The 230686-nt window shown below is 64.3% G+C and carries 199 protein-coding genes, 2 pseudogenes and 1 riboswitch (2 of these 202 cut by a window edge); of the genes and pseudogenes, 135 read left to right on the top strand and 66 right to left on the bottom strand.

All coding sequences use genetic code 11. From position 1 onward, the window contains the following. On the bottom strand, positions 1–1386 hold the 5' portion of the coding sequence (prlC, locus tag BVH01_RS02915; RefSeq protein ID WP_075928881.1) for an oligopeptidase A. Its footprint begins 663 nt before the window's first position; only the first 1386 of its 2049 coding nucleotides appear in the window; its start codon is at positions 1384–1386; its stop codon lies off the left edge, out of view. A 100-nt stretch (positions 1387–1486) separates the two neighbouring features. On the opposite strand from prlC, the gene BVH01_RS02920 reads away from it, so the two are divergent. From BVH01_RS02920 to BVH01_RS02935, 4 genes are all read left to right on the top strand, one after another. After that, entirely contained in the window at positions 1487–2029 is a 543-nt protein-coding gene (locus BVH01_RS02920) for a gamma carbonic anhydrase family protein (protein WP_027908502.1), read from the top strand. An 81-nt stretch (positions 2030–2110) separates the two neighbouring features. Further along, the gene (locus tag BVH01_RS02925) at positions 2111–2581 is read left to right on the top strand and encodes an antitoxin Xre/MbcA/ParS toxin-binding domain-containing protein (RefSeq protein ID WP_027908501.1); all 471 of its coding nucleotides are present in this window, start codon (positions 2111–2113) and stop codon (positions 2579–2581) included. Then, positions 2581–3042 carry an RES family NAD+ phosphorylase gene (locus tag BVH01_RS02930; protein WP_075928882.1) on the top strand — a complete coding sequence of 154 codons (462 nt, stop codon included), beginning with the start codon at positions 2581–2583 and terminating at the stop codon, positions 3040–3042. The genes BVH01_RS02925 and BVH01_RS02930 overlap by 1 nt, the downstream gene beginning before the upstream one ends. 19 nt (positions 3043–3061) lie before the next feature. Then, positions 3062–3550 carry a GNAT family N-acetyltransferase gene (locus tag BVH01_RS02935; protein WP_075928883.1) on the top strand — a complete coding sequence of 163 codons (489 nt, stop codon included), beginning with the start codon at positions 3062–3064 and terminating at the stop codon, positions 3548–3550. A 272-nt stretch (positions 3551–3822) separates the two neighbouring features. On the opposite strand, the gene solA is transcribed toward BVH01_RS02935, so the two are convergent. Both solA and BVH01_RS02945 read right to left on the bottom strand, forming a co-directional pair. Beyond that, positions 3823–4989: an N-methyl-L-tryptophan oxidase gene (gene solA, locus BVH01_RS02940; RefSeq protein WP_075928884.1), complete on the bottom strand. Its 1167-nt coding sequence runs from the start codon at positions 4987–4989 to the stop codon at positions 3823–3825. An 8-nt stretch (positions 4990–4997) separates the two neighbouring features. Continuing rightward, on the bottom strand, positions 4998–5657 hold the full coding sequence (locus BVH01_RS02945; protein ID WP_075928885.1) for an HD domain-containing protein: 660 nt from the start codon (positions 5655–5657) through the stop codon (positions 4998–5000). A gap of 282 nt (positions 5658–5939) precedes the next feature. On the opposite strand from BVH01_RS02945, the gene BVH01_RS02950 reads away from it, so the two are divergent. From BVH01_RS02950 to BVH01_RS02990, 9 genes are all read left to right on the top strand, one after another. Beyond that, positions 5940–8165 (top strand): type VI secretion system Vgr family protein, encoded by a 2226-nt coding sequence (locus BVH01_RS02950; RefSeq protein ID WP_075928886.1) that lies wholly within the window; start codon positions 5940–5942, stop codon positions 8163–8165. A gap of 25 nt (positions 8166–8190) precedes the next feature. Further along, entirely contained in the window at positions 8191–8640 is a 450-nt protein-coding gene (locus BVH01_RS02955) for a DUF6484 domain-containing protein (protein WP_075928887.1), read from the top strand. A gap of 10 nt (positions 8641–8650) precedes the next feature. Next, a complete protein-coding gene (locus BVH01_RS02960; protein WP_075928888.1) occupies positions 8651–9763 on the top strand; it encodes a DUF2169 domain-containing protein in 1113 nt (370 codons plus the stop codon). Beyond that, positions 9760–10797, top strand: coding sequence for a 3-oxoacyl-ACP synthase (locus tag BVH01_RS02965; RefSeq protein ID WP_075928889.1), 1038 nt, complete (start codon positions 9760–9762; stop codon positions 10795–10797). Before BVH01_RS02960 ends, BVH01_RS02965 begins: the two co-directional genes overlap by 4 nt. Continuing rightward, positions 10797–12014 (top strand): PAAR-like domain-containing protein, encoded by a 1218-nt coding sequence (locus BVH01_RS02970; protein WP_075928890.1) that lies wholly within the window; start codon positions 10797–10799, stop codon positions 12012–12014. The genes BVH01_RS02965 and BVH01_RS02970 overlap by 1 nt, the downstream gene beginning before the upstream one ends. Next, positions 12011–12907 carry a hypothetical protein gene (locus BVH01_RS02975; protein ID WP_083651862.1) on the top strand — a complete coding sequence of 299 codons (897 nt, stop codon included), beginning with the start codon at positions 12011–12013 and terminating at the stop codon, positions 12905–12907. Before BVH01_RS02970 ends, BVH01_RS02975 begins: the two co-directional genes overlap by 4 nt. Next, a complete protein-coding gene (locus BVH01_RS02980; RefSeq protein ID WP_075928891.1) occupies positions 12907–14142 on the top strand; it encodes a TIGR02270 family protein in 1236 nt (411 codons plus the stop codon). The genes BVH01_RS02975 and BVH01_RS02980 overlap by 1 nt, the downstream gene beginning before the upstream one ends. A 240-nt stretch (positions 14143–14382) precedes the next feature. Further along, a complete protein-coding gene (locus BVH01_RS02985; RefSeq protein WP_075928892.1) occupies positions 14383–14853 on the top strand; it encodes a DUF6795 domain-containing protein in 471 nt (156 codons plus the stop codon). Between the two features lie 37 nt (positions 14854–14890). Then, complete coding sequence (locus tag BVH01_RS02990) at positions 14891–16042, top strand: lipase family protein (RefSeq protein WP_075928893.1); 1152 nt, start codon at positions 14891–14893, stop codon at positions 16040–16042. A 36-nt stretch (positions 16043–16078) separates the two neighbouring features. Here BVH01_RS02990 and BVH01_RS02995 read toward each other — a convergent pair whose 3' ends face one another. The 4 genes from BVH01_RS02995 to purE all read right to left on the bottom strand — a co-directional run bounded on the left by BVH01_RS02995 (position 16079) and on the right by purE (position 18583). After that, positions 16079–16612 (bottom strand): DUF3299 domain-containing protein, encoded by a 534-nt coding sequence (locus BVH01_RS02995; protein ID WP_075928894.1) that lies wholly within the window; start codon positions 16610–16612, stop codon positions 16079–16081. A 61-nt stretch (positions 16613–16673) separates the two neighbouring features. Beyond that, positions 16674–16922 carry a GlsB/YeaQ/YmgE family stress response membrane protein gene (locus BVH01_RS03000; RefSeq protein WP_075928895.1) on the bottom strand — a complete coding sequence of 83 codons (249 nt, stop codon included), beginning with the start codon at positions 16920–16922 and terminating at the stop codon, positions 16674–16676. 84 nt (positions 16923–17006) lie between these two features. Continuing rightward, positions 17007–18092, bottom strand: coding sequence for a 5-(carboxyamino)imidazole ribonucleotide synthase (locus BVH01_RS03005; RefSeq protein WP_075928896.1), 1086 nt, complete (start codon positions 18090–18092; stop codon positions 17007–17009). After that, positions 18092–18583, bottom strand: coding sequence for a 5-(carboxyamino)imidazole ribonucleotide mutase (purE, locus tag BVH01_RS03010; RefSeq protein WP_075928897.1), 492 nt, complete (start codon positions 18581–18583; stop codon positions 18092–18094). Before purE ends, BVH01_RS03005 begins: the two co-directional genes overlap by 1 nt. 250 nt (positions 18584–18833) lie before the next feature. Here purE and adhP point away from each other — a divergent pair, with 250 nt between their 5' ends. From adhP to BVH01_RS03055, 9 genes are all read left to right on the top strand, one after another. Further along, positions 18834–19856 carry an alcohol dehydrogenase AdhP gene (adhP, locus tag BVH01_RS03015; protein ID WP_075928898.1) on the top strand — a complete coding sequence of 341 codons (1023 nt, stop codon included), beginning with the start codon at positions 18834–18836 and terminating at the stop codon, positions 19854–19856. A gap of 90 nt (positions 19857–19946) precedes the next feature. Beyond that, complete coding sequence (locus BVH01_RS03020) at positions 19947–20744, top strand: hypothetical protein (protein ID WP_075928899.1); 798 nt, start codon at positions 19947–19949, stop codon at positions 20742–20744. Positions 20745–21022: 278 nt separating this feature from the next. After that, on the top strand, positions 21023–21931 hold the full coding sequence (locus BVH01_RS03025; protein ID WP_075928900.1) for a glutamate/aspartate ABC transporter substrate-binding protein: 909 nt from the start codon (positions 21023–21025) through the stop codon (positions 21929–21931). 173 nt (positions 21932–22104) lie between these two features. Next, positions 22105–22851, top strand: a complete 747-nt coding sequence (locus BVH01_RS03030) for an amino acid ABC transporter permease (RefSeq protein WP_075928901.1) — start codon at positions 22105–22107, stop codon at positions 22849–22851. Continuing rightward, on the top strand, positions 22848–23516 hold the full coding sequence (locus BVH01_RS03035; RefSeq protein WP_177344592.1) for an amino acid ABC transporter permease: 669 nt from the start codon (positions 22848–22850) through the stop codon (positions 23514–23516). Before BVH01_RS03030 ends, BVH01_RS03035 begins: the two co-directional genes overlap by 4 nt. Further along, the gene (locus BVH01_RS03040) at positions 23513–24247 is read left to right on the top strand and encodes an amino acid ABC transporter ATP-binding protein (RefSeq protein WP_075928902.1); all 735 of its coding nucleotides are present in this window, start codon (positions 23513–23515) and stop codon (positions 24245–24247) included. Before BVH01_RS03035 ends, BVH01_RS03040 begins: the two co-directional genes overlap by 4 nt. Before the next feature lie 69 nt (positions 24248–24316). Continuing rightward, positions 24317–25990: a gamma-glutamyltransferase gene (gene ggt / locus BVH01_RS03045; RefSeq protein ID WP_075928903.1), complete on the top strand. Its 1674-nt coding sequence runs from the start codon at positions 24317–24319 to the stop codon at positions 25988–25990. 98 nt (positions 25991–26088) lie between these two features. Next, complete coding sequence (locus BVH01_RS03050; protein ID WP_075928904.1) at positions 26089–27990, top strand: ATP-binding protein; 1902 nt, start codon at positions 26089–26091, stop codon at positions 27988–27990. Next, positions 27983–29305, top strand: coding sequence for a sigma-54 dependent transcriptional regulator (locus BVH01_RS03055; RefSeq protein ID WP_075928905.1), 1323 nt, complete (start codon positions 27983–27985; stop codon positions 29303–29305). The genes BVH01_RS03050 and BVH01_RS03055 overlap by 8 nt, the downstream gene beginning before the upstream one ends. A gap of 87 nt (positions 29306–29392) precedes the next feature. Here BVH01_RS03055 and BVH01_RS03060 read toward each other — a convergent pair whose 3' ends face one another. After that, positions 29393–30304 (bottom strand): LysR substrate-binding domain-containing protein, encoded by a 912-nt coding sequence (locus BVH01_RS03060; protein ID WP_075928906.1) that lies wholly within the window; start codon positions 30302–30304, stop codon positions 29393–29395. Between the two features lie 177 nt (positions 30305–30481). On the opposite strand from BVH01_RS03060, the gene aspA reads away from it, so the two are divergent. The 3 genes from aspA to BVH01_RS03075 all read left to right on the top strand — a co-directional run bounded on the left by aspA (position 30482) and on the right by BVH01_RS03075 (position 33764). Beyond that, positions 30482–31939: an aspartate ammonia-lyase gene (gene aspA / locus BVH01_RS03065; protein WP_075928907.1), complete on the top strand. Its 1458-nt coding sequence runs from the start codon at positions 30482–30484 to the stop codon at positions 31937–31939. Positions 31940–32063: 124 nt separating this feature from the next. Further along, positions 32064–32831: an ABC transporter substrate-binding protein gene (locus BVH01_RS03070; RefSeq protein ID WP_075928908.1), complete on the top strand. Its 768-nt coding sequence runs from the start codon at positions 32064–32066 to the stop codon at positions 32829–32831. 168 nt (positions 32832–32999) lie between these two features. Beyond that, positions 33000–33764 carry an ABC transporter substrate-binding protein gene (locus BVH01_RS03075; RefSeq protein WP_075928909.1) on the top strand — a complete coding sequence of 255 codons (765 nt, stop codon included), beginning with the start codon at positions 33000–33002 and terminating at the stop codon, positions 33762–33764. Between the two features lie 452 nt (positions 33765–34216). Here BVH01_RS03075 and BVH01_RS03080 read toward each other — a convergent pair whose 3' ends face one another. Then, positions 34217–35029 carry a helix-turn-helix transcriptional regulator gene (locus BVH01_RS03080; protein WP_075928910.1) on the bottom strand — a complete coding sequence of 271 codons (813 nt, stop codon included), beginning with the start codon at positions 35027–35029 and terminating at the stop codon, positions 34217–34219. 165 nt (positions 35030–35194) lie between these two features. On the opposite strand from BVH01_RS03080, the gene BVH01_RS03085 reads away from it, so the two are divergent. From BVH01_RS03085 to BVH01_RS03095, 3 genes are all read left to right on the top strand, one after another. Then, positions 35195–36643, top strand: a complete 1449-nt coding sequence (locus tag BVH01_RS03085; RefSeq protein ID WP_075928911.1) for a sodium:alanine symporter family protein — start codon at positions 35195–35197, stop codon at positions 36641–36643. A 206-nt stretch (positions 36644–36849) separates the two neighbouring features. Then, the gene (locus tag BVH01_RS03090; RefSeq protein ID WP_075928912.1) at positions 36850–37839 is read left to right on the top strand and encodes an asparaginase; all 990 of its coding nucleotides are present in this window, start codon (positions 36850–36852) and stop codon (positions 37837–37839) included. Positions 37840–37927: 88 nt separating this feature from the next. Then, on the top strand, positions 37928–38326 hold the full coding sequence (locus BVH01_RS03095; protein WP_075928913.1) for a hypothetical protein: 399 nt from the start codon (positions 37928–37930) through the stop codon (positions 38324–38326). Positions 38327–38645: 319 nt separating this feature from the next. On the opposite strand, the gene glsB is transcribed toward BVH01_RS03095, so the two are convergent. Both glsB and BVH01_RS03105 read right to left on the bottom strand, forming a co-directional pair. After that, positions 38646–39554: a glutaminase B gene (glsB, locus tag BVH01_RS03100; protein ID WP_075928914.1), complete on the bottom strand. Its 909-nt coding sequence runs from the start codon at positions 39552–39554 to the stop codon at positions 38646–38648. An 83-nt stretch (positions 39555–39637) separates the two neighbouring features. Beyond that, positions 39638–40534 carry a homocysteine S-methyltransferase family protein gene (locus BVH01_RS03105; protein WP_075928915.1) on the bottom strand — a complete coding sequence of 299 codons (897 nt, stop codon included), beginning with the start codon at positions 40532–40534 and terminating at the stop codon, positions 39638–39640. 111 nt (positions 40535–40645) lie between these two features. On the opposite strand from BVH01_RS03105, the gene BVH01_RS03110 reads away from it, so the two are divergent. From BVH01_RS03110 to BVH01_RS03150, 9 genes are all read left to right on the top strand, one after another. Further along, complete coding sequence (locus BVH01_RS03110) at positions 40646–41467, top strand: ABC transporter substrate-binding protein (RefSeq protein ID WP_075928916.1); 822 nt, start codon at positions 40646–40648, stop codon at positions 41465–41467. Further along, positions 41464–42300, top strand: a complete 837-nt coding sequence (locus BVH01_RS03115; protein ID WP_075928917.1) for an amino acid ABC transporter permease — start codon at positions 41464–41466, stop codon at positions 42298–42300. Before BVH01_RS03110 ends, BVH01_RS03115 begins: the two co-directional genes overlap by 4 nt. A gap of 2 nt (positions 42301–42302) precedes the next feature. After that, positions 42303–42767 carry a hypothetical protein gene (locus tag BVH01_RS03120; protein WP_075929134.1) on the top strand — a complete coding sequence of 155 codons (465 nt, stop codon included), beginning with the start codon at positions 42303–42305 and terminating at the stop codon, positions 42765–42767. A 70-nt stretch (positions 42768–42837) separates the two neighbouring features. Further along, positions 42838–43293 carry a GNAT family N-acetyltransferase gene (locus BVH01_RS03125; protein ID WP_177344593.1) on the top strand — a complete coding sequence of 152 codons (456 nt, stop codon included), beginning with the start codon at positions 42838–42840 and terminating at the stop codon, positions 43291–43293. Between the two features lie 58 nt (positions 43294–43351). After that, positions 43352–43798, top strand: a complete 447-nt coding sequence (locus BVH01_RS03130; RefSeq protein WP_075928918.1) for an Lrp/AsnC family transcriptional regulator — start codon at positions 43352–43354, stop codon at positions 43796–43798. A 356-nt stretch (positions 43799–44154) separates the two neighbouring features. Beyond that, positions 44155–45264, top strand: a complete 1110-nt coding sequence (locus BVH01_RS03135; protein WP_075928919.1) for a TRAP transporter substrate-binding protein — start codon at positions 44155–44157, stop codon at positions 45262–45264. After that, positions 45261–45779 (top strand): TRAP transporter small permease subunit, encoded by a 519-nt coding sequence (locus tag BVH01_RS03140; RefSeq protein WP_075928920.1) that lies wholly within the window; start codon positions 45261–45263, stop codon positions 45777–45779. The genes BVH01_RS03135 and BVH01_RS03140 overlap by 4 nt, the downstream gene beginning before the upstream one ends. Next, positions 45776–47101: a TRAP transporter large permease subunit gene (locus BVH01_RS03145; protein WP_075928921.1), complete on the top strand. Its 1326-nt coding sequence runs from the start codon at positions 45776–45778 to the stop codon at positions 47099–47101. Before BVH01_RS03140 ends, BVH01_RS03145 begins: the two co-directional genes overlap by 4 nt. Before the next feature lie 66 nt (positions 47102–47167). Beyond that, positions 47168–48751, top strand: a complete 1584-nt coding sequence (locus tag BVH01_RS03150; protein WP_075928922.1) for a gamma-glutamyltransferase family protein — start codon at positions 47168–47170, stop codon at positions 48749–48751. Between the two features lie 139 nt (positions 48752–48890). On the opposite strand, the gene BVH01_RS03155 is transcribed toward BVH01_RS03150, so the two are convergent. From BVH01_RS03155 to BVH01_RS03175, 5 genes are all read right to left on the bottom strand, one after another. Further along, entirely contained in the window at positions 48891–50264 is a 1374-nt protein-coding gene (locus tag BVH01_RS03155; RefSeq protein ID WP_075928923.1) for a sodium:alanine symporter family protein, read from the bottom strand. Positions 50265–50570: 306 nt separating this feature from the next. Then, entirely contained in the window at positions 50571–51407 is an 837-nt protein-coding gene (locus tag BVH01_RS03160) for an alpha/beta hydrolase (RefSeq protein ID WP_075928924.1), read from the bottom strand. Continuing rightward, entirely contained in the window at positions 51401–52615 is a 1215-nt protein-coding gene (locus BVH01_RS03165) for a YeeE/YedE family protein (protein ID WP_075928925.1), read from the bottom strand. Before BVH01_RS03165 ends, BVH01_RS03160 begins: the two co-directional genes overlap by 7 nt. 358 nt (positions 52616–52973) lie before the next feature. Beyond that, positions 52974–54785: a sodium-extruding oxaloacetate decarboxylase subunit alpha gene (oadA, locus tag BVH01_RS03170; RefSeq protein WP_075928926.1), complete on the bottom strand. Its 1812-nt coding sequence runs from the start codon at positions 54783–54785 to the stop codon at positions 52974–52976. A gap of 10 nt (positions 54786–54795) precedes the next feature. Beyond that, positions 54796–56211, bottom strand: coding sequence for an acetyl-CoA carboxylase biotin carboxylase subunit (locus BVH01_RS03175; protein ID WP_075928927.1), 1416 nt, complete (start codon positions 56209–56211; stop codon positions 54796–54798). A 188-nt stretch (positions 56212–56399) separates the two neighbouring features. Between BVH01_RS03175 and BVH01_RS03180 the strand changes: the two genes are divergently transcribed. Next, on the top strand, positions 56400–57350 hold the full coding sequence (locus tag BVH01_RS03180) for a LysR family transcriptional regulator (RefSeq protein WP_075929136.1): 951 nt from the start codon (positions 56400–56402) through the stop codon (positions 57348–57350). A 46-nt stretch (positions 57351–57396) separates the two neighbouring features. Next, positions 57397–58068, top strand: coding sequence for a GntR family transcriptional regulator (locus BVH01_RS03185; protein ID WP_075929137.1), 672 nt, complete (start codon positions 57397–57399; stop codon positions 58066–58068). Between the two features lie 332 nt (positions 58069–58400). Here the strand turns inward: BVH01_RS03185 and BVH01_RS03190 are convergent, their stop codons facing one another. Beyond that, the gene (locus BVH01_RS03190; RefSeq protein ID WP_083659414.1) at positions 58401–60014 is read right to left on the bottom strand and encodes a murein L,D-transpeptidase; all 1614 of its coding nucleotides are present in this window, start codon (positions 60012–60014) and stop codon (positions 58401–58403) included. A 152-nt stretch (positions 60015–60166) separates the two neighbouring features. On the opposite strand from BVH01_RS03190, the gene BVH01_RS03195 reads away from it, so the two are divergent. From BVH01_RS03195 to BVH01_RS03235, 9 genes are all read left to right on the top strand, one after another. Next, positions 60167–60880, top strand: coding sequence for a murein L,D-transpeptidase catalytic domain family protein (locus tag BVH01_RS03195; RefSeq protein WP_075928928.1), 714 nt, complete (start codon positions 60167–60169; stop codon positions 60878–60880). A 218-nt stretch (positions 60881–61098) separates the two neighbouring features. Next, positions 61099–61689: an amino acid synthesis family protein gene (locus tag BVH01_RS03200; RefSeq protein ID WP_075928929.1), complete on the top strand. Its 591-nt coding sequence runs from the start codon at positions 61099–61101 to the stop codon at positions 61687–61689. A gap of 13 nt (positions 61690–61702) precedes the next feature. Continuing rightward, positions 61703–62536, top strand: a complete 834-nt coding sequence (locus BVH01_RS03205) for an alpha/beta fold hydrolase (RefSeq protein ID WP_075928930.1) — start codon at positions 61703–61705, stop codon at positions 62534–62536. Then, a complete protein-coding gene (locus BVH01_RS03210; protein WP_075928931.1) occupies positions 62533–64014 on the top strand; it encodes an aldehyde dehydrogenase in 1482 nt (493 codons plus the stop codon). Before BVH01_RS03205 ends, BVH01_RS03210 begins: the two co-directional genes overlap by 4 nt. 20 nt (positions 64015–64034) lie before the next feature. Next, positions 64035–64520: a flavin reductase family protein gene (locus BVH01_RS03215; protein WP_075928932.1), complete on the top strand. Its 486-nt coding sequence runs from the start codon at positions 64035–64037 to the stop codon at positions 64518–64520. Between the two features lie 108 nt (positions 64521–64628). Then, on the top strand, positions 64629–66080 hold the full coding sequence (locus BVH01_RS03220; RefSeq protein ID WP_075928933.1) for an NAD-dependent succinate-semialdehyde dehydrogenase: 1452 nt from the start codon (positions 64629–64631) through the stop codon (positions 66078–66080). A 174-nt stretch (positions 66081–66254) separates the two neighbouring features. Continuing rightward, entirely contained in the window at positions 66255–66653 is a 399-nt protein-coding gene (locus BVH01_RS03225; RefSeq protein ID WP_075928934.1) for a carboxymuconolactone decarboxylase family protein, read from the top strand. Positions 66654–66706: 53 nt separating this feature from the next. Then, positions 66707–67456: a GntR family transcriptional regulator gene (locus BVH01_RS03230; protein WP_075928935.1), complete on the top strand. Its 750-nt coding sequence runs from the start codon at positions 66707–66709 to the stop codon at positions 67454–67456. Positions 67457–67461: 5 nt separating this feature from the next. Continuing rightward, a complete protein-coding gene (locus BVH01_RS03235; RefSeq protein ID WP_075928936.1) occupies positions 67462–68025 on the top strand; it encodes an NUDIX hydrolase in 564 nt (187 codons plus the stop codon). 437 nt (positions 68026–68462) lie between these two features. Here the strand turns inward: BVH01_RS03235 and BVH01_RS03240 are convergent, their stop codons facing one another. Beyond that, positions 68463–69431 (bottom strand): DMT family transporter, encoded by a 969-nt coding sequence (locus BVH01_RS03240; protein WP_075928937.1) that lies wholly within the window; start codon positions 69429–69431, stop codon positions 68463–68465. Between the two features lie 102 nt (positions 69432–69533). On the opposite strand from BVH01_RS03240, the gene BVH01_RS03245 reads away from it, so the two are divergent. The 5 genes from BVH01_RS03245 to BVH01_RS03265 all read left to right on the top strand — a co-directional run bounded on the left by BVH01_RS03245 (position 69534) and on the right by BVH01_RS03265 (position 74694). After that, positions 69534–70430: a LysR family transcriptional regulator gene (locus BVH01_RS03245; protein WP_075928938.1), complete on the top strand. Its 897-nt coding sequence runs from the start codon at positions 69534–69536 to the stop codon at positions 70428–70430. Positions 70431–70511: 81 nt separating this feature from the next. Continuing rightward, positions 70512–71225 (top strand): GntR family transcriptional regulator, encoded by a 714-nt coding sequence (locus BVH01_RS03250; RefSeq protein ID WP_075928939.1) that lies wholly within the window; start codon positions 70512–70514, stop codon positions 71223–71225. Next, a complete protein-coding gene (locus tag BVH01_RS03255) occupies positions 71222–72238 on the top strand; it encodes an ADP-ribosylglycohydrolase family protein (protein WP_075928940.1) in 1017 nt (338 codons plus the stop codon). Before BVH01_RS03250 ends, BVH01_RS03255 begins: the two co-directional genes overlap by 4 nt. A gap of 70 nt (positions 72239–72308) precedes the next feature. Beyond that, positions 72309–73772, top strand: coding sequence for a cytosine permease (locus BVH01_RS03260; protein WP_075928941.1), 1464 nt, complete (start codon positions 72309–72311; stop codon positions 73770–73772). Further along, positions 73762–74694: a PfkB family carbohydrate kinase gene (locus tag BVH01_RS03265; RefSeq protein ID WP_075928942.1), complete on the top strand. Its 933-nt coding sequence runs from the start codon at positions 73762–73764 to the stop codon at positions 74692–74694. The genes BVH01_RS03260 and BVH01_RS03265 overlap by 11 nt, the downstream gene beginning before the upstream one ends. A gap of 66 nt (positions 74695–74760) precedes the next feature. Here the strand turns inward: BVH01_RS03265 and BVH01_RS03270 are convergent, their stop codons facing one another. Beyond that, entirely contained in the window at positions 74761–75054 is a 294-nt protein-coding gene (locus BVH01_RS03270; RefSeq protein ID WP_075928943.1) for a DUF1330 domain-containing protein, read from the bottom strand. 74 nt (positions 75055–75128) lie between these two features. Between BVH01_RS03270 and ribBA the strand changes: the two genes are divergently transcribed. The 21 genes from ribBA to BVH01_RS03425 all read left to right on the top strand — a co-directional run bounded on the left by ribBA (position 75129) and on the right by BVH01_RS03425 (position 106571). After that, a complete protein-coding gene (ribBA, locus tag BVH01_RS03275; protein ID WP_075928944.1) occupies positions 75129–76235 on the top strand; it encodes a bifunctional 3,4-dihydroxy-2-butanone-4-phosphate synthase/GTP cyclohydrolase II in 1107 nt (368 codons plus the stop codon). A gap of 222 nt (positions 76236–76457) precedes the next feature. After that, positions 76458–77483, top strand: a complete 1026-nt coding sequence (locus BVH01_RS03280) for an ABC transporter substrate-binding protein (RefSeq protein WP_075928945.1) — start codon at positions 76458–76460, stop codon at positions 77481–77483. 1 nt (position 77484) lies between these two features. Then, the gene (locus BVH01_RS03285; protein ID WP_075928946.1) at positions 77485–78393 is read left to right on the top strand and encodes an ABC transporter permease; all 909 of its coding nucleotides are present in this window, start codon (positions 77485–77487) and stop codon (positions 78391–78393) included. 6 nt (positions 78394–78399) lie between these two features. After that, positions 78400–79209 carry an ABC transporter permease gene (locus BVH01_RS03290; RefSeq protein WP_075928947.1) on the top strand — a complete coding sequence of 270 codons (810 nt, stop codon included), beginning with the start codon at positions 78400–78402 and terminating at the stop codon, positions 79207–79209. 17 nt (positions 79210–79226) lie between these two features. After that, complete coding sequence (locus tag BVH01_RS03295) at positions 79227–80375, top strand: ABC transporter ATP-binding protein (RefSeq protein WP_075928948.1); 1149 nt, start codon at positions 79227–79229, stop codon at positions 80373–80375. A 749-nt stretch (positions 80376–81124) separates the two neighbouring features. Then, positions 81125–82135, top strand: a complete 1011-nt coding sequence (locus BVH01_RS03300; protein WP_075928949.1) for an ABC transporter substrate-binding protein — start codon at positions 81125–81127, stop codon at positions 82133–82135. A 147-nt stretch (positions 82136–82282) separates the two neighbouring features. Further along, positions 82283–83323 carry an LLM class flavin-dependent oxidoreductase gene (locus BVH01_RS03305; protein WP_075929139.1) on the top strand — a complete coding sequence of 347 codons (1041 nt, stop codon included), beginning with the start codon at positions 82283–82285 and terminating at the stop codon, positions 83321–83323. Between the two features lie 258 nt (positions 83324–83581). Further along, entirely contained in the window at positions 83582–84988 is a 1407-nt protein-coding gene (locus BVH01_RS03310) for a cytosine permease (RefSeq protein ID WP_075928950.1), read from the top strand. A gap of 160 nt (positions 84989–85148) precedes the next feature. Continuing rightward, the gene (cls, locus tag BVH01_RS03315; protein WP_075928951.1) at positions 85149–86588 is read left to right on the top strand and encodes a cardiolipin synthase; all 1440 of its coding nucleotides are present in this window, start codon (positions 85149–85151) and stop codon (positions 86586–86588) included. Positions 86589–86900: 312 nt separating this feature from the next. Continuing rightward, on the top strand, positions 86901–88550 hold the full coding sequence (locus tag BVH01_RS03320; protein WP_075928952.1) for a ShlB/FhaC/HecB family hemolysin secretion/activation protein: 1650 nt from the start codon (positions 86901–86903) through the stop codon (positions 88548–88550). A gap of 9 nt (positions 88551–88559) precedes the next feature. Further along, positions 88560–89078 (top strand): toxin-activating lysine-acyltransferase, encoded by a 519-nt coding sequence (locus tag BVH01_RS03325; RefSeq protein WP_075928953.1) that lies wholly within the window; start codon positions 88560–88562, stop codon positions 89076–89078. 45 nt (positions 89079–89123) lie between these two features. Next, on the top strand, positions 89124–96182 hold the full coding sequence (locus BVH01_RS24060; RefSeq protein WP_083659416.1) for a hemagglutinin repeat-containing protein: 7059 nt from the start codon (positions 89124–89126) through the stop codon (positions 96180–96182). Positions 96183–97015: 833 nt separating this feature from the next. Next, positions 97016–97474 carry a hypothetical protein gene (locus BVH01_RS03385; RefSeq protein ID WP_075928954.1) on the top strand — a complete coding sequence of 153 codons (459 nt, stop codon included), beginning with the start codon at positions 97016–97018 and terminating at the stop codon, positions 97472–97474. Between the two features lie 662 nt (positions 97475–98136). Next, positions 98137–99012, top strand: a complete 876-nt coding sequence (gene dapA / locus BVH01_RS03390) for a 4-hydroxy-tetrahydrodipicolinate synthase (RefSeq protein ID WP_075928955.1) — start codon at positions 98137–98139, stop codon at positions 99010–99012. 14 nt (positions 99013–99026) lie between these two features. Next, on the top strand, positions 99027–100187 hold the full coding sequence (locus tag BVH01_RS03395; protein WP_075928956.1) for an iron-containing alcohol dehydrogenase: 1161 nt from the start codon (positions 99027–99029) through the stop codon (positions 100185–100187). Further along, positions 100184–101431 carry a four-carbon acid sugar kinase family protein gene (locus tag BVH01_RS03400; RefSeq protein WP_075928957.1) on the top strand — a complete coding sequence of 416 codons (1248 nt, stop codon included), beginning with the start codon at positions 100184–100186 and terminating at the stop codon, positions 101429–101431. Before BVH01_RS03395 ends, BVH01_RS03400 begins: the two co-directional genes overlap by 4 nt. Continuing rightward, positions 101424–102446 (top strand): 4-hydroxythreonine-4-phosphate dehydrogenase PdxA, encoded by a 1023-nt coding sequence (gene pdxA / locus BVH01_RS03405; RefSeq protein WP_075928958.1) that lies wholly within the window; start codon positions 101424–101426, stop codon positions 102444–102446. The genes BVH01_RS03400 and pdxA overlap by 8 nt, the downstream gene beginning before the upstream one ends. A gap of 53 nt (positions 102447–102499) precedes the next feature. Further along, positions 102500–103912: a sodium:solute symporter family protein gene (locus BVH01_RS03410; RefSeq protein ID WP_075928959.1), complete on the top strand. Its 1413-nt coding sequence runs from the start codon at positions 102500–102502 to the stop codon at positions 103910–103912. Further along, the gene (locus BVH01_RS03415; RefSeq protein ID WP_075928960.1) at positions 103899–105023 is read left to right on the top strand and encodes an exo-alpha-sialidase; all 1125 of its coding nucleotides are present in this window, start codon (positions 103899–103901) and stop codon (positions 105021–105023) included. The genes BVH01_RS03410 and BVH01_RS03415 overlap by 14 nt, the downstream gene beginning before the upstream one ends. Positions 105024–105069: 46 nt before the next feature. Beyond that, positions 105070–105756 carry an SDR family NAD(P)-dependent oxidoreductase gene (locus BVH01_RS03420; protein WP_075928961.1) on the top strand — a complete coding sequence of 229 codons (687 nt, stop codon included), beginning with the start codon at positions 105070–105072 and terminating at the stop codon, positions 105754–105756. A gap of 53 nt (positions 105757–105809) precedes the next feature. Then, positions 105810–106571 carry a DeoR/GlpR family DNA-binding transcription regulator gene (locus tag BVH01_RS03425; protein WP_075928962.1) on the top strand — a complete coding sequence of 254 codons (762 nt, stop codon included), beginning with the start codon at positions 105810–105812 and terminating at the stop codon, positions 106569–106571. A gap of 21 nt (positions 106572–106592) precedes the next feature. On the opposite strand, the gene BVH01_RS03430 is transcribed toward BVH01_RS03425, so the two are convergent. Beyond that, complete coding sequence (locus tag BVH01_RS03430; RefSeq protein ID WP_256562698.1) at positions 106593–107114, bottom strand: DUF3617 domain-containing protein; 522 nt, start codon at positions 107112–107114, stop codon at positions 106593–106595. 92 nt (positions 107115–107206) lie between these two features. Then, positions 107207–107710 (bottom strand): GNAT family N-acetyltransferase, encoded by a 504-nt coding sequence (locus tag BVH01_RS03435; RefSeq protein WP_075928963.1) that lies wholly within the window; start codon positions 107708–107710, stop codon positions 107207–107209. Between the two features lie 262 nt (positions 107711–107972). On the opposite strand from BVH01_RS03435, the gene BVH01_RS03440 reads away from it, so the two are divergent. Further along, on the top strand, positions 107973–108794 hold the full coding sequence (locus tag BVH01_RS03440) for an ion transporter (protein ID WP_075928964.1): 822 nt from the start codon (positions 107973–107975) through the stop codon (positions 108792–108794). Positions 108795–108893: 99 nt separating this feature from the next. Here the strand turns inward: BVH01_RS03440 and BVH01_RS03445 are convergent, their stop codons facing one another. The 8 genes and pseudogenes from BVH01_RS03445 to cbiE form a co-directional block, all read right to left on the bottom strand. Then, complete coding sequence (locus tag BVH01_RS03445; RefSeq protein WP_075928965.1) at positions 108894–109295, bottom strand: DUF1850 domain-containing protein; 402 nt, start codon at positions 109293–109295, stop codon at positions 108894–108896. After that, positions 109292–111355 (bottom strand): TRAP transporter permease, encoded by a 2064-nt coding sequence (locus tag BVH01_RS03450; RefSeq protein ID WP_075928966.1) that lies wholly within the window; start codon positions 111353–111355, stop codon positions 109292–109294. Before BVH01_RS03450 ends, BVH01_RS03445 begins: the two co-directional genes overlap by 4 nt. A gap of 115 nt (positions 111356–111470) precedes the next feature. Continuing rightward, positions 111471–112427 (bottom strand): TAXI family TRAP transporter solute-binding subunit, encoded by a 957-nt coding sequence (locus BVH01_RS03455; RefSeq protein ID WP_075928967.1) that lies wholly within the window; start codon positions 112425–112427, stop codon positions 111471–111473. Between the two features lie 344 nt (positions 112428–112771). After that, positions 112772–114115, bottom strand: coding sequence for a sigma-54 dependent transcriptional regulator (locus BVH01_RS03460; protein WP_075928968.1), 1344 nt, complete (start codon positions 114113–114115; stop codon positions 112772–112774). Between the two features lie 267 nt (positions 114116–114382). Next, positions 114383–116131, bottom strand: coding sequence for an ATP-binding protein (locus tag BVH01_RS03465; RefSeq protein WP_075928969.1), 1749 nt, complete (start codon positions 116129–116131; stop codon positions 114383–114385). 82 nt (positions 116132–116213) lie between these two features. Further along, positions 116214–116924 carry a ferredoxin gene (locus BVH01_RS03470; RefSeq protein ID WP_075928970.1) on the bottom strand — a complete coding sequence of 237 codons (711 nt, stop codon included), beginning with the start codon at positions 116922–116924 and terminating at the stop codon, positions 116214–116216. Positions 116925–117064: 140 nt separating this feature from the next. Then, positions 117065–117790 carry a cobalt-precorrin-6A reductase gene (locus tag BVH01_RS03475; RefSeq protein ID WP_075928971.1) on the bottom strand — a complete coding sequence of 242 codons (726 nt, stop codon included), beginning with the start codon at positions 117788–117790 and terminating at the stop codon, positions 117065–117067. Further along, positions 117787–118993, bottom strand: a pseudogene (cbiE, locus tag BVH01_RS03480) (precorrin-6y C5,15-methyltransferase (decarboxylating) subunit CbiE). The gene BVH01_RS03475 and the pseudogene cbiE overlap by 4 nt, the downstream one beginning before the upstream one ends. 162 nt (positions 118994–119155) lie before the next feature. Beyond that, positions 119156–119489: riboswitch (cobalamin riboswitch) on the top strand. A gap of 95 nt (positions 119490–119584) precedes the next feature. On the opposite strand from cbiE, the gene cobG reads away from it, so the two are divergent. From cobG to BVH01_RS03510, 6 genes are all read left to right on the top strand, one after another. Further along, positions 119585–120940 carry a precorrin-3B synthase gene (gene cobG / locus BVH01_RS03485; RefSeq protein ID WP_075928972.1) on the top strand — a complete coding sequence of 452 codons (1356 nt, stop codon included), beginning with the start codon at positions 119585–119587 and terminating at the stop codon, positions 120938–120940. Next, positions 120937–121569, top strand: coding sequence for a precorrin-8X methylmutase (locus tag BVH01_RS03490; RefSeq protein WP_075928973.1), 633 nt, complete (start codon positions 120937–120939; stop codon positions 121567–121569). The genes cobG and BVH01_RS03490 overlap by 4 nt, the downstream gene beginning before the upstream one ends. 23 nt (positions 121570–121592) lie before the next feature. Continuing rightward, positions 121593–122345, top strand: a complete 753-nt coding sequence (locus BVH01_RS03495) for a precorrin-2 C(20)-methyltransferase (protein WP_075929142.1) — start codon at positions 121593–121595, stop codon at positions 122343–122345. Between the two features lie 162 nt (positions 122346–122507). Then, positions 122508–124166, top strand: a complete 1659-nt coding sequence (gene cobJ / locus BVH01_RS03500; protein ID WP_075928974.1) for a precorrin-3B C(17)-methyltransferase — start codon at positions 122508–122510, stop codon at positions 124164–124166. 3 nt (positions 124167–124169) lie between these two features. Further along, positions 124170–124499: a low molecular weight protein tyrosine phosphatase family protein gene (locus BVH01_RS03505; protein WP_075928975.1), complete on the top strand. Its 330-nt coding sequence runs from the start codon at positions 124170–124172 to the stop codon at positions 124497–124499. 110 nt (positions 124500–124609) lie between these two features. Beyond that, positions 124610–125119, top strand: coding sequence for a hypothetical protein (locus BVH01_RS03510; protein ID WP_075928976.1), 510 nt, complete (start codon positions 124610–124612; stop codon positions 125117–125119). Here the strand turns inward: BVH01_RS03510 and BVH01_RS03515 are convergent. From BVH01_RS03515 to hemF, 3 genes are all read right to left on the bottom strand, one after another. Then, positions 125112–126116: an Ldh family oxidoreductase gene (locus BVH01_RS03515; protein WP_075929143.1), complete on the bottom strand. Its 1005-nt coding sequence runs from the start codon at positions 126114–126116 to the stop codon at positions 125112–125114. The genes BVH01_RS03510 and BVH01_RS03515 overlap by 8 nt on opposite strands. 130 nt (positions 126117–126246) lie before the next feature. Beyond that, positions 126247–127071, bottom strand: a complete 825-nt coding sequence (gene aroE / locus BVH01_RS03520; protein ID WP_075928977.1) for a shikimate dehydrogenase — start codon at positions 127069–127071, stop codon at positions 126247–126249. A gap of 58 nt (positions 127072–127129) precedes the next feature. Next, positions 127130–128050 (bottom strand): oxygen-dependent coproporphyrinogen oxidase, encoded by a 921-nt coding sequence (gene hemF / locus BVH01_RS03525; protein ID WP_013789179.1) that lies wholly within the window; start codon positions 128048–128050, stop codon positions 127130–127132. Between the two features lie 172 nt (positions 128051–128222). Here hemF and BVH01_RS03530 point away from each other — a divergent pair, with 172 nt between their 5' ends. After that, positions 128223–129200, top strand: coding sequence for an NADPH:quinone reductase (locus BVH01_RS03530; protein ID WP_075928978.1), 978 nt, complete (start codon positions 128223–128225; stop codon positions 129198–129200). Between the two features lie 306 nt (positions 129201–129506). Here BVH01_RS03530 and BVH01_RS03535 read toward each other — a convergent pair whose 3' ends face one another. The 3 genes from BVH01_RS03535 to BVH01_RS03545 form a co-directional block, all read right to left on the bottom strand. Further along, entirely contained in the window at positions 129507–130064 is a 558-nt protein-coding gene (locus BVH01_RS03535; protein WP_075928979.1) for an L-threonylcarbamoyladenylate synthase, read from the bottom strand. 35 nt (positions 130065–130099) lie between these two features. Continuing rightward, complete coding sequence (gene dprA / locus BVH01_RS03540; RefSeq protein ID WP_075928980.1) at positions 130100–131200, bottom strand: DNA-processing protein DprA; 1101 nt, start codon at positions 131198–131200, stop codon at positions 130100–130102. Between the two features lie 69 nt (positions 131201–131269). After that, on the bottom strand, positions 131270–132304 hold the full coding sequence (locus BVH01_RS03545; protein ID WP_075928981.1) for a LysM peptidoglycan-binding domain-containing protein: 1035 nt from the start codon (positions 132302–132304) through the stop codon (positions 131270–131272). Between the two features lie 153 nt (positions 132305–132457). Here BVH01_RS03545 and def point away from each other — a divergent pair, with 153 nt between their 5' ends. The 5 genes from def to BVH01_RS03570 all read left to right on the top strand — a co-directional run bounded on the left by def (position 132458) and on the right by BVH01_RS03570 (position 136988). Continuing rightward, positions 132458–132964: a peptide deformylase gene (gene def, locus BVH01_RS03550; protein WP_027904102.1), complete on the top strand. Its 507-nt coding sequence runs from the start codon at positions 132458–132460 to the stop codon at positions 132962–132964. 70 nt (positions 132965–133034) lie between these two features. Then, entirely contained in the window at positions 133035–133976 is a 942-nt protein-coding gene (fmt, locus tag BVH01_RS03555) for a methionyl-tRNA formyltransferase (protein WP_075928982.1), read from the top strand. Beyond that, positions 133973–135289, top strand: a complete 1317-nt coding sequence (gene rsmB / locus BVH01_RS03560) for a 16S rRNA (cytosine(967)-C(5))-methyltransferase RsmB (RefSeq protein WP_075928983.1) — start codon at positions 133973–133975, stop codon at positions 135287–135289. Before fmt ends, rsmB begins: the two co-directional genes overlap by 4 nt. After that, positions 135286–136659, top strand: coding sequence for a Trk system potassium transporter TrkA (gene trkA / locus BVH01_RS03565; RefSeq protein WP_013789171.1), 1374 nt, complete (start codon positions 135286–135288; stop codon positions 136657–136659). Before rsmB ends, trkA begins: the two co-directional genes overlap by 4 nt. Positions 136660–136670: 11 nt before the next feature. After that, a complete protein-coding gene (locus BVH01_RS03570) occupies positions 136671–136988 on the top strand; it encodes a lipopolysaccharide assembly protein LapB (RefSeq protein ID WP_075928984.1) in 318 nt (105 codons plus the stop codon). Between the two features lie 22 nt (positions 136989–137010). Here BVH01_RS03570 and BVH01_RS03575 read toward each other — a convergent pair whose 3' ends face one another. Beyond that, positions 137011–137910 (bottom strand): LysR family transcriptional regulator, encoded by a 900-nt coding sequence (locus BVH01_RS03575; protein WP_075928985.1) that lies wholly within the window; start codon positions 137908–137910, stop codon positions 137011–137013. 173 nt (positions 137911–138083) lie between these two features. On the opposite strand from BVH01_RS03575, the gene BVH01_RS03580 reads away from it, so the two are divergent. Next, on the top strand, positions 138084–139373 hold the full coding sequence (locus tag BVH01_RS03580; RefSeq protein ID WP_075928986.1) for an MFS transporter: 1290 nt from the start codon (positions 138084–138086) through the stop codon (positions 139371–139373). Between the two features lie 69 nt (positions 139374–139442). Here the strand turns inward: BVH01_RS03580 and BVH01_RS03585 are convergent, their stop codons facing one another. Continuing rightward, positions 139443–140093 carry a 7-cyano-7-deazaguanine/7-aminomethyl-7-deazaguanine transporter gene (locus tag BVH01_RS03585; RefSeq protein ID WP_075928987.1) on the bottom strand — a complete coding sequence of 217 codons (651 nt, stop codon included), beginning with the start codon at positions 140091–140093 and terminating at the stop codon, positions 139443–139445. Positions 140094–140395: 302 nt separating this feature from the next. After that, entirely contained in the window at positions 140396–140899 is a 504-nt protein-coding gene (locus tag BVH01_RS03590) for a C40 family peptidase (RefSeq protein WP_371915582.1), read from the bottom strand. 288 nt (positions 140900–141187) lie between these two features. On the opposite strand from BVH01_RS03590, the gene choX reads away from it, so the two are divergent. Beyond that, the gene (gene choX / locus BVH01_RS03595; protein ID WP_075928989.1) at positions 141188–142114 is read left to right on the top strand and encodes a choline ABC transporter substrate-binding protein; all 927 of its coding nucleotides are present in this window, start codon (positions 141188–141190) and stop codon (positions 142112–142114) included. Positions 142115–142159: 45 nt separating this feature from the next. Here the strand turns inward: choX and BVH01_RS03600 are convergent, their stop codons facing one another. From BVH01_RS03600 to BVH01_RS03630, 7 genes are all read right to left on the bottom strand, one after another. Beyond that, complete coding sequence (locus BVH01_RS03600) at positions 142160–142426, bottom strand: PilZ domain-containing protein (RefSeq protein ID WP_075928990.1); 267 nt, start codon at positions 142424–142426, stop codon at positions 142160–142162. Between the two features lie 95 nt (positions 142427–142521). Beyond that, on the bottom strand, positions 142522–143409 hold the full coding sequence (locus tag BVH01_RS03605) for a lysophospholipid acyltransferase (RefSeq protein ID WP_075928991.1): 888 nt from the start codon (positions 143407–143409) through the stop codon (positions 142522–142524). Between the two features lie 86 nt (positions 143410–143495). Then, entirely contained in the window at positions 143496–144110 is a 615-nt protein-coding gene (locus tag BVH01_RS03610) for a pyridoxamine 5'-phosphate oxidase family protein (RefSeq protein ID WP_075928992.1), read from the bottom strand. Next, positions 144107–144670 carry a DNA-3-methyladenine glycosylase I gene (locus BVH01_RS03615; RefSeq protein ID WP_075928993.1) on the bottom strand — a complete coding sequence of 188 codons (564 nt, stop codon included), beginning with the start codon at positions 144668–144670 and terminating at the stop codon, positions 144107–144109. Before BVH01_RS03615 ends, BVH01_RS03610 begins: the two co-directional genes overlap by 4 nt. A 99-nt stretch (positions 144671–144769) precedes the next feature. Then, complete coding sequence (locus tag BVH01_RS03620) at positions 144770–145576, bottom strand: DUF3325 domain-containing protein (protein WP_075928994.1); 807 nt, start codon at positions 145574–145576, stop codon at positions 144770–144772. Continuing rightward, the gene (locus tag BVH01_RS03625; protein ID WP_075928995.1) at positions 145573–145869 is read right to left on the bottom strand and encodes a DUF3649 domain-containing protein; all 297 of its coding nucleotides are present in this window, start codon (positions 145867–145869) and stop codon (positions 145573–145575) included. Before BVH01_RS03625 ends, BVH01_RS03620 begins: the two co-directional genes overlap by 4 nt. Further along, the gene (locus BVH01_RS03630) at positions 145866–147494 is read right to left on the bottom strand and encodes a PepSY domain-containing protein (RefSeq protein WP_075928996.1); all 1629 of its coding nucleotides are present in this window, start codon (positions 147492–147494) and stop codon (positions 145866–145868) included. Before BVH01_RS03630 ends, BVH01_RS03625 begins: the two co-directional genes overlap by 4 nt. Positions 147495–147799: 305 nt before the next feature. Between BVH01_RS03630 and glyQ the strand changes: the two genes are divergently transcribed. From glyQ to BVH01_RS03680, 10 genes are all read left to right on the top strand, one after another. Beyond that, on the top strand, positions 147800–148747 hold the full coding sequence (gene glyQ / locus BVH01_RS03635) for a glycine--tRNA ligase subunit alpha (protein WP_013789144.1): 948 nt from the start codon (positions 147800–147802) through the stop codon (positions 148745–148747). Beyond that, complete coding sequence (gene glyS, locus BVH01_RS03640; RefSeq protein ID WP_075928997.1) at positions 148744–150798, top strand: glycine--tRNA ligase subunit beta; 2055 nt, start codon at positions 148744–148746, stop codon at positions 150796–150798. The genes glyQ and glyS overlap by 4 nt, the downstream gene beginning before the upstream one ends. Positions 150799–150986: 188 nt before the next feature. Beyond that, the gene (gmhB, locus tag BVH01_RS03645) at positions 150987–151520 is read left to right on the top strand and encodes a D-glycero-beta-D-manno-heptose 1,7-bisphosphate 7-phosphatase (RefSeq protein WP_075928998.1); all 534 of its coding nucleotides are present in this window, start codon (positions 150987–150989) and stop codon (positions 151518–151520) included. A gap of 35 nt (positions 151521–151555) precedes the next feature. Next, a complete protein-coding gene (locus tag BVH01_RS03650) occupies positions 151556–152332 on the top strand; it encodes a 1-acyl-sn-glycerol-3-phosphate acyltransferase (protein WP_075928999.1) in 777 nt (258 codons plus the stop codon). Between the two features lie 369 nt (positions 152333–152701). Continuing rightward, positions 152702–153319 carry a CDP-alcohol phosphatidyltransferase family protein gene (locus BVH01_RS03655; protein WP_075929000.1) on the top strand — a complete coding sequence of 206 codons (618 nt, stop codon included), beginning with the start codon at positions 152702–152704 and terminating at the stop codon, positions 153317–153319. A 10-nt stretch (positions 153320–153329) separates the two neighbouring features. Further along, the gene (locus BVH01_RS03660) at positions 153330–155087 is read left to right on the top strand and encodes a bifunctional alpha/beta hydrolase/class I SAM-dependent methyltransferase (protein ID WP_075929001.1); all 1758 of its coding nucleotides are present in this window, start codon (positions 153330–153332) and stop codon (positions 155085–155087) included. Continuing rightward, the gene (locus tag BVH01_RS03665; RefSeq protein WP_075929002.1) at positions 155087–156436 is read left to right on the top strand and encodes a phosphatase PAP2/dual specificity phosphatase family protein; all 1350 of its coding nucleotides are present in this window, start codon (positions 155087–155089) and stop codon (positions 156434–156436) included. Before BVH01_RS03660 ends, BVH01_RS03665 begins: the two co-directional genes overlap by 1 nt. Continuing rightward, entirely contained in the window at positions 156426–156881 is a 456-nt protein-coding gene (locus BVH01_RS03670; protein ID WP_075929003.1) for a hypothetical protein, read from the top strand. The genes BVH01_RS03665 and BVH01_RS03670 overlap by 11 nt, the downstream gene beginning before the upstream one ends. 10 nt (positions 156882–156891) lie before the next feature. Further along, a complete protein-coding gene (locus tag BVH01_RS03675; protein ID WP_075929004.1) occupies positions 156892–157512 on the top strand; it encodes a lysophospholipid acyltransferase family protein in 621 nt (206 codons plus the stop codon). A 1-nt stretch (position 157513) separates the two neighbouring features. After that, complete coding sequence (locus tag BVH01_RS03680) at positions 157514–158446, top strand: phosphatidate cytidylyltransferase (protein WP_075929005.1); 933 nt, start codon at positions 157514–157516, stop codon at positions 158444–158446. A 120-nt stretch (positions 158447–158566) separates the two neighbouring features. On the opposite strand, the pseudogene BVH01_RS03685 reads toward BVH01_RS03680, so the two are convergent. From BVH01_RS03685 to dnaA, 6 genes and pseudogenes are all read right to left on the bottom strand, one after another. Continuing rightward, positions 158567–158853 (bottom strand): annotated as a pseudogene (locus BVH01_RS03685) (type II toxin-antitoxin system RelE/ParE family toxin). After that, positions 158843–159082, bottom strand: a complete 240-nt coding sequence (locus BVH01_RS03690; RefSeq protein ID WP_075929144.1) for a type II toxin-antitoxin system RelB/DinJ family antitoxin — start codon at positions 159080–159082, stop codon at positions 158843–158845. The pseudogene BVH01_RS03685 and the gene BVH01_RS03690 overlap by 11 nt, the downstream one beginning before the upstream one ends. Positions 159083–159213: 131 nt before the next feature. Further along, positions 159214–161631 (bottom strand): DNA topoisomerase (ATP-hydrolyzing) subunit B, encoded by a 2418-nt coding sequence (gene gyrB, locus BVH01_RS03695; RefSeq protein ID WP_075929006.1) that lies wholly within the window; start codon positions 161629–161631, stop codon positions 159214–159216. 3 nt (positions 161632–161634) lie between these two features. Continuing rightward, positions 161635–162738 (bottom strand): DNA replication/repair protein RecF, encoded by a 1104-nt coding sequence (gene recF, locus BVH01_RS03700; RefSeq protein ID WP_075929007.1) that lies wholly within the window; start codon positions 162736–162738, stop codon positions 161635–161637. 136 nt (positions 162739–162874) lie between these two features. Beyond that, on the bottom strand, positions 162875–163978 hold the full coding sequence (gene dnaN / locus BVH01_RS03705) for a DNA polymerase III subunit beta (RefSeq protein WP_027904129.1): 1104 nt from the start codon (positions 163976–163978) through the stop codon (positions 162875–162877). Between the two features lie 35 nt (positions 163979–164013). Further along, positions 164014–165516 carry a chromosomal replication initiator protein DnaA gene (gene dnaA / locus BVH01_RS03710; protein WP_075929145.1) on the bottom strand — a complete coding sequence of 501 codons (1503 nt, stop codon included), beginning with the start codon at positions 165514–165516 and terminating at the stop codon, positions 164014–164016. A gap of 522 nt (positions 165517–166038) precedes the next feature. Here dnaA and rpmH point away from each other — a divergent pair. From rpmH to BVH01_RS03820, 22 genes are all read left to right on the top strand, one after another. Beyond that, a complete protein-coding gene (gene rpmH, locus BVH01_RS03715) occupies positions 166039–166173 on the top strand; it encodes a 50S ribosomal protein L34 (RefSeq protein ID WP_003213577.1) in 135 nt (44 codons plus the stop codon). A 15-nt stretch (positions 166174–166188) separates the two neighbouring features. Then, positions 166189–166590: a ribonuclease P protein component gene (gene rnpA / locus BVH01_RS03720; RefSeq protein ID WP_177344594.1), complete on the top strand. Its 402-nt coding sequence runs from the start codon at positions 166189–166191 to the stop codon at positions 166588–166590. After that, positions 166583–166828 carry a membrane protein insertion efficiency factor YidD gene (gene yidD / locus BVH01_RS03725; RefSeq protein WP_075929009.1) on the top strand — a complete coding sequence of 82 codons (246 nt, stop codon included), beginning with the start codon at positions 166583–166585 and terminating at the stop codon, positions 166826–166828. The genes rnpA and yidD overlap by 8 nt, the downstream gene beginning before the upstream one ends. A 2-nt stretch (positions 166829–166830) precedes the next feature. After that, positions 166831–168570 (top strand): membrane protein insertase YidC, encoded by a 1740-nt coding sequence (gene yidC, locus BVH01_RS03730; protein WP_075929010.1) that lies wholly within the window; start codon positions 166831–166833, stop codon positions 168568–168570. A 75-nt stretch (positions 168571–168645) separates the two neighbouring features. Beyond that, positions 168646–170013: a tRNA uridine-5-carboxymethylaminomethyl(34) synthesis GTPase MnmE gene (gene mnmE, locus BVH01_RS03735; protein ID WP_075929011.1), complete on the top strand. Its 1368-nt coding sequence runs from the start codon at positions 168646–168648 to the stop codon at positions 170011–170013. Between the two features lie 717 nt (positions 170014–170730). Further along, positions 170731–172623 carry a tRNA uridine-5-carboxymethylaminomethyl(34) synthesis enzyme MnmG gene (gene mnmG, locus BVH01_RS03740; protein WP_075929012.1) on the top strand — a complete coding sequence of 631 codons (1893 nt, stop codon included), beginning with the start codon at positions 170731–170733 and terminating at the stop codon, positions 172621–172623. Further along, positions 172620–173267, top strand: a complete 648-nt coding sequence (gene rsmG / locus BVH01_RS03745) for a 16S rRNA (guanine(527)-N(7))-methyltransferase RsmG (protein WP_168172910.1) — start codon at positions 172620–172622, stop codon at positions 173265–173267. Before mnmG ends, rsmG begins: the two co-directional genes overlap by 4 nt. A 13-nt stretch (positions 173268–173280) precedes the next feature. Continuing rightward, positions 173281–174069: a ParA family protein gene (locus BVH01_RS03750; RefSeq protein ID WP_075929014.1), complete on the top strand. Its 789-nt coding sequence runs from the start codon at positions 173281–173283 to the stop codon at positions 174067–174069. 11 nt (positions 174070–174080) lie between these two features. After that, positions 174081–174953, top strand: a complete 873-nt coding sequence (locus tag BVH01_RS03755; protein WP_075929015.1) for a ParB/RepB/Spo0J family partition protein — start codon at positions 174081–174083, stop codon at positions 174951–174953. Positions 174954–175110: 157 nt separating this feature from the next. Beyond that, positions 175111–175503: a F0F1 ATP synthase subunit I gene (locus BVH01_RS03760; protein WP_075929016.1), complete on the top strand. Its 393-nt coding sequence runs from the start codon at positions 175111–175113 to the stop codon at positions 175501–175503. 31 nt (positions 175504–175534) lie between these two features. Beyond that, positions 175535–176404 carry a F0F1 ATP synthase subunit A gene (gene atpB, locus BVH01_RS03765; protein WP_070884867.1) on the top strand — a complete coding sequence of 290 codons (870 nt, stop codon included), beginning with the start codon at positions 175535–175537 and terminating at the stop codon, positions 176402–176404. A gap of 152 nt (positions 176405–176556) precedes the next feature. Further along, on the top strand, positions 176557–176814 hold the full coding sequence (atpE, locus tag BVH01_RS03770; protein ID WP_003097235.1) for a F0F1 ATP synthase subunit C: 258 nt from the start codon (positions 176557–176559) through the stop codon (positions 176812–176814). Between the two features lie 58 nt (positions 176815–176872). Further along, positions 176873–177343 (top strand): F0F1 ATP synthase subunit B, encoded by a 471-nt coding sequence (locus BVH01_RS03775; RefSeq protein WP_013793556.1) that lies wholly within the window; start codon positions 176873–176875, stop codon positions 177341–177343. A gap of 14 nt (positions 177344–177357) precedes the next feature. Further along, positions 177358–177894 (top strand): F0F1 ATP synthase subunit delta, encoded by a 537-nt coding sequence (locus BVH01_RS03780; protein WP_013793555.1) that lies wholly within the window; start codon positions 177358–177360, stop codon positions 177892–177894. A 21-nt stretch (positions 177895–177915) separates the two neighbouring features. After that, on the top strand, positions 177916–179460 hold the full coding sequence (atpA, locus tag BVH01_RS03785; RefSeq protein ID WP_013793554.1) for a F0F1 ATP synthase subunit alpha: 1545 nt from the start codon (positions 177916–177918) through the stop codon (positions 179458–179460). Between the two features lie 50 nt (positions 179461–179510). Further along, positions 179511–180371: a F0F1 ATP synthase subunit gamma gene (gene atpG / locus BVH01_RS03790; protein ID WP_027904139.1), complete on the top strand. Its 861-nt coding sequence runs from the start codon at positions 179511–179513 to the stop codon at positions 180369–180371. 27 nt (positions 180372–180398) lie between these two features. Beyond that, the gene (atpD, locus tag BVH01_RS03795; RefSeq protein WP_013793552.1) at positions 180399–181775 is read left to right on the top strand and encodes a F0F1 ATP synthase subunit beta; all 1377 of its coding nucleotides are present in this window, start codon (positions 180399–180401) and stop codon (positions 181773–181775) included. Between the two features lie 42 nt (positions 181776–181817). Next, on the top strand, positions 181818–182246 hold the full coding sequence (locus tag BVH01_RS03800) for a F0F1 ATP synthase subunit epsilon (RefSeq protein ID WP_070884871.1): 429 nt from the start codon (positions 181818–181820) through the stop codon (positions 182244–182246). Between the two features lie 198 nt (positions 182247–182444). After that, positions 182445–183809, top strand: coding sequence for a bifunctional UDP-N-acetylglucosamine diphosphorylase/glucosamine-1-phosphate N-acetyltransferase GlmU (gene glmU, locus BVH01_RS03805; RefSeq protein ID WP_075929017.1), 1365 nt, complete (start codon positions 182445–182447; stop codon positions 183807–183809). Between the two features lie 135 nt (positions 183810–183944). Beyond that, entirely contained in the window at positions 183945–184718 is a 774-nt protein-coding gene (locus BVH01_RS03810; protein ID WP_075929018.1) for a DeoR/GlpR family DNA-binding transcription regulator, read from the top strand. Positions 184719–184728: 10 nt separating this feature from the next. Then, positions 184729–186567 carry a glutamine--fructose-6-phosphate transaminase (isomerizing) gene (gene glmS / locus BVH01_RS03815; protein ID WP_075929019.1) on the top strand — a complete coding sequence of 613 codons (1839 nt, stop codon included), beginning with the start codon at positions 184729–184731 and terminating at the stop codon, positions 186565–186567. Then, positions 186567–187214, top strand: coding sequence for a YitT family protein (locus BVH01_RS03820; RefSeq protein WP_075929020.1), 648 nt, complete (start codon positions 186567–186569; stop codon positions 187212–187214). Before glmS ends, BVH01_RS03820 begins: the two co-directional genes overlap by 1 nt. Before the next feature lie 61 nt (positions 187215–187275). Here BVH01_RS03820 and map read toward each other — a convergent pair whose 3' ends face one another. Together map and BVH01_RS03830 are read right to left on the bottom strand one after the other, a co-directional pair. After that, positions 187276–188043, bottom strand: coding sequence for a type I methionyl aminopeptidase (map, locus tag BVH01_RS03825; protein ID WP_075929021.1), 768 nt, complete (start codon positions 188041–188043; stop codon positions 187276–187278). Continuing rightward, entirely contained in the window at positions 188040–188249 is a 210-nt protein-coding gene (locus tag BVH01_RS03830) for a ParD-like family protein (protein ID WP_075929022.1), read from the bottom strand. Before BVH01_RS03830 ends, map begins: the two co-directional genes overlap by 4 nt. Positions 188250–188667: 418 nt before the next feature. Here BVH01_RS03830 and BVH01_RS03835 point away from each other — a divergent pair, with 418 nt between their 5' ends. Continuing rightward, positions 188668–190560, top strand: a complete 1893-nt coding sequence (locus tag BVH01_RS03835) for a PhoX family phosphatase (protein WP_075929023.1) — start codon at positions 188668–188670, stop codon at positions 190558–190560. Between the two features lie 12 nt (positions 190561–190572). On the opposite strand, the gene BVH01_RS03840 is transcribed toward BVH01_RS03835, so the two are convergent. The 8 genes from BVH01_RS03840 to zwf all read right to left on the bottom strand — a co-directional run bounded on the left by BVH01_RS03840 (position 190573) and on the right by zwf (position 210704). After that, entirely contained in the window at positions 190573–191121 is a 549-nt protein-coding gene (locus tag BVH01_RS03840) for a TadE family protein (RefSeq protein ID WP_075929024.1), read from the bottom strand. Positions 191122–191129: 8 nt separating this feature from the next. Beyond that, positions 191130–193205: a pilus assembly protein TadG-related protein gene (locus BVH01_RS03845; protein ID WP_075929025.1), complete on the bottom strand. Its 2076-nt coding sequence runs from the start codon at positions 193203–193205 to the stop codon at positions 191130–191132. Positions 193206–193207: 2 nt separating this feature from the next. Then, entirely contained in the window at positions 193208–193675 is a 468-nt protein-coding gene (locus BVH01_RS03850; RefSeq protein ID WP_075929026.1) for a TadE/TadG family type IV pilus assembly protein, read from the bottom strand. A gap of 168 nt (positions 193676–193843) precedes the next feature. Then, positions 193844–195022, bottom strand: coding sequence for an HlyD family efflux transporter periplasmic adaptor subunit (locus BVH01_RS03855; RefSeq protein WP_075929027.1), 1179 nt, complete (start codon positions 195020–195022; stop codon positions 193844–193846). After that, a complete protein-coding gene (locus BVH01_RS03860; RefSeq protein WP_075929028.1) occupies positions 195009–197165 on the bottom strand; it encodes a type I secretion system permease/ATPase in 2157 nt (718 codons plus the stop codon). The genes BVH01_RS03855 and BVH01_RS03860 overlap by 14 nt, the downstream gene beginning before the upstream one ends. Next, positions 197155–198405 carry a TolC family protein gene (locus BVH01_RS03865; protein ID WP_075929029.1) on the bottom strand — a complete coding sequence of 417 codons (1251 nt, stop codon included), beginning with the start codon at positions 198403–198405 and terminating at the stop codon, positions 197155–197157. Before BVH01_RS03865 ends, BVH01_RS03860 begins: the two co-directional genes overlap by 11 nt. A gap of 20 nt (positions 198406–198425) precedes the next feature. After that, positions 198426–208763 (bottom strand): Ig-like domain-containing protein, encoded by a 10338-nt coding sequence (locus BVH01_RS03870; RefSeq protein WP_075929030.1) that lies wholly within the window; start codon positions 208761–208763, stop codon positions 198426–198428. A 486-nt stretch (positions 208764–209249) separates the two neighbouring features. Then, positions 209250–210704: a glucose-6-phosphate dehydrogenase gene (zwf, locus tag BVH01_RS03875; RefSeq protein ID WP_075929031.1), complete on the bottom strand. Its 1455-nt coding sequence runs from the start codon at positions 210702–210704 to the stop codon at positions 209250–209252. A 154-nt stretch (positions 210705–210858) separates the two neighbouring features. On the opposite strand from zwf, the gene hexR reads away from it, so the two are divergent. The 3 genes from hexR to BVH01_RS03890 all read left to right on the top strand — a co-directional run bounded on the left by hexR (position 210859) and on the right by BVH01_RS03890 (position 214280). Continuing rightward, positions 210859–211731, top strand: coding sequence for a transcriptional regulator HexR (gene hexR / locus BVH01_RS03880; protein ID WP_075929032.1), 873 nt, complete (start codon positions 210859–210861; stop codon positions 211729–211731). Between the two features lie 90 nt (positions 211732–211821). Further along, positions 211822–212010, top strand: a complete 189-nt coding sequence (locus tag BVH01_RS03885) for a PA3496 family putative envelope integrity protein (protein ID WP_075929033.1) — start codon at positions 211822–211824, stop codon at positions 212008–212010. A gap of 86 nt (positions 212011–212096) precedes the next feature. After that, the gene (locus tag BVH01_RS03890) at positions 212097–214280 is read left to right on the top strand and encodes a patatin-like phospholipase family protein (protein ID WP_075929034.1); all 2184 of its coding nucleotides are present in this window, start codon (positions 212097–212099) and stop codon (positions 214278–214280) included. A 14-nt stretch (positions 214281–214294) separates the two neighbouring features. Here BVH01_RS03890 and BVH01_RS03895 read toward each other — a convergent pair whose 3' ends face one another. The 3 genes from BVH01_RS03895 to BVH01_RS03905 all read right to left on the bottom strand — a co-directional run bounded on the left by BVH01_RS03895 (position 214295) and on the right by BVH01_RS03905 (position 217760). Continuing rightward, positions 214295–217009, bottom strand: coding sequence for a DEAD/DEAH box helicase (locus tag BVH01_RS03895; protein ID WP_075929035.1), 2715 nt, complete (start codon positions 217007–217009; stop codon positions 214295–214297). Between the two features lie 118 nt (positions 217010–217127). Continuing rightward, a complete protein-coding gene (locus BVH01_RS03900; RefSeq protein ID WP_075929036.1) occupies positions 217128–217517 on the bottom strand; it encodes a response regulator in 390 nt (129 codons plus the stop codon). Between the two features lie 45 nt (positions 217518–217562). Beyond that, positions 217563–217760, bottom strand: coding sequence for a Flp family type IVb pilin (locus BVH01_RS03905; RefSeq protein WP_075929037.1), 198 nt, complete (start codon positions 217758–217760; stop codon positions 217563–217565). 392 nt (positions 217761–218152) lie between these two features. On the opposite strand from BVH01_RS03905, the gene cpaB reads away from it, so the two are divergent. Genes cpaB through BVH01_RS03945 form a run of 8 tightly spaced genes read left to right on the top strand, consistent with a single transcriptional unit; the run spans position 218153 to position 226237 of the window. Beyond that, the gene (gene cpaB, locus BVH01_RS03910) at positions 218153–219103 is read left to right on the top strand and encodes a Flp pilus assembly protein CpaB (protein WP_075929038.1); all 951 of its coding nucleotides are present in this window, start codon (positions 218153–218155) and stop codon (positions 219101–219103) included. A gap of 19 nt (positions 219104–219122) precedes the next feature. Next, positions 219123–220361: a type II and III secretion system protein family protein gene (locus BVH01_RS03915; protein WP_075929039.1), complete on the top strand. Its 1239-nt coding sequence runs from the start codon at positions 219123–219125 to the stop codon at positions 220359–220361. Positions 220362–220370: 9 nt separating this feature from the next. Next, entirely contained in the window at positions 220371–221537 is a 1167-nt protein-coding gene (locus tag BVH01_RS03920; protein WP_075929040.1) for a pilus assembly protein, read from the top strand. Beyond that, positions 221537–222778, top strand: a complete 1242-nt coding sequence (locus BVH01_RS03925; RefSeq protein ID WP_075929041.1) for a CpaF family protein — start codon at positions 221537–221539, stop codon at positions 222776–222778. Before BVH01_RS03920 ends, BVH01_RS03925 begins: the two co-directional genes overlap by 1 nt. A 30-nt stretch (positions 222779–222808) precedes the next feature. Beyond that, a complete protein-coding gene (locus BVH01_RS03930; RefSeq protein ID WP_075929042.1) occupies positions 222809–223690 on the top strand; it encodes a type II secretion system F family protein in 882 nt (293 codons plus the stop codon). Further along, the gene (locus BVH01_RS03935; RefSeq protein WP_075929043.1) at positions 223690–224580 is read left to right on the top strand and encodes a type II secretion system F family protein; all 891 of its coding nucleotides are present in this window, start codon (positions 223690–223692) and stop codon (positions 224578–224580) included. Before BVH01_RS03930 ends, BVH01_RS03935 begins: the two co-directional genes overlap by 1 nt. Further along, entirely contained in the window at positions 224577–225923 is a 1347-nt protein-coding gene (locus BVH01_RS24820; RefSeq protein WP_075929044.1) for a tetratricopeptide repeat protein, read from the top strand. Before BVH01_RS03935 ends, BVH01_RS24820 begins: the two co-directional genes overlap by 4 nt. A 35-nt stretch (positions 225924–225958) precedes the next feature. Then, on the top strand, positions 225959–226237 hold the full coding sequence (locus tag BVH01_RS03945) for a DUF3613 domain-containing protein (RefSeq protein ID WP_075929045.1): 279 nt from the start codon (positions 225959–225961) through the stop codon (positions 226235–226237). A 103-nt stretch (positions 226238–226340) separates the two neighbouring features. On the opposite strand, the gene BVH01_RS03950 is transcribed toward BVH01_RS03945, so the two are convergent. Together BVH01_RS03950 and BVH01_RS03955 are read right to left on the bottom strand one after the other, a co-directional pair. Next, positions 226341–227063 carry a response regulator transcription factor gene (locus BVH01_RS03950; RefSeq protein ID WP_075929046.1) on the bottom strand — a complete coding sequence of 241 codons (723 nt, stop codon included), beginning with the start codon at positions 227061–227063 and terminating at the stop codon, positions 226341–226343. Positions 227064–227232: 169 nt separating this feature from the next. Beyond that, on the bottom strand, positions 227233–227697 hold the full coding sequence (locus tag BVH01_RS03955) for a prepilin peptidase (RefSeq protein WP_075929047.1): 465 nt from the start codon (positions 227695–227697) through the stop codon (positions 227233–227235). A 101-nt stretch (positions 227698–227798) separates the two neighbouring features. On the opposite strand from BVH01_RS03955, the gene BVH01_RS03960 reads away from it, so the two are divergent. Both BVH01_RS03960 and BVH01_RS03965 read left to right on the top strand, forming a co-directional pair. Further along, positions 227799–230531 carry a PAS domain-containing protein gene (locus tag BVH01_RS03960; protein WP_075929048.1) on the top strand — a complete coding sequence of 911 codons (2733 nt, stop codon included), beginning with the start codon at positions 227799–227801 and terminating at the stop codon, positions 230529–230531. Then, positions 230528–230686: the 5' portion of a hypothetical protein gene (locus BVH01_RS03965; protein ID WP_075929049.1), read on the top strand. Its footprint extends 147 nt past the window's final position; 159 of the gene's 306 nt are visible here — the first part of the coding sequence; the start codon lies at positions 230528–230530; its stop codon lies beyond the right edge, outside the window. The genes BVH01_RS03960 and BVH01_RS03965 overlap by 4 nt, the downstream gene beginning before the upstream one ends.

Raw genomic sequence — 230686 nt, forward strand, 5'->3', positions numbered from 1 at the left:
GTGAGTCAGCAGCGCCGGCTTGCCCGCCGACGCTGGGGTGAAGTTGCACACCAGGTTGGCCACCGGGCTGACCAGCTCGCCACCGACCGCGCGGCGCTTGTCGCGGGCCCCGTCCATCCAGGCACCGCCGCGCTTGTTGGCGCGGGCGTAGAGGTCGAAGAAGAAGCGCCCGACGTGCTGGCCGTTCTCGGAAATCTCGAACAGGCGCACGTCCGGGTGCCAGGTGTCGAAGTCATGCAGCTCCTTGATCTGGATGCCGTAGAGCTTCTCGACGATGGCGAACAGGCCGCCGAGCACCTTGTCGATCGGGAAGTACGCGCGCAGGATTTCCTGGGAAATGCTGTAGCGCTGCTCACGCAGCTTCTCGCTGTAGTAGCCCACGTCCCAGCTTTGAAGGTCGTTGCAGCCCTGCTCGGCGGCGAAGGCGCGCAGCTCGGTCAGGTCCTGCTCGGCGAACGGCTTGCTGCGCACCGCCAGGTCGCGCAGGAAGCTCAGCACCTGTTCGCTGGACTCGGCCATCTTGCTGGCCAGGCTCAACTCGGCGTAGTTGCCGAAGCCCAGCAGGCGCGCCAGCTCCTGGCGCAGCTCGAGAATCTCGGCCATCACCGGGCCGTTGTCGTTCTGCCCGGCGTTCGGGCCCTGGTCCGAGGCGCGGGTGCAATAAGCCGCGTAAAGCTCTTCGCGCAGGGCGCGGTTGTCGGCGTAGGTCATCACCGCGTAGTAGCTGGGGAATTCCAGGGTGATCAGCCAGCCCGAGAGGTTCTTGGCTTCGGCGGCCTGCTGCATCTGCGCCTTGGCCGACTCGGTGATGCCGGCCAGCAGGCTTTCTTCCTCGATGTGCTTGGTCCAGGCCTGGGTGGCGTCCAGCAGCTGGTTGGAGAAGCGGCTGCCCAGCTCGGACAGGCGCATCTGGATCTCGCCATAGCGCTTCTGCTGCTCGGGCGGCAGGTCGATACCGGACAGGCGAAAATCACGCAGGGCGTGTTCGAGAATGGTCTTCTGCGCGACATCGAAATTCGCCGCTTCGGGGCTGGCGGCCAGCGCCTCGTAGGCCTGGAACAGGGCGCGGTTCTGGCCCATTTCCGTCCAGTATTCCGACAGCTTCGGCAGGCAGGCCTCGTAGGCGGCGCGCAGCTCGGGGTTGTTGCGCACGGCATTGAGGTGGCTGACCGGGCTCCAGGCGCGGCCCAGCTTGGCGCCCTGCTCGTCGAGCGCGTCGATCAAACTCTCCCAGCGCGGCGCATCGCCCTGGCTGGCCAGCACCTTGGCGACCACGCTGCGGCTCTCGGCGAGAATGGTATCCACCGCCGGCTCTACATGCTCGGGCAGGATGGACGAATACGGCGGCAGGTCGAAATCTTGCAGCAGGGGATTGTTCGCACTCACGTCGGGTACCTGTGGTGGAATGAATTAAAAACACTGATCAGTGATATGGCGGTCATCTTAATTACAATCAACCCCCGACGTAACTTCAGAGGTTTCTATCGTGGCGATTCGTACGTATCAGGGCACCAAGCCGACGCTCGGTGATCGGGTGTTCGTCGACAGTTCGGCGGTGGTCATCGGCGACGTGGAAATCGGCGAGGACAGTTCCGTTTGGCCGCTGACCGTGATCCGCGGCGACATGCACCGCATCCGCATCGGCAAGCGCACCAGCGTGCAGGACGGCAGCGTGCTGCACATCACCCACGCCGGCCCGTTCAACCCGGACGGCTTCCCGCTGATCATCGGCGACGAAGTGACCATCGGCCACAAGGTGATGCTGCACGGCTGCACCCTGGGCAGTCGCATCCTGGTCGGCATGGGCAGTACGGTGATGGACGGCGCGGTGGTCGAGGATGACGTGATCATCGGCGCCGGCAGCCTGGTGCCGCCGGGCAAGGTGCTGGAGAGCGGTTTCCTGTACGTCGGCAGCCCGGTGAAACAGGCACGGCCGTTGACCGACAAGGAACGCAATTTCTTCAGCTATACCGCCGGCAACTACGTGAAGCTCAAGGATCAGCATATTGCCGAGGGCTACGATCAATAGCCGACAGCCGAGCGTGCAAGCACGGATCCAAAGGTGTAACCTTCATTTGACGCTTAATTTAATTCAAATGAAGGAGGCAGCATGACCGTTACCGCAATGCGTCAGGCCAAACAGGGCAAGGATGACCACTCGCCCGTGGTCGCCGCCTTCTGGGATTTCAGTGCTGGCCGGGAAAAGCTCAGTGAAGCCGAGCGCCTGCAGCAGATTCGCGACGGCTTCGCCGCCGACCTGGTGCAAGCGGTCAAGGCGACCTTCACCCTGCCTGAGCGCAGCCTGGAAATTCTTCTTAACGCCTCGATCTCGACCCTCGAACGTCGCCGTCGCGAGCGCAAGGTGCTCGATCCGGTGGCCTCCGAGCGCCTGGATCGCATCGCCATGGTCTGCCAATTGGCCGAGGACGTGTTCGAAAGCCGCCAGGCAGCTGCCGAGTGGATGTCACGCGCCAATCGCTCCCTCGGCGATCAGGCACCGATCATGCTCTGCGAGACGGAAATCGGCGCCAAGCAGGTACGCCGGGTGCTCAATGCTCTCGATTGGGGTGGCGCCGCCTGATGCGTGCCTGGCGCGTGGCCAAGGCCAAGCGAGCCACCGACCTGTCCGGGCGTGGCGCCGCCATCGAAGGCGGGCGCTGGAACGAGCAGGACATCGCCGCGGTGTACATGGGCCTGAGCCCCGGCATCTGCTGCCTGGAAACCTTCGTGCACGCCGAAGGCCCGCCGGCGATGCCGATGAAAATCACCTGCTTCGAGCTGCCGGACGATTCGGACCTCTACTGGGAGCCCGCAGCGGGCGAACTGCCACAAGGCTGGAACGCGCTGCCGGTGGATCGCCCGAGCATGGATTTCGGCAGCGTCTGGCTGCGCGCCGTCAGCCACCTCGGCCTGATCGTGCCGTCCGCGGTGCTGCCGCTGGAGCGCAACCTGGTGGTCAACCCGCAGCACCCGGCCATCAGCCGCATCCGCATCGTCGACACCTACGATTTCACCTACGACCCACGCATGTTCAAGGCGTGATGAACCCTCAGGAAACCCCGTGAATATCCGCCCCATTAACGAAACCGATTTCGATCAGGTCTGGCCCATCATCCGCGATGTCGTCCAGGGCCAGGAAACCTACGCCTATGACCCGGCCATGGATCGTGAGACGGCCTGGAAAACCTGGGTCGAGCTGCCCCGCGCCACCTTCGTGGCCGAAGAACACGGGCAGATCCTCGGCACCTACTACATCAAGGCCAACGCCGCAGGGCCGGGCGACCACGTGTGCAACTGCGGCTACATGACCTCGCCCGCCGCCCGCGGTAAGGGCGTGGCGAGCGCGCTGTGCCAGCACTCGCTGCAGGTCGCCCGCGAGCTGGGCTTCCAGGCCATGCAGTTCAACTCGGTGGTGGCCAGCAACACCGTCGCCGTGGCGCTCTGGCAGAAACACGGTTTCGACATCGTCGGCACCCTGCCCAAGGCCTACCGCCACCGCACGCTGGGCCTGGTGGATTGCCATGTGATGTATCGCTGGCTGGATGATTGACGCCGATTCCGTAGCCCGGTGTAGAGCGCAGCGAAACCCAGGATGATCTCCTGGGTATCGCTACGCTCAACCACAGGCTACGAGCTGCAAAGGGGCGAAGCGGTCTTATCCGATCCACTGTGGGAGCCGTGACCTCGCGGCGATTCGCTCAGGCACCGCCGATAGGCAGTCAGGCTGCAATCGCTTCGCCCCGAGGTCGGGGCTCCCACAGGTTGGTCTGGGTGGCTGCTCCTGCCCTGCTGCAGTCGATAAGCCACTAGCGCCCGAGCAGGCTACGACGTGAATCGCGCCAGCGAAAACGCCGACAGGTCAGCCGCGCCGATCTCATTGCAGTGATGCATGGCCAGGGCCTCGCCGATACCGGCGGAATGCTTGAAGCCGTGCCCCGAGCAGGCCGACACCAGGGTCACGTTGGCCATCTGCGGATGGGTATCGATGATGAAGTTGAAGTCCGGCGTAATGGTGTAGGTGCACACCTTGGACTTCAGCACCCGCCGGGAAACCCCGAGCAGCCGGCCAGCCACGTGGGCGTCGTACAGGGCGTCGATATCCGCCTGGCTGACGCTGCGATCCAGCGCATCGGGGTCGCAGCCTTCGCGGTATTGCTCGGTGGCGACCTTGATGGCGTTCTCGCCCGGCAGCGGCGGGAAACCGTAGCAACTGTCGGTATCCGCCGCGCCGTGCAGCAGGATGTACACCGGCGAGCCGGCAGCAAAGCGCTCCGGCTCGTCCAGCTCGAACCACACCAGCTGCTGGCGACAGACCTTCAGCAAGCCCTCGACCGATGCGCCCAGCAGCCGGCCCGTCCACATGCCCGCGCAGACGATTGCCTTGTCCGCCGTAAGGGTGCCGCTGCCCGTGCGCACCCGAACGCCTCCGGCATCGGACTCGATAGCCTCGACCCGCGTATTGGTGTGCAAGACCGCGCCCAGCTGCTCGGCCAGCCGCACCTGCACGTCGATGGCCCGCTCTGGGCGCACATAACCGGCGCCCGGCTCGTAATAGCCGGTGGCAGCATCGCCGAAGCCGCCGAATTGCGGGAAGCGCTGGCGGATGGCGGCGGCGTCCAGCAGGCTGTGTTCGATGCCGAAGCGTTTGGCCAGCGCTGCCGTTTCGCCGCCGAAGTCAGGCGTGCCATGGCCGCGGGTCGGCTCCTGGCTGCTGCTCAGCATCAGCATGCCGCAGGCTTCGAACAACGCCTCGCCGCTCTGCGCCTCCAGCTCACGCCAGATGCGTTGGGAATTGAGCGCCAGCGGCACGTAGGCCGCGCCCTCGCCCACCGCCTGGCGGGTGATGCGCGTGTCGCCATGGCTGGAGCCCTGGTCGTGGGGCGGCGCATAGCGGTCAACGCCGGCCACGCGCACGCCGCGCTTGGCCAGTTGATAAAGGGTGGCGGCGCCCATGGCGCCCAGGCCGATCACGATAACGTCGTAGTGCATGGGGTTCTCTACTGCTCGAAGGGCTGGGTTTCTTCGCGAAAGGCGTCGAGGAAGGCGGCCATCCACGCGTGCCGCTGCCCGGCCAGGCGCGAACCGGTGGCAGTCTGGAAGCCGGCGGCCAGGCCCAGCAACTTGGTGTGGAAGTGGTCCAGGGCGAAACGCTGGTCATCCAGTGGCCGCTGGCGTGCGTCGATATCCTCGGCATCGTACAGCGCACTGCCCAGGCGCCCGGAGACATGAAAACAGCGCGCCACGCCGATCAGGCCGATGGCGTCCAGGCGGTCGGCATCCTGCAGGATGCGCGCCTCCAGGCTGGTCGGCGTAATGGCGGCGGAGAAACTGTGCGCCTCGATGGCATGGCGCACGGCGGCGATGCGCTCGCTCGACCAGCCGAGGTCTGCGAGCACCTCGTGGGCGCGCGCAGCGGACAACCGCGAAGCGCTGGAGCGCAGCGGCGAATCCTTTTCCACCGCCACGCAGTCATGCAGCAGCACCGCCGCCAGCAGCAACTGCAGATCGCCGCCCTCCTCGCGCTGCAAGCGCCGAACGTTGGCCCACACCCGCTGCAGGTGCGACAGGTCATGGGCGCCATCGTCGGTAGACGGCGCGCAGCCGGCCAGCAGCTGGCCAGCCAGCTCGGCGTATGGAGCGAAAGGATCCAGATTCATCGACAGGGCGCCAGGTGCGAAAGCCGCACCTTAGGGCCAGGCGCGAGCGCTCGCAAGCCGTACGGCGCAATGTGGCGCCTTGCCATTACTGGACAAGCTCATAGGGCTTGCGCCACCTTTGGCAGCTTCGCCGAGCGACCTGGCAGCGCGCCAAGATCGCCTCGGCACATGAAGGATTTTCGACAGACTCGCCAGCATGAGCGCACATTCCGAACGGCGTCTCAGCAGATAACCGCGTTCGCGGTTATCTTCGGCACAGGATGGCATCGCAGGGATACGCACATGGCAATCACACAACAGTCGCGCATGGCCAAGGTCAACAGCCCGCTCGGCGACAACGTGCTGGTAATGGAGCGCCTGGTCGGCAGCGAATCCCTGGGCCGCCTGTTCCACTACGAACTCAGCCTGGCCTCGGAAAACTCCTCGCTCAAGCTCAACGCCCTGCTCGGCAAGCCCATGGGCCTGGCCGTGCAACTGGCCGACGGCAGCGACCGCTACTTCCACGGCATCGTCGCGCGCTGCAGCCAGACAGCCCACCGTGGCCAGTTCGCCAGCTATCAGGTCACCCTCAAGCCCTGGCTATGGCTGCTGTCGCGCACCTCCGACTGCCGCATCTTCCAGAGCAAGACGGTGCCGGACATCGTCAAGCAGGTGTTCCGCGACCTGGGTTTTTCCGACTTCGAAGACGCCCTGACCCGCTCCTACCGCGAGTGGGACTATTGCGTGCAGTACCGCGAGACCAGCTTCGATTTCGTCAGCCGGTTGATGGAGCAGGAAGGCATCTACTACTACTTCCGCCACGAGCAGGAACGCCATGTGCTGGTGCTCTGCGATGCCTATGGTGCCCACAGCACGGCGCCCGGCTATGGGCGCGTGCCGTTCTATCCGCTCGACGACCAGATGCGCGAGCGCGACCACATTCACGACTGGCACCTGGCTCACGAAGTGCAGCCCGGCTCCCTGGCGCTCAACGACTACGACTTCCAGCGCCCCAGCGCACGCCTGGAAGTGCGCTCCAGCATCGCCCGCGAGCATAGCAACGCCGATTATCCGCTCTACGACTACCCGGGCGAATACGTGCAGAGCAAGGATGGCGAGCAATACGCGCGCAATCGCATCGAGGCCATCCAGGCGCAGTACGAGCAGATCCGCCTGAAGGGCAATGCCCGCGGCCTGGGCAGTGGGCACCTGTTCAGCCTTACCGATTACCCGCGCGACGATCAGAACCGCGAGTACCTGATCGTCGACAGCGAGTACACCATCACCCAGGATCTCTATGAAAGCGGCCGCGGCAACGAGAACTTCCAGTTCGACAGCAGCCTGACCTGCATCGACGCCAGCCAGGTGTTCCGACCACTTCCGCAGACCGTGCAGCCCATCGTGCAAGGCCCACAGACGGCCATGGTGGTCGGCCCCAAGGGCGAGGAAATCTGGACCGACCAGTACGGCCGGGTGAAGGTGCATTTCTACTGGGACCGCCACGACCAATCCAACGAGAACAGCTCGTGCTGGATTCGTGTGTCGCAGAACTGGGCCGGCAAGAACTGGGGCTCGATCCAGATCCCGCGCATCGGCCAGGAAGTCATCGTCAGTTTTCTGGAAGGCGACCCCGACCGGCCGATCATCACCGGTCGCGTCTACAACGCCGAGCAGACGGTGCCCTACGACCTGCCCGCCAACGCCACGCAAAGCGGCACCAAGAGCCGCTCGAGCAAGGGTGGCACGCCGGCCAACTTCAACGAAATCCGCATGGAGGACAAGAAGGGCGAAGAGCAGCTGTTCATCCATGCCGAGAAGAACCAGGACATCGAGGTCGAGAACGACGAGACCCACTGGGTCGGCCACGACCGCAGCAAGACCATCGACAACGACGAAACGGTGCACGTCAAACACGACCGCACCGAGACGGTGGACAACAACGAGACCATCACCATCGGCGTCGACCGTACCGAAAAGGTCGGCAACAACGAGTCCATCACCATCGGCGTGAACCGCACCGAAAACGTGGGTAGCAACGAATCGATCAGCATTGGTGCCAACCGTACCGAGAGCGTAGGCAGTAACGAGACCATCAGCATCGGCGCCAACCGCACCGAGAGCGTCGGCAGCAACGAAACCATCAGCATTGGCGCCAACCGTACCGAAAGCGTGGGTAACAACGAGCGCATCACCATCGGCGCCGACCGCACCGAGCTGGTCACCGCCAACGAGAGCGTGTTCATCGGCGCCAACCAGACCACCGCAGTCGGCGGCAGCGAATCGCGCTATGTGCGCGGCGAACGCAACACCCGCATCGGCAAGGACGACACCCTCAACGTCGGCAAGAACTTCGTGCTCAAGGCAGGTGACTCGATCACCCTGCAGACCGGCGCCGCCAGCATCACCATGAAGAAGGACGGCACCATCTTCATTCGTGGCAAGAACATCAGCATCGACGGCTCTGGAGCGATCAACGTCAAGGCCGCCAAGAACATCGTGATGAAAGGCCAGAAGATCCTGCAGAACTAGGCCGCGATCAGCGCCAGGAGCCCCCATGACTGTCCAGCACCACACTCCCGCCGCCGCCACTCGCCTGGACGGCGTGGTCATCGGCGTACTGCTCGATGTGCCGCAAGCCGCAAGCCCCGTGGTGGCCTTTGCCGGCTGCCCGTCGGAGACCGGCATCGCCGCGACCACCACCACGGCCCTCAGCCGCGAGGACATCGGCGCCCAGGTGGCCCTGATGTTCGTCGCTGGCGACCCGGCCCAGCCACTGGTGATCGGCCGTATCCAGCGCCTGCCGCAGGCACCGGCCGCGGTCGCGGTCGCGCATCTGGACGGCGAGCGCCTGGAATTCAGCGCCGAACGCGAGATCGTGCTGCGCTGCGGCAAGGCCAGCATCACCCTGACCCGCGAGGGCAAGGTGCTGATCAAGGGCGCCTATCTGTCCAGCCGCTCCAGCGGCGTGAACCGCATCAAGGGCGGTTCGGTGCAGATCAACTAAGAAGCCGCCCATGGAACTGCTCAACGCCACACGAATGGTGGCCGCCTACAACCAGGGCCTGGACGCCGATGGCCGCGAATACCTGGTGGTCATCGTCAAGGGCACCTTCAGCCTGCCGGTGGACGGCAGCGTGGCGCGCCTGCTCGATGAGCAACAGCCGCTGCTGATGAGCGATACCTTTGCTGGCGACCCGGCGCTGTCCGCGACCTTGCGCGAGTTCGACTTCGCCCCATTCAAGCCGTACTGCGACGTGCTGGTGAGTGGCAGCGCCCATGCGCCAGGTGGGCGGCCGGTTAGCCAGCTCACCGTGGGCATCCGCGTCGGCCGGGTCAGCAAGGCGTTCAGCGTGTTCGGCCCGCGCCACTGGCAGCCCGGCGCCCTGGGCACCAGTGCCGGCGCGCCGCAGCCCTTCGTGCGCCAGGACATTTCCTACGCCAGCGCCTTCGGCGGCAGCCACCCGGCGCCGGGCAACCCCGAGCAACTGCTGTGCAACCTGCGCAACCCGGCCGGCCAAGGCTGGTACCCGCGCAGCCTGGGCGGCGGCACCGTGGTCGGCATGCCGATGCCCAACACCGAAAAACTTGGCCAACCAGTGGATGCACCCCATGGCGATTTCGAGCCCATGGCCCTCGGCCCGCTGGGCAAGCACTGGCAAGCGCGGGTTGGTTTCGCCGGCACCTACGACCAGGCCTGGCAGGACGAGCAGTTCCCCTTCCTGCCCAGGGACTTCGACGAGCGCTATTTCCAGGCGGCCCCAGCCGACCAGCAGACCGACTACCTCAAGGGCGGCGAAGAGGTGTTCCTGCTCGGCCTGCTGCCCACCGAGCGCGCCGGCTTCCGGGTGCCCAGCGTGCGCATGCCGGTGACCTATTTTCTCAGCGCCGGCGGCCATGAAACGGCAGAGGCTGTGATCGATACCCTGCTGGTCGACACCGACGCCAACCAGGTGGAAATCACCTGGCGCACCCGCCGCCCCCTCAAGCGCAGCCTGTTCGAGATCGCCCAGGTGCTGGTGGGCGAGAAGTCCCGGGCCTGGTGGCGCGCCCGCGAGCTGGGCAAGGACTACTATCCGTCGTTGGCCGCACTGAGCCGCAGCCGCTCGACCGAGGATGACCTGTCATGAGCGCCCTCAGTATCCTCTCCAGCGGTATGGTCAGCGCCGTGGGCCTGAGCGCGCCGGCCAGTTGCGCGGCGATCCGCTGCGCCCTCGACAACTTCCAGGAAACCCGCTTCCTCGACGGCGGCGGCGAATGGCAGATCGCCGCCAGCGTGCCGCTGGAGGAGCCGTGGCGCGGCCGCACCAAGCTGGTGAAGATGGCCGCCCGCGCCATCGCCGAAAGCCTGGCCGGCGTGCCGGGCATCGATTGCACCGCAACGCCGCTGCTGCTTGGCGTCGCCGAACTGGATCGCCCAGGGCGTAGCGACGGCCTGGACAACAGCCTGCTGCACGATATCGAAAGCGAGCTGGGCGTGCGCTTTCATGAAGCCTCCACGCTGATCCCGCGGGGCCGGGTCAGCGCCGGCGTGGCGTTGCTCAATGCGCGCCGGCTGATCCACGAAGGTGGCCATCGGCATGTGCTGATCGCCGGGGTCGACTCGTTTATCAACGCTGCCACGCTGTCCGCCTTAGAGCAGCGCCAGCGGCTGCTCACCAGCCGGCATTCCAACGGTTTCATTCCCGGCGAAGGGGCGGCGGCGGTGGTGGTCGGCGCGCCCGTGCGCCAGGAAGCCGAACAGCTGATCTGCTTTGGGCTGGGCTTTGGCGTCGAGAAGGCCACCGTGGAAGCCGACGACATCCCGCTGCGCGCCGACGGCCTGGTACAGGCCACCCAGGCGGCGCTCAAGGACGGCAACTGCCGTATGGAAGAAATGGACTATCGCCTGACCGACAACTCCGGCGAGCAGTACTACTTCAAGGAAGCCGCCCTGGCGCTGAGCCGCACACTGCGGGTGGTCAAGGAAGAGTTCGACATCTGGCACCCCGCCGACTGCATCGGCGAATGCGGCGCCGCCATCGGCCCGGCCATGCTGGCGGTGGCGCTGGCCGCCTCGCGCAAGGGCTACAGCCCTGGTGCGAACATCGTCTATCAACTGGGCAACGACGCCGGCGAACGCGCCGTGGCGTTGCTGCGTTACCAACGGGTAGGAGCCGCCTGATGGCCAACGAGGTCTATGCCAACAACCGGGAGATTTCCTGCAAGGCGGCCAGCGGCAAATCCATCGCCGCCTTTCCCGACGTCTGCTTCACCCCGCCGCAAACGCCGCCGATGCCTCTGGGCATCCCGATCCCGTACCCCAACACCGGGCTGTCCAAGGACACCACCAAGGGCACGCGCACCATCCGCATCACCCGCAAGGAAGTGATGCTCAAGAACAAGAGCTACTACAAGACCAGCTACGGCGACGAACCCGGCCGCGCCCCGAAGAAAGGCATCATCACGGGCAAGATCAAGGGCAAGGTGTACTTCACCTCCTGGTCGATGGACGTCAAGTTCGAAGGCAAGAACGTGGTGCGGCATATGGATTTGACGACCCATAACCATGGGTCGTTTCCGGGGAATACGCCGACCTGGCCGTATCTGGATCAGATGGCAGTGAGCAAGGGTGAAGGGCCGTGCAAGGAAGACATCAAGAAAGAGAAAGATGCCTGTAAGGAATACACCCCTCATGGAGACGACGACCCATGCCCACCAACCACCGAACTGGTGAAAGCGAAAAAAGCGCGGGCGCTTACCGCCAAGGGCTCCGCGGCCAGGACCCAGGCCAATGCGTCGGTCAAGAGCGCTTACGAGCGACTCGCCAGTAAGAATCGCGCCAATAAATGCCTGCAGGCTCGACGTTGCATGCTGACCCCCTACAAGCCTAAAGGTCGCGGTAAAAACCGCCAACCAGGCTGCTGCCCAGGCCAGACAGGCCACCATCTCATAGAGGCTTCGGCGTTCCTCGAACCAGGCACCCGCAAAGAAGGCGGCTCCTTGAGAGCTCAATTCAAGAACTCGAAATACGACCTTGATCGAGCCCCCTGCGTATGCGCGGAAGGCCCTGACAATACGACCGCAACCCACGGTTTGATGCATACCTATCAAGGCGTCAGGGCAAAAAAGCTGGCTCCCGATGGCACATGGACCTTGCGCCAGGCCACCGAATGCGGGGCCGCGTCAGTGAATATGGTATTTCAGGGCGGATGTGATCAGAAGTGTCTGGAGTCGCAACTCAACGCCTACCACTCCAGCCCCGAAGTAGGCGTGAAACCGGACACGAAAATACCCTCGTCACCCAGTGGCAAAACCGACAGCAAGGTTGCCGAGAAAGCTTGGCAGCAATACGACAAGGGCAAACGGTCAATAGATAACTCAGGGAGTACCACACGATGATGTTCAAGGACGTTGGTTACCGTTACCGCAGCGGGGCCGTGCGCTACGGCGACCTCGCTTATGTCTTGTGCATTGACCCTGATCTTGCCGCGGACGGCTTACCACATACCTCTTTTTATGCCTGGGATAATGGCGGATGGGGTATGTATGAGATAGGGCGCTGGAACGCTCATTCGATCTGCGTTACTCAAACGCCAAAGGATCAAGCTATCGCACTAGGCGAGCACGGCGATATCCGTGTGATGGGCAACAACGACGATTATGACGAGCAGATAGCCTGTCCCGGCGTAGCGTTGAGCATCATGCGGGAGATACGCAATATCGGTGGTTTCGCCTATGTGTGCGGCATGGATCGTCAGGTATTCAAACGAGACGGCCCAGGCAATTGGATTGCCTTGCACGACGACATGCCGGACCAACCAGCCAAGGACATGGTTTTCGGCTTCGAATCCATTCATGGTTACAGCGAGCACGATATCTACGCCGTCGGCTGGTATGGCGAAATCTGGCATTTCGATGGCAAGGCTTGGAAGAATTGCGCCAGCCCCACCAACATAAACCTCACTCGGGTGTGCTGTGCCGAAGACGGCTGGGTTTATGCCTGCGGCATGCACGGAATCCTGCTGCGGGGTAAGCATGATCAATGGGAACCGGTTGAGCATGAAGCTACCGATTTGGATATCTGGGATCTCGAGTGGTTTGCCGGCAAGCTTTATGTCTCGACACTCCATGCACTGTACTGGCTCAACGCAGACCAGCTAGAGCTAGTCGACTTCGGTGATCTAGTCCCCAATAGCTGCCATAGCTTGAGCAGTGCAGATGGGGTGCTCTGGTCCATCGGGGAAAATGACATTCTGGCCTTCGATGGCACTTCGTGGACCCGAGTCGAGTAATGATCGCCACCCTCCTCGACCAGCATGCAGAAGAAGCCGCCTTTCTCGCCGGCCTGCGCAGCTACGCCGTCGGCGCGCCGCATTATGACCTGGCCCATCTCGGCGACCTGGACGAGCGGATCGAGGCTCATCTCGACGGCCTGCAGATCGCCGGCCTCAAGGGGCTTCACCTGTTACTGGAGCACCTCACCCCACACGCCCAGGGCGAGGTATTCGCCACGGCAGCGCTGGCGCTGCGGCTGGGCAACGAGAGCGCCCTGGAAACCCTGTACCAGCATCTGCAAGAGCATCCTGAAGGCGAGCCTTATCTTGTGGCGGCACTGGGCTGGCTGGAGTGGCACGAAGCCTCCGCGCTGATTGAACGCGACCTGAGCTCCACGGACGCCCAGCGCCGCCGGATCGCCCTGGCTGCCCATGCCCTGCACGGCAAGGATCCGGGCCCGGCGCTGCTGTCGGCCCTCGGCCACGGTGATGCCAGCGTACTGGCTGCCGCGGCCCGGCTGGCTGGCACCCTGCGGCGGCGCGATCTGCTACAGCCGCTGCGTCAGCACCGTCTGCACGGCGACGATGAAGTCCGCTTCTGGAGCAACTGGGCCAGCGCCCAGATGGGTGACCAAGAGGCGCTCGGCAACCTGCGCCTGTTCGCCGAGCATCCCGGCGAGCTACGCCGGCCCGCGCTCGAGGTGCTGCTCGCCTGGCAACCGCGCGACGCCAGCGTCGCCTGGTTGCGTGGCCTGATGCAGAGCGCGGCGCACCGCCATATGGCGATCCAGGCCATCGGCCTGCTTGGCGATCCGCAGACCATTGCCTGGCTGATTCGCCAGATGCACGACCTGCCCACGGCCCGTGCAGCGGGTGAAGCCTTCAGCCTGATCACCGGCGCCGACCTCGCGGAACTCGACCTGGAATTAGACGTCTATCCCGACTACGACGAAGGCCCTAGCGATGATCCGTCCGACGCCAACGTCAGCATGGATCCGGACATCGACCTGCCCTGGCCCGACCCGCAGCGCGTCGAGCAGTGGTGGCAGAGCCAGCAACAAGGCTTGCAGCCAGGCACCGGCTACCTGCTAGGCCAGCCGTTCAGCGAGCAGCAATGCATGGCGGTACTGCGCAGCGGGATGCAGCGACAACGCCGAGCGGCCGCCAGCCTGCTGGCGCGCTACCAGCCGACCAGCGCTCTGTTTGCAACGGATGCGCCGGCACGCCGGCAAAAGCGATTACTGGGCAGCTGAGCTCAAGCGACCAACGACACAAGGAGAGTGCGAACATGCTCAAGAAATCCCCACCACGCCCCTCGCTATACTCGGTGATCGATTCGAACTGCCCACGCAGGGAGCGCCACTGAGCTGGGCCACCCGTTGATGAGGACCTGCCTCGGTGGCCGATATTTCCTAGCAGGCCGGCAAGCAAGGAAACGCTTATCGATGACTCCGTCCACCCAAGAATCATATTCACCTGGCGAGGAAACGCCCTTGAACCGCAAAACGCTTTCCTGCTGCGCACTGCTGCTTATCGGACTTTTCACACAGGGTTACGCCATGGCTTTTTCCAAGACGCTCTATCTGTTCTCCGAGGTCCAGGGCACGGTGCTGCTCGATGGCAAGCCCGTGCAAGGCGTGGATATCGAGCAGGAATATCACTGGCACTGGAAAAACGAACACCGCAAGAACAATACGAAAAGCGACGCGCAGGGTCGCTTCCACTTTCCGGCTGTCACGGCCAAGTCACTGACGGCCGGTTTCATGCCCCACGAACCAGTAACCGGCCAGCGCATCACGCTCAGGTACCAGGGCAAGGAACACAAGGGCTGGGTATTCACCAAGCACAACTACGACAACCTGGGCGAAGTGAAAAACCGCCCGCTGACGTTCATCTGTGAACTGAACAGCGAGCCTGTCGCCCATCCCGAGACAGAGACCTTTGGCATCTGCGTCCTGCAGTGATGCCCCATCACCCTCACCAGACCAGAAGGATTCGGCTGTGAACCCCTTGAGCCCCAAGCAATCCGCGCAAATCGCCACCCATGTCTACACCGTCAAGGATGCCGTCATGTCATCCATGGGCGGCGTGGAGGATGAAGCCGCCCGTCTCGGCCTGAGCAACGCCTTCGACTTCTCCAAGCTGCAGATGGCCAGTGGCACCAGCGGTGCGATCTTTCGTACCCGCACCGGCTTCGCCTATGCGGTGCATGGCGTGGGCGGCCGCCAGGGCGAGATGCTGCTGGCATTTCGCGGTACCGACAGCATTGCCGACGCCCTGACCGATGCCAACGCCGGCCTGCAGCGCGGCCCCAGCACCTGGCCGGTACACGCAGGCTTCAACGAGACGTTCAAATCCCTGCGCGGTGACCTCGACGCCTTCATGCGCGGGCGCAACCCCAGCACCGTGCACTGCGTGGGTCACAGCCTGGGCGGCGCCCTCGCCACCCTGGCAGCCGACCATCTCAGCGAACTGGGCGTGGCCGGCATCAAGCTCTACACCTTTGGCTCGCCGCGCACCGGAGTGGCAGGCTTTGCCCGCCACCTGAGCGGCAAGCTCGGCGCCGACAATATCCACCGGGTCTACCACAGCGCCGACCCGGTGAGCATGGTGCCGATCTTCCCGTTCAGCCATGTGCCGGTTACCGGTAATGTCTGCATGATTCCGTGGAAGGGCGCGCAGATCAGCCCTGACGCTCACCGCATGACCTCCTACCTGCCTTCGATTGGAGACGCCAGCTGGAGAGGGCTCTATCGCAATCCGGAGCCGCCCCTGGATCGGGAAATCGATATCTGGCTGGAAAGCGCCAGCTACGGCCCGACCATGTTTTCCGCAGCAACCCTGTGGATGATCTCCAAGGCTATGCAGTACCTGCTCAAGAAGGCCGCCAATATCGTTATCGGTAGCGCGATCACCATCGGCGTTACGGTGCTGGACCAGATTGCCGGGATCCTGGTGCAGGGCGCCCAGATCTGCAAAGACATCAGCGATTCGGTCCGCGCCCTGATCGTGAAAATCTTCAAATTCCTGGGCCGTGCCGTGCCCGCGACCATTGAAGTGACCACGTTCTTCCTGCGCTGGGTACTCGACCTGCTCGCCCGAGCAGTTGTCGACATGGCCCGTCAGGCCATGCACCTGGTCATCCGCTCCTGAGTACAAAAAACGGCGCCTCCTGGCGCCGTTTTCACATTACAGATCCCCTTCCTCGACCATCCTCGCGCTGCTGGCATCCAGCGCGTAGGCGGCATCGGCCAGATCGTTGCTGACGGACTCGACTTTCAGCGTGCCATTGACCCACAGCGGCTCGTAGATATCGTCGAGGGCGATGCCCTTGGGGTAGCGCACCAGCACCAGTTGGTTCGGCGGCGGTGGTGGCACGTGGATGCAGGCGCCGGGGTATGGCACCAGGAAGAACAGCGTGCTTCTCCCGGCGTTGTCGGTTTCCAGCGGCACCGGGTAGCCACCGAGGCGGATCTTCTTGCCGTTCATGCCTGGTACGGTCTTGGCCGAGTACATGACGGCGGGCAGGCCTTTGTCCTGTTGCTTCAAGCCACCCTTGCTGTCGAACGTGCCGGCACCTTCCGGGCCGTTATGGACGATTTCCGGCATCTGCTCGAGCGCGCGCTGATCCTCCTCAGGCATCAGGTCGAGCCAGTCGGTTTCGGGGAGTTCGGCGCGGGCGAAGCCGCTCAGCAACAGCAGGACCAACAACAGGTAACGCATCGACGGGACTCACATGATGACAACGGGAGATAGCCGGGCGTCGATGCGTCAGGCTACCGGTTCAACGCTTCTTAGTGATCATGCCGAAGATCACCAGCAGGATGATCGCACCGACGACCGCGCCGATGAAACCCGCCGCTTCGCCCGCTTCGTAAATGCCCAGTGCCTGGCCACCGTAGGTCGCGGCGATGGAGCCACCGATGCCCAGCAGAATGGTCATGATCCACCCCATGCTGTCATCGCCCGGCTTGAGGAAGCGAGCCAACAGGCCAACGATCAGGCCGATGAAAATAGTGCCGATAATACCCATGACGCCCTCCAGAAATGAAAAAGGCGCCGCACGAATGCGGCGCCTTTCATCAGACGGAAGCGGTGCCGGAGAGGTTCAACCTCCTCAGCCGGCGTCGATCAGCGCCTGCACCTGGGCGATGCGGCTGTCGAGGGTCGCCCGATCCGCGCAACGCAGGGTGGCGTGGCCGACCTTGCGCCCGGCCTTGAAGGCCTTGCCGTAGTGGTGCAGGTGGCAATCGTCGATGGCCGCCACTTTATCCACAGCCGGTACGCTGCCGATGAAGTTGAGCATGGCGCTCTCGCCGACCTTGGCGGTCGAGCCCAGTGGCAGGCCGGCGACGGCGCGCAAGTGGTTCTCGAACTGGCTGCACTCGGCGCCTTCGATGGTCCAGTGCCCGGAGTTGTGCACGCGCGGGGCGATCTCGTTGGCCTTCAGGCCGCCGTCGACCTCGAAGAACTCGAAGGCCAGCACGCCGACATAGTCGAGTTGCTTCAGCACACGGCCGACGTAATCTTCGGCCAGCGCCTGCAGCGGGTGCGCGGTGCTGGCGATCGACAGGCTGAGAATGCCGCTGTCGTGGGTGTTGTGCACCAGCGGGTAGAAGCGTGTTTCGCCATCACGGCCGCGCACGGCGACCAGCGACACTTCACCGGTGAACGGCACGAAGCCTTCGAGGATGCACGGCACGCTGCCCAGCTCGGCAAAGGAACCGGCCACGTCTTCGGGCTTGCGCAGGACCTTCTGGCCCTTGCCGTCGTAGCCCAGGGTGCGGGTCTTCATCACCGCCGGCAGGCCGATGCTGGCAACGGCCGCATCGAGATCGGCCTGGGACCGGACGTCGGCGAACTCGGGCGTGGGGATGCCCAGGTCCTTGAACATCGACTTCTCGAACCAGCGATCACGGGCGATGCGCAGCGACTCGGCGCTCGGGTACACCGGTACGAACTGGAAGAGGAAAGCCACGGTTTCCGCCGGCACGCTCTCGAACTCGAAGGTCACCAGATCGACCTCGTCGGCCAGCTGGCGCAGGTGATCCTGATCGCCGTAATCGGCACGGATGTGCTCGCCCAGGGCTTGCGCACAGGCGTCCGGCGCGGGGTCGAGAAACGCGAAATTCATCCCCAGCGGAGTGCCCGCCAGGGCCAACATGCGGCCGAGCTGGCCGCCGCCGATTACGCCGATCTTCATCACTGTGCCCTCGGGTCCGGGTTGTCCAGCACGGTGTTGGTCTGCTCGTCGCGGAACTGCTTGAGCGCCGCGTGGAACTGCGGGTGCTGATGACCGAGGATGCTCGCCGCCAGCAGCGCGGCGTTGATGGCGCCGGCCTTGCCGATGGCCAGGGTGGCCACCGGAATACCGGCCGGCATCTGCACGATGGACAGCAGCGAGTCGACGCCCGAGAGCATGGACGACTGCACCGGCACACCGAGCACCGGCAGGTGAGTCTTGGCGGCACACATGCCCGGCAGGTGGGCAGCGCCACCGGCACCGGCAATGATCACCTGGATGCCACGGCCCTCGGCTTCTTCGGCGTACTGGAACAACAGGTCCGGGGTGCGGTGGGCGGAAACCACCTTCACCTCGTTGGGGATGCCCAGCTTGTCGAGCATCTCGACGGTATGGCTCAGGGTGCTCCAGTCGGATTTGGAACCCATGATCACGCCAACCAGTGCACTCATCGTCGTGCCTCTCTACGTCTCGGGCGCAGGGCGCCATGTCGATTGATCGGGCGCTTGGCGCCGCGGCAGAAACAACAAACCACGCGGGAGGCGTGGTTTGCGCAAATCGGCAATTATACTGCAGTCGCGCATAAATCGATAACCGACCGCCTGTCGGCCGGTGGCGCCATGGGCACCGGAATTTGTCCTGGAGCAATATCCGCCCTGCCGGGCCTTCCATACTGGGGTTCCTATCGAGGAGGATCGCGCCATGCAGCAGACCATGAAAGCCGCCGTCGCCCATGCCTTCGGCGAGCCCCTGCGGCTCGAGGAGGTGAAAGTGCCCCTGCCCGGCCCCGGGCAGATACTGGTGAAGATCGAGGCGGCGGGCGTTTGCCACACCGACCTGCACGCCGCCGACGGGGACTGGCCGGTAAAGCCCAGCCTGCCGTTCATTCCAGGCCATGAAGGCGTCGGCTACGTTGCCGCGGTCGGTGCCGGCGTGACCCGGGTGCGCGAAGGCGACCGGGTCGGCGTGCCCTGGCTGTACACCGCTTGCGGCTGCTGCGAACACTGCCTGACCGGCTGGGAAACCCTCTGCGCCGATCAGCAGAACACCGGTTACTCGGTCAACGGCAGCTACGCCGAATACGTGCTGGCCGACCCCAACTATGTAGGCATCCTGCCCAAGACCGTCGAGTTCGCCGAGATCGCGCCGATCCTCTGCGCCGGCGTTACCGTCTATAAAGGCCTGAAGGTGACGGGTGCCCGGCCCGGCCAGTGGGTGGCGATTTCCGGCATCGGCGGCCTCGGTCACGTGGCGGTGCAGTACGCCCGGGCCATGGGCCTGCACGTGGCCGCCATCGACGTGGACGACGCCAAGCTGGCGCTGGCCAAAAAGCTCGGCGCCAGCCTGACCATCAACGCTCGCCAGGAAAACCCGGCCGAGGTCATTCAGCGCGACATCGGTGGCGCCCACGGCGTGCTGGTCACCGCCGTATCCAACAGCGCCTTCGGCCAGGCCATCGGCATGGCCCGCCGGGGCGGCACCGTCGCTCTGGTAGGACTGCCGCCGGGCGACTTCCCGACGCCGATCTTCGACGTGGTGCTCAAGGCCATCAGCATCACCGGCTCGATCGTCGGCACCCGAGCGGATCTGCAGGAAGCGCTGGATTTCGCCGGCGAAGGGCTGGTCAAGGCAACCATCCACCGTGACCGGCTGGACAACGTCAATGACGTACTCCAACAGATGCGTGCCGGGAAGATAGAAGGCCGGGTGGTGATGCAATTCTGAGCGTGACGTCTGACAGCGCGGAACGGGCTCACAGAACCCGCTGTCAGACGCCGTTAGACTCAGCTTCATTACCCACCAAAGGACCATGCCATGACACGGCTGTCGCTGCTTATCGCCTCAACCTTCCTGACTTTCAACGCCAGCGCCCTGGAGCTGGCGAAATACCCCAAGGCCTTCGTCGCCGACAAGGGCATCAACGTCGTGCTCGCCCCCAGCAGCGACGAAAAACAGGCTCTGGTGCAGATCAGCGGTATCAACCATGCGCTGGATGAAGTGGTGTTGCTGACCGACGTCAAACCACGCAGCCAGGACGAAAGCGACTACGCCACCACCCTCGACGGCAGCGCCTACGTGCTGATCGGCCAGCGCCAGGAGTGGGGCGGGGAGTCCTACCAGCTGTACCTGCCGGGCAACCGTGAGCCGCTGTACCTGAGCTTCGACGAGAAGGCCAGCAAGGCGGTCAAACCGACCGAGCTGCTGGCGCTGTACGAGAAGCAGAAAAAAGATGGCGTGCAGGACAAGCTGGCCGAGTTCGACCGCGAGAAGCGCCAGCAGTATCACGTCGAACGCCTGCAGCAGATGGATCAGGAGGCGTCGGCCAGTTGCGGCACCACCCTGAAGACCGAAGTGAACTGGCAGGCCATGGACGAGCAGCTGCTCAAGGAGCTGAGCGTGTCCGGCTACTGCGGCGAGGTGGTCAATCAGATGAACAACCTGTGCAGCAGCTCGCCGGAATTCAAGGAACAGGCCGCCAAGCTGAACACCGTCGAATGCAGCTTCGGCAAGGAAATGAAGATTCGCGAACAGGGCAATCGCATTCAGTTCACCACCGAGCGCGACGCTGCCAACCAGGGCGAATTCATCAACGCCTTCCTGCGTAACCGCTAATACGGCCTGCCGGGCGGCCTTCAGCGCCGCCCATCCTCATTCGGAAACCCGAACACCAAGCGATCAAAAAACCGAACATCCGACCGCAACGTCTGTTCTCAGCATCCCTACCAAATAAAAATAGCCTTTGTATTCATACAGTTGCGCTATGAGAGCGCTAGCGCCGCAGCCTGGCACGCATCCTGCTCCTTACAAGGCAGGAAAGCGATAGCCCTTCCACATGGAGGCACGTACCCCAGCGTACGTCCTCAATAACAACAACACCGAGGAACCGACCCATGCGTATCGTCCCCCGCGTACTGGCTGTAGCCGTCGCCGCCACCCTGATGTCCAGCCCAGTCTTCGCCGCCGAACTGACCGGCACCCTGAAGAAGATCAAGGATTCGGGCACCATCACCCTGGGCCACCGCGACTCGTCCATCCCCTTCTCCTATTACGGCGACACCTCCAAGCAGCCGGTCGGCTACTCCCATGACCTGCAACTGAAGGTCGTCGAGGAGCTGAAGAAAGAGCTGGAGATGCCTGACCTGAAGGTCCGCTACAACCTGGTGACCTCCCAGACCCGCATCCCGCTGGTGCAGAACGGCACCGTGGACCTGGAGTGCGGCTCCACCACCAACAACGTCGAGCGTCAGCGTCAGGTCGACTTCTCCGTCGGCATCTTCGAAGTGGGCACCCGCCTGCTGACCAAGAAGAGCAGCGGCGTGAACGATTTCGAAGACCTCAAGGGCAAGAACGTGGTGACCACCGCCGGCACTACGTCCGAGCGCCTGCTCAAGTCCATGAACGCCGAGAAGAAGATGGGCATGAACGTGATTTCCGCCAAGGATCACGGCGAGTCCTTCCTGATGCTCGAGTCCAACCGCGCCGTGGCCTTCATGATGGATGACGCCCTGCTGGCCGGCGAAATGGCCAAGGCCAAGAAGCCGGACGACTGGCACGTGGTCGGCACCCCGCAGTCCTTCGAAATCTACGGCTGCATGGTTCGCAAGGGCGACGAAGGCTTCAAGAAGGTGGTCGACAAGGCCATCAGCGATACCTTCGCTTCGGGCGAAATCAACGACATCTACAACAAGTGGTTCCAGCAGCCGGTTCCGCCAAAAGGCCTGAACCTCAACTTCCCCATGAGTGACCAGCTGAAGAAGCTGATCGCCGAGCCGACCGACAAGTCTGTAGAGCAGATCTGACGGTGTGATGCCACGCCCCTTTCACGAGAAGGGGCGTAGGGGGACCCGGAGAGGCCAGCGGCCTCTCCATCCATTTCCTGACGAAGCCGAAAACCGTTCGCTCACGCGGATGCGGGTGACTGCTGCCCGCCGCCGAGCTTCGCTGCGTCAACCCACCTGAGGGGAAACCCGTAATGAACTACAACTGGGACTGGGGCATCTTCTTCAAGTCCACCGGCATTGGCGATGAAATCTACCTGGAGTGGTTCATCACCGGCCTGGGCTGGACCATCGCCATCGCCCTGGTCGGCTGGCTGATCGCCCTGTCGCTCGGCTCGCTGCTCGGTGTGATGCGCACCGTGCCGAACCGCCTGATCTCCGGGATCGCCACCGCGTATGTGGAGATCTTCCGTAACGTACCGCTGCTGGTGCAGCTGTTCCTCTGGTACTTCCTGGTCCCGGATCTGCTGCCCGAACCGCTGGAGCTGTGGTTCAAGCAGGACCTCAACCCGGCGACCTCGGCCTACCTGTCGGTCGTGGTCTGTCTCGGCCTGTTCACCGCCGCCCGCGTCTGCGAGCAGGTGCGCACCGGTATCGAAGCACTGCCCAAGGGCCAGACCGCCGCGGCCTACGCCATGGGCTTCCGTCTGCCACAGATCTACCGCAACGTACTGCTGCCCCAGGCCTACCGGATCATCATTCCGCCGCTCACCAGCGAGTTCCTGAACATCTTCAAGAACTCCTCGGTGGCCTCGCTGATCGGCCTGATGGAGCTGCTCGCGCAGACCAAGCAGACCGCCGAATTCAGCGCCAACCTGTTCGAAGCCTTTACCCTGGCGACGCTGATCTACTTCACCCTGAACATGAGCCTGATGATGATCATGCGCATGGTCGAGCGTAAGGTCGCCGTGCCGGGCCTGATCTCCGTGGGAGGCAAATGATGGACTTCAGTCAGATCATTCCCGCTCTGCCGGGCCTCTGGGAAGGCATGGCCATGACCCTGCAACTGATGGTCATGGGCGTCATCGGTGGCGTGATTCTCGGCACCCTGCTGGCGCTGATGCGCCTGTCGAGCAACGTGCTGCTGTCCAAACTGGCCGCCACTTACGTCAACTACTTCCGCTCGATCCCGCTGCTGCTGGTCATCACCTGGTTCTACTTCGCGGTGCCGTTCATCCTGCGCTGGATCACCGGTGAAGACACGCCGGTGGGCGCGTTCGCGTCCTGCCTGGTGGCGTTCATCATGTTCGAGGCGGCGTACTTCTGCGAAATCGTGCGCGCCGGTATCCAGTCCATTCCCAAGGGCCAGATGGGCGCTGCCCAGGCACTGGGCATGAGCTACGGCCAGACCATGCGGCTGATCATCCTGCCCCAGGCGTTTCGCAAGATGACCCCGCTGCTGCTGCAGCAGAGCATCATCCTGTTCCAGGACACCTCGCTGGTCTACACCGTCGGCCTGATGGACTTCCTCAATGCCGCCCGCTCCCGTGGCGACATTCTGGGGCAGCCCCATGAATTCCTGATCTTCGCCGGCCTGGTCTACTTCACCATCAGCTTCGCTGCCTCGCAGCTGGTCAAGCTCCTGCAAAAAAGGTTAGCCGTATGATTTCCATCAAGAACGTCAACAAGTGGTATGGGGACTTCCAGGTGCTGACCGACTGCACCACGGACGTCAAGAAAGGCGAAGTGGTCGTGGTCTGCGGACCGTCCGGCTCGGGCAAGTCGACCCTGATCAAATGCGTCAATGCGCTGGAGCCCTTCCAGAAGGGCGACATCGTGGTCGACGGTACCTCCATCGCCGACAAGAAGACCAACCTGCCGAAACTGCGCTCGCGCGTCGGCATGGTGTTCCAGCACTTCGAGCTGTTCCCGCACCTGACCATCACCGAGAACCTGACCATCGCGCAGATCAAGGTGCTGGGCCGCAGCAAGGAAGAAGCTACCCAGAAGGGCCTGGCCCTGCTTGACCGCGTCGGCCTCAAGGAGCACGCCCACAAGCACCCGGGCCAACTCTCCGGCGGCCAGCAGCAGCGGGTGGCGATCGCCCGCGCCCTGGCGATGGATCCGGTGGTGATGCTGTTCGACGAACCGACCTCGGCGCTCGACCCGGAAATGGTCAACGAGGTGCTCGACGTGATGGTGCAGTTGGCCCACGAAGGCATGACCATGATGTGCGTGACCCACGAGATGGGTTTCGCCCGCAAGGTCGCCGACCGGGTGATCTTCATGGATGCCGGCAAGATCGTCGAAGACTGCCCCAAGGAAGAGTTCTTCGGCGACATCAGTGCACGCTCCGAGCGGGCCCAGCAGTTCCTCGCCAAGATCCTCCAGCACTGACGCACCCGGCCCGCCATCGCTGTGATGGCGGGCCAACCTCGACAAGTACAATTAAATCGAGACCCCATCATGCGCCTTCTGCACGCCAAGACCCTCACCCTCAGCGTCGCTTTCGCCGTCAGCAGCAATGCCGTATTGGCCGCCAGCCTGGACGGCGGCGCGGTAGCCGCACCCGACCAGTACGCAGCCAAGGTGGCCGCCCAGGTGCTCAAGGACGGTGGCAATGCGGTAGACGCCGCCGTCGCCACCGCCTTCACCCTGGCCATCACCTACCCCGAAGCCGGCAATATCGGCGGTGGTGGTTTCATGACCCTGTTCATGGATGGCAAGCCGTACTTCCTCGACTATCGGGAAACCGCGCCCAGGGCGGCGACCAAGACCATGTACCTCGACGACAAGGGCGAGGTGATCGAGAACCTCAGCCTCGTCGGCGCCAAGGCCGCTGGCGTACCCGGCACGGTGATGGGCCTGTGGGAGGCGCACAAGCGCTTTGGCAAACTGCCCTGGAGCGAGCTGATTACCCCAGCCATCGGCTACGCGCAGAATGGTTTCACCATCGCCGACAAGCAGTTCCAGTACCGCGAAGACGCCCTGGGCCTGTTCAACGAACACACCAATTTTAGTGACTACTTCGGCAACATGCAGCCCGGCAAGCCGTTCAAACAGCCGGAGATGGCCAAGACCCTGGAGCGCATCGCTGCCAACGGCCCCGACGAGTTCTACAAGGGCAAGACCGCCGACCTGCTGGTCGCCCAGATGCAACGTGACGATGGGCTGATCACCAAGCAGGACCTGGCCGACTACCGGGCCAAATGGCGCGAGCCGATTCGCGTCGACTGGCAAGGCAACACCCTCTACACCGCGCCTCTGCCCAGCTCCGGCGGCATCGCCCTGGCCCAGCTGATCGGCATCAAGGAGCAGCGCGCCGCTGACTTCAAAGGCGTCGAGCTGAACTCCGCGCGCTACATCCATCTCCTGGCCGAGATCGAAAAACGGGTGTTCGCCGACCGCGCCGACTACTTGGGCGACCCGGACTTCTCCGACGTGCCGGTCGACAAGCTGATCGATGCGCAGTACCTCGAACGCCGCGCGAGCGAAGTCAACCCGACCGCCATTTCGCCGACCGAGCAAGTGCGCCCCGGCCTGGAGCCGCACCAGACCACGCACTTCTCCATCGTCGACGCCGATGGCAACGCGGTCAGCAACACCTATACCCTGAACTGGGACTTCGGCAGTGGCGTGGTGGTCGAAGGCGCCGGCTTCCTGCTCAACGACGAGATGGACGACTTCAGCGCCAAGCCCGGCGTGGCCAACGCCTTTGGCGTGGTAGGCAGCGATGCCAACGCCATCGAGCCGGGCAAGCGCATGCTGTCTTCGATGAGCCCGAGCATCGTCACCCGCGACGGCAAGGTCAGCCTGGTGCTGGGCACGCCCGGCGGCTCGCGGATCTTCACGTCGATCTTCCAGGTGCTCAACAACGTCTACGATTTCAAGCTGCCTCTGGAAAAGGCCGTCGCCGCCCAGCGCGTTCACCACCAGTTGCTACCCAAGGACACGATTTACTACGACGCCTACGCGCCGCTCACCGGCAAAGTCGCCGACGAGCTCAAGGCCATGGGTTACGTGCTCGAGGATCAGGGCTGGAACATGGGGGACATCCAGGCCATCCGCGTCGACGGGCGCCGCCTGGAAACCGCCTCCGATCCGCGCGGGCGCGGCGTCGGTCTAGTGGTTGAACACTGAGCCGATGTCATGACTCGCCCCCCACGGCACCGCTGCACCTGCGGCGGTGACCCGCCTTCCCCGCCTCCAGGCGGGCTGGCCCGGTCACGGTGACTGTGATGCAATGCGCGTCCATCAGTCCCTCTGGGGTGCCGCCCGTCTTGGCCGCCAAACCGCGCTACGTTCGCCACCTGTCGCTGACCCTGCTGATGCTGGTACTGGTAGCTGCCTGCGGCTACGCCGGCTACTACCTCAGCGAGAAGTCCGGTATCCGAAGCCTGGTCGAAAGCGGCGAGCGCCAGCTCGAGCTCAATGCCCGGGCGGTGGAAAGCGAGATCAACAAATACACCTACCTGCCCAGCCTGCTGGAGCTCGAATCCAACGTCAGTCGCCTGCTGCTGACTCCCGACGCCTACCGTCGCCAGCGCGTCAACGATTACCTCGAAGGCCTCAACCGACGCAGTGGCAGCATGGCCATCTACGTGATGGACACCGACGGCCGGGTGCTGGCTACCAGCAATTGGCGCCAGGCGGACAGCTACCTGGGCGAGGACCTGTCCTTTCGCGCCTATTTCCATGACGCCCTGCAGGGCGAGCAAGGTCGTTTCTACGGCATCGGCAGTACCACCGGTGAGCCCGGCTATTACCTGTCCCACGGGCTCAAGGCCAACGGTCGGATCATCGGCGTAGCGGTGGTCAAGGTGCGCCTCGACCCGCTGGAGCAGCGCTGGCAACGGGCGCGCCTGGAAGCCTACGTCAGCGACGAGAACGGCATCATCATCCTCTCCAGCGATCCGATGCGCCGGCTCAAGGCGGTGCGCCCACTCAACGCCGAGACCAAGGAGCGCCTGGCGCGCAGCCTGCAGTACCACTGGTCGTCGCTCGACGAGCTGATCCCACAGGCGCGCAAGCCGCTGGCCGACGGCGTCGAACAGGTCAGCTTCGCGGGCCACAATGGGCAGAATGCCAGTGAGGTGACCCAATACCTCGCCCAGAGCCGCCCCCTGGAAGACACGCCGTGGCACCTCACCCTGCTCAGCCCGCTACAGGACTTGCGCCGTGAGGCCGTCAGCCACGGCATGCTGGCCGCCGCCGCCTTCGCCCTGCTGGCCTTCCTGCTGATCGCCTGGAACGAGCGCCGCAAGGTGATCGCCACCCGCCTGGCCGCCCGCGAAGCCCTGCAGTTGGCCAACAGCGAGCTGGAGCGCAAGATCACCGAGCGCACCGCCGACCTGCGCGCCAGCAACGACCGCCTCAAGGCGCAGATCCGCGAGCGCCGCCAGGCCGAGCAAACCCTGCGCCTGGCCCAGGACGAACTGGTGCAGGCCGGCAAGCTGGCGGTCATCGGGCAGATGTCCACCAGCATCGCCCACGAGCTCAACCAGCCGCTGGCGGCGCTGCGCACGCTGTCCGGCAACACCGTGCGCTTCCTGTCCCGCGGCGCCTATGACGTGGCCACCACCAACCTGCAGACCATCAACGAGCTGGTCGACCGCATGGGTAAGATAACCGGCAGCCTGCGCGCCTTCGCCCGCCGCTCCAACGATGGCGGCGAAGCCAGCCTGGCCAAGGCCGTGGACGCTGCGTTGCAAGTCGTGCAGCCACGCCTGGAACGTACGCCGCTGAACATTCACCACCAGTTCACCGACGCCCGGCTGGCAATCAACCAGACCCGCCTGGAGCAGATCCTGGTCAACCTGATCGCCAACGCCGCCGATGCGATGAGCGCCCAGGCCGATCGCCAACTGTGGCTGCAGGGCGGTACCGAGGGCGAGCGCTATCGCCTGCGCGTGGTCGACAACGGCCCCGGCATCGCCCCCGAAGACCGCACCCACCTGTTCGAACCCTTCTTCACCACCAAGCCCGGCGAGCAGGGCCTCGGGCTCGGCCTTACGCTGTCCGCCAGCCTCGCCGCAGCCGCCGGCGGCAGCCTCAGCGCCGACCATCCGCCCCAAGGCGGCACCGCCTTCGAACTCAACCTGCCGCAGGTTGCCGCTGTCATGGAGACACCCGATGAATGATGACCTCACCGTGCTGATCGTCGAGGACGATCCCCACGTGTTGCTCGGCTGCCAACAGGCCCTGGCCCTCGAAGACATCCCCTGCGAAGGCGTGGGCAGCGCCGAAGAAGCCCTGCAGCGCATCGACGCGGACTTCGCCGGCATCGTCATCAGCGATATCCGCCTGCCCGGCATGGACGGCCTGCAACTGCTCGGCGAACTCAAACGCCGCGATCCCAGTCTGCCGGTGGTGCTGATCACCGGCCACGGCGACATCGGCATGGCGGTCGGCGCCATGCGCGATGGCGCCTATGACTTCATGGAAAAACCCTTTTCGCCAGAGCACTTGGTCGACGTCGCCCGTCGCGCCCTGGAGCAGCGCAGCCTGGCCCGCGAGGTATCGTCGCTGCGCCGCCAACTGGCCGGCAAGCAGGCCCTGGAACACCGCCTGATCGGCCGTTCGCCGGCAATGCAGCAGTTGCGCGAACTGATCGCCAATGTCGCCGACACCTCGGCCAACGTGCTGATAGAAGGCGAAACCGGTACCGGCAAGGAGCTGGTCGCGCGCTGCCTGCACGATTTCAGCCGCCGGCAGAGCAAGGCCTTCGTGGCGCTCAACTGCGGCGGCCTGCCGGAGAACCTGTTCGAGAGCGAAATCTTCGGTCACGAAGCCCACGCCTTCACCGGCGCCGGCAAGCGGCGCATCGGCAAGATCGAGCACGCCAACGGCGGCAGTCTGTTTCTCGACGAAGTCGAAAGCATGCCGCTCAACCTGCAGATCAAGCTGTTGCGCGTACTGCAGGAGCACAGCCTGGAGCGTCTGGGCTCCAATCAGCCGGTCGCCGTTGATTGCCGGGTGATCGCCGCCACCAAGACCGACCTCGACGAGGCCGGCAAGAGCGGACAGTTTCGCAGCGACCTGTACTACCGGCTCAACGTGGTGACCCTCGAACTGCCGCCGCTGCGCGAGCGCCGCGAGGATATCGCCCTGCTGTTCGAACACTTCCTGCAGCTCTCGGCCCTGCGCTTCGACCGCGCTGCGCCGGAGCTGGATCGGCACACCCTGGCGGCCCTGATGGCCCACGACTGGCCCGGCAACGTGCGCGAGCTGCGCAACGTCGCCGAGCGCTTCGCCCTCGGCCTGCCGGCCTTCAAGAAGAGCGGCGCCAACGAAGGCAATGCCGCCACCTTCGCCGAGGCCGTGGAAGCCTTCGAACGCAACCTGCTGGTCGACGCCCTCGAACAGCACGCCGGCAACCTCAGCCAGGCCGCCCAGGCCCTCGGCATGGCCAAGACCACGCTGTTCGATAAGGTGAAGAAGTACGGGCTGGGATAACACGTAAGCCGAGCGGTGGCGCGGCTGTTCGAATCACGATTGTGTATCCAGGGACTGTGGGAACAAGAGATGGTTGATCCCGCCGCTCTAGCTTTCGTCGCGCCCCACGCCCCCTTCCAGCTTGCACCACAACAGGCGCACCGCCGCCTTGCGCGACATGCTCCAGCGGTACAGGCGAATCTCCAGCGGGATGTGCCAATGCTCCTTGCCGCACACCACCAGCTCGCCACGCGCCAGCTCGGCGTTCATCGACAGGCGTGGCACCCAGGCCACGCCCAAACCCTGCAGGGCCATGGCCTTGAGGCTGTCGGCCATGGCCGTTTCGTGCACGGTGGTCGAGCGCAGAGCGCGCTGACGCAATAGCAGGTTCACCGACCGGCCCAGGTAGGTGCCGGCGCTATAGGCCAGCAGCGGCACGCTCTGCCCGGCGTCCAGATCGAACAGTGGCGCGTCCTGCTCGTCCACGGCGCACACCGGTAGCATCTCGCTGACGCCCAGAGGCAGCGATGGGAACAGATCGGGGGCCAGTTGCACGGCGGCGTCCTGATCGTGGTAGGCGAGAATCAGGTCGCAGGTACCTTCACGCAGCGAGTGCACCGCCTCGCCGACGTTGGTCGCCACAAGTCGGGTGGTCAGCGGCAGGCCGTCACGGCGCAGGCGGGCGATCCATTCCGGGAAGAAACCGAACACCAGGGAATGGGCAGCGGCGATCTGCAGCGCCTCGCCCTGCTGCCCTTCCAGGTGATGCAGGTGACGCACCACTTCGCCGAGCTGCTCGACCATGCTGCGCGCCGTGAGCAGGAACAACTGGCCCGACTCGGTCAGCTCGATCGGCGTGCGGGAGCGGTTGACCAGGGTCAGGCCAAGCGCTGCCTCCAGGCTCTGGATGCGCCGGCTGAAGGCCGGCTGGGTCACGAAGCGCTTTTGCGCCGCGGCGGAAAAGCTGCGCGTGGCGGCCAGGGTGACGAAGTCTTCCAGCCATTTGGTTTCCAGATTCATGGGCGTCCTCGACTCGCGCAGCGCGATGCACACGTTTGGTGCAAAGAATTGGTCACGACCGCATTATGCCGATTATGCATACCCCAGCAAACAACAGCATTGGCCGCTCACTGCCGGAAAGCCTTATTCTTTGGCCTATCGCGGTATCTTCCGCCTTACCAAGAGAATCGAGACATCATGTCCGCTGCTGCATCGTTCCGCGTCGAAAAAGACCTGCTCGGTACTCTCGAAGTCCCGGCAGAAGCCTACTATGGCATCCAGACCCTGCGTGCGCTGAACAACTTCCGCCTGTCCGGCGTGCCCCTGGCCCACTACCCGAAACTGGTCGTAGCCCTGGCCATGGTCAAGCAGGCCGCCGCCGACGCCAACCGTGAGCTGGGCCACCTGCCGGCCGAGAAGCACGCGGCGATCAGCGAAGCCTGCGCACGCATCATCCGCGGCGATTTCCACGAGCAGTTCGTGGTGGACATGATTCAGGGCGGTGCCGGCACCTCGACCAACATGAACGCCAACGAGGTGATCGCCAACATCGCCCTGGAAGCCATGGGCCATGCCAAGGGTGAATACAAGCACCTGCACCCGAACAACGACGTCAACATGGCGCAGTCGACCAACGACGCCTACCCGACCGCCATCCGCCTGGGCCTGCTGCTTGGCCACGACACCCTGCTGGCCAGCCTCGATAGCCTGATCCAGTCGTTCGCTGCCAAGGGTGAGGAATTCGCCCATGTACTGAAGATGGGCCGCACTCAGCTGCAAGACGCCGTGCCGATGACCCTCGGCCAGGAATTCCGCGCCTTCGCCACCACCCTCGGTGAAGACTTGGCGCGCCTGCGCAGCCTGGCGCCAGAGCTGCTGACCGAAGTGAACCTGGGCGGCACCGCCATCGGTACCGGCATCAACGCCGACCCGGGCTACCAGCACCTGGCGGTGCAGCGCCTGGCGCTGATCAGCGGCCAGCCGCTGGTGCCGGCTGCCGACCTGATCGAAGCCACTTCGGACATGGGCGCCTTCGTGCTGTTCTCCGGCATGCTCAAGCGCACCGCGGTCAAGCTGTCGAAGATCTGCAACGACCTGCGCCTGCTGTCCAGCGGCCCGCGCACCGGCATCAACGAGATCAACCTGCCGGCGCGCCAGCCGGGCAGCTCGATCATGCCGGGCAAGGTCAACCCGGTGATCCCGGAAGCGGTCAACCAGGTGGCCTTCGAAATCATCGGCAACGACCTGGCGTTGACCATGGCAGCCGAGGGCGGCCAGCTGCAGTTGAACGTGATGGAGCCGCTGATCGCCTACAAGATCTTCGACTCGATCCGCCTGCTGCAGCGCGCCATGGACATGCTGCGCGAGCACTGCATCAACGGCATCACCGCCAACGAAGCCCACTGCCGCGCACTGATGGAAAACTCCATCGGCCTGATCACCGCGCTGAACCCGTACATCGGCTACGAGAACTCCACCCGTATCGCCAAGGAAGCCCTGGTCAGCGGCCGCGGCGTGCTGGAGCTGGTACGTGAAGAGCAGCTGCTGGACGACAGCACCCTGGCCGAGATCCTGCGCCCGGAAAACATGATCGCTCCGCACCAGCTCAAGCCCCTGACCCCACCAGTCAAAGAGGCCGTCGAGCAGCAGCGCTAAGCGTTGCCAGACCCGAAGCCCCGTACCGTTCAGCGGTACGGGGCTTCGCTTTGTTCAGGACCGATTGCCGTTTGCCCGCGCGCAGGCTAAAAGGGCGGCAGTACTAATAAAGAGAAGTCGCCCCATGACCGTCAAAACCGCGTGGCTGCTGTGCCTGCTGTCCCTTTCAGGTGCTGTCGCACTCCCCGCCCAGGCCGAATTGCCGGCCGGCTACCAGGTCGTGTTACAAACGGAAAACTTTCCGCCATTCAACATGGCGGACAACGACAAGAACTTCGCCCGCGACGCCAACATCCAGGGCGTCAGCACCACCATCGTGCGCGAGATGTTCAAACGCGCCGGCATCGACTACACCCTGACCCTGCGCTTCCCGTGGAGCCGGGTCTACGACGCCACCCTGGCCAATGCCAATCACGGCCTGTTCTCCACCTCGATGAACGAGGCGCGTCGCCCACTGTTCAAGTGGGTCGGCCCAATCGCCAAGGTCGAGCGCGTGCTGCTCGCCGCCCCCGGCTCCAACATCCCCAACCTGACCAGCCTCGAGCAGGCGCGCCAGTACCGCATCGGCAGCTACAAGGACAGCGCCGCGGCCCAGGCCCTGGAGAAGGCCGGGCTGGAGCCGAACAACGCACTGCGTGACCAGGAAAACATCGCCAAGCTCACCGGTGGCAAGATCGACCTGTGGGGCACCACCGATCCGGTCTGGCGCTTTCAGGCACGCCAGGCGGGCGTCACCGGCCTGCGCAACGTGCTGACCTTCGACCGCGCCGACCTCTACCTGGCGCTCAACCTCGATACGCCGGACGAAGTCGTCTCGCGCCTGCAACAGGCGCTGGACCAGATGAAGACCGAGGGCTACGGCACCTGCAACAAGCACCCGGAGCTGTGCTGATCGCCGCACCTCGACGGCTCGCCTGACGTTCTCCGTTACGACGGCGAACGCCGCTGTCGGTCGAAAGCCCCAGACCGGTTCACAGTCTGGGGCTCTGCTGGCAACGACTCGTTGCCGTTTACGCGGCGGCACGCTAAAAGGGCTGCGGCCTAACAAGGAGTCGTTCCAATGAGAGTCAATGCCGCATGGTTTGCCGGCCTGCTTGCCGTTTCCAGCCTCTTCGCCCTGCCCACCCAGGCGGCGCTGCCACCGGACTACAAGGTGGTTCTGCAGACCGAAAACTTCCCGCCGTTCAACATGGCCGAGCAGAACAAGAACTTCGCGCGTGACGCCAATATCCAGGGCGTCAGCACCACCATCGTGCGCGAGATGTTCAAGCGTGCCGGCATCGACTACACCATGACCCTGCGCTTCCCATGGAGCCGCGTGTACGACGACACCCTGGCCCACGCCAACTATGGGCTGTTTTCCACCTCCATGAGCGAGGCGCGCCGGCCGCTGTTCAAGTGGGTCGGCCCGATCGCCAAGGTCGAAGGCGTACTGGTGGCAGCCGACGCGAAGATCACCAACCTGGCGAACCTCGACCAGGTTCGCCAGTACCGCATCGGCAGCTACAAGGACGGTGCGGTCAGTCAGGCCATGGAGCGCGCCGGCCTGCAGCCGACCAACGCGCTGCGCGACCAGGAGAACATCGCCAAGCTCACCAGCGGCAAGATCGACCTGTGGGCCACCACCGATCCGGTATGGCGCTACCATGCCAACCAGGCCGGCGTGAGCGGGCTGCGCACGGTGCTGATCATCGATCGCTCGGACATGTACCTGGCGCTCAACCTGGAAACGCCGGACGAAGTGGTCACCCGCCTGCAACAGGCGCTGGACCAAATGAAGAGCGAAGGCTACGGCACCTGCAGCAAGCATCCGGAGTTGTGCTGATCGCGACTGCCCGTGCACGCCTTTGCAGATAAAGCAGGAGCGGATATCGGGCGCTGCCGCTTTTGTAGGAGCGGCTTTAGCCGCGAGCTCTTTACGCTCCATGCGCGAGGCGTGAGCTGTGGTTTGCCAACTTTATCGCGTTGCTCATACGTTCGGTTCCGCTCTGTCGAGCGGGTTTCTTTTGGCATCGCCCCAAAAGAAACCAAAAGGTCTAGCCCCGACATACGGCCCCAGCTTCGCTGGGGTTCCCTCACTCCATCATTGCTCCGAGGGCACGCCGCGAAGGGCCATCCCTGGCCCATCGCGGCTCTCGCGGCGTCCATGCCGCTCAACCCTCTCCACAACGATTCCGTTCGGCCTCCTGAAGGGGCGATTTGTGTCGCCTGCTAAATTTTGTGGCATGAGAAACACCAAATAGCCAAAGCGGCCGCTCGACACGTCGCCATCGCTACTCACTCCACCTCGAACAACCCATCACGCACCGGCGCGTGGGCCAGGCGTTGGCGGATATCTTCGTCGATGCGCGGATCGTCCGGCTGGTAGAGCATCACCTGGCGGTAGGTGCTGATGCGGTTGATCTCGGTACCCAGGAATTCCCACACCACTCGGGTGCAGGCCGGCGTGCGGCGGTCACCGCTGGACACGCCGGTCTTCAGGCCATTGAGGCGGGTGATGCGGCTCTTGAAGCTGGGGATGAGGATGGTCTGGCTCATCTCGTTGACGGTCAGCGACTCGTAGTCAATGAGGAAAAGTCGGTCCTGCAGCTGGAAGGCGGCACCCAGGTAGCGGCAGCGCGCCGAGTCGTCGGCCAGCCCGCCGGTAGACGTCACCTGGCGCTCCTGGCGCTCGAACAGGAAGTTGCCGCCCTCCTCGCGCACGTGTACCAGCGACAGCAGGATGGTGCCCGGCACCGACATGCAGTTGGCGTATTCGAAGTAGTAACCGCAGTAACGTGACAGGTCACCGGAGCTTTCACGCAACGGCTGTAACAACGCGTGTAACGGATCTCGCTCGGCCGGTGCGCCGATCTGCGTGCCACGGGCGCCGATCAGCCGCGCGAACTGCTCGCCGGGCAAGCCCAGTTCGTAACCCTCGACGCCGAAGAAATCCCCAATGCGCTTGAGGTTATAGGCCGTCGGCTGGCTCTCTCCGGCAAGATACTTGTTGAACTGGGCACGGTTGATGCCGACCTTGCGGCACACCTCCGCAATGGATCGGTAGTGGCTGCAGAGCAGCCGAAGATTCTCACCGAGGTGACTGGACATGATGGGCTCAGATGATGCGAGTGACGTGATTATAGCATCAGGTCGCGTCACTTAGGATCGACCCGCGAAATTGTCCCCCGGGCCACCTTGCTCAAACATTAGCCACCGCATCTCGCGTCAGCGTTCGCCTGCGAACAATCACAATAAGAATCGAGGATTCTCATCATGCTCGAAGTACTGAACGACTTCCTTTCCGGGAAAGTGTTGATCGTGCTTATCGTCGGCCTGGGTAGCTACTTCACCCTGCGTTCGCGTTTCGTCCAGTTCCGTCATTTCGTCCACATGTTCAGCGTATTCAAGGAATCGCTGCGCAGCAGTGGCGGCCAGCTCAGCTCGTTCCAGGCCCTGATGCTCAGCCTCGCCGGCCGTGTCGGCGCGGGTAACATCGCCGGTGTCGGCATCGCCGTGACCCTTGGCGGCCCGGGCGCCGTGTTCTGGATGTGGGTGACCGCGCTGGTCGGCATGTCCAGCAGCTTCTTCGAATGTACCCTGGCTCAGGTCTACAAGCGCAGCGACGGCGATGGCCTGTACCGCGGCGGCCCGGCCTACTACATCCAGCACGGCCTGAAACTGCGCTGGATGGCGATGACCTTCGCCGTACTGCTGCTGGTCACCTACGGTTTCGCCTTCAACGGCCTGCAGTCGTACACCGTGACCCACTCGCTGCAGAACGCCTTCGACATCCCGGTTCAGTACAGCGGCATCGCCCTGGCCGTACTGCTGGGCCTGGTGTTCATTGGCGGCATCAAGCGCATCGCCTCGGTCTCGGACCTGCTGGTTCCGATCAAGACCCTGATCTACATCGCCGTGACCATCTACGTCATCGCCATCCAGATCGAGCACGTACCGGCCATGCTGGCCACCATCGTCAAGAGCGCCTTCGGCCTCGAGCCAGCCTTCGCCGGCCTGCTGGGCAGCGCCATCGTCATGGGCGTGAAGCGCGGCGTATTCGCCAACGAAGCCGGTCTGGGCAGTGCCCCGAACGTGGCTGCCGTGGCCTCGGTGAAGCACCCGGCGGCACAGGGCGTGGTTCAGGCGTTCAGCGTGTTCCTCGACACCTTCGTGATCTGCACCTGTACCGCGCTGCTGATCCTGCTGTCGGGCTTCTACACCCCGGGCTTCGAAGGTGACGGCATCGTCCTGACCCAGAACTCCCTGGCTGCGGTAGTTGGTGATTGGGGCCGCACGTTCATCAGCGTCGCGCTGAGCCTGTTCGTGTTCACCTGCATCCTCTACAACTACTACCTCGGCGAGAACGCCCTGCAGTTCCTGGTCGGTCGCAGCAAGGTCGCCCTGCTTGGCTACCGTGGCCTGGTGCTGGCGCTGATCTGCTGGGGTTCGATGCAGAACCTGGGCACCGTGTTCGCCTTCGCCGACATCACCATGACCTGCCTGGCGTTCGTCAACCTGACCGCCCTGGCCATGCTGATCAAAGTGGGCCTGCGCGTCATGAAGGACTACGACGAGCAGCGCAAGGCAGGCATCGACCAGCCGGTGTTCGACGGTTCCAAGTTCGCTGACCTCGACCTGGATCGCGCCTCCTGGCCAGCCGCCAAGCCAGCCGCTGACGCTCAACCGCAGAGCGCACCGGAACTGCTGTCGACTCAGCGCTGAGTCGCACCGCCTGATCGGATGGCGCGCCGTGCGCCATCCGATCCTGCCGCTCTCTGGCGGCTTTCCCTTTCCTGCCGATGCCCTTGCTCGATGACGAGCGAGCCGGGATCGGCTTGGCCTGGAGATTGCCTCCCAGGTCTTTCACGAGTGGCGATCGGATGTATCCTGCCGCTTTGCATACCCATTCTTACAATAAGGAAAAAGGCATGCCTGCCGTACAAAAACTCCTCGTGCTGTATACCGGCGGCACCATTGGCATGCAGGCCAGCGCCAGCGGCCTGGCCCCCGCCTCCGGCTTCGAGGCACGCCTGCGCGCACAGCAAACCGAGCAGCGCGGGCAGGTACCGACGTGGGTATTTCGCGAACTGCTGCCGCTGATCGACAGCGCCAACATGACCCAGGCCAACTGGCTGGCGATGGTCGCGGCGATCCGCCAGGGCGTCGAGCAGGACGGCTGCGACGGCGTGCTGGTGCTGCACGGCACCGACACCCTGGCTTACAGCGCTGCGGCCCTGAGCTTCCTGCTGCTGGGTCTGCCGGTGCCGGTAGTACTGACCGGCTCGATGCTGCCGGCCGGGGCGGAGAACAGCGATGCCTGGCCCAATCTGTTCGGCGCCATGCAGGCGTTGCACGAAGGCGTGGCACCGGGTGTGCATCTGTACTTCAACGGTGCACTGATGCATGGCGCCCGGGTCAGCAAGCTGAGCAGCGACGCCTTCGATGCATTCCAGGTGGTGCCGCGCCTGCGCCAGGGCGAACGCCTGGCCGACTTGCCGGCGCACATCGACTTCCGCAAAAGCCGCCAGGCGGTCAACCTGCTCGCCCTACCGCTGGTGCCGGGCCTGCGCGCCAGCCACCTGCGCGCCTTGCTGGACAGCGGCGTGCAGGGCTTGCTGCTGGAGTGCTACGGCAGCGGCACCGGGCCGTCGGACAACGCTGAGCTGCTCGACGTACTGCGCGAGGCCCATGGGCGCGGTGTGGTGCTGGCGGCAATCAGCCAATGCGCGCGCGGCCATGTGGAGTTCGGCGTGTACGCCGCCGGCAGCCAGTTGGCTTCGGTGGGCCTGATCTCGGCAGGCGGCATGACCCGCGAAGCGGCGCTGGGCAAACTGTTCGCCCTGCTCGGTGCCGGCCTGGCGCAGGATGAAGTGGAGCGACTGTTCAGCCTCGACCTGTGTGGCGAACGTGTGGAGTAACGCATGGATTAGGGCGTGACCAATCGGTATAGTCGCGCCCCGCTGACGGTAAGCCAGCTTCTTTTCACCTCATCCACAAGGACGTCCCATGCCTTTGCTTCGCTCCAGCGTATTCCTTCTGCTCGCCCTGGCCATCACCGGCTGCTCGACCAAAGCCTTCTTCAAATTGCCGGAAAACAGCACCGTTGCCATCAACGAGCGTGCCGAGCAACATCCCCAGGGCCTGGTCAAGATTCGTCCGTTCTTCTGGAACCGTGCCGGCGGCGTGCCCTATCGTTTGACCAGCACCACCACCGGCCAGCCAATCTCCGAAGGCAAGCTGAGCACGCGTTTTCGCGTCGTGTCGATCTTCTGGCCGCCGTACAGCATCATCTACTGGCCGATGGGCTTCCGTCACCCGTGCTATGACCTGACCGCCCCGGTGGCCGGCACCTGCACCGACCAGGACCTGATGATGCTGCGCAAAGCCTACCGCGACGCCCAGTAAACCGCGCGGCTGCCGCCCAGGCAGCCCACTGCTCTCTTGCAAACGATCTAGCGAGCTAGAGCACTGCAAGGCCCAGGCGGCCCCACAAAAACAGGCGAGAAACGCAGCGCAGCGTGGTAACAGCCAACGGCTGGCCCGTAGGGTGAGCGCAGCGAATCAAGCGGCCGGGGTCGCGGGCGACTGTACTTTTTGTACATGAGCCTTACTCGCTTCGCTCCCCTCCGGGCCGCGCTGAAGCACGTTAGCCGCCAGCGGCTTTCCGAGCGGGCTGGCGATCCAGCCTGTTTTTTACGCCGCAGGGCCGACGCGCAGCAGATCGTTAGAAGACCGACCAGCCAATCCGCTCGCTGAGCAATTCCAAAGCCGCCATGCCCGCCAAGGAATTGCCCGCCTTGTTGAGCCCCGGCGACCACACGCAGATGGTGTACTGCCCCGGCACGATGGCGACGATCCCGCCGCCCACACCGCTCTTGCCCGGCAGGCCAACGCGGTAGGCGAAGTTGCCGGCTTCGTCGTACAGCCCGCTGGTGGCCATGATCGAATTGACCTGCTGAGTCTGCCGGGCGCTGAAAATCTGCTCGCCGCTGTGTTTGCAGAACCCATCACGAGCCAGGAAGCAGAACGCCTTGACCAGATCCACACAGCTCATGCTCAGCGCGCAGTAGCTGAAGTAATTGCGCAGCACCGTCTCGACGTCGTTGTGGAAATTGCCGAAGGACTGCATCAGGTAGGCCATGGCCGCGTTGCGCGCGCGGTGCTGGTATTCGGACTCGGCGATATGCCGGTCGATCACCACATGGGCGTTGCCCGACAGGCGCCGCACGAAATCGCGCATCGACAGGGCCGGCGCCGCGAAGCGCGACTGATTGATGTCGCTGATCACCAGGGCGCCGGCATTGATGAAGGGGTTGCGCGGCCGGCCGTTTTCCAGCTCCAGCTGCAGCAGGGAGTTGAACGGCTGGCCCGACGGCTCGTGGCCCAGACGTTCCCAGATGCTCTCGCCGGAATGCTGGATGGCCTGCACCAGGCTGAACACCTTGGAGATGCTCTGGATGGAGAACGGCGTATGCGCATCGCCAGCCGTGAATAGCTCGCCATCGTTACCGTAGACGGCGATGCCCAGCTGATCCACCGCCACATCGGCCAGAGCGGGAATATAAGTGGCGACCTTGCCCTGAGCGATCAGTGGGCGAACCTGGTCGAGGATTTCATTCAGCAACGCTTGCATGGACACGCTCGCAATCCGACCCGGCGGCTGCCGGGGTCAATCAGCTATAGACGCCAAGACTGATCCGCAAAGCACAGCGACGTTCAGAGGCGCTGCGCCAACACCGCGATGTGCTCCGGGCCGATGCCGCAGCAGCCGCCCAGGTGGCTCGCGCCCCGGGCGCGCCAGTCGGCGACCCAGCGCAAGTAGCCCGGCGGGTCGAGGTCTTCACGCAGCGGGTCGAGGCCGTCGTTGGCGGTGGCTTCTTCGGGTTGCGGCGGGAAGGCATTGGCATAGGCGCCGATCGCGACGTTCGCACCGAGGCTGGTGAAGACTTCGCGCGCCGCGTCGATGGCGTCACCGATCACTTCCGGCTGGCTGCAGTTGAACAGCAGCACCTCGACGCCCAGTTCGGCCGCCGCACGGGCTGCCTCGGCCACCGGCTCGCCGGAACGCAGGCGCGGCACTTCATCCACGTCTTCATCGCGCAGGGTGAACGACAGCCAGAACGGCTTGCCGTCTTTGGGCAAGTGGGCGTGAATGGCGCGCGCTTCGGCGATGGCGCTCTGGGTTTCCGCCAGCCACAGGTCGACGTGAGGGGCGAGGCCGTCGAGCAGCGGCGTCAGCACCTCGGTGACGCGCTCGGGCTGGAACAGGTCCGGGCGATACGAGCCGAACAGCGGCGGTAGCGAGCCGGCGACGCGTACGCCGTTGCCGGCCTTGTCCGCCGCGCTGCGGGCCAGTTGGCCGGCACGTTCGGCCAGGGCACGGCCTTCGGCGGCGAAGCGCTGTTCACCGATATGAAAGGGCACCACGGCGTAGCTGTTGCTGGTGACCACCTGGCTGCCGCTGGCGATATAGGCGGCGTGCACGGCCTCCACCTGCTCCGGCGCCTCGGTCAAGGCCAGGGCCGACCACTCCGGCTGGCGAAACGGCGCGCCGCGGCGCTGCAGCTCCCGGCCCATGCCGCCATCCAGCAAAATCAGAGATCGCTCGCTCATATAAGCTCCAGTCATATCGATATGCATTCAATTCATTTGGATGCACCTAGTTATAACTATTTAATACGCCGAAATTGCCGCTCACAACCTTTTTCGCGCCCAAGGATTTCCGTGAAAACCACCCTGCTCGCCGCCCTCGGCCTGACCCTCGCCTCCGTCTGCAATCTGGCCCTGGCCGGCCCCACCCTCGACCGTATCGAGAAGAACGGCGAGCTGGTCAACGTGCTGATGGAAAACTACCCACCGTTCTCCTTTCTGAACGATCAGAACCAGCTCGATGGCTTCGACGTCGATGTCGCCAAGGCCGTAGCCGACAAGCTGGGCGTCAGGCTGCGCCTGGAAACGCCGTCCTGGGACGTGATCGCCGCGGGTCGCTGGAACGGCCGCTACGACATCTGCATCTGCTCGATGACGCCCAGCCAGGCACGCGCCCAGGTGTTCGACTTCCCGGTGACCTATTACGCATCGCCGGCGGTGATCGTGGTCAACGCCAGCGACGAGCGCATCCACTCGGCCAAGGATCTCTCGGGCCTGAAGGTCGGCGTCACCAGCGCCTCCTCCTACGAGGGTTACTTGAACAAGGATCTGATCATCGAAGGCGCCGAAGACAAGCCACTGACCTACCCCTTCGACGCCGTGCAGGTCGCGCCCTACGACAACGACACCGTGGCATTCCATGACCTCGCCCTGGGCGCCGGCGTACGCCTGGACGCCATCCTCACCAACCTGGTGACCGCTCAGCCGCGCATCGATCAGGACAAGCGCTTCAAGCTGGCGGGCGACGCGCTGTACGCCGAACCCAATGCCGTGGCCATCGAGAAGGACGACGCCGAGTGGCGCGCCAAGGTCGAGAGCGTCTTCGCAGAGCTGCGCCAGGACGGTACCCTGGCAGCCATCTCCAAGAAGTGGATCGGTTCCGATATCAGCCAATGACGCCTCCACCTGAAACCCCTCGCCCGCCGCCCCAGGCGGGCGAGTCGTTGCTGCAGCGCCTGTTCGGTTTTCGCACCCGCCTGTATGTCACCTGGGCGATCATGTTCGCCCTGTGCGTGGCGTTCTTCCTGAGCTTCGACCTGAAGTTCTCGATCATCCTCGACAAGCTGCCCAACCTGCTGGGTACCAGTCTGGCGCCCAACGGCTTTCTGCAGGGCGCGGCGCTGACCCTGTTCCTGTGCTTCTGCTCGATCTGGGCGTCCCTGGCGCTGGGCTTCGTCACCGCTCTGGCGCGCCTGTCGAAAAGCGCCGTGGCGTTCGGCATCGCCACCTTCTACGCCTCGTTCTTTCGCGGTACGCCACTGCTGATCCAGATCCTGCTGATCTACCTGGGCCTGCCGCAGCTGGGCCTGGTGCCGGGCGCAGTCACAGCCGGGATCATCGCCCTTTCGCTGAACTACGGTGCTTATTTGAGCGAAATCTTCCGCGCCGGCCTGCTCGGCGTGCCGCCCGGCCAGCGCGAAGCCTCCCTGGCCCTGGGCCTCAAGCCGGTGGTGATCTTCTGGCGGGTGACCCTGCCCCAGGCGATGCGCACCATCATTCCGCCGACCACCAGCCAGTTCATCTCGATGCTCAAGGACTCGTCGCTGATCTCGGTGATGGGCGTCTGGGAAGTGATGTTCCTGGCCCAGTCCTACGGCCGCTCGTCGTACCGCTACATCGAGATGCTGACCACCGCGGCGGTGATCTACTGGCTACTGTCGATCGGCCTGGAGCTGATCCAGGCGCGCCTGGAGCGGCACTATGGCAAGGCCTACCTGAACGGGCGATGAGCATGCAGATACCCGCCGCCGCCATCGAGCGCCTGCTGCGCATCGACTGGCTCGCTAATATCGGCAAACCTGCGTCGCTTGCCGGCGTGCGCCAGATCGACCAGGGCGAGCTTGGCTCATCGCTGGCCAGCGACGCCTGGGAAGCCGCTACGCTGGAGGCGCGCAACGCCGTCACCGGGCGCCTGGCGCGTCTGCATCCGGGACAATATCAAGCCTGGAACGAGCTGGCCGGCCAGGCCAAGACGGCGTTGCAGCCGCTGTTGCAGAAATTACCGGTCGCCCTCGCCAATAACGCCACCCTCGCCGACCTGCAATGGATCCTGCACGCCTATCTGATGGAAGCCGCCTACCGCGATGTGCTCCTGCAGCCGCTGTTCTTCGACAGCCTGATCAAGGTTTACGAGGCCGGGCATATCCCCTGCGGCTGGGACGGTGAGTGGCCGAACGGGCAACTGGTCATCTGCTGAGCCACGGCGCTTGCGGTGAACGGCGTCACCACGCAGGATGACCCTCGACCGACTTTCAGGAGACCTGCCGATGACCGTTCGCATTCCCGTGGACATCCGCGCTGTCAGCGCCGCCGACCATGCTGCCTGGCTGCCACTCTGGCAGGGCTACCAGCGCTTCTACATGACCGAGATCGACGCCGCGACCAGCGACCTGACCTGGCAGCGCTTTCTCGACCCGAGCGAACCGATGTTCGCCGCCCTGGCCTGGCGCGACGGCGAAGCCATCGGCCTGGTGCACTGGATCTACCACCGCTCCTGCTGGACCACTGGCGACTATTGCTACTTGCAGGACCTGTTCATCGGCAAGGACGTGCGCGGCAACGGCATCGGCCGCCAGTTGATCGAACACGTCTACGCCGAGGCCGCCCAGGCCGGCTGCTCGCGGGTGCACTGGCTGACCCACGAAACCAACGCCAAGGCCAAACTGCTTTACGAGCGCATCGGCGAACGCTCGGGGTTCGAGCAGTACCGCAAACTGTTCTGAACACCGGCTGGCACACAATCCGCATCTCTGTGGGCCTCAACCACCGACAGAGTGCGCCATGAACAAACTCGATAACGCCCTGCTGAACATCCTGATCAAGGATTCGCGCACCTCGTTCGCCGACATCGCCCGCCAGCTGAACATTTCTCGCGCCCACGCCCGCACCCGCGTGCAGGCCTTGGTGGAAAGCGGCGTAATCGAGAAATTCACCGCCGTGGTCAACCCGGAAAAGCTCGGCAAGGGCATCTCCACCTTCGTCGACCTCACCGTCGCGCCGCATGCCATAGAGGCGGTCGCCGAACGGCTATCGGCCACCCGCGAAGTGGTGAGCCTGTACATCATGAGCGACTTGAAAAGCCTGCACATTCACACCCTGACCGACAGTTACGAAACCTTCGACGCTTTCGTGCGCCAGCACATCTTCAATCACCCGGAGATCCTCACGGTGGACTGCAAGGCGCTGATGACCCGGGTCAAGCATCGGCGTGGCGGCGCACGCCTGTAACCTCACTGCGCACTGCGTCAAAAGCGTGCCGTCGATGCGTTTTGGTGCACAAATGACATTCGCACGCTCACCAAGGCCCTGCTCGACGGAACGTACCCGGACAGCAGGCGTGACCTGACAAATGTTCAGTACTCCCTGCTGCGGTTACCGTTTCGTCACCTCCCGAACCTGCGCCACGCTTGTTTTGTGTGCGCCGGGCTTTTGGAAGGCAAACCGAGAAAATCATTAAATCCATTTAAAATCATAGGCTTAAAATAATTTTCTCCTGGCATGGCTGTTGCTGAAGGCTCTCGGTAACGACTTTACATCCGGCAGGCAAACGCCCGTCGCAATGGCCACAGTGAAAGGAGAATCCCATGAGCCTCAATCGACGAAATTTCATCGGCGCCGGCGCCCTTGCAGCCGGCGCAGGCCTGGCACTGGGTGCCAGCGGCGTGGCCAGTGCTGCCGTCAGCGGCAAGACCTTCAACTGGAAGATGACCAACGCTTATGCACCGGGCTCACCCTTCTACGTGCAGGGCCCGGGTAGCCCGACCGACTTCTGCAAGCGCGTCGAGGAAATGTCCGGCGGCCGCCTGAAGATCCAGCACTTCGCAGCCGGCGAGCTGATCCCGGCGCTGGAGGGCTTCGATGCGGTGGCCAGCGGCATGGTGGAAATGAACGCCGCCAACGCCTTCTTCTGGGCCGGCAAGATTCCTGCCGCGCAGTTCTTCACCGCCGTGCCGTTCGGCATGAACACCCAGGGCATGAACGCCTGGCTGTACAACGGCGGTGGCCTCAAGCTTTGGGAAGAGCTCTACGCACCCCATGGCCTGGTACCGATGCCCATGGGCAACACCGGCACGCAGATGACCGGCTGGTTCCGCCAGCCCCTGGAGAACGTCGACAGCCTGAAAGGTTTGAAGATGCGCATCGCAGGGCTAGCCGGCAAGGTCTACAGCGAACTGGGCGTGGCCGTGCGTCTGCTGCCCGGCGGCGAGATATTCCCAGCCCTGGAGCGGGGCGTGATCGACGCCGCCGAGTTCGTCGGCCCCTACCAGGATCGCCGCATGGGCCTGCACAAGGCGGCCAAGAATTACTACACCACTGGCTGGCACGAGCCGACCAACGTCACCGAGCTGATCATCAACCAGCAGGCCTGGGACAGCCTGCCGGCCGACCTGCAGGCCATCGTGCGGTTCTGCGCCCAGGCCTGCAACGTCGACAGCTGGTCGTGGTGCGATGCGGTCAACGCCGAAGCCATGCAGGACCTGGTGGGCAACCAGGGCGTGATCGCCCGGCCGCTGCCGGACGACGTCATCAAGCGCCTGCACGAAGTCACCCGCGACACCCTGTCGAGCATGGCGGCGAGCGACCCGGCGACGAAGAAGATCTACGAACACTTCTTCGCCTTCCGCAAGCAGTACGTGTCCTGGGCGTCCGTGGGCGAGAAGGCGTTCATGGAAATCGGGATGGGCGAATCATGATGGCACTCGTCACCCAAATCGAGGGGCTGGTCGAGGCACTGGGAAGGCTGGCACGCGGCTGTGTATTGCTGCTGGTCCTACTGGTGTCGTTCGACGTGCTGATGCGCTACCTGTTCGACTTCAGCCCGGTCGCGCTGCAGGAGCTGGAGTGGTACCTGATTTCGCCCATCGCCCTGCTCGGCATCGCCTACACCCTCAAGCATCGCCAGGACGTGCGGGTGGATTTTCTCTACGAGAAATTCAGCGTGAAGACCAGAGCAGCGGTCGACCTGTTCAGCGGCATCGCCACGGCGGCAATCGGCTTCTACATCGCTCACCTGGCACTCAAGTACACCCTGCAATCCTACAACATGGGCGAAGGCTCACCCGATCCGGGCGGCCTACCCTATCGCTTCCTGGTCAAGGCCTTCCTGCCGCTGGGCTTCGGCCTGTTCGGCCTGCAGGGTGTAGCCGATAGCCTGCGGGCTCTGTGCACCCTGCTGCAGCCATCACCCGCACGGGAGGTGCGCGCATGAGCCCCAACGAATGGTTGGCCATCGCCATGGTCTTCGGCTTCTTCGCCATGATGATGGCAGGTGTGCCGGTGGCCATTTCCCTGGCCGTTTCGGGTTTCGTCGCCGGCATGGCCGGCTTCGGCCCGATGCTTTTCGCGCTGCTGCCGGCACGCATGTTCGGGGTGGTCAGCAACTACACGCTGCTGGCGATACCCTTGTTCACCTTCATGGGGGTGATGCTGGAGAAATCCCGGGTCGCCGAGGACATGCTCGATACGATTGGCCGCGCCATGGGCGGCCTGAACGGCGGCATGGGCTTGGCGATCATTCTGGTCGGCGTGCTGCTTGGCGCCTCCACCGGTATCGTCGGTGCCACCGTGGTGACCATCGGCCTGCTGACCCTGCCTACCCTACTGCGTCGCGGCTACAACAAGACCGTAGCCTGCGGCACCATCTGCGCCTCCGGCACCCTCGGGCAGATCATCCCGCCGAGCCTGGTGCTGATCCTGCTGGCCGATATCCTCGGCCAGTCGGTGGGGTCGATCTTCGCTGCGGCCTTCATTCCCAGCCTGGTGCTGGCGTTGATCTACGTCGCCTACATGCTACTGCTCGGCTGGCTGCGCCCGGACTGGGTGCCGGCGATTCCCGCCGAGGAACGTGCCCTGACCAGCCGCAAGCAACTGCTCAAGGACATGGCGCGCAGCGTGCTGCCACCTTTGCTGCTGGTGATGGCGGTGCTCGGCTCGATCATCGGCGGCGTCGCGGCGCCTACCGAAGCGGCCTCCATGGGCGCACTCGGCGCGTTGCTCATCGCGGCGCTTTCAGGTCGCTTGAGTTGGCCAACGCTGAAGGCCACCCTGCACGGCACCCTGACCATCAGCGCGATGATCTTCCTGATCCTGCTCTGCTCGCAGCCGTTCTCCCTGGCCTTCCGCGGCCTCGGTGGCGAGGCGCTGGTACACGATCTGTTCACCATGCTGCCAGGCGGCGAACTGGGGGCGATTCTGTTCCTCATGGCGGTGCTGTTCGTGCTCGGCTTCTTTCTCGAATGGATCGAGATCTCCTACATCGCCCTGCCGATGTTCCTGCCGGTGTTCATCGCCTACGATACCGACCTGGTATGGCTGGGCATCCTGGTGGCGCTGAACCTGCAGATGTCGTTCCTCACACCGCCCTTTGGCTGGGCGCTGTTCTTTCTCAAGGGCGTGGCGCCACCAGGGATCAGCACGAAAGACATCTATATCGGCGCCCTGCCTTACGTGTTCCTGCAGATGCTCGCCGTGGCCGTGGTGTTCTGTTTCCCACAACTGGCTACCTGGCTGCCTGCCGCTATCGGTTGGTAGTAGATCTTCCAAGGGCTGCGGACGCTATGATCGCTGCAGCCCAACTACAACAAGGAACTCTCACTCATGCTCAAGAGCACCCACGCCACCGGCGGCCTGTTCGTTGCGCCCCACCATCTCGCCGCCCAGGCCGGGCGCGACGTGCTCAAGGCTGGCGGCAGCGCCGTGGAAGCGATGGTCGCAGCGGCGGCCACCATCGCGGTGGTCTATCCGCACATGAATGCCATCGGTGGCGACGGTTTCTGGCTGATCCACGAACCAGGCAAGCAGCCCATCGCCATCGATGCCTGCGGCAGCAGCGCAGCCCTGGCCGATCGCGATTTCTACGCCGGCCACACGCAGATCCCCAGCCGCGGCCCACTGGCTGCGCTGACCGTGGCGGGCACCGTCGGCGGCTGGGCCGAGGCCCTGGTACGCACCGCCCATTGGCAGCCGCAGCGGGCGCTGCCCGAGCTGCTCGCCGATGCCATCGGCCACGCCCGGCGCGGCATCGTGGTCAGCCGTAGCCAGGCGCACCTGACCCGCGCCAAGCTGGCCGAGCTGCACGACGTGCCGGGCTTTGCCGAGGTCTATCTGCGCGAGGGCCAGCCACCGCACGAAGGCGACCTGCTGTGTCAGCCGGCCCTGGCCGACACCCTGCAGCGCCTCGCCGACGCCGGCCTGGACGACTTCTACCGGGGCGAGCTGGCAGAGCGCATGGCCGCCGACCTCGAGCGCCTGGGCAGCCCGCTGCGCCTGGCCGACCTGCAGGGCTACCGGGCCCGCGTCGTCGAACCGCTGAGCGTGCGGCTGGGCGATGCCACCCTGTACAACATGCCACCGCCGACCCAGGGCCTGGCTTCGCTGCTGATCCTTGGCATCTTCGAGAAGCTCGGCATCGAACAGGCCGAAGGTTTCGCCCATGTGCACGGGCTGGTCGAATCGACTAAGCAGGCGTTTCTGATTCGCGACCGCGTGGTGACCGACCCTTGCCGCGTGCCGGAAAATCCGCAGAGCCTGCTGGCCGACGCCAACCTGCAGCGTCTGGCCGACAGGATCGATCCACGACAGGCGCTGGCCTGGCCGCAACCGGCGCAGCCGGGCGACACCATCTGGATGGGTTGCATCGATGCCGAAGGCCGCGCGGTGAGTTTCATCCAGAGCGTGTACTGGGAGTTCGGCTCCGGCGTGGTGCTGCCGTCCACCGGTGTGGCCTGGCAGAACCGCGGCATCAGTTTCTCCCTCGATCCCGCCGCGCTGCAGGCCCTGGAACCGGGCCGCAAGCCCTTCCACACGCTCAACCCGGCCCTGGCGCTGTTCGACGATGGCCGCACCCTGAGCTACGGCACCATGGGCGGCGAAGGCCAGCCGCAGACCCAGGCGGCGATCTTCAGCCGCTACCGCCTGGGCAGTGACCTGCAGGCAGCGGTCAGTGCGCCGCGCTGGCTGCTGGGCCGCACCTGGGGCGATGTCAGCACCACGCTGAAGCTGGAGAGCCGCTTCCCGGCCGAGCTGGTCGAGCGGTTGCGCCAGGCTGGGCATGTCGTCGACGTGCTGGACGAAGCCTTCAGCGACACCATGGGCCATGCCGGCGCCCTGCTGCGCCACCCCGATGGCTTGCTGGAAGGCGCCGCCGACCCGCGCAGCGACGGCAGCGTCTGCGGCTTGTGATCTTGAGCCGCAGAACGAAAACGCCCCGCTGACCAGCGGGGCGTTTGCATTGGCGAGTTCGTAGCCTCGCAGGATGGACGTCGTTTTTCACATCCAGCGCAACGGTGGATCGATGAAGCGTGATCCACCCTACGGGTCGTCAGTCCTCGGTCTTCCAGTTCTTGCGGCTCATGTAGTCGCGGGTTTCCTTGACCACGACGCCGGAGAGTAGCAACAGGCCGATCAGGTTGGGCAGCGCCATCAGGCCGTTGGCGATGTCGGAGAAGGTCCACACCACTTCCAGCGAGGTCACCGCGCCAACGAACACCACCGCCGAGAAGATCAGCCGGTACGGCATTACCGCCACGCGGCCCATCAGGCGCTCCATGCAGCGCTCGCCGTAGTAGGACCAGCCGAGAATGGTGGTATAGGCATAGACCAGCACACCGATGGTCACCGTGTAGATGCCCCAGCCGCCGCCCAGGCCCTGTTCCAGCGCCCAGGCGGTCATCGGCGCGCCTTTCAGGCCTTCCTGGGTCCAGGCGCCGGTGACGATGATCGCCAGCGCGGTAAAGGTGACCATCACCAGGGTGTCGAGAAAGGTCTGGGTCATCGACACCATGGCCTGGCGCACCGGCTTGTCGGTCTTCGCCGCAGCCGCCGCGATCGCGCCGGTACCCAGGCCCGACTCGTTGGAGAAGATGCCGCGGGCCACGCCCATCTGCACCGCCAGGATGATGCTCGAGCCAAGGAAACCACCGGCTGCCGCGCTACCGCTGAAGGCATCGGTGAACACCAGAGCGATGGCATCCGGCAGGCGATCGGCGAACACCACCAGCACGGCGACGTTGCTGATGATGTACAGCACGATCATCACCGGCACCACGCCGGCGGCGAAACGGCCGATGCTCTTGATGCCGCCGATGATCACCACCGCGGTGCCGATGGCCAGCACCAGGCCGCTGAGCGTTGGCGAAATGCCCCAGGTGTCCTGCAACTGATGGGCGGCGGTATTGGCCTGCACCATGTTGCCGATGCCGAACGAAGCGATCGCACCGAAGATCGCGAAGGCGATGCCCAGGGTCTTGCCCAGAGTGCCGCCCACGCCTCGGGTCAGGTAATACATCGGCCCGCCACTTTGCTCGCCCTTGGCATCGGTGACTCGGTACTTCACGCCCAGCAGGGCTTCCGAGTACTTGGTGGCCATACCGACCAGGCCGGTCATCCACATCCAGAACAACGCGCCGGGGCCGCCGATGCCGATGGCCGTGGCCACCCCGGCGATGTTGCCGACGCCGATGGTCGCCGCCAGTGCGGTGGCCAGGGCCTGGTAGTGGGAAACGTCACCGGGTACGTCGCCCTTTTCCTTGCGCTTGACGAAGGCCAGCCAGAAGGCATGGCCGAGCACGCGAAACTGGATGCCACGCAGGCGGATGGTCAGGTACAGACCGGTCAGCAACAACAGGGGGATGAGCAGAAACGGCCCCCAGATGAAACTGCTGATGGCCGTGAGCACAGCGAGAAATAGATCCATGGCGGGTGTCCTTGTTGTTCTGTCCAGTGCGGCTCGTGGCCGGCAGGAAGGCGCCCTGGCGGGTGGAGCCGGGGTGCCGAGCGAGTGAACGCAGATGCGTCCGTGCAACGTCGGATGGTCTGTCACAGCCCCAAGGGCGTAACAAAATGTTTAGGCGAATCAATCGATTGCAACGGCGGCGATTGTTGCCAGGTCGGCAAGGCTATAACAACTTCGCCGCGAAAGGGCCGGAAAAAACAGGCAATTCAGTTGCGCAAAGGGATTCGCACAGGTGATCGGCGCGCCCCGGCGCCACTAACCAGACAATCAGTCGTTGCACGCTATCGGCTGTGAACGCCAGGTCGCCCAGGCCTGCTCCCAGCCCGTGTGGTGGGATACCTGCGCCAGGCTGACGGTTTGCACGCAGCGCGCTTCACCGAGGCCATCCAGATAGTGATGCAGTACGCCAGCCGGCACCACGCTATCCGCGTCGCCGGCCAGGTGCCGCTGGGTAACGGCGCGCAGCCGCTCGCGGTAATCCAGCGGCTCCAGCGAACCCTCAAGGGGGCTTAGCTGCCGCAGCTGTACCCAGTAGCGTGGGCTGAGGTTGCCGGCGAGGGTCTGCACGCTGGTGACGTCATCGCGTCGCGCGGCCAGCAGCAGGGCCAGCGCGGCGCCGCCGGAATAGCCGACCAGTTCGAACGTCTGGTTGCCGTAGCGCGCCTTGATCAGATCGAGCGCGCCGTCGAGGCTGCCCAGCACGTCACTGCCGAAGCGCCGACTTGTCCACAGGCTCGTGGCGCACCCCGGCGCAGTGACGAACTGGCAGGGCCGCGCCAGGTACAGGCTGGGCGTCGGGTCGGAGAACGCCAGGCGCGCCACCAGCAGATCGCGCGGCGAGGGGTCGAGGCTGGGCTGCGACGGCGTCACCCAGGCCTGACCGTCGCCTTCCAGATAAACGCGCATACGCACCGCTGCCGGCGCCTGGACCGGTGCGCCGAGCAATAACGGGAAAGATTGACTGTCGAGCGTTTGCAAGCGCTGCTGGTGCTGGTCGGCAAGCTCGCCAAGCCGCTCTTGCGGCGACTGGCAACCACCCAAGGCAAAGGCCAGCAGCACGCCAATGAGCAGCGCGGCCGGCCTCGCAGGGCGGGCTGTCAGCATCCCGTCAGCTTCGCCTCGCGGCGCTCGCCCGGGAAGAAGAAAGGCCGCAGGCGCACGCCCACGCCGTTACCGACGAACGCCGCCACTAGCCACAACCAGCCGTGCAGGCTGCCGGAAGCGATGCCACTGAAGTAGGCGCCGATGTTGCAGCCATAGGCCAGGCGCGAGCCGTAACCGAGCAGGAGGCCGCCGATCACCGCTGCCACCAGCGAACGCAACGGGATGTTCAGGTTCGGCGCAAAGCGCCCGGCCAGGCCTGCAGCCAGCAGCGCACCGATGACGATGCCGATGTCCATCACCGTGGTGATGTCTTCCCACAGCGGCGCAGCCAGCGCCTGGGCATTGGCCGGCTGCTGCCAGAACGCCCAGGACGATACCTCGACGCCGCCGCCCTGCAACACCTTGGCGCCCCACAGCGCGAACGCCGAGGTGATACCCCAGGGGCGCCCGGCCAGCGCCAGGGTGGCGAAGTTGAGCAGCGCCAGCAGCACCGCGCCCCAGATCAGCGGCCAGGGGCCACGCAGGAAACGCTGCCAGCCCTGATGCTCGCTCGGCGCCGCTCGCTCCAGGCTGCCGTGACGGCGCAACTCCAGGCGCGCGCTCAATGCCGCGATGGCGGCGAACAGCGCCAGGCTGACGACCAGCGCCGGCACCAGGCCCAGGCTGGTGACGATGGACGTCGGCGGCAGGCTCGGCAGTGCCGACCACCACTCCAGGTGATGGGTAGCGACCACGCCGCCGATGATGAAGAACAGCAGGGTCACCAGCATCCGCGCGTTGCCGCCGCCCACGGTGAACAGCGTGCCGGATGCGCAACCGCCGCCCAGCTGCATGCCGATGCCGAAGATGAAGGCGCCGACGATCACCGAGGTACCCGCTGGCGCCACCAGCCCCTTGACCGGTGTACCGAACAAGGTACCTGCCGACAGCGCCGGGAAGAACAGCAGCACGGCGATGGCCAGCATCACCATCTGCGCACGCAGGCCTGCGCCACGGCGCTCGTTGAGCAGCACGCGCCAGGCCGACGTGAAGCCGAACGCCGCGTGATAGAGCACCAGGCCCAGCGCACCACCGACGATGAACAACAACGCCTGACGCCCGCTGACCGCGAAGGTGAGGGCCAGCGCGCCGGCCAGCAGCAGCGCCACGGCCACCAGCGGCGTACCCGGACGGTTGACCGGTGCCGCAGCGGGAACGGAAAGATTCATATAGACCTTCGCATGACCAATTGAAATGGTCGGCTATTCTAGCCTGTCCCGGGTAACCCGGTGTGCCGCTGCTTAGATCGAATGCTGAAAAGGTTATGCCATCAGCGGCGTAGTCAGAACGTGCAATCGGCGGGATGAATGGACTGGCCGGATCACGGCGTACCGAACCCTCCTCTATCTTTTCTGCTTCGACTTTGTGGGAGGGCGCCATGCGCCCGAAAACTTAGCGGGCATGGACTAGGCGTCCCCACCCGCTCCCACTGGCTAGAGAAGATTCGGCCTCCCCACCCACTCCCACGATATCGAGGCCGACAGATAAAAAAAGGGCCTTGCGGCCCCAGAGGTTAATCGGTGGTAATCAGGCTTCGACTTCGATCAGCACTTCGCCCGGGTTGACGCGGTCGCCCTTGGCCACGTGCACGGCTTTCACGGTGCCGGCGATTGGCGCCTGCACTTCGGTTTCCATCTTCATCGCTTCGGTGATCAGCACGGCCTGGCCAGCCTTGACGGTGTCGCCTTCCTTGACCAGCACGTCGACGATGTTGCCGGGCATGCTGGTGCTCACGTCACCCGGTGCGCTGGCGCTGCGGCGTTTGCTGCCGGTACCGCCGGCGACGTAGTCGTTGAGCGCCTCGAACACCACTTCCTCGGGCATGCCGTCGATGGACAGGTAGAAGTGGCGCTTGCCCTCGCCCTTCACGCCGACGCCGGTGATGTCCACGCGGTAGCTTTCGCCGTGCACGTCGATGATGAACTCGGTCGGCACGCCCGCACCGCCGGCCGCCGCCACGCCGCTGCCATCGGGAATCGGCAGCAGGGCTTCGGGCTGCAGGGTGCCAGCCTCGCGCTCTTCGAGGAACTTGCGGCCGATGTCCGGGAACATGGCGAAGGTCAGCACGTCTTCCTCGCTCTTGGCCAGCTCGCCGATCTGCCCGCGCAGCTTGTCCATTTCCGGCTTGAGCAGGTCGGCCGGGCGCACGTCGATCACCTCTTCATTACCGATGGCCTGCTTGCGCAGCTGCTCGTTGACCTTGCCCGGTGCCTGGCCGTAGCCGCCCTGCAGGTAGAGCTTCACTTCGTTGGTGATGGTCTTGTAGCGCTCGCCGGCCAGCACGTTGAAGAACGCCTGGGTGCCGACGATCTGCGAGGTCGGCGTGACCAGCGGCGGGAAGCCGAGGTCCTCGCGCACCCGCGGGATCTCCGCCAGCACTTCGTTCATGCGGTTCAGCGCGCCCTGCTCCTTGAGCTGGTTGGCGAGGTTGGAAATCATCCCGCCCGGCACCTGGTTGACCTGCACGCGGGTGTCCACGGCGGTGAATTCGCTTTCGAACTGGTGGTACTTCTTGCGCACGGCGTGGAAGTACATGCCGATTTCCTGGATCAGCGACAGATCTAGGCCGGTGTCATATTCGCTGCCCTTGAGTGCGGCGACCATCGACTCGGTGCCCGGGTGGCTGGTGCCCCAGGCGAAGCTGGAGATGGCCGTGTCGATGTGGTCGGCGCCCGCTTCGACGGCCTTGAGCTGGCACATCGAGCCCAGGCCCGCGGTGTCGTGACTGTGGATGAATACCGGCAGGTCGATCTCCGCCTTCAGCGCCTTGACCAGATCGGCGGTGGCATAGGGCGTGAGCAGGCCGGCCATGTCCTTGATGGCGATGGAGTCGATACCCATGGCCTGCATGGCTTTACCCTGTGCGACGAAGGCCGCGACGGTGTGCACGGGGCTGGTGGTGTAGGCGATGGTGCCCTGGGCGTGCTTGCCGCTGGCCTTCACCGCCTCGATGGCCACCTGCAGGTTACGCACGTCGTTCATGGCGTCGAAGATGCGGAATACGTCGATGCCGCTTTCCGCCGCCTTGGCGACGAAGGCACGCACCACGTCGTCGCTGTAGTGACGGTAGCCGAGCAGGTTCTGGCCACGCAGGAGCATCTGCAGCCGGGTGTTGGGCAGCGCCGCGCGCAGTTGGCGCAGGCGCTCCCACGGGTCTTCCTTGAGGAAGCGCACGCAGGCATCGAAGGTCGCGCCGCCCCAGACTTCCAGCGACCAGTAGCCGACCTTGTCGAGCTTGTCGCAGATCGGCAGCATGTCTTCGGTGCGCATGCGGGTGGCCAGCAGGGACTGGTGGGCGTCACGCAGGATGGTGTCGGTAACCGTGATCTTTCTTGTCATGGTGCGTTCCTCACAGGCCGGCATGGGCGGCGATGGCGGCGGCGATGGCCAGGGCCAGTTCGCCCGGCTTGCGTTTGATCGAGTAGTTCAAGAGCTCGGGGTGGTTGTCGACGAAGCTGGTGTTGAAGCGCCCACTGCGGAATTCGTCGTTGGCGAGAATCTGCTGATAGTAGGTGGCGGTGGTCTTCACGCCCTGCACGCGCATGTCGTCCAGCGCCCGGGAGCCGCGGGCCAGGGCTTCTTCCCAGGTCAGCGCCCAGACGATCAGCTTCAGGCACATGGAGTCGTAGTACGGCGGAATGGTGTAGCCGGTGTAGATCGCCGTATCGGTGCGCACACCGGGGCCGCCGGGGGCGTAGTAACGGGTGATCTTGCCGAACGAGGGCAGGAAGTTGTTACGCGGATCCTCGGCGTTGATGCGGAATTGCAGCGCGAAGCCGCGGTACTGGATGTCTTCCTGCTTGATCGACAGCGCCAGGCCCGAGGCGATGCGGATCTGCTCGCGAACGATATCGATGCCGGTGATTTCCTCGGTGATGGTGTGCTCCACCTGCACCCGGGTATTCATCTCCATGAAGTACACCTCGCCCTCGGCGAGCAGGAACTCCACGGTGCCGGCGTTCTCGTAGCCCACCGCCTGTGCGGCGCGCACGGCGAGGTCGCCGATGTAGGCGCGCTGCTCCGGGGTGAGCTGCGGGCTGGGGGCGATCTCGATGAGCTTCTGGTTACGCCGCTGGATCGAGCAGTCACGCTCGTACAGGTGCACGGTATTGCCGAAGCCGTCGGCGAGGATCTGCGCCTCGATGTGCTTGGGGTTGACGATGCATTTTTCCAGGAACACTTCCGCACTGCCGAAGGCCTTGGTGGCCTCGGAGATTACCCGCGGGAATGCCTGTTCCAGCTCCTCGCGGCTGTTGCAGCGGCGAATGCCGCGGCCGCCACCGCCGGAGGTGGCTTTGAGCATGACCGGGTAGCCGATGCGGTCGCCTTCGCGCAGCGCCTCGGCGATATCCGCGACGTTGCCTTCGGTACCCGGCGTCACCGGCACACCGGCCTTGATCATGCTGCGTCGCGCTTCGGTCTTGTCGCCCATGCGGCGGATGACCTCGGCGCTCGGGCCGATGAACTTGATGCCGCGCTCGGCGCAGATTTCCGCCAGCTCGGCATTCTCGGAAAGAAAGCCATAGCCGGGGTGCAACGCATCACAGCCGGTTTCCACGGCCAGGTTCACCAGCTTGCGCGGGTTGAGGTAGCCGGCCAGCGGATCGTCACCGATACCGTAGGCCTCGTCGGCACGTTTGACGTGCAGCGCCTGACGGTCGGCATCCGAATAGATGGCCACCGAACGAATGTTCATTTCGGCGCAGGCCCGCACGATGCGCACCGCAATCTCGCCACGGTTGGCGATCAGGATTTTCTTGATCACGAGCCAACATCCTCGATCACGTGAACAGGCAACCCTTGAAGGGTCGATATATGACCGAATGATTCCAGACCGGTCTTTGGTCAAACCCTACGCCGCTGTAACAATTAACTAAAATCAATATTTGTTGGGTTCTGCATAAGTAAAAACTTATGCTCTGCGAACAAGAAACCACCCGAGTGGTGAATAAAATTCGCAAGTCATTGTTACGCATGACCTTTCGGCAGCTTCAGGTATTTCGCTCGGTGTGCGATCACTGCTCCTACAGCCGCGCTGCCGAAGAAATGGCCCTCACTCAGCCGGCCGTGAGCCTGCAGATTCGCCAGCTCGAAGAGCTGCTCGGCCAGCCTCTGTTCGACTACGTGGGCAAGAAGCTCTACCTGACCGAAGCTGCCGAAGCGCTGCAGCGGGCCAGCGAGGACATCTTCGGGCGCCTGGAGAGCCTCGACATGCAGCTCGCCGATCTCAAGGGCTCGCTGCAAGGGCAACTGAGCCTGGCAATCGAATCCAGCGCGAAGTACTTCGTTCCCCACCTTTTCGCCGCTTTTCGCCGCGAACACCCAGAAGTCAGCCTGCAGCTCACGGTGGTCAACCACACCCAGGCGGTGAGGCGGTTGAGCGCCAACCGCGACGACCTGTTGATCATGTCCCAGGTGCCATCGGACATGGCCCTGGAATTTCTGCCCTTTCTCAACAACCCGATCATCGCCGTGGCGCCCCCGGACCATCCGCTGAGCCAGGCCGAGACCCTGCAATTACAGGACCTCTGCGACTGGCCGCTGCTGGTACGCGAGCCGGGCTCGGGTACACGCCGCGCCTGCGAGGAGTACTGCCACCAGAAGCGATCCCACTTCGCGCAGATCCAGGAGGTCGGCTCCATGGAGGGCCAGCGCGAGGGCGTACTGGCCGGTCTGGGCCTGGCGCTGATTCCACGCCACGCAGTGCGCCGCGAGCTGCAGCTGGGCCTGCTGCGCGAGCTGCCGGTGGCCGAGCTGCCACTGCTGCGCAGCTGGTGCGTGCTGCACCCGCGCGGCAAGCACCTGTCGCCGGTGGCCCAGGCGTTCTTCAACTTCGTGCGCAACCAGCGCACGCAGATCGGCGCGCTGGCCGAGCAGTTCAGTGGCGTGGGCAATTCGCTGTAGGGCTTTCGTATATGATGATCAGAGCTCTTGTTTGGCAGGTGCCATTTTGCCCTTACCCCCTGAAAATGCGCCCAATCTGGGTATCGTGCCGCCCGCGTCGGAGGTGATCACCCGGCACCTGCGCGACGCCATCGTTGCCGGCCGCTTCGCCGAGGACGAGCCGATCCGCCAGGACGAGATCGCCCGGCTGTTCAACGTCAGCAAGATTCCCGTGCGCGAAGCGCTCAAGCGTCTGGAGGCCGAGGGGCTGGTGGTGTTCCAGCGCAACCGCGGGGCGATGGTCACGCGGATCGCCGAGGCGGAGCTGGCGCAGATGTTCGAGGTGCGCATCCTGCTCGAGGACAAGGCGCTGCGCCTGGCGATCCCCAACATGAGCGACGCGACCTTCGCCGAGGCCGAGCGCATCTGCGAAGCGTTCATCGGCGAGCACGACGTCGGCCACTGGGCTGCACTCAACTGGGCGCTGCACGCCTGTCTTTACGAGCCGGCGCAGCGGCCCTATCTGGTCAACCTGATCCGCTCGATCCACGACAAGCTGGAGCGCTACCTGCGGCTGCAGATGAGCCTTTCCGAGGGCAAGGATCGCGCCGACCAGGAGCACCGCGAGATCATCGCCGCCTGCCAGGCCGGGGACGTGGAACACGCGGCAGCGCTGCTCGAGCAGCACATCACCGGCGTGTGTCGGAGCTTGTTCGAGCATTTGCCTGGGCGGCGGTGAGTTGGCGGCCCCGCCAGACAGCGCTCTATCTTGTGCGGGAGCCGTGACCTCACGGCGAATGGCACTCACGACGCCGCTTTTGCGGGATGGCCACGATCGCGTCCTCTCCGGGTCGGGGCTCCTACGGGTGTAATGACTTCTCCCGATCCTGTGGGCCGCGACCTCGCGGCGAATAGCACTCACGACGCCGCTTTTGCGGGATGGCCACGATCGCGTCTCCCCGGGTCGGGGCTCCTACGAATTTGACGATCGCCCGCGACCCCGCGGGAGCGCGCCATGCGCGCGAAAAATCGCGGGTCCGGCGCACGCCCACAAATCCTGCCGCTCCGACTTCAAATCCGGTTCGACGCCTCCAGCGCCTTCAGCAGACGCGCGTCGTGGCCGTAGATATCCGGGCGGAACTGCACCTGCCCGTCCGCGCCGACCTGGGCCGTCCAGTAGGCCATCAGGATTGGCACCGGTTGCGGCAGGTCGGCGCGCAAGGTGCGGCCGCTGTCCCACTGTTTGACGATGCGCGCGCGCTCGGCTGGCGAGGCGCCAGCGAGCAACTGATCGACCAGTTCGGTAACCCGCTCGATGCGCACGCAGCCCGAACTGAACAGCCGCGGCAGGTTGTCGAACAGGCGCTGGCTCGGCGTGTCGTGCAGGTACACCGAAAACGGATTGGGGAAGCGAATCGCCACCTTGCCCAGCGGGCTGTGTGCACCCGCCGACTGGCGCACCATCACCCGGCCGGGGCGCTCCCAGTCGACGCCACGCGGGTCTACCGGATTGCCTTCGTAGTCGATCACCTGCATGTGGTTGGCGGCCAGGTAGCCGGCCGCGTCACGGCGCAACTCGGGTAGCTTGTCTTCCTTCAGGATGGTCGGCGGAATGGTCCAGGTCGGGTTGAGCGTCAGGTGAGTGATGCGCGAGCGCAGCAGCGGCGTCGGCCGCGCCGGGCGACCGACCTGGGTGCGCGCCTGCCAGGTGACGGCGTGGTCACGCAGGAACATCACCTCGGCGCCCGCCACGTCGATCAGCACGCTGGTCGGCTCGATCTCGTGGGACAGCCAGCGCAGGCGCTCCAGGTTGATGCGGATCTGGTCCATACGCTCGCTGGCGGAACGGTTCAGCTCGGCCAGGGTGCCGGGGCCGACCACGCCATCGGGCTTGAGCAGATGGTTGCGTTGGAAGGCCTTGACCGCCTCGACCAACGCCGTGGAGTACACCGACGTTTCCTCGGCGACCAGGGCCGGCGCGCCCTGGGACAGATCACCGTGCAGCTGCAGCCGTTGCTCCAGCAAGGGCACCCGGCCATCCACGGCGCCCGGCTTGAGTAGAGTGCCACCGGGAATCGCCAGCCACTGCGGTAATTGCTCGCGACGCAACTCGGCGTAGCGCTGACGCAATTGCTGGTAGGGGCCAAAATCCGGTCGCGCCTGGGCGAAAGCCTGTGCCGGGTCGGCCAGCCCCGCCTGGGCGATGGCCAGCAGCGGCGCCTGGCTCTGCTGCACCGCCATGCTCTCGGGCTCCCACAAGGGCTCGACCTTGGCCTGCTCTAGGCGCCCGTAGGTCAGATCCCGCAGGGCCTGCAGATATGCCGTGGTGGCGAGCACGTCGACACAGGCTTCGAGGCGCGGCGACGGATCGCTGACCGCCGCCAGTTCGCGCAGTGGCTCCAGATGGTAGGCGCGCGGCTCCAGGCCATCGTCGGCCAAGGCCTCCAACTGGGCGAACAGTACGGCCAGGTTTTCCTTGTTCCAGGCTGCTTGCGAGCCGCGCAGCAGATAGAACGGCTCCACCCATTCACGATCCTTGGCGGAGAGCTCAAGCACGGGCGTTACGCAGCTCAGACCGGGCTCGGCGAGCTGCTCCTGCAACGGGCTGGGCGGCGGGGTATCGGCCAGCGCCAGGGGTGCCGTCAGGGCCAGCGCCCAGGCAGCGGTTGAAGAGGGAGAAAACAAGGCACCGCTCCAATTTACGACAGAGTGAATGACAGCCCGTCGGAATCGTCCGCGGGAAAAGGGAACTCGGCTGCTAGAATTCCGAGCTTTGTTGTGCCCGTATCGCCTGGCGAAGGCGCGCCCCATCGAAGGCCAAAGCTCAGAGACTTGAAATGATGACCACGATTCAGCGCATTTGCTTAGCCTTTATTTGCCTGGCGTTGCCCGTTCCGTCCGTAATCGCCGCCACCCTGGCGCCGGATCCGCTGCTCGAGGGGCTGTCCGCACAAGCACCAGCGCTCGATCGCCAGGTCCTCAATCACGCCCTCGACGCGATGCGCTGCGCCATCAACAATGGTGCCGTACCTGCCCAACGCCTGGCCGTGATCGACTTCTCCAAACCCTCCAGTGATCGCCGCCTGTGGATCTTCGACCTCACCAAGAAGCGCTTGCTGCTGCACGACCTGGTCGCCCACGGCCAGCAATCCGGCGACAACTTCGCCACGCGCTTCTCCAACCGTGAAGGCAGCCATCAATCGAGCATCGGCCTGTTTCGCACCAGCGAAAGCTACACCGGCAAGCACGGCTACTCACTGCGCATGGACGGCCTGGAACCCGGCTTCAACGACCTGGCACGCCAGCGCGCCATCGTCATCCACCCCGCCGACTACGTGAACCCGGCCTGGATCAAGACCCAGGGCCGCATCGGCCGTAGCCAGGGCTGCCCGGCGGTGCGCCCGGAAGTTGCACGCATGGTGGTGGACAGCCTCAAGGGCGGCCAATTCATGTTTTCGTACTACCCCGACAAGCGCTGGCTGAAGGGCTCGGCGTTCATCAACTGCAAGCCTGCACTGGTCGCGGGCATCCTCAGCGCCAGGGAAGGCTGAGCCTTTCACCCCGCCTTTTGGCGATCGCACCTCGATAGCGTGCTGCGCTCCGGCAGCGCCAGCGCCCCATTGCGGCGACTCCAAATCATCTTTTCAGCACCACTGGCGCGCTCTCCGACTACCGCCAAGGCACCGTCACGCCTGGGATTCGGCAATGCTTGCATATTGTGTATTCTGGTATACCATAATACTCAACACCAACCAGCCGAGGAGCTGCCATGAGTTTCGAGATTCGCAAGATCGTCAGCTACACAGAGGAAACCCTGATCGAAGGTGGCAAGGCAACCGACAAGCCGGTCACCATGGTCGGCCTGGCCGTCGTGATCAAGAACCCGTGGGTTGGCAATGGCTTCGTCGAAGACCTCAAGCCGCAGATCAAGGCCAATTGCTCCGCCCTCGGTGAGCTGATGGTCGCGCGCCTGACCGCTGCCATCGGCGGCGCCGAGAAGATCGAAGCCTACGGCAAGGCCGCCGTGGTCGGTGCCGACGGTGAAATCGAGCATGCCTCAGCCGTCATCCACACCCTGCGCTTCGGCAACCACTACCGCGAGGCGGTAAAGGCCAAGAGCTACCTGTCGTTCACCAACAAGCGTGGCGGCCCGGGCACCTCGATCCAGATCCCGATGATGCACAAGGACGACGAAGGCCTGCGCTCGCACTACATCACCCTGGAGATGCAGATCGAAGACGCCCCGCGCGCCGACGAGATCGTCGTGGTGCTGGGCGCCGCTGACGGTGGTCGCCTGCATCCGCGCATCGGCAACCGCTACATCGATCTGGAAGAACTGGCAGCCGAGAAGGCGCAGTAATCGGGAGCAGGCCATGATTCGGCACCTCGCTGAACGTACCCCCGCCGGCACCAGTTACCGGGTGATCGGCCAGGGCCAACCCGTGGTACTGATCCACGGCGTGGGCCTGAACAAAGACATGTGGGGCGGCCAGGTCGTTGGCCTGGCACAGCATTTCCAGGTCATCGTCTACGACATGCTCGGCCACGGCGACAGCCCGCGCCCGTCGGTAGACACCGACCTGGCCGGTTACGCCGACCAGTTGCGTGAACTGCTCGACCACCTCGGCCTGCCGCAGGCCATGGTGATCGGCTTCTCGATGGGCGGCCTGGTAGCTCGAGCCTTCGCGCTGCACCATCCGCAGCGCATCGGCGCCCTGGTGGTGCTCAACAGCGTGTTCAACCGCAGCCCGGAGCAGCGCGCCGGCGTCACCGCGCGCACCGCCCAGGCCGCCGAACATGGCCCGGATGCCAACGCCGAAGCGGCGCTATCGCGTTGGTTCAGCCGTGAGTACCAGGCCGCCAACCCGGCGCAGATCGCCGCCATTCGCCAGACCCTAGCGGGCAACGATGCCCAGGGTTACCTGACCACCTACACGCTGTTCGCCACCCAGGACATGTACCGCGCCGACGACCTGGCCGAGATCCAGGTACCGACGCTGATCGCCACCGGCGAGCTCGACCCGGGCTCCACGCCGCAGATGGCCGAACAGCTGGCGCAGTGCATTCCCGGCGCGCGCGCCGTGGTGCTGGCCGAGCAACGGCATATGATGCCGGTGGAATCGCCGCGCCTGGTCAACCAGATGCTGCTGGAATTCCTCGAAGAAGCCTGCCAGTTGCAAGACATCGCCAAGGGGATCGTCGCATGACACTCACACGCTATCAGATGTGCATTGACGGCCAGTGGGTCGACGCGCAATCGGGCAAGACCTTCGAGAGCCTCGACCCGGCCCGCGCCCAGGCCTGGGCCGTACTGCCCGACGCCGCCGGCGAAGACGTCGAGCGCGCCGTGCAGGCCGCTCAGGCAGCCTTCGAAAACCCGGCCTGGCGTGGCCTCAGTGCCACCGCCCGAGGCAAGCTGCTGCGCCGCCTCGGTGACCTGATCGCCGAAAACAAGGAAGCCCTGGCCCAGCTGGAAAGCCGCGACAACGGCAAGCTGATCCGCGAAACCCGCGGCCAGGTCGGCTACCTGCCGGAGTTCTTCCACTACACCGCGGGCCTGGCCGACAAGCTCGAAGGCGGCACCCTGCCCCTCGATAAACCGGACATGTTCGCCTACACCACCCACGAACCGATTGGCGTGGTAGCCGGGATCATCCCCTGGAACAGCCCGCTGTACCTGACCGCGATCAAGCTCGCCCCGGCCCTGGCCGCCGGCAACACCATCGTGCTCAAGCCCTCGGAACATGCCTCGGCGACCATTCTCGAACTGGCCCGCCTGGCCCTCGAAGCCGGCTTCCCGGCCGGGGTGGTCAACGTGGTCACCGGCTACGGGCCGACCACCGGCGCGGCGCTGACCAGCCACCCGCTGGTGCGCAAGATCGCCTTCACCGGCGGTGCCGCCACTGCCCGCCACGTGGTGCGCGCCAGTGCCGAGAACTTCGCCAAGCTGTCGCTGGAGCTGGGCGGCAAGTCGCCGAACATCATCTTCGCCGATGCCGACCTGGACAGCGCCATCAACGGCGTGGTCGCCGGCATCTACGCCGCCTCCGGGCAGAGCTGCGTGGCCGGCTCGCGCCTGCTGGTGCAGGACAGCATCTACGACGAATTCGTCGAGCGCCTGGTCGAGCGCGCCAAGCGCATCCGCATTGGCAACCCCCAGGACGACGCCAGCGAAATGGGCCCCATGGCCACCGCCCAGCAACTGGCGGTGGTCGAAGGCCTGGTCGCCACAGCCGTGGCCGAAGGTGCGAAACTGCGCCTGGGTGGTAAACGTCCGCAGGTCGACGGTGAAGGCTGGTACTACGAGCCGACCCTGTTCGAATGCGACAGCCACTCGATGACCATCATGCAGGAAGAGGTCTTCGGCCCGGTCGCCTCGGTGATTCGTTTCAAGGACGAAGCCGACGCCCTGGCCATGGCCAACGACTCGCAGTTCGGCCTTGCCGCCGGCATCTGGACCCGCGACCTGGGTCGCGCCCATCGCATGGCCAAAGGCGTGCGCTCGGGCATCATCTGGGTCAACACCTACCGCGCCGTATCGGCCATGGCACCGATCGGCGGTTTCAAGAACAGCGGCTACGGCCGTGAAAGCGGCATCGATTCGGTGCTGGCCTACACCGAGCTGAAAACGGTGTGGATCAACCTGTCGCAAGCGCCAATGCCCGACCCGTTCGTGATGCGCTGAGCGCATCGAGGAAAAGCAAAATGATCGAACCCGGACTCTACAAATCCGTCATGGCCGCCTTCCCTTCGGGCGTGACCATCGTCACCACCCAGGGCCCCGATGGCGGCATCGTCGGCATCACCGCCAGCGCCTTCAGCGCGCTGTCCATCGACCCGGCGCTGGTACTGTTCTGCCCCAACTACGCCTCCGATTCCTACCCGGTGCTACGCGACAGCAAGCGTTTCGCCATCCACCTGCTGTCCGCCGAGCAGCAGAAGGAAGCCTACGCCTTCGCCGGCAAAGGCAAGGACAAGGCCGCCGGTATCGAGTGGACGCTCAGCGAGCTGGGCAACCCGCTGCTGAACAACGCCGCAGCGATCATCGAGTGTGAGCTGTGGCGCGAGTATGACGGTGGCGACCACGCGATCATGGTCGGTGCGGTGAAGAACCTGATCCTGCCCGAGGACGCCCCGGTGCCGATGATCTACCACCGCGGCAAGCTCGGCGCCCTGCCGGCATTTGCCTGAGCTGCTGACCATCGGCCTGCCACAGGCTGATGGCCAACACGCTGCACATCCTTTCTTTGGCCGTGCTCACTCACCCTCGAGCACGGCCTGTTTTATTCTGGAGCCGCCATGACGCCCGAAGCCTCGCGCCTGTTCCGCCAGCACGCCTACCTCGACGGCCAGTGGCTGGCCGCCGATCAAGGCAACACCCAAGCCATCTTCAACCCCGCCAATGGCGAAGAGATCGGCCGGGTACCCGACATGGGCAGCGCCGAAACCCGCCGTGCCATCGTCGCCGCCAACGCCGCCTGGCCAGCCTGGCGGGCACGCACCGCCAAGGAACGCAGCGCCATCCTCAAGCGCTGGCACGCCCTGATGCTGGAAAACGCCGACGCGCTGGCCGAGATTCTCACCCTCGAGCAGGGCAAGCCGTTGGCCGAGGCCCGTGGCGAGATTCTCTACGCCGCCAGCTTCATCGAGTGGTTCGCCGAGGAAGCCAAGCGCATATACGGTGACACCATTCCCAGCCACAAGCCCGATGCGCGCATCGTGGTGACCAAGGAGCCGATCGGCGTGGTCGCCGCGATCACGCCGTGGAATTTCCCGGCGGCGATGATCACCCGCAAGGTCGGCCCGGCCCTGGCCGCCGGCTGCCCGTGCATCGTCAAGCCGGCGCCGGAAACGCCGTTCTCGGCCCTGGCGCTGGCCGCCCTGGCCGAAGAAGCCGGGCTGCCCGCCGGCCTGCTCAACGTGATCACCGGTGATGCGGTGGCCATCGGCAACGAACTGTGCGCCAGTGCCGACGTGCGCAAGCTGTCGTTCACCGGCTCCACGCCGATCGGCAAGCTGCTGATGCAGCAGTGCGCCAGCACCTTGAAAAAGGTCTCTCTGGAACTGGGTGGCAACGCGCCGTTCATCGTCTTCGATGACGCCGACCTGGAGCGCGCCGTCGACGGTGCCATGGTCGCCAAGTACCGCAATGCCGGGCAGACCTGCGTGTGCGTGAACCGCTTCCTGGTACAGGACGGCATCCACGATGCCTTCGTCGCCCGCCTGGCCGAGCGCGTACGCGAGCTGAAAGTCGCCGATGGCTTTACCGATGGCGCCCAGCAAGGCCCGCTGATCAACAACCGGGCTGTGGACAAGGTCGCCGATCACGTCGCCGATGCCCTGGGCAAAGGCGCCCGGCTGGTCTGCGGCGGCGAGCGCCACGCCCTCGGCCACGGCTTCTACCAGCCCACCGTACTGAGTGAGGTGACCATCGAGATGAAGGTCGCCCGCGACGAAACCTTCGGCCCGCTGGCCGCGGTGTTCCGCTTCAGCGACGAGGCCCAGGCGATCAGCATGGCCAACGACACCGAATTCGGCCTGGCCGCCTACTGCTATACCCGCGACCTGGGTCGCGCCTGGCGGATGAGCGAGGCGCTGGAATATGGCATGGTCGGCATCAACGAAGGGCTGATCTCCACGGAAGTGGCGCCCTTCGGCGGCATCAAGTCCTCCGGCCTGGGCCGTGAGGGTTCGCACTACGGCATCGACGATTACCTGGAAATCAAATACACCCTGATGGGTGGGCTGTAGGGTCAGGCGACTACATGGCGGGCGCGGCCTTTCGTAGGGTGGGCCGGGGCGCGTAGCTGCCGCTTCATCCGTCCACCGCCCCGTGGTCGCAACGGTGGATGAAAAGAGCGTCATCCACCCTACAGCTGCTCTGCCTTCCAGAAACCTCACCGCCAGCCAACCGAGAGAACCGACATGAACAACGACAAGTACGAAAAGGGCCTGAAGATTCGCACCCAGGTGCTGGGCGAGGCCTACGTGAAGCGCTCGGTGGAGAACGCCGACGACTTCAACCGCCCGCTACAGGAGCTGGTCACCGAATACTGCTGGGGACACGTGTGGGGCCGGGAAGGCTTATCGATGCAGGAACGCAGCATGATAAACTTGGCCATGATTTCCGCGCTCAATCGCCCGCACGAACTGAAGCTGCACATTCGCGGCGCCCTGCGTAACGGCCTCAGCCGTGAGCAGATCCGCGAGATCCTGCTTCAGGTCGGTATCTACTGTGGCGTGCCTGCCGCGGTCGACAGCTTCCGCATCGCCCGCGAAGCCTTCGCCGAAGCGGATGCCGAGCAGCAGCAACCCGAGGCATAACCGGCCAAGGCAATGCGATGAGTGCGCCCATACCTATAACGCGAGCACTAACCATGAAACGCCAGCCGATCGACGACAGCTTCAAGGTCAACCGCAATCCCGTGACCCTGCGGGAAATCGTTCTGGACAAGCTGCGCAGCGCCATCATGAACTTCCAGTTGCTGCCCGGCGATCGTCTGGTGGAGCGCGACCTCTGCGATCGCCTGGGCGTCAGCCGCACCTCGGTACGCGAGGCGCTGCGCCACCTGGAATCCGAAGGCCTGGTCGAATTTGCCGACGCCAAGGGCCCGCGCGTGGCGATCATCACCTTGGAAGATGCCTGCGACCTCTACGAGCTGCGCTGCGCACTGGAAGGCATGATCGTCCAGCTGTTTACCCTGCGTGCCCGCGCCAAGGACATCCGCGCCCTGGAACGCGCCCTGGAGAACAACCGCCAGACCCTGGAGAAAGGCGAACTGCCCGACGTGCTGGAGTCGGTGCAGGAGTTCTACGACGTGCTGCTTGAAGGCTGCGGCAACGAGGCGGCGGCCACCCAGCTGCGCCAGTTGCAGGCACGCATCAGCTACCTGCGCGCCACCTCGGTGTCGCAGAGCAACCGCCGCAGCACCAGCAACCAGGAAATGGAGCGCATGGTCGAGGCGATCAAGAGCGGCGACCCGATCGCCGCCCACCAAGCCTCGGTGGATCACGTGCGCGCCGCGGCCAAAGTCGCCCTGGAATACCTCGAAGCCAAGCAGGAAGGTGCCAAGGCCCGTGACATCGTCGCGCCCATCGGCCTCAAAGACCCGCGTATCGGAAGCTGACCACCATGCCCAGCCCGCGCTTCTGTAATCAATGCGGCAGCGCGACGCTGGAACGGCGTCGCCCGGCAGGCGACGACCACCACCGCCTGGTGTGCGCCGGCTGCGGGCACATCCACTACGAAAACCCGAAGATCATCACCGGCTGCATCATCGAGCAGGACGGCCGCTACCTGCTGTGCCAACGCGCCATCGCCCCGCGCATCGGCACCTGGACGCTGCCGGCCGGCTTCATGGAAAACGGCGAGACCACCGAAGAGGCCGCCCTGCGCGAAGTGCGCGAGGAAGCCGGCGTGGTGGCGGAAATCACCTGCCCCTATTCGGTGTTCAGCGTGCCCTCGATCAGCGAGGTGTACCTGATCTTCCGCGCCCGTCTGCTGCACGACACCGGCTACTTCGGCAGCGAAACCTCGGCCCGCCGCTTCTTCGCCCCCGAGGACATCCCCTGGGAGCAGATCTACTACCCGGCCATCCGGCAGATCCTGGAACGCTACATCGCCGAGCGCGAGGCGGGCATCTACGGCATCTACATGGGCAGCGACGATACCGGCAAGGTGCATTTCATCCGCTAGCGCGTTGTAGCGCTAAGTGGCGGGAGCGGCCGTTCGGCTGCTTTGCTTTTTGGTGCTCCTCATGCCACAAAATTTGCAGGCGACACCAATCGCCCCTTCAGGAGGCCGAGCGGAATCGTTGTGGAGAGGGTTGAGCCGCATGGATGCCGCGAGAGCCGCGATGGGCCAGGGATGGCCCTTCGCGGCGTGCCCTCGGAGCAATGATGGAGTGAGGGAACCCCAGCGAAGCTGGGGCCGCATGTCGGGGCTAGACCTTTTGGTTTCTTTTGGGGCGATGCCAAAAGAAACCCGCTCGTCAGAGCGGAACCGGACGTATGAGCAACGCGATAATGCTAACAAGCCACAGCTTACGCACGGCGTATGAAACTTAAAAAGCTCGGGGCTAAAGCCCTTCCTACGCGTTATACGAACGGCCGCTTCTGCCTTGCTGCAGCCGCTCAACTCACCGAACTCGGCTTGCTCCCCGCAACCTCGGCAACCACGGCCTTCTTCGCCGCGCGCGGCTTGAGCTGCCAGATACCGAACATCACCAGCGCCAGCCCGGCCATCTGGTACGGCGAGATGGCTTCGCCGAGCAGCGCCCAGGCGGCAAAAATGGTCAGCACCGGGCCGAGGTTGCCGACGGCGGCGGTGTGGGTGGTGCCGATGCGCTGGATCGCCAGGGCCATCCAGTACACCGGTAACACGGTGGAAATCAGCGCCATCAGCACCGCGCAGAGCCATACCTGGGCCGGTTGCGCGAGCAGGCTGCCGGCCGGTTCGGTAGCGGCGAAATGTGCCAGCACCATCAGCGACGACGCACTGCCGGCCAGGCCGGCCAGGCGCATCGAGCCCAGACGTTTCACCATCACCCCGGTGCCCAGGTAGTACAACGCGTAAGTCACGGCGCTGGCGAATACCCAGAGCGAGCCGATGATCACCTGGCTGCCCATATCGGTGGCCCCGATGTCGTGTATCAGCGCCACCCCCAAGCCGAGATAGCAGACTGCCATCGCCAGCAACGTGCGACGGCTGGGGCGTTCGCGGAAGGCGATCATCTGGAACACCAGCACCAGGGTTGGGTAGGTGAACAGGATCAAGCGCTCCAACCCCGCGGTGATGTATTGCAGCCCGTAGAAATCGAACAGGCTCGACAGGTAATAGCCAAACAGCGCCAGCACCACGACACGGGCGCCGTCGCCGGGCGAGAAGCGACCGCCAGTGCCGCCGCGGCTCAACCAGACCAGCCACAGGAACAACGGCAGGGCGAGGGTCATGCGCATCGCCAGCAGGGTAATCGCCTCCACGGGGGCGGCGGCATAGGCCAGCTTGACGAAGATCGCCTTCATGCTGAAACCGGCAGCGGAAAGGATGGCGAACAGGCTGCCGTTACTGGCGCAGCGCTGAAAAAACGAGGAAGGGCTCATGACGATCGGTATCCGGTGCAGGGAACAGTTATTCTGATCCGAATGGCGCCAGCCAAGAATCGGTATTTCCGTAAGACTGCCTTCTGTTTTGGAGAACCCTCGGTGCATTTCGATCTCGTGGATGTGCGACTACTCGTCGCCATCGCCTCGACCGGCAGCCTCAGCAAGGCCGCGGCTACTTTTCCGGTAGCGGTGTCGGCGGCCAGCACTCGGCTACGGCAGTTCGAGGAGCGCTGCCAGGTCAGCCTGTTCGCCCGCCATGCCAACGGCATGACGCCGACCCCGGCAGGGCGCCTGGTGCTCGAAGCCTGCCGGCGCATCCTCAACGAAACCCAGCGGCTTGACGACAACCTGCAGGCATTGTCCGGTCAGCAGCGGGTGGTGCTCAAGCTGTGCGCCTCGACGGTGGCCAACAGCACCTTCCTGCCAGCGGCGCTCGGTCCCTTCCTGGCCGATTACCCGGAAGTGGATCTGCAACTGACCGAAGGCACCAGCCGCTCCATCCTGCGCGGCGTGCAGGCCGGTGAATTCGATCTGGGCGTCTACGACGGCAACCAACCAACTGGCGGCTTACTGTCATTGCCGTTTCGCGACGACCGCCTGGTGCTGCTGGTGCCTCAAGGCCATGCCCTGGCTGGTCGGCGACAGGCCAAACTGGTGGAAGCGCTGGGCTTTCCCTACATCGGCCTGCCGGCTGAACGCGCGATGCAGCGCTTCATCGAGGACAAGGCCATCGCTGCCGGTATCGCCCTGCGGGTGCGAGTTCGGGCGCCGAGCTTCGATGCCATCGCTCAGTTGGTCGCCCAAGGTGCAGGCCTGGCCATGTTGCCCGAGGCCGCCGCCTCACGGCTGGCCCAGGAACTGCCGCTGACCCTGGTCGACATCGCCGATAGCTGGGCCAGCCGCGAATTGCGCCTGTGCATCAGAGACTGGCAGAGCCTGCCGTCCCACGCCCGCCAATTGGTGAGTCACCTTTCAGGCGTCGCCCACCCCGGCTGAACGGCCTCCAGTACAGCCCGAAACGCACCGTCTGCCGAAAAGCACTTGCGAGCGAAGCGTTCTGGGGGTACTAATTTGTACATGATTAGACAGGTTCGATTCGACAAGAAAACCCGTGTGGTTCACGCCTTGGCCAAACGCATCGAGCAAGGCGAGCTCGGCGCTGGCGAGCGGCTGCCCGGTGAACACGAGCTGGCAGCGGCCTTCGACGTCAGCCGCGGCACGCTGCGCGAGGCGCTTTCCGAGCTCAAGCGGCGCAACTACATCGGCACACAGCCGGGCGTCGGCTCGGTGGTCACCTATGACGGCGTGCCCCTGCATCAGGGTGGCGGCTGGGCGCAGGCCCTCGCCGCCGGTGGCGTGCAGGTCCAGACCGAGCTGCTGAGCATTGCCAGTGTGGAGCACGACGAGTTCGCCGAGCGATTCGGCCGCGCACGCTTCATGCTCGTCGAACGTCGCCGACGGGCTGCCGATGGCAGCCTGGTGTCGCTCGAGCGTGCGCTGATTCCAGCCTGCGATGGCCTGGAAAACCTCGCCGAGGAGGGCCTGCTCGAGAACTCACTGACCGCCACACTGGCCGCCCACGGCTACCGCGCCGGGCAGGGCAAGCAGTGGATCGGTGCCGCGCCGCTCGACATCGATGCCGCCAACCAGCTGCAACGCGCGCCGGGCAGCGTATTCCTCAGGGTAGTCAGGGAAACCTTCGACAGCCGCGGGCGCTTCATGGAGCGCGTCGAGAGCTACCTCGACCCGCTGCACTTTCAACTCCATCTCGAATTCGGGGACGCCCAGTGAACCAGCTTTCCACCGCGCGAGACCGCGCGCTCGGCGCTTTCCACGGATTGGCACTGGGCGATGCGCTCGGCATGCCGACCCAGTCGCTGTCCCGCGAACAGATTCGCGCACGCTATGGCCGTATCGACGGCCTGATCGATGCCGACGCCGACCAACCCATCGCCCCGAACATGCCGGCCGGCGCGATCACCGACGATACCGAGCAGGCGATTCTGGTTGGCGAGCTGCTGGTCGAGGGCCAAGGCCGCATCGCAGCGACCGACCTGGCGCAGCGCCTGATCGACTGGGAAGCGGCCATGCGCGCCAAGGGTTCGCAGGACTTGCTCGGCCCGTCGACCAAGCGCGCCATCGAGATGATTCTCGCCGGCGCCAGCCCGGAACAGGCCGGGCGCTTCGGCACTACCAACGGCGCGGCGATGCGCATCACGCCAGTGGGTATCGCCGCCGACGTGCGTGACCCCGAGCACTTCATGACGCAGGTGCTGCAGGCCTGCCAAGTGACCCACAACACCGGCCTGGGTATCGCCAGCGCCGCTGCAGTGGCGGCGGTGGTGTCGGCAGGCATCAATGGCGACGGCCTGGCCAGCGCCCTGGACAACGGAGTCGCGGCGGCCCGGCAAGGCCAGCGACTCGGCCATTGGGTGGCCGGCGGCGACATCGCGGCACGCATCGAGTGGACCGCGCGGCTCTGCGACGCCGCCAGCCCTGACGCTTTGGCCGACCTGATCTACGAGGTGATCGGCACCTCGGTGGCGTCCCAGGAGTCCGTGGTCGCCGCGTTCGCCCTGGCGCGCGCGGTCGCCAACGGCCAACTGACGCCCTATGAGGCCCTGTGCATGGCCGCTAGCCTGGGTGGCGACACCGACACCATCGCCGCGGTACTCGGCGCCATGCTCGGCGCGACCCATGGCCTGGGCGCGTGGCCGAGCGAAGCGCTGGCACAGGTCTGCGCGGTGAGCCAGATCGACCTGGCGCCGCTGACCGACCGGCTGCTGGCCTTGCGAACGATCTGAACCCCTGGGTGGCCGCCCCTGCGCTCACCCAGCCCTGCCAACAACAACGAACTATCGCAGGAGTCATGCCATGCGTGCATCCGAACAGGTGGGCCAGCTGGAAACCCGCGGCATCGAGCCGGTGCCCGAACATGAATGCAACGGCCACCCGTTGCAGCTGTTCTGGGTCTGGTTCGCAGCCAACATCAGCATTCTCGGCCTGCCGCTGGGCGCCACCCTGATCGCCTTCCAGGGCCTGTCGATCTGGCAGGCGCTGGTGGTCGCCATCCTCGGCGCCGGCGGCTCCTTCGCCATCGTCGGCCTGTTGTCGATCGCCGGTCGCCGGGGGCGCGCGCCAAGCCTGACGCTGTCGCGGGCGATCTTCGGCATGCGCGGCAATATCGGCCCGACCCTGGTGTCGCTCGGCTCGCGCCTGGGCTGGGAGACGGTCAACACCACCACGGCGGCCTTCGTGCTGCTGTCGCTGGTGTCGATCGTCCAGGGCACGCCGGTTGAGGCCAAGTCGGCGCCCTTTCTGACCCTGCTGTTCATCGGCCTGTTCGTGCTGCTGACCCTGTGCGTCTCCGGCCTCGGCCATGCCACGCTGCTGGTGATCCAGAAATGGGCCACCTGGGTGTTCGGCGCGCTGAACCTGGTGGTGGGCGGCTTTCTCGCCCTGCACATCGACTGGGCCCTGGTATGGGCGGCCACGCCAGCGCCAATGTCCGCCGTGCTGATCGGCATCGGCACCATGGCGGCCGGTACCGGTATCGGCTGGGCCAATGCCGGCGCCGACATGTCGCGCTACCAGCACAAGAGCGTGCGGGCGGCCGGGCTGGTGGCTTCCGCCGCCTTCGGCGCGGGCATTCCGCTGGTGCTGCTGATCACCTTGGGCGGCCTGATTTCGGTGGGCAACGATCACCTGGCCTCGGCGACCGACCCCATCGTGGCGATTCGCGAACTGCTGCCGACCTGGATGGCCGTACCCTACCTGATCACCGCGTTCGGCGGCCTGCTGCTGTCCAACAACCTGTCGGTGTATTCCGCGGGCCTGACCACCCTGACTCTCGGCCTCAAGGTCAAGCGGGTCTACGCCGTAGTGGTCGACATCGTGGCGATCTTCATCGGCTCGATCTACTTCATGCTGATCGCCGAGAGCTTCTACGGCCCGTTCATCACCTTCATCTCCATGTTGGCTGTGCCGATCACCGCCTGGGTAGGCATCTTCCTGGTCGACCTGCGCCACCGTCAGCGTTACGAGGCGGCCGACCTGATGAACGTCAGCCCGAGCAGTGCCTACTGGTACGCCGGCGGCGTGGAGTGGCGTGCCCTGGGCGCCTGGGCGGTGGCAATCGTGCTGGGCTTCAGCTTCACCACGGTGAAGATCGGCGCGGGCAACGTGCTGTTCCACGGCTGGTTGGCCGACTCCTGGTTCGGCCAGAACGGCCTGGGCTGGATCGTCACCTTCGTCGTCGCCGGTGGCCTGTATGCGCTGCTCGGCGGCTGCCGTGACCGCCGCGCCGCCGCGCCCCACGAGGCCGCCCATGGCCGCTAGATTGCTGTACACCGGCCAGGTGGTCGTCGACCTGGTGATGAACGTCAGCGCCCTGCCCGCTGCCGGCCAGGATGTGCTGGCCAGCAGTGCGGCCTTCGCAGTGGGCGGCGGCTTCAACGTCATGGCCGCTGCCGCGCGCAACGGACTGAGTACCTGTTACCTGGGCCGCCATGGTATTGGCCGCTTCGGTGACATGGCACGCCAGGCCTTGCAGGCGCAAGGCATCGAGTGCCGCCTGCCGCCAAGTGCCGATGGCGATACCGGGCTGTGCGTCGCCCTGACCGACGCCAGCGCCGAGCGCTCGTTCGTCACCCATGTCGGCGCCGAGGGCGTGCTGCACGCCGAGGACCTGCAGCACGAAACCGCCACGGTCACAGACTGGGTGATGGTCAGCGGCTACAGCCTGCTGCATGCCGGCAAGGCGGCCCCGCTGCTGGCTTGGCTGCAGCAGGGCGGCGTGGCCGGCGCTCTGGTGTTCGATCCCGGTCCGCTGGCCTGCAACCCCGATATCCAGGGCGCCGAACAGTTGCTGGAGCGCCTGGCGATCTGGAGCAGCAATCGAGAGGAAGCCCTGCAGTTCACCGCTGCCGACGACATGGAGCAGGCCCTTGAGCGCCTCACGGCGCGGCTGCCGGAGGGTGCCCTGGTGATTCTGCGCGACGGCCCGCAGGGCTGTTGGCTGGCCCGTGGCGACTGGCGCCTGCAGATACCGGGCTTTGCCGTAGAGGCGGTGGACACCAACGGCGCTGGCGATGCCCATATCGGCGTATTCCTGGCCAGCCTGGCCGCCGGATTACCCGAGCCAGCCGCCGCCGCACGCGCCAATGCCGCGGCCGCCATCGCGGTCACTCGCCATGGCCCGGCAACCTGCCCGCAGGCCAGCGAGCTCGACGCCTTTCTGGCCGAACAGGCCATTGGCTGACGCAGGCCCGCCCCGGTCGGCATTCACCTGATCGAAGGCGTGCCTCGCTGGCTCAGCCCTGCCGGGTCAGGGCGCCATACCCTCGACGATGATCACCTCCGAACGTGCGGCGCCGGCCCGGTAGCTGCTCGCCTCCTGGTAGGCCGCAGAGCGGTAGCAGGCCACCGCCTGCTCGTATGACTCGAACTCGATTACCACGCTACGCTGAGGCGTATCGCGGCCTTCCTGCGCCTCGGAGCGGCCGCCGCGGGCCAGGAACTTACCGCCGAATTCGGCGAACACGGCCGGGGCGCGTTTGGTGTATTCGCTATAGCGCGCGGGGTCGGTGACGTCCACGTGAGCGATCCAGTAACCCTTCATAGGCTGACTCCTTTAATCTGATTACGTATTACGGTATACCATAATTCGAAATAATCCGACCTGCGAGAACCGCCATGCCCTTCCATCCCATCCGTGAACTCATCGATGACTTTCGCCAGGGCAAGATGGTCCTGCTGGTGGACGACGAAGACCGCGAGAACGAGGGCGACCTGCTGCTCGCTGCCGAATTCTGCACGCCCCAGGCGATCAACTTCATGGCCCGCGAAGCCCGCGGCCTGATCTGCCTGACCCTGACCGACGAGCACTGCCAGCGCCTCGGCCTGGAGCAAATGGTGCCCAGCAACGGTAGCGTATTTTCCACCGCTTTCACCGTTTCCATCGAAGCCGCCAGCGGCATCACCACCGGCATTTCTGCTGCCGACCGGGCCCACACGGTGCTGACCGCCGTGGCCGCCGACGCCAAGCCCAGCGACCTGGTGCAGCCGGGCCACATCTTTCCGCTGCGCGCCAAGGAGGGCGGCGTGCTGACCCGCGCCGGGCACACCGAAGCCGGCTGCGACCTGGCCCGGCTGGCCGGCGTGACGCCTGCCGCAGTGATCGTCGAGGTGATGAACGAGGACGGCAGCATGGCCCGCCGCCCCGACCTGGAAGCCTTCGCCGCGCTGCACGACATCAAGATCGGCACCATCGCCGACCTCATTCAGTACCGCCTGAGTACCGAGCACACCGTCACACGCATCGGCGAGCGCGCATTGCCTACCGTGCACGGCGAGTTCCGCCTGATCACCTATGAGGACCGAATCGCTGGCGGCGTGCACATGGCCATGGTGATGGGCGACATCCGCCATGACGAACCGACCCTGGCGCGCGTGCACGCCATCGATCCGCTGCGCGACCTGGTCGGCGCCGAGTACTCCGGGCCGCGCAGCTGGACGCTATGGGCCGCCCTGGAACGCATCGCCGCCGACGGCAAGGGCGTCGTCGTGGTGCTCGCCAACCACGAGTCGTCGCAGGCTCTGCTCGAACGCGTACCGCAGCTGACCCAGCCGCAACGGCCTTTCAACCGGGGCCAGCCGCGGGTGTATTCCGAGGTCGGTACCGGGGCGCAGATCCTTCAGGATCTAGGTGTCGGCAAGCTGCGCCACCTCGGCCCACCGCTCAAGTACGCGGGCCTGGCTGGTTACGAGCTGGAAGTGGTGGAGACCGTACCGTTCGAGTGACGGACAGCCGGTCGTACGAACCCCGCAAGAGGCATGGCAAATCGCTTGCGGAAAGTTTGGAATACCATAATATGATATCCCTAAGGCCAGCCAGTTTATCGCGTGTCCCGCACGGGTCGCCCCGACTGAAACACCGGTGATGGCCGCCATTGAAGATCCACTGCTCCGGTTAAGCGGGCAAACGCTCGCTTGCGCACAAACACAACAAAGAGGGCAAGCAAGATGGTGTTTATCAAAGGTGTTACCTCGGTGCTCGCCGCGAGCATCCTGAGTGCTGCAATCACGACCACCGCCTCGGCGGAAACCGTCAACTTCGTCAGCTGGGGCGGTACCACCCAGGATGCGCAGAAAGCCGCCTGGGCCGACCCCTTCACCCGCGACACCAAAATCACCGTCGTGCAGGACGGCCCGACCGACTACGGCAAGCTCAAGGCCATGGTCGAGAGCGGCAACGTGCAGTGGGACGTGGTCGACGTGGAAGCCGACTTCGCCCTGCGCGCCGCGGCCGAAGGCCTGCTCGAACCATTGGACTTCAACGTCATCAAGCGCGATCGCATCGACCCGCGCTTCGTCAACGACCACGGCGTCGGTTCGTTCTTCTTCTCCTTCGTGCTCGGCTACAACGAGGGCGCGGTCGGCGGCAAGAAGCCCGAAGACTGGAGCGCGCTGTTCGACACCGCCACCTACCCCGGCAAACGTGCCCTGTACAAATGGCCGAGCCCCGGCGTGCTGGAACTGGCTCTGCTGGCCGACGGCGTAAAAAAGGACAAGCTGTACCCGCTGGACCTGGATCGCGCCTTCAAGAAACTCGACACCATCAAGAAGGACATCGTCTGGTGGGGCGGCGGCGCGCAGTCGCAGCAGCTGCTGGCCTCCGGCGAGGCGAGCATGGGCCAGTTCTGGAACGGCCGTATCCACGCCCTGCAGGAAGATGGCGCGCCGGTCGCGGCGAGCTGGAAGCAGAACCTGGTCATGGCCGACATGCTGGTCGTGCCCAAGGGCGCCAAGAACAAGGAAGCGGCCATGAAGTTCCTGGCCCATTCCAGCAGCGCCAAGGGCCAGGCTGACTTCTCCAACCTGACCGCCTACGCGCCGGTCAACCTCGACAGCGTGGCACGCCTCGATTCGGTATTGGCGCAGAACCTGCCGACCGCCCACGAGGCCGACCAGATCACTCTGGACTACGCCTACTGGGCCAAGAACGGCGCGGAAATCGCCAATCGCTGGAACGAATGGCTGGTGAAATGAGATGACCGCGCTCCGTACCCCCGAGGTCGGTGCAGCAGACCGTCAGTGTGCCAACGCTGACGGCAACCCGGAACGGGCAGCGCGCTGGCGCGGTGCCCCGTACCTGCTGCCGGCCCTGCTGTTTCTCGGTTTGTTCTTCCTGGCGCCGCTGATCGGCCTGCTGCTGCGCGGCGTGCTGGAACCGGAGCCGGGCCTGGGCAACTACGCTCAACTGTTCGCCAACTCGGCCTACTCCAAGGTGCTGTTCAACACCTTCGCGGTGGCCGGCCTGGTGACCGTGATCAGCCTCCTGCTGGGCTTCCCCCTGGCCTGGGCGATCACCCTGAGGCCGCGCGGCTGGGGCCGCTGGCTGTTGAACATCGTGCTGCTGTCGATGTGGACCAGCCTGCTGGCGCGCACCTACTCGTGGCTGGTGCTGCTCCAGTCCTCGGGGGTGGTCAACAAGTTCCTGATGGGTTTGGGCATCATCGATCAGCCGCTGGAGATGGTGCACAACCTGACCGGCGTGGTGATCGGCATGAGCTACATCATGATCCCGTTCATCGTGCTGCCGCTGCAGGCGACCATGAGCGCCATCGACCCGATGGTGTTGCAGGCCGGTTCGATCTGCGGCGCCAGCCCATGGCGCAACTTCTTCAAGGTGTTCATTCCGCTGTGCCGGCCGGGCATCTTCAGCGGTGGGCTGATGGTCTTCGTGATGTCCCTGGGTTACTACGTGACGCCAGCGCTGCTGGGCGGCGCGCAGAACATGATGCTCCCCGAGTTCATCATCCAGCAGGTGCAATCGTTCCTCAACTGGGGCATCGCCAGTGCGGCAGCAGCCTTGCTGATCCTCATCACCCTGGTGCTGTTCTACGTCTACCTGAAGCTGCAACCGGAATCACCGGTCGCATCCAGCACTGCGAGGTAAGCCGCCATGCTGCTGTCACCCAATGCCATGGGTCGTGGCCTGCGCTACGGCCTGACCGCGACGACCGCGCTGATCGCCGTGTTCCTGCTGCTGCCGATCCTGTTCATCGTGCTGCTGTCGTTCGGCTCCTCGCAGTGGCTGGTGTTCCCGCCACCGGGCTGGACGCTCAAGTGGTACGGGCAGTTCTTCTCCAACGCCCAGTGGATGGATTCGGCACTGGTCAGCCTCAAGGTCGCGCTGCTGACCACCCTGTGCGCCCTGGCCATCGGCCTGCCCAGCGCCTTCGCCCTGGTGCGCGGCAAGTTTCCCGGCCGTGAATTGCTGTACGCACTGTTCACCCTGCCGATGATCGTGCCGCTGGTGATCATCGCCGTAGCCGTGTACGCGCTGTTTCTCAAGCTCGGCTACACCGGAACGCTGTTCGCTTTCGTGGTCAGCCACGTGATCGTCGCACTGCCGTTCACCATCATCTCGATCATCAACTCGCTGAAGCTGTTCGATCAGTCCATCGAGGATGCCGCGGTGATCTGCGGCGCCACCCGCCTGCAGGCCATCGTCAAGGTGACCTTCCCGGCAATCCGCCCGGGCCTGGTATCGGGCGGGCTGTTCGCCTTTCTGGTGTCGTGGGACGAGGTGGTGCTCAGCGTGATGATGGCCAGCCCCGGCCTGCAGACGCTGCCGGTGAAGATGTGGACGACGCTGCGCCAGGATCTCACCCCGGTGATCGCCGTCGCCTCGACGCTGCTGATCGCCCTTTCCCTGCTGGTCATGTTCATCGCCGCCATTGCACGCCGGCGCGCCGAAGCCAAAGGCTGAGCGCCGAGGAGAACCCCATGAGTGCCGTCATCAAACAAAAACAGGCGCCCCAGACCCTGGTCAGCCTGCGCAACCTGAACAAGCACTACGGTGATTTCACCGCTGTGGACAACATTTCCCTGGATATTCAGGACGGCGAGTTCCTCACCTTCCTCGGCTCCAGCGGCTCGGGCAAGAGCACCACGCTGTCGATGCTGGCCGGCTTCGAAACGCCCAGCTCCGGGGAAATCCTCGTGGAGGGCAAATCCCTGGTCAACGTGCCGCCGCACAAGCGCGATATCGGCATGGTATTCCAGCGCTATTCGCTGTTCCCACACCTCAACGTGCGCGACAACATCGCCTTTCCCTTGGGCATCCGCAAACTCAGCGCCGACGAGCAGAAGCGCAAGGTCGACGCCATGCTAAAGCTGGTGCAACTCGAGGCCTTCGCCCACCGTCGCCCGTCGCAGATGTCCGGCGGCCAGCAGCAGCGCGTGGCCATCGCCCGGGCACTGGTCTACGAGCCGCGCATCCTGCTGATGGACGAACCCCTCGGCGCCCTGGACAAGAAGCTGCGTGAGGACTTGCAGGACGAGCTGCGCCATCTGCACCGCCGCCTGGGCATCACCATCGTCTACGTGACCCACGACCAGGAAGAAGCCATGCGTCTGTCCCAGCGCATCGCCATCTTCAGCCACGGCAAGATCGTCGGCCTGGGCACCGGCTACGACCTTTACCAGAACCCGCCGAACGCCTTCGTCGCCTCGTTCCTGGGCAACTCCAACTTCCTGCGGGCCAAGGTCAGCGGCCAGGCTGCCGTGCAGTTCGAGCAGCAGAGCCTGGCGATCACTCCGACCGCCAACCTGAAGAACGACCAGGACGTGCTGCTGATGCTGCGCCCGGAAAAAGCCCAGGTGCTACCCCTGGAGGTCGCTGCGCAAAGCCCGCTGCCGGCCGGCTGGAACGAGATCGCCGTGCAGGTCGCCGAAGTGGTGTTCCTCGGTGAAAGCCTGACCTGCCACGTGGTCACGCCAGGCGGCTGCCACCTGACCCTGAAAGCCATGGGCAGCGGCCTGCAACCGTTGCAACCCGGTGCCCAGGCGAAGGTACGCTGGGCAGCCAGCGAGGCCTGCCTGTACGACAGCTGGAACGAGAGCGACCTGAGCAAGGGCGCCGGGGCGCATTGAGCCGCTGCCCAACGCAGGTGTGAGGATCTCGCGCGATCCTGTGGCCGCGACCTCGCGGCGAACGGCAGCCACGACGCCGCTTTTGCGGGATGGCCACGACCGCTTCGCCCCGGGTCGGGGCTCCTACGGGTGTGATGACTTCTCACGATCCTGTGGGAGCCGTGACCTCGCGGCGAATGGCAGTCACGACGCCGCTTTTGCAGGGTGGCCACGATCGCTTCGCCCCGGGTCGGCCCCCCTACGGGTGTGATGACTTCTCACGATCCTGTGGGAGCCGTGACCTCGCGGCGAATGGCAGTCACGACGCCGCTTTTGCAGGGTGGCCACAGTCGCTTCGCCCCGGGTCGGGGCTCCTACGGGTGTGATGACTTCTCACGATCCTGTGGGAGCCGTGACCTCGCGGCGAATGGCAGTCACGACGCCGCTTTTGCAGGGTGGCCACAGTCGTTTTGCCCCGGGTCGGGGCTCCTACAGGTGCGAGGATCTCTCACGATCCTGTAGCAGCGCGCCGTGCATCGCTCCCACACTGGAGCGCTGAAAGCCCCCTCGAGCGTTACGCCAGCCCCTGGCAAGTGGTACCGCTTTTCCCACACGACACCTGCGCGCCCGGCAGACACCACTGGCGGCGCCCGCTGCAGCGCACCGGGCACTCTGGAGCGCATCTTGCAATGTGCCAGCACGGCGCATGACCACTGCAGCTCTGCCGGTCGACCGCCAAGGGCATCTTCAATCGTTCGGGAGGGATTTCCATGCGCACATTGCTGGCCATGCTGCTGGGGCTGCAGCTGTTTTCCACCGCTCACGCCGAGCAGAGCCTCACCTTCGTCAGCTGGGGCGGCAGCACCCAGGCCGCGCAGACCCGCGCCTGGAGCGAGCCCTTCACCCAGCAGACCGGCATCCGCGTCGAGCAGGCCGGCCCTACCGATTACGCGGCCTTCAAGGCCATGGTGGAAAGCGGCAAGGTCACCTGGGACGTGGTCGACGTGGAGGCGGACTTCGCTCTGCGTGCCGGCCGTGAAGGCCTGCTCGAGCCCTTGGACTTCAAGCAGATCGCCAAACGCACCATCGACCCGCGCTTCGTCACCATCTACGGCGCTGGCTCGTTCTATTTCTCCTTCATCCTCGGCTACAACACCAAGGTGCTCGCCAGCGTGCCGCAGGATTGGGCGGCGCTGTTCGACACCCGCGCTTATCCGGGCAAGCGCGCCTTGTACAAGTGGCCGAGCCCTGGCGTACTGGAGATCGCCCTGCTCGCCGACGGCGTGGCCGCCGACAAGCTGTACCCGCTGGATCTGGATCGCGCCTTCAAAAAGCTCGACAGCATCAAGGCCGACATCGCCTGGTGGGGCAGCGGCGACGAGTCCCAGCAGTTGCTGTCGAGTGGCGCGGCGGGCCTGGGCATGTTCTGGAACGGCCGGGTCAATGCCCTGCGTGATGGGGGCGCACCGGTGGGCATCAGTTGGCAGCAGAACCTGGTGACCGGCGATTTCCTGGTCATTCCCCGCGGCGCACCGAACGCCGAGGCGGCACGCGCGTTCATCGCCCACGCCACCAGTCCGAAGGCGCAGGCGGACTTCTCCTCACTGACCGGCTACGCGCCGGTCAACCTCGGCGCCTCGGCGCTGGTCGATCCCAAGCTCGCGGAGAATCAGCCGGGCGCCCACAAGACCGGGCAGATCACCCTCGACTTCAAATACTGGAGCCTGAACGGCGAGCGTATCGCCAAACGCTGGTACGCCTGGCAGGCCGCCAGCAACTGACGCTTTTCGACGAGAGGGGCCTCTGGTACTCGCCAAAGTATTTTATATTATGGTATACCATAGACCATGAGCCGCCTGATCCTGCAGGCGGCCAGTCCCGACAGCGCCTCGCGCCCCTGGGGCCTTACAAAAATCGAGGAAAGCGACATGAAATTCTCTTTGTTCGTCCACATGGAACGCTACGACCAGGAAGTCGGCCACCGTGAGCTCTTCGAGCAACTGACCGAGCTCACCCTGCTGGCCGAGGCCGGCGGCTTCAGCACCGTGTGGATCGGCGAACACCACGCCATGGAATACACCATCTCGCCGAGCCCGATGCCGATCCTGGCCTACCTGGCCGCACGCACCAGCACCATCCGCTTGGGTGCCGGCACCATCATCGCGCCCTTTTGGAACCCGATCCGCGTGGCCGGTGAATGCGCCCTGCTCGACGTGATCAGCAACGGGCGCATGGAAGTGGGCCTGGCCCGGGGCGCCTACCAGTTCGAATTCGACCGCATGGCCGGCGGCATGCCGGCCACCGACGGCGGCAAGGCGCTGCGCGAGATGGTTCCGGTGGTGCGCAAGCTGTGGGAAGGCGATTACGCCCATGACGGCGAGGTCTACAAGTTTCCCACCTCCACCAGCGTACCGAAGCCTTACAACGCCCAGCCGCCGATGTGGATCGCCGCCCGCGACCCGGACTCGCACAACTTCGCCGTGGCCAATGGCTGCAACGTGATGGTCACGCCGCTGATGAAGGGTGACGAGGAAGTGGTCGACCTGAACGACAAGTTCAACGCCGCCCTGGCCAACAACCCAGGCGCGCCGCGTCCGCAACTGATGGTGCTGCGCCACACCCACGTGCACCTAGCCGACGACCCCGAAGGCTGGAAGGTCGGCGCCGCCGCCATCTCGCGTTTCTACCGCACCTTCGATGCCTGGTTCGGCAACAAGACCACGCCGGTCAACGGCTTCCTGGAGCCGAGCCCGGAGTCCAAGTTCGCCGAAGTGCCGGCGTTCCAGCTGGAGAACATCCGCAAGAACACCATGATCGGCACACCCGAGGAAATCATCGCGCGCATTCGTCACTACCAGGAACTGGGCGTCGACGAATTCAGCTTCTGGGCCGACAACAGCCTGCCCTACGCCGAGAAGAAAAAGTCCCTGGAGCTGTTCATCCAGCACGTGGTGCCAGCCTTCCGCTGAGCATCACCCCGCACAGCCCGGCCCGCGCCGGGCTGCTGCAACGATCGAAAACGCTGCTATCCGAATAAAGACAAGAAGTAGGTTTTTCCCATGTTGTTGCGTGCCTTCCCATCGCGTCACCCCTGCCCGTTCTCCCTCGCCCGCGGCCCGGCCCGCAGCGAGCGCGGCTGACCTCAGCCACGACACCCCACGCATCCACCCGGCACTGCCCGCCTCGCGCGCAGCGTGCCGCTACCGCTTTGCGCAGGAGAACCCGACATGTCCCATAACAACGCTCCCCAAGAACTCGTCGAAAGCAACAGCGTCGGCCAGGTGGCCGATGCCGATCGTCACGGCCGCGTCCGTGACCTGTTCACCCTCTGGTTCAGCACCAACATCGCACCGCTGCCGATCGTCACCGGCGCCATGGCCGTGCAGGTGTTCCACCTGAGCATCGGCTGGGCGATCTGCGCCATCCTGGTCGGCCACCTGCTCGGCGGCATCGTGCTTGGCCTGGCTTCGGCCCAGGGCCCGCAGATGGGCCTGCCGCAGATGCTGCAGAGCCGCGGCCAGTTCGGTCGCTACGGCGCGCTGCTGGTGGTGGTGATCGCCGCCGTGCTGTACATCGGCTTCTTCATCTCCAATTGCGTGCTGGCCGGCAAATCCATCCACACCGTGGCGCCGGATCTGCCGCTGCCGGCCGCCGTGCTGATCGGCGCCTGCGCCGCGACGCTGATCGGTATCCTGGGCTACAACTTCATCCACACCCTCAACCGCATCGGCACCTGGGTGATGGGCATCGGCCTGGTGGCGGGCTTCATCGCCCTGTTCGCCAACGGCCTGCCGGCGGATTTCGCCAGCCGCGGCGGTTTCAACCTGGCCGGCTGGCTGGCAATGGCCTCGCTGGGGGCCATCTGGCAGATCTCCTTCGCGCCCTACACCTCGGATTACTCGCGCTACCTGCCGCGCAACGTGGGCATCTGGAAGCCCTTCATCGCCACCTACTGCGGCGCCGTGCTGGGCACTTCGCTGTGCTTCATCTTCGGCACCCTGGTGGCGCTGGCGGTGAGTGCCGAGACGGACACCATGGAAGCGGTGAAACAGAGCACCGGCGTGTTCGGGCCGGTGCTGATGGTGTTGTTCATCCTCAGCATCATCAGCCACAACGCCCTGAACCTGTACGGTGCGGTGCTGGCGCTGATCACCTCGGTGCAGACCTTCGCCGCCGACTGGGCACCGAGCCGCCAGGCCCGCGTGGCGCTCTCCGCGATCCTGCTGGTGGCCTGCTGCGTGGTCGCGGTAATGGCGCCCGCGGACTTCATCGCACGCTTCATGCAACTGATCCTGGCGATGATGATCGTGCTGGTGCCGTGGGCGGTGATCAACCTGGCCGACTTCTACCTGGTGCAGAAGCAGCGCTATCACATTCCCTCGCTGTTCGACGCCACGGGCGGCATCTACGGGCGTTTCAACCCCAACGCGGTCAGCGCCTACGCCATCGGCATCCTGGTACAACTGCCGTTCGCGGTCACGCCAATCTACACCGGCCCCATCGCCAGTAAGCTCGACGGTGCCGACCTGTCGTGGCTGGTGGCGATCGTCGTTACCCTGCCGCTTTACTTGCTGCTGTCGAGCCGCGATACGGTCTACCGCCGCAAGCAGATCTCGGCGCTGGCACGGGCCTGACGGTCAAAATCCCCGCGCCTACCGTGCGGGGCTTTCGTTCATTCGCGCAGGGACTCAAGGCAGCAGCGCCAGGAAGTTTCACGTGGAACGCCGATTTCTATCGGTGACGTCCCATCGATAGCGTGGTCTATGCTGCACGGCAGCCATCAAGCGAACGACCATGGAATTCGGCATCCAGCATTTCTTCGGCTATCTGATCGCAGCGATCCACGCGCTGGGTGCGCTGGCTGCCGTGCATGCGATTCTCACCGTGCGCACTGCCCAAGGCGCCATCGCCTGGGCGCTGTCGCTGTTCTTCATGCCCTACCTGACGCTGCTGCCCTACGTGATCTTCGGGCGCAGCCGGTTCTATGCGTACATCGACGCACGCCGAGTGGTCGACAAGCAGATGCACAAGGCCATGGCTTCGCTGGACTGGCGCCCGTGGGTGCAGGAAGCCATCGCCGCCGGCGAGTCGGAAGCCTACGGCCAGCTGCGCGCGCTGCCGCGCCTGGGGCGTATGCCCTGCCTGGCCGGCAATCAGGTCAGCCTGTTGGTCAATGGCAAGGCGACCTTCGAGGCGATCTTCCAGACGCTGGCCGAAGCACGCCAGGTGATCCTCATCCAGTTCTTCATCGTCCACGACGACAAGCTCGGCCGCCGCCTGCAGGAGGTTCTGCTCGAGCGCGCGGCGGCCGGCGTGCAGGTGTATTTCCTCTACGACGCCGTCGGCAGCCACGCCCTGCCGCGCCGCTATACCAAGCGCCTGCGCGAAGGCGGCGTGCACGTGCACGCCTTCCCCACCGGCGGTGGTGTGCTCAATCGCTTCCAGCTCAATTTCCGCAACCACCGCAAGATCGTGGTGGTCGATGGCGAGCGCGGCTATCTCGGCGGGCACAACGTCGGCGACGAATACCTGGGCGAAAAGCCGCGGCTGTCGCCGTGGCGCGATACCCACGTCGAGGTGCACGGCCCGGCGGTTGCGTGTTTGCAGGAATCCTTCGCCGAGGACTGGTTCTGGGCGACCCGCAAGCTGCCACCGCTGCTGCTGCCCGAGCGCTACCCGGACGAAGGCATGCTCTGCCAGGTGATCAGCAGCGGCCCGGCCGATGCCCAGGAAACCTGCTCGCTGCTGTTCGTGGAAATGCTCAACGCCGCCCGCGAGCGCATCTGGCTGACCAGCCCCTACTTCATCCCCGACGAGGCGCTGTTCGCCGCCCTGCGCCTGGCCGTGCTGCGCGGCGTGGACGTGCGCATCCTGCTGCCCTCGCGCCCCGACCATCGCATCGTCTACGCCGCCTCCAACCTGTTCGCCCTGGAAGCCCTGCGCGCCGGCGTACGGATCTTCCGTTACTTGCCGGGCTTCCTGCACCAGAAGGTCGCGCTGATCGATGGCGACATCGGCGTGGTCGGCAGCGCCAACCTCGACAACCGCTCGTTCCGCCTCAACTTCGAAATCACCCTGGTCACCGTCGATCCCGAATTCGCCCGTCAGGTCGAAGCGATGTTACTGGAAGACTTCAGCCAGTCCCGCGAACTGATCGGCGCTGACCGCCGCGAAGTGCATCGACTTCAGCAACTGGGCATGCGCGTAGCGCGGCTGATCTCGCCGATTCTCTGAGCGGCGACGCCACTCGGCACCACTAGCGAAACCACCTGAAAAGAGCGAGCTGGTTCACAGGATGGTTCCCCTTACCCGACGAACTGCATGGCCAGTGCGCAACTTTTCTTTTCTCGGTCTATCTCAGCAGACATCGAGCCAAGCGAAGCGGCCAATCAGCCACGGCAGGCTCGTCTGCCTCATCGTTCCGTTGTCGGCCCACAAGGATGTGCCATGCAGTTACCCGTTTCGTGTCGTGCCCCATTTCGCCTAACGTCCCTCGCCAGCGCTCGCCGTACGCTCTCCTGGCTGTTGCTAACCGCCGTTGCAACGGTGCAGATCGCGAACGCAGCCACTCCTGAAGAAGAGCTGTTGCGCCAGCGCGAGCGTGATCGTGTGCTACGCGATCAACTGGAGGCACGGCCAGACGTACGCCTCGAAGCGCTGCCTCAGGACGAGGGACCGGCAACCCTGCCACGCGAGGAAACGCCCTGCTTCCCCATCGATAGGATCGAGCTGGTGGGCGAGTCGGCTGAGCGATTTCAATGGGCCCTACAGGCGGCGAATCCCCAGGAAGATCGCGCTATAGGCCGTTGCCTGGGCTCGCGCGGCATCAACCTGACGATGAAGCGCATCCAGAATGCGATCATCACCAAAGGCTATGTCACCACCCGCGTACTGGCTGGTGCGCAGGATCTGAACAGCGGCGTGCTGACATTGACCCTGCTGCCAGGCCGCATCAGCGACATCCGCTTCGACGCGCAAACCAGCCGCCGCGCCAATGCCTTCAATGCACTGCCAGCGAGCCCCGGCGACCTGCTCAACCTGCGTGACATCGAACAGGCCCTGGAGAACTTCAAACGCGTTCCGACCGTGGAAGCCGATATCCGTATCGTGCCGGCCGCCGCCAGCAACGCCGGGCCGGGCGAAAGCGATGTGGTGATCGCCTGGCGTCAGCGCTTCCCGGCACGCCTGAGCCTGTCGGTGGACAACGGCGGCAGTAAAAGCACCGGCAAGTATCAGGGCAGCGTGGCACTGTCGCTGGACAATCCGCTGACCCTCAACGACCTGTTCTACGCCAGCTTCAACCATGACCTGGGCGGTGGCGAGGATGGCGACCGCGGCTCGAAGGGCCATACGCTGCATTACTCGGTGCCCTACGGTTATTGGCAACTGGCGTTTACCAGCAGCGAATACGACTACCACCAGACGGTTGCCGGTGCGCTCGAAGATTTCCAGTATCGAGGCGAGAGCCGTAACAACGAGATGCGCCTCTCGCGTCTGGTGTACCGCGACGCGGTGCGCAAGACCAGCCTGTGGGGCAGCCTGTGGACGCGCAGCTCGGATAATTTCATCGATGACGCCGAAATCGAGCAACAACGTCGGCGCATGGCCGGCTGGCAGGCGGGTATCGGCCACCGCGAGTTCATCGGCCCGGCCACGCTCGATCTGGGGTTGAGCTACCGCCGGGGCACCGGTGCGCACGATGCCCTGAAAGCGATCGAGGAGAACATCGACGATGGCACCTCACGCTCGAAAATCATCCAGGCCGACGCGCAATGGCAAATCCCTTTCAATGCCTACAACCAGCGCCTGCGCTATATCGGCGCCTGGCGCGCGCAGTGGAATCGCACCAACCTGGTACCGCAGGACCGCTTCAGCATAGGCGGGCGCTACACGGTACGGGGCTTCGACGGTGAAAACATCCTCTCGGCTGACCGTGGCTGGACCCTGAGCAATGAGCTGGGCCTCGCGCTGGGCACCAGTGGGCAAGAACTGTATGCCGGCGTGGACTATGGCGAGGTCGGCGGCAACTCCGCCGACTACCTGATCGGCCGGCGCCTGGCCGGTGCCGTGGTCGGCCTGCGCGGGTCGTATCGCAATCTTTCTTACGACTGGTCCTGGGGCACACCGCTGAAGAAACCCGACGGCTTCGAGACCGCCGACTTCACCAGTGCCTTCACCGTCGTCCTGTCGTTCTGAGGATCGCCCATGCGCTTCGATACTTTCGACATCACCGCCCCGGCCGTCTTCGACGAGCCATGGAACGAGGCCAATGTTCTGGGCGCCGCCACCTGGTTGTGGATGAACTCCGAGGCCCACCGCGATGCGCCCCTGCACAGCCTGTCGAGGCTGCTGTTGCCGGCCCTCAAACATCGCCAGTTCGTGCTCGGCAGCGAAAACGGCAAACCGGTTTTTTACCTGGCCTGGCTGAGCCTGGACGAGACGGCCGAACGTCGTTACCTGACCCACTCGCCGATCGAAATGAACGAAGCCGACTGGTGCAGCGGCGACCGCCTGTGGGTCAACGACTGGGTCGCGCCCTTCGGCCATACCGCCGTACTCAGCCGCCTGCTGCTCAGCCGCGTGTTCCCCAACAGTTGCGCCCGGGCGCTTTACCACCGTGGCGAAACACGGGGCTTGAAGGTCAAGACCTTTCACGGCATCGGCGTGATCCCGGAACAGGCCAAGGCCTGGTTCGCCGCCCATCCACTGGCTACCGAGGCCTGACCCCAGAACGTTAGCTGCGGTCCGGTACCGCAAAGGGAATTGCACATGAACAAGCACCTGCATCGAGTCATCTTCAACAAGGCACGCGGCCTGCTCGTGGTGGTGGCGGAGAACGTCAGCAGCCAGGGCAAGGCGCCCGGTACACGCGAAGCGAGCGGCGCCAGTGGCAGCTGTGTAGCGACCCTGGCGCCCTTGCGTTTCTCCCTGATGGGCGCGCTGGGCCTGATCAGCCTCGCGGCCGTACCCGCCTGGGCCAATGGTATCGTCGCCGATCCCAACGCGCCTGGCGGCCAGCGGCCCAACGTGATGGAGAGTGCCAATGGCACGCCGCAGGTGAACATCGCCGCGCCCAGCGCCGCAGGGGTTTCACGCAACAACTACAGTCAGTTCGACGTGGATGGCCGCGGCGCGATCCTCAACAACTCCCCCACCAACAGCCAGACCCAGCTCGGTGGCTGGATCGAGGGCAACCCCAACCTCAGCGGTAGCGCCCGGGTGATCCTCAACGAGGTCAATGCCAGCAACCCAAGCCAGTTGCGCGGCTACGTTGAAGTGGCGGGCGGCCGCGCGGAGGTGGTCATCGCCAACCCTGCCGGGATCACCTGCGATGGCTGCGGCTTCATCAACGCCGACCGTTCCACCCTGACCACTGGCCGCGTGCAGATGGAGGATGGCCGCATCACCGGCTACAAGGTCGAGGGCGGCACCCTGAACATCACCGGTCGGGGCCTGGATAGCCGCGACAGCGACTACACCGACCTGATCGCGCGCAGCGTGGAGGTCAATGCCGGTATCTGGGCCAAGGACCTCAAGGTCACTGCCGGGCGCAACCAGGTCAACGCCGACAACACCCAGGCCAGCGCCCTTGCCGATGATGGCAGTGACAAGCCAGAGGTGGCCATCGACGTCGCCCAGCTGGGCGGCATGTACGCCGGCAAGATCAAACTGGTGGGCACCGAGTCAGGGGTTGGCGTACGCAATGCCGGGCAGATCGGTGCCATGGCCGGCGACGTGGTGATCGGCGCAGACGGCAAGCTGCAGAACCTGGGCGCCATCAGCAGCAGCGGTGATACTCAGGTGGCCAGCAACCAGGCGATCGACAATAGCGGCAGCCTGTACGCCAAGGGCGACATGCGCCTGACCAGCCAAACCACTATCGACAACACTGGCGTGGTGGCCGCTCAGGGCAAGACAAGCCTGGAGGCAGACCGTGTGCGTAGCACGGGCGACTCCCTACTGGCCGCAGGCATCGACGCCCAGGGCAACTCCGGCGCCGCCGCCGATCTGCAAATCAAGGCCCGTCAAGTCGCTGCCAACGGCCAGAACCATGCCAGCGGCAAGCTCGAGATCGAGGCCGATAGCCTCGACCTGAGCCACAGTCGCACTCGCTCCGCAGACCTCAGCCTGAAGGCCCGCAACGGCGACATCGACCTGAGCGCCAGCCAGGTCGACAGCACCGGCACCCTCCAGGCCAACGCGAGCGGCACCCTGCGCAGCGATGCCGCCAAGGTCAGCGCCGAGCACCTGACGCTGAGCGCCAGGCACCTGTCCAACGTCGGCGGCGAGCTGCTGCAGACCGGCACCACGGCCAGCACGCTGAAGGCCACCGACAGCCTCGACAACAGCGCCGGGCGCATCGCCAGCAACGCCCAGGCACTCAGCCTCGAAGCGCAGACCCTGAACAACCGGAGCGGCAAGGTCGAGCATGCCGGCAATGGCCGTCTGGAGCTGAACGCGCAACGCGTCGACAGCACGAGCGGTACGCTGCTGAGCAATGGCGAGCTGCATATGACCGCACAGCAGGCGGTACTCGATAACGGCCATACCCAGGGTCGCCAGATACTGGTCGACAGCCGTGAGCTGGATAACCGTAACGGCACCCTCCTCGCCACTGATGGTGGTTTACTGGAGGTGCGCGGTGCCCAGCGCCTCGACAACAGCGGCGGCAGCATCGCCAGCAACGGGGAGGTCAGGCTGACGACCCAGGAGCTGCTCAACGACGGCGGCGAACTGCTCGCCGGGCGCCTGCTCTCGCTCAATACCGCCTACCTGCGCGGCAACGGTCGCGCACTGAGCCTGGGTGATCTGCTGCTGCGCCAGCAAGGCGACGCGAGCCTCGCCGGCCGGTTGCAGGCCAACGGCAAGCTGGACATCGAGGCTGGCGGTACCCTGAACAACACCGGCCAACTGCAGGCCGGACAATCCCTGCTGCTACGCAGCGCTGCACTGAACAATGCCAGCGGTGCCGAGCTGAGCGCCAACCAGGTGGATCTGCGCGTCACCGGGCAGTTGCTCAACCGCGGCCTGGTCGATGGCCAGCAGGTACGCGTTCAGGCTGATGAAGTGCACAACCTCGGCACCGGCCAGCTCTACGGCGATCGCCTGGCCATCACCAGCCGCCTGCTGTCCAACCGCGACGAAGGAGACCGCGCTGCCACCCTGGCCGCCCGCGAACGCCTGGACATCGGCGTCCAGACCCTGGAGAACCGCGAACAGGCGCTGATCTTCAGCGCTGGCGACCTGGCCATCGGCGGTGCGCTGGATGCGAACGACCGCGCCAGCGGCCGCGCCGACCTGCTGAGCAATGCCAGCGCCACCATCGAGTCACTCGGCCACCTCGACCTGGCCGTGCGCGAGCTGCGCAACACCAATGAGCATTTCAGCATTGCACAGGTGGAGGTCAGCCGCGAGCAACTGCAGGAATACCAGATCAGCGGCTCGCCAAATCGCTACCGTCCCGATCAGGTTTCCGTGCACAACGACGAGGTCGACCACCTCACCACACCCGATGGCCGACGCGACAACTTCAACCGCTACGACTACGAACGGACCATCACCGAAACCCGTGTGCTCAGCTCGGCCCCCGGTCAGATCCTGGCTGGCGGCAACCTGTCGTTCAGCGGCGACAGCGTGCTCAACGACAAAAGCCGCATCATCGCCGGTGGCTTGCTGCAGGTTGGCGCCACCGAGGTGACCAACGTCGAGGCGGACGGCCAACGCGTTACCAGCGACGCCGGCACCGCCACCAACTTCTACCGCATCCAGCGAAAAGGCCGCGATCGCCAGGGCACCAACGTCACCGCCTATACCCCGGCGCCACTGATCCAGGACATCGACATCTCGCCCACCGAGTTCCGCGGCCAAACGGCAGTAAGCGGCAGCAATACCCAACTGGCTGCCCACCAGAGCGCCCAGGTCGACCCAGGCGTCGAGGTGCTGCTCAACGACGGCCAGGGTATCGCCGACCTAGTACGCAGCGGCGGCCTCAACCTTAATCTGCCGAGCAACAACCTGTTCCAGACCAACCCGGAGGGCACCCGCGGCTACCTGATCGAAACCGACCCGCGCTTCGCCAGCTACCGCCAGTGGTTGTCATCGGACTACATGCTGCAGCGCTTGAGCGTGGATCCGGCCCTGACCCAGCAGCGCCTGGGCGATGGTTTCTACGAGCAGAAGCTGATTCGCGAGCAGATCGCCCAACTCACCGGGCGGCGCTTCCTCGATGGTTATGCCGACGACGAAGCGCAATACCGCGCCTTGATCGACAACGCCGTCACCCTGGCCAGCGAATGGAACCTGGTACCCGGCGTGGCCCTGACCGCCGAACAGATGGCGCAGTTGACCAGCGACGTGGTGTGGCTGGTGGAACGCTCGGTGACCCTGGCCAATGGCGAATCACGCAAGGTCTTGGTACCCCAGGTCTACGTACGGGTGCGCGACGGCGACCTCAACGGCAACGGTGCGCTGATCGCCGGCCAGCAGCTCAAGCTCGACCTCTCCGGCGACCTGCTCAACAGCGGCAGCATCGGCGGGCGCAGCATCATGGCGATCAATGCGCAGAACATCGACAACCTGGGTGGGCGGATTCAGGCAGACCGCGCGGCACTGATCGCACGTGACGATCTTAATAACACCGGCGGCGTTATCGGTGCGCGTGAAAGCTTGCTGGTTCAGGCCGGTAACGACGTCAACCTGAATGCAGTGACCCAGGACAGCAGTAGCGAGCAAGGCGCCCGTACCAGCCTCTCGCGTGTCGCTGGGCTGTTTGTCACTGGTGACGCTGGCACCCTGCAGGTGAGCGCTGACAATGATATCAACCTGAACGCTGCACAGTTGCTCAACGCCGGCCAGGACGGAGTCACCCGGCTGGAGGCTGGGCGCGATATCAGCCTGGGCACCGCCAACCAAAGCCACCAGCAAACGGTTCGCTGGAACGACAGCAACTGGCGCGACGAATCCAGCCAAACGGAGGTGGGCAGCACGATACAAGGCACTGGCAACCTGCTCCTGAGCGCCGGCCAGGATATCAATGCCCGAGGTGCCACTGTGCGCAGCGAACAGGGCATGCTGCTGGCCGAAGCAGGTCGCGACATCCGTATCGACGCGTCCGAGCAACAGCAGTTCGCCGACGAGGCACATCGCTTCAAAGGGCGCAGCGGCATGTTCTCCAGCAAGACCACGACCCTGCGCGACACGGTTGATCGCACTCAGGCGCAAGGCAGCACATTTAGCGCCGATCAGCTCTACCTCAATGCCGACCGTGACATCGGCATACGTGGCAGCGACCTGGTTTCCAGCCGCCAGACCCAGCTGCAGGCAGGGCGCGACGTCGACCTGGCAGCAGCCAGTGAATACAACCAGGAACGCCATGATCAATCGGTGAAGAAGAGCGGGCTGTTCAGTAGCGGCGGCCTGTCGCTGACCATCGGTACCCAACGGCAAAGCGTCAGCGACCGCAGCGACGGCCAGAGCACCCGTGCCAGCACGCTCGGCAGTACGGCTGGCAACGTGATTGTCGAGGCTGGCAACAGCTATCGTCAGTCCGGTAGCCACGTCATGACACCAACCGGCGACGTCAACGTACTGGCCCAGCAGATCGCAATCACGGAGGCTCGGCAGATCGGTCGCCAGGAGCAGGAGACCAAGTTCAAGCAAAGCGGCTTGACGGTTGGCCTGAACGTGCCGGTGATCAACGCGCTGCAGTCGACCCATCGCTTGGTCAAGGCCACCTCGGAGGTACAGGATGACCGTATGAAAGCCCTTGGCGGTGCCATGGCGGCGCTCACCGCCTACAATACCGGCTCGGGTATTTCAGCCGCAGTCAAAGAGGGCGACCCTAGCAAGGCCGGCGGTTTCGGCATCAACATCTCCATCGGCAGTAGCAGCAGTCAGAGCAACACCACCTACACCGCTGACAGTGCGGCAGGCTCCAGCATCAAGGCCGGTGGTGACGTCACCCTCGTAGCTACCGGTACGGGCGAGGACAGCAACATCCTGATGCGTGGCAGCCAAATCGTCGCCGGCCGTGATGCCACGCTGATCGCCGATAATCGCATCGACCTCATCGCCGCACAGAATCAGCTGACTCAGCACAGCACCGAGAGCAGCCGCTCGGCCAGCCTCGGCGTGGGCCTGAACTTCGGCGGCCAGCAGAACGGCCTGAGCTTCAATGCCGCCGTTTCGCGTGGCCGAGGTCAGGCAGACGGCGACGATCTGACCCACACCAACAGCTTGGTCAGCGCTGGAGATACGGCTCTGCTGATCAGTGGCGGCGACACCAGCATCCGCGGCGCCCAAGTCGCCGGTAAGAGTGTCAAAGCTCAAGTAGGCGGTGACCTGCTGGTCGAGAGCTTGCAGGACACCAGCACCTACGCCAGCCAGCAGAAGAACACAGGTGCAGGTATTAGCCTGTGCATCCCGCCATTCTGTGTCGGCACCCCCGTGAGCGGTAATCTGAGCCTGGCCAAATCCAAAGCCAATGGCGATTACGCCAGCGTGGTCGAACAGAGCGGCATCCGTGCCGGTGATGGCGGCTTCGATCTTGCAGTACAAGGCAATACCGACCTCAAGGGCGCGGTCATCGCCAGCAACCAAGCCGCCATCGATGCTGGTGCCAATCGTCTGCAGACAGGCACGTTGACCACCAGTGACCTGGAGAATCGAGCCAGCGCCAGCGCCCGCAGCAGCGGCGTCGACCTCAGCAGCGACATGCTCACCCAAGGCAAATATGGCTTGAGCAAAGCGGTCATCGGCACAGCACTGAACAAGGGCGACTCTCGTGAAAGCGACAGCGGACGCACGCTCGCGGCAGTCAGTGGGGGTGCCATCGAGATTCGCGACGAACAGGGGCAGCTCGACAAGACCGGGAAGAGTACCGAAGAGGCCATCGCCACCCTCAACCGTGACGTTGCGGGTAGCCACATTGGTGTAGAGCGCCTCGATCCCAAGGAGCTGGAAAAGCAGGCCGAGGCCGAACGCATCATCAAGAATGCCGTGGCAGTGGAAGCCTTCAAGTTCAGCGACGACGCCTACCGCACCATGTTCGTCAAGGAACACCCGATGTACGAGGTGATGCTGAATGAAGACGGCAGCGTCAAGATGGAAAATGATAAGCCCGTACTACGCCTGCTTAGCAATGAGGAGAAACTCGCGCTCAAAGCTGGTCCGGACGGCCGGATTCGTATTGGTGTCAACGGCATCTTCAATGACGAGAATGCCGCCGCCGGCTACGCAGCTCAACATAATGAGGGTCGTGCCGCACCGCTCTACATTGTGTCCTTCCCCCAAGCCACTAATGCTGTGGCCGAGCTGATGGTGGCAGGCTATCAAAAACACCTGGAGAACGAGTTCTGGGGCCTGAGCAGATCCACCGCAGAGATTACCGATTTGCTCAGGCATTATGGCTCGCAAGGCTTGGAGCTGGACGCCCACAGCCGTGGTTCGATGACAGTCGGAAACGCGTTGGAAGCTCTCAAGAATGGCAATGCCACGGAGGGCACATTGAGCGAGACATACTTGAAGTTCTTCGGGCCTGCTTACAACGCTGAAAAAGCTGCCAGCCTGCTCTACCAGCTCAGTGGCGGTGCTCAGGACACTGTCAGCCTGCAGAACCACCGCGACGACTTTGTCGGCTCAATCATTGGTGGAAACCCAGCCACGCACGACCAAGTCGGCACTGGCAGCACCAAGGTCAAGGAATGGCTCAACATGTTCGGCGGCACGGCTACCGTACACAACTGCTACGGAGCCTCGTCGACCCGTAACGGCTGCGGTGCCTATGGCACACCGAATACGTTGGACATCAAGGCCAAAACACGACCATGAGATAGTAGATGCTGCTCGCCGTATACGGCGAGCAGCACCCCAGAACTATCGCTACCGACTAAAGAACTACGTTTCGCCATGGATAAAAGGTATCCATCCACAAAACCAATATGACCATCCTCAGCGAGAGGCTCGTTATGCGACTTCTATTTGCAGGCCTATTCTGCGCCCTCAGCCTGACAGCCTGCGGCAGTACTCTACCTTTCCAACCTGTACCGGACTCTTATCTGCTCTGGGCAAAGCCGGGCGCCTCCCAACTCGAGGTGAAGAAAGCCCTGCTGGAGTGCGGCATGGCCAGCCCCAGCTCACCGGCACGACCACCGCTGGATCCGCGCACACCCGATCAATTAGCAGCAGCAGAGAATTGCATGCAGGCAGCAGGCTTCAAGGCCCCCCAGCCAAGCCATCGTATGTGCGCAGCACAACCTCATCTGGCTACTTGCCAAGCCGATGCGGCTCCCACCTCGCGAAGCGTCGAGCGGCGCCTGAGTAGTAATTATTGCCAGGCCAAGAAGGACGTTGAGTTCTGCCGCCGCACGGCAAGTAACCCCTCTGCATGCGAAGAAGGCCCGGTGGTCCCTGAATGCCTGCCTTGAACCTAGAAGTAGTTACTGAGAAATCCCAGTTCGTCTAACCGACGAGCACGCAACTGGTACGTCCTCTCCCATAGCAACAGCCCTGCCCTAAAGAGAGCTGCCAACACATGCGCAATAAAAACAAATCGTCTTCTTTTTGAAGATCCTCTCGCGGGGCACGAGTCTGGGTTTAACGCCAATACAAGCAACGTTCAGCCTCAGAAATGGCTGCAAGGGACAACCAAGGAGCAGGTTGCGATGTATGCCTTCAAACGCATAGTGGCATCCTTCACCCTCTGCCCGGCGCTGGTGGGCGTGTTCACATTTGGGTATTTCTGCACGCTTGAGCTGATGGCCCGAACCACCAGCATGAGCGTCTTGGAAACCGTGATAGGTACGTTCTGGTTCGGCATTCTGTCGGCCGTGACGAGTCTGGTTTTCTATGGCATCCCGGCGTTCGGCCTGGCAATGTTTTACGCATACTTCCAGCTTCGTCGGTGTGTTCTGCACATGCTGATCGTTTGCCTGGCTGGAGGTACGGGCGCACTCGTGTGGGGTGAGGTGCTGCCGATGGAAACCCATCACGTGGGGCAACTTCTGCCTGGGCGCAGTGACGTCGTTGCTGATGGCGCTCTATGCGCTGCCGAGACAGAAGCCAGGCAGCTAGAACCTTATGACCGTGCCCCTGCGAACCGTCTTTCTGATCGTGCTAGCTAGCGCTCTGACCGCCTGCTGGGGACGGCAGCCGTTTCAGCCGCCACCATTCAACTTCGAGGTCTGGCAAAAGCCGGGCGCTTCAACAATGGAGGTCAAGAAGGCCCTGCTGGCATGCGGCTCGCCACATCCGCAGGAGGATGACCGCCCGCCCAACCAGCGGGCCGAGACCCAAAACTGCCTGATTGCTGCCGGCTACTGGATGCCGAAGCAGTACTCTACCCAGTGCACCCTTCAACCGGACCTTCCCGCGTGCCAACCCGGCGCAACGCCTACTTCGCCCAGCGCCGAACGCCGGTTGAACAGTGACTATTGTCGGGCAAGGCGAGATATGGATTTCTGCCGCCGCACGGTCAGCAATCCTTCCGCCTGCACGCCTGGCCCGGTCGAGCCGGAATGCCTGCCGTGAACCCAGGATCGTGCCCAGGCTCTGAGTAGGCGCCCGGCACCGGTAACGCGCCAGGGAAACCATCCAATTCACCTCGCGGTTCGATTCCGCTAGGCACGCCCTTCAAATCCCGATCAATTCGATCAAAAAAACTTACTCAAACCGAATGATTCGCTCAAATAAACGCGGAGAAAGCTGAGCTCATCCAGAAATATTTGATCGATTCAATCATAGATGCTATTCATAATGACCAAAACAATCATAAACAGGATAATCCATGAAATTCCACGGTATCGTCCCTGCCCTCGTCACGCCGTTCAATGCGGCCCAGGAGGTCGATGAACCGGCGCTTGCCGCGCTTATCGAGAGCCTCGTCTCTGCCGGCGTGCACGGCTTGTTCGTGCTGGGCACCAATGGCGAGTTCTTCGCGCTCTCCGACGTCGAGAAAGTGCGCATCGCCAAACTGACCGTCGAGCTCGCCGCCGGCCGCGTGCCGGTGATTGCCGGCACCGGCGCCTTCGCCACCCGTGATGTGATCGAGCTGAACAAGAAGATGAGCGATGTGGGCGTTCAGGCCCTGTCGGTGATCACGCCTTACTTCAATGCCGTCAGCCAGAGCGAGCTGATCAATCACTATCAGGCCATCGGCGACGCCTCCGATCTGCCGATCATGCTCTACAACATTCCCGCCAAGACCGGTATGTCGATCGGTATCGGCGCGGTCGCAGCGCTTTCCCAGCACCCGCAGATCAAGGGCATCAAGGACAGCGCCGGCAACTTCGACGCCCTGGTGCAGATGATGCGCTACCGCAGCGACGATTTCGCGGTGTTCGCCGGCACCGACTCGCTCATCTACTGGAACCTCCTGGCCGGCGGTGATGGCGCGGTGGCGGCCACCGCCAACGCGGTGCCCCATGTGGTGATGGATATCTGGAACCAGTTCCAGGCCGGCAACCACGAAGCCGCCCGCGCCGCCCAGGAGGCCCTGCGCCCGCTGCGCGACGCCTTTGCACTGGGCACCATGCCGTCCGTGCTGAAAAAGGCCACAGACCTGCTCAATGTGCCGGTCGGCCCCTGCCGCGCCCCCGTTGCCGCCCTCGATGAACAGACCGTGCACAAGCTCGAAGGCTTGCTGGCCGCCTACCAACGCTGAGCCGGAGGATCACCATGTATCACTTCCAGACCGTCAAACACGTCATCCACGGTCCCGACAGCCTGAGCACCCTGGGCGACAAGCTCGCGCTGCTCGACACACCGCTGCAGCGCGTGGTGCTGGTCACCCAGAACGCCATGCACCAGTTGGGCGTCACCGAGCGCGTGGTCGCCCAGCTAGAGGCCAAGTCCATCGCCGTCACCGTGGTCGATGATGTCGAGATCGAGCCGACCCTGGAAAATATCGAAGGCGTGTTCTGCCGCGCCGTGGCCCCTGCCGCGCCAGACGCGCTGATCGCCATCGGCGGCGGCAGCGTGCTGGACGCCGCCAAGCTGTTCACCGTGTTGCTCACCAACGACATGCCGCTGCGCGACATGCTCGGCATCGACAAGGTACCCAATGCCGGCGCGCCCATGGTTCTGGTGCCGACCACCTCGGGCACCGGCTCGGAGGTCACCCCCAACGCCATCGTCACCCTGCCGGACGAGGAGCTGAAGATCGGTGTGGTCAGCCGCCACCTGCTGCCGACTCTGGTGATCCTCGACGCCACCCTGACCCTTGGCCTGCCCAAACCGATTACTGCCGCCACCGGTATGGACGCCTTCACCCACTCGCTGGAGTCGTTCATTTCCACCAAGGCCAACCCGATCAGCGACACCTTCGCTCTGGAGTCGATGCGACTGATCGCCGGCAGCATCGTCGAGGCCTATCAGCAGCCCGGCTCGGTGCAGGCGCGCAGTGACATGCTGCTCGGCTCGATGTACGGCGGCCTGGCGCTGACTGCCGCCGGCACCGCCGCCGTGCACGCCCTGGCCTACCCGCTGGGCGGCAAGTTCCACGTCACCCACGGGGTGGCCAACGCCATGCTGCTGCCCCACGTGATGGCCTTCAACATGGATGCCTGCGCGCCACGCCTCAAGCGCGCTGCCTGCGTCTGCGGCCTGGCGCGAGAAACGGACAGTGACGAAGTGGCCGCACGCAAACTGATCGACCAGATCAGCGCCTGGACAGCCACCCTGGAGATTCCCCAGAACCTGCGTGACTTCGGCGTGGCCGAGGAGCACCTGGCGGACATGGCCGTGGCGGCCTCCAAGGTCACCCGCCTGATAGTCAACAATCCCAAGGCACTCAGCCTGGACGATATCCAGCAGTTGTACCGGCGCCTGCTGCCATGAAACGGCCGCTGCTGGTGATCGCCGATGACCTGTCCGGCGCCGCCGATTGTGCGGCCGGCTTCGCGCGCCACGTGGCCACCGAGGTGCTGCTGGACCCGCGTGCCGAGCACCGTGCACAGCCGGTGACCGCCATCGACCTGGACACCCGCCGCCTACCGGCCGAGGAGGCCGCGCAGCGCAATCGCGCCCTGCTGGAAACCCGCATCTTCGCTGGCCACGGACTGTACAAGAAGGTCGACTCGACCCTGCGCGGCAACCTGCTCAGCGAAGTCGCCGCGCTGCTGGGCAAGGGCATGGCGCTGGTCGCCCCCGCCTTTCCGGCGATGGGTCGTACTACCTTGGGCGGCGTGCAGTATGTCGATGGCGTGGCCGTCGATCAGAGCGATGTCTGGCGCAACGAAGGCCTGAGCGGCACGAGCGATCTGCTCGAACTGTTCGGCAGCGACGGCTTGCGCTGCGCCGCACTCGACCTCGAACAGGTACGCGGCGTCGGGCTGACTGGATCGCTGGCCCGCCATCTGCGGGCCGGTACCCAAGTGCTGGTCTGCGATGCCCAGCTGGATGCCGACCTGCAGGCGCTGGCCCAGGCCTCGGTCGAGCATGCCGATCAGCTGTTCTGGGTCGGCTCGGCCGGCCTCGCCCAACACTTGCCCGCCGCCCTGGGGCTGGCACAACGCATCGCGCCGGCGCTGCCCAAGGCCGCAAAGCCTGTGCTCACCGTGGTCGGCAGCATGTCGCGGCATTCCCAGGCTCAGGCCGCGCTGCTCGCCGAGCGCAGCGGCCAGCAGTGGCAGCGCATCGAACCACGGCTGTTGCTGGCAACTGATGCAGCCGATCAGCGCGACGCGTTGAGCGCTCGCCTGGCCGCACAGATGGCGAGCGGCAAGGATCTGCTGATCAGCCTCGAACAGCGCGACCGCGACCCAGCTCAAGCGACGTTGCTGGGCGCGCCCCTGGCCCGGTTGCTGCTGCCGGCCATCGCCAAGGCCGGCGCACTTATCGCCACCGGCGGCGAAACCGCCCGCGCCCTCCTTGCCGCTGCCGCCATCGACAGCCTGCAGCTGCACGGCGAGCTGGCCCCCGGCGTGGTGCTGTCCAGCGCCCGCCGGCAGGGCCGCGAGCTGGCCATCGTCACCAAGGCAGGCGGCTTCGGCCAGCCGGACACCCTTTACCAGGCCTGGGCTCGCCTGCACGGCGCCAGCCATTCCCAGCCCCTCTCCGAGAAGGAAGCCCACCATGTCTGAACGCCCCGTAATCGGCATCACCCTGGGCGATGCTGCCGGCGTCGGCCCGGAAATCATCATGAAGTCGCTGGCCCATGACAGCGTCTACGCCATGTGCCGGCCGCTGGTCATCGGCGATGCCCGGCGTCTGGCCGATGCCAACCGCATCGTCGGCGGCAGCCTGCAGGTCAACGCCATCGAACACCCACGCCAGGCCCGCTTCCAGCCGGGCGTGGTGGACTGCATCGACCTCGACCTGATCCCCGACGACCTGCCCTACGGCCAGCTCTCGGCGATCGCCGGCGACGCGGCCTTCCGTTACATCGAGCGCACCGTGCAGCTCACCGAAGCCGGTGAGCTCGATGCCATCTGCACCGCGCCGCTGAACAAGGAAGCGCTGCACGCCGGTGGGCATATCTTTCCCGGCCACACCGAAATGCTCGCCCACCTGACCGGCATCGAAGAGGTGTCGATGATGCTGATGACGCCGACCCTGCGCGTCATCCACGTCACCACCCACATCGGCATCATCGACGCCATCGCCCGCATCGAGCCGGGTCTGGTGCGCCGCACCATCGAGCGCGCCCACGAGACCCTGGTACGCGCCGGCGTCGACAACCCGCTGATCGCGGTGTGCGGCATCAACCCCCACGCCGGAGAGAACGGCCTGTTCGGCTACGGCGAGGAGGCCACCAAGATCCAGCCGGCCATCGACGAGCTGCGCGCCCGCGGCTGGCGCGTGGAAGGCCCACTGCCGGCCGACACCCTGTTCTTCCGCGCCGGCCGTGGCGACTTCGACGCGGTGGTCGCCATGTACCACGACCAGGGCCATGGCCCCGTGAAGGTCATGGGCCTGGAGGCCGGGGTCAACGTCACCATCGGCCTGCCGGTGATCCGCACCTCGGTCGATCACGGCACCGCCTTCGACATCGCCGGCAAGGGCATCGCCGACGAACGCAGCCTGATCGAGGCGCTGCGCCAGGCCGTGGAACTGGCCACCCGCAAACGCAAGCAGCCGACTCCTGCCCACGCCTGAGTCACCCCCAACTTCCTCACGCAAGCCCTAGACAAGAACAATCGGAGCGAATGATGGAAACCTTCAACACCCAAGGCACGTTGATCATCATCGGCATGGTGGTCGTCTACATCCTGTTCACCTCCTGGCTGACGATGCGCATTCGCAGCAAGAACACCGAACAGTACATGGTCGCCTCGCGCAGCATGCCGGCCTTCATCGTCGGCATGCTGATGATGTCCGAATACATCGGCGCCAAATCCACCATCGGCACCGCCCAGGCGGCGTTCGAAAGCGGCATGGCCGCGGCCTGGGCGGTGGTCGCCGCCGCCATCGGCTTTCCGCTGTTCGCCATCCTGATGGCCAGGAAGCTCTACAGCTCCGGTGAATACACCATCTCCGGCTTCATCGAGCGCCGTTACGGCTATGGCGCCAAGATGATGGTCTCGGTGATCATGATCTACGCCCTGCTGCTGGTGAACGTGGGTAACTACGTCAGCGGCGCGGCGGCCATCGCCACGGTAATGCACATCAACCTGCCCACCGCAGCCTTCATCACCGCCATCGTCAGCACCCTCTACTACGCCTTCGGCGGCATGAAGAGCGTGGCCTACATCAGCGTGCTGCACACCGTCGTCAAATACGCCGGGGTGATGATCGTGCTGTGGATCGCCCTCAAGCTGGCCGGCGGTTTCGACCAGGTTCACCAGAGCCTGCCAGCGCACTACTTCACCTGGGATGGCGCCATCGGTGGCTCCAAGGTAATGGCCTGGATCATCGGCACCGTGGGCGCGATTTTCTCCACCCAGTACATCATGCAGGCGATCAGCACCACCAAGAGCGCCAAGTCCGCACGCAACGCCGCGCTGTGGGCTGGCCTGATGTGCCTGCCGATCTCCATCGCTCTGGGCGTGATTGGCGTGGTTTCCAAATACCTGCACCCGGATATGGACAGCCTCTATGCCCTGCCGGTATTCCTGCAGTCGATGAGCCCATGGATGGCCGGTGTGGTCACCATCTCCCTGGTCGCCTCGGTGTTCGTCGGCGTCAGCGCCGTGGCCCTGGCCATCACCTCGCTGGTGGTGCGCGACTTCTACGTGCCAATCTGCAAGCCCAACGCCGAGCGCGAATTCCGCATGACCAAGGTGATCAGCCTGATCGTCGGTTTCGTGCCCCTGGTGTTCGTGTTCGCCGCGCCGGAAATTCTCAACCTGTCGTTCTTCACCCGCGCCCTGCGCCTGTCGATCACCGTCATTGCCCTGGTGGCCATCTACCTGCCGCTGTTCGCCACCGGCCGCGGCGCGACCTGGGGCCTGGGTGCCGCCACGGTCACCACCAGCGTGTGGTACCTGATGGGCAACCCGTACGGCATCGATAACATGTACATCGCCCTGATCACCCCGGCCGTGGTGATCTGCATCGAGCGCCTGCTGCCGCGCAGCAAGGCCGACGCCAACGCTTCGGAGGTTTCCAATGCCAACTCTTGAACAGCGCCACGACGCCTACCTGCCCACGCCCTATGCCCAAAACCATGCCGCCAATCTGCATGAACTGGCCGACGGCACCCTGCTGTGCACCTGGTTCGCCGGCACCCAGGAAGGCATGGCCGACATCTTCGTGCTGCTGTCGCGCCGCGACCCGGCCACCGGCGTGTGGAGCGAGCCGCAGAAGATGTCCGAAGACGCCAGCCGCTCGGAACAGAATCCCATCCTGTTCCAGGCACCAGATGGCCCGCTGTGGCTGATCTGGACCGCCCAGGTTTCCGGCAACCAGGAAACCGCCATCGTGCGCCGTCGCCTGTCCGAGGACGGCGGCCTGACCTGGGGCCCGATCGAGACGCTGTTCGACGAGGTGGGCACCTTCGTGCGTCACCCGCCGGCGGTGCTGAGCAACGGCGACTGGGTATTCCCGGTGTGGTACTGCATCACCCAGCCGGGCGAGAAATGGATCGGCAACCATGACGTCAGCGCGGTGATGATCAGCAGCGATCAGGGCCGCACCTGGAGCCGCCACGATGTGCCGCAGAGCACCGGCGCCGTGCACATGAACGTTCAGCAGCTGACCGACGGCAGCCTGTTGGGCCTGTTCCGCAGCCGCTGGGCGGACAACGTTTATGCCAGCCGCTCGACCGATCTGGGCCGCACCTGGAGCGTACCGGCGCCCACGGAGTTGCCGAACAACAACTCGTCGATCCAGTACATCCGCCTGGCCAGCGGCGAACTGGCGCTGGTCTACAACCCGATCAACGCCGAGGGTATCGAGCAGCGCCGCGCTTCGCTGTACGACGAGATCGAGGACGAGGGCGACGAGCGCGTCACGCCGACCGTCAATGCCGACGGTCGCGGCGCCGTGTGGGGCATCCCACGGGCGCCCATGAGCCTGGCGATTTCAGCCGATGAAGGACGCAGTTGGCCGCTGCGTCTAGATATCGAGCTCGGCGATGGCTTCTGCATGACCAACAACTCCCAGGAGAAGCTCAACCGCGAGTTCTCTTACCCGAGCATCATCCAGGCTCGTGACGGTAGCCTGCACGTGGCCTTTACCTACTTCCGGCAGAAGATCAAACACGTGCATATTCCCCTGGCGGCTATCCGCTAGAGCCAACGGGCGCCCTGGCGGCGCCCCTTTTGCGTGGAGAATCCAGATGAGTGAAGACCGCCGCTGCGCGTTGGTCACCGGGGTCAGCTCGGGCATCGGCGAAGCCATTGCCCTGCGCCTGCTCGAAGACGGCTGGCAGGTAATCGGCATGAGCCGACGCGCGCCGAGCCTGCAACACCCGAATCTCAGTTTCATCGCCGCCGACCTGGCCGAAAACGCTTCGTTGGCCGGTGCCCTGGGGGACATCCCAGCGCTCGACGCCATTGTTCACGCCGCCGGCTTCATGCGCACCGCGCCCTTGGGTGAACTGCGCGACGAGGACGGCACGGCCATGTGGCAGGTGCACGTCAGCGCTGCCACGCAACTGGTCAACGGCCTGCTCGGCCGCCTGCGGGCACCGGGGCGTATCGTGCTGGTCGGCAGTCGCACCATGTATGGCGCAGCGGGCCGCAGTCAGTACGCCGCCACCAAGGCCGCGCTGATCGGCCTGGTACGTTCCTGGGCCATCGAGCTGGCGCCCAGGGGCATCACCGTCAACCTGGTCGCCCCGGGCGCCACCGAAACGCCGATGCTGATCGATCCGGCCCGCCAGGGCACGCCGCCGCGCCAGCCGCCCATCGGGCGCTTTATCCAGCCCCGTGAAGTGGCGGCCATGACCGCCTTTCTACTCGGCCCCGACGCCGGCGCCATCACCGGTCAGCAGTTGGTGATCTGCGGCGGTGCCTCGTTGTGAGCTGGCCAGGCGGTAAGTGATACAGTGCAGCCGCCTCTCCCTGAAGGATCGCCATGAAAGTCGCCAAACGCCGCCAGGCCATTCTTGAGCTGGTGCTCTCCAACAACGGCAACGTCAACGTCGAGACGCTGTGCAGCTCGCTCGGCGTGTCCGAAGCCACGGTGCGCCGCGACCTGTCCTCGCTCGCCGAGCAGGGCATGATCATGCGCACCTACGGCGGCGCCGCGCACATCGGCAAGCATGCCCCGGAAGCTTCGCTGGAAGAGCGCAGCAGCCATTCCAGCCTGGAGAAGGAGCGCATCGCCCGCGCCGCACTGGCCCATGTGCAGGACAACGATACCGTGCTGCTCGACGGCGGCACCTCGACCGCGAGCCTGGCGCGGCTGCTGCGCGAACGCACCGGCCTGCACGTGATCACCAACAACCTGCTGGCCCTGGAATCCTTGCACGAGCTGCCACAAGGGCGGGTGACGGTACTGGGCGGCGACCTGCGTCCCGGCAGCATGGCCACCTTTGGCCCCGCGGCCATGGCGATGCTCGAACGGCTGAGCGCCGACAAGGTGTTCGTGAGCGCCGATGGCGTGGTCGCCGGGCGCGGCCTGTGCGAAGCGAGCGCCAGCCAGGCCTATCTCAAGGACTTGATGATCCGTCAGGCGTCGGAAGTGTTCGTGCTTGCCGATGCCAGCAAGCTGGGCCGCGACCAGCAGCAGTACTGGACGCCCCTGAACACCCGCTGGACGCTGATCACCACCGGCAGCGCCGAACAGCTGGCCGATTTCGACAATGATCCGCGGGTGATCCAGCAGCGGCTCTAGACCGCCGCTGGTCGCTTCGGGTTACTGACGCGGACGCAACGCACCGCAATCAGCCGACACCCAACGTGCCTCGGACTCCATGCTGCCCTGCTGACGGCCCGCGCCGCTGTCGAAGTCACCGCTGACCTTGGTGGTGAACGACTTGTCGTCGAGAAAGTGCGCCTCACCCTGGCCGCGGCCCTGTGGGCAAGTGAAGTTGAACACCCAACGATCGTTATCACGGGAGGTGATCTGCTGGCTGCAGTTGGGATCCTGCAGGGGGATGTTCTGCGCATCGACCTGGGCTTGGCTGATGCAGTACTGCACGCCCTTTTCGCCGAGCTGGATACCCTGCTGGGCCATGGCTCGCTCCATCATTTCACGCTGGGCCTGGGGCAGGCTCTTGAACTGCTGCAGCATCACGTCGCTGCTCGGCAGTGTCTTGCCACCGAGCTGCATGTTCTTCGAGGTGATTTCCCAGAGACCGGGCTGGATCTGCTGCTCGGCGGACGCCATGAAAGGCAGTGCCAGCAGGCAAAAAGGCAGGATTTTCAAACTAGGCATGGGCATACGGGACTCCGTTGAGTGACCACTGCGGTGGCTCGCTTAAACTCCGACAGCAGTGCCGCCGGGATGTCTCCATAGAATGGCGGCGATCAAACTTCCACTTCCTGGTGGTAAAGCCGCAGCCCGCGTGCCTGATAGTTCGCCAGCGCACTAGGGTGATCGAGGCTGCAGGTGTGTACCCAAACCCTTTTCGTACCGGGCCAGGCCCAGGCGGACTGCAGCGCGTGGGTCAGCAGCGGGCCACCGAAGCCCTGGCCGAAAAACGCTTCGGCGAGACCGAAGTAGAGGATCTCTACTGCCCCCTCGGCATCGCGTTGCAGCTCGTAGTAACCGGCGATGGCGCCCCCGTGATAGGCCACCCAGGTGCGGTGGTCGTCGCGTTCGATCGCCTCGCGCCATTGCGCGGCCGACCAGGCCAGCTTGTCCGTCCACTCCCAGGGCTCACCAACCAACTGATAAAGAAAACGGTTGAGCTGGAACTGCTTGATGCGGCACTCGACCACCTGCAGATCGTCAGGCATGGGCTTGCCGCGCACCTGCTCGGCGCTGTGCATTTCCAGGTAATAGGTGATGTTGCTGCCTTGCTCGCTCATGCCGTGATCCGTCGTGTTGAGAGGCCTGGGCCTCGTGGCGAATAGCGCAGGCTAATGATCGGCGCCGTGCTCGGCAATCCCGTTTTCTTTCATTTGGACGAGGAGAAATTTACACATAGCCGAAAGAAAATTTGCATATAGCCGCTCGCCAACCCGCATAACGTCTACACATTTAGCGAAAATCCAATCAGCGGACGCACTTTCTTCCACCAATACGCTTAATTACTCTCGGCAACCCCATTGCTACCCATCGATTCCCACGATGAACGACCTCAACACCGCGAACCCTGCAAGCCACTGCCGCCAGCAACTGGCTGCGCTCATGGACGGCAAGCCCGTGCAGCGTCTGATCACCGTGCTGATCCTGATCAACGCCGCGATCCTCGGCGCGCTGACCTCGAAGGAAATCGTCGCCGAGTGGGGCTGGCTGCTGTTGCCTGTGGATATGTTCATCCTCGCGGTATTCGTGGTCGAACTGGCGCTGCGTTTCGCGGCCCGAGGCATTGGCCTGCTGCGCGACCCGTGGGCGGTGTTCGACTGCATCGTGGTGGGCATCGCCCTGGTGCCGGCCAGTGGGCCGTTCAGCGTGCTGCGTGCATTGCGCGTGTTGCGGGTACTGCGCCTGGTGTCGATCAACCCGAACATGCGCAAGGTGGTGCAGGCGCTGCTGGCTTCGCTGCCCGGCATGGGCAGCATCATCATGCTGATGGGGCTGATCTTCTACGTGTCGGCGGTGATGGCAACGCAGCTGTTCGGCGAGCGCTTTCCCGAATGGTTCGGCAGCCTGACCGCCAGCCTGTATTCGCTGTTCCAGATGATGACCCTGGACAGTTGGTCGAGCGGTACGGTGCGGCCGATCATGGAGGTCTATCCGCTGGCCTGGCTGTTCTTCATTCCCTACGTGCTTATCGCCACCTTCATGATGCTAAACCTGTTCATCGCGGTGCTGGTCAACGCCATGGAGGATGCCCAGGGGCCGGACACGGAAGCCGAGGCGCGGGTACAGCGCGAGGAGATGATTCTTCAAGAATTGAAGGCGTTGCGGGCGGAGTTGGCAGACATGAGGCGTGGGACTGCAGGTTAGAGCAACACGTATATCGTTGTAGGAGGGGCCGGGCGGCGCTCCGTTTTAGCCTCGAGCCCTTTGTTTGCCTTGATAAAAAGCTCGGGGCTAAAGCCCCTGCTACGAATTTGCTGAGCGGTCACTCTCACAGCTCCACAGCTCCACCACCGGCTGGCTCGCCGTCGGCGGCCCGAGCCACTCGCTGAAAGGCTTGCAGCCCACGGCATCGCATAGCTGGTAGTCGCCCGCCTCGGGCGTACGCCCCAGGCGCAGCGGTTGCAGCGGTGGCACCTGGCGCTGGTAATGCCAGGCCCCCTGACGCAACACGGCACCATCCGGGATCTCCATGCCGGCGCCACTACCCCGTACCCGCGCCTCACCGAGCAGCAGCCCGCCCGGCGTAACGCGGTAGTCCTCTTCCCAGCGGATCTTCTCGATCGTGTGATCCCAAGCCAGGGTGAAGGACGGCACGGGCAGCGTCGCCCATACCGTCCCCGCCAGGCCCAGGCAAAGGCCGATCAAGCGGCCGCCATGGCCGGCTGGCGACGGGCGCGCAGCATATGCACCGCGATAACCGCAGCGGCAACCAGGAAGCCGATTTCATCGGTGGTCACGCTATACAGTCCGAGCAGGTCGTAGCTGAATACCGAGGCTGGTATCACCAGCGACGCACCGGCAGCGAACACCAGCAGCCGCTCCCACGCACGCATCGGCGCCGAGAAGTAGCCGACCACCGCCATGCCCCACAAACCGACGGCAAACACCGACTTGATCAGCATGTAGAGAATCGCGCCCCAGTCGTCGCCCTGCATCAACAGCGCCGGGTCATAAACCGCCATGAACGGCACGACGAAGCCACACGCGGCGATGCGCACCGACCACAGGCTTATCCTCAGGCCGTTCTCCTTGGCGATCGAGCCCGCGGCGAAGCAGGCCAATGCCACTGGTGGCGTCAGGTCGGCCATCAGGCCGAAGTAGAAGACGAACATGTGCGACACGATCAACGGCACGCCCAACTCCAACAACGCCGGCGCGGCGATGGCGCTGGTGATGATGTAGTTGGGAATGGTCGGGATGCCCATGCCGAGTATCAGGCAGGTGAGCATGGTCAACACCAGCGACAGGAACAGGTTGTCCTTGCCGATGGCCATGATGTAACCGGCGAAGGTAGTGGCGATGCCGGTCAGCGAGACTACACCGATGATCACGCCCACCAGGATGCACGCCACCGCCACCGGAATTGCGTGGCGCGCGCCTTCGGCCAGCGCCCACACGCAGGCGCGCAGGGTTTCCCGCCCACCCTTGACGTAGAAGCAGCCGGCGACCAGCAAGGCGATCACACCGAATACCACGCCGATGCCGAACTTGAGGAAACCGGAGCTGACCAGCCCCAGGGCGATCCAGAAGGCGATCTTCAGCCACAGGTTGCTGGCGCGCATGACGATCGCCGTACCTAGGATCACGATGGCCGTCAGGGCCAGGCCCACGGTGCCGGAGAACATCGGCGTGAAGCCGGCGAACAGCAGATACACCAGCACACCCAGCGGAATCAGCAGGTACCAGCGTTGCTTGATGGCTGCGAAAGGGTCCGGGCATTCGTCTTTCGGCAGCCCGACCAGTTTGAGTCGCTGGGCCTCCAGGTGCACGGTCCAGAAGATCGAACCGAACCACAGCAGAGCCGGGATCAACGCCGCCTTGGCGATCTCCACGTACGGCACGTTGATGGTCTCGGCCATGATGAACGCCACGGCGCCCATGATCGGCGGCATGATCTGGCTACCCATGCTGGCCGAGGCTTCCACCGCCGCGGCAAAGGTGCCCTTGTAGCCGAAGCGCTTCATCAGCGGGATGGTGAACTGGCCGGTGGTGACCACGTTGGCCACGCCCGAACCGGTGATGGTGCCCATCAGCGCCGAGGTCACCACCGAAACCTTGGCCGGGCCGCCGGTCTTGTGGCCGAACATGCCCATGGCGAAATCGGTGAACAACCGGATCATCCCCGCCTGTTCGAGAAACGCCCCAAACAGGATGAACAGGAAGATATAGGTGCCCGAGACATAGGTCGGCGTGCCGTAGAAACCTTCGGTGCCGAACGATAGCTGGTTGATGATCTGATCGAAGTCATAACCACGGTGCGCCAGGTCGCCCGGCAGGTGCTCGCCGAACAGGCCATAGGCCAGGAAGCAACCGCAGATGATCGGCAAGGCCAGGCCCATGACCCGCCGCGCCGCCTCGAACACCAGCACCAGCAGGGTCACCCCCACCACCATATCGAAAGGGGTGAGGTCGCCCGAACGCTGGATCAGCTCTGCCTCGAAATACCACTGGTAAATCGCCGTGCCCAGCCCCGCCAGGCCCAGCGTCCAGGCCAGCGGCGTCCACGGCCGGCCTTGGCCACGCATCGGAAAGCACAGGTACACCATCAGCAACACGAAGCCGACGTGCCCGGCGCGCAGTACCTGGCTGGAGAACGGATGGAAGGCGGCCCCGATGATCTGGTAGGCCGAAAACAGGATCGCGACGTAGAAAACGGCCTTGGGCCACTGACTGGGATTGCCGGTCAGACCTGGATGATCGCTCATGGATAGATTCTCGATGCAGCTGCAATAACGGCGGGCCATTGCCTAGGAGCATGGCCAAGCGCCGACCCGACAGGCGAGCGGGCAGCGCGTACGGCCGTCCGCTCTACCCTGCGCGTTACTTGAGTACGCCGGCTTCCTTGTAGAAACGCTCGGCACCCGGATGCAACGGGATAGGCAGGCCTTCGGTGGCAGTTTCCAGCTTGATGTCGTTGGCCGCGGAGTGGGCGGTACGCAGACGGGGGAGGTTGTCGAACAGCAACTTGGTCATCTGATAAGCCACGTCATCGGAGACCTTCTCGTGGCTGACCAGCAGGTTGACGATGGCCGCGGTCGGTACGTCCTGATCCTGACCGTCGTAGGTGCCAGCCGGGATGACCTTGGCCTGATAGGCCTGGCTGTCGATCTTGGCCACCACCTCTTCAGGGATGGCCACGAAGGTGATTGGTACCATCGATGCCAGGTCGCGAATCGCCGCCATGCCCAGGCCGGAGGACTGCAGAGTGGCGTCCAGCTGACGGTTCTTGATCAGTTCGACCGACTCGGCATAGGGCATGAACTCGACGCGCCCCATGTCTTTGTAGCTCAGGCCGGCAGCTTCGAAGATCGCCCGGGCGTTGAGCTCGGTGCCGGACTTCGGCGCGCCTACGGAGATGCGCTTGCCCTTGAGGTCTTCCAGGGTCTTGATGCCGGATTCTTTGCTGGCGACGATCTGGATGTAGTTCGGGTAGGTGGCGGCGATGGCGCGAATGCGCGTCAGCGGCGCCTTGAAGCCGGCATCCTCGACACCGTTCCAGGCGTCTTCGACCGAATCGCCCAGCGCGAAGGCAATCTCGCCACGGCCGGACTGCAGCAGGTTGAGGTTTTCTACCGAGGCCTTGGTGGCCTGGACCGAAGTTTTCGCGCCCTCGATACCGCTGCCGTACAGCTGCGACATGGCCACGCCAATCGGGTAATACACCCCACTGGTGCCGCCGGTAAGCACGTTGATGAAGGTCGGTGCGGCAAGTACCGCGGTGCTGGCAGTGAAGGCTGCGGCAGCCGCGAACAGGGTGACGCGCTTGGTCAGTCGCATGGTGTTTCTCCGTGATTATTCTTGTCAGAGAGCCGGTTTTGAATGTCCGGTTACCAGCAGCCATAGCAGGTGTCGTGCCAACGAAGAAAAGCCGCAAGCCAGAGCGGTTTCTGGAAGATCACTAGAGAGAAAGCAGCGAAAGGTCGCCTATTGGCCAAGCGGCAATCGGCAGAACTCCGCTTATGCGAAGCGTGGGAATGATCTTCAAGCGACCTGCCAGCGCGCTCCCACAAAAGCAGGCCAATGGCAGCTCCCAATCGTTTGAATGACCTACAAAGGCCGCCGTCAAATCGTAGGGTGGGCTTCAGCCCAGCAGCGAGCCCGACCGTCCTCTGAGCCGCGACTCAATCCTCGTCACTACTCCCGGCAGGTCGATAGGCGCTGCGCTGCAATCTGTGGCGCTGCATCTTTTCGTTGAGCGTGCGGCGTGGCAGTTGCAGCAGCTCCATGGTCCTCACAATGCTGCCGCGGCAACGCAGCAGCGCGTTATGCAGGCATTGCGCCTCGAACGTTTCCATCTGCCCGGCAAGGGACTGGTTGCCCTCCCGCGAGCCGGTGTCGCTAAGCCCCAGCGCATGGCGTTCGGCAGCGTTGATCAATTCGCGTACGTTGCCCGGCCATTCGTGGCCGAGCAACGCGGCCAGCTTGGCAGGCGTAAGTGGCTCGAGGGTTCGGCTGTAGCGTTTGGCGGCCTCTTCGGCAAAGTGTTCGAACAGCAGCGAAATGTCTTCGCGCCGCTCACGCAGTGCCGGTATCTTCAGCGTGGCGACATTCAGCCGGTAGAACAGATCCTCGCGAAAGCGCCCGGCTCTCACTTCATCGAGCAAGTCCGGCTTCACCGCGCTGATCACCCGCAGGTCGACCTGAATGCTGCGGTTGGAACCGAGCCGCTCCAGGGTCTTTTCCTGCAGCACGCGCAGCAGCTTGACCTGCTGCGCCAGCGGCAGACTTTCCACCTCATCGAGAAACAGCGTGCCGCCGTGGGCGTGCTCGATACGGCCGACACGCTTGTTCTGGGCGCCGGTGAAGGCGCCACTCTCATGACCGAACAACTCGCTCTCGAACAGGTGCTCGGGAATCGCCGCACAGTTGAGCGCCACGAACGGCTTGTCGGCGCGCTCGCTGAAATCGTGCAGGCAGCGCGCCACCCGCTCCTTGCCCGAGCCGGTCTCGCCACGGATCAGCACGTTCACCGAGGTGCCGGCCAGGTCGAGAATCTGCCGGCGCAGCCGTTCCATGGGCCGCGACACGCCGAGAAGTTGCGCGGCGATCCCGTCCTTGAGGGCGAATTGCTGGCGCAAGGCGCGGTTCTCGCAGATCAGCCGGCGCTTTTCCAGGGCGCGGCGCACGGTGTCGAGCAGGCGATCCGGGGTGAAGGGTTTCTCGATGAAGTCGTAGGCGCCCTGCTTGAGCGCCTGCACGGCCATCGGTACGTCGCCATGGCCAGTAATCATGATCACCGGCAGATCGCGGTCGAGCTCGACCACACGCCCCAGCAGCTGCAGGCCATCGGTGCCGGGCATGCGTACATCACTGATCAGTACGCCGGGAAAGTCGATATCGAGCAGCGTCAGCGCCTGATCCGCAGTGGCACAGGTCTGCACGCTGAAGCCAGACAGCTCCAGCCACTGCTGCGCCGCCTCGCGGATCGCTGCTTCGTCATCGACGACGATTACCTGACCTGCCATGAGACCTCCTTACTTTTAGTGCCTGTTCAGGGTCTGCTGCGCTTCGCGCCATACCGCGTTAGGAACAGGATGGAATACCAACCCGGTCGGACTGCTCATTTACAGCTCGCAAAGTCGAGCGCAACTCCGGCGCTCCACGTCTATTTTTATGGGGCGGCCTGGTTTGCATGGCTTTGGGTTGCCAGGCCTTGAAAAGGCCCTGGAAGGGGCAGTGTATCCCCGGATCACAACAGCGGTAGCTGACGGGTGTTACACGAAATGCCAAGTTCACCCGGCACGCGGCAGACGCAGGATGAAGAGCGCGCCGTCCGGGCAATTGCGTGCCTCCAGGCTGCCGCCCAGGTCGCGCACGATGCCGTAGGAAATCGCCAGGCCCAGCCCCAGCCCCTCGCCCACCGGCTTGGTGGTGAAGAATGGCTCGAAGACGTTGCCCAGATGCTCCTCGGGGATACCGCCGCCCGTGTCGCTGACCTGCAGCACGCAGCTATCGCCCTGCACTTCGATCAAGGCGCCGAGCAGGCGCCGCGGGCTATCGACCATGGCGTCCAGGGCATTGTTGAGCAGGTTGAGCACCACCTGTTCGAGGCGGATGGCATCGCCGGAGACCCGCGCCTCACTGCGAATCTCGCGGCGTAATTCGACTTGTTCGCTGCGCAACCGCGGCGCCAGCAGCAGCAACGCCTGCTCCAGCACATCGCTGAGCAGCAGCCGCTCGTGGAGCCCGGCGGGGCTCTTGCGGGCGAAGGTTTTCAGGTGGCCGGTCAGGCTGGCCATGCGCTGCAGCAGGCCGTCGATGCGCGTCAGGCCGGCGCGTACATCCGCTTCACGGCCATTGTCGAGCAGCAGGCCAAGGCTGCCGAGATGCATCTGGATGGCCGTCAGCGGCTGGTTGATCTCATGGGCCATGGCCGCCGACATCTGCCCCAGCGCGGCCATCTTCGCCGCATGCACCAGGCCTTCCTGGGCCTCGCGCAGTTCGGCGGTACGCAGTGTCACCTCACGCTCGAGATTCTCGCGAATGCTCGCCTGCAGACGCTGGTTCTTGCGCCGCTGCAGCAGGAACAGCACCAGGAACACCAGGGTCAGCCAAACGCCGGCGGCGGCCAGGCGATAGCTGCGCGCGGTGTCGCCCAGGCTGCTTTCCTCGATCAGCAGGTGCAGCGTCCACTGCTCGCTGCTCAGCTCCTGACGCTGCCACAGATAGCTCTGCCGGCCATCGGGGCCATCGATGTTCATCCAGTCGGCATTGCCCTCGAAGTACGGGCCGGGCTCGGTGGACAGCACCTCCAGCGGGCGCTCGGCATACTTGCGCACCTCCACCAGCTCGGCGTGATCGAGCTCGTCGAGCTCCTCCAGCGCTAGGAAACGCCAGGCAGGCCGGCTGCTGAGAATCACCACGCCATAGCTGTCGGCGACCAGCAGCACACCGGGCTGGCCGACCCATTCGCGCTGCAGTTCCTCGAGTTCGAGCTTGACCACCAGCACGCCGATCACCGCGCCGTCGTCGTCGTAAACCGCGTGGGAAAGGAAGTAGCCGGGCACCCCGGTGGTCACCCCGACCGCGAAGTAGCGGCCGGCGGTGCGGTGCAGGGCATCCTGGAAATAGGGACGAAAGCCGTAGTTGCTACCGACGAAGCTGCTCCACTCGTTCCAGTTGCTGGCCGCCAGGGTGTGGCCGCGGCGGTCGATCAGGTAGAGCACGCTGGCACCGGCAGCGGTGTTGAGCATCTCGAAGCGGCGATTGAGCTTGTCGCGCAGTTGCGGATCATCCGGTGCATGCAGCAGAGCCTGGATGTCGCCGTCCATCGATAGCAGTTGCGGTACCGAGCGAAAGCGGTCGACCAGGGTCTGGATCGATTGCGCATAGAGCTGCAACTGGCCGTGGGCCTCGCTGCTGCGATCCTCCCAGGCCCGCTGCTCGGCGTAGCGGCTGGCCAGCCACAGGCTGACGGCCAGGCCGACGATCACCAGCAGCACGATGGCAACGATGCGATAGCGCAGAAACAGGGCGGTCATGCATGACTCGAATTCTTGTGATGCCGGCATGTTAGCCCGAAACATGCGTGAGTCGGGAAGATGCCGCCGGCGTGAAACTGGGCTAGGGCCGCGACATCATCAACTCGGGCACCGCACGCCCAGCGACCAATTGCTCGTCGACCAGGCGGATCACATCTTCGTCGCTGCGCAGCTGGTACCAATGGCCCTGTGGATAAACCGTCAGTGTCGGGCCCTGGTCGCAGGGGAACTGGCACTGTGTGCGGGTGATGTGCACACCGCCTTCGCACTCCAGCTTGCCGGCGGCCTTGACCTGTTCGCGCAGCTTTTTCCACAGGGGCAGCGCACCGCGCCGGGTGCAGCGCGGGCCGTTGCAGAGCAGCACGCGGTATTGGTGGGCGGGGATTTTCGACCAGGCGTGGCTGCCTGGCAGTTCCGGCACGTCGACGCAGCCGAGGTGCAATTCCGGGCGATCGATCAGCGCGCAGGCAGCGCCAGCCGCGTCGGCATCGAGCTGGCCGAACAGGCTGGTGACGAAGATGCGCTGGGGATCGGTCTTGGCCGCCAATTCACTGCGTAGCCAGTCGACATGCTGGCTGCTGCTCTGTGACTCCAGGTCGATCACCAGGCAGGTGCCGCTGCCCTCGCCCACGCGCTGCCAGAGGCCGTCGTAGCCCGCACCAGTGTCGACGATATCGGCCAGCGCCGCCTCGCCCCGCAGCTCGACCAGCCGAGCGCGAAACAGCTCGGCGAACGAACCGTCGAGCAGATCAGGGCCGGCGAACAATACCTGGGCGTAAGGCGTGGCAGTCATGGTCGGGCTCCGCAAAAAGTGCGGCAGTTTAACAGCGTCGTGACGAACAGCGTTTCGTGGCCTGGGTTGAGCGCAGCGATACCCGGGAGGTTTTGGGCCGGCTCGTACGTTCCCCGGGTTTCGCTGCGCTCTACCACAGGCTACGGGATGGTTACCTGCAATGCTTGCCACAGCGCCTCAGGCTCGGCGAACTCACGGTCCACCGCCGGCAACGCTGGCCGCTGCAACACCAGCACCGGCACACCGCGTTCGCGGGCAACCTGCAGCTTGTGCTCGGTGGCCGCGCTGCCGCTGTTCTTGCTGACCAGCACGTCGCAGTTCAGCCGCGCGAACAGCACGCGCTCGTCCTTGAGGCTGAACGGCCCGCGGGCACCGATCACCTCGGCCCGCTCGCTGGTCGGCTGGCCTTGCAGGCAACGTACCGTCCAGTGCTGATGGGCAGGAATCTCGTGCAGATGCTCCAGCGGCTCGCGCCCCAAGGTGAACAGCGGGCGCCGGAATCGCGCCAGGGCGGCGATCAGCGAGGGCCAGTCGAACACCTCGCGCCAGTCATCACCCGGCGATGCCGTCCAGCCTGGACGCCGCAGCGCCCAACAGGGCACGCCGGCCTGCTCGGCAGCGCGTGCCGCGTTATGGCTGATCTGCGCGGCATAGGGATGAGTTGCATCGACCAGCAAATCGATGCGCTCCCTGTGGATAAAATCGGCCAGCCCCTCGGCACCGCCAAAGCCGCCGACGCGCACCTGGCAGGCCAGATCCTCGGGCACCTTGCCCAACCCGGCGAGGCTGTAGACATGCTCAGGCCCGAGGCGGCGGGCGAGATTCAGCGCTTCGCCGATCCCGCCGAGCAGCAGGATGCGGCTCATCGCGGCTTGCTGACGTCGAGCAGGGTGATCGGCAACGCGCCGCGCCAGGTGTCGAACCCGCCCAACGGCTTGGCCTGGGCCACCTCGATGCGGGTCAGCTCGCCGCCGTGTTCGCCGCGAAAGGCGATCAGCGCTGCCTCGCTCTGCAAGGTCACGGCATTGGCCACCAGCCGACCGCCGGGCTTGAGTGCCTGCCAGCAGCGCTGCAGCACGCCAGGTACGGTCACGCCGCCGCCGATGAAGACCGCATCCGGCGCGGCCAACCCGTCCAGCGCCTCGGGCGCCCGCCCGGCCACCAGTTGCAGGCCGGGCACACCAAGGGCATCACGGTTATGGGCGATATGGGCCTGGCGCCCTTCGTCCGCCTCGATGGCGATGGCGCGGCAGCTGGGGTGGGCGCGCAGCCATTCGATGCCGATGGAACCGCAGCCGGCGCCGACATCCCAGAGCAGCTCGCCCGGTGAAGGCGCCAGCCGCGACAGGGTAATGGCCCGCACATCACGCTTGGTCAGCTGGCCGTCGTGGCGATAGGCATCGTCCGGCAAGCCGGGGGTCAGCGGCAGGCGAATGGCTTCATAGTCTGGAACGCACTCGATGGCCACCAGATTGAGATCCGCTGCGCGCTCCAGGGACCAGCCATCGGCGAGCCCATCAATGCGCCGTTCGCGTTCGCCGCCCAAGTGCTCGAACACGCTCAGCCGGCTGGGGCCGAAGTCCCGCTCGCGCAGCAGTTCGGCGACGGCGGCCGGGCTGTCGCCATCGTTGCTCAGCACCAGCAGGCGCGCGCCGGAATGGATTTGCACCTGCAGCGCTGCCAGCGGCCGGGCGACCAGCGATACGACGGCGGTGCTCTGCAGCGGCCAGCCCAGACGGGAAGCGGCCAGGGACACCGACGATGGCGCCGGCAGGATGCGCAGCTCGTCCGGCGCCAGCTCGCGAGCCAGGCTGGCGCCGACGCCGAAGAACATCGGGTCACCGCTGGCGAGCACACAGACCGGCGTGCCGCGGCGCTCGAGCACCGGCGTCAGGGAAAACGGCTTCGGCCAGGGCAGGCGCGTGGCACGGATGCAGTGGGGCAGCAGCGCCAGCTGGCGCTCGCTGCCGACCACCCAGCTCGGCCGCCAGCAATGCATGCCGCGCTGCCTTGCCGAGGCCGGCGTAGCCATCTTCACCAATGCCCACGACGGTCAGCCAGGGTGTCATTTCTCAGTCCTCATCATTGGCAGCCAGCGGTGGATTGGGTGGAGTGGCCATTCGCCCGATTTGTAGCAATGGCCTTCTCCACAGCGACTGCCATCGACACATCGCAGCCATGCTTCTGGGCGATCCGACGACGCGGCTTTTCATCCCGGCGGGCAAAGCGGGCATAATAGCGCCTCTGTCGGTGCCCAGCGGCTACATGTGAGCCAATGCGGCCTAAGAGGGAACACGAGAAAACCTGTTCAATAGCTAGCGAGCTAGAGCCCTGCAAGGCAGAAATTGGCGAGGAAGCGGAGTGTACTTCTGTACATGAGCATTACGAGGCATTTTCTAACGCAGCAGGGCCGACGCGCAGCAGATGTTGGGCAGGTTTTCCGCCGTGGCTGCCCCCGCAACTGTTGCAGCGAGCGCCTTGCCAATCGCCACTGGGAAACCGGGAAGGCCGGCCAGGCGCCATGACCTGCGAGCCAGGAGACCTGCCGGCCGATTCAGTCGCATGCGCCCACACCGGGCGGGGTGTCCCGGTGAGAGAAACTGACCCTTCTCTGGCCTATCCTCGAACGGATGCCCATGTGACCCGACTACGGTGATCCGTTGAAACAGCCTGCTCACACGCCATCGCTATCTGTTCGTCCCTCGGCCTGCCCGGGGTTGCTGCGTATCGTGCAGGCGAAGGACGGCGGCATCTGCCGCATCAAGCTGCCCTGCGGGCGCCTCGAAGCCGAGCAGGCCGAACGCATTTCCAAGGCCGCTCAGCGCCATGCCGGCGGGGTGATCGAGGCCACCAACCGCGGCAACTTGCAGATTCGCGGCATCCGCGCCGGTTGTGAAAACACGCTGATAAGCGAGCTGCTGGACGCTGGCCTGGGTCCGCGCTCGCCGGCCGCCGATGACGTGCGCAACCTGATGGTCAGCCCGGCAGCCGGCCTCGACCCGCAGGCGCTTGTGGATATCTCGCCGCTGGCCGCGCAACTGCTGGCGACCCTGGAGAACACGCCGCGCCTGCATGCCTTGTCACCGAAGTTCGCCCTGCTGCTCGACGGCGGCGAACGCCTGGCGATGCTCGAACACCCTCACGATATCTGGCTCAGCGCCCTGCCCCTGGAAGATGGGATCGGCTACGCCTTCGGTCTTGCCGGCTGTCCGCCCACGACGGCAGACGATGCACCCGCGCTGGCTGTCGTGCCACAGGCCGCGGCCCATGATCTGGTGATCGCCCTGCTCGAACTGTTTCTCGAGCTGGCCACACCCGAGCAGACGCGCATGCGCCATCTGCTGGAAAACCATGCGCCTGCCGAGCTGCTGCAGCGCTTGCAGGTTCGGCTGGGCGATGCGCTGCTACCGATAAACGAGTGGCGCCGGGCGCCGGCGCACGCCAATGCCCATCTCGGCATCCATGAGCAGCATCAGCCTGGTCTCGTGCATATCGGCGCCAGCCCTGCCCTTGGTCGGCTGGCGGCCGAACAGCTGCTAGGCCTGGCAGCCCTCGCCCGCCGCCATGGCGATGGCAGCCTGCGCCTGACGCCTTGGCAAAGCGTGCTACTGCCGAATATTCCCAAAGCCGCTGTCGATGAGGTTATCCACAGCCTGCAAGGTCTCGGCCTATTGACCGACGCCGCCGCGCCGCTGGCGCGGATCATCGCCTGTACCGGCGCCAGCGGCTGCGCCAAGGGGTTGGCCGACACCAAGGCCGATGCCCTGCGTCTGGCCGAACGGCTGCCCGCCGGCAGTGAACGACCGAGCATTCACCTCACGGGCTGCAGCCGCTCTTGCGCCGCCGCCCACCGCACGCCCTTCACCCTGCTGGCCGTGGCCGAAGGTCGCTACGACCTGTTCGCCCGCCAGCCTCTCGGCAGTGGCTTCGGCCAGTTGCTGGGCCATCACCTGACACCTGACGAAGCCGGCGCCCTGCTCGCCTCGCTCACCGCTACCCGGAGTTTCACCCGATGACCGATTACATCCGCGATGGTCAGGAGATCTATCGCAATTCCTTTTCCATCATCCGCGCCGAGGCCGACCTGAGCGCCATTCCGGCGGATCTGGAAAAGCTCGCGGTGCGGGTCATCCACGCCTGCGGCATGGTCGACGTGGTGCAGGATCTGCGCTTCTCGCCGGGTGCCGGTACGGCAGGGCGTGAAGCACTGGCCAGGGGCGCGGCGATTCTTTGTGACGCACGGATGGTTGCCGAGGGCGTCACCCGCACGCGGCTGCAGGCCGCCAACCCGGTGATCTGCACCCTCAACGATGCCGGCGTACCGGAGCTGGCCAAGCAGCTCGGCAATACCCGCTCGGCGGTGGCCCTGGAACACTGGCGCGAACACCTGGAAGGCTCCGTGGTGGTGATCGGCAACGCGCCGACGGCGCTGTTCTACCTGCTCGACATGCTCGCCGCCGGCGCGCCCAAGCCGGCGCTGATCCTCGGCTTCCCGGTGGGCTTCGTCGGCGCTGCCGAATCCAAGGATCTGCTCGCCGCTACCTATGCCGAGCATGGCGTGCCCTACGTGATCGTCCAGGGCCGCCGCGGTGGCAGCGCCATGGCCGCCGCGGCAGTCAACGCCCTGGCCACGGAGGTCGAGTGATGAGCGGTATTGACCTCCCCGGTATGGACCGCCACGGCAAGGGCCGCCTGCTCGGCCTGGGCGTTGGCCCCGGCGACCCGGAACTGATCACCCTCAAGGCCCTGCGGCTGCTCAAGTCGGCGCCGGTGGTCGGCTATTTCGTGGCCAAGGCCAAGGCCAACGTCGGCCAGGGCGGCAATGCCTTCGGCATCATCGAGGCGCACCTGCAAGACAGCCAGCAACGCCTGCCGCTGGTCTACCCGGTAACCACCGAAAAACTCGAGCCGCCACTGACCTACGAAGGCGTGATCAGCGATTTCTACGACACCTGCGCGGTGCAGATCGCCGAACACCTGGACGCCGGTCGCGACGTGGCGGTGATCTGCGAGGGCGACCCGTTCTTCTACGGCTCCTACATGTACCTGCACGACCGCCTGGCCGAGCGTTACGAGGCCGAGGTGATCCCCGGCGTCTGCTCGATGCTCGGCAGCGCCGCGGTGCTCGGCGTACCCCTGGTGTACCGCAACCAGAGCCTGTCGGTGCTCTCCGGCGTGCTGCCCGAAGACGAGTTGCGCGAGCGCCTGCGTGATGCCGAAGCCGCCGTGGTGATGAAACTCGGCCGCAACTTCGAGAAAGTCCGCCGTGTGCTGGAAGATCTCGGCCTGCACGACCGTGCTCATTACGTGGAACGGGCGACCATGGCCAACCAGCGCATCGTGCCGCTCGATGAAGTCGAGCCGATGGCTTCGCCGTATTTTTCGATGATCGTGGTGCCGGGCATCAAGTGGCGCGGTTGAGCGAACACGACAGGCTTGTCGGAGCCCCGGCCTCGGGGCGAATCGATGGTGGCTGCAACGCCGTTTGCGCGTTGCCCGTGCCATTCGCCGCGGGGTCGCGGCTCCTACAGGCTCTACTTCACCGCGGCATGCACCGTGCTCGCCATGAACAGTGAAACTTCAATGACTTCCTCCCCCGCCATCGTCATCCTCGGCTCCTCCGCCCTGGCCACCGCCCGGCGCATCCAGGCGCTTTATCCACAGGCGCTGATCCATGGTCTGCGCGATCGGGTCGAGGCCGATGCGGCCTATGACGACTTCGGCGACACCCTACGCGGCCTGTATCGCAGTGGCACGCCGATCATCGCCCTGTGCGCCGCCGGTATCGTCATTCGCAGCCTGGCGCCGCTGCTCGCCAGCAAGGGCGCCGAGCCGCCGGTACTGGCCGTGGCCGAAGACGGCAGCGCCGTGGTGCCGCTGCTGGGCGGCCTGGGTGGCGTCAACCGTATGGCCCGGGAGATCGCGGCAAGCCTGCAGGTCAGCGCCGCAATCACCACCAGCGGTGAGCTGCGCTTCGGCACCTGCCTGCTCGACCCGCCGAGCGGCTATGCCCTGGCCGATCTGGAACAGGGCAAGCGCTTCGTTTCCGACCTGCTCGGCGGCGAAAACCTGCGCATCGACGGTGATGCGTCCTGGCTGGATCAGAGCAAGCTGCCGTTGGCCGAAGATGGTCGCCGGACGCTGCATATCACGCCTCTACAACGCGCCGCCCGGCCGGACGAGCTGCTGATCCATCCGCGCAGCCTGCTGGTGCGCGTCGAGGGCACTGAAGATCTGCCGGCGCGTGTCCAACAATTGCTCGAGCGTTCGGGCCTGGCGGCCAAGGCCCTGGCCGCCCTGCTCGCACCCACCGCGCTGATGACCGACAAGGCGCTGGCCGACGCGGCCCGTGAACTGAACGTGGCGCTGCGCTTCATCACACCGGATACCGCGCTGCCGGCGGTCATCGCACAGCACGACGGCCTGCAGGTGCTGCAGGCGCAGTCGCCGGCCGCTGCCCAGGCCATCGGCCGCCCCCGCGGGCGCCTGAGCGTGATCGGCCTCGGCCCGGGCGCGGCGGAACACATGACACCCGCCGTACGCCGCGCCCTGGATGAAGCCCAGGATCTGCTCGGTTACGAAACCTACGTGCGCATGGCCGAACCACTGCGTGATGATCAGGTGCGCCATTGCAGTGACAATCGCGAGGAGCTGCAGCGCGCGCGGCACGCCTTCGAGCTGGCAGCCAGCGGCCGCCGGGTGGTGGTTGTTTCCTCTGGCGACCCTGGCGTGTTCGCCATGGCGGCGGCGGTGCTGGAAGCACTCGAAGAGGCCGAGGCGCCGGCCAGTTGGCACGCCGTCGAGCTGCAAGTGCTGCCCGGCGTCTCCGCGGCCCTGGCCACCGCTGCCAAGGCCGGAGCGCCGCTGGGCCACGATTTCTGCCTGATCTCCCTGTCGGATAACCTAAAACCCTGGACGGTGATCGAGAGCCGTCTCGACCACGCCGGCACCGCGGACCTCGCCATGGCCTTCTACAACCCGATCTCCAAGGCGCGCCCCTGGCAGCTCGGCCGCGCCCTGGAAATCGTCCGCACCCATCGCACGCCGGAAACCGTGGTGGTACTGGGCCGCGACATCGGCCGCCCTGCCGAAGCGCTGCGGGTGGTCAGCCTTGGCGAGCTGACGCCGGAGATGGTCGACATGCGCACCCTGGTGATCATCGGCTCCAGCCAGACCCGGCGCTTGCCCCGTGGCGACGGCGGCGAATGGGTGTACACGCCACGCAGTTATCCACAGCCGTAACCGATGACCAATATCCTGTTCATTTGCAGCCGCAACCAGTGGCGCAGCCCCACTGCCGAGACGCTCTGGCGCAAACGCCCAGGGCTCAGCGTGCGCTCGGCCGGCACCAGCCCGAAGGCCCGCCGAACGGTAAGCGCCGGCGACATCCAGTGGGCCGACGTGGTGATCGTCATGGAGCACAAGCACAAGAGCCGGCTGATGGCGGACTTCAATCGGCTGCTGACCCACAAGCCCCTGCACGTGCTGGATATACCGGACGAGTACCGCTACATGGACGCCGAGCTGGTGCAGATGCTCGAGACGAGCGTCGCCGCCTGCCTGGGCCTCGACTGAGCGACCTTTACAGGGTCTTTACATCGGCCTGACGGCACCTTGCACAGGCGTCCGGATAATCGATGCTGCCCCGCCATCTGGCCGGGCCATCGCATTCTCTGGAGCCCATGATGAACGCCCGACTCCCTCGCCTCGCGGTTGCCGCCTTGCTGCTCTCGCTTTCCGTCAATGCCCTGGCTGGCCCTGGTGGGCCAGGTGGGCCAGGTGGCGGTCCGGGCTGGCGCGGCGGCCCAGGCCCAGGTTGGGGCGGCCCCGGGCCGCGGCATGGTCACGGTCTGCCAGATCATGCCCGCGAGCTGTGGATAGGCAGTGCGCTGTACTTCGTTGCCGCCGGCAGCTACTACATGTGGAACGCCGACCGCCGCCAGTACATCGTGGTCGAGGCGCCGCCAGTGATCCGCGCGGCACCCACCGCTAACTACGACGTGATCGCCTACCCGGCCCGTGGCCAGAACGCCGACCTGCAGGCCCGCGACCGCTACGAGTGCCACAGCTGGGCAGTCAGCCAGAGCGGCTTCGACCCGGCCACTGCCTACAGCGCGCCGCCGGTCAACGCCAGCGACACTTACCGGCGCGCACTGGGCGCCTGCCTGAGCGGGCGCGGCTACAGCATCAACTGAGCAGCGCCTTGAGATCGTCGTAGAGCGCCTGGGGAATCTGCACGCCTTCGCTTAGGCTGCGATCCCGGGCGTCGTAACGGCGCTGGGAGGGCAGTCGCGCGCCCTGCCCTTCGATACCCTCGAACAGGGCCTCGGCCCGGGCCAGGTGCGCGTCGGCCGCAGCGCCGAGAAAGCGCTGCGGATCGAGGGCGATGATCAGCTCGCCATGGTAGGGCGACGACTTGCTGCCGGCGTCGTAGGCCAGCGACTCTGCACTGGTCAGGTCGCCGATCAGCGGCCCGGCGATCAGCTCCACCATGGCCGCCAGCGCCGAGCCCTTGTGCCCGCCGAAGGTCAGCATGGCGCCGTTCATCACCGCTTCGGCACTGGTGCTGGGCTGGCCGCTGGCATCGATGCCCCAGCCTTCGGGAATCGGCTTGCCGGCGCGGCGATGCAGCTCGATGTCACCGCGGGCGATGGCGCTGGTGGCGAAGTCGAAGATGAACGGGTGCTTGCCGGTACGCGGCCAGCCGAACGCAATGGGGTTGGTGCCGAAGATCGGCTTGCTGCCGCCAGCCGGCGCGACCCAGGCGTGGCTGGGGTTACAGGCCAGAGCGACGAGGCCGAGTTCGGTGAGCTGTTCGATCTCCACCCACAGCGCGGAGAAATGCACGCAGCGGTTGATCGCCAAGGCGGCGATGCCATTGGCCCTGGCCTTGTTGGCCAGAACCGGTAAACCGGCCTGGAACGCCAGTTGCGAGAAGCCACCGCGGGCATCGACGCGGACGATCGACGGCGCCTGGTCGATCACCTCCGGCTCGGCATCGGCGACCACCTTGCCGGCCTTCAGCGAACTGACGCAGCCCAGTATCCGGTACAAACCATGGGACGCGCAGCCATCGCGCTCGCCGGCCACCACGGTGGCGGTCACCGCCTGGGCCTGGGCCTCGCTGAAACCGGCATGGCGCAGGATGGACAGCGATAGCGTGCGGGCTTCGTCCAGGGTCAGTCGAATCATCGTGGGCTCCTTGGGCAGGTAGGCGTTCAGCGGCATATGCCGACCTTATACACTGGCGCCGCGGCCGCCCACTGGCTTGATCGCTTTGCCCCACGGCGTTGCCGATTTCGGCACAGCCGCGCGGTCGGGGTCAGCCGGCCGTCAGTTGCCGGCGCAACTCGGCGAGCACCGGGGCGCTGTCCGGGCGCACGCCGCGCCACAGGTGGAAGGCCTCCACGGCCTGCTCGACCAGCATGCCGAGGCCATCCAGGGTACGCGCGGCGCCCTGCTCCGCGGCCCAGCGATTGAACGCCGTGGGGCCGGCGCCGTACATCATGTCGTAGCAACAGGTATGGCCGGGCTGGATCAGGCTGGCGGAGATCGGCGGCAACTCGCCGGCCAGGCTGGCCGAGGTGCCGTTGACGATCAGGTCCACCGGCGCGTCGATCCAATCGAAGCCGCTGGCCACCACCGGGCCGAGATCGGCGAACTGGCGGGCCAGTTGCTCGGCCTTTTCCACCGTGCGGTTGGCGATAACCAGGGTTTGCGGCTGCTGCGCCAGGAAGGGTTCGAGAATGCCGCGCACCGCGCCACCGGCGCCGAGCAGCAGGATACGCTTGCCGCGCAGCTCAATGCCGGCGTTCACGGTCAGGTCGCGCACCAGGCCAGCGCCGTCGGTGTTGTCACCGAGCAGGCTGCCGTCGTCGAGCTTCTTCAGGGTATTCACCGCACCGGCGCGGCGGGCGCGCTCGGTCAGGCTGTCGGCCAAGGCGAATGCCTGCTCCTTGAACGGCACCGTGACGTTGCCGCCCAGGCCCTGAACGAAGAAAGCGCGGGCATAGCCCTCGAAATCCTCCAGCGGCGCCAGCAGCGCCTCGTAGCTGAGCTGCTGACCAGTCTGTTCGGCGAACAGCCGGTGGATCAGCGGCGACTTGCTGTGGCCGATGGGGTTGCCGAATACACCGTAGCGATCCATTGAAGTTTCCGCCGGTAAAAGCCAAAAGCGGCAAGCCTGCAGCTTTTGGCGGCGCGCTTCAAGCCTGCTGCAGGCCGAGCCAGTCGCGGTCGGTCAGGAAGTACTCGGTCAGGCGCGCTTCCTCGCTGCCCGGTTCCGGCTTCCAGTCATAGCCCCAACGCACCTGCGGCGGCAGCGACATGAGGATCGACTCGGTGCGCCCGCCCGACTGCAGGCCGAACAACGTGCCGCGGTCGAACACCAGGTTGAATTCCACGTAGCGGCCACGGCGATACTCCTGGAATTCGCGTTGCGCCGGCGTGTAAGGCGTGGCCTTGCGGCGTTGCACGATGGGCAGGTAAGCGTCGATGTAGGCGTCGCCGATGGCGCGGATGAAGGCGAAGCAGGTGTCGAAACCCCATTCGTTGAGGTCGTCGAAGAACAACCCGCCGATGCCCCGTGGCTCGCCGCGGTGCTTGAGGTGAAAGTAACGGTCGCACCAGGCCTTGTAGCGCGGGTAGACGTCGGCACCGAAAGGCGCACAGGCCTGCTCGGCGACGCGGTGCCAGTGCACGCAGTCCTCCTCGCTGCCGTAGTAAGGCGTCAGGTCGAAGCCGCCACCGAACCACCACACCGGCTCCTCGCCTTCCTTCTCGGCGCTGAAGAAGCGCACGTTGGCGTGGGACGTGGGCACGTGCGGGTTGTGCGGGTGGATGACCAGCGACACGCCGAGGGCCTGGAAGCCACGACCGGCCAGCTCTGGGCGATGGGCGCTGGCCGACGGCGGCAGGTTTTCGCCGAACACGTGGGAGAAGTTGACGCCGCCCTTTTCGATCACCGCACCGTCACCGATCACCCGCGTACGCCCGCCACCGCCACCCGGACGCTGCCAGGCGTCTTCGACGAAGCTGGCCTGGCCATCCTCGTTTTGCAGGGCGGCGCAGATACGGTCTTGCAGGTCGAGCAGGTAGGCCTTCACGGCCTCGGTCTGGTCACTCACGGGCTTACCCTGGTTGCGGCGAAATCGGCGGCTAGCATAGCACCCGGTATCCGCGCTCCGCAGTTGACGCCGGTCAACGAGAGGTGCGACGTTCAGCCGCTGAGCAAAATCGCTTCAACCCCGTGGGGAACTCGGGGTCTATTGCACTCACTCTTCAAACAGGAGCAAGACGATGGCCAAACGCATCCAGTTCAGCCGCCACGGTGGCCCCGAGGTACTCGAATACGTCGACTACCAACCCGCCGCTCCCGGCCCGCACGAGGTGCGTGTGCATAACCAGGCCATCGGCCTCAACTTCATCGACACCTATTTCCGCAGCGGCCTGTACGCGCCGCCCTCGCTGCCCTCCAGCCTGGGCACCGAAGGCGCCGGTTTCGTCGACGCCATCGGCTCAGAAGTCAAAGGCCTGCAAGTCGGTGACCGCGTCGCCTACGCCACCGGCCCGCTGGGCGGCTATAGCGAGCTGCACGTGCTGCCGGCAGAGAAACTGGTCAAGCTGCCTGACGCCATCAGTTTCGAGCAGGCCGCGGCGGTGATGCTCAAGGGCCTGACCGTTCAGTACCTGCTGCGCCAGACCGCCGACCTGAAGAGCGGCGACATCATCCTGTTCCATGCCGCCGCCGGTGGTGTCGGCTCCTTCGCCTGCCAGTGGGCCAAGGCCCTGGGCGTCAAGCTGATCGGCACCGTGAGTTCGGCGAAAAAGGCCGAGTACGCCAAGCAAAAAGGCGCCTGGGCGACCATCGACTACAGCCATGAGAACGTCGCCCAGCGCGTGCTGGAACTCACCGACGGCAAGAAATGCCCGGTGGTCTACGACGGCGTCGGCAAGGACACCTGGGAAACCTCGCTCGACTGCGTGGCGCCACGTGGCCTGTTGGTCAGCTTCGGCAACGCCTCGGGCGCGGTCACCGGCGTCAATCTGGGCATCCTCTCGCAAAAGGGCTCGCTGTACGTCACCCGCCCGACCCTGGCCAGCTACGCCGACACCCCGGAGCGCCTGCAGAAGATGGCCGACGAACTGTTCGGCATGATCGCCAAGGGCAAACTCGACGTGGAAATCGCCGGGCGCTACCCGCTTAGCGAAGCCGCCACCGCCCAGACGCTGCTCAGCGAGCGCAAGACCACGGGCTCGACGATTCTGTTGCCGTAAGTCGGGGCGCTATTCGCTGCCTTTGCGTTTTCTCTACCGCGAAAGGTGGCGAGCTTTTGTTGGGGATGGACGGGCGCAGTGGTGGATCGGTGAAGCGTGATCCACCCTACGGTTGCTTTCGTTTTGTAGAGGTTTACCTCTATCGGCCGGAAAGTGGCGGAAGCAGCCTTTTGTAGGGTGGACCGGGTCGCGTAGACGACGCTTCACCTACGCGGCCCGACCCGTCCACTGATCTGCGATCGCAATGGTGGATGAAAAGAGCGTCATCCACCCTACCTAGAGAGCGGCTGCTCTTGCCTTCAAGCATCAGGCAGGCCGGCGCACGTCACCAGTCACCAAATCTCGAATCACGCTGGGATTGCGCCGCCCGCCCAGGGCGCCACCCAGCACCGCATCCAGTTGCCTCGGGAAATACTGCTCGACCCGCAACCGCGAGCGCGCCGCCGGGCGGCCGGCGGGATTGGCCGAGGTCGATACCAGCGGCCCGGTCAGCGCACAGAGCTCACGCACCCGCGGATGATCACTGACCCTCAGGGCCACGGTATCGTGCTGACCGGTGATCCACTGCGGCAGGCGATTCTGGTGCGGCACCAGCCAGGTATTCGGGCCGGGCCAGGTGCTGGCCAGCCGATCCTGCCAGGCCTCGGGCAGGTCTTCGAGCAGGAAGTCGAACTGGCGAATGGTATCGGCCACCAGAATCAGCCCCTTGTGCACGGGCCGCTCTTTCAGGGCCAGCAGCCGGTCCACGGCCATCTCGTCCCATGGGTCGCACCCCAGCCCCCAGACCGCCTCGGTCGGGTAGGCGATCACACCACCGGCGCGCACCACGCGCGCTGCCTGCTGAACCTGCCAACTGGTGACCATGCATATCTCCGCCGAAAAACACTCGGCGCAGTGTATTACGGCTTGCGGCCCACCCAAAGCCCGGCTTCGCAGGCGACCAGGCCGTCGAGCTCCAGCTCGGTCAGTGCCGCCAGCACCTCGGGCAGCGGCCAGCCCGCGGCATGGGCCAGGGCTTCGCTGCTATGGGGCGCGGCGTACAACAACGCCAGCAGAGGATGGGTGGCCGTTGGCGACGCGGCACTGGCCTGCTCGACCGCGGGCATCTGGTGCCAACCGCGCAGGGCTTCGAGAATATGCTCGATGCTTTCCACCAGCGTGGCGCCGTCGCGGATCAGCTGGTGGCAGCCCTTGGCACCGGGGTGGTGAATGGAGCCGGGAATCGCGTACACCTCTCGGCCCTGCTCGGCGGCCAGGCGTGCGGTGATCAGCGAGCCGCTCGACGGGCTGGCTTCGACCACCAGAACGCCCAGCGACAGGCCCGAAATGATTCTGTTACGGCGAGGGAAATTGGCAGCCTGGGGCGGACTGTCCAGCGGCAACTCCGACACCAGTGCCCCACCGCGCTCGACGATGTCGCGGGCCAGGCGCTTGTGGCGCGCCGGGTACAGGCACTGCAATCCGGTGCCGAGCACCGCCACGGTATGCCCTTCGGCATCCAGGGCGCCCTGGTGGGCTGCACCATCGATGCCCAACGCCAGCCCGCTGGTGACCACGAAACCACCACGCGCCAGGCTCCGCGCGAAACTGTGGGCGGTGTCCAGTCCTGGCCGCGAGGCCCGGCGGCTGCCGACCATGGCCAATTGCGGCCGCTCCAGGAGGCTCGCATCGCCGGCCACGAAAAGCAGTGGTGGCGCATCGGCAAGTTCCGCCAGCAGGGCCGGATAACCCGGCTCGTCCCACATCACCAGGTGCTGGCTGGGCGCCTGCAACCACTCGAGGGCCAAGCGTGCCCGCTCACGAATCTCGGGGCTGCGCCGCGCTTCGCTGCAGGCCAGCGGCAGGCCGAGCGAACGCCAGGCGCTGGCCGGGGCACTGAGGGCGGCCGACGCACTGTCGAAGGCGCTGAGCAATTTTTGGAAGCGCCTGGGCCCCAGTTCCGGTAGACAATGCAGGCGCAGGCGGGCTTCGAGTTCGGCGGGGGAATGGCAGGTCGACATGGCGGATCGATCCGTGATCGAAAGCCCTATCGAATAGCACAAGCCCCGCATCGGCGGGGCTTGCAGGTGTTACGGGTTACGTACCTTGTCCATCACCGCCAGTTGCCTGGAGGCATTGAGGATCATGCCGTAGCTGAGCTTCTCGTAGGTGCGGAACACCATCAACAGGCCAGCGCGCTCGTCCGGGATCTTCACCGACTCACCGGTGACCCGGTCGCGTACCGTTTCGCCAGTCTTGTAGACGGCCAGTACGTTGCCGATTTCCAGGCCGTCGCGGATGCCCTTGTTCAGGGTGACCACGTCGAACTGGCCGATCTGGCTCACACCGCGCGGCACGTCGAGGATCAGGCCCTTGATCTCGGTTTTCGGCTCGCTGGGCATGAAGGTCGAATTGATCGCGCGTTCCTCGGTGGGGAACAGGCGGTCGCCGTTGCGCACTTCCTGGGTGGTGCGGGTCAGGTTGAGGGTACCTACGCCCTCTTCCTCGGCGACGATTTCGCCACCGCCGATATCATCGGCGTTGATGCCCAGAAACTCCTTGGTTTCCGGGTCGGTGTAGGTCTTGCCCTGGCGGAAGATGCCGTACACCGGCGCGGCCGGGTCGAAGCTGCCGCGGGCATAGACGCGGTCGCCAGCGCCGCTGACCACACGCTCGGCATTGCCGGCGACGATGTACGGAGCGCCCTGGAACTGTTCCGGGGAGTCGACGATGCGGTTCTTGAGCAGGAAGCTGTTGATCGCCTCCAGCGGGATGGTGGGGATGGCCTCGGCCATCGGCGTGCTACGCACCTTCGGCGACAGCTTGATGGTGCCGCGCGATTCACCGCGACCCAGCATCAGGCGGGGCTGACCGTCGATGTAGACCAGGCTGAGCACATCGCCGGGGTAGATCAGGTGCGGGTTCTGGACCTGCGGGTTGGCGTGCCAGATCTCTGGCCACTTCCAGGGCTGACGCAGAAACTTGCCAGAGATATCCCACAGGGTATCGCCCTTCACGACCGTATAGCGGTCGGGGTGGCCTTCCTTGAGCTGCACCTCGGCCATCCCGGTCTGCGCCAGGCTGCTCGCGCCGACCAGCAGCAGGGCGAGTAGTGATTTCCTCATGCGGTGAATCCCTTTATGATGTGCCTTCGCGTGAAGCGCCCTAGCGCTGCGACAGAGCCCAGTAAATCCGCGGCTTGACGCCGTTTTTTGAATGCTTGCGTCATCTTAGCAGCGGATTTTGAATTTATTCCACAAGTGCATCACAAACGCATTATGGCGATTTTAAACATTCTCGAATTTCCTGATCCGCGCCTGCGCACCATCGCCAAGCCGGTGGATGTGGTCGACGACGCCCTGCGTCAACTGATCGACGACATGTTCGAAACCATGTACGACGCCCCCGGAATCGGCCTCGCCGCCACCCAGGTGAATGTGCACAAGCGCGTGGTAGTGATGGATCTGTCCGAAGACAAGAGCGAGCCGCTGGTCTTCATCAACCCCACCTTCGAGTCGCTGACCGAGGAGATGGACCAGTATCAGGAAGGCTGCCTGTCGGTGCCCGGTTTCTACGAAAACGTGGATCGCCCGCAGAAGGTGAAGATCAACGCCCTGGATCGCGACGGCAAGCCGTTCGAGATGATCGCCGAGGGCCTACTCGCCGTGTGCATCCAGCACGAGTGCGACCACCTCAACGGCAAGCTGTTCGTCGACTACCTGTCCACGCTCAAGCGCGACCGCATCAAGAAGAAGCTGGAAAAGCAGCACCGCCAGCAGGCCTGATCGGGCCTTCAACAAAGGCTTGCCGCGGCAAGCCTTTTGTTTTTCCAGCACCCAGTCAAAGCGAGACCCCATGACCGAAGCTCTGCGTATCGTATTCGCCGGCACCCCGGAATTCGCCGCCGCCCACCTCAAGGCGCTGCTCGGCACCGACCACCAGATCGTCGCCGTGTACACCCAGCCGGATCGCCCAGCCGGCCGTGGCCAGAAGCTGATGCCCAGCCCGGTCAAACAGCTCGCTGTGGAAAACTTCATTCCCGTATTGCAGCCGCCTAGCCTCAAGGATGCCGCCGCTCAGGCCGAACTGGCGGCGCTGCAGCCGGACTTGCTGGTGGTGGTCGCCTACGGCCTGATCCTGCCCCAGGCGGTGCTGGATATCCCGCGTTTCGGCTGCATCAACAGCCATGCCTCGCTGCTGCCGCGCTGGCGCGGTGCGGCGCCCATCCAGCGTGCCGTACAGGCTGGCGATGCCGAAAGCGGCGTGACCGTGATGCAGATGGAAGCCGGCCTGGACACCGGGCCGATGCTGCTCAAGGTGCGCACGCCGATCACCGCCGAAGACACCGGCGGCAGCCTGCACGATCGCCTGGCCGAACTAGGCCCGCCGGCGGTGATCGAGGCCATCGCGGGTCTCGCCAGCGGCACCCTGATGGGTGAAGCGCAGGACGACGCCCAGGCCAACTACGCCCACAAGCTCAACAAGGATGAGGCGCGCATCGACTGGAGCCGCCCGGCCGATGAGCTGGAACGATTGATCCGCGCCTTCAATCCCTGGCCAATCTGCCACAGCACGCTCAACGAGGCGCCGCTCAAGGTGCTGGCCGGGCGTATCGGCGAAGGCCAGGGCCAGCCCGGGGAAATTCTCGCCGCCAGCAAGGACGGCCTGACCGTCGCCTGCGGCAGCGGCGCCCTGCTGCTCACCCGCCTGCAATTGCCCGGCGGCAAGGCGCTGAACTTCAGCGATCTGTACAACAGCCGCCGCGAGCAGTTCGCCGTCGGCACGGTGCTGGCATGAGCCCCAGGCTGGCCGCGGCCCGCGCCCTGGCCGCGGTGCTCGACGGCAAGGCGTCGCTGGGCACCAGCCTGCCGCCGCTGCTCGACAAGGTCGAAGCCCGCGACCGCGGCCTCGCCCAGGATCTGGCCTTTGGCGCCGCACGCTGGCAGCCACGCCTCGAACTGATCGCCGCCAAGCTGTTGCGTAAGCCTTTCAAGGATGGCGACCGCGACCTCGAAGCCCTGCTGCTGGTCGGCCTCTACCAGCTGTTCTACACGCGCATCCCCGCCCACGCGGCAATTGGCGAGACGGTCGGCTGCGTCGACAAGCTGAAGAAGACCTCGGCCAAGGGCCTACTCAACGCCGTACTGCGCAACGCCCAGCGTGAGGGCGACAGCCTGATCCAGGAACTGGATCGCGACCCGGTGCTGCACACCGCCCATCCACGCTGGTTGCAGAAGCAGCTCAAGGCCTTCTGGCCCGAGCATTGGCAGGCCATCTGCGCCGCCAACAACGCCCATCCGCCGTTGATCCTGCGGGTCAACCGCCGCCACGGCAGCCGCGATGACTATCTGGCGCGGCTGCGTCAGGTCGGTTTCGAGGCCGAACCCTGTGAGTTCAGCCGCGACGGCATCCGCCTCTTGCAAGCCTGCGACGTCACCCTGCTGCCGGGTTTCGCCGAGGGCCACGTGAGCGTGCAGGACGAAGCCGCGCAACTGGCCGCCGACCTGCTGCAACTGGCGCCCGGCCAGCGCGTGCTGGATGCCTGCGCAGCGCCCGGCGGCAAGACCTGCCATTTGCTGGAAGCCGAGCCGGCGCTGAGCGAAGTGGTCGCCGTGGACCTGGAGGCCAAGCGCCTGGCGCGGGTACGCGAAAACCTCGATCGTCTGGGGCTCGAGGCCACCCTGATCGCCGCCGATGGCCGCGACACCGCCGCCTGGTGGGACGGCAAGCCATTCCAGCGCATTCTGCTCGATGCGCCCTGCTCGGCCACCGGCGTGATCCGCCGCCACCCGGACATCAAGCTGACCCGCAAGGCCGATGACATTCCGGCGCTGGCCACGCTGCAGGGCGAACTGCTCGACGCCATGTGGCCGACACTGGAGGTCGGCGGCATCCTGCTGTACGCCACCTGCTCGACGCTGCCGACGGAAAACACCGAGGTCATCGACGCCTTCCTGGCGCGCACGCCCGGCGCCCGCGAACTGGACATCGCCGGCCCGTTCGGCCTCAAGCAGCCCCATGGCCGCCAGTTGCTCGCCCAGCAGGACGGCCATGATGGTTTCTACTATGCCAAGTTGATCAAGATCGCAGCCGCTGGAGCAACCCGATGAAGATCATCATCCTCGGCGCCGGCCAGGTCGGCGGCACCCTGGCCGAGCACCTGGCCAGCGAGGCCAACGACATCACCGTGGTGGACACCGACGGTGATCGTCTGCGCGCCCTCGGCGACCGCCTCGACATCCGCACCGTGCAGGGCAAGGGTTCGTTTCCGACCGTACTGCGCCAGGCCGGCGCCGACGATGCCGACATGCTGGTGGCGGTGACCAACAGCGACGAAGTCAACATGATCGCCTGCCAGGTGGCCTACACCCTGTTCCATACCCCGACGCGCATCGCTCGGGTACGCGAGGCAGCCTATCTGACCCGCGAGGCGCTGTTCGACAACGAAGCCATTCCGGTCGACGTGCTGATCAGCCCCGAGCAGGTGGTGACCAACTACATCAAGCGCCTGATCGAATACCCCGGCGCCCTGCAGGTGATCGACTTCGCCGAGGGCAAGGCCCAGCTGGTCGGCGTCAAGGCCTATTACGGCGGCCCGCTGGTCGGCCAGCAGCTCAAGCAGATCCGCCAGCACATGCCCAAGGTCGATACCCGGGTGGCGGCGATCTTCCGCCGCGACCGGGCGATCATGCCCCAGGGCGATACGGTGATCGAAGCCGACGACGAAGTATTCTTCATCGCCGCCAAGGCGGACATCCGCGCGGTGATGAGCGAAATGCGCCGGGTCGAGAACGAATACAAGCGGGTGGTGATCGCTGGCGGCGGGCATATCGGCGAGCGTCTGGCCGAAGCCATCGAAAGCCGCTACCAGGTGAAGATCATCGAGATGAATCCGGCGCGCTGCCGCTACCTCTCCGAGAACCTGGAAAGCACCATCGTGCTGCAGGGCAGCTCGTCGGACCGCGACCTGCTGGTGGAAGAGAACATCAAGGACGCCGACATCTTCCTGGCCCTGACCAACGACGACGAAGCCAACATCATGTCGTCGCTGCTGGCCAAGCGCCTGGGCGCGCGCAAGGTGATGACGCTGATCAACAACCCGGCCTACGTCGACCTGATCCAGGGCGGCGAGATCGACATCGCCATCAGCCCGCAGCTGGCCACCATCGGCAGCCTGCTGACCCACGTGCGCCGCGGCGACATCGAGAGCGTGCACTCGCTGCGCCGGGGCGCCGCCGAAGCCATCGAGGCCATCGCCCACGGCGATGCGCGCTCGAGCAAGGTGGTCGGCAAGGCGATCAAGGACATCTCGTTGCCGCCGGGCACCACCATCGGCGCGATCATCCGCGACGAAGAAGTGCTGATCGCCCACGACGTGACGGTGATCGAGTCCGGCGACCACGTGATCCTGTTCCTGATGGACAAGAAGCACATCCGCGATGTGGAACGGCTGTTCCAGGTCGGCCTGACCTTCTTCTAGGGGAGCCTTTCATGACCACCGACGCACTGGAAAAGATGCTGGCCAAGGGTGTGGATAACTCACTGCTGCGCTTCGGCCTGGGCAAGGGTTACCTGGATGCCGGCGATGCCAGCAAGGCTGCCGAACACCTGCAACGCTGCGTCGAACAAGACCCGCAGTATTCGGCGGCGTGGAAGCTGCTCGGCAAGGCCCTTCAATCTGCCGGTAACCCGGACGCTGCCCGCAACGCCTGGCAGAGCGGCCTGCAGGCGGCGCAGGCCAAGGGTGACAAGCAGGCGGAAAAGGAAATGTCGGTATTTCTGCGTAAGCTGGATAAAGCCGCTCAATAAGCCGTAGTCCGGATCACCAAGGCTACTTTAGGGCCTGCACCTCGCGGGTCAGCAGATCGATGAAGGCCTGGGCCAGGGGCGAACGTTCCTGGCGACGTTTGACCAGCCACACCGCGGTGGTGGCGTCGGTATCGGTCAGGGTGCGAAACACCACCCCGTCGATACGAATACGCCGAAACGACGCCGGCAACACCGAAACCCCAAGCCCCGCGGCCACCAGGCCGATGATGGTCAGCGCCTCGTGGGCCTCCTGGGTGATGCGCGGCGTGAAACCGGCCTGGCGGGCCAGGCTGAACAGCTGGGCATACAGGCCGGTGCCGTAGCTACGTGGAAAGAACACGAACGGCTGGTCGGCCAGTTCGGCCAGCGCCAGCCCGCCGTTGTGTTCGCCCGCCAGCGGATGCCCGGCATGCAGCAGCGCCACCAGCGGCTCGCGGAGCAACTCCACGGCATCCAGCTCGCCCGGCAGCTCCAGCGGGCGGATCATGCCGATCTGCAGCTTCTTTTCCACCAGCGCCTGGCAGACCTGGCTGCTGGTCATCTCCTGCAGGTCCAGGTGCACCGCCGGAAACGCCTGGCGAAAGGCGAACACCGCCCGCGGAATGATCGACACGAAGGGCGCCGAGGCGGTGAAGCCGATCTGCAGCTCGCCGATTTCGCCCTGTTCGGCGCGGCGCACCACGTCCACCGACTTGCTGACCTGGGCCAGGGTCTGCCGCGTCTCCTCGAGAAATAGCCGCCCGGCATCGGTGAGCGCCACGTGGCGGTTGCTACGCTCGAACAGGCGAACCCCGAGTTCCTGCTCCAACGCCTGGATCTGCTGGCTCAGCGGCGGTTGGGAGATGCCCAGCAGGTCGGCGGCCCGGCCAAAGTGCAACTCCTCGGCAACCGCCACGAAATAGCGCAGATGACGCAGTTCCATGTTCGCTCCAATAGGTCGGAAAACGTATCGATCGTGTCGAATATTATATTGGAAAGAACTTGCTGGCCTACTTATCCTTGTGACCATTCCCAATAACAACAACCACCCGTGCCGGCATTCGCCTGTGCATGCGGCGGCGCTTCGCCTGGGAATCGAGTGTTAAAGAGGTCGTAATGAGTCAGCCTGTTCCCCACGCATCGGACGAGTGCGTCAGCACCCAAAATGAGGACCCTGCTCCCCGCAGCGCTCCACTGGAGCCCGTTTATATCCAGAAGGGCACCCGCGCCTTTCTGCGCACCATTCTCGCCATGTGCAGCGGCGGTTTCGCCACCTTCGCGCTGCTCTATTGCGTACAGCCGATGATGCCGATGCTGGCGCAGCAGTTCGATCTGAGCGCCGCACAAAGCAGCCTGATCCTTTCCGTGTCCACCATCACCCTCGCTCTGGGTCTGTTGATAACCGGGCCGCTGTCCGATGCGCTCGGCCGCAAGCCAGTGATGGTCGTGTCGCTGCTCGCCGCCGCCTTGTTCACCGTGGGCAGTGCACTGATGCCGACCTGGGAAGGCGTGCTGGTGATGCGCGCTTTGGTCGGCCTGGCGCTCAGCGGCTTGGCCGCCGTGGCCATGAGCTACCTGAGCGAGGAAATCGATCCGCTGCACCTGGGCCTGGCCATGGGCGTGTATATAGGCGGCAACGCCATCGGAGGCATGAGCGGGCGTCTGCTCAGCGGCGTATTGGTGGACTTCATGTCCTGGCACGCAGTGCTCGGCACCCTGGGTGGCCTAGGCCTTCTGGCCGGCGCCGCGTTCTGGCGCCTGCTGCCCGAGTCACGCAACTTCCGCCCCCGCTCGCTGCGCCCGCGCAGCCTGCTGCAGGGTTACACCCTGCAATTTCGGGATGCCGGCCTGCCGTGGCTGTTCCTCCAGGGCTTCCTGCTGATGGGCGCCTTCGTGACCCTGTTCAACTACATCGGTTACCGGCTGATCGAGGCGCCGTTCAAGCTCGACCAGACCAGCATCGGCCTGCTGTCGATCGTTTACCTGTCGGGTATCTACAGCTCGGCGCAGATCGGCGCGCTGGCCGACAAGCTGGGCCGTCGCAAGGTGCTCTGGGCGGTGATCGGCCTGATGCTGGGCGGCCTGGTGCTGACCCTGTTCGACGTGTTGCCGGTGATCCTGGTCGGCATGCTGCTGTTCACCTTCGGCTTCTTCGGCGCCCACTCGGTGTCGAGCAGCTGGATCGGTCGGCGCGCCACCCAGGCCAAGGGCCAGGCGTCGTCGCTGTACCTGTTCTGCTACTACCTGGGCTCTAGTGTCGCCGGCACCCTAGGCGGGGTGTTCTGGCAGGCTGGCGGCTGGGACGGCCTGGGCCTGTTCATCGGCTCGTTGTTGCTGATCTCCCTGGCGGTGGCGCTGCACCTGTCGCGCCTGCAGGCATTGCCCATAGCGGTGGCGTCGCGCTAGGCCAGCCGATCGCACCATGAAAACGCCGGATTCCCGCGAGGGGATCCGGCGTTTTCGTTCAGGCCTGCTTCAGTTCATTACGGTGCGCTGAGGTAACCGCCGTACGATGGCGCCAAGCAACATGCCGTACAGCGGCACGAACAGCGCCAGGCTAACCGCCAGCTTGATCACGTAGTCGACCACGGCGATCTCCACCCAGTTGGCGGACATGAACGGGTCACTGCTCTGCCAGAAGGCGATGGAGAAGAACGCCAGGGTGTCCATGGCCTGGCCGAACACGCTCGACGCGGCCGGGGCGACCCACCATTGCTTGAGCTGGCGCAGGCGGTCGAATACCTGGATGTCGAGCAGCTGGCCGAGCACATAGGCAAGGAAGCTGGCCAGGGCGATGCGGAACACGAACAGATTGAATTCGCCCAGCGCTGCCAGACCGCCGAACGCGCCCTCATGAAAAAGCACGGAAACGATGTAGGACGCGATCAACGCCGGCACCATCACCCGGGCGATGACCGCGCGCGCGGCGTGCTTGCCGATCAGCCGCACGGTGAGGTCGGTAGCCAGGAAGATGAATGGAAAGCTGAACGCGCCCCAGGTGGTGTGCCAGCCGAACAGGGTGATCGGCAGTTGCACCAGGTAATTACTGGCGATGATGATCAGGATGTGAAACGCGATCAGCGCAGCCAATATGGCGCGGCTGACCGAGGCGAGGAGCAGGGTCATGGGACGTCCTTTTTCGTGAAATGGGGTTAGGGAACCCATTGCCGCAGCCGACATGGCGGCGAGCGGCGCGCAGTGTACTGCCTGCACCCTTGCCGGAACAGCCCGTCCGGCGGATGGCGAGCCTTTGGCTGGTGATGCTTGAAGGCAGAAACGGACGGTAAGGTGGATCGGGGCGCGTAAGCGACGCTCCTTTCATCCACCCTTGCGATCACGGGCGGTGGACGGGTCGGGCCGCGTAGGTGAAGCGTCGTCCACCCTACAAATGTCCGCTTCCGCCACGCCACTGTCGCTTCGCCGATCCCTCAGCCATTGCTGGCCAGCTGCGTATCTTCCGGCATCACCCGGCGAGCCAGCTGGAAGTGCTTTTTCCAGTAACCGTCGCTGAGCTTGTCGATGCGCACGTTGGTGCCGCGGCGTGGCGCGTGAATGAAGCGGTCGTTACCCAGGTAGATGGCCACGTGGTCGACACCGCGCCCACGGATACGGAAGAACAGCAGGTCACCTGGCTCGAGATCACCCTTGGCCACCTTGGGACCATCCACGCGGGAGAGCGCGCGGGAGGTACGGGGCAGATCGAGGTCATCGACCTTCTTGAACGCATAGTTGACCAGGCCGCTGCAGTCGAAACCATGTTCGAGGCTGGTGCCGCCCCAGCGGTACGGCGTGCCCAGCGCGGTCAGCGCCCGGTTGACCACGGCCTGGGAAGAGTTCGGATCGACCTTGGCGGGTGCGACGACACGGCTGCTGCCGTCCTGCATGTGAACCCGGAAGCTGGCGGATGCGTTTCCAGCTGCAGCACATAACAGGGTGCTGCCTAAAATCAGAGAGAGGATCAGTTTATTCAATTCGATGACCTTGGGAAGAAGACTCAAGCCGCCGCGAATCCCTTCCTGAAATCAGCCACTTGCAACCTAAACAATGAACTAAGAGAGTGCTCCGCACGTCCCGTGGACGGACAGTTAAAAACTGCGTCAGGTTCATTTTTTCTGGCTTTCAGCGACGAACGGTATGTGCCGCCAGCGACTTTTCGAGTCGCAAAAATCGCCCCGTTGTCTGCTAGGGTTACAGCTCCCTCACGCACAAGGATCATGCCGATGAAGCCCTTCAAGACCGTGATTACCGCCAGCCTGCTGGCCCTGAGCGCCAGCCTGTATGCCCAGGCCGAAGACGCCAAATGCGCCAGCGTCAGCCTGGCCGACCCAGGCTGGAGCGACATTGCGGTCACCAACGGCATCGCCAGCCTACTGCTCGATGGCCTGGGCTACAAAGCGCAGACCCGTACCCTGGCCGTGCCGATCATCTTCGCCGGGCTGCAAAAAGGGCAGGTCGACGTGTTTCTCGGCAACTGGATGCCGGCCGGCCAGCACGACTACGACCGCTACGTGGCCAGCGGGCAGATCGACAAGGTGGTGGAGAACCTGGGCGGCACCGAATACACCCTGGCCGTGCCAACCTACGCCCATGAAGCCGGCGTGAAGGATTTCAACGACCTCGCCAAATTCGCCGACAAGTTCGGCAAGAAGATCTATGGCATTGGCTCGGGCTCGCCAGCCAACGACTACATCCGCCAGATGATCGCGGGCAACGAGTTCGGCCTGGGCGACTGGAAACTGGTGGAGTCGAGCGAGCAGGCCATGCTGGTGCAGGTCGGCCGGGCGGTGAAACGCGATGAGTTCGTGGTGTTCCTGGGCTGGACGCCGCACCCCATGAACGTACAGTTCGACATGCAGTACCTCAAGGGCGGCGAGAAATTCTTCGGCAGCACCGGTTCGGTCAACACCCTGGCCCGCAAGGGCTTTGTTGCCGAATGCCCGAACGTGGGCAAGCTGCTGACCAACCTGAAGTTCACTCAGGAGATGGAAAACACCATCATGGACGACGTGCTCAACCGCAAGGTGGCCAATGCCACGGCGATCAAAAACTGGATCAAGGCCAACCCGCAGGTGCTCGATGGCTGGCTGGAAGGCGTGAAAACCCGCGATGGCGGTGACGGGCTAGCGGCGGTCAAGGCCAAGCTGTAGGCAGAAGGGAGCAGGCCGGCGGAGCAGGGTGCCGGCCTGCCGAACTCAATCGCGAACGAAGCGCAGACCCACGCCGTCAGGGGTGACGCGCATGACTTCCATCTCCAGGATCGGCGCTTCGATGGGCAGATCCTGCACCTGGCCGGTTACCCGGGTTCCGGGCTCCAGGGCGGCCAGGTCGTCATGCTTGACGTACACACCACCGTCGGAGAGGTCGCGGGTCTGGGCGACCAGCTCGCCGAAGCTCGGATGGCAGATCTTGATGCGGCATTTCATCGGTGTACGGGGATGCTGACGCTGGTTGGCGGACATGTCCTGGCAGCCTCGAGAAAGATGTGCTCCGTTAATAACTCAAATCGCCCCACAAGCCCAGCGAAGCGGCGCCACGTTGCGAGGCGCCGCCGGTTTCAGTACCAGCGCTCTTCGCCCTCGGGGCGTTTCTTGAAGCGCTTCATGCTCCACATGTACTGGCTGGGGTAGGCACGCACGTACTTCTCGACCACGCCGCTCATGGCCGCCACGGCGGTGTAAGGATCATCGCTGTACATGCCTTCCGGTGCGGCTTCGAGGATCACCTTGTAGCCCGAGCCGTCTTCCAGGCGCAGCGCATGCAGGAAAACGCCAACTGCCTTGTGCCCGGCGAGCATGCCCGGCACGAACTTGCTGGTCAGCGCAACGGTGCCGCAGAAGGGCACGAAGATGCCAGCCGAGAGGCTCGGCTCCGGGTCGGCGGGAATGCCCACCGCGCCGCCCTTGCGCACTTCCTTGATGACGCTGAGGATGCCTTCCTTGGTCGACGGTGCCACGCGGTTGCCCAGTTGCACACGCTGCTCGCGCAGCAGGTCGTCGACTGCCTTGAGCTTGGGCGGGCGGTAGAAAATGATCGGTTTGCACTGCGAGCAGTAGAAGTGGTTGAGCACTTCCCAGTTGCCAAGGTGGCTGGTGATGCCGACCACGCCCTTGCCGGAGGCCAGCGCCGCCTCGAGCACTTCCAGACCCTCGACCTCACGCACGCGCGCCAGGGATTTGTGCGCCGGCCAGACCCAGGCGCAGGCACTCTCGGTCAGGGTACGGCCGATATCCATGAGGCTGCGGCCGACCAGTTTGTCGTGCTCGGCGGCAGTCAGTTCAGGGAAACACTTGGCGAGGTTGATGCGCACGACTTCGCGCGAGCCATTCGGCAGCTTCCACATCAACCAGCCGATCATCGCACCCAGCGACTGCACGGCACGCCAAGGCAGGAGGGCAAACAAGCGCAGGGATCCAACCACCAGCGCGCCTTTGAGCTTTTCCACAAGCAGCTCCCGTTAAAAAGGGCGCGTATTGTAACTGTCTGGGGCCGGCCTGGCTGTTACATACACGGGCAGAAACGATGAAACGTTCAATAAAGCTGCGTTTTCAGGCGTTCCTGCAGTTGCTGCTCATAGGCCTGCACGTCGAACTGCGGATCCATCACCGCCTTGAGCAAATCGCCGGCTGACGGCAGGCTGGCTCGTTCGACCTGCCGTTCGGCCTCCCACAAGCCCGAGCGCACCGCCGCCTTGGAACACTGGAAGTAGCAGGTATCGATGCTGATGCGCAGCACGCTGCGCGGCAGTTTGCCTTGCGCCTCGCACAGCGCCAGCAGCTCGGGCTCCAGCGAGATGGTCGCGCGGCCATTGACCCGGAAGCTCTCGCCGACGCCGGGGATCAGGAACAGCAGCGCCACGTGGGGGTCGTGGATGATGTTGCGCAGGCTGTCGATGCGGTTGTTGCCGGGGCGATCCGGCAGCAGCAGGGTGCGCTCATCGAGAACGCGCACGAAACCCGCTGCGTCGCCCCGCGGCGAGCAGTCCAGCCCGTCCGGGCCGCGAGTGCCCAGCACCACGAACGGCGAGGCGGCCACCAGTGCCTGGTAGGGCGCGCTCAGGTAGGGCAGCTCCTTGCGCAGCGAGCGCTCGTGGGGCACGCCGTACAGCGCCTGCAATTGTTCGAGCGTATCGATGGTGGTGCTCATGGTCGGGCCTCCTGTTGCAGTTGGGCGTAGCGATCGCAATCGCGGGTATGGTCCATGACCATGCCGGTGGCCTGCATGAAGGCGTAGCAGATGGTCGGGCCGACGAAGGTGAAGCCGGCCTTCTTCAACGCCTTGCTCATGGCCTCGGCTTCAGGCGTGACGGCCGGTACGTCGCCACGGCCCTCGAAATGGTTGATCTTGGGCTGGCCGCCGACGAACGACCAGAGCAACGCCACCGGGTCGTCCAGGCGCAGCCAGGCCTGGGCGTTCTTGCGTGCGGCCTGCAGCTTGAGGCGATTACGGATGATGCCGGGGTCCTGCATCAGGGTCTCGATGTAGGCGTCGCTCATCACGGCCAGGCGCTCGGCATCGAAGCCGAACAGCACTTCGCGATACCGCTCGCGCTTCTTCAATACGGTGATCCACGACAACCCGGCCTGGGCGCCTTCGAGTATCAGCATCTCGAACAGGTGCTGGGGATCGCGCGATGCCACACCCCATTCCCTGTCGTGGTAGGCCTGATACAGCGGATCGTCGTTACACCAGAAACAGCGGGGCATGGCAGTCGGCTCGGTGAGGGGCGAGGGGAGACTATAACCGCGCATTGCCGCAACGGGTGCAATCCGCCTCGGGAACGCGCCGCGCCCGAAGCCGGCCACTCAGGATTCGTCCTTCAGGTAGGCCGCCAACTCGGGCGATACCTTGTCGATATCCACAGCGGCGTGGTGCACGCTGCCGTCCTTGCCTTCGACGGTCAGCCACAGCCCGTCGCTGACCCTGGCCTTGGCGGGAATCTGGATCTCCACCCGGCGATCCCAGCGCTCGCCGCTGAACACCAGGCCGGCGGCCCGCAGCGAGCGCGGCTTGCGGATCTTGAGGTAGGCCGCGCGGATCTGGTCGTCGCAGCGCTCGCAGAAACGCACTTCGAAGGCCTTGAAGGGCGTGCCCAGTACCTGATGCGGCGCCTTGCGCTGGGCCTGGGCGAGGGCGAACGGCCAGGGCCCGACCTGGCCATGTACGGCTTCATCGCTATGCAGTGGTTTCGGCGCAGCGCTCAGCAACAGGCCGAGCACCACCACGGGCACCAGCAACAGCAACGCCGTGGCAGCGCGGCGCAGGCCTAGCAAGCGTTCGGCTGGTGGCTGCATGGCCGGATGCTTGTCGCGACGCGGCGGCGCCTTGGCGGGCTCGCGCTGCCCGGGCCACTTGGGCAGGTAGAAAGCCAGCACCACGCCGGCGACCGACAGCCAACCGAACCAGGCGGCCGCGCCGATGCTCCAGCCCAGCTGCCCCAGGCTCAGCACCAACGCCGCGGCCAGCAGCAGCCAGCCGAAACTGCGCAGCGCACGCATCCACCATGGCGAGAGCACGCGATGCAGCAGCTGCCGGCAGTGTTTTTCCATGGCCAGCGCCAGGGCGATGAAACCGCCCAGGCTGGCCAGCAGAAGAGACAGGTTGAGGATCATCCCGCGCCTCCCGACTGCAACGCCCAGCACGACAGCGCTGCCACGCCAGTGGGGATCAGCATGCCCAGCCAGGCGCGGGTCACGCTGCGTACGCTGAACACCCAGATCACCGCCACGGCATACAGGGTAAAGCTGAGCATGGTGGCGGCCAGCACGGCCTGGCTTTTCGGCAGCGGCCAGATCAGCGCCAACAGCACGGTCAACGCCGAGGCCAGTGCATAGCCGCCCAATGCTGCCGCCAGTACCCGCGAGGCGACCGCCCAGCGATAGGCGGCTGTCGAACCCTTCTTCATGCCAGCGCCTCCTTGCTGCTCGGCGCCATAGTCGCGTCGGCCTTCAGCCAGCGGCGGCGGATCTTCATGGCAGCGTAGGCGAACAGCGCCGCCAGGCCGAACATGCTCAGGTCGAAGCCGGCCAGCACCCAGTCGCCTTCGGCAAGGGTCACGCCCAGGTGGCGATCCGTGGTCAGGGCGTTGAGTGCCGGAATCAGGGCATAGGCCGCCACCGCCATCCAGGCCAGTTCCAGCCAGGCTCTCTTCAAGGGTCGCAGCGCGGCGTAGAGGAACAGCCAGCCCCACGTCAGGAACAGGCAGTGCGTCTCCCAGGCGGCGCGGTCGGCCATGCCCACCGGCAGCAGGCGATTGGCCCAGAAGTAGGCGGCGACCGCGATCGGCAGGCCGACCAGGGTACCGGCATTGAGCACCTCCACCAGGCGCAGGCCATAGGCGTCGAACAACGCGGCGCCATCGTTGCGCTTGAGGTGCTGATTGCGCCGTTTGACCGTCCACAGCACCAGGCCGGTGCCGATCATGCCGCAACCGAGCAGGCCTGCGATGAGGTACAGCCAACGCAGCCACCAGTCGGCGAACAGCCCCTCATGCAGACCATAGAAGGTGTCCAGCGTCGTACTGGTGGCGTTGGGCTGACGGTCATAGACGATCGGCGTGCCATTGACGGCATCGAAACTCATCACCTCCGGGTCGTAGATGTTCACCCGCCCACCAGGCATTCGTTGCACATCGACGCGGGCTGGCTCGCCCTTGACCTGACGGATGGTCAATGCCGCCACACCCGGCGCCTGCCACGTGGCCTCGGCGCGCTGCAGCAGCGGTTCGAGGTCGGCCTGTGGACGACGGGCCGGCAGATACTCGCGCCGGTCTCGCTCGTAGAGCTCGTCGTACATCGCCCGACGCTGCAGGTCACTGGTGCCATAAACGACAGCGGCGCCGGCCGGCATGTAGTCGAACGTATAGAACAGCAGCCCGCTGTAGGTGATCATCAGAAAGAACGGCAGGGCCATCACACTGATGACGTTGTGCGCATCAAGCCAGGAACGCTGGCCCTTGCCAGGCCGGAAGGTGAAGAAATCCTTGAAGATCTTCTTGTGGGTGATCACCCCGCTGAGGATCGCCAGCAGCATAAGCAGGGTGCATACGCCGACGATGTAGATCGCCACATCGTAGGGAATGTAGTGCAACGCATAGTGCATGCGGTACAGCGTGGTACCACCACCGGTTTCCCGTGGTTCGATGCCCTGGCGCAACAGACCGGTTCGCGCGTCCAGGTCTTCGTATCCGCGGCGCCCGTAGTCGTGACCGCGCTCTGGAAGGTCCTCCCAGGCAATTTCCAGGCCCTGGTCACCGCGAAAGCGCAACGGTGTGTGCGGCAGGGTGATGGTCCACGATTGCGCCTTGGTGGCCACCTGCTCCAGGCGGGCAAGGGCCATTTCGATCATCCGCCCACGCTCGACGCTCTCGACGTGCACCTGCAGCGGCCGCTCGGGCTGCATCCAGCGGGTGATCTCATCGTCCACATAACCGGCGGTGCCGGTCACGAACACGAAGAACAGTACCCAGCCCACCACCAGCCCCGTCCAGGTATGCAACCACGCCATGGACTGGCGAAATCCCTCTTTCATCGATACACCTTGCCTGCTGCTCTGTACACGATCAGGCCCCCGGCCGTGGGGCGGCTGATCGACGACGGCTGCCGTTGTGCACCGCAAACGGCAGCGTTTCCCTATAAGACGCGCGAGCACCGCCAAACCCGCAGGTCGACCAGGCAGATTTTTTCCAGCGCACGGGCGGGTGGCGCGGAAATCCATCGCCAGCGCCACCAGCCTGCCATCACTTTTATCAGTCGAGACGCCGCAGCATGCGGGCTGCGCCTTGCTTCGGGTATACTCTCCGGCTTTCTGTCGCAGCCCCAACAGGTGAATTTTTCGTGAGCCAGACAACGCCTGCCGTGCGCACCTTCCAGGACCTGATCCTCGCCCTGCAACAATACTGGGCCGAGCAGGGCTGTGTGGTACTGCAACCCTATGACATGGAAGTGGGCGCCGGTACCTTCCACACCGCCACGTTCCTGCGTGCCATCGGCCCGGAAACCTGGAACGCCGCTTACGTGCAGCCATCGCGCCGCCCCACCGACGGCCGCTACGGCGAGAACCCCAACCGCCTGCAGCACTACTACCAGTTCCAAGTGGTGCTCAAACCGAACCCGGAAAACTTCCAGGAGCTGTACCTGGGCTCGTTGAAGGCCATCGGTATCGACCCGCTGGTGCACGACATCCGTTTCGTCGAAGACAACTGGGAATCGCCGACCCTCGGCGCCTGGGGTCTGGGCTGGGAAATCTGGCTCAACGGCATGGAAGTCACCCAGTTCACCTACTTCCAGCAGGTCGGCGGCATCGAGTGCTACCCGGTCACCGGCGAGATCACCTACGGACTCGAGCGCCTGGCCATGTACTTGCAGGGCGTCGACTCGGTCTACGACCTGGTATGGACCGACGGCCAGTTCGGCAAGGTTACCTACGGCGACGTGTTCCACCAGAACGAAGTGGAGCAGTCGACCTACAACTTCGAACATGCCAACGTCGAGAAACTGTTCGAGCTGTTCGACTTCTATGAAAGCGAAGCCAACCGCCTGATCGAACTGGAACTGCCGCTGCCGACCTACGAGATGGTCCTCAAGGCTTCGCACACCTTCAACCTGCTGGATGCCCGCCGCGCCATTTCGGTGACCGCGCGCCAGCAGTACATCCTGCGCGTGCGCACCCTGGCCCGCGCCGTGGCGCAGAGTTATCTGCAGGCCCGTCGTCGCCTGGGCTTCCCGCTCGCCGCCCCCGATCTGCGTGATGAAGTACTGGCCAAGCTGGAGGCAGCAGAATGAGTGCGCTCGATTTTCTGGTTGAACTGGGCACCGAAGAGCTGCCACCCAAAGCCCTGAAAACCCTGGGCGAATCCTTCCTCGCCGGTATCGAGAAAGGCCTCAAGGCCGCCGGCCTGAGCTACCGTGGCGCACGTTACTACGCAGCGCCGCGCCGCCTGGCCGTGCTGGTCGAGCAACTGGCCACCGAGCAGCCGGACCGCACCGTCAACCTCGACGGCCCACCCGTACAGGCCGCCTTCGACGCCGAAGGCAACCCGACCCAGGCCGCGCTGGGCTTCGCCAAGAAGTGCGGCGTGGAATTGTCGGCCATCGACCAGAGCGGGCCGAAGCTGAAATTCAGCCAGCACATCCCTGGCCAGCGCGCCTACACGCTGCTGCCCGGCATCGTGGAAAACTCGCTGAACGAGCTGCCGATTCCCAAGCGCATGCGCTGGGGTGCCCGCAAGACCGAATTCGTACGCCCGAGCCAATGGCTGGTGATGCTGTTCGGCGATCAGATCGTCGACTGCGAGATCCTCGCCCAGAAGGCCAACCGTTTCTCCCGCGGCCACCGCTTCCACGCCAACCATGAAGTGCGCATCTCTGCGCCCGCCATGTACGCCCAGGAGCTGCGCGCCGCCTACGTGATCGCCGACGTCGCCGAGCGCCGCGAGCAGATCGCCAAGCGCATCGAACAGCTGGCCGCCGAGCAGCAGGGCACCGCCATCGTGCCGCCGGCGCTGCTCGACGAAGTCAGCGCCCTGGTCGAATGGCCGGTGCCGCTGGTCTGCTCCTTCGAGGAGCGCTTCCTGGAAGTACCCCAGGAAGCACTGATCACCACCATGCAGGACAACCAGAAGTACTTCTGCCTGCTCGATGCCGACGGCAAGCTGCTGCCGCGCTTCATCACCGTGGCCAACGTCGAGAGCAAGGATCCGGGCCAGATCATTTCCGGTAACGAGAAGGTCGTGCGTCCGCGCCTCACCGACGCCGAGTTCTTCTTCAAGCAGGACAAGAAGCAGCCGCTGGAAGCGTTCAATCAGCGCCTGGCCAACGTGGTGTTCCAGGCTCAGCTCGGCACCGTCTACGACAAGGCCCAGCGCGTCTCGGCCCTGGCCGGCTTCATCGCCGGGCGTATCGGTGGCGACGCCAAGCGTGGTGCCCGCGCCGGCCTGCTGAGCAAGTGCGACCTGGCCAGCGAGATGGTCGGTGAATTCCCGGAAATGCAGGGCATCGCCGGCTACTACTACGCGCTGAACGACGGCGAGCCGGAAGACGTCGCCCTGGCCCTGAACGAGCAGTACATGCCACGTGGCGCGGGCGCCGAGCTACCGAGCACCCTGACCGGCGCGGCGGTGGCCCTGGCTGACAAGCTCGACACCCTGGTCGGCATCTTCGGTATCGGCATGCTGCCCACCGGTAGCAAGGACCCCTACGCCCTGCGCCGCGCTGCGCTGGGCGTGCTGCGCATCCTCATCGAGAAGGGTTTGGAGCTGGATCTGGGCGCCACCGTCGAGTTTGCCGTGCGCCAGTACGCCAGCAAGGTCAAGGCTGCCGGCCTGGCTCCGCAGGTGCTGGAGTTCATCTTCGACCGCCTGCGTGCGCGCTACGAAGACGAAGGCGTGGATGTGTCCGTCTACCAGGCCGTACGTGCCGTGAACCCGCTGTCGCCGCTGGACTTCGACCAACGCGTGCAGGCCGTACAGGCCTTCCGCAAGCTGCCTGAAGCCGAAGCACTGGCCGCCGCCAACAAGCGTGTGTCCAACCTGCTGAGCAAGGCCGACGGGCAAGTGGCGAGCAGCATCGAGGCCCATTACTTCGATACACCGGCCGAGTTCACCCTCAACGCTGCGATCCAGAAGGCCGACAACGCCGTGCAGCCACTGGCGCAATCGCGTCAGTACCGCGAGGCGCTGGCTCAGCTGGCTTCGCTGCGCACGCCGGTGGACGCCTTCTTCGAAGCGGTGCTGGTCAACGCCGAAGACCCCAAGGTTCGTGCCAACCGCTATGCGCTGCTGGCTCGTCTGCGTGGGTTGTTCCTGGGCGTCGCCGACATCTCGGTACTGGGCTGATGACCTTGCCCGGCCCACGCAGGGCCGGGCACTAACAGGTTGCTGAAAAACTACTTGCGTTGCTATCGCGGCGTTAAAAGCAGGCTCCAAATGCTCATGTACTACTCGTACACTCCGCTTTCTCGCCTGCTTTTGCCTTGCGCTAGCTGCCTCACCTACGTTTTTCAAAAACCTGCGAAGGAACACGCGTGAAGCTGATCATTCTGGACCGCGACGGGGTCATCAACCAGGATTCCGACGCCTATATCAAAAGCCTCGAGGAGTGGATTCCGATCCCCGGCTCCATCGAGGCCATCGCCGCGCTGAGCAAGGCGGGCTGGACCGTGGCCGTGGCCACCAACCAGTCCGGCATCGCCCGCGGCTATTACCCGCTGAGCGTGCTGGAAGCCATGCATGCGCGGTTGCGTGAGCTGGTGGCGGAGCAGGGCGGTGAAGTCGGCCTGATCGTGCAATGCCCCCACGGCCCGAACGACGGCTGCGATTGCCGCAAGCCCAAGCCCGGCATGCTGCGCCAGATTGGCGCGCACTATGATGTGCCGCTCGCCAGCGTGTGGTTCGTCGGCGACAGCGCCAGTGACCTGGAAACGGCGCTCGCCGTCGACTGTCAGCCCGTGCTGGTGAAAACCGGCAAGGGCGAACGCACCCTGGCCAAAGCCGTTCTGCCAACCGGCACCCTGATATTCGACGACCTGGCGGCCGTGGCTGCCCGGCTTCTCACTTGATAGCGCAGGCACGCCCTGCCACGGTAATCGCTCCCATGTCGCCAGTGCAGTCCCTCAGAACCGTACTCTTCTACCTGCTGCTGTCTTCCAGCTCGTTCGTCTGGTGCATCATCAGCGTGTTCGTCGCACCCTTCCTGCCGTTCCGTGCCCGCTACCGCTTCGTGGTGCAGGCCTGGTGCCGCAGTGCGGTCTGGCTGGCCAAGGTGGTTGCCGGCATCAAGTACGAGGTCACGGGCGCAGAAAACGTCCCCGAGCGCCCCTGTGTGATTCTCGCCAAGCACCAGAGCACTTGGGAGACCTTCTTCCTGTGCGCCTACTTCGAGCCGTTGAGCCAGGTCATCAAGCGCGAACTGATGTACGTGCCGTTCTTCGGCTGGGCGCTGTCCATGCTCAAACCCATCGCCATCGACCGCAGCAACCCCAAGGCCGCACTCAAGCAACTCGCCCAACAGGGCCGTACGCGTCTGGAGCAGGGCGCTTGGGTGCTGGTGTTCCCGGAAGGCACGCGCATTCCCGATGGCCAGATCGGCAAGTTCTCCCGCGGCGGCACCGCTCTGGCGGTGAACAGCAACCTGCCGGTGCTGCCGATTGCCCACAACGCCGGGCAGTTCTGGCCGAAGGACGGCTGGAGCAAGAAACCGGGCGTGGTACAGGTGGTTATCGGCCCGGCGATGTACGCCGAGGGCGAGGGCCCGCGGGCAATCGCCAACCTCAACGATCGCGTCTTCGAATGGGTCAGCCAGGCCCAGTGCCAGATCGGCGCGCTCAACCCGCAGACAGAAGCGGTGGAAACGGCCAACGATCTAGCCTGACGCGTTCTGTGGATAACCTGTTGAGCAATTTCCCATTTAATCGAGTTTTCGCATCCAGGGTACTGATAAATAAGGATTTTTATAGGTACCCATTCTGTCGATAAAGTGGGCATAAGTTTTTTGCGCGGCACATGACGATGTTCACGTTGGCATATCGCCTGGCGGGGGCCTAAACGGCTAAGCTGACGCAAATTATTGCAGAACGTGTTCACAGCCTCGCGAGCTATCGCGGTTTAAGGCAAACGCGGGCGAGGAAGCGGAGTTTACTGCGGTAGATGAGCATCTGAAGCCCGCGTTAAACGCCGCAGCGCGGACGCGCAGCAGGCTGTGGCACGTTCTGAGAAACATGGCGAAACGGAGTTCGTGTTCATGCTTTCGATCTATCAGTTGAAACCTCGCTTTCAGAATCTGCTGCGCCCCTTGGTGCAACGCCTCTACGACCGTGGCGTCACTGCCAATCAGGTGACGCTGGCCGCTGCCATGGTGTCGGTGCTCATCGGCCTGCTGCTGGCGATCTTTCCCGACCGCCTCTGGCTGTTCGCACTGATCCCGCTGTGGATGATTCTGCGCATGGCCCTCAACGCCGTGGACGGCATGCTGGCCCGCGAGTTCGGCCAGCAATCCACTTTGGGCGCCTACCTCAACGAACTGTGCGACGTGATCGCCGATGCCGCCCTGTTCCTGCCTTTCGCCTTGCTGCCTGGCGTGTCGCCGACCTTGGTCGTGGTGCTGGTGCTGTTCGCGCTGATCAGCGAGTACGCCGGGGTAATGGGCCCCATGGTCGGCGCCTCACGCCGCTACGACGGCCCGATGGGCAAGAGCGACCGCGCCTTCTGCTTCGGCGTGCTCGGTGCCGGGGTCGCCAGCGCGCTGCTACCGCTGGGCTGGATCGATCCGATTCTGGCGGTGATCACCGCGCTGCTGCTGTACACGCTGTTCAACCGCGTACGCCAGGGTCTGGCGCAAGCGTCTTCTTCTGCGCAATAGGAATGCCTTGATGACTGAAGTTCGCTCCAATACCTTCACGACCCACGACGGCGTAAGCCTGTTCTACCGGCACTGGCCAGCGGAGCCTATGCAGCCGGAGGCAGCCCGCCGCGCTATCGTGATGTTTCACCGCGGCCACGAGCATGGCGGGCGCATGGCCCACCTGGTCGAGGAACTGGGCCTGCAGGGCTTCGACTTCTTCGCCTGGGACGCCCGCGGCCATGGCGAATCGCCGGGGGAGCGGGGCGACAGCCCGAGCTTCGCCACCAGCGTGCGCGACGTGCAGACCTTCATCGACCATATCGCGGCCACCTACGGTATCGACACCGCGGACATGGTGGTGCTGGCCCAGAGCGTTGGCGCCGTGGTGATTTCTACTTGGGCCCACGACTATGCACCGAAGATCCGCGCCCTGGTGCTCGCCTCACCAGCCTTCAAGGTCAAGCTGTACGTACCCTTCGCTCGCCCGGGCCTGAAGCTGATGCGCGCCTGGCGCGGCAATTTCTTCGTCAACAGCTACGTGAAGGCCAGGTTTCTCAGCCACGACCCGCAGCGTATCGCCTCCTTCGAGGCCGATCCGCTGATCAGCCGGCCGATTTCGGTGAACATGCTGCTGGGCCTCTACGACGCTGCCGAACGTGTGGTCGCCGATGCCCAGGCGATTCAGATTCCCACCCAGTTGCTGATCTCCGGCAGCGACTTCGTGGTGCACCGCAAACCCCAGGAGCAATTCTTCGCACGGCTGGGCAGCCTGGACAAGGAAATGCACATCCTGCCCGGGTTCTTTCACGACACCCTGGGCGAGCGTGATCGTGCCCATGCCCTCAGCCGCGTCCGCCGATTCGTGCTCAAGGCGTTCGAGCAGTCGCTGCAGCGCCCTTCACTGCTCAATGCTGATCGACTCGGCTGGAGCTGTGCCGAAGCCGAAGAGCTGGCGGCGCCGCTACCAGTAAACTCCCCGCGCGACCTTTACTGGCGCGCTACGCGGGCCAGCATGCGCCTCGGCAGTAACCTTTCCGCTGGTGTGAAACTGGGCTTCGAGACTGGCTTCGATTCGGGCAGCACCCTGGACTACGTGTACCGCAACACGCCGACCGGTAGCTCGCCGATTGGTCGGCTGATCGACCGCAACTACCTGAACTCCATCGGCTGGCGGGGCATTCGCCAGCGCAAGGTGCACGCCGAGGAGCTGCTGCGTCTGGCCATGGGCAAACTGCGCGAGAGCGGCAGCGAGGTGCGTATCGTCGACATCGCTGCCGGTCATGGCCGCTACATCCTCGAAGCGCTGGAGCAGGGCAGCGACAAGCCGGATTCGATCCTGCTGCGCGACTACAGCGACATCAACGTACGTGACGGCTCGGCATTGATCGAGCAGAAAGGCCTGGGCAGCATCGCCCGCTTCGTCAAAGGCGACGCCTTCGACAAGGCCGACCTGGCAGCGCTGGATCCCAAACCGACCCTGGCGGTGGTCTCCGGCCTCTATGAACTGTTCGCCAGCAACGCGATGGTCAGCAACTCGCTGGCTGGTCTGGCCGAGGCCTTGGAAGAGGGCGGTTACCTGATCTACACCGGCCAACCCTGGCACCCGCAATTGGAGCTGATTGCCCGTGCCCTGACCAGCCACCGCGGCGGCGAAGCCTGGGTGATGCGCCGGCGCAGCCAGGCGGAGATGGACCAATTGGTCGAGGCGGCCGGTTTTCGCAAGATCACCCAGCGCATCGACGAGTGGGGCATCTTCAGCGTGTCCCTGGCGCAGCGGGTGTCCTGATGGCGCCCGTAGCGGTCGCCCCGGAAACCGGCCTATGGAAGCGCGGCGTACTCTGGCTGCTGCTGCTCGCGCCGCTGTTCTTTGGCACCTACGGCTTCGCCAACGGTTACACCGCCCAACGCGACGACGTCGGCAGCCTGGTGTTCGGCTGGGAGCGGCAGATTCCCCTATGGCCGTGGACGATCATTCCCTACTGGTCGATCGACCTGCTCTACGGCCTGGCCTTCCTGCTACCGGCTACCCGTACTGCGGTGGATCGCCTCGGCCTGCGACTGCTCACCGCGCAGGTGATCTGCATCACCTGCTTTTTGCTCTGGCCGTTGCGTTTCACCTTCGACCGGCCGGCGCTGGATGGGCTGTTCGGGCTGATGTTCGATGTGCTGATGGGTTTCGACAAACCGTTCAACCAAGCGCCTTCGCTGCATATCACCCTGCTGGTGGTGCTCTGGGCGTGCTTTGCTCAGCACGCCAGCGACCTGTGGCGCGCGGTTGTGCACATCTGGTTTTTCTTGATCGGCCTGTCGGTGCTGACCACCTGGCAGCACCATTTCATCGACGTACCGACCGGCATGCTCGCCGGCTTCCTGTGTCTGTGGCTGTGGCCCAGCGAAGGCCGCAGCCCGCTGTTTGCCTGGCGCCTGGCACGTGATCGGAAGCGCTGGCGGCTGGCCCTGCGCTATGCCTTTGGCGCGGCTTTGTGCAGCGCGCTGGCGATCCATTTCAGCGGCGCGGCCCTGTGGTTGCTGTGGCCGGCCTTGTCGCTGCTGATGGTGGCGCTCAATTACGCGCTGTTCGGCTCCGCGGGTTTCCAGAAGCGTGCCGATGGCCGCCTAAGCGCCGCCAGCACCTGGCTGTTGGCCCCCTATCTGGCCGCCGCCTGGATCAATTCCCGCGCCTGGACGCGCAAGCATCCGCAGCCCGATGAAGTGGCCGATGGCGTATGGCTGGGGCGTATTCCCGGCAGGGAGCAAGCGCAGAACTTCGCCGCCATCGCCGATCTCTGCGCCGAGCTGCCGTGCCGGGTCGACGGCAAGGCCTACCGCGAACTGGGCAACCTCGACCTGATCGCCCCCAGCAGCAAACATTGCCTGCAGGCGGCCCTGGCCATCGAGGATCTGCGTCGTCACGGGCCGGTGCTGGTGTGTTGCGCCCTGGGCTACTCACGCAGCGCCACCGCCATCGCCGCCTGGTTACTGCACAGCGGTCGCTGCAGGAGCGTCGCAGAGGCCGTTTCGACGCTGCGCCAGGCTCGCCCACAGGTCGTACTGGGAAGCGTGCATCTGCAGGCGCTGGAAGGCCTTCCAGCGCCATACTTATCCACAGACGGAGGCGTGCTGCATGGCCAGTGAGATGCACCTCAGGCTGATCGCCGCCATGCTGCGCCGCGGTAAAGCCCTCGACCGCGCATCCAGCGCCCTGAGCCTGTTGGCGCTGGTCATCGGTCTGGGCCCCTTGCTCGGTTTCATGGCGCTGAGCACGGGCGCGGCCGTATGCATCGCGCTGCTGGGGTGCGGGCTGATCCAGAAGTATTACGCCCTGCGCGTCGCCCTCGATGCCGAGCTGCTCGCCAGCCTGGCTGCAGCGCCCGAGCAGCTGGATCGGCGTACCGCAGAGCTCGACAAGGCGCTGGCGTCCCTGGGCCGCCAGATCGAGCCTGCGCGCAGCTGGGAACAACGCACCCAGGGTGCCGTGCGCCTGCTGCGTTTGCAGGCGCTGTGGCTGGCTCTGCAACTGTTGGTCGCACTGGCAGCCATCGTGCTGATGCCATGGCTCTCACACATTCGATTCGGATAAGGACTCTGTCATGCTCGCCTCGCTGGTCGCCTTTATCATCACCTCTGGTGCGCGACTGCTCACCGGTGCTCGAGCCTTATGGCTCGGCAGCACCGCGCAGCCGGTTCAACGCATCTACTACGCCAACCACAGCAGCCACGGCGACTTCGTGCTGCTCTGGGCATCGCTGCCCGCCGAGCTGCGCAAGCGAACCCGCCCGGTGGCCGGCTCCGATTACTGGATGAAGGGCGCACTGCGCAGCTTTCTGATCCAGCGCGTGTTCAACGGCGTGCTGGTCGATCGCCAACGCAGCGACCCCGGCGCCAACCCGCTGCAGGCGATGCTCGATGCGCTGGGCGAAGGCGACTCACTGATCGTCTTTCCCGAAGGCACGCGCAACCTCGAAGACGGCCTGCTGCCGTTCAAGAGCGGCCTCTACCACCTGGCCAAGGCACGCCCGGATGTCGAGGTGATTCCGGTATGGATCGCCAACCTCAACCGGGTGATGCCCAAGGGCCGTGCCTTGCCGCTGCCGTTGCTGTGCACCCTGAATTTCGGCGCGTCACTGGGCATGGGTGAGGAGGAGGGCAAAGACGCCTACCTCGAACGCGCCCGCAACAGCCTGCTGGCCCTGGCTCCCGAGGAGGCTTGAGATGGATCGTAATACCTTGCTGCTGTTCGCCGGTATCGGTGGCCTGCTGTTGCTCGCCAGCCTGATCGGCTGGTTGCTCAAGCTGCGTGCCGGCCCAGGCCCCCATTCGGTCATCGACAACCTCAACGCACGCATCAATGCCTGGTGGGCGATGGTGGCGGTGATCGGCTTCGCTTTCCTGTTCGGCAATATCGGCGTGGTGGTGCTGTTCTACTGCGTGTCGTTCTACGCCCTGCGCGAGTTCATGACGCTCACCCCCACCCGGCGCAGCGACTATCCGGCGCTGGTTGCCGCCTTCTACTTCGCGCTGCCGATGCAGTACCTGCTGATCGGCATCGGCTGGTACGGCCTGTTCGCCATCTTCATTCCAGTCTATGTGTTTCTGCTGCTGCCGATCCTGTCGTCCCTGGGTGGTGATACCACACGTTTTCTCGAACGCACGTCCAAGGTGCAGTGGGGCCTGATGATTGCGGTGTACTGCATATCCACCGTACCGGCGCTGCTGACCCTGGAGATCGCCGGCTATGAAGGCCGCAACCTGCTGCTGATCGCCTGGCTGGTGATCGTCGTGCAGATCTCCGACGTGCTGCAGTACGTGTGCGGCAAGCTGGCCGGAAAGCGCAAGATCGCCCCCAACCTGTCGCCGTCGAAAACCGTGGAAGGCTTCTTTGGCGGCGTGGCCCTGGCCACCCTGGTCGGCGCCTCGCTGTACTGGATCACCCCGTTCGCCTTCTGGCAGGCCGCCCTGTTCGCCCTGCTGGTGTGCCTGCTCGGCTTCGCCGGCGGCCTGGTGATGTCGGCGATCAAACGCGACCGCGGCGTGAAGGACTGGGGCCACATGATCGAGGGCCACGGCGGCATGCTCGACCGCCTCGACTCGGTCTGCTTTGCCGCACCGGTGTTCTTCCATATGGTGCGTTACTGGTGGGGGTGAGGCTCGCTTCAGCCAAGCGGGTCTTTGCTACCAGAAGCGCAGGCTAAACCTGAGTAGCGTCGGCCTCGGCGAGAAATGACCGGGGCCATCTCGGGGTCTCGATCAATACAGAACACGTAGCTATCTGAACCGGTCACTTGCCTTGCGGTAGGCCTTCTCTCGATCGCGGCGGTCGACAGCGATTACCAGAACCACCACTTCCTCATCGAGCACCTGATACACCACCGGTAGCCGCTATTGCGCAACTTGATCTTGTAGCAGTCGGGTAGCGAGTTTAGGCGGCTCGCTTCGATTCGTGGGCTAAGTAGTATCTCAGCCAGTTTTTTCCTGAGCTGTTGTCGAACGGTATCGCCCAGCTTGTTCCACTCCTTGAGTGCGCGCGCGTCGAACTCCAGGCTATAGATCATCCAGCGTTACCTTGACGCGCTGAGGGGCTGCGAGACGCTCCCGGACAGTAGCAATCAATGCTTCATCTTCTTCAGTCATCAGCACCGGGCGAAATGGCAGTTGCCCACGCTCGGCAACGTACTGCAAGGCTTGACGCATAAGTTCGGAGGGAGTGACGCCGAGTTTTTCCAGCTCGCGAAAAGCACGAACTTTGAGTTCGTCGTCGATACGGATATTGATGGAAGCCATGGCTTCAGACTCTGTAATGACAATTGTCATTACGATGCCAGTCTTGCACAGGCTTGGCAACCGAGCTAACAGGCTGTCTGCTGGCCGGTAGAAGAGGGGGCTACCAGAACGGTAGCCCCCTTAGGCGATGGTCAGACGTCGAGGTTAGACACCGCCAGGGCGTTGGTCTCGATGAAGTCGCGGCGCGGTTCCACTTCGTCGCCCATCAGGGTGTTGAAGATCTGGTCCGCAGCGATGGCGTCCTCGATACGTACCTTGAGCATGCGGCGCACTTCCGGATCCATGGTGGTTTCCCACAGCTGATCCGGGTTCATCTCACCAAGACCTTTGTATCGCTGGATGCTGTGGCGCTTGGTGCTTTCGGCCATCAGCCAGCTCAGGGCTTCCTTGAAGGTGGTGACCGGCTTCTTGCGCTCGCCACGCTGCACGTAGGCGCCTTCTTCCAGCAGACTGTTCAGCTGGTCGCCCAGGCTGGTGACGGTCTTGTAATCGTTGCTGGTGAAGAAATCACGGTTGAAGGTGATGTAGCTGGAGTTGCCGTGGGAGATCAGCTCTACCTCGGGCAGCCACAGGTGGCGCTCGGTGTCTTCGCGCAGGCTGGTCTTGTAAGCCAGGCCGGAACGCTCCATGGTTTTCAGGCGAGCATCGAACTTCAGGCGCCAGGCTTCCATGACGTCCTGGTCGGCGAGCATCTCCTGGGTCACGCCTTGCAGGTAGACGAAGTGCTCGGTGATCTCTTCCGGGTACAGGCGCGACAGACGCTTGAGGGTCTTCATCACCGTACGGTAATCACCCACCAGGCGCTGCAGGGACTCACCGGAGAGGCCGGGGGCCGCTTCGTTGACGTGCAGGCTGGCGTCTTCCAGGGCCGACTGGGTCATGTATTCCTCCATGGCCTCGTCGTCCTTGATGTACTGCTCCTGCTTGCCTTTCTTGACCTTGTACAGCGGTGGCTGGGCGATGTAGATGTAGCCGCGCTCGACCAGCTCCGGCAGCTGACGGAAGAAGAAGGTCAGCAGCAGGGTACGGATGTGCGAACCGTCGACGTCAGCATCGGTCATGATGATGATGTTGTGGTAACGCAGCTTGTCGATGTTGTATTCCTCGCGGCCGATGCCGCAACCCAGGGCGGTGATGAGCGTGCCGACCTCCTGGGAGGAAATCATCTTGTCGAAGCGCGCCTTCTCGACGTTGAGGATCTTGCCCTTCAGCGGCAGGATGGCCTGGGTCTTGCGGTTACGGCCCTGCTTGGCAGAACCGCCCGCGGAGTCACCCTCCACGATGTACAGTTCGGAGAGGGCAGGGTCTTTCTCCTGGCAGTCGGCCAGTTTGCCGGGCAGGCCAGCGATATCCAGAGCACCTTTGCGGCGGGTCATCTCGCGGGCCTTGCGGGCCGCTTCACGGGCGCGGGCAGCGTCGATCATCTTGCCGACCACCGCCTTGGCTTCGTTCGGGTGCTCGAGCAGGAAATCGGCGAAGTACTTGCCCATCTCCTGTTCCACCGCGGTTTTCACCTCGGAGGAGACCAGCTTGTCCTTGGTCTGAGAGCTGAACTTCGGATCCGGCACCTTCACCGAAATGATTGCGGTCAGGCCCTCACGAGCGTCATCACCGGTGGTCGAGACCTTGTGCTTCTTGGCCAGACCTTCCTGCTCGATATAGTTGTTCAGGTTACGGGTCAGCGCCGAGCGGAAGCCCGCCAGGTGGGTACCACCGTCACGCTGCGGAATATTGTTGGTGAAGCACAGCAGGTTCTCGTTGAAGCTGTCGTTCCACTGCAGGGCGACTTCCACACCCACGCCATCGTCACGCTGAACGTTGAAGTGGAACACCTGGTTCACCGCGGTCTTGTTGACGTTCAGGTACTCGACGAACGCCCGCAGGCCGCCCTCGTACTTGAACAGCTCTTCCTTGGCGGTGCGTTCGTCCTTGAGCAGGATACCGACACCTGAGTTCAGGAACGACAGTTCGCGCAGACGCTTGGCGAGGATGTCCCAGCTGAAGTGAATGTTGGCGAAGGTATCTTCGGACGGTTTGAAGTGAATCTGGGTACCCGTGCCATCGGTGTCGCCAACCGCCGCCAGAGGTGCCTGGGGCACGCCGTGGACGTAGGTCTGCTCCCAGATCTTGCCGCTACGGCGAATGGTCAGCACCAGCTCCTTGGAGAGGGCGTTCACCACGGATACGCCCACGCCGTGCAGGCCGCCGGATACCTTATAGCTGTTGTCGTCGAACTTACCGCCGGCGTGCAGCACGGTCATGATGACCTCGGCTGCCGAAACGCCTTCTTCCTTGTGCATGTCGACCGGAATACCACGGCCGTTGTCGCGCACACTGATCGACTCATCCGGATGGATGGTGATGGTGATCTCGCTGCAATGACCAGCCAAGGCTTCGTCGATGGAGTTGTCGACCACCTCGAAGACCATGTGGTGCAGGCCGCTACCATCGTCGGTGTCACCGATGTACATGCCTGGCCGCTTGCGTACGGCATCCAGGCCTTTCAGTACCTTGATACTGTTGGAGTCGTACGTTTGGTTTTCGCTCATGCCTTACTCCCGGTGGTCGTGGGTCTGGGTGATACGCCCATGTTCCACGTGGAACATGGAAACCGGCGTATCCGTTTGCCAGCCATCGCTCAACAATTCATGGTCTACACAGGTGATGAATACCTGGCAGTTCAAATCTTCCAACAAACGACACAAGGCGCGGCGATGCTGCTCATCCAGTTCTGACGGCAGGTCATCCACCAGATAGATACATTGGCCGCGCTTGGCCTGATCAACCAAATGCCCCTGAGCGATTCGCAAGGCGCACACCACCAGCTTCTGCTGGCCACGGGAGAGAATATCTGCCGCGTTGTGCGCGCCAAGCCTTAACCTGAGATCGGCGCGTTGCGGTCCGGATTGGGTGTGCCCAATCTGCTGGTCACGCAATAACGACGACGTCAGCACTTCACTCAGAGGACGCTCTTTATCCCATCCCCGGTAATAGCTCAATGTGAGCCCCTGCAGCTCGACCAGCTCACTGAGGGTACGCTCGAAGACGGGCTTCAATTGCTGTATGTAGGATCGCCGATAACTGTCGATTTCATCGCTGGCCAGGCACAACTCGCGATCCCAGGCCGCTTGAGAAACGGCGTCAAGTGTACCACGGCGAAGCCAGGAATTACGCTGCTTGAGGGCCTTCTGCAGGCGCTGCCAAGCGGGCAAAAATCGCTGTTCCACGTGGAACACTCCCCAATCGAGGAACTGACGGCGGATCTTCGGCGAGCCCTCCAGCAACCGGAAACTGTCCGGATTGATCAGTTGCAACGGCAACGTTTCGGCAAGCTGCGCAGCGCTGCGCGCGTTCTGCCCGTCGATGCGAATCTGGAATTCGCCCTGACGATCTCGTGATACGCCGAGGTTACTAAGCCGGCCATCATTCAACTGCACCTGCCCAAACAGGGTACAGACCTGCTGCTCGTACTGAATAACCGGCAATAGGCGAGCACTGCGAAAGGAACGCGCCAGGCCGAGCAGATGAATGCCCTCGAGCACACTGGTCTTGCCGCTGCCGTTATCGCCGTAAAGAATATTGATGCGTGGCGAGGGCAGCAGGGTCGACGGCTCGAGATTACGAACGGCGGTGAAATTGATGCGGGTCAGGGACATGAACAGGCCGAAAGAGAAGGGCAGCGATCACGCCGCCTGAAACGAAATCAGCCTTGGATGTTACGGATCAAAGCTGCATCCGAACATACCAAGGCTGATTATCTGACGCTGGGTAGCTGCCTTTCAGCAGCTGGAATTACAAACGCATCGGCATGACGACGTAAGCGGAGTCGTCATTGTCGGCTTCCTGTACCAGTGCGCTGCTGTTGGAATCGGAGAGAATCAGACGCACCTGCTCGGTGGTCATCACACCCAGTACGTCCAGCAGGTAGCTGACGTTGAAACCGATTTCCAGCGAGCTGCCGTTGTAATCAACAGCGATTTCTTCTTCCGCTTCTTCCTGCTCCGGGTTGTTGGCCTGGATTTTCAGCAGGCCAGCGGCCAGTTGCAGACGAATACCGCGGTACTTTTCGTTGGACAGAATGGCGGTACGGCTGAAGGCTTCGCGCAGCCCCTGACGATCAGCGACCACCAACTTGTCGCCGCCACGGGGCAGCACGCGCTCGTAATCCGGGAACTTACCGTCGACCAGCTTAGAGGTGAAGGTGAATTCGCCGGTGGTGGCACGGATGTGATGCTGGCCCAGGACGATAGACACTTCGCCGTCCTGCTCAGTCAGCAGGCGAGCCAGCTCGAGAATACCCTTGCGCGGCACGATGACCTGGTGCTTGCCGTCCTGCTGGATGGTCGCCTCCATGGAGCACATCGCCAGGCGGTGACCGTCAGTGGCGACGGCGCGCAGGATGCCGGTCTGCACTTCCAGCAGCATACCGTTGAGGTAATAGCGCACGTCCTGCTGGGCCATGGCGAAGCTGGTGCGTTCGATCAAACGGCGCAGTTTGCTTTGTACCAGGTTGAAAGTCAGCGAACCCGGGCCTTCCTCGACGGTGGGGAAGTCATTGGCGGGCAGCGTGGACAAGGTGAAACGGCTACGACCGGCCTTGACCAGCAGCTTCTGCTCGTCGACGCGGATGTCGATCAGTGCATCGGCGGGCAGGCTCTTGCAGATGTCCATCAGCTTGCGCGCCGGCACGGTGATCTCACCAGGCTCGGCGGCATCTTCCAGGGCCACGCGACCGACCAGCTCGACCTCCAGGTCGGTACCGGTCAGCGACAGTTGCTGGCCTTCGACAACCAGCAGAACGTTGGACAGAACCGGCAAGGTCTGGCGGCGTTCCACGACGCCGGCGACCAGTTGCAGGGGTTTCAACAGGGCTTCGCGTTGAATGGTGAAGTGCATGGTCTAGTCCCTTGCCTCGTGCATGGAGTTGCGTATCAAGTGGTCAGTGTACGCAGCAGGTTCTTGTAATCCTCGCGGATGTCCGCGTCGGATCCCCTAAGTTCAGCAATCTTACGACAGGCGTGCAACACAGTGGTGTGATCGCGACCGCCGAACGCCACGCCGATTTCCGGCAGGCTGTGGTTGGTCAATTCCTTGGACAACGCCATGGCCACCTGACGCGGCCTGGCGATAGAACGCGAACGACGTTTGGACAACAGATCGGTGATCTTGATCTTGTAGTACTCGGCCGTGGTGCGCTGGATATTGTCGATGCTCACCAACTTGTCCTGCAGGGCCAGGAGATCCTTCAGCGACTCGCGGATCAGTTCGATGGTGATGTCACGGCCCATGAAGTGCGAGTGGGCGATGACCCGCTTCAGCGCACCTTCCAGCTCACGCACATTGGAGCGGATACGCTGGGCGATGAAGAACGCTGCATCGTGGGGCAAGTCGACCTTGGCCTGATCGGCCTTCTTCATCAGGATCGCCACGCGCGTTTCCAGCTCGGGCGGCTCGACCGCCACGGTCAGGCCCCAGCCGAAGCGCGACTTCAGGCGCTCTTCGAGCCCTTCGATTTCCTTCGGGTAGCGGTCGCTGGTGAGAATCACCTGCTGGCCGCCCTCGAGAAGGGCGTTGAAGGTGTGGAAGAACTCTTCCTGGGAGCGCTCCTTCTTGGCGAAGAACTGGATGTCATCGATCAGCAGCGCATCCACCGAACGGTAGAAACGCTTGAACTCGTTGATGGCATTCAACTGCAGCGCCTTGACCATATCGGCCACGAAGCGCTCGGAGTGCAGGTACACGACCTTGGCATTCGGGTTCTTCGCCAGCAGGTGGTTACCGACCGCGTGCATCAAGTGCGTTTTACCGAGGCCGACGCCTCCATAAAGGAAGAGCGGGTTGTATCCGTGCTTGGGGTTGTCCGCCACCTGCCAGGCAGCGGCACGGGCCAGCTGGTTCGACTTGCCTTCGACGAAGTTGTCGAAGGTGAAGGTGCGGTTCAAATAACTGGTGTGCTTGAGACCACCTTCTACCTGTACGTTACGCTCTGTCCGCGCCGGCGCCGCGACAGGCGTCGCACCGGCCATGGAATCGAAGCTGGCCCGCGACGGCTCGGTCTGCACCGGCAGCTTGGGCGGTGGTGCGCTGACCTGAGGTGCAGGCGCAGCAGGTGCGGGTGCGGAAGACGACGGGTTGTTGTAGCTGGAGGCCGATGGCGAGGGCGTCAGTACCGCACGCGGCGCCGAACTGCGGCGGCTGCCGATCAGCAGCGAAATCGCCGGCACCAGACCGGTCGCCCGCTCACCGAGCAACTCGAGCATGCGGCCCATGTACTTTTCGTTGACCCAGTCGAGAACGAAACGATTGGGTGCGTAGACACGCAGCTCGTCGCCTTCGGCTTCTACCTGTAGTGGACGGATCCAGGTGTTGAATTGCTGGGCAGGCAGTTCATCGCGCAGGAGTTCCACGCACTGCTGCCAAAGTTCCACGGACACGGACATCCCCTGATTGAAAGCGCTGAGGCAAAAACAGCGCCTATTGTAGCTTCATGAGATCGAGTTATCCACATAGGAAGACCAATCAGTACATGTTAAATCAAGGTGTTAGGCAATTTGCCACATGTCGGAAATGCAGTGACTGTACTCTGTGGATAACACCCTTTGAGCGGCGTTGAAAAGTCTGGGCAAAACAACATGGATATCTGCCCTGTGGGTAAAAAGCCGTTCCATCCCCAGGCGATACCCAGCACGCAAACATGCGCAGCACCGGTTTCTGACAGACTTTTGAATCCCGCCAGGGCACTGGATATCTGGCCTAGATAATCTTATCCACAGATAAGGACAAGCTCATTTATAAAAAACAAAACAAGCCTTTCTAAAAAGATTCTTTCCTTTATATTTCTCTATCTGCAAAACAACTGGTTGGAAATTGACCTGGCCTGCGGCTTTCTCTAGAATCGCCGGTCTCTTAAAACGGGGACCATTCCGGTCCGTTGTCGACAACCAGGTAACCGCATCATGAAACGCACTTTCCAACCCAGCACCATCAAACGCGCTCGTACCCACGGCTTCCGTGCTCGCATGGCTACCAAGAACGGCCGTGCCGTCCTGTCGCGTCGTCGCGCCAAGGGCCGCGCTCGCCTCGCAGTCTGATTTTCCAGTCTTGTGGTGAGTCGAGGCTTCGGCCGGGAGAAGCGCCTGCTCACTCCCCGGCAATTCAAGGCAGTCTTCGACTCTCCAAGCGGCAAAGCGCCGGGCAAGAGTGTCCTGCTGCTTGCGCGCAACAATGAGCTTGATCATTCACGCCTAGGTCTGGTGATCGGCAAGAAGAGCGTCAAGCTCTCCGTTGAGCGCAACCGCCTGAAACGCCAAATCCGCGAATCGTTCCGCCTCAATCAGGACAACCTGGTGGGCTGGGACATCGTGGTGGTCGCGCGTAAGGGCCTGGGTGATCTACAGAACGCCGAGCTGGCTCAACAGTTCGGCAAGCTGTGGAAGCGCCTGGCTCGCAGCAAACCTACCCAACAGGCCAATGCCCAGACCGGGGTGAACGACAATCCCCATGCGTAAACTGGTTCAAGCTCCAATCCGGTTTTACCAGTACGCCATCAGTCCGATGATGGCCAGTCATTGTCGTTTCTACCCCTCTTGTTCCTGCTACGCGCTTGAAGCCATCGAAACCCATGGCGTCCTGCGTGGTGGCTGGCTGACCGTTCGTCGTTTGGGACGCTGCCACCCCTGGCATCCCGGAGGCTACGATCCGGTGCCCCTCGCGAAACACTCCCGTTCCTCTTCGATGGCCGAATAATCATGGATATCAAACGTTCGATCCTGATCGTCGCCCTGGCAGTCGTGTCCTACATGATGGTTCTTCAATGGAACCAGGACTACGGCCAGGCCGCTCTGCCGAATCAGGCCGCTTCGACCAGCAAACCCGCACCGAGTCTGCCGGAAACCGCTTCGGTGGCCAGCAATGACGATGTGCCGACTGCCAACGCCGGTGGCACCGAGCCAAGCCCGGTGGAAACCGTTGCGGTCAGCGACGAGCTGATTCAGGTCAAGACCGACGTACTGAATCTGGCCATCGATCCCCGTGGTGGTGACGTGGTTAGCCTGAGCCTGCCGCACTACCCGCGTCGCCAGGACCGCCCGGACGTTCCGTTCCAACTGTTCGACAACGGCAACGAGCACCTGTACCTGGCCCAGAGCGGCCTGACCGGTGCCAACGGCCCGGATGCCCGTGCCGGTGGCCGACCGCTGTACAACACCGAGCAGCGCGTGTACCAACTGGCTGACGGTCAGAACCAGCTGGTTGTCGACCTGACTTTCAGCGAAGCTGGCGTCAACTACATCAAGCGCTTCACTTTCAACCGTGGCCTGGATACCAGCTGCTCGGCCAAGGAAGTGGAGCAGAAGAAAACCGGTTGCATCACCGGCAATGGCTACCAGATCGAGGTTACCTACCTGATCGACAACCAGAGCGCCAACGCCTGGACCGGTAACCTGTTCGCCCAGCTCAAGCGCGACAACAGCGGTGATCCGTCCTCCAGCACCGCCACTGGCACCGCCACCTACCTGGGCGCAGCCCTGTGGACCCCGGAGAAGCCGTACACCAAGGTGTCGATGAAAGACATCGACAAGCAGAGCCTCAAGGAAACCGTGCAAGGCGGCTGGGTCGCCTGGCTGCAGCACTACTTCGTGACCGCCTGGATTCCGGCCAAGGACGACACCAACCTGGTACAGACCCGCAAGGACAGCCAGGGCAACTACATCATCGGCTACACCGGCCCTGCGCTGAACGTGCCGGCCGGTGCCGAAGGCCAGACCAGCACCACGCTGTACGCCGGTCCGAAGATCCAGAAGGATCTGGCCGCTCTGTCGCCAGGCCTGGACAAGACCGTCGACTACGGCATCCTGTGGTTCCTCGCCGAACCGATCTTCTGGTTGCTGGAACATATCCACAACCTGCTGGGTAACTGGGGCTTCTCGATCATCGTGCTGACGCTGATCATCAAGCTCGCGTTCTTCCCGCTATCGGCTGCCAGCTACCGCTCCATGGCGCGCATGCGTGCCGTCTCGCCACGCCTGCAGGCGCTGAAGGAACAATTCGGCGACGATCGCCAGAAGATGTCCCAGGCGATGATGGAGCTGTACAAGAAAGAGAAGATCAACCCGCTGGGCGGCTGCCTGCCGATCCTGGTGCAGATGCCGGTCTTCCTGGCCCTGTACTGGGTGCTGCTGGAGTCCGTCGAGATGCGTCAGGCGCCGTGGATCCTGTGGATCACCGACCTGTCGATCAAGGATCCGTTCTTCATCCTGCCGATCATCATGGGCGCCACCATGTTCATCCAGCAGCAGCTGAACCCGACGCCACCGGATCCCATGCAGGCTCGCGTGATGAAGATGATGCCGATCATCTTCACCTTCTTCTTCCTGTGGTTCCCGGCTGGTCTGGTGCTGTACTGGGTCGTCAACAACGTCCTGTCCATCGCCCAGCAGTGGTACATTACTCGCAAGATCGAAGCCGCGAACAAGCCTTCCGAGGCCTAAGCGTTCGCGCTTCACCCGCTACATGACAGACGCCCCCTCGTGGGGCGTTCTGCTATCCAGCGTTTGGAGAATGCTATGTCAGCCCCCCGTGAAACCATCGCCGCCGTCGCCACCGCCCAGGGTCGTGGCGGGGTCGGCATCGTCAGAGTCTCCGGCCCACGCGCACGGATGATCGCCATCACCCTGAGCGGCATCGAGCCCAAGCCGCGTCATGCCCACCACGGCGCCTGGCATGACGATGCCGGCGAGGTAATCGACGAAGGCCTGCTGCTGTTCTTCCCAGGGCCCCATTCGTTCACGGGCGAAGACGTGCTCGAGCTGCAGGGCCACGGTGGCCCTGTGGTATTGGACATGCTCCTGCAGCGCTGCCTGGAGCTCGGTGCCCGCCAGGCGCGCCCGGGTGAATTCAGCGAGCGGGCATTCCTCAACGACAAACTCGACCTGGCCCAGGCCGAAGCGATCGCCGATCTGATCGAGGCCAGTTCGGCCGAGGCGGCGCGTAATGCCGTGCGCTCGCTGCAGGGCGAATTCTCACGCCGCGTGCATGAGCTGACCGAACGGCTGATTGCCCTACGCATCTACGTCGAAGCGGCGATCGATTTTCCGGAAGAAGAAATCGACTTCCTCGCCGATGGCCACGTGCTCAGCCTGCTCGAAGGCGTGCGTGAAAAGTTATCCACAGTGTTGCGCGAAGCTGGGCAGGGTGCCTTGCTGCGTGACGGCATGACGGTGGTGATCGCCGGCCGACCGAATGCCGGCAAGTCCAGCCTGCTCAATGCCCTCGCCGGGCGTGAGGCCGCCATCGTTACCGATATCGCCGGTACCACCCGTGACGTGCTGCGCGAACATATCCACATCGACGGTATGCCGTTGCATGTGGTCGATACCGCCGGATTGCGTGACACCGACGATCAGGTCGAACGCATCGGTGTGGAACGGGCACTCAAGGCCATTGGCGAAGCGGACCGGGTACTGCTCGTCGTCGACTCGACAGCGCCGGAAGCGGCCGATCCATTCGCGCTATGGCCCGAGTTTCTGGAGCAGCGGCCGGATATGGCCCGGGTCACGCTGATTCGTAACAAGGCGGACCTGTCCGGCGAACAAGTGGCGCTGCACAACGCCGCCGATGGTCAAGCCAGCCTGGCGCTTTCCGCCAAGTCCAGCGAAGGCCTGGAACTGCTGCGCGAGCACCTGAAGTCCTGCATGGGCTTCCAGCAAACCGCGGAGAGCGGCTTCAGCGCCCGCCGCCGTCACCTCGACGCCCTCCATCAGGCGCAACGCCACCTCGACCACGGCCATGCCCAGCTGACCCTGGCCGGCGCCGGCGAACTGCTCGCCGAAGACTTGCGCCAGGCTCAACAGGCCCTGGGAGAGATCACCGGCGCTTTCAGCTCCGACGACCTGCTGGGCCGGATCTTCTCCAGCTTCTGCATTGGCAAGTAACCCCTCACCATTCGGTGTGGATAACCGTTTCGCCGGTGCCTGGCCCGCTGCCAACGGGAAATCTTTCGTCATGGCACTCCCAATAGCGGCCTGATATTCAAGGCCGCCCCTTTCTCCCTCCAACGCCCCGAAGAACGCCTGACGTACGGTAGCGCTTGCACGCCACTGGTACGGCCTGGCCTCTTATCCACAGAAACGTGTGCATCTGAGCACTTGGACGGATTTGACGCGGGCAACGGTCTCTCCAACGGTGCTTCCAAAACCATACACAGCAGAATAAGCCCTGTGGAAAAGCGTGCCTGAGCCTTGCCGATAACCCGGTGACTAAGCAATGGATAAACCCTGCTGTGCATAACTATAACTTTTACACACAGGGTGATCACCGCCATCACACACGAGGCGCGCAGGATAATCCCGCTTTCATACATCGCTGTACATCAGAGGAATAAAGGCCTCTAGCAATCTATCCACAGATATTGGCGATACCATTTATAAACATAAAAACAAGCCTTTTAAAAAAATCATTCTTTTTTCTTTATTTACCTCCAAGTTCTGCACAACGTCCCGATGAGAGACCACCCACAGAAAAAGGCTCACCCCTAGAGCAAGGACCAGTTGGCTATTTTTTGTGCAAAAGGCTTCTTTCAGCTGGGCTAAATCCCTATACTTGCCGCCCTTTCTTGAAAGCTCCCTTTCTCAACAGGCACGAGGTGCGTGGTGGATTTCCCTTCCCGTTTTCAAGTGATCGTCATCGGCGGCGGTCATGCCGGTACCGAGGCTGCGCTTGCAGCGGCGCGCATGGGCGTTAGAACCCTGCTGCTGACCCACAACGTGGAAACCCTCGGGCAGATGAGCTGCAACCCCGCCATTGGCGGAATCGGCAAGAGCCACCTGGTCAAGGAGATCGATGCCCTCGGCGGCGCCATGGCGACCGCTACCGATCTGGGGGGCATTCAGTTTCGTGTGCTGAACAGCCGCAAGGGCCCAGCAGTACGTGCAACTCGCGCCCAGGCTGACCGCATCCTCTACAAGGCAGCGGTGCGCGAGATCCTGGAAAATCAGCCCAACCTGTGGATATTCCAGCAGGCTGCCGACGATCTGATCGTCGAGCAGGACGAGGTCAAAGGCGTGGTTACCCAGATGGGTCTGCGCTTCTTCGCCGACTCCGTGGTACTGACCACCGGCACCTTCCTTGGCGGACTTATCCACATCGGTCTGCAGAATTACTCCGGCGGCCGTGCAGGAGATCCACCCTCGATCGCCCTGGCCAAGCGCCTGCGTGAATTGCCGCTGCGCGTCGGGCGTCTGAAGACCGGCACGCCGCCACGTATCGATGGCCGTTCGGTGGACTTCACCCAGATGACCGAACAGCCAGGCGATAAACCGATTCCGGTGATGTCGTTCATGGGCAACAAGGAGCAGCACCCGCGCCAGGTGAGTTGCTGGATCACCCACACCAATGCGCGCACTCACGAGATCATCGCTGCGAACCTCGACCGCTCGCCGATGTACTCCGGAGTGATCGAAGGCGTGGGCCCGCGTTATTGCCCGTCTATCGAGGACAAGATCCACCGCTTCGCCGAGAAGGACAGCCACCAGGTGTTCATCGAGCCGGAAGGCCTGACCACCCATGAGCTGTACCCCAACGGCATTTCGACGTCCCTGCCGTTCGATGTGCAGCTGCAGATCGTGCAGAGCATCCGCGGCATGGAGAACGCCCATATCGTGCGCCCGGGCTACGCCATCGAGTACGACTACTTCGACCCGCGCGACCTCAAGTACAGCCTCGAGACCAAGGTCATCGGTGGCCTGTTCTTCGCCGGCCAGATCAACGGCACCACCGGTTACGAAGAAGCCGGCGCACAGGGATTGCTCGCCGGCGCCAACGCCGCGCTGCGCGCCCAGGGCAAAGAGGCATGGTGCCCGCGTCGCGACGAGGCCTACATCGGTGTGCTGGTCGATGACCTGATTACCCTTGGCACCCAGGAGCCGTACCGCATGTTCACTTCACGGGCCGAGTACCGGTTGATCCTGCGTGAAGACAACGCCGACTTGCGCCTGACCGAGAAAGGCCGCGAGCTGGGCCTGGTCGACGACCAGCGCTGGGCTGCTTTCGAAGCCAAGCGCGAAGGGATCGCCCGGGAAGAACAGCGCCTGAAAAGTACCTGGGTGCGCCCGAACACGCCCCAGGGCGAGGCCATCGTCGAGCGCTTCGGCACGCCGCTGACCCACGAGTACAACCTGCTCAACCTGCTGTCGCGGCCGGAAATCGATTATGCCGGCCTGGTCCAGGTGACCGGCGAAGGCGCCGAGGATCCCCAGGTCGCCGAGCAGGTCGAGATCAAGACCAAGTACGCCGGCTACATCGAGCGTCAGCAGGACGAGATCGCCCGCCTGCGCGCCAGTGAGGAAACCGAGCTGCCTGTGGATATCGACTACGCGACCATTTCCGGGCTGTCCAAGGAAATCCAGCACAAGCTCGGCAACGCGCGACCGCAGACCCTCGGTCAGGCATCGCGGATTCCGGGGGTCACCCCGGCGGCCATCTCGCTGCTGCTGATCCACCTGAAAAAACGCGGCGCTGGTCGCCAGCTGGAGCAGAGCGCCTGATGTCCGTTACCGCTCACCACGCCGAAGAACTGCTACAAGGCGCCCGTGAATTGGGCGTCGACTTGACCGAGCAGCAGCAGACGCAGCTGCTGGCTTACCTGGCGCTGCTGATCAAGTGGAACAAGGCCTACAACCTGACCGCTGTACGTGATCCAGACGAGATGGTGTCGCGCCATCTGCTCGACAGCCTCAGCGTGGTGCCTTTCGTGGCCGAGGTTGGGGATAACTGGCTGGACGTCGGCAGCGGCGGCGGCATGCCGGGCATTCCTCTGGCCATCCTGTTTCCGGAACGGCGCTTCACGCTGCTCGATTCCAATGGCAAGAAGACTCGCTTCCTTACCCAGGTGAAGCTTGAGCTCAAGCTGGCCAACCTGGAAGTTATCCACAGTCGCGTGGAAGCGTTCACGCCCGAGCAGTCATTCAACGGCATCTGCTCGCGGGCGTTCAGCTCCCTGGAAGATTTCTCCAACTGGACGCGCCACCTGGGCGATGGCAACACCCAGTGGCTGGCGATGAAAGGCGTGCACCCGGACGACGAGCTTCAGGCACTGCCAGCGGACTTCCGTCTCACCGCCACCCATGTGCTCAAGGTTCCCGGTTGCCAAGGCCAGCGCCATCTGTTGATACTGCGTCGCTCGGTTTAGGGGGAACGGCAACATGGCTAAAGTATTCGCAATCGCCAACCAGAAAGGCGGCGTGGGCAAGACCACGACCTGCATCAACCTGGCGGCTTCTCTGGTTGCGACCAAACGCCGTGTACTGCTCATCGATCTCGATCCGCAGGGCAACGCCACCACCGGCAGCGGCGTCGACAAGCAGACGCTGGAACACTCCATCTACGACGTGCTGGTCGGTGACTGCAACCTGGTCGAAGCCATGCAGTTCTCCGAGCACGGTGGTTATCAGTTGCTGCCTGCCAACCGCGACCTGACCGCCGCGGAAGTGTCGCTGCTGGAAATGAAGATGAAGGAGAGCCGCCTGCGTTATGCACTGGCGCCGATCCGCGAGAACTACGATTACATCCTCATCGACTGCCCACCGGCGCTGTCGATGCTGACGGTCAACGCACTGGTCGCCTCCGATGGCGTAATCATCCCCATGCAGTGCGAGTACTACGCACTGGAGGGCCTGAGCGATCTGGTCAACAGCATCCAGCGCATCGGCAAGCTGCTCAACCCGTCACTGAAGATCGAAGGCCTGCTGCGCACCATGTACGATCCGCGCATCAGCCTGACCAGCGACGTGTCTGCCCAGCTCAAGGAACATTTCCCCGACACGCTCTATCAAACCGTGATCCCGCGCAACGTGCGACTCGCCGAAGCCCCCAGCTTCGGTATGCCGGCGCTGGTCTATGACAAGCAATCCCGTGGCGCGATCGCCTACCTGGCGCTGGCTGGCGAACTGGTTCGCCGCCAGCGCGCGAACGCCCACACCGCAACCGTATAAGGAAACTATGCATGGCTGCCAAGAAACGTGGGCTCGGTCGAGGCCTGGACGCCCTGCTGGGAGGCACCAGCGTCGATACGCTCGAGCAGGAAGCGGTCAAGGCCGATACCCGTGAGCTGCAGCACCTGCCTCTGGACCTGATTCAGCGCGGCAAGTACCAGCCGCGTCGCGATATGGACGTCACCGCGCTCGAAGAACTGAGCCAGTCGATCAAGACCCACGGCGTGATGCAGCCGATCGTGGTGCGTCCTGTGGGCGACGGGCGTTTCGAGATCGTTGCTGGTGAACGCCGCTGGCGTGCTACCCAGCAGGCCGGGCTGGATCGCATCCCGGCACTGGTACGCGAGCTGCCGGACGAAGCCGCCATCGCCATGGCGCTGATCGAGAACATCCAGCGCGAAGACCTCAATCCCATCGAAGAAGCCATGGCCCTGCAGCGTCTGCAGCAGGAGTTCCAGCTGACTCAGCAACAGGTCGCCGAAGCCGTCGGCAAGTCGCGGGTGACCATCACCAACCTGTTGCGCCTGATCGCCCTGCCCGAGGAAGTGAAAACCCTGCTCTCCCATGGCGACCTGGAAATGGGCCACGCCCGCGCACTGCTGGGCCTGCCGGTCGAGCAGCAGACCGAAGGTGCGCGACACGTTGTCGCACGGGGCCTCACTGTGCGTCAGACCGAGGCCTTGGTGCGCCAGTGGCTTAACACCCAGGAGCGGCCAACTGCCACCACCAAGGTCGATCCGGATATCAGCCGGCTCGAACAGCGCCTGGCTGAGCGGCTGGGCTCTCCGGTGCAGATCAAGCATGGCCAGAAAGGCAAAGGCCAACTGGTGATTCGCTACAATTCTCTCGACGAACTTCAGGGCGTCCTAGCCCACATTCGCTGAAACAATTGCTCCTCGAGCACTACGGCGAAAAGACTTTCGAGCAGTTGAACGGGGTGGGAACCGCCCCTATACTCTGCGCGCATTTCGGCGGCACAAAATGTGCCAAGTTATTGAATAGCTTGGTAACGATATCTGAGAGTGTTTCCCGGGAAAATTGATGGATATCCGCACGCCAAAACGCCTGCCGCTCCATCGCTTGCCGGTGTTTCCGATTCTCGTGGTGCAATTGCTGGTGCTGTTGGTTCTTGCCGCTGCCTGTTGGTACTGGAAGGGCACGACTGCTGGATATTCCGGCTTGTGCGGCGGGCTGATCGCCTGGCTGCCGAATCTGTACTTTGCCCACAAGGCATTCCGGTTTTCCGGAGCGCGGGCAGCCCAGGCCATCGTCCGGTCGTTCTACGCCGGCGAAGCAGGGAAACTGGTTTTGACAGCGGTGCTTTTCGCACTGGTGTTTGCAGGTGTGAAGCCTTTGGATGCGGCGGCTTTGTTCGGCGTATTCCTGCTGACCCAATTGGTCAACTGGTTCGCACCCTTGCTGATGAAGAGATGATTTTTAAAGCCTTAGAGCGTTTGAGGGATTTATGGCAGCTGCAGAAACCGCTTCGGGTTATATCCAGCATCACTTGCAGAACCTGACTTTCGGTCAGCACCCGGTCAATGGCTGGGGGTTCGCCCACACGGCCCAGGAAGCCAAAGAAATGGGTTTCTGGGCATTCCACCTCGATACCCTGGGTATCTCCGTGGTGCTGGGCCTGATCTTCATCTTCCTGTTCAAGGCAGCTGCCAAGCGCGCAACCTCTGGTCAGCCTGGCGGCCTGCAGAACTTCGTCGAAGTGCTGGTGGAGTTCGTCGACGGCAGCGTGAAGGACACCTTCCACGGCCGTAACGCTCTGATCGCCCCGCTGGCCCTGACCATCTTCGTCTGGATCTTCCTGATGAACCTGATGGACCTGGTGCCGGTTGACTGGATTCCGATGGCTGCCGCCAAGATCGCCGGTGATGACCACCTGTTCTTCCGCGCCGTACCGACTACCGACCCGAACGCTACCCTGGGCATGGCCCTGTCGGTATTCGCACTGATCATCTTCTACAGCATCAAGGTCAAGGGCATCGGCGGCTTCCTGGGCGAGCTGACCCTGCACCCGTTCAGCGCCAAGAACATCTTCGTCAAGATCCTGCTGATTCCGGTCAACTTCCTGCTGGAGTTCGTGACCCTGATCGCCAAGCCGGTTTCCCTGGCCCTGCGACTGTTCGGCAACCTGTACGCAGGCGAGCTGATCTTCATCCTCATCGCGGTCATGTTCGGCGGCGGCATTCTGTTGGCAGCACTGGCAGGCGTCCTGCAGTGGGCTTGGGCAGTCTTCCACCTGATCATCATCACGCTGCAGGCCTTCATCTTCATGATGCTGACCATCGTCTACCTGTCGATGGCGCACGAAGACAGCCATTGATGGACGTGTCGCGCGTCACCGACGCGCGGCGTTGTCGATGGATCCGGCCTCGGCTGGAACGCCCGCAAGGGCACTGGAAGTAACGGTTTTGCTTTACCGCTTTACCCTTAGAAAAACCTTAACCAATACGACGTAAAAAGTCGGGAGGAAAGATGGAAACTGTAGTTGGTCTGACCGCGATCGCTGTTGCTCTGCTGATTGGCCTGGGCGCTCTGGGTACCGCTATCGGCTTCGGCCTGCTGGGCGGCAAGTTCCTGGAAGGCGCTGCGCGTCAGCCGGAAATGGTTCCGATGCTGCAAGTCAAAATGTTCATCGTCGCCGGCCTGCTGGACGCCGTGACCATGATCGGTGTTGGTATCGCACTGTTCTTCACCTTCGCGAACCCCTTCGTTGGTCAAATCGCTGGCTAATCACTCGAATTTATCGAGTTGATTGGTGTGATGGACAACGAACGAGCGAGGTGTTGGCGTGAACATTAATGCAACCCTGATTGGCCAGTCCGTTGCCTTCTTCATCTTCGTGCTGTTCTGCATGAAGTTCGTATGGCCTCCGGTCATTGCGGCTTTGCAAGAGCGTCAGAAGAAGATTGCTGAAGGTCTGGACGCTGCCAGTCGTGCGGCTCGTGACCTGGAGTTGGCCCAAGAGAAAGCGGGTCAGCAACTGCGCGAAGCCAAGACACAGGCTGCTGAAATCATTGAGCAAGCCAAGAAACGCGCGAACCAGATCGTCGATGAAGCCCGTGATCAGGCTCGCGTCGAGGCGGATCGCGTGAAGGCTCAGGCTCAGGCCGAGATCGAACAGGAAATCAACAGCGTCAAAGACGCCCTGCGTGCCCAAGTGGGTGCCCTGGCCGTCGGCGGTGCCGAGAAGATCCTGGGCGCATCCATCGACCAAAACGCGCATGCGGAGCTGGTTTCCAAACTGGCCGCCGAAATTTAAGCGAGGGCGCGATCATGGCAGAACTGACCACGTTGGCCCGACCTTATGCCAAGGCGGCTTTCGAATACGCCCAGGCCCACCAGCAGCTGGCCTCTTGGTCAGCCATGCTCGGCCTGGCAGCGGCGGTGTCGCAAGACGCCACCCTGCAGAGCGTGTTCAAGGCCCCGCGTTTGACGAGTACAGACAAGGCCACCACCTTCGTCGAGGTGTGTGGTGACAAGTTCGACGCCCAGGTACGCAATTTCATCCACGTTGTCGCAGAGAACGATCGTCTGGCCCTGTTGCCGGAAATCTTCGCACTGTTCGAGCTGTACAAGGCCGAGCAGGAGAAGTCGATCGACGTGGACGTTACCAGTGCCTTCGCATTGAGCGATGAACAGCAAGACAAACTCGCCAAGGTTCTCAGTGCACGGCTCGGCCGGGAAGTGCGCCTGCACGCTGCGGAGGACGCCGCCTTGATTGGTGGTGTCGTGATCCGCGCCGGCGACCTGGTTATCGATGGCTCAGTTCGCGGCAAGATCGCGAAGCTGGCCGAAGCATTGAAATCTTGAGTTTGAAGGGGCAGCAGAGCTATGCAGCAACTCAATCCTTCCGAAATTAGTGAAATCATCAAGGGACGTATCGAGAAACTCGACGTCTCTTCCCAAGCCCGTAACGAAGGCACCATCGTCAGCGTATCCGACGGTATCGTGCGCATTCACGGTCTCGCCGACGTCATGTACGGCGAAATGATCGAGTTCCCGGGCAGCGTCTACGGTATGGCACTGAACCTGGAGCAGGACTCCGTCGGTGCCGTTGTCCTGGGTGCGTACACCACCCTGGCCGAAGGCATGAGCGCCAAGTGCACCGGTCGCATCCTGGAAGTTCCGGTTGGTCCGGAACTGCTGGGCCGCGTCGTCGACGCACTGGGCAACCCCATCGATGGCAAAGGCCCGATCAACACCGCCGCTACCGACGCTGTCGAGAAAGTGGCACCAGGTGTGATCTGGCGTAAGTCGGTCGACCAGCCGGTACAGACTGGCTACAAGTCGGTCGATGCCATGATCCCGGTAGGCCGTGGCCAGCGCGAGCTGATCATTGGTGACCGTCAGATCGGTAAGACTGCCCTGGCCGTCGACGCCATCATCAACCAGAAGAACAGCGGCATCTTCTGCGTCTACGTAGCCGTTGGTCAGAAGCAATCGACCATCGCCAACGTGGTTCGCAAACTGGAAGAGTCCGGCGCTCTGGCCAACACCATCGTCGTCGCTGCTTCGGCTTCCGAATCCGCTGCGCTGCAGTTCCTGGCACCGTACGCCGGCTGCACCATGGGCGAATACTTCCGCGACCGCGGTGAAGATGCACTGATCGTTTACGATGACCTGTCCAAGCAGGCCGTTGCCTACCGTCAGATCTCCCTGCTGCTGCGCCGTCCGCCAGGCCGTGAAGCCTATCCGGGCGACGTGTTCTATCTCCACAGCCGTCTGCTGGAGCGTGCTTCGCGCGTTTCCGAAGAGTACGTCGAGAAGTTCACCAACGGCGCCGTGACTGGCAAGACCGGTTCCCTGACCGCTCTGCCGATCATCGAAACCCAGGCTGGCGACGTTTCCGCGTTCGTTCCGACCAACGTGATTTCCATCACCGACGGTCAGATCTTCCTGGAATCGGCCATGTTCAACTCGGGTATCCGTCCGGCCGTCAACGCCGGTATCTCGGTATCCCGTGTGGGTGGTGCTGCGCAGACCAAGATCATCAAGAAGCTCTCCGGTGGCATCCGTACCGCTCTGGCTCAGTACCGTGAACTGGCGGCATTCGCCCAGTTCGCGTCCGACCTGGACGAAGCCACCCGCAAGCAGCTCGAGCATGGTCAGCGCGTTACCGAGCTGATGAAGCAGAAGCAATACGCTCCGATGTCCATCGCGGACATGGCGCTGTCGCTGTATGCCGCCGAGCGTGGTTTCCTGACCGACATCGAAGTCGCCAAGATCATCAGCTTCGAGCAGGCTCTGATCGCCTTCTTCAACCGTGATCACGCCGACCTGATGGCGAAGATCAACGAGAAGGGTGACTTCAACGACGACATCGATGGCCAGCTCAAAGCCGGTATCGAGAAGTTCAAAGCCACCCAAACCTGGTAAGCCGCAGCGGGCGTCGCGAGACGCCCGCCTGCTAACCCGATAGGTGTGAAATGGCAGGCGCAAAAGAGATTCGCAGCAAGATTGCGAGCATCAAAAGCACGCAGAAGATCACCAGCGCCATGGAAAAGGTGGCGGTCAGCAAGATGCGCAAGGCACAACAGCGCATGGCAGCTAGCCGTCCCTACGCGGAGCGTATCCGCCAGGTAATTGGTCATCTGGCCAACGCCAACCCGGAATACCGTCATCCCTTCATGATCGAACGCGAAGTAAAGCGCGTCGGTTACGTGGTGGTGAGTTCGGACCGTGGTCTGTGCGGTGGCTTGAATACCAACCTGTTCAAGGCCCTGGTCAAGGACATGTCGGCAAACCGCGAGCGCGGCGTGGAGATCGATCTCTGCGTAGTTGGCAGCAAGGGTGCGGCATTCTTCCGCAACTTTGGTGGCAACGTGGTCGCTGCAATCAGCCACCTCGGCGAAGAGCCGTCGATCAACGATCTGATCGGCAGCGTCAAGGTGATGCTCGATGCTTACCTGGAAGGGCGCATCGACCGTTTGTCCGTGGTTTCCAACAAGTTCATCAATACCATGACCCAGAAGCCGACCGTGGAGCAGTTGATTCCACTGGTGGCCGATCCGGATCAGGAACTGAAACACCACTGGGACTACCTGTACGAACCCGACGCCAAGCAGCTGCTTGACGGGCTGATGGTGCGCTACGTGGAGTCGCAGGTGTACCAGGCAGTGGTCGAGAACAATGCAGCCGAACAGGCTGCACGGATGATCGCGATGAAGAACGCCACCGATAACGCTGGCGACCTCATCAAAGACCTGCAGTTGATCTACAACAAGGCACGTCAGGCAGCGATCACCCAGGAAATTTCGGAAATCGTCGGCGGCGCTGCCGCGGTTTAACGGTTCAAATATTCAGAGGAACCAAAGATGAGTAGCGGACGTATCGTTCAAATCATCGGCGCCGTCATCGACGTGGAATTCCCGCGTGACAAGGTGCCGAGTGTTTATGAAGCGCTGAAAGTAGTCGGCGCCGAAACCACTCTGGAAGTTCAGCAGCAGCTGGGCGACGGCGTGGTGCGTACCATTGCGATGGGTTCGACCGAAGGCCTCAAGCGTGGTCTGAACGTCGACAGCACCGGCGCTGGCATCCAGGTACCGGTCGGGGTCAAGACCCTGGGCCGTATCATGGACGTGCTGGGCAACCCGATCGACGAAGCCGGCCCGATCGGCGAAGAAGAGCGCTGGGGCATTCACCGTGCCGCACCGACCTACGCCGAGCAATCCGGCTCCAACGAGCTGCTGGAAACCGGCATCAAGGTCATCGACCTGGTCTGCCCGTTCGCCAAGGGCGGTAAAGTCGGTCTGTTCGGTGGTGCCGGTGTCGGCAAGACCGTAAACATGATGGAGCTGATCCGTAACATCGCCATCGAGCACAGCGGTTATTCCGTGTTCGCCGGTGTGGGTGAGCGTACCCGTGAGGGTAACGACTTCTACCACGAGATGAAGGACTCCAACGTTCTCGACAAGGTAGCCCTGGTCTACGGTCAGATGAACGAGCCACCAGGCAACCGTCTGCGCGTCGCCCTGACCGGCCTGACCATGGCCGAGAAGTTCCGTGACGAAGGCCGTGACGTTCTGTTCTTCGTGGACAACATCTACCGCTACACCCTGGCCGGTACCGAAGTATCCGCACTGCTCGGCCGTATGCCGTCGGCAGTAGGTTACCAGCCGACCCTGGCTGAAGAGATGGGTGTTCTGCAAGAACGCATCACCTCCACCAAGACCGGTTCGATCACCTCGATCCAGGCCGTATACGTACCTGCGGACGACCTGACCGACCCGAGCCCGGCGACCACCTTCGCCCACTTGGATGCCACCGTCGTACTGTCCCGTGACATCGCCTCCCTGGGTATCTACCCGGCGGTCGACCCACTGGACTCGACTTCGCGCCAGCTGGACCCGAACGTGATCGGCCAGGAGCACTACGACACCGCTCGCGGCGTTCAGTACGTGCTGCAGCGCTACAAAGAGCTGAAGGACATCATCGCGATCCTCGGCATGGACGAACTGTCGGAAGAAGACAAGCAGCTGGTATCCCGTGCTCGTAAGATCCAGCGTTTCCTGTCCCAGCCGTTCTTCGTTGCTGAAGTGTTCACCGGCTCGCCAGGCAAGTACGTTTCCCTGAAGGACACCATCGCTGGTTTCAGCGGCATCCTCAAAGGTGAGTACGATCACCTGCCGGAGCAGGCGTTCTACATGGTCGGTGGCATCGAAGAAGCCATCGAGAAAGCGAAGAAACTGTAATCACCCGTGCGCCCGGCAACGGGCGCTTACGTGAGGCTAGATATGGCTATGACAGTCCATTGCGACATCGTCAGCGCAGAAGGCGAGATCTTCTCCGGTCTGGTCGAAATGGTGATCGCCCACGGTAACCTGGGTGATCTGGGGATCTCCCCAGGCCACGCACCGTTGATCACCGACCTCAAGCCGGGCCCGATTCGTCTGGTCAAGCAGGGTGGCGATACCGAGGTGTTCTACATCTCCGGTGGCTTCCTGGAAGTGCAGCCAAGCATGGTCAAGGTACTCGCCGACACCGTGCAACGTGCTGCCGATCTGGATGAAGCCTCCGCTCAGGAAGCCGTCAAAGCTGCCGAGAAAGCGCTGAGCGAGCAGGGAGCCGAGTTCGACTACGGTTCCGCCGCTGCTCGTCTGGCCGAAGCCGCAGCCCAGCTGCGCACCGTCCAGCAAATGCGCAAGAAGTTCGGCGGTAGCTGATACCGACGCTCTTCATCGTTGCTTGGAAAAGGGGTAGCCTTGGCTACCCTTTTTCTTGCCTGCGATTTAACCACGGTTGTGGATAACCCGATCATGTGGGAGCGGCTTCAGCCGCGATAACCCCTTTTCTGATCGACACTCGCGCAACGGATTGCTGTGAACCCTCTTTCTTTCCGCTCTCGTTTATCTGGATCTGCCATGTCCCTCGATATCGTCATTCTCGCCGCTGGCCAGGGCACCCGCATGCGTTCGGCGCTACCCAAGGTGCTGCATCCGGTCGCTCACAAGCCCATGCTTGGCCACGTCATCGACACCGCCCGCAGCTTGCAGCCGCAGAGCATCCAGGTGGTGATCGGCCATGGCGCCGAGAAGGTACGCGAGCGCCTGGCGGCCGACGACCTGAGTTTCGTCATCCAGGCCGAGCAGTTGGGTACCGGTCACGCAGTGGCCCAGGCGCAACCGGCACTGACTGCCGACACGGTCTTGATCCTTTACGGCGACGTGCCGCTGATCGAGCCGGCGACCCTGCAACGCCTGCTGGAGCTGGTCAACGACAACCAGCTGGGCCTGCTCACCGTCGAGCTGGCCGACCCGACCGGCTACGGCCGCATCGTGCGTGACGAGCAGGGCGCCGTGCAGGCTATCGTCGAACACAAGGATGCCAGCGAGGCACAGCGGCAGATCCGTGAAGGTAACACCGGCATTCTCGCCGTGCCCGGCAAGCGCTTGGGCGATTGGCTGGGGCGGCTGTCGAACAGCAACGCCCAGGGCGAGTACTACCTGACCGACGTGATCGCCATGGCAGTCGCTGACGGCCTGGTGGTGGCCACCGCTACCGCTGCCGACGAAATGGAAGTGCTCGGCGCCAACGACCGTATCCAGCTCGCCCAGCTCGAATGTCATTATCAGCAGCGCATGGCCCGCCGGCTGATGGCCCAGGGCGTAACCCTGCGCGACCCTCACCGTTTCGACGTGCGCGGTGAGGTGAGCGTGGGCCGCGACGTGACCATCGACATCAACGTGATCCTCGAAGGCCGTGTGATCATCGAGGACGATGTGCAGGTTGGCCCGAACTGCGTGATCAAGGACAGCACCTTGCGCAAAGGCGCCATCGTCAAGGCCAACAGCCATCTGGAAGGCGCCGAAGTGGGTGAGGGCGCGGATTGCGGTCCATTCGCCCGTTTGCGGCCAGGCAGCGTACTGGGCGCCAAGGCCCATGTGGGTAACTTCGTGGAGCTGAAGAACGCCGTGCTGGGGGAGGGCGCCAAGGCCGGTCACCTGAGCTATCTGGGCGACGCCGAGGTCGGCGCGCGCACCAACATCGGTGCCGGCACCATCACCTGCAACTACGACGGCGCCAACAAGCATCGTACCGTGATGGGAGAGGACGTCTTCGTCGGTTCCAACAGCGCGCTGGTTGCGCCCGTAACACTGGGTGATGGCGTCACTACCGCCGCTGGTTCGGTCATCACCTCTGACGTGCCGGCCAACAACCTGGCCGTCGCTCGCGGGCGCCAGCGTAATATCGATGGTTGGCAGCGTCCGATCAAGAAAAAGCCTTGAACGCACCCTGTGGATAACATGGCGACCGGTGCAATACGATCGCTTCAGGTGTTATCCACGAACCCTGTGCTGCTTGACAGTAAAGCTTCGTTAGGTTTTGATTCGAGAAATTATCTTTCGAATCGAAACTTAAGCATGTCAAAACGCAACACGCCGCAACGTCGCCACACCATTCTTGCCCTGCTCACCGAGCTGGGCGAGGTGAGCGTCGACGCCTTGGCCAAGCGTTTCGCCACCTCCGAAGTAACCATTCGCAAGGATCTTGCCGCGCTGGAAGCCAACGGTCTGCTGTTGCGCCGTTATGGCGGCGCGGTGCCGCTGCCCCAGGAAATGATGGTCGAGAGCAGTCAGCCGGTGTCCCGCTACAAGCAGGCGATCGCCCGGGCTGGTGTGGCGCGCATCCGTGAGCATGCGCGGATCATCATCGACAGCGGCACCACCACCGCGGCGATGATCCCCGAGCTGGGCCACAAGCCCGGGCTGGTGGTGATGACCAATTCCCTGAACGTGGCCAACGCGCTGCGCGATATCGAGCACGAGCCGGTTTTGCTGATGACCGGCGGCACCTGGGATCCGCATTCGGAATCCTTCCAGGGCCAGGTCGCCGAGCAGGTGCTGCGCTCCTATGATTTCGACCAGCTGTTTATCGGAGCCGATGGTATCGACCTGCAGCGTGGTACCACCACCTTCAACGAGCTGCTGGGCCTTTCGCGCGTCATGGCCGAGGTGGCCCGTGAGGTGATCGTCATGGTCGAGAGCGACAAGATCGGCCGGCGCATTCCCAATCTCGAGCTGCCCTGGGGCAGCGTACACACCCTGATTACTGACGAGCGTCTCGACAGCGAGGCGCGCGAACAACTCTTGGCCCGCGGGATCCAGCTGATCTGCGCGGCCACTGACGCATCCTGAGGAGAACACTATGTGTGGCATCGTAGGCGCCATTGCCGAACGCAACATCACCGCCGTGCTGGTCGAGGGCCTCAAGCGCCTCGAATACCGCGGCTATGACAGCGCCGGTGTGGCGCTGCTCGATGACATGGGCAGCCTGCAGCGCCGTCGTCGCGTCGGCAAGGTCAGCGAACTGGAAGCGGCGCTGGATAGCGAACCACTGCCGGGCCGCCTGGGTATCGCCCACACCCGTTGGGCCACCCACGGCGTGCCGACCGAAAACAATGCCCACCCACACTTTTCCGGCGACCAACTGGCGGTGGTGCACAACGGCATCATCGAGAACCATGGCCCGTTGCGTGAGCAACTGCAGGGCCTGGGTTATACTTTCAGTTCGGATACCGACACCGAAGTCATCGTGCACCTGCTCGCTCACACCCTGAAAAGCCACAGCGACCTGGCCGACGCCCTCAAGGCGGTGGTCAAGCAGCTGCGCGGCGCCTACGGCCTGGCGGTGATCAGTGCGGCCAACCCGGATCGTCTGCTCGCCGCGCGCAGCGGCAGCCCGCTGGTGATCGGCCTGGGCCTGGGCGAGAACTTCCTCGCCTCTGACCAGCTCGCCCTGCGCCAGGTCACCGACCGTTTCATGTACCTGGAAGAGGGCGATATCGCCGAAATCCAGCGCGACAGCGTGCAGATCTGGGATACCAACGGTGACGTAGTGCAACGAGAAGCCGTGCAGTACCACGAAGGTGCCGATGCGGCCGACAAGGGCGTGTTCCGCCACTTCATGCTCAAGGAAATCCACGAGCAGCCCAAGGTCGTGCAGCGCACCCTGGAAGGCCGCCTCGGTAGCGACCATGTGCTGGTGCAGGCCTTTGGCCCCCAGGCCGCCGAGCTGTTCGCCAAGGTGCGCAACGTGCAGATCGTTGCCTGCGGCACCAGTTATCACGCCGGCATGGTCGCCCGCTACTGGCTCGAAGGGCTGGCGGGCATTCCCTGCCAGGTCGAGGTGGCCAGCGAGTTTCGCTACCGCCGTGTCGCGGTGCAGCCGGACACCCTGTTCGTCAGCATCTCGCAGTCCGGCGAAACGGCCGACACCCTGGCCGCGCTACGTAATGCCAAGGCCGATGGCGGCTACCTGGCCAGCTTGGCGATCTGCAACGTCGGCATCAGCTCGCTGGTGCGTGAGTCCGACCTGACCCTATTGACTCACGCCGGCCCCGAAATTGGCGTGGCTTCGACCAAGGCCTTCACCACCCAGCTGGTCGGCCTGATGTTGCTGACCCTGGCCATCGGCCAAGTCAAAGGCACGCTTGAAAAGGGCATCGCCGCCGAGCTGGTGGACGAGTTGCGTCGCCTGCCGGCGCGGCTGGATGAAGCCCTGGCGATGGACAAGATCGTCGAGAAGGTTTCCGAGCTGTTCGCCGAGAAGCACCACACCCTGTTCCTCGGCCGCGGCGCCCAGTACCCGGTGGCCATGGAAGGGGCGCTCAAACTCAAGGAAATCTCCTACATCCACGCCGAGGCCTATCCGGCGGGTGAGCTCAAGCACGGCCCGCTGGCCCTGGTCGATGCCGATATGCCGGTGGTTACCGTGGCGCCCAACAACGAGCTGCTCGACAAGCTGAAGTCCAACCTGCAGGTGGTTCGCGCCCGTGGTGGTGAACTGATCGTGTTCGCCGATGCCAGCGCCGCCATGAGCAATGGCGAAGGCACCCACGTGGTGAACATGCCGCACATCCACGACGCCCTGGCACCGATTCTCTACACCCTGCCGCTGCAGCTGCTGTCGTACCACGTTGCCGTGCTGCGCGGCACCGACGTCGATCAGCCACGCAACCTGGCCAAGTCGGTCACGGTGGAGTGATGGGCGACAAGGCTGCGCTGGCCCAGCTCGGGCCACTCGCCCAACTGCGTGCCGGCCACCTGCCACAGCGTCTGCTGCAGCTGTTCGTCGGCCTGGCCTTCTTCGGCATTTCCATGGCGATGATGATCCGCGGCAACCTGGGGCTGTCGCCCTGGGATGCTCTGCATGTCGGGCTGGCCAAGTTGCTGCCGTTGAGCTTTGGCTGGATCGTGGTGGGCGTGTCCTTCCTGGTGCTGCTGCTGTGGATTCCGCTGCGGGAGATTCCCGGCCTCGGCACCATCGCCAACGCAGTGGTGATCGGCGTGGTGGCGGACTTCACCCTGCAGATGCTGGTGGCGCCGGAAGGCTTCGTCTGGCGCCTGCTGCTGACCCTGGGAGGCGTGCTGCTCTGCGGTTTCGGCTCGGCACTGTATATCGGCGCCCAGCTGGGGCGTGGCCCGCGTGACGGCCTGATGACCGGCTTGCATCGGGTAACCGGTTATTCGTTGCGCTCCATGCGCACCGCCATCGAACTGGCCGTGCTGCTGGTCGGCACCTTGCTCGCCGGCTACAAGGTGCTGGGCATCGGCACCCTGCTGTTCGCCTTTGGCATTGGGCCGCTGACCCAACTGATGCTGCCTTGGGTGCTGGTCAGGCTGGATAGCTGATTGAACTTATGCGGCCACCGGCTGAATAGGTAGACCGGCCGGCTTTGACGTTAAACCTGTATCAGCGCAGCGGCGTCTCATCCGGTCGCAGGGTCAGCACGCGGACGCCATCGGCGGTGACGGCAACGGTGTGCTCGAACTGCGCGGACAGCAGCCCATCGTTGGTGACTACCGTCCAACCGTCACGCAAGGTTTTAGTACCGGGCTTGCCCTGGTTGATCATCGGCTCGATGGTGAAGGTCATGCCTTCGCGCAGGGTCAGGCCGGTTCCAGCCTTGCCCCAGTGCAGCACTTCCGGTGCTTCATGCATCTGTTTGCCGATGCCATGACCGCAATACTCACGTACCACCGAATAGCCGTGGGCGCGGGCGTGGCGTTCGATGGCATGGCCAATGTCGCCCAGCCGGCCGCCGGGTCGTACCGCCGCGATACCTTTCCATAGCGCCTCGTAGGTCACGCGGGTAAGGCGCTCTGCTTCCGGCGAAACGCTACCGATCAGGTAGGTCTTGCTGGAGTCGGCGATATAGCCGTTCTTTTCCAGAGTGATATCGAAATTCACCAGGTCGCCGTTCTGCAATACGTCTTTGGCGCTCGGCACCCCGTGGCACACCACTTGGTTGATGGAAGCGTTGAGCGAATAGGCGAAACCGTACTGGCCTTTACTGGCCGGGCGTGACTTGAGGTTGTGGACAATGAAGTTATCCACAATGCCGTCGACCTGCAGGGTCGACATCCCGCACAGCTCCAGCTGATCGAGGTGAGTGAAGACCGAGGCCAATAACTGGCCGGCCTCGGCCATCAGGGTAATTTCCTCCGGCGTCTTGATCATGACGCGTTCGCCAGGCCGGGCGCCGATACCCCGGCAGCACGCAGCTCGGCGGCCATCACTTGGTTGAAGCTCAGGGTCGGATTCATTTCACAGAGCATGCCGATGCGAATCCAGAACCCGGCCTGAGCATTGATGGAGCGGTGCGACACGCTGCTTGCTCGGCGAATCTGGTCGTGCAGCTCGTCTTCGATATTGACGATACCCATGGTCAAGCCTCTATACGTTTCGTATATGAATCATATAGTTCCCGTGTACTATTGCCCAGCTCGTTCATCGGGGCTGTGACCATTCTTATTGGTCAAGAATTGATCAGAAAAGCCATGAGCAGCGTCTTTACTGGCTTTCATAGCTATATCCACAGGTGATAAGAGATTTTATCCAAGACATCTGTGCATAACCTAGGAGCATGTGATCAATTACTGAGCAATTAATCGTAGAGGGCGGGGCACTAAGCGCCCAGCAACTCGCTACCAGCTTATCCACAGCTTGAATCACGATAATTGTGCATGGCTGTCCATTAATTCACAGCCCCGTGATGAGAAGAGCATTTAGCGGTTTCGTCATCCAATCGTCATCAAACTTGCCTAGCGTCCCTGCGCATCAGAAGAACGCAGGAGCGCCGTGATGCATGATGATCAATTGACCGACCTCGAACGCCTGACCCTTTCCCGTCGCCGTTTCATCGGTGCCGGAGCGCTGACCGGCGCAGCGTTGTTTCTTGGCGGCGGTTTGCTGAGCCGTAGCGTACTGGCCGAATCGATCGGTGCCACGGTCCCCAGCCCTCTGCTGGGTTTCGCCAACCTGGCGGCCTCCACGGCCGATACCATCACCCTGCCGCCGGGCTATTCGTTCCGCCCGCTGATCAGCTGGGGCCAGCCTTTGCAGGCCGGCGGGCCGGCCTTCAAGGGCGATGGCAGCAACAGCGCGGCTGAACAGTTGCTGCAGTTCGGTGACAACACCGATGGCATGAGCTTCTTCCCCTGGCCTGGCGACCCCGACCGCGCGCTGATGGCCATCAACAACGAATACGTGAATTATCGTTATCTGCTGGCCCATGGCGGCCTGCCGAAATCCGCCGAGGACGTGCGCAAGGCGCAGAACGCCGAGGGCGTGACGGTGATCGAGGTGCGGCGCAGTGGTGCCGGCTGGGGCTTCGTGCAGGGCTCGCCTTATAACCGTCGTGTGCATGGCAACCTGCCGATCGAGGTGAGCGGCCCGGCACGGGGCCACGAGCTGCTCAAGACAGAGGCCGACCCGGCCGGTATCGAAGTGCTCGGCACCTTCCAGAACTGCTCCAGCGGTCAGACGCCCTGGGGCACCTACCTGACCTGCGAAGAGAACTTCAGCGACTGCTTTGGCAGCAGTGATGCCAACCTGCAATTCAGCCCTGATCAGAAGCGTTTCAGCGTGCTGCACGCGAGTGCCGAGAACGAGTGGCACCGCTTCGACCCACGCTTCGACATTGCCAAGAACCCTAACGAGCTGAACCGCCACGGCTGGATCGTCGAGATCGACCCGTTCGACCCGCAAGCCAAGCCGATCAAGCGCACTGCCCTGGGCCGTTTCAAGCACGAGAACGCGGCGCTGACCACAACACGCGATGGCCGCGTGGTGGTGTACATGGGCGATGACGAGCGTGGCGAGTTCATCTACAAGTTCATCACCCGCGACCGCCTGGACCGCAGCAATGCCAAGGCCAATCGCCATATACTCGATCAGGGCACGCTTTACGTGGCGCGTTTCGACGAGGGCAACGGTGATGCCGATCACCCGAAAGGCCGCGGCCGCTGGATCGAGCTGACCGCCGGCAAGCATGGCCTGACCGCCGAGCATGGCTTCGCCAATCAGGCCGAGGTGGTGATTCGCGCGCGGCAGGCCGGCACCCACGTCGGCGCCACGCGCATGGATCGCCCCGAGTGGATCACCGTCAGCCCCAAGGACGGCCAGGTTTACTGCACCCTCACCAACAACAGCAAGCGCGGTGAGCCGGGGCAGCCGGTCAGCGGCCCGAACCCGCGGGCGAACAACCTGTACGGGCAGATTCTGCGTTGGCGCGAGCACGCTGACGACGCTGCCGCCATGGATTTCGAGTGGGATCTGTTCGTGGTTGCCGGCAACCCGGTGGTGCATGCCGGAACGCCCCAGGCGGGTAGCCATGCGATCAACGCCGACAACATGTTCAACAGCCCGGATGGCGTTGGTTTCGACAGTGGCGGCCGCCTGTGGATCCAGACCGACGGCAAATACAGCAACAAGGGCGACTACGCCGGCATGGGCAATAACCAGATGCTCTGCGCCGACCCGCACACCGGCGAGATCCGTCGTTTCATGGTCGGCCCGGTCGGCTGCGAGGTGACCGGCCTGGCCTTCTCGCCGGATTACAAGAGCATGTTCGTGGGCATCCAGCACCCGGGCGAAGAGGGCGGCTCGAGCTTCCCGGATCACCAGGCTGGCGTGCATCCCCGCTCGACGGTGGTGGTCATCACCCGTGACGATGGCGGTGTAATCGGCGCCTGATCAGGGCCCCGCTCAGAGGGTGACGGTGGTGGCGCCACGGATGACCACTTCACCGTTGTCCTCGGGCAGGCTGGGGATCGTTATCCCCAGCAGCCGCAGAGTGGGCACGATGGCTCGCTGGTCGCTGGGCCCGTCGTGGTTGTAGCCGCGTTGCAGACAGACGTGCAGCACGTAGCGCGGTGCGGTCGGGTCGCGACTGTCGAGGGCGATGTTGCCGTAGGACGGCTGGCCATCAGAGCCTGGCAACGGGCTCCAGTTCAGGCCGGCGGCGTCCTGCTCGGGCGCCGGGCAATTGCCACCGCGCCAGCTTTCCGGAAGCCAGCTGCGTTGCACGACCGCCGTGACTTCCCGGCTGATCAGCTGAGTGTAGGCGGCATTGCCCGGGTCGACCTGCAACGTCGCGCGGGCGGCATCGGCGCTGACCTGCTTGAAGGTCAGCAGTAACAGCATCGGAATGCTGTAAGCGATGATCCCGTACACCACCACGAAGAACACCGCGAACAACATGGCGAACTCGATGGCCACGGCGCCCAGCTGGCTGCTTTTCCCTGGACGTTTCATCGCTCACCTCAGCGAATCAACTGCGGGATGCCGCAGCTGATGCTGTGTACCTTGATTTCGCTTTTTCCGAGATCGAGGCCGAGGTTGGTGAGCAGGCTGCTGACGGCACTGCCCACGGCGTTGAGCACGGGCTTGAGCGCATCGAGAACCGGATTGAGGATGGTGAGCAGAAGGGGTTGGGAGTTACTGCTCAAGCCGAGGGACGAGGCCAGGCCGGTAAGGACACTGCTGAGCAGGCCGCCCTGCGGTTGCGTCTGCAACGAGGAAATCAGTTCGGTGCGGCATTGCATCTTGTTCGTGGTGCAGTTGTTCAGCAGCAATTTGTTGTGCCACTCGTCGGGCATCGTCGTGTCCAGCAACAGTGCTACCGGGCGGGGCCAGGTCAGCCCGTCCGCTTTCATGGCGGCGCGAATGGCGTCCTTGTTGGGGTAGGTGGCCAGGTATTTGTCCGCGATCTCAGTTGCTTGGCCAGATGTGAGGCGGGGATAGCCATTGGCGTCCTTGGGCGCGCCGACACCGATCATTCGGCTGACCTGGGAGAGCAGGTTGGCGACCGAATCGCCAATCTTCAGATTATTGACTTGAGTGATTTCGGATTCATCTTCAGCGAGGGTCAGTTCGTCCCGCACGGGATTGTTGCCGGTGGCGATCAGAGGCACGACGGCCTTGCCCTTGATCAGGTCGACGTTCAGCAGCCTGACGATACTGGTCTCCTGAATGGTGGACTCGGTGCAACTGGCCCGGGTCGACCACATCGCGCCGCCGGGCATCTCGCCGATGCAGATGTTGCCGACCGTGGACTCGACTTCGATGGTCGCCTCGGGCTCGGCGCGCGAGCAGTCGATGGCGGTTAGCTCGCCCTTGGCACTGACCAGATCGATGATTATCGGCAGCTTGATCGAAGTGCCGAGCAAATTGAGCAGAGAGCTCGCCAGGGGCACATTGTTGCTGTCGATATCGATGTGCAGGCGAGTCTGTGCATTAAAGGCCGTGGTGCCCACTGGCCCGATGCCAATGGCCGGTGGCTCCACGACGCCGAGCTTCAGCTTCACTGCGCCGAGAAGATTGAGCTCATCCACCAGCAATCCACGCCCCTGAACCGCAGTCACCAGGCCTGTGGATAACACCTCGCCCAGCGCCAGCCTGGCGTCCAGGGCAGAGCCCACGGCCTGGCCGGGGCCGGTTATCAGCTTGAGCAGGCCGGGACGATCTTCGGTCGCCAACAGGTTCACCGTGGCATCTTTCAACTGCGTGTTCGCCAGTGTCGCGCCCAGTGCCCTGATATCGGCGGCCAGTGCCTGGTCGTGATCTATCAGGTTGGCCGAAACGTCGACCAGCCGCTGGATGCCTACCGCGCCGACCCGGGTATCCACCAGGTTCGCCAGGCCTTCAGGCGTAAGCGCCCTCAACTGATTGATGCCGACGTCCACTCCCAGCGCCTGCAGCAAGCCGGCGGGGGTGATTTGGGCGTTCGCCAGGCCCTGGGAATCGAGCACCGTCAGCGCGCTGACGTTCGCACCGGCGGCTGTGAGTAACCTCGGCACCAGCCCGTTGGCATTGAGATCCAGCAATTGCGCGCCGACGCTGAAGACCGTCAGCGGGTCGCTGTCTTTCTCGGCCACGGCAATGGCTTGCAGCCTTACGCTGTCGCTGCCGGTCAGCCCGAACAGGCTGCCGGTGCGCACCACGATGCTGGCGGGTACCTGGCTGCTGGTGACCACGCGAACCGCCCGGCCATCGGCGGCGTCGGCGACTGGAACGCGCAGGCCGTCGACGATCGAAACGCTCACGCAGGACGAACTCAGCGCGCGCCCGGCGCCCTGGACGAAACCATAGGACGCGGCATTCTCCACGGCATAGACCTGGGCAAGGGCAGTATCCAGCGAGCAATTGCCGGAGGCGAGCCGCGATATGGATTCCAGAGCCGCGGTGTCCGCCAGCTTCTGCAGGTTGCGCTGCTCGAGGTACAGGCGGCCGCTGTCGATCACCAGGGCCAGAAACAGGATGGCCATGACCAGAGTCGCCGCGCTCAGCATGCTGAAGGCGCCTCGCTGGCGGTAACGGTCGGGACCATAGCGGCGCATGCTCAGCCCCCCGCGCCATTGCTGTACAGACGGATTTTCGCCTCGCCGCGGATCTCGTCCGGCAACTGAGGCACCTTCCAGCCGAGAATCGAGAAGGGCGGCATGATGCTTTCCGGGTCGTCATGGCGCACGCACACGCTCCACACCGCCCCGGTTTTCAGGAAGCCGTCGTAACCCTCGCACGGTTGCGCCCAGGCTTGCGGCAACCACGAATTGCGCACGCTCTGCTGCACACGTTGTTGATACAGGACGATCTGTTCGGGTGACGGGGCGCGGGTGTCGGGCGAGCGGATGGCGTCACGCAGGGCTTCGGTAGCCAGTTCCTGATAGGTGGCGCCAAGCAGAAACGGGATGCTGTAACCGACCAGCCCGTAGAGAATCAGGAAGAAGATGATGAAGGCGATCGAGAACTCGACGGCGGCAGCGCCTCGCTGCCTGTAAGCCGAGCCAGAACCAGCTGAGTGAGGCACTTCCCTGATCCCCGAAAGCGGTTGGATCCATGCGTTCCGGCGGCGTGATCGGCCTGTGGATAAATCGGCCCGAAGCCGACTGCCAAAAGCCTGATGCACGCGCCACTGACTTCGTAATAGCACGCGCGAATGCACCTCTCCACCGCACTTTGTGATTAATCCGACGGCCTAGTAGAGCTGTGCCTTGAGCAGCGGCCTGAGCAGGTAGTTCAGCACGGTGCGCTTGCCGCTGAGAATGTCCACTTCGGCCACCATGCCGGGAATGATCGGCAGGATCTCGTCACGGCGTTTGAGCTGGCTGCCGTCGGTCTTGATCAGCACCTCGTAGTAGAACTCCTTGCCCTGGGCCGTTTCCTCGAAAATGGTGTCGGCGCTGATCTGCTCCAGGGTGCCGGTCAGGTACCCGTAGATGCTGTAGTCGTAGGCAGTGATCTTCACCTTGGTGGGCATGCCCGGTACCAGAAAGGCGACGTCGCGCGGTTTGATACGGGCTTCGATGAGCAACTGATCCTCGACCGGAATCACTTCCATGATCGGCTCACCGGGCTGGATCACCCCGCCGCGGGTGTTGATCAGCACGGTGTTCACTCGGCCGCGTACCGGCGACAGGATCTCGGTTCGGCGCAGCTGATCCTGGCGCTGCGCGACGATGGGCTCCAGGGCGCTGAGCTCGCTTTTCTTGCTCTGCCGCTCGGTGTAGGCGTCCTGGAAGTAGGTGCTGCGCAGCTCGGTCAGTTTGCCGTTGAGCGTGGCGATTTCCTGGCTGAGCTTGAGCGCTTCCATCTGGCTCACGGCGCGTTTTGCCACCAGTGGCTCGACCAGGTTGAGCTGCTGCTGCGCCAGGCGGATCTGCCGGTTGATCGCACTGATACCGTCCTGCAGCTTGTCGCGCCGGGATTTGAACAACTCCTGCTCGGAGCGAGCGAGGGGGCTGGTCGGGTCGATGTCCTCGGCAAAGTCGATGCGGTCCTTGCCCAGCACTTCGGCATCCAGGCGCGCGATGGTGGCGCGCAGGGCCGCAGACTGGTTGGCTGATTCCTGAAAGGAGGTACGAAAGCGCGTCTCGTCGAGGCGCACCAGGGGCTGACCGACTTCGACCAGATCGCCCTCGCCGACCAGCAGGCGGTCGAGGATGCCGCCCTCCAGGCTCTGGATCTTCTGGATGCGGGTAAAGGGCACCACGCGGCCGTCACCGCGGGTCACTTCATCGAGCTCGGCCCAGGCGGCCCACCCGATGAACAGCAGCACAGTGGCCAGCACCGTCCACAGCAAGGGCCTGAACAGCGGGTGGGTGGCGCTCAGCAGCGGATCGTCGAGCTGCCGGCGCAGGCGATCATTGGACGGCATGGTTGCCTCCTCTCGGCTCCTGCGGCGCGCTCACCACGTTGTCCTGCACCACCTGATCCAGGGCGCCGTCCATGATCACCCGGCCCTGGCGCATCACCACCGCACGCTCGACCAGCGAGAGCATGACCTTCTTGTGGGTCACCAGGATCAGGGTGCGCCCGCTGACCCAGTGTTGCAGGTATTCGACCACGTTCTTTTCGCTGGCCTGGTCGAAGGACGATGTCGGTTCGTCGAGCAGCACGATGGGCGGATCCTGCACCAGCACGCGTACCAGTCCGACCGCCTGGCGCTGGCCACCGGACAGGCTGGCATTGCCCTGGATGGGCATGTCCAGGCCCAGCGGATGGCTGCGCACCCAGGCGCCGAGGCCGACGCCGTCGAGGGCTTCGAACAGCTCCTCGTCGCTGATCGCCGCGCCCTCCAGGTTGAGGTTGTCGCGCAGGGTGCCGTAGAACAGCGCGATGTCCTGGGGCAGATAGCCGATATGCCGGCGGCGGTCGGCGGGGTCGATCTGGGTCAGGCTGATGTCGTCGACCATCACCCGCCCGGCGCTCGGGTCGAGCAACCCGGCGAGCAGGCGCAGCAGGGTAGATTTGCCGGCGCCGTTGCCGCCCAGCAGAGCGACCCGTTCGCCCGCACGGATGCTCAGGGCGTTGATGTCGACGATGGGTGGCGCGTCGTCATGGGCGAGGCGCAACTGCTCGAGGCGGTAGTCGCCGGCCAGGTGTTCCTTGCGCACGAAACGCTGCCCGACCGGGCGCTCGACCGGGCCGGTCATCAACTGGTCGAGGCCTTCGAGGGCGACCTTGGTGTGTTGCCAGCGGCCGAGAATACCGGCGATCTGCGACAGCGGCGCGATGGTGCGCGCCGCCAGGATCGAGCAGGCGACCAGCGCGCCCATGCTCAGGTACCCGTCGCTGATGCGGTACACGCCGAACACCACCACGCCCACGTAGCACAGCTGTTGCACGGTGCTCACCCCGTAGCTGAGCGCCGAGGTCAGGCTCTGGGTCTTCATGGCGCTGCCGGCGAGCTGCGCGGTGAGGGTTTCCCACAGGTGCATGCAGCGGCCTTCGGCGCGGCTGGCCTTGACCGTTTCCAGGTGTTCGATGGATTCGAGCAGGATGCCGTTCTTCACCGACCCTTCGCGCAGGTTCTGGCGCGACAAACGCGCCAGGCGACCCTGGGCGAGCAGGCCGGGGAGGATCATCAGCACGGCGGCGACCACCGGCACCCAGACCACATGGCCGCCGATCAGGGCGATGATCAGCAGGAAAATGAACACGAAAGGCAGGTCGCTGATCACCGCCGCGCTCGATGAGGTGAAGAATTCGCGCACCGACTCGAACTCGCGAATCTGCGTGCTGAAAGCCCCGACCGACGCCGGCTTGGCGCCCAGCCGGGTATTGAGCACGCGCTCGAACAGCAATGATGAAAGCTGCAGGTCCAGACGCTTGCCCAGGGTGGTGAGCAGGTGGGCGCGCAACCCGCGCAACAGGCTTTCCAGCACGATGGCCAGGGCCACGCCGCTGGCCAGCACCCACAGCGTTTCGAAGGCCGCGTTGGGCACCACGCGGTCATAGACCTGCATGGCAAACAGGGCGGCGGCGATGGCCAGCAGGTTGGCGATGAAGGCTGCCACGGCCACTTCCACATAGGAGCGTCGCAGGCGCTTGAGCGCACCGTAGAACCAGTGCTCGCGAGTCGGGCTGGCGAACTCCTCGGCGCGGCCATCCGGCCGATAGCGGCACTTGGCGAAAACCGCCATGCCGCTGTACAGCGGCTCCAGGTCGGCAATCGGCAATTGCTGCATGCCGCCGTCACTGTGCGGCACGAGGATCTCCGCCTGCTCGCCGTGCTGGCCGACGAGCACCACGCAGCGTCCGTCCTTGAGCAACAGTAGAGCCGGCAACAGGTAATCGTCGATGCGCTGCAGCTTTTCTTCGCTGACCTGGGCGACGATATCGGCGCGGCGCAGGGCGCGGGGCACCATGCGCAGCGGCAGGCGGCCCTGTTCGAGGGCGATACCGTCGGCCAGCTCGGCGTCGGTCACCGGGCGGCCGAGCTGCCGGCATAGCAGCACCAGGCCCTGGCGCAACGGGTCCTGGTTCATGCCCGGCGTGGTCAGCGTGTCAGGATCCATTCAGGCCGTTCTCCAGCAAGGGGCCGAGCAGGCCGATCTGCGCCGCAGCGCGGTATTCCAGGCGCAAGCGCTCGACCTGCAGGACGATCAACTGGCGCTCGGCTTCGAAACGCTCGCGCTGCACGGTGAGCAGGTCGATCACGTCGCGGCGGCCCACTTCGAACTGCTCGCGGTACAGGCCGCCGACCTGCTCGGAATCACGCACCTGCACGGCCAGCGCATGTTCGCGCCAGAGCAGCGAATCGCCGATGTCGAACAGGCTCTGCAGCTGCCGGCGAATGTCGCGCTGGATGGCGTCCTGGCCCCAGCTCGCGGACTCCAGGCGCTGCGCGGCAGCGGTGGGACGCTGGAAGTTGGACAAGCCCTGGATGGTGTCCATGCGCAGGCGCAGGTTGACCATCGAATCGTTCTGCAGGCGCCCGCCGATCTCTCTGCGTGTGGCTGAGGCTTCCAGATTCAGTTGCGGCAGCAGCGCGGCCTTGGTGCCGCGCAGCTCGGCCTGGGCCAGGTTGGTATCTTCCAGGGCGCGCTGGTAGAGCGGCGAGCCGGTGATCAGCCCTGGCAAATCACGGGTCGCCAGGTAGCGCTGCATGGACTGTGGGCGCGGTTCGGCCAGGCCCTCCGGCGGCGCCCCGACGAGCAGCGCGAACTGGTTGCCGGCATCGAGCAGGGCGCCTTTTTCCAGGGCCAACTGCTCCTGGGCGCGGGCGATTTCCAGGCCGGCACGGTCCTGTTCACTGCGATCAGAATAACCATCGGCGCCGCGTGCTTCGGTCATCCCGCGGATGTCGTCGAGCAGGCGAATATGCCGGCGTACGGCATCGATACGGCGCTGCGCGACCAGCACGTCCAGGTAGGTTTCGACGATATCCAGGGCGGCGTCTTCGCGGGTCACCTCGGCGGTAGCCGACAGCTGGCGCTGGGTCGCCTTGGCGCTGTCCACCTGGCTGTCGATGCGGCCCCAGTCGTAGAGCATCTGCGAGACGGTGACGTCATAGACGGTCTCGCCGATATCGAACTCCTGCGGGCCGCCGGACAGCGACAGCGACGGATAGTAACCGCCCTTGGCGATCTTCACCTCGGTCTCGGCGCGGGCCGCATCCGCCACCGCGGCGCGCACTTGCGGGTGGATAGCCAGGCCGCTGCGTACGGCCTGGTCCAGTGGCATGGCCATGGCCGCCGCCGGCAGCCACAGGGTGAGTGCCAGGCGCGCGGCCCATCGACAATGAGGCGTGTGCATGCGGTACGACGATTTCCCTATCAACTGACCACGACCTGTACCGTGTTCTCTTCCACCAGCAACGTGGTGTTTGCGTAGGTATAGACGTCGTAGACGATGCCTTCAATCAGCTGCGTCCCGGTCTTGGCAGCACTGCTGCCGATGTTCAGCACGTCGTTGCTCTCGCCGGTGATCTGCAGGGTGTTGCGCGAGTCGGTCATGGCGTCCACCGCCGCCGCGGTCAGCGTCAGGGTGCTGCCCGAATCACCGGTGCCCAGGTCGATGCGCTCGATATTGCTGAACGTGCCGATGCCGGCGGCCCCGTAGTTGATGTCGATGCCGCCGTCGAACACCACGGTGTCGAAGCCGGCGCCGCCGTCGATGCTGCCGAAGTTGGTGGCGCGGATCTGGATGGTGTCGTTGCCGGCCCCGGCGTCCACGCGATCCCCGGCCCCCACGTTGAGAATCAGGTCGTTGCCGTTGCCGGCGAAGATCCGTTCATTGGCGATGGTGGCGCTGCCGGAGAGGATGTCGTCGGCTGCCGTGCCGTCGACGCGCACGGTGCCGATGGTCAGGCCGAGCAAGCCGAGCGGGTCGAGGTCCACGGTGTACGTACCACTGGTCTTGCCGCCCGATGTGGCGGTGATTCGCAATGCCAGGTCGCCCCCCAGATTGAGCACCTGGCTCAGCGACAGGCCAAGCTGGCTGAGCACGCTGGGGCTGAGCAGGTTGATCGAGAAGTTGCCGTTGGCATCGGCAGCCAGTGGCGCTATGCCGATGTAGCCGACCGGTGTCAGCACTTCGACGGCCAGCGCGGCGCCCGCCACGGTCTTGCCGCTGATGCCGAGTTTCGATCCAGTCAGGCCGAGGTTGGCGTCCACCGCCAGGTTGCCGAGGGTGATCGGCTGCTGCAGCAGGTTGGTACCCAGCCCGAGGGCGACCACGTTGCTCTGGTTGCCGGCCTGGTCTCGCGCTGATACCGATACCTGAGCGCTGAGCAACTGGTCCCAGGTCAGGCCGATGCTCAGGCCGCTCAACAGGTTCACCGAAGCGATCCCGGCGTTGTTGGCGGTGACCGTGGCGGTGGCGACCGTGCCGCCGAGATCGATGCGCACCGTCAACTCGCTGTTCGGCTCCCCCGATATGGTTAGCAGATTGCCGACCAGGTTCAGTACCGGTGAAGACGGCGCGATGGTGTCGACCGTGAAGTTCGCGGCCTGGGAATTGGCGCCGTTGTTGATATGTGCGGTAACCGACGCGGCCCCCTGTGGAAAACTTCCGGCCGGTGGTACTACCGACACCACGGCGTTGCCGGCGAGTGCTTCGGCAGCGGTTACGGTATGGGTCTGGTTGAAGGTGTAGCCCCCGGTACCGGTGTAGGTGAGGGTGACGGTGTCACCGGCGCGCACGCCTGTGGCCAGCCCGACGCGAACCTGGATGCCGTCGGCGGCCTCGGCCGCGTTGATGTAGGTGTCGAGTGCTTCCGGCACGCTGATGATCGGTGCCGACAGGTTGGGCGCATTGGTGCCGGCCGACACGCTGACGTTGCCCGCGGCATCGGTTGCGGTCACGGCGATCGCCTGGCCTGCCACCAATGCCGGGATCAGCACGGCGGCGAAGGTACCCGCCGCGGTGGCGGTAACGGTGATCGGGTTGGCCACATTGCCGTTGACCACGATCCGCACCTGGCTGCCCGCTTCGGCGCTACCGGTGAGCAGGGTGCCGTCGGCGCTGACGAACAGGTTGCTTGGTGCAGTTGGCGCCTGGCTGTCGATCGTAGTGGTGGTCGAGCCGCTGGTATTGCCAGCCGCATCACGCGCCACGGCGTTGACCACCGTGCCATTGGCCAGTGGTGCCGACGGCGTGACACTCCAGGTGCCGTTGGCGGCAGCGGTGGTCGTCCCGATGACTGCGCCGTTGCTAGCGGTGAGGATCACCGTGCTACCGGCCTCGGCCGTGCCGGTGAGCACGAGGCCTCGGCTAGGCTGAATGGTCGGGTTGGCAGGCGCGACGCTATCGATGGTGGTGCTGCTCGAGCCGCTGATGTTACCGGCGGCGTCGCGAGCCACCGCATTGACGACCACGCCATTGGCCAGGGGGCTAGAGGGTGTGATGCTCCAGGTGCCGTTGGCCGCGGCGGTTGTCTGGCCGATGGCCGTGCCGCCTGGGCCAGTGAGGATCACCGTGCTGCCTGCCTCGGCGGTACCGCTGAGCGAAACGCCATTGCTCGCCTGGATCAGCGGCGCGTTGGGCGCCACGGCATCGACCGTGGTGCTGACCGAGCCGCTGGTATTGCCGGCGGCATCGCGGGCGACGGCGGTCACCACCACGCCGTTGGCCAGGGCCGGGCTCGATGTGAAGGACCAGTTACCGGCGCCGTCGGTGCTCGCCGTACCGATGCGGATGCCGCCGGGGCCGGTAAGGATCACTGTGCTGTTGGCTTCGGCCATGCCCGTCAGCACCACGCCGTTGCTGGCCTGGATGGTCGGGACGGCAGGTGCCACGTTATCGATGGTCGTATTGGCGGACGAGCTGGTGTTACCGGCAGCATCACGTGCTACCACGCTTACCTGCGTGCCATTGGTCAGCGGCGCCAGCGGTGTGAAGCTCCAGTTGCCCTGAGCGTCGGCGATCGCTTGGCCGATAGCGACGCCCCCCGAGTCGGTAAGAATTACCGTGCTGCCCGCTTCGGCCGTGCCGCTCAGCACGGTGCCGTTACTGGGCACGATGGTCGGTAGAGCAGGGGCCAAGCCGTCGATCACCACGATGGCCGGCGCGCTGACGTTATTGGTGGCATCGGTAGCGGTGATGCTGACCGAGGTGCCATTGGGGATGACGGGTGAGAAGGCCTGTGACCATGCGCCCGTGGTGGCATCGGCGCTGACCTGCACGTCTGCCTGACCGGCGATGCGGATGGTGATGATGCTGCCCGGCTCCGCGGTGCCGCTGAGTACGCTGCCGTTGCTGGGCTGCACGGATGGCAAGTCGGGCACGCTGTCATCCACGGTCACGCTGGCGGCGCCGCTCAGGTTACCGGCAGCGTCCACGGCGATAGCCGTGACCACGGTGTTGTCTGCCAGCGGCAGCGTGGGTTGGTAGTGCCAGTTGCCATTGGCGTCCACGGCCACCGTGGCGATCTGCACCCCGCCCACGCTCAGGCGTATCGTGCTGCCAGGCTCGGCGGTGCCGCTCAACTGCGTGCCATTGCTGGCGGCGATCACTGGCGCAAATGGGGCGACACTGTCGACCGTGGTGGTGGCGACCGGGCTCTGGTTGCCGGCTGCATCCCGCGAGCCGACAGTGACGACTATGCCGTTGACCAGCGTAGTGCCCGGCGTGAAGCTCCAGTTGCCGCTGGCGTCGGCCGTCAAGGTGGCGATGGTGTTGCCATTGGCGGTCAGCGTCACAGTACTGCCCGCCTCGGCGGTGCCGCGCAGCGCCAGGCCGTTGGTGGCCTCGATGGTCGGAGCGACGGGGGCGACTGCATCGATAGTGATGGCGGTGGCCGGGCCGGTGTTGCCCGCAGCGTCCCGAGCGCTGACGCTGATCACCGCGCCATGTTGCAAGGGCGTGCCGACAGGAAAGCTCCAGGCGCCGCCTGGGCCCACCACGACTTCTTTTATGACCACGCCACCCGGACCGCTGATGATCACCGTACTGCCGGCTTCGGCCGTACCGCTGAGCAGCACGCCATTGCTCGGCTGAACAATCGGGGCGGCAGGCGGTACGGTGTCGATCACCAGGCTCGCCGCTGGGCTGGTATTGCCGGACGCATCCCGGGCCACCACGGTGACCTGGGTATTGTTGGTGAGAGCAACCGGTGGCACGAACGACCAGTTTCCGCCGCTATCGGCCACCGCCTGACCAATGGCGAGACCGCCCGCACCAGTGATGATCACCGTGCTGCCGGCTTCTGCCGTACCGCTCAGGACGATGCCGTTGCTGGGCTGGAGGGTGGGCGGCAGCGGTGCCTGGGTGTCGATGGTGACGGCGGCCGATGGTGAACTCACGTTGCCCGCTGCATCGGTCGCCGTCGCGGTGATGATGGTGCCGTTGCCTGGGGGGCTGTCCGGGTTGAGTGTCCAGCTGCCGTTGGCGCCGACCCTTACCTCGCCGATCACGGTGCCCCCGGCACTGACCTTCACGGTGCTGCCAGCTTCGGCAGTGCCGGTAATGAGCTGGCCGTTGCTCGGCGCGATCACTGGGGCAAGCGGTGCGATGCCGTCGATCAGGATGCTGGCCGGCGCGCTTTCGTTGCCCAGCGTGTCGCGGGCCACCACGGTAACCAGGCTGCCGTCCGGCAAGGCCGGGCTCAGGGTAACGCTCCATTTGCCATCGGCATCGACCGTGATGGTGCCGGTGTTGATCGGCACGCCACCGGCGCCGGTGAGGATGATGGTGGCCCCGGCTTCCGCCGTACCGCTCAGCGAGATGCCATTGCTCGGATTGATGGTCGGATGCTCCGGCACCTGGGCATCGATCACGGTGCTGGCGGATGGGCTGGTGTTGCCGGCGGCATCGCGTGAAACCACCGTCACCTCGGTGCCGTCGGCGAGGGCCGGAGAGGGTTTGAAGCTCCAGTTGCCCGCCGTGTCGGCCGTTACCTGGCCAATTGTCGCTCCCCCAGGGCCGGTGATCAGCACCGTACTGCCGGCCTCTGCCGTGCCGCTGAGTTCGACGCCGTTGCTGGGTGAAATGGTCGGCGTGACCGGCGCCACGGTGTCGACGGTGGTGCTTGCCGAGCCACTGGTGTTGCCGAGCGTGTCCCGGGCGACCGCATTGACCACCGTGCCGTTGGGCAAGGCCGGCGAGGGCGACAGCGTCCAGGTTCCATCGGCTGCTGCAGTGGTCTGGCCGATCACCCGGCCGCTGGCGTCGCTGACTACCACGGTAATGCCCGCTTCGGCGGTGCCGGTGACCCGCACGCCATTGCTGGCATCGATCGTTGGGGTGGCTGGCGGCTGTGCGTCGATGGTCGTGGTGGCCGGGCCACTGCTGTTGCCGGCGGCGTCCCGCGCCACGGCGGTCACCACCAGGCCATCGGCCAGGGCGGGTGTGGGTGTGAAGGTCCAGTTGCCATTGGCGTCCGCGGTCGCCTGGCCGATGCTGACGCCGCCCGATCCGGTAAGAATCACCGTGGCACCCGCTTCGGCGGTACCGCTGAGTTGCGTGCCATTGCTGAGCGCGATGGTCGGGGCATTGGGGGCGACGCTGTCGATCACCGTGGAGGCCGGCGCACTGCTCAGGCCGGACACCGTGATCGTGGCGTTGACGGTGGTGCCGTTGGCCAGCGGCGTCGGCGGGGTAAAGGCCCAGTTGCCTTGGGCGTCGGCGATGGCCTGACCGATGACGGCGCCCGCCCCGTCGGTCAGTTGCACGGTGGCCCCCGGTACCGCAGTACCGCTGAGCTCACCACCGTTGCTGGGCTCGATGGTCGGGCGCGGTGGCAGGGTCGCATCTACCGTCACGCTGGCCGGTGGGCTCTGATTGCCCACGGCGTCGGTGGCCGTCACCGTCAGCCGGGCGCCATTGGCAAGGGCGCTGGCCGGGGTGATCGACCAGTTGCCGTTGGCATCGGCGGTGGTGGTCTGGCTGAAGCCATTGGGGCCGGTGATGGTGATCAGGCTGCCGGCTTCGGCAGTGCCGGTCACTTGGGTGCCATTGCTGGGGTCGATTACCGGTGCGGCTGGGGCTTGGGCATCGATAGTGGTAATGGCCGCCGGGCTGGCGTTGCCGAGCGCATCGCGGGCCACCACGGAAACCTGGGTGCCATTGGCCAACTGGCCGTTGATCGGATAGCTCCAGGTGCCGTCCGCGTTGACTTGGACCGTTACCGGCGCGGCATTGCCGATGGTCAGCGACAGCGTGCTGTCGGGATCGGCAGTGCCGCTCAACACGCCCGACCCGCTGCTTGGTGAGATCGTCGGTGCGGCAGGAGGCTGAGCATCCACAACGGTGCTGCCGGGCTGGCTGGTGTTGCCGGCGGCGTCACGTGCCACCACGCTGACCTGGGTGCCATCGAGCAGCGGGCTCGGCGGCGTGAAGGACCAATTGCCACTGGCGTCGGCCGTCGTCTGGCCGATGGCGACGCCGCCGGGTCCGGTGAGGATGACGGTGCTGCCGGCTTCGGCGCTGCCGCTGAGCTGGCTGCCATTGCTGGGCTGGATGGTGGGCGTGTTGGGCGCCACGGCATCGATGGTGATGCCGACCGCAGCGCTCTGGTTACCGGTCGGGTCATGGGCGACGATGCTGACCGCGGCGCCGTTCGCCAGCGCTGTGTCGGGTGTGAAGCTCCAAGTGCCTTGGGCGTTGACCTGCACCTGGCCGACCACCACACCGTTCACGCTGATGATCAGCAGGCTGCCGGCTTCGCCGGTACCGCTCAGTTGCTCGCCATTGCTGGGCACGATGCTGGGCGCCGCCGGTGCGAGGCTGTCGGTTACTACGTTGCTGGACGCGCTGGTGTTGCCGGCCGCGTCGCGGGCCACGGCGTTGACCTGGGTGCCGTTGGGCAAGGCGTTGGCTGGCGTGAACGACCAGGTGCCGCCTGCGTCGGCGGTGACCTGGCCGAGCACCGCGCCATTTGCACCGGTAAGAATCACCGTGCTGCCAGGCTCGGCGGTGCCGCTCAGTTGTGAACCGTTGCTGGGGTTGATAGCGGGCGCCGCTGGTGGCACGCCGTCGACGGTCAGGGAGGCGGCCGGGCTGATATTGCCCGTGGCGTCCGTCGCCGTAGCGGTGACGCGGGTGCCGTCCGGGAGTTGTGCGGTGAGTGTCGTGCTCCAGGTACCGTCGGCCGCTGCCGTGGTTTCGGCGATCAGGTTGCCGGCGCCGTCGCGCAGAATGACGGTGCTGCCCGGTTCGGCGAGCCCGCGCAGGACGATGCCGTTGCTGGGCTCGATGATGGGCGCCGAGGGCGCGGCTGCATCGATGGTCAGGCTGGCAGGTGCGCTGGTATTGCCGGCGGCGTCGCGGGCCACCACGCTGAGGCTGGCATTGTCGGCCAGCGCTGGCGAGGGGGTCAGCGACCAGTTGCCGTTGGCGTCGGCAGTCGCCTGGCCGATCACGCGGCCGCTGGCATCGCTGATGATCACCGTGCTGCCGGCTTCGGCGGTACCGGTCAACTGTGTGCCGTCGCTCGGCTGGACGACCGGCGCTTGAGGCGCGAGGTTATCCACCGTGGTGCTGACCGTCCCGCTCGCGTTGCCCGCCGCATCGCGGGCGCTGGCGTTCACCACCGTTCCATTGGCCAGCGGTGTGGCCGGCTGAAAGCTCCAGTTGCCTTGAGCGTCAGCGATCGCCTGGCCGATAACGGCGCCGCCCGATCCGGTCAGAATCACCGTGCTGCCGGCTTCGGCCGTTCCGCTGAGCAGGCTGCCGTTGCTGGGTTGCAGCGTGGGTACCGACGGCGCGACGTTGTCGGTCACCGTGGTGGCTGGCGCGCTGCTGGCGCCATTGGTGACCACCGTCGCGCTGACACTGGTGCCGTTGGGCTGTGGGGTGGGCGGCGTGATCGTCCAGTTGCCATTGCTGTCGGCGATGGTCTGGCCCAACGCAACGCCGCCAGGACCGGTCAGCACCACCAGCGCGCCTGCCGTGGCCGTACCGCTGAAAAGGCTGCCGTTGCTCGGCTCGATGGTCGGGCTCGCCGGCAACGTGGCATCGACTGTCTGGCTGGCGGTGGGGCTCTGGTTACCGGCCGCATCGGTAGCAGTGACGGTGACGCTCGTGCCATTGGCAATTGGCGTTGCCGGTGTGAACGTCCAGATACCATCGACGTTGGTGGTCGTGGTCTGGGCGGGGGCGCCGGGCACGCTGATCGTGATGGTGCTACCAGGCTCGGCGGTACCGCTGAGCAGGCCGCCGTTGCTGGGGTTTATCACTGGGGTCGCGGGCGCAACGGTATCGATGCTGCCGGTCGTGGAAGCGCTTTCGTTGCCGCTGGCATCTCGGGCGCTGATCTCGAGGGTGGTGCCATTGGTGAACGGCCCGCTAGGGGTATGGCTCCAGTTTCCGTTCGCGTCCGCGAGCACCTCGATCACGGTGGCCGTTATCGTCCCGATGCGGATGATTACCGTACTGCCAGGCTCGGCAGTACCGTTCAGCAATTGGCCGTTGGTGGGATTCAATGTAGGCGCTGCTGGTGCCTGGGCGTCGATCACCACGGTGCCGGGTGGGCTGACGTTGCCGGCCGGGTCGCGGGCGTTGATGGTCAGCGGTGTGCCATTGCCCAGCGGTGCATCCGGTATGAAGCTCCATTCGCCATTGCCGTCGGCTATCACCTCGGCGATGACGATTCCCCCCGGGCCGGTAATCACCACGGTGCTGCCAGCCTCGGCGCTGCCGTTCAGTGCGCTGCCATTACTTGGGTCGACCTGAGGAGCGGCAGGCGGCGTCCGGTCGATCTGTACCGCAGTGGGATCGCTGGTGTTGCCGGCAGCATCGCGCACCACGACTTCGACGTTGGCGCCATCGGCAAGCGGCGTGGTGGGGATGAAGTTCCAGTTGCCGTTTGCATCGGCGACGGTCTGGCCGATCAGGTCGCCATTGTTGTAGATGAGGATGATCTTGCCACCGGGCTCGGCCGTGCCGCTCAGTTCGGTGCCGTTGCTTGGTTGGACTTCGGGCGGCAGCGGCTGCGCGGCGTCGATGATCAGCGTCGTAGCGGCGCTGGTACCGGCAGAGGTGCTGGCGACAGCGGTGATGACCGTGCCGTCTGGCTGGGCAGATGATGGTGTAATCGACCAGGCGCCATTGGGGCCGGCCGTGGCGCGGCCAATCTCGGTGCCGTTCGCGCTGACGATGACCAGGCTGCCGGCGTCCGCCGTGCCGAAAATCACCGTACCGTTGCTTGTCGCGATCACTGGCGCGTTGGGCAATGCGTTATCCACCACCACCGTTTGCGGCAGGCTGGTGTTGCCAGCCGCGTCACGGGCCACCACGCTCACCTCGCCGCCATTGGCGATCGCCGGGCTGGCAGTGAAATGCCAGTTGCCGTTGACATCGACCAGCGCCTGGCCGATGACGCCATTGGCGTTGCTCAGGATGACCGTGCTGCCTGCTTCCGCGGTACCGCTGAATACCGTGCCATTGCTGTTGCCGACGGTCGGCGGATTCGGCGCTTGCCCGTCGATCGTCAGGGACGTCGGCTGGCTGACGTTGCCAGCGCGATCCGTGGCGGTGATGGTGACGGACGTATTGTCGGGCAGCGTGGAACCGGGTTGATAAGACCAGGTGCCGTCTGCCGCCACGGTGACGGAAAAGGTGTTGCCATTGATGGTGATCTTGACGGTGCTATTGGCTTCGGCTGTGCCGACGAGCTGAGCGCCGTTGCTGGCCTCGACGGTGGGTGCTGCTGGGGGCGTCTTGTCGATGACGATGCGGATCACCGGAGGCCGAAAACCACCAGGCGCTACCGTATGCATGTCGATCAGGGTGCCATCGGGCAAGGCCGGTGACGGGGTCCACGACCAGTTGCCATTGGCATCGACAGTGGTCACGGCGAGCACTTCGCCATCTGGGCGCATCAAGGTAATCGTCGAGAAGGGTGTTGCCGAGCCGCTCAGCTCCTCGCCGTTGCTGGGCTCCACCGTCGAAGGTTGGGCAACCGCCGGCGCATTCAGCGTTGCCGGTGTGCTGGCATTGCCCGCAGCATCCACGACCACCACGGTGATGGTTTCGCCACCGGTCAGCGGTGAGGCGAACGTAACGGTGAAGTTGCCGTTTTCATCGGCAGTCGCCGTGTAGGCCGTGCCGTTCACGTCCACTCTGATGGTGGCATTGGGTTCGGCGTTGCCGGTGAGGAACCGGCTGTCCTGGCTGAGCTGCAGGTTGGTCGCAGCGGCCGGCGGTTGGTTATCCACAGGATCGACGGGCGGCTGCGAGCTACCACCATCGTTGCTACCGCTATCGCTGCGCCGGTCGATTTCATCCGCCACGGCGACGCCGCCGGCAATGGCCACGCCACCGATGATCGCCCCCGTGCCCAACCCAAGCGTGCCGCCTGCGGCGCCGGCCACCGACGTTAACGATGTGAAGCCGGAAAGGGTGCCTTCGGATGCGTAGGAGGCGGCGAGGATGCCGTCGCTTGCCGCGGCCTGGGAAAGATCCACAGCGACCAACTGCTCTTCTTCGCCTACCAGATAGAGCTGACTGGGTTGCTCGGCGGCTGCATAGAAATTGCCGATGCGCAGCACCTCACCGTTTTGCATCTGCACGATGAGATCCGATCCTTCGCGGGTATAGCTGGTGACTGCCTCGGGGGAGATATTGAGCGCTACATGGCTGCTTTCGGACAATGGCAGCGTATTGCTGACCACCTGCTCGGTTGCCTGAGTGACCTGTTGGCCAATGGGCGCGACTTTCGCCTGTACTGCCATGAAGCATCTCCCTTTGTCTAATTTGAAACTTCAGCGAGTTGCTTTTCTGCACAGGCAATTTCGATATGAAATGGCGCTGGATGGAACTCGACAAGTTTTCAACTTAGCGGTGGAGAGGGGTTTGGAAAGTAAAAAATAATAACGTTTAGAACTTAAAAATAAATTGCGAATGCTATTAAGTTATTTAAAACGAAATAACTAGTCATCTGTAGTTAGGGAAAATGGCGCAAAGCATTGTTTTATATTGTTATAGTTATTTGTAAAATGAGTTCAGGTTTTAATGAATTTTATCTATCATGGCGGGCGCTGATTTATTCGAAATAATTGAACTTATTTATACATCTCTGCATGGAAGATGAGTTCAGACATTTTGGTCGGATGACAGGTTTATCGGTCGCTACCAATAGCAAAAGGCTTACAACTAATGGCTTTAATTGGCGGGTTGCATAAAATCGCGGGCTGAAAGTATCAGCCCGCTAACTTGGCTTATTCCGACTCTTCTATCCACTGTCGGCCATGTCGCTCCAAAAGATGCTGGAGCTGTTCCGGGCCATTGCTGCCTGCCGCATAGGGACGCGGGCTCTGGTAGTGCTGCTGCCAGCCCTTGATGATCGGGTCGACCCATTGCCAGGCCGCCTCGACCTCGTCGCGGCGCATGAACAGCGTCGAATCGCCTTCGATGACGTCCAGCAACAGCCGTTCGTAAGCCTCCCAGCGCCGCTGTTTGTTGAAGGCATCGGCCAGGTTCAGATCCAGCTCGACTGGTTGCAGGCGCATGCCCTTGCCCGGGTTCTTGGCCATCAACTGCAGGCTGATGCGCTCCTCGGGTTGCAGGCGGATCAGCAGCTGGTTGGCCTGGCCGTTGCCGAACAGCTGATGCGGTACCGGCTTGAATTGAATGAGGATTTCCGAGGTCTTGCGAGCCAGGCGTTTACCGGTGCGCAGATAGAAGGGCACGCCGGCCCAGCGCCAGTTGTTGATCTCGGCCTGCACGGCGACGAAGGTTTCGGTATCGCTGTCGTTGTCGACGTTCTTCTCGAAATAGTAGGCCGGCACTTCCTGACCGCCGATCTTGCCGGCGGTGTACTGGCCACGCACGGTCTTGTCGCGAACGTCCTGGCCGGTGATGGGTTTGAGAGCTTCGAGGATCTTCACCTTTTCGTTGCGTACCGACTCGGCATCGAAGCGCACCGGTGCCTCCATGGCCACCAGGCAGAGTAGCTGCAGCAGGTGGTTCTGGATCATGTCGCGCATGGCTCCGGCGTTGTCGTAGTAGGCGCCGCGGTTTTCCACACCCAGGGTTTCGCACACGCTGATCTGTACATGGTCGATGTGCCCGGCCCGCCACACCGGCTCGAACAGGGCGTTGGCGAAACGCAGCGCCATCAGGTTCTGCACGGTCTCCTTGCCCAGGTAGTGGTCGATGCGAAACACCTGGGATTCATCGAACATCGCACCGATGCCGGCATTTATCGCCTGGGCGGACGCGAGCGAATGGCCGATGGGTTTTTCCAGCACGATGCGCGCACCTGCGCCAGCCAGGCCGGCGACCTTGAGGTGCGAGGCGATGGCTTCGAACAGGTCCGGTGCAGTGGCCAGGTAATAGACCCTGACGCGCTCCCGATCATTGCCCAGGGCCTTGGCCAGGCGGCCGAAGTCGGCGCTCTGCGAGGCGTCCATGGGGAAGTAGTCGAGGCGTTCGGCGAAGCTGCGCCAGGTGTCGTCATCGAAATCGGCGCGGGCCACCTGGGCGCGGCAATGGCGCTCGGCGAGGGCCTGGTAGGCAGTGCGCGTGTGGGGGCTGCGGGCCAGGGCGAGGATGCGCGTGTCGCGGTGCAAACGACCGCCACGATGCAGGTAATAGAGGGCCGGTAGCAGCTTGTGCAGGGCGAGGTCGCCCGTGCCGCCGAAAACCAGCATGTCGCAACAATTGCTCTGCATGGGAACTCCGATTCGGTTTGTCCGTGCGAGGTCGCCAGGCTTGTAGTATAACTACAAGGTCACTACAGCCCGGCGGCGTCCTTCGATCATAACCGAGTCGTGGCGCTCCAACCCCAGCCGGCGTAACCATCCTTTGCCAGTCGAGTCCCCGCCAGTGAATTTGTTGCAGCACATCGCCCAGTCACGCCACCTCCTGCGTAAGTCGGAACTCAAGGTGGCCGATCATGTGCTCCTCGATCCCGCAGCGGTCATGCACAGCTCCATGGCCGAGCTGGCCCACTCGGTAGGCATCAGCGAGCCGACCATCGTGCGCTTCTGCCGCGCCATCGGCTGCAGCGGCTTTCAGGATCTCAAGCTCAAGCTGGCGCAGAGCCTCGCCGCTGGTGCCAGCTTCGGCCAGTTCGCGATCCATGAAGACGACTCGGTCGCCGACTTCAGCATGAAGATCTTCGACACCACGCTGCACACCCTGATCGAAGTGCGCGAGAAGCTCGACCCGGTGGCGCTGGAAAAAGCCATCGCCCTGTGCGCCAAGGCGCAGCGCATCGATTTCTACGGTTTCGGCGCCTCGGGCGCGGTGGCAGCCGATGCCCAGCACAAGTTCTTCCGCCTGCTGCTCAATGCGGCGGCCTATTCCGACCCGCACATGCAGGCCATGTCGGCGATCACCCTGAAACCTTCCGATGTGGCGGTGTGCATTTCCCAATCCGGGCGCTCCAAGGATCTGCTGATCACCGCCAACGTGGTGCGCGAGGCCGGCGCCTCGCTGATCGCCCTGTGCCCCGGGCAGACGCCGCTGGCCGACCTGGCTACGGTGAACCTCGCCATCGATGTGCAGGAAGACACCGAGATCTACACGCCTCTGGCCTCGCGCATCGCCCACCTGGTGGTGATCGACGTGCTCGCCATGGGGGTGGCCATGGCCCGCGGCCCGAGCCTGGTCAACCACCTCAAGAGCGTCAAACGCAGCCTGCGTAGCCTGCGCCTGTCGGCCAAGTCGGTGAAAGCCCACGAAGAAGGCGCCTGAGACCGGTCACCCAGGCGTCACGCTTTTTTCCTCAAACTGTCATCGCCTTCGCTGAAGCTGGTCTCCCGTAATTCAACCTGGAGACCTGCCATGGCTCGCCATGTGGATGAAGCGTTGCACCCGGAACAGAGCGTGGTGAAAGCCCGCCGCAAGCTGCTCGACGAGCAGCGCATGCGTTACCGCCGCGCCATCGAGGCCTATGGCGAGAATCGTCGCCTGCAATCGGAAATCTCCAGTTTTCACGATCCGTTCATGGGCGAATCGCGCCGCCTGCACTGATTGCAAACCGAACGTTTCGCAGCGCGCATCCCTGGCGGGCAGGCTCCTATAATGGCGCTCCTCCGCCCTAACGCCAGGGATGTGCCATGCGCCGTCTGCTCATTCTGCTACTGCTGTTTATTCCCCTTGTCGGCGTCGCTCAAGAGGCCCAGCCCAAGGTCGGTGTCGTGCTGTCCGGTGGCGCGGCGCGCGGGTTGGCGCATATCGGCGTGCTCAAGGCACTGGAAGAGCAGGGCGTACGTGTCGATGCCATCGCCGGCACCAGCATGGGTGCGGTGATCGGCGGGCTGTATGCCTCGGGTTACAGCATCGCCGAGCTCGAAGAAGTGGCGCTGACCATGGATTGGCGCCAGGTACTCTCCGACGATCCACCGCGCACCGACGTGCCGTTTCGCCGCAAGCAGGATGACCGCGACTTCCTCATCAAGCAGCGCCTGAGCTTTCGCGACGACGGCAGCCTCGGCCTGCCACTGGGCGTGATTCAGGGCCAGAACCTGGCGTTGCTGCTCGAGCGGTTGCTGGTGCGCAGCAGCGACGTGCGCGACTTCGACCGCCTGCCGATCCCGTTTCGCGCCGTGGCCACCGATATCGCCAACGATCAGAAAGTGGTGTTTCGCAGTGGCCACCTGCCCCAGGTGATTCGCGCCAGCATGTCGATTCCGGCGGTGTTCGCGCCGGTCGAGCTGGACGGTCGCCTGCTGGTCGACGGCGGCATGGTCGACAACATTCCCGTGGACGTGGCCCGCGACATGGGCGTCGACCGGGTCATCGTCGTCGACATCGGCACGCCGTTGAAACCGCGCAAGGAACTGCTCACCGTGGTCGACGTGCTCAACCAGTCGATCACCATGATGACCCGGCGCAATTCCGAGGAGCAGCTGGCGACCCTGCGCGACAGCGACGTGCTGGTCCAGCCGGACATGGCCAGTTTCGGGGTTACCGATTTCGGCCGTGGCGAAGAACTGATCGAGGCCGGCTACAAGGCGGCCCGCGCCTTGCAGCCGCGCCTCGCCGAGCTGGTGCGCCGCGGTGGCGGCAACCCGGCGCTGACTCTGGCACGCAGTGCCCAGCAGCGCACTCCGGTGATCCACGCCATCCAGGTGGACAACGATTCCAAGGTCGGCGACGAGGTGATCCGCAACTACATCCGCCAGCCCATCGGCGAGCCGCTGGACATGGCCACGCTGCAGCGCGACATGGGCACCCTGTATGGCCTCGATTATTTCGAGCGGGTGCAGTACCGGGTGGTCAACAGCGAGGAGCGCAACACCCTGGTGATCGATGCACGGGAGAAACGCACCGGCACCGACTACCTGCGCCTGGGGCTCAACCTCTCCGACGATTTCAACGGCGACAGCGTCTTCAATCTTGGCGCGAGCTTCCGCAAGAACGGCATCAACCGGCTCGGCGCCGAGTGGCTCACCAGGGTGCAACTGGGCGACCGGCAGGAGCTGTTCAGCGAGTTCTACCAGCCACTCGACGTCGGCTCGCGATGGTTCGTGGCGCCCAACCTGCGGGCCGAGGCGTGGAACGTCGAGTCGGTTCTGGACAACGATCCGATCGCCGAATACCGCGTGCAACGTTATGGCTACGGGTTCGACATCGGCCGGCAGATCGCCAACAACGGTGAGTTGCGCTTCGGTGTGGGCCAGGCCTGGGGCGACGCCGAGGTGCGTATCGGCGAGCGCGATCAGCCGGAGTTCAGTTTTACCGAGGGCTACTACGAGCTGCAGTACGCCTTCGACACTCTCGACAACGTCGATTTTCCCCACGAGGGCGAGGAGATCAGCCTGAACCTGCGCCAGTACGACTCCAGCCTCGGGGCCGACGATCGTTATCGGCAGTGGCAGATCAAGCTCGACAAGGCGTTCAGCCAGGGGCCGCACAGCCTGGTGATCGGCGGGCGTTACGGGCGCACCCTCGATGACGCCGAAATCGTCACCTCCAGCTTCCAGTTGGGCGGCGCGCGGCAGCTGTCGGGCTTTCGCCAGGATGCCCTGGCCGGGCAGAACATCAGCCTCGGGCGGATGGTCTACTACCGGCGCATGACCCCACGTTCGTTCCTGCCGCTGGATTTTCCGATCTACCTCGGCGCATCCCTGGAGCGCGGTCGGGTGTGGAACAACGACAACGCCTTCGATAGCGGCTACATCAACGCCGCCAGCGTGTTTCTGGGCTACGAGACGCCGCTGGGGCCGCTGAACTTCAGCTACGGCCTCAATGACGAGAACGAGAAGGCGCTGTACCTGAACCTGGGGCACACGTTCTGAGTGCCGGCCAGCGCTTATAGCCGCTGCAGCAAGGCCTGCAGCGCGCGCTCCGGCTCCTGGCTCCAGAGGCCGTAGCTCAACGGCACGACCTCCAGGCCGGCGCGCGCCAGCACGCGGTAGCGCTCCAGTTCGAGAAACCCCTCGCCGTCGCCGGGGAAGCCGATCAGGTCGATGGCCAGGCACTTGTCGCCGCGCTGGCAGAACACGTCCAGCAGCAGGCCGGCCAGCGGATAGCGCGTCCAGGTGACCACCCCATGGGCCGCCAGCGCGGTGCACAGGGCGCGTTCGAAATCGTCCTGCTCGGGTTGCTGATGGGGCGCCTCAGGCGGTTGGGCGGCGCTTTCCAGATAGCGGCGCAGCAGGTGGTCGGTAGGCAGTTGGCGCTCGTTGCCACTGAACAGCAGCACCTGGCGTTCGCGGGCGCGGGTGATCGCCACGTTGAACATGTCCGGGCGATTCAGGTACACCGCGGCCTGGCTGGCACCGGTGTCGAGGGCGAAGCTGACGATCATCAGGTCGCGCTCCTCGCCCTGGAAGCCATAGGGCGTATCCACCAGCACACGAAAATCGCGCAGGCGCTGCAAGTCGAGGCCAGCGACGCGCTGGCGGATGGCCTCGACCTGATCGCGAAAGGGCGACACGACCCCGATGCTCGGCTTGACCGGGCTGTCGGCGTAGCGGGCGATGTGTTCGTCGATCAGCTGCAGCACGCGCTCGAGCTCCACCTGGTTGACGCCATTGCCAGCCCGTTCGCCCGTCAGCCGCTGTACCTGCAGGCTGTCGCAGTGGGCCAGGCCCGGGCGTTCCTTCATCACTCGCAGGCGGTTGTCGTAAAACCGCTGGTTGCTGAAGCGGATCAGCGCCGGGCGGCTGCGAAAGTGCTCGTCGAGAAAGGTCAGCGCACTCTGCTCCGGCAGATGCAGGCCCACCAGATCGAGCACGCTGTTGTCGCGATAGCTCCAGCGCTCGCGGTCCTCGCCTGGCAGGCCGCTGCGCTGCAGCAATTGAACCTCACGGTTGCGCGACAGGAACGACAGGTGGCGCAGCTGCCTGGCGTCACCAGTGATCACCGCGCGGCGGCAGCGCTGGAAGGCCGGCAGGGCCGAGGCGATGTCGCACTGGGTGGCTTCGTCCATGACCATCACGTCGAACAGGTCGGCCTTGAGTGGCAGCAGGCGATGCAACTCATCCAGTGTCACCACCCAGATCGGAAAAGCGGTCAGCAGCAGCCGTGGATCGATGTCGTCGAACAGCGCCAGCTGTCGTTGCGACTGGCGCGCGCGAATCGCCTGGTTGTACTGCACGAACAGCTGCCGGTTGCCGGCCAGCAGGCCACTCAAGCTCGTGGCGCGACGGGTATTGAGGTAGTCACGGCTGAGGCGTTCACGCCGCTGCTGGCAATCGCGCAGTTCATCGAGCAGCGCCCAGGGGCGCACGCTGCCGCGTACCCGGCGCCTGACCCAGGGCAGCAGCAGGTGGCGACGCCAGAAACCCAGGGTGCTGCGTTCGGCCCGCAGGATCAGCCTGCTCCAGCGCAGCGCCTGTTCACCACGCCTGGCCAGGGCCTTGGCCTGGCGACGCTCCTGATCGATCAACTGGCGCAGCTCGCGTTGCAGCTCCTGCTCGGTATCGGCTTGCGCATTCGGCAGCTGGCCCTGCAGCAGACTGGCCAGGCGATCGCGCAGGGTTTGCTGCAGGCTGCCGCCGTCGCTCTCCAGCACCGCGTCGCGCAAGCCGAAGTCCTCACGCAGCTTCTGGCCGATGACCCGCACGGCCTGGGCGCTGCGGCTGACCAGCAGCACCGATTCGCCGTGCAGGTAACGATCCAGCGCCAGGGCCGCCAGGGTGTAGCTCTTGCCGGTGCCGGGCGGCCCGGAGATCTGGCTCAGCGGGTAGCGTGCGGCGTTGGCCAGCGCCTGGCTTTGGGCATTGCTGAGCTGCGCTGGCAGGGCATGGGGCGTGCTGGCGCCCTGCGGCGAGATCGGCTGGGGCTCGCCGAGCAACTGGCGCAAGGGCGCCGACCAGTCGCCAGCTTCCTGCAGCTGCTGCAGCTCATGGACGATGCCGCGGCTACCGCTGCCGCGGGGCACCAGGGCGACCACGGCAGCAGCACGCAGCGACAGGCTGCGGCGGCGCAGCGCCCTGGTCACGGCATCCTGATCCTCCAGCGCCGGAAAACCGCTGGCGGCGAGCACGTCGGCGACTCGCGTGCGCTGGCTGATCCAGCCCAGCAGGTCGCCGAGTACATGGGCATCGATGGGCGCATCGGCCAGGGGCAGGTCGTCGAGCGAAGCGTTGTCACCGTCGACCAGCAATTGGCGCAGCAGGCGCCAGTTCGCCAGGGGCTGGCTGGGGTCGATGGCCAGCAGGTGCGCGTCGCCTTCGCTGCCGTTGTTCAGGGTGGCTTCGTAGTACACCAATGGTGCGCAGAACGCCGTGGCCGGGCCGTCGCCACCGGCGAGTCGTCCGCACACCGGCAGCACGCCGTAGACCAGCTGCAGTTCACGTTGGTAGAGGCGCTGCTGACGCTCCAGCTCGGCGCCGATACCCGGCGGCAATGCCAGCAGCGGCAGGGCGCCGCTGGCCAATTCTTCGCGACCATCGAGCCAGGCCAGGCGCCCGGCCGGCAGTGCGGAGAGGTTGTCGAGGTTCAGGTCGCGGCTGTCGGCCAGGTAAGCACTGCGGTAGAAGGCCAGCAGGCGTGCGATCCGTGCGTCGTGTTCCTGCATGGTGTGTCCGTGGCGGCCGGGATTCAGCCGGCGACTCTACCGCTGCTCGGGCATCGGTGTCATCGGTGCGTACGGCATTGCCGCTATGGGACAGGTCCAATGGCAGGAGAGGCGCTGCCTAGGCGTTGGCAACCTTGTTGATCGGAAAGCGCTGGTTGAGCACTTCGATCAGGCGTTCCTGGTAGATGGGTTTGGGCAGGAAATCCACGACCTGCAAGGGCAGCAGGCCGATCACGTCGTTCATGTCGGCATGCCCGGACATGACGATGATCGGCAGCGTGGCATAGCGCGGCGTGCTGCGCAGGTTCTGGATCAGGCGCAGGCCGCTTTCGTCCGGCATGCGCAGGTCAGTGATCAGCAGCGCGATATCCGGCCATTTGCTCAGGCAGGCCATGGCGGATGCGACGGTGTCGGCGCAATGACACTGGAAGCCTTCGCCCTCGAGCAACTCGGCGAGTTCTTCAAGGGCGTCGGCTTCGTCGTCGACTAGCAGGATATGTTGGCGCATAAGTAGAGGCCTTGTTCGGTTGAACAGCCAACTCAGTTATAGGTATTAAGGATTTGCAGCTGGTGTTAGCGCATCCCTTATCTGCTCAAATACGCCATTGACCTGCTCGCCAACATCGGTGACAGCGCCAACGATAACCACCGCAATCAGTGCTGCAATAATTGAGTATTCAATCGCCGACGCACCTTCTTCGCTGGCGAAGAACTGGCGAATTTTCTCGCGAAGGATGATGAGCGTAAACATGGGTACTTCCTCTGTAGCCAGGGCAGGCAGGGACGCCTGTGTCAGGGACTTGCAGGGAAAGTTTGAAAGGGAGAAGTGCTGTTCGCAAATTCACCTTGGTATTACATATAAAGTATTAAATACAACTATTACTTCTAAAGAATTCAAGGGCTAAGGCACTATCTGACGGTCTGCCAAGTTAATGGCGCGGGTTACAGAGCTGTAACTGCGACGAACGGTATGTTCTATCTTGATGGTGAAGTCCGCTATAAGTTTCACAATAAAAATCTCTAAACCAAACTTACCAAGTGCCGATACTTGAGGCGAACTTTCATGTCGCCGCTGATTGATCACCATCCATGGCGGGTTGTACCGGGTGCTTGCCGGCGTAAGGCAACAAGGAGCGTGCTGTCATGAATAGTCGATTGACGCTGGTGCTGGCCAGCTTGCTGCTGGTGGGTGCGGTGATCACCGGCTATTGGGGCATCACCCTCGGTCGCCAGAGTGCACAGCCGGTAGCCATGCCATCCGCGCCGGCGGTGACGCCAGCTGCTGCGGTCGGCAATCAGTTGCAGACCCAGGTCGATGAGCAGCAGCGCGTCAACGTGGTGGTGCTGGCCAGGGCAGTGCAGCCGCTGGTGGCCATCAGCCGGGACGATCTTGCCGTGGAGCGCCTGCGCATTGCGCCACCGGGCAGTTTCGCCAGCCCCGAGCAGTTGATCGGCCGCACCCTGTGGCAGCCCATGCCGGCGGGCACCGTGCTGAATCAGACCGCGTTCGACATGGCCGGCCCGCTGGCGCGGATGATTCGCCCCCACGAGCGCGCCCTGGCCGTGGCGGTCGATGAAGTGATCGGCGGCGGCGGTCACCTGAGCCCGGGCGACTACGTCGATGTGCTGCTTTATCTGCGCCAGGGCGAAGGCAATGCCGAGCAGACCGCCCAGGTGGTAATTCCGGCGCTGCGCCTGCTGAGCGTCGGCGACACCCTGGGGATCACCAACGAAGGGGAGCCCGCTCAGCTGTCGGGCGATGCCGACGAAGAGCGCCGTCGCCGTCGCAACGCACCCGCCACTGCGGTGCTGGCCGTTCCCGAGGCCCTGCTCACGCGGTTCATGCTCGCCACCCAGGTGGGCAGCCTGCGCCTGGCGGTGCGCAGTGCGGATGAAAAACGCCTGGCTGATTACTACGCTGGAAAAGAGCCCGTCGCCGATGTCGGCGAGGCGCAACGACAGCTGTTCCAGTTCGAGCAACTGGCCGTGCGTGGCGCGGCGCCCGCGCCTCAGGCGCAACCCGAACCGGCCCGGCAGGCGCCAGCCGGCATACCGGTGTACCGCGGCAATGACGCCACCCGGCAAACCCCCTGATCGGCAAGGATGCAACGCGATGAACGATGGCCTGCGTATTTTCCGTCTGCTGACCGGCCTGGTGACGGCTTTGCTCGCGCTGCCCGGGACGGCGTTCGCTTCCTGTGCGGGGCTGGAGCCGGTGCCGGCGGTGCTGGACGTGACCCAGGGCACGCAGCGCGAGCTGCGCTTCCCGGTGGCCATCACCCGGCTGGCGATCGGTGATCCGGAGGTGGCGGACGTCAGCCTCAACAGCAAGGACAGCTTCCTGCTGATCGGCAAACGCGGCGGCGCCACCAGCCTGATGGTCTGGACTGCCTGTGACCGCGAACCCCGGCAAAGCCAGGTACTGGTGCAGGGCGCCGCTACCGCCGCGATGGCCGAGCCGGTGGTGCGCTTCGATGAAGAGGCCGTGCCGAGCCAGGTACAGACCGATATCCGCTTCGTCGAAGTGCGGCGCAGCAAGCTGCGCGAGGTCGGCATGCGCATCTTCGGCACCGGCTCCAACAACTTTCTGATCGGCGCACCTGGTACCGGGCCGGCGACGGTGCCGGTTGGCGGTGTCGGCGGGGTAGGGTCCGGCGCGCCGTTTCCGCTGGTCAGGGATGGCTTCAACATCCTCTGGGGCGGTGGCAGCAGCAAATTCCTGCTCGGCCTCGACGCCCTGGAAAACAGCGGCTTCGCCTACACCCTGGCGCAGCCCAGCCTGGTGGCGCTCAACGGCCAGAGCGCGAGCTTCCTGGCCGGCGGCGAATTCCCCATCCCGGTTCCCAGTAGCGGCAGCGATTCGCTGTCCATCGAATACAAGGAATTCGGTGTGCGCCTGACCATCACGCCTACCGTGGTGGGGCGCAATCGCATCAGCCTGAAGGTGGCGCCCGAGGTCAGCGAACTCGATTTCACCGCTGGCATCACCATCGCCGGTACCCAGGTTCCAGCGCTCAACGTGCGACGCACCGATACCAGCGTGTCCCTGGCCGATGGCGAAAGCTTCGTGATCAGCGGGCTGATCTCCACCAACAGCACCTCGGCTGTGGATAAGTTGCCGTTTCTCGGCGACGTGCCGGTACTGGGTGCGTTCTTTCGTTCGTCGCGCATCGAGCGTGAGGAGCGCGAGCTGTTGATGGTGGTCACACCGCACCTGGTGCAGCCACTGGCAGCCAACGTGCAACTGCCGGACCTGCCGGGCGAGCAGTTGCGCAATTACGACCCGGGCGTATTTCGCCAGCTGTTTCTCGAGAACGGCGATTTTCATCGCGCTGACGGCCTGTCGCGCTAGGGAGCGGCCATGGAGCAGATCTTTCTCGCACAGACCCGCCGCAAGCAGGACCTGGAATGGCTGCAGGCGGCCCTGGCCGGCCAGGGCCAGGTGCTCAACGTTGGCGAAACCCTCGACGAGGTGCTGGGCCTGATGGACATGACCGGCAGTTGCCTGGTGTTCGTCGGCCTTAGCCGTGAGGGGCAGACCGGCCAGTGCGCCCTGATCGAGGCCCTGCTCGACATGCGCCCGATGGTCGTGGTGGTGGCTCTGGGTGACGGCCTGGACAACCAGCTGGTGCTCAACGCCATGCGCGCCGGCGCACGGGACTTCATCGCCTACGGTTCGCGCAGCAGCGAGGTGCTGGGGCTGGTGCGCCGCCTGACCCAGCGTCTGCCGCAACTGCCGCCGTCCCGCGAGCAGGGCGAGCTGACCTTGCTCTACGGCCTGCAACCCGATGCCGACGCCGCGCTGCTGGCCGTGCACCTGGCCTTGCAGATTCAGGCCCGTGGCCAGCGCACGCTGTACGTCGACCTGGGCGTTCCTCGTGGCGAAAGCCTGGAGCTGTTCGGCATGGAGTCGTCGTTCTGCTTCGGCGATGCGCTGCGGCATATCCGCCGGCTCGATTCCAACCTGATCGAAAGCGCCTTCGCCCGCCACCCCGATGGCTTGCGGGTGCTGCCCCACGGCCCGGATGACGACGCCCTGGATCGCTTCAGCCTGGGCGAGCTGTTCCTGCTGCTGGGCAGCCTGCGCCAGCATTTCCAGCATGTGCTGGTGAACCTGTGCGGCCAGCCGGACTGCGACGGCCTGCGCTCGTTCATCAACCACGCGCAGCGGCTATTCTGGTGCGTCGACCAGAGCGTGCCCAACTGCCGGCGCAACCTGGCGCTGCTCAACCTGTGGCGCAGCAAGGGCATCAAGCTCGACCACGCGCGGCTGGTGGTCGACCGCTACCAGCCGGCCGTGGCACCCGGCCTGCCGGAGCTGAGCAAGACCTTCGCGCTGCCCCTCGAGGCCGGCCTGCCGCTGAGCCCGGTCACCCGGCTCAAGGCCAAGAATCAGGGCGTGCCGCTGTTCGAGTTCGCCCCCCGTGACGGCCTGACCCAGGGCCTGCTGACGCTGGCCAACGGGCTGTTCGAGCCGCGCCACGGTGCGGCAGGGCAATGGTGGCGCCGCTTGTTGAGGAACAGCTGATGCCCATAGGTCCCTTTGGCGGTACCAATGCACGGATCGGCGTGCACGATCTCAAGCCGGTGCTGCACCGTTACCTGATCGATGCGCTGGAAGAGAAGGGCGAAAACCTGCTGGAGGGCACGCGCACCTCGCTGGCGATGTTCGTCGCCGAGCAGGTCAGCGAATACGTCAGTCGCCGGCAGATCGCCATTTCCCGTTACGAGGTGGATCGCCTGGCCGAGGAGCTGGTCGATGAGCTCACCGGCTTCGGCCCGCTGGAGATTCTCCTCAAGGACGAAGCGGTCAGCGAAATCCTCGTCAACGGCCCGCATCGGGTGTTCGTCGAGCGCGGCGGTGTGCTGCAGCTCAGCGACTTGCGCTTCATAGATGACCAGCACGTGCTGCGGGTCATCCAGCGCATTCTCGCGCCGGTGGGCCGGCGCCTGGACGAATCCTCGCCGATGGTCGATGCGCGCATGCCCGATGGCAGCCGCATCAACGCCATCATTCCGCCGGTGGCGCTGGACGGCCCGTGCATTTCGGTGCGCAAGTTCCGCAAGGACATGCTGCGCAGCGCCGACCTGCTGGCCAGCAATTCGCTGGACCAGGCGATTCTCAGCTGCCTGGAACTGATGGTCAGGCGGCGCTGCAACATCATGGTCAGCGGCGGCACCGGTACCGGCAAGACCACGCTGTTGAACATGCTCAGCCAGATGATCGACCCCCGCGAGCGCATCGTCACCATCGAGGACACCGCCGAGCTGGAGCTGCTGCACGACCACGTGGTGCGCCTGGAAACCCGACCGCCCAACGCCGAGGGCTTCGGCCAGATCGCCGCCCGCGAGCTGGTGCGCAACGCCCTGCGCATGCGCCCGGACCGTATCGTGCTGGGCGAGATTCGTGGCGCCGAGGTGCTCGATGTGCTGACCGCCATGAACACCGGTCACGACGGCTCGATGAGTACGGTGCACGCCAACAACGCCCAGGATGCCCTGCTGCGCCTGGAAACCCTGGTTGGCTTTTCCGGCGCCAAGGTGGGCGAGCGCACCTTGCGGCAAACCATCTGCGCGGCGCTGGACGTGGTGATCCAGCTGACTCGCCTGCCCGATGGCCGCCGCTGCATCAGCGAGGTGGTGGAGGTGCTCGGCCTGCGCGAAGACCAGTACGTCACCAATACTCTGTTCCGTCTGGACCGGGCGGGCAGCGGCACTTTCTGCCGCGACGCACCGAACCCGGCCGGGCACAAGCTGCGCCGTGATTGAGGCCGATTCGATGGGCAAAGGAGTGCCGTGATGACCGCATCGATGCTGCTGGGTGGGATCTGCCTCACGCTGCTGGCGCTGGGCCTGTTGATGCTGCGCAGGAGCCGCGAGCAGGCCGCCTCGGAGCAGGTGATCCAGCGCCTGCTGGCCGATCAGCCAGAGCCCCTGCAGGGCGCCGCCATCGGTCATCTCGACAAGCTGTTCCTGCGCGCCGGCTTCAGCAAGCCGCGTCAGGGCCTGGGTTTGTGGCTGTTCGTCTGGTTGCTGGGCGCCGTGCTGGGCCTGATCGTCGGGCACTGGCTGGGCCTGCTGATCATGCTGCTGGGCCCGCTGCTGGTCGGCCGGCTGTTCATCGCGCTGCGTTACCGGCGCCGGGTGTTGCGCATGATCGAGCAGTTGCCGGTGTTTCTCGATCACGTGATTCGCAGCCTAAAGTCCGGCCGGCCCCTGGGCGATGCCCTGATGCTGGCCATGGAAACCGCCCCGCAACCGCTGCGCGGCGCCATGGCCCGCACCCGGCGCAACGTGCAGCGCGGCATGAGCCTGGGCGAGGCCCTGCAGGATTTCGCCGATCTCTACGAGCGTGACGAATTCCAGGTGCTGGCCCTGGGGGTTCGGGTCAACCAGCGCTATGGCGGTAACAGCAGCGAACTGCTCAACAACCTGATCCGGCTGATTCGCGAGCGTGAGCACAGCGCTCGCCGGCTGCGCGCGCTGACCGGTGAAACGCGCATCAGCGCCTATGTGATGGGCGGCCTGCCATTGGCCCTGGCGCTTTACATCTTCATCACCAACCCGCAGTTCATGCTCGGCATGTGGCAGGAATCCAGCGGGCGCATGGTGCTGCTTCTGGCCTTCATCCTACAGGCCCTCGGCAGCCTGGCGCTGTGGCGCATGCTGAGGAGTCTGTGATGAGCGCCTTGCTGATACTTAGTGCCCTGCTGCAATTGGCGCTGGCGCTGCTGTTTCTGTACCTGGCCTATGCCGATCTGCGCGCGCGCCGCCAGTTCAGCCAGCGCATGGGTACGCTGTCGCGGGTTTCCGGGGGCGGCGTCATGCGCGGCATCGGCGGCAGCTCCCTGGGCCGTCGCACCCTGAGCATGGACAGCGAAACCCTGCAGCTGCTCAACCGCCTGGGTTGGCGCAAGCGCAGCCAGCAGTCGATGTTCTCGGCCATCCAGCTGGGCACGCCGATCGTTCTGCTGGCGCTGGTACTGATCGTCCAGTTGCTGATGAGCCGGCCGCCGCAGCCGGTCTGGCTGGCGCCGGTGTTCGCCCTGGGTATCGGCTACCTGCTGCCCAAGCGCTGGCTGGCCTGGGCCGCGAAGAGTCGTCAGGAAGCGCTCGCCGAGGAGGTGACCACCTTCATTCCGCTGCTGCGCATCCTCTTCGATGTCGGCATGACCGTCGAACAGGGCCTGCGGGTGTTGGCCAAGGAGGCCGAGACCATCCTGCCCAACCTCAGCGCCGAACTGCGCCAGGTGCTGGCGCGGGTCGATGCGGGGCTCGAACTGGGCCGCGAATTACGTGACATGGCGGCCGCACTGGAAGTCTATGAGGTCACCGATTGCGTGGTGATCCTCGAACAGCTTATCGTCCAGGGCGGCGGCGCTATGGCCTCGTTGTTGCGGCTCAAGGAGCTGATCGACGACCGCCATCACACGGCGCTCGAGGAAAGGGTTTCCAAGCTGTCCGGCAAGATGTCCGTCATCATGATGATGTTTCTGTTTCCGGCGTTGTTGATCGTATTGGCGGGGCCCGGCTTCATTGCAATCGTCGGTGCTCTGGGGGAGTTGAGATGAAACGTGTTGTGACCGTGGTGGGGGTGATGGGGCTGTTGGCAGGGTGCGCAAGCGGCCCGGCCCAGTCGCCCTGGTTGACGAGCAAGGCCGATGCGACCCCGATGGCCTGTGCGCCGTTGAGCCAGGAGCAGGAACTGGCACTGAACCTCGCACAGAAGACCGCCGAGGAGGGGCGCCTGCACGCGGCGCTGGCCAACCTGGAGCGTTTGCCTGGCAACCTGCCGCAAGCGCGCCTGGCCAAGGCGCGCATCCTGCGTTCGCTGAACCGCCCGGAAGCCGGCGACCTGTACGCCAGCCTGACCCGCACCTGCCTCAAGGCCCAGGGCGAGCAGGGCCTCGGCCAACTTGCCAGCGCCGCGGGGCGTTACCCCGAGGCGCTCGAGCACCTGCGCCTGGCGGCCAGCCTGGACCCGACCAGTGCGGCGATTCGCAACGACCTCGGTGTGGTGTACATGAACCTCGGGCGTCTGGACGAAGCCCGTTTCGAATTGCTGACCGCCCTGGAACTCAATGAGACCGAACAGCAGCCGGCGCTGAACCTGCTGACCCTGCTGATTTACCAGGGCATGCGCCCGCAGGCCGATGCCCTGGCCCAGCGCATGGGCTTCTCGGCCAGCCAACTGCGCGCCGCCGAAGAGCGTGCCCAGGCGATGCGTAGCAAGAACGCCAGCACACCGCCGCCGCCCGCGGCTCCGGCAGCCAAAGCGCCGGTGGTACGGGTGACTCCACAGCCGCCACCTGTGTCGGCCAGCGCTGCGCCGCTCGCCCCGGCTGCTGCGCCGCTGGTAAAAGCAGCGTCAGCCAGCAAACCCGAGCCGGCTGTCGTCGTGCAGCCAGCCGTTGCGACGGCGACACCTGCCGTTCCGGCGCCACGTCTGTCCAATTTCCGGCCGACCCCGGTGGTGCCGTTGTCGCTGGCCAGTAATGCAGAAAAGCCGGCAGCCACGCAAACAACCGTTCTGGCCAAGGCCGACCCGGCGCCGGGCGCCACCACGCCGCCAGCACGTCCGGTCGTTCGCCCTCCCGTTGCTCCGGCTGCAGCCACTCCCGTTGTCGCTCGCGCGCCAGCGCCGGTCGCCCGGCCCGCCCCTGCAGCTCCAGCGCCGCGACAGGTGGCCGCCGCGCCTAAACCTGCTGCTGCGCCAGTCGCTCCTGCGCCTGCCCCCGCTACAGCAGTGGTTGCCAGTGCACCCGTCACCGCGAGTGCTGCAGCGCCCGCCGCCACGGCAACACCGCCCGTGCGCGCCGGCATCGAGATGCGTGCAGGCCGCCTGATCGTGCCGGACGATGGCGGCTTCGTGCGCGTGGTACCGATCGAAGAAACGTCCGCCAGCGTCAACTGAACCGGCCTCGGGTCGGCTGCCAGGAGGAAAGCACCATGAAAGGATCGATCATCGGCTGTGCATTGCTGGCAGCCCTGCCAGCTTTCTGCCTGGCAGCGGACGAAGGGCAGGGGCGCCCCCTGGTGGGCGATGAGGTGCAAACCCAGACAGGCCACTGGTTGCGGCTGCAGCGTGAAGGGCAACTGGCATCGCCCAACCCGCAGGTTTCAACGCCCGCCGAGCGCGAGCTGGCACTGCAGCGGTGGCTGGAGAGCCACAAGCACCCAATCCCTGAATTCTTCGAGCAGGATGCCGGGGGGCAACTGGGCGAGTAGAACGCGCTGGCCGTAATCGACAGTGTCAAAGTTGTACGGCCAAGCAGTTTTAACAACTTCTTAACAAGCGAAGCGCTGGAAGTTGTACAGGTATTTACAAACTTTACCCGTGGGAAGGATAAGACAGGGCCAGCTGAGTCCGATTGTGAACTCGAGTCAGTCTCAATATCTGGGAAACATAAAGTTTGACGGTATTCTCCGTAATACCCAGTTCGCAGGATATTTGATAATTGGTCATTCCTTTGGCGATAAGTTGCGCGACGGCCAGTTGTCGACGTGACAGTTTGTCGAACGGTTCGGGAATGGTGTCGGCCGTTGCGCTCATCTGCGCGACGTTCTTGATCGGTATGGTCGGGATCAGCTCGCTGTGCATTTCATGCAGCGAAGCGGCGAGGTCCTGGATCTGTTGGCGAATCTGCTGTTCCTTGATTTTCTGCTCGACTCGCTCATGGAGGCGTTTCACCCCCGCCTGCAGCTCCTGCAGGTCCACCGGCTTCTGGTAATAGTCACTCACCCCGGCGCGCAAGGCGAGGATGACGTCTTGCTTGTCGGTGCTGCCGGTGAAAATGGCCGTTTCATACAGGCGCCCGGGGCGCGCCAGCCTGGCCAGCTCGCCCACCAGCTGCACGCCGGTCAGCCCTGGCATGTGCATATCGCTGAGAACGATGGCGATGCGCTCATCCTCCTGAAAGGCTTGTAGCGCATCGTAGGTGTTGTGGCACGAGGTCACGTCGTAACCCAGCTGGTCGAGAAACTCGGCGAGTTCCTCGACAATGATGGGTTCGTCATCGACGATCATTATTCGCAAGGTGTTAATGCGTTCCATGCGAGGCATCTGCCTATTGGGTAAAGGTACCAACTTGCAGCGTAGTCAGCGGCCAACTTAGTGTCAAAAGTGATCGGTTGTACAGGCTTCGCAAAAGTTGAGTTATCACTTTAGTGTTATAGGAGAACGTGTAGCCCTTGGTTATCCTCATTTGATTATTCGCTGCGCACTATAACCAGATACCTGTCAGTGCGAAGCCTGCAAATAGAAAGGGTGCGTAGGGCGCCTTCTGCGCGGTGGCCGCTCTGAGGAATACCCATTTCTCGGGAAGTGCCGCAGCGATGCCTGGCTTGGCGCGCAGCAGCATCAACCAGGCGACTTGCACCAGGGCCGCGCCGATCACGCTGAACAACACATGGCTGCTGTCGCTGGCGGCGCCCAGAGCGAGCAGCATCTTCACGTCGGCAGCGCCCATCTGGCGAGTCAGGTAACCGGGCAGCGACAGCAGACACGCTATGCCCATCGCCAGTGCGGCGCCCTGAACGGAGGCGCCGGTAAGGCTACTGCCAACGGCCAGCAGGTGGAGCAGGGCGGCGGCAAGGGCGCCCAGGGTCGGCAGGTTGCTGATCCGGCGGTACTGGGCATCTTGCCAGGCGCAGGCGGCCAGCCAGCCGAGCAGTAGGAAGTAGGACATGGCGACAACGGGTATCCAGGGAAAGAAGGGCTTGGCAGCCCGATTCATGTTGGCGGAGTTTCATCCGTCCGCGGCGCTAATCATGGTAGGTGGGCCGGACAATGCAAGTGTTCAAGGATTGGTTCAAACGCGGCGAAGACCCCCAGACGCCGCATGAGACAGGCATCGTCTCGCCGCCGCCTCCCGTATCGGCCAACAGCCCTTGTCTGAATCTGTCCATCGACGCACTGGGGCGCGTGTTCGAGGTTTCTGGCAGTCTGTCCGATCGCCTGCCGATCGCGATTTCCCAGGTAGTGCCGCTGGAGCAGTTGCTGCATGGGCAGAGCCGCTATCTGGTCACCGACCTGGCGGCCTTCGTGCAGCAGATGCTCGATCTGTCGTTCGTGACCCGTGATGGCGGCATCCTTCACACCCGTGGCTGGCTCAAGGCGGAAATACAGGGCTGGTCACTACAAGCCTTCGAAGTCGGTGATTTTCTGGCCAGGTTGCATGCCTGCGAACAGCGCCTGCAGGTGTTCTCGCAGATCAGCGCCGTGGCGCAGACCGTGCGCGGCACCGAGCGGGTGGAACTTGCGCGGCATATTCACGACTGGCTGGGTGCCATGGCCCAGGCCCTGCGTATGGCCTGTGTGGCCCTGGCGCTACCGGATACCCTGCGCGGCGGCTGGCAGGTCGTCGGCCATTACCGCGATGCCCTGACGCCGGTGTTCTGGGACGATGGCCAGCACCTGCCGCGGGAGTTGCAGCACTATGCCGGCGACCAGCCGGTGCAGTGGCTGCGCGGTGATGCCGGAGTCGCCGAATGGCACGCTGCGGATTCGGTGTGGCTGGTGCCGTACGCCGACCACCAGGGCATCCGCGCTTGGCTGCTGTGCTCGCCGTACGTCGCCCACCAGAGCATGCCCGAGCTCAATACCCGTGACTGGCTGGATCTGTTCGCCCATGTCGCCGCGCCGCTGCTGCAACGTCTCGATGAGCAGAATCGCAAGGTGCACGGCGAGCGAGTGGATATTCTGCAGAGCCTGCTGGGCACCGGCTGGTGGGAGTACGTACCGCGCAGCGGTGCCTTCCTGCTGGCGCCCTGCCTGACTCAGCGTTTCGGTTTCAGCGAGGATGAGGCGGTCACCCTGGCCGACTGGCTGGAGCTGCTCAACCCGGCCGATCGCGACGAATTCCGCATCCGCCTGGGCGACGCCGAACTGAGCGGCCGGGCATTCGAGCAGGTGGTGCGCCTGCGCGATGCCGACGATACGCTGTGCTGGTTTCGCATCCACACACGCATCCTCAATGCCAACGGCCAGCGGCGCATTGTCGGCGCCGTGCTGGACATCAACGACATGAAGCTCAAGGAGGTCGAGGCCGACGCCGCTACCACGCGCCTGAAGAGCCTGGTCGCCAGTGCGCCGGCGGTGATCTACGTGAACCGCTACGACGAAGGCGTTTTCGTGCCGGTGTTCTGCAGCGACAGTTGCAGCGCGCTGCTGGGCTGGACGCTGGATGACTTCGTGCAGCGCAGCGTGGCCGATTTCATCCACCCCGATGATCGCGACATCTACTTCGCTCACACCCGCACGCTGCTCAGCCAGGGCGTGGCCAGCTGCCGCTACCGGCTGATCGACCGTGATGGTCGCTACCACTGGCTGCAGGATGAGGCCAAGCTGCTTCGCGACGAGCGCGGCATCCCCATTGAAGCGGTCGGCCTGTGCCTGGACGTAACCGACGCTGCCCAGGCCGCCGAGCGGGTGCGCGAGAGCGAGGAGCGCTACCGTATCCTGGTCGAGGATTCGCCGGCGATCATCTGTCGCTATCGCCCCGACCTTACCCTGGTCTACGCCAATCGGCCGCTGGCCCAATATCTGGGCATTCGCCAGGAAAACCTGCCCGGTACCAGCCTGGCCACTTATCTTTCGGCCCAGGAACTGACCCAGTTTCGCGAGCGCCATCGCCAGCTGACCCCCAATGAGCCAGTTGGTACGGCGCTGGTGCGCATGGACCTGCCTGGCCGCGAGCACATCTGGTGGGTGCTGTCCGAGCGCGGGGTGTTCGACGAGCACGGAAAGCTGATCGAGGTGCAGGCCGTCGGTCGCGACGATACCGAGCTGCAGAAGGCCCGGCAGATGCTCAACCAGAGCGCCAAGATGGCGGTGCTCGGCGAAATGGCCACGGGGCTGGCTCACGAGATCAACCAGCCGCTCAACGTCATGCGCATTGCCCTCACCAACACTCTCAAGGGCGTGGAGAACGGCTCGGCCAACCCCGAGTACCTGAAGAACAAGCTCGGCCGTATCGAGCAGCAGATCACCCGCGCGGCGAAGATCATCAACCATATGCGCATCTTCGGGCGACGCTCCGAGGTCGAGGACGATCTGTTCAGCCCGGACGAAGCCATCGAAGGCGCCCTGACGCTGATCCGCGAAGGCGAACTGGTACGCGACATCGACCTGACCCTGCAGCTGTGCGGCACGCCCCAGGTGCGTGGGCATGCCGATCAGCTCGAACAGGTCATCATCAACCTGCTGGTCAACGCCAAGGACGCGTTGCTAAGCGCGCGGGACAAGCACCCGGAACTCGAGCCCAGTATCCTGCTGCGCAGTGAGTGCGAGGACGGCAAGGTGATCGTGCAGGTTCAGGACAACGCCGGCGGGATCGACCCGCTGCTGCTGGACCGGGTGTTCGACCCGTTCTTCACCACCAAACCGGTGGGCAAGGGCACTGGCCTCGGTCTGTCGGTCAGCTATGGGTTGGTCAATCAGATGGGTGGCAAGTTGAGCGTGAGCAATCAGCAGGGCGGGGCCTGTTTCCGTATCGAATTGCCAGAGGTTGCAGGCGGATGAGTGCCTGGCTCGACACCCTGTATCGCAGCTGCGAAGCGGTGCTGCATGGCGACCAGCAGGTGATCGCCCGGCTGCGCGAGTCCGGTTTCGACTGCGATGAGGGACACTGGAGTTTCCGCCTGCCGGCGCTGCATGTCTGGCTGTTCGGCGAACCC

It is taken from the genome of Pseudomonas sp. PA1(2017) (assembly GCF_001945375.1).
GTDB lineage: Bacteria > Pseudomonadota > Gammaproteobacteria > Pseudomonadales > Pseudomonadaceae > Aquipseudomonas.

Excerpts from the sequence above, each read along its gene's own strand:
- BVH01_RS02925 (WP_027908501.1), top strand. The coding sequence starts at position 2,111 with ATGACCGTTACCGCAATGCGTCAGGCCAAACAGGGCAAGGATGACCAC.
- BVH01_RS02930 (WP_075928882.1), top strand. The coding sequence starts at position 2,581 with ATGCGTGCCTGGCGCGTGGCCAAGGCCAAGCGAGCCACCGACCTGTCC.
- solA (WP_075928884.1), bottom strand. The coding sequence starts at position 4,989 with ATGCACTACGACGTTATCGTGATCGGCCTGGGCGCCATGGGCGCCGCC.
- BVH01_RS02945 (WP_075928885.1), bottom strand. The coding sequence starts at position 5,657 with ATGAATCTGGATCCTTTCGCTCCATACGCCGAGCTGGCTGGCCAGCTG.
- BVH01_RS02950 (WP_075928886.1), top strand. The coding sequence starts at position 5,940 with ATGGCAATCACACAACAGTCGCGCATGGCCAAGGTCAACAGCCCGCTC.
- BVH01_RS02955 (WP_075928887.1), top strand. The coding sequence starts at position 8,191 with ATGACTGTCCAGCACCACACTCCCGCCGCCGCCACTCGCCTGGACGGC.
- BVH01_RS02960 (WP_075928888.1), top strand. The coding sequence starts at position 8,651 with ATGGAACTGCTCAACGCCACACGAATGGTGGCCGCCTACAACCAGGGC.
- BVH01_RS02965 (WP_075928889.1), top strand. The coding sequence starts at position 9,760 with ATGAGCGCCCTCAGTATCCTCTCCAGCGGTATGGTCAGCGCCGTGGGC.
- BVH01_RS02970 (WP_075928890.1), top strand. The coding sequence starts at position 10,797 with ATGGCCAACGAGGTCTATGCCAACAACCGGGAGATTTCCTGCAAGGCG.
- BVH01_RS02975 (WP_083651862.1), top strand. The coding sequence starts at position 12,011 with ATGATGTTCAAGGACGTTGGTTACCGTTACCGCAGCGGGGCCGTGCGC.
- BVH01_RS02980 (WP_075928891.1), top strand. The coding sequence starts at position 12,907 with ATGATCGCCACCCTCCTCGACCAGCATGCAGAAGAAGCCGCCTTTCTC.
- BVH01_RS02995 (WP_075928894.1), bottom strand. The coding sequence starts at position 16,612 with ATGCGTTACCTGTTGTTGGTCCTGCTGTTGCTGAGCGGCTTCGCCCGC.
- BVH01_RS03000 (WP_075928895.1), bottom strand. The coding sequence starts at position 16,922 with ATGGGTATTATCGGCACTATTTTCATCGGCCTGATCGTTGGCCTGTTG.
- BVH01_RS03005 (WP_075928896.1), bottom strand. The coding sequence starts at position 18,092 with ATGAAGATCGGCGTAATCGGCGGCGGCCAGCTCGGCCGCATGTTGGCC.
- purE (WP_075928897.1), bottom strand. The coding sequence starts at position 18,583 with ATGAGTGCACTGGTTGGCGTGATCATGGGTTCCAAATCCGACTGGAGC.
- adhP (WP_075928898.1), top strand. The coding sequence starts at position 18,834 with ATGCAGCAGACCATGAAAGCCGCCGTCGCCCATGCCTTCGGCGAGCCC.
- BVH01_RS03020 (WP_075928899.1), top strand. The coding sequence starts at position 19,947 with ATGACACGGCTGTCGCTGCTTATCGCCTCAACCTTCCTGACTTTCAAC.
- BVH01_RS03025 (WP_075928900.1), top strand. The coding sequence starts at position 21,023 with ATGCGTATCGTCCCCCGCGTACTGGCTGTAGCCGTCGCCGCCACCCTG.
- BVH01_RS03030 (WP_075928901.1), top strand. The coding sequence starts at position 22,105 with ATGAACTACAACTGGGACTGGGGCATCTTCTTCAAGTCCACCGGCATT.
- BVH01_RS03035 (WP_177344592.1), top strand. The coding sequence starts at position 22,848 with ATGATGGACTTCAGTCAGATCATTCCCGCTCTGCCGGGCCTCTGGGAA.
- BVH01_RS03040 (WP_075928902.1), top strand. The coding sequence starts at position 23,513 with ATGATTTCCATCAAGAACGTCAACAAGTGGTATGGGGACTTCCAGGTG.
- ggt (WP_075928903.1), top strand. The coding sequence starts at position 24,317 with ATGCGCCTTCTGCACGCCAAGACCCTCACCCTCAGCGTCGCTTTCGCC.
- BVH01_RS03050 (WP_075928904.1), top strand. The coding sequence starts at position 26,089 with ATGCAATGCGCGTCCATCAGTCCCTCTGGGGTGCCGCCCGTCTTGGCC.
- BVH01_RS03055 (WP_075928905.1), top strand. The coding sequence starts at position 27,983 with ATGAATGATGACCTCACCGTGCTGATCGTCGAGGACGATCCCCACGTG.
- BVH01_RS03060 (WP_075928906.1), bottom strand. The coding sequence starts at position 30,304 with ATGAATCTGGAAACCAAATGGCTGGAAGACTTCGTCACCCTGGCCGCC.
- aspA (WP_075928907.1), top strand. The coding sequence starts at position 30,482 with ATGTCCGCTGCTGCATCGTTCCGCGTCGAAAAAGACCTGCTCGGTACT.
- BVH01_RS03070 (WP_075928908.1), top strand. The coding sequence starts at position 32,064 with ATGACCGTCAAAACCGCGTGGCTGCTGTGCCTGCTGTCCCTTTCAGGT.
- BVH01_RS03075 (WP_075928909.1), top strand. The coding sequence starts at position 33,000 with ATGAGAGTCAATGCCGCATGGTTTGCCGGCCTGCTTGCCGTTTCCAGC.
- BVH01_RS03080 (WP_075928910.1), bottom strand. The coding sequence starts at position 35,029 with ATGTCCAGTCACCTCGGTGAGAATCTTCGGCTGCTCTGCAGCCACTAC.
- BVH01_RS03085 (WP_075928911.1), top strand. The coding sequence starts at position 35,195 with ATGCTCGAAGTACTGAACGACTTCCTTTCCGGGAAAGTGTTGATCGTG.
- BVH01_RS03090 (WP_075928912.1), top strand. The coding sequence starts at position 36,850 with ATGCCTGCCGTACAAAAACTCCTCGTGCTGTATACCGGCGGCACCATT.
- BVH01_RS03095 (WP_075928913.1), top strand. The coding sequence starts at position 37,928 with ATGCCTTTGCTTCGCTCCAGCGTATTCCTTCTGCTCGCCCTGGCCATC.
- glsB (WP_075928914.1), bottom strand. The coding sequence starts at position 39,554 with ATGCAAGCGTTGCTGAATGAAATCCTCGACCAGGTTCGCCCACTGATC.
- BVH01_RS03105 (WP_075928915.1), bottom strand. The coding sequence starts at position 40,534 with ATGAGCGAGCGATCTCTGATTTTGCTGGATGGCGGCATGGGCCGGGAG.
- BVH01_RS03115 (WP_075928917.1), top strand. The coding sequence starts at position 41,464 with ATGACGCCTCCACCTGAAACCCCTCGCCCGCCGCCCCAGGCGGGCGAG.
- BVH01_RS03120 (WP_075929134.1), top strand. The coding sequence starts at position 42,303 with ATGCAGATACCCGCCGCCGCCATCGAGCGCCTGCTGCGCATCGACTGG.
- BVH01_RS03125 (WP_177344593.1), top strand. The coding sequence starts at position 42,838 with ATGACCGTTCGCATTCCCGTGGACATCCGCGCTGTCAGCGCCGCCGAC.
- BVH01_RS03130 (WP_075928918.1), top strand. The coding sequence starts at position 43,352 with ATGAACAAACTCGATAACGCCCTGCTGAACATCCTGATCAAGGATTCG.
- BVH01_RS03135 (WP_075928919.1), top strand. The coding sequence starts at position 44,155 with ATGAGCCTCAATCGACGAAATTTCATCGGCGCCGGCGCCCTTGCAGCC.
- BVH01_RS03140 (WP_075928920.1), top strand. The coding sequence starts at position 45,261 with ATGATGGCACTCGTCACCCAAATCGAGGGGCTGGTCGAGGCACTGGGA.
- BVH01_RS03145 (WP_075928921.1), top strand. The coding sequence starts at position 45,776 with ATGAGCCCCAACGAATGGTTGGCCATCGCCATGGTCTTCGGCTTCTTC.
- BVH01_RS03150 (WP_075928922.1), top strand. The coding sequence starts at position 47,168 with ATGCTCAAGAGCACCCACGCCACCGGCGGCCTGTTCGTTGCGCCCCAC.
- BVH01_RS03155 (WP_075928923.1), bottom strand. The coding sequence starts at position 50,264 with ATGGATCTATTTCTCGCTGTGCTCACGGCCATCAGCAGTTTCATCTGG.
- BVH01_RS03160 (WP_075928924.1), bottom strand. The coding sequence starts at position 51,407 with ATGCTGACAGCCCGCCCTGCGAGGCCGGCCGCGCTGCTCATTGGCGTG.
- BVH01_RS03165 (WP_075928925.1), bottom strand. The coding sequence starts at position 52,615 with ATGAATCTTTCCGTTCCCGCTGCGGCACCGGTCAACCGTCCGGGTACG.
- oadA (WP_075928926.1), bottom strand. The coding sequence starts at position 54,785 with ATGACAAGAAAGATCACGGTTACCGACACCATCCTGCGTGACGCCCAC.
- BVH01_RS03195 (WP_075928928.1), top strand. The coding sequence starts at position 60,167 with ATGATGACCACGATTCAGCGCATTTGCTTAGCCTTTATTTGCCTGGCG.
- BVH01_RS03200 (WP_075928929.1), top strand. The coding sequence starts at position 61,099 with ATGAGTTTCGAGATTCGCAAGATCGTCAGCTACACAGAGGAAACCCTG.
- BVH01_RS03205 (WP_075928930.1), top strand. The coding sequence starts at position 61,703 with ATGATTCGGCACCTCGCTGAACGTACCCCCGCCGGCACCAGTTACCGG.
- BVH01_RS03210 (WP_075928931.1), top strand. The coding sequence starts at position 62,533 with ATGACACTCACACGCTATCAGATGTGCATTGACGGCCAGTGGGTCGAC.
- BVH01_RS03215 (WP_075928932.1), top strand. The coding sequence starts at position 64,035 with ATGATCGAACCCGGACTCTACAAATCCGTCATGGCCGCCTTCCCTTCG.
- BVH01_RS03220 (WP_075928933.1), top strand. The coding sequence starts at position 64,629 with ATGACGCCCGAAGCCTCGCGCCTGTTCCGCCAGCACGCCTACCTCGAC.
- BVH01_RS03225 (WP_075928934.1), top strand. The coding sequence starts at position 66,255 with ATGAACAACGACAAGTACGAAAAGGGCCTGAAGATTCGCACCCAGGTG.
- BVH01_RS03230 (WP_075928935.1), top strand. The coding sequence starts at position 66,707 with ATGAAACGCCAGCCGATCGACGACAGCTTCAAGGTCAACCGCAATCCC.
- BVH01_RS03235 (WP_075928936.1), top strand. The coding sequence starts at position 67,462 with ATGCCCAGCCCGCGCTTCTGTAATCAATGCGGCAGCGCGACGCTGGAA.
- BVH01_RS03240 (WP_075928937.1), bottom strand. The coding sequence starts at position 69,431 with ATGAGCCCTTCCTCGTTTTTTCAGCGCTGCGCCAGTAACGGCAGCCTG.
- BVH01_RS03250 (WP_075928939.1), top strand. The coding sequence starts at position 70,512 with ATGATTAGACAGGTTCGATTCGACAAGAAAACCCGTGTGGTTCACGCC.
- BVH01_RS03260 (WP_075928941.1), top strand. The coding sequence starts at position 72,309 with ATGCGTGCATCCGAACAGGTGGGCCAGCTGGAAACCCGCGGCATCGAG.
- BVH01_RS03265 (WP_075928942.1), top strand. The coding sequence starts at position 73,762 with ATGGCCGCTAGATTGCTGTACACCGGCCAGGTGGTCGTCGACCTGGTG.
- BVH01_RS03270 (WP_075928943.1), bottom strand. The coding sequence starts at position 75,054 with ATGAAGGGTTACTGGATCGCTCACGTGGACGTCACCGACCCCGCGCGC.
- ribBA (WP_075928944.1), top strand. The coding sequence starts at position 75,129 with ATGCCCTTCCATCCCATCCGTGAACTCATCGATGACTTTCGCCAGGGC.
- BVH01_RS03280 (WP_075928945.1), top strand. The coding sequence starts at position 76,458 with ATGGTGTTTATCAAAGGTGTTACCTCGGTGCTCGCCGCGAGCATCCTG.
- BVH01_RS03285 (WP_075928946.1), top strand. The coding sequence starts at position 77,485 with ATGACCGCGCTCCGTACCCCCGAGGTCGGTGCAGCAGACCGTCAGTGT.
- BVH01_RS03290 (WP_075928947.1), top strand. The coding sequence starts at position 78,400 with ATGCTGCTGTCACCCAATGCCATGGGTCGTGGCCTGCGCTACGGCCTG.
- BVH01_RS03295 (WP_075928948.1), top strand. The coding sequence starts at position 79,227 with ATGAGTGCCGTCATCAAACAAAAACAGGCGCCCCAGACCCTGGTCAGC.
- BVH01_RS03300 (WP_075928949.1), top strand. The coding sequence starts at position 81,125 with ATGCGCACATTGCTGGCCATGCTGCTGGGGCTGCAGCTGTTTTCCACC.
- BVH01_RS03305 (WP_075929139.1), top strand. The coding sequence starts at position 82,283 with ATGAAATTCTCTTTGTTCGTCCACATGGAACGCTACGACCAGGAAGTC.
- BVH01_RS03310 (WP_075928950.1), top strand. The coding sequence starts at position 83,582 with ATGTCCCATAACAACGCTCCCCAAGAACTCGTCGAAAGCAACAGCGTC.
- cls (WP_075928951.1), top strand. The coding sequence starts at position 85,149 with ATGGAATTCGGCATCCAGCATTTCTTCGGCTATCTGATCGCAGCGATC.
- BVH01_RS03325 (WP_075928953.1), top strand. The coding sequence starts at position 88,560 with ATGCGCTTCGATACTTTCGACATCACCGCCCCGGCCGTCTTCGACGAG.
- BVH01_RS24060 (WP_083659416.1), top strand. The coding sequence starts at position 89,124 with ATGAACAAGCACCTGCATCGAGTCATCTTCAACAAGGCACGCGGCCTG.
- BVH01_RS03385 (WP_075928954.1), top strand. The coding sequence starts at position 97,016 with ATGTATGCCTTCAAACGCATAGTGGCATCCTTCACCCTCTGCCCGGCG.
- dapA (WP_075928955.1), top strand. The coding sequence starts at position 98,137 with ATGAAATTCCACGGTATCGTCCCTGCCCTCGTCACGCCGTTCAATGCG.
- BVH01_RS03395 (WP_075928956.1), top strand. The coding sequence starts at position 99,027 with ATGTATCACTTCCAGACCGTCAAACACGTCATCCACGGTCCCGACAGC.
- BVH01_RS03400 (WP_075928957.1), top strand. The coding sequence starts at position 100,184 with ATGAAACGGCCGCTGCTGGTGATCGCCGATGACCTGTCCGGCGCCGCC.
- pdxA (WP_075928958.1), top strand. The coding sequence starts at position 101,424 with ATGTCTGAACGCCCCGTAATCGGCATCACCCTGGGCGATGCTGCCGGC.
- BVH01_RS03410 (WP_075928959.1), top strand. The coding sequence starts at position 102,500 with ATGGAAACCTTCAACACCCAAGGCACGTTGATCATCATCGGCATGGTG.
- BVH01_RS03415 (WP_075928960.1), top strand. The coding sequence starts at position 103,899 with ATGCCAACTCTTGAACAGCGCCACGACGCCTACCTGCCCACGCCCTAT.
- BVH01_RS03420 (WP_075928961.1), top strand. The coding sequence starts at position 105,070 with ATGAGTGAAGACCGCCGCTGCGCGTTGGTCACCGGGGTCAGCTCGGGC.
- BVH01_RS03425 (WP_075928962.1), top strand. The coding sequence starts at position 105,810 with ATGAAAGTCGCCAAACGCCGCCAGGCCATTCTTGAGCTGGTGCTCTCC.
- BVH01_RS03430 (WP_256562698.1), bottom strand. The coding sequence starts at position 107,114 with ATGCCTAGTTTGAAAATCCTGCCTTTTTGCCTGCTGGCACTGCCTTTC.
- BVH01_RS03435 (WP_075928963.1), bottom strand. The coding sequence starts at position 107,710 with ATGAGCGAGCAAGGCAGCAACATCACCTATTACCTGGAAATGCACAGC.
- BVH01_RS03440 (WP_075928964.1), top strand. The coding sequence starts at position 107,973 with ATGAACGACCTCAACACCGCGAACCCTGCAAGCCACTGCCGCCAGCAA.
- BVH01_RS03450 (WP_075928966.1), bottom strand. The coding sequence starts at position 111,355 with ATGAGCGATCATCCAGGTCTGACCGGCAATCCCAGTCAGTGGCCCAAG.
- BVH01_RS03455 (WP_075928967.1), bottom strand. The coding sequence starts at position 112,427 with ATGCGACTGACCAAGCGCGTCACCCTGTTCGCGGCTGCCGCAGCCTTC.
- BVH01_RS03460 (WP_075928968.1), bottom strand. The coding sequence starts at position 114,115 with ATGGCAGGTCAGGTAATCGTCGTCGATGACGAAGCAGCGATCCGCGAG.
- BVH01_RS03465 (WP_075928969.1), bottom strand. The coding sequence starts at position 116,131 with ATGACCGCCCTGTTTCTGCGCTATCGCATCGTTGCCATCGTGCTGCTG.
- BVH01_RS03470 (WP_075928970.1), bottom strand. The coding sequence starts at position 116,924 with ATGACTGCCACGCCTTACGCCCAGGTATTGTTCGCCGGCCCTGATCTG.
- BVH01_RS03475 (WP_075928971.1), bottom strand. The coding sequence starts at position 117,790 with ATGAGCCGCATCCTGCTGCTCGGCGGGATCGGCGAAGCGCTGAATCTC.
- BVH01_RS03490 (WP_075928973.1), top strand. The coding sequence starts at position 120,937 with ATGACCGATTACATCCGCGATGGTCAGGAGATCTATCGCAATTCCTTT.
- BVH01_RS03495 (WP_075929142.1), top strand. The coding sequence starts at position 121,593 with ATGGACCGCCACGGCAAGGGCCGCCTGCTCGGCCTGGGCGTTGGCCCC.
- cobJ (WP_075928974.1), top strand. The coding sequence starts at position 122,508 with ATGACTTCCTCCCCCGCCATCGTCATCCTCGGCTCCTCCGCCCTGGCC.
- BVH01_RS03505 (WP_075928975.1), top strand. The coding sequence starts at position 124,170 with ATGACCAATATCCTGTTCATTTGCAGCCGCAACCAGTGGCGCAGCCCC.
- BVH01_RS03510 (WP_075928976.1), top strand. The coding sequence starts at position 124,610 with ATGAACGCCCGACTCCCTCGCCTCGCGGTTGCCGCCTTGCTGCTCTCG.
- BVH01_RS03515 (WP_075929143.1), bottom strand. The coding sequence starts at position 126,116 with ATGATTCGACTGACCCTGGACGAAGCCCGCACGCTATCGCTGTCCATC.
- aroE (WP_075928977.1), bottom strand. The coding sequence starts at position 127,071 with ATGGATCGCTACGGTGTATTCGGCAACCCCATCGGCCACAGCAAGTCG.
- BVH01_RS03530 (WP_075928978.1), top strand. The coding sequence starts at position 128,223 with ATGGCCAAACGCATCCAGTTCAGCCGCCACGGTGGCCCCGAGGTACTC.
- BVH01_RS03535 (WP_075928979.1), bottom strand. The coding sequence starts at position 130,064 with ATGGTCACCAGTTGGCAGGTTCAGCAGGCAGCGCGCGTGGTGCGCGCC.
- dprA (WP_075928980.1), bottom strand. The coding sequence starts at position 131,200 with ATGTCGACCTGCCATTCCCCCGCCGAACTCGAAGCCCGCCTGCGCCTG.
- BVH01_RS03545 (WP_075928981.1), bottom strand. The coding sequence starts at position 132,304 with ATGAGGAAATCACTACTCGCCCTGCTGCTGGTCGGCGCGAGCAGCCTG.
- def (WP_027904102.1), top strand. The coding sequence starts at position 132,458 with ATGGCGATTTTAAACATTCTCGAATTTCCTGATCCGCGCCTGCGCACC.
- fmt (WP_075928982.1), top strand. The coding sequence starts at position 133,035 with ATGACCGAAGCTCTGCGTATCGTATTCGCCGGCACCCCGGAATTCGCC.
- rsmB (WP_075928983.1), top strand. The coding sequence starts at position 133,973 with ATGAGCCCCAGGCTGGCCGCGGCCCGCGCCCTGGCCGCGGTGCTCGAC.
- trkA (WP_013789171.1), top strand. The coding sequence starts at position 135,286 with ATGAAGATCATCATCCTCGGCGCCGGCCAGGTCGGCGGCACCCTGGCC.
- BVH01_RS03570 (WP_075928984.1), top strand. The coding sequence starts at position 136,671 with ATGACCACCGACGCACTGGAAAAGATGCTGGCCAAGGGTGTGGATAAC.
- BVH01_RS03575 (WP_075928985.1), bottom strand. The coding sequence starts at position 137,910 with ATGGAACTGCGTCATCTGCGCTATTTCGTGGCGGTTGCCGAGGAGTTG.
- BVH01_RS03580 (WP_075928986.1), top strand. The coding sequence starts at position 138,084 with ATGAGTCAGCCTGTTCCCCACGCATCGGACGAGTGCGTCAGCACCCAA.
- BVH01_RS03585 (WP_075928987.1), bottom strand. The coding sequence starts at position 140,093 with ATGACCCTGCTCCTCGCCTCGGTCAGCCGCGCCATATTGGCTGCGCTG.
- choX (WP_075928989.1), top strand. The coding sequence starts at position 141,188 with ATGAAGCCCTTCAAGACCGTGATTACCGCCAGCCTGCTGGCCCTGAGC.
- BVH01_RS03600 (WP_075928990.1), bottom strand. The coding sequence starts at position 142,426 with ATGTCCGCCAACCAGCGTCAGCATCCCCGTACACCGATGAAATGCCGC.
- BVH01_RS03610 (WP_075928992.1), bottom strand. The coding sequence starts at position 144,110 with ATGAGCACCACCATCGATACGCTCGAACAATTGCAGGCGCTGTACGGC.
- BVH01_RS03615 (WP_075928993.1), bottom strand. The coding sequence starts at position 144,670 with ATGCCCCGCTGTTTCTGGTGTAACGACGATCCGCTGTATCAGGCCTAC.
- BVH01_RS03620 (WP_075928994.1), bottom strand. The coding sequence starts at position 145,576 with ATGATCCTCAACCTGTCTCTTCTGCTGGCCAGCCTGGGCGGTTTCATC.
- BVH01_RS03625 (WP_075928995.1), bottom strand. The coding sequence starts at position 145,869 with ATGAAGAAGGGTTCGACAGCCGCCTATCGCTGGGCGGTCGCCTCGCGG.
- BVH01_RS03630 (WP_075928996.1), bottom strand. The coding sequence starts at position 147,494 with ATGAAAGAGGGATTTCGCCAGTCCATGGCGTGGTTGCATACCTGGACG.
- glyS (WP_075928997.1), top strand. The coding sequence starts at position 148,744 with ATGAGTGCGCTCGATTTTCTGGTTGAACTGGGCACCGAAGAGCTGCCA.
- BVH01_RS03650 (WP_075928999.1), top strand. The coding sequence starts at position 151,556 with ATGTCGCCAGTGCAGTCCCTCAGAACCGTACTCTTCTACCTGCTGCTG.
- BVH01_RS03655 (WP_075929000.1), top strand. The coding sequence starts at position 152,702 with ATGCTTTCGATCTATCAGTTGAAACCTCGCTTTCAGAATCTGCTGCGC.
- BVH01_RS03660 (WP_075929001.1), top strand. The coding sequence starts at position 153,330 with ATGACTGAAGTTCGCTCCAATACCTTCACGACCCACGACGGCGTAAGC.
- BVH01_RS03665 (WP_075929002.1), top strand. The coding sequence starts at position 155,087 with ATGGCGCCCGTAGCGGTCGCCCCGGAAACCGGCCTATGGAAGCGCGGC.
- BVH01_RS03670 (WP_075929003.1), top strand. The coding sequence starts at position 156,426 with ATGGCCAGTGAGATGCACCTCAGGCTGATCGCCGCCATGCTGCGCCGC.
- BVH01_RS03675 (WP_075929004.1), top strand. The coding sequence starts at position 156,892 with ATGCTCGCCTCGCTGGTCGCCTTTATCATCACCTCTGGTGCGCGACTG.
- BVH01_RS03680 (WP_075929005.1), top strand. The coding sequence starts at position 157,514 with ATGGATCGTAATACCTTGCTGCTGTTCGCCGGTATCGGTGGCCTGCTG.
- BVH01_RS03690 (WP_075929144.1), bottom strand. The coding sequence starts at position 159,082 with ATGGCTTCCATCAATATCCGTATCGACGACGAACTCAAAGTTCGTGCT.
- gyrB (WP_075929006.1), bottom strand. The coding sequence starts at position 161,631 with ATGAGCGAAAACCAAACGTACGACTCCAACAGTATCAAGGTACTGAAA.
- recF (WP_075929007.1), bottom strand. The coding sequence starts at position 162,738 with ATGTCCCTGACCCGCATCAATTTCACCGCCGTTCGTAATCTCGAGCCG.
- dnaN (WP_027904129.1), bottom strand. The coding sequence starts at position 163,978 with ATGCACTTCACCATTCAACGCGAAGCCCTGTTGAAACCCCTGCAACTG.
- rpmH (WP_003213577.1), top strand. The coding sequence starts at position 166,039 with ATGAAACGCACTTTCCAACCCAGCACCATCAAACGCGCTCGTACCCAC.
- yidD (WP_075929009.1), top strand. The coding sequence starts at position 166,583 with ATGCGTAAACTGGTTCAAGCTCCAATCCGGTTTTACCAGTACGCCATC.
- yidC (WP_075929010.1), top strand. The coding sequence starts at position 166,831 with ATGGATATCAAACGTTCGATCCTGATCGTCGCCCTGGCAGTCGTGTCC.
- mnmE (WP_075929011.1), top strand. The coding sequence starts at position 168,646 with ATGTCAGCCCCCCGTGAAACCATCGCCGCCGTCGCCACCGCCCAGGGT.
- BVH01_RS03750 (WP_075929014.1), top strand. The coding sequence starts at position 173,281 with ATGGCTAAAGTATTCGCAATCGCCAACCAGAAAGGCGGCGTGGGCAAG.
- BVH01_RS03755 (WP_075929015.1), top strand. The coding sequence starts at position 174,081 with ATGGCTGCCAAGAAACGTGGGCTCGGTCGAGGCCTGGACGCCCTGCTG.
- BVH01_RS03760 (WP_075929016.1), top strand. The coding sequence starts at position 175,111 with ATGGATATCCGCACGCCAAAACGCCTGCCGCTCCATCGCTTGCCGGTG.
- atpB (WP_070884867.1), top strand. The coding sequence starts at position 175,535 with ATGGCAGCTGCAGAAACCGCTTCGGGTTATATCCAGCATCACTTGCAG.
- atpE (WP_003097235.1), top strand. The coding sequence starts at position 176,557 with ATGGAAACTGTAGTTGGTCTGACCGCGATCGCTGTTGCTCTGCTGATT.
- BVH01_RS03780 (WP_013793555.1), top strand. The coding sequence starts at position 177,358 with ATGGCAGAACTGACCACGTTGGCCCGACCTTATGCCAAGGCGGCTTTC.
- atpA (WP_013793554.1), top strand. The coding sequence starts at position 177,916 with ATGCAGCAACTCAATCCTTCCGAAATTAGTGAAATCATCAAGGGACGT.
- atpG (WP_027904139.1), top strand. The coding sequence starts at position 179,511 with ATGGCAGGCGCAAAAGAGATTCGCAGCAAGATTGCGAGCATCAAAAGC.
- atpD (WP_013793552.1), top strand. The coding sequence starts at position 180,399 with ATGAGTAGCGGACGTATCGTTCAAATCATCGGCGCCGTCATCGACGTG.
- BVH01_RS03800 (WP_070884871.1), top strand. The coding sequence starts at position 181,818 with ATGGCTATGACAGTCCATTGCGACATCGTCAGCGCAGAAGGCGAGATC.
- glmU (WP_075929017.1), top strand. The coding sequence starts at position 182,445 with ATGTCCCTCGATATCGTCATTCTCGCCGCTGGCCAGGGCACCCGCATG.
- BVH01_RS03810 (WP_075929018.1), top strand. The coding sequence starts at position 183,945 with ATGTCAAAACGCAACACGCCGCAACGTCGCCACACCATTCTTGCCCTG.
- glmS (WP_075929019.1), top strand. The coding sequence starts at position 184,729 with ATGTGTGGCATCGTAGGCGCCATTGCCGAACGCAACATCACCGCCGTG.
- BVH01_RS03820 (WP_075929020.1), top strand. The coding sequence starts at position 186,567 with ATGGGCGACAAGGCTGCGCTGGCCCAGCTCGGGCCACTCGCCCAACTG.
- map (WP_075929021.1), bottom strand. The coding sequence starts at position 188,043 with ATGATCAAGACGCCGGAGGAAATTACCCTGATGGCCGAGGCCGGCCAG.
- BVH01_RS03830 (WP_075929022.1), bottom strand. The coding sequence starts at position 188,249 with ATGGGTATCGTCAATATCGAAGACGAGCTGCACGACCAGATTCGCCGA.
- BVH01_RS03835 (WP_075929023.1), top strand. The coding sequence starts at position 188,668 with ATGCATGATGATCAATTGACCGACCTCGAACGCCTGACCCTTTCCCGT.
- BVH01_RS03840 (WP_075929024.1), bottom strand. The coding sequence starts at position 191,121 with ATGAAACGTCCAGGGAAAAGCAGCCAGCTGGGCGCCGTGGCCATCGAG.
- BVH01_RS03845 (WP_075929025.1), bottom strand. The coding sequence starts at position 193,205 with ATGCGCCGCTATGGTCCCGACCGTTACCGCCAGCGAGGCGCCTTCAGC.
- BVH01_RS03855 (WP_075929027.1), bottom strand. The coding sequence starts at position 195,022 with ATGCCGTCCAATGATCGCCTGCGCCGGCAGCTCGACGATCCGCTGCTG.
- BVH01_RS03860 (WP_075929028.1), bottom strand. The coding sequence starts at position 197,165 with ATGGATCCTGACACGCTGACCACGCCGGGCATGAACCAGGACCCGTTG.
- BVH01_RS03865 (WP_075929029.1), bottom strand. The coding sequence starts at position 198,405 with ATGCACACGCCTCATTGTCGATGGGCCGCGCGCCTGGCACTCACCCTG.
- BVH01_RS03870 (WP_075929030.1), bottom strand. The coding sequence starts at position 208,763 with ATGGCAGTACAGGCGAAAGTCGCGCCCATTGGCCAACAGGTCACTCAG.
- zwf (WP_075929031.1), bottom strand. The coding sequence starts at position 210,704 with ATGCAGAGCAATTGTTGCGACATGCTGGTTTTCGGCGGCACGGGCGAC.
- BVH01_RS03885 (WP_075929033.1), top strand. The coding sequence starts at position 211,822 with ATGGCTCGCCATGTGGATGAAGCGTTGCACCCGGAACAGAGCGTGGTG.
- BVH01_RS03890 (WP_075929034.1), top strand. The coding sequence starts at position 212,097 with ATGCGCCGTCTGCTCATTCTGCTACTGCTGTTTATTCCCCTTGTCGGC.
- BVH01_RS03895 (WP_075929035.1), bottom strand. The coding sequence starts at position 217,009 with ATGCAGGAACACGACGCACGGATCGCACGCCTGCTGGCCTTCTACCGC.
- BVH01_RS03900 (WP_075929036.1), bottom strand. The coding sequence starts at position 217,517 with ATGCGCCAACATATCCTGCTAGTCGACGACGAAGCCGACGCCCTTGAA.
- BVH01_RS03905 (WP_075929037.1), bottom strand. The coding sequence starts at position 217,760 with ATGTTTACGCTCATCATCCTTCGCGAGAAAATTCGCCAGTTCTTCGCC.
- cpaB (WP_075929038.1), top strand. The coding sequence starts at position 218,153 with ATGAATAGTCGATTGACGCTGGTGCTGGCCAGCTTGCTGCTGGTGGGT.
- BVH01_RS03915 (WP_075929039.1), top strand. The coding sequence starts at position 219,123 with ATGAACGATGGCCTGCGTATTTTCCGTCTGCTGACCGGCCTGGTGACG.
- BVH01_RS03920 (WP_075929040.1), top strand. The coding sequence starts at position 220,371 with ATGGAGCAGATCTTTCTCGCACAGACCCGCCGCAAGCAGGACCTGGAA.
- BVH01_RS03925 (WP_075929041.1), top strand. The coding sequence starts at position 221,537 with ATGCCCATAGGTCCCTTTGGCGGTACCAATGCACGGATCGGCGTGCAC.
- BVH01_RS03930 (WP_075929042.1), top strand. The coding sequence starts at position 222,809 with ATGACCGCATCGATGCTGCTGGGTGGGATCTGCCTCACGCTGCTGGCG.
- BVH01_RS03935 (WP_075929043.1), top strand. The coding sequence starts at position 223,690 with ATGAGCGCCTTGCTGATACTTAGTGCCCTGCTGCAATTGGCGCTGGCG.
- BVH01_RS24820 (WP_075929044.1), top strand. The coding sequence starts at position 224,577 with ATGAAACGTGTTGTGACCGTGGTGGGGGTGATGGGGCTGTTGGCAGGG.
- BVH01_RS03945 (WP_075929045.1), top strand. The coding sequence starts at position 225,959 with ATGAAAGGATCGATCATCGGCTGTGCATTGCTGGCAGCCCTGCCAGCT.
- BVH01_RS03950 (WP_075929046.1), bottom strand. The coding sequence starts at position 227,063 with ATGGAACGCATTAACACCTTGCGAATAATGATCGTCGATGACGAACCC.
- BVH01_RS03955 (WP_075929047.1), bottom strand. The coding sequence starts at position 227,697 with ATGTCCTACTTCCTACTGCTCGGCTGGCTGGCCGCCTGCGCCTGGCAA.
- BVH01_RS03960 (WP_075929048.1), top strand. The coding sequence starts at position 227,799 with ATGCAAGTGTTCAAGGATTGGTTCAAACGCGGCGAAGACCCCCAGACG.